Annotated in this window: 156 protein-coding genes and 5 pseudogenes; 66 read left to right on the forward strand and 95 right to left on the reverse strand. The window is 74.0% G+C overall.

All coding sequences use genetic code 11. The features are described from left to right. From IF01_RS50080 to IF01_RS0119440, 3 genes and pseudogenes are all read right to left on the reverse strand, one after another. Positions 1–110 (reverse strand): annotated as a pseudogene (locus IF01_RS50080) (ABC transporter ATP-binding protein); the annotation flags it as partial. Positions 111–318: 208 nt separating this feature from the next. Beyond that, positions 319–2,553: a restriction endonuclease gene (locus IF01_RS51055; RefSeq protein WP_037780374.1), complete on the reverse strand. Its 2,235-nt coding sequence runs from the start codon at positions 2,551–2,553 to the stop codon at positions 319–321. 143 nt (positions 2,554–2,696) lie between these two features. Next, on the reverse strand, positions 2,697–3,380 hold the full coding sequence (locus tag IF01_RS0119440) for a maleylpyruvate isomerase N-terminal domain-containing protein (RefSeq protein WP_051755687.1): 684 nt from the start codon (positions 3,378–3,380) through the stop codon (positions 2,697–2,699). Between the two features lie 162 nt (positions 3,381–3,542). Between IF01_RS0119440 and IF01_RS0119445 the strand changes: the two genes are divergently transcribed. After that, positions 3,543–4,457: a DUF2797 domain-containing protein gene (locus IF01_RS0119445; RefSeq protein WP_094745601.1), complete on the forward strand. Its 915-nt coding sequence runs from the start codon at positions 3,543–3,545 to the stop codon at positions 4,455–4,457. Positions 4,458–4,470: 13 nt separating this feature from the next. On the opposite strand, the gene IF01_RS0119450 is transcribed toward IF01_RS0119445, so the two are convergent. The 4 genes from IF01_RS0119450 to IF01_RS0119470 form a co-directional block, all read right to left on the reverse strand. Next, positions 4,471–4,788 (reverse strand): hypothetical protein, encoded by a 318-nt coding sequence (locus IF01_RS0119450; protein ID WP_030394723.1) that lies wholly within the window; start codon positions 4,786–4,788, stop codon positions 4,471–4,473. Between the two features lie 314 nt (positions 4,789–5,102). Beyond that, positions 5,103–5,849, reverse strand: coding sequence for a succinate dehydrogenase/fumarate reductase iron-sulfur subunit (locus IF01_RS0119460; protein WP_030394724.1), 747 nt, complete (start codon positions 5,847–5,849; stop codon positions 5,103–5,105). Further along, positions 5,846–7,756, reverse strand: coding sequence for a fumarate reductase/succinate dehydrogenase flavoprotein subunit (locus IF01_RS0119465; RefSeq protein WP_051755741.1), 1,911 nt, complete (start codon positions 7,754–7,756; stop codon positions 5,846–5,848). The genes IF01_RS0119460 and IF01_RS0119465 overlap by 4 nt, the downstream gene beginning before the upstream one ends. 122 nt (positions 7,757–7,878) lie before the next feature. After that, positions 7,879–8,583, reverse strand: a complete 705-nt coding sequence (locus IF01_RS0119470; protein WP_030394726.1) for a succinate dehydrogenase cytochrome b subunit — start codon at positions 8,581–8,583, stop codon at positions 7,879–7,881. An 84-nt stretch (positions 8,584–8,667) separates the two neighbouring features. On the opposite strand from IF01_RS0119470, the gene IF01_RS0119475 reads away from it, so the two are divergent. From IF01_RS0119475 to IF01_RS0119490, 4 genes are all read left to right on the forward strand, one after another. Further along, positions 8,668–9,591, forward strand: a complete 924-nt coding sequence (locus tag IF01_RS0119475; protein ID WP_030394727.1) for a LysR family transcriptional regulator — start codon at positions 8,668–8,670, stop codon at positions 9,589–9,591. 211 nt (positions 9,592–9,802) lie between these two features. After that, positions 9,803–11,887, forward strand: a complete 2,085-nt coding sequence (locus IF01_RS0119480; protein WP_051755691.1) for a serine/threonine-protein kinase — start codon at positions 9,803–9,805, stop codon at positions 11,885–11,887. Between the two features lie 56 nt (positions 11,888–11,943). Beyond that, positions 11,944–12,996, forward strand: coding sequence for a hypothetical protein (locus tag IF01_RS44065; RefSeq protein ID WP_051755693.1), 1,053 nt, complete (start codon positions 11,944–11,946; stop codon positions 12,994–12,996). Between the two features lie 213 nt (positions 12,997–13,209). Continuing rightward, positions 13,210–14,592, forward strand: coding sequence for a M64 family metallopeptidase (locus tag IF01_RS0119490; protein WP_030394730.1), 1,383 nt, complete (start codon positions 13,210–13,212; stop codon positions 14,590–14,592). 144 nt (positions 14,593–14,736) lie between these two features. Here the strand turns inward: IF01_RS0119490 and IF01_RS0119495 are convergent, their stop codons facing one another. Beyond that, on the reverse strand, positions 14,737–15,228 hold the full coding sequence (locus IF01_RS0119495) for a glutathione peroxidase (protein ID WP_030394731.1): 492 nt from the start codon (positions 15,226–15,228) through the stop codon (positions 14,737–14,739). Positions 15,229–15,549: 321 nt separating this feature from the next. Here IF01_RS0119495 and IF01_RS0119500 point away from each other — a divergent pair, with 321 nt between their 5' ends. After that, on the forward strand, positions 15,550–16,194 hold the full coding sequence (locus tag IF01_RS0119500) for a hypothetical protein (RefSeq protein WP_030394732.1): 645 nt from the start codon (positions 15,550–15,552) through the stop codon (positions 16,192–16,194). Here IF01_RS0119500 and IF01_RS0119505 read toward each other — a convergent pair. Both IF01_RS0119505 and gcl read right to left on the reverse strand, forming a co-directional pair. After that, the gene (locus IF01_RS0119505) at positions 16,157–16,714 is read right to left on the reverse strand and encodes a pyridoxamine 5'-phosphate oxidase family protein (RefSeq protein WP_244215560.1); all 558 of its coding nucleotides are present in this window, start codon (positions 16,712–16,714) and stop codon (positions 16,157–16,159) included. The two genes, IF01_RS0119500 and IF01_RS0119505, sit on opposite strands and share 38 nt — an antisense overlap. A 101-nt stretch (positions 16,715–16,815) precedes the next feature. Further along, entirely contained in the window at positions 16,816–18,597 is a 1,782-nt protein-coding gene (gene gcl, locus IF01_RS0119510) for a glyoxylate carboligase (protein WP_063764252.1), read from the reverse strand. 683 nt (positions 18,598–19,280) lie between these two features. Here gcl and IF01_RS51060 point away from each other — a divergent pair. From IF01_RS51060 to IF01_RS0119530, 5 genes are all read left to right on the forward strand, one after another. After that, complete coding sequence (locus tag IF01_RS51060; RefSeq protein ID WP_279617268.1) at positions 19,281–19,409, forward strand: hypothetical protein; 129 nt, start codon at positions 19,281–19,283, stop codon at positions 19,407–19,409. 92 nt (positions 19,410–19,501) lie between these two features. Further along, positions 19,502–20,998: a SulP family inorganic anion transporter gene (locus IF01_RS0119515; RefSeq protein WP_030394735.1), complete on the forward strand. Its 1,497-nt coding sequence runs from the start codon at positions 19,502–19,504 to the stop codon at positions 20,996–20,998. A 131-nt stretch (positions 20,999–21,129) separates the two neighbouring features. Further along, on the forward strand, positions 21,130–21,426 hold the full coding sequence (locus IF01_RS0119520; RefSeq protein ID WP_030394736.1) for an MTH1187 family thiamine-binding protein: 297 nt from the start codon (positions 21,130–21,132) through the stop codon (positions 21,424–21,426). 121 nt (positions 21,427–21,547) lie between these two features. Continuing rightward, positions 21,548–22,138, forward strand: coding sequence for a TetR/AcrR family transcriptional regulator (locus IF01_RS0119525; RefSeq protein ID WP_030394737.1), 591 nt, complete (start codon positions 21,548–21,550; stop codon positions 22,136–22,138). 128 nt (positions 22,139–22,266) lie between these two features. Continuing rightward, positions 22,267–23,025 carry an SDR family NAD(P)-dependent oxidoreductase gene (locus tag IF01_RS0119530; RefSeq protein WP_208624336.1) on the forward strand — a complete coding sequence of 253 codons (759 nt, stop codon included), beginning with the start codon at positions 22,267–22,269 and terminating at the stop codon, positions 23,023–23,025. Between the two features lie 18 nt (positions 23,026–23,043). On the opposite strand, the gene IF01_RS0119535 is transcribed toward IF01_RS0119530, so the two are convergent. Continuing rightward, positions 23,044–23,325, reverse strand: a complete 282-nt coding sequence (locus tag IF01_RS0119535) for a helix-turn-helix domain-containing protein (RefSeq protein WP_030394739.1) — start codon at positions 23,323–23,325, stop codon at positions 23,044–23,046. A gap of 87 nt (positions 23,326–23,412) precedes the next feature. Between IF01_RS0119535 and map the strand changes: the two genes are divergently transcribed. The 5 genes from map (at position 23,413) to IF01_RS0119560 (ending at position 27,256) form a co-directional block, all read left to right on the forward strand. Further along, positions 23,413–24,180 carry a type I methionyl aminopeptidase gene (gene map, locus IF01_RS0119540; protein WP_030394740.1) on the forward strand — a complete coding sequence of 256 codons (768 nt, stop codon included), beginning with the start codon at positions 23,413–23,415 and terminating at the stop codon, positions 24,178–24,180. A 90-nt stretch (positions 24,181–24,270) separates the two neighbouring features. After that, positions 24,271–24,801 (forward strand): SMI1/KNR4 family protein, encoded by a 531-nt coding sequence (locus IF01_RS0119545; protein WP_051755695.1) that lies wholly within the window; start codon positions 24,271–24,273, stop codon positions 24,799–24,801. 159 nt (positions 24,802–24,960) lie between these two features. After that, complete coding sequence (locus IF01_RS0119550; RefSeq protein WP_157855286.1) at positions 24,961–25,344, forward strand: hypothetical protein; 384 nt, start codon at positions 24,961–24,963, stop codon at positions 25,342–25,344. Between the two features lie 171 nt (positions 25,345–25,515). Next, a complete protein-coding gene (locus tag IF01_RS0119555) occupies positions 25,516–26,421 on the forward strand; it encodes a universal stress protein (protein WP_051755698.1) in 906 nt (301 codons plus the stop codon). Then, positions 26,414–27,256 carry a universal stress protein gene (locus IF01_RS0119560; RefSeq protein WP_030394744.1) on the forward strand — a complete coding sequence of 281 codons (843 nt, stop codon included), beginning with the start codon at positions 26,414–26,416 and terminating at the stop codon, positions 27,254–27,256. The genes IF01_RS0119555 and IF01_RS0119560 overlap by 8 nt, the downstream gene beginning before the upstream one ends. 9 nt (positions 27,257–27,265) lie before the next feature. Here the strand turns inward: IF01_RS0119560 and IF01_RS0119565 are convergent, their stop codons facing one another. Both IF01_RS0119565 and IF01_RS0119570 read right to left on the reverse strand, forming a co-directional pair. After that, positions 27,266–28,180, reverse strand: coding sequence for an NAD(+)/NADH kinase (locus IF01_RS0119565; protein WP_030394745.1), 915 nt, complete (start codon positions 28,178–28,180; stop codon positions 27,266–27,268). After that, positions 28,177–29,208, reverse strand: coding sequence for an SPFH domain-containing protein (locus IF01_RS0119570; protein ID WP_030394746.1), 1,032 nt, complete (start codon positions 29,206–29,208; stop codon positions 28,177–28,179). Before IF01_RS0119570 ends, IF01_RS0119565 begins: the two co-directional genes overlap by 4 nt. A gap of 126 nt (positions 29,209–29,334) precedes the next feature. On the opposite strand from IF01_RS0119570, the gene IF01_RS49315 reads away from it, so the two are divergent. Together IF01_RS49315 and IF01_RS0119580 are read left to right on the forward strand one after the other, a co-directional pair. Continuing rightward, entirely contained in the window at positions 29,335–30,417 is a 1,083-nt protein-coding gene (locus tag IF01_RS49315; protein ID WP_051755744.1) for a YjiK family protein, read from the forward strand. A gap of 226 nt (positions 30,418–30,643) precedes the next feature. Continuing rightward, a complete protein-coding gene (locus IF01_RS0119580) occupies positions 30,644–33,010 on the forward strand; it encodes a transglycosylase domain-containing protein (protein ID WP_051755700.1) in 2,367 nt (788 codons plus the stop codon). Between the two features lie 89 nt (positions 33,011–33,099). Here IF01_RS0119580 and IF01_RS0119585 read toward each other — a convergent pair whose 3' ends face one another. Then, the gene (locus tag IF01_RS0119585) at positions 33,100–34,386 is read right to left on the reverse strand and encodes a glycerophosphodiester phosphodiesterase (RefSeq protein WP_051755702.1); all 1,287 of its coding nucleotides are present in this window, start codon (positions 34,384–34,386) and stop codon (positions 33,100–33,102) included. Positions 34,387–34,596: 210 nt separating this feature from the next. Continuing rightward, on the reverse strand, positions 34,597–34,812 hold the full coding sequence (locus tag IF01_RS0119590) for a hypothetical protein (RefSeq protein ID WP_030394750.1): 216 nt from the start codon (positions 34,810–34,812) through the stop codon (positions 34,597–34,599). 306 nt (positions 34,813–35,118) lie between these two features. On the opposite strand from IF01_RS0119590, the gene IF01_RS0119595 reads away from it, so the two are divergent. The 3 genes from IF01_RS0119595 (at position 35,119) to IF01_RS0119605 (ending at position 37,904) form a co-directional block, all read left to right on the forward strand. Continuing rightward, the gene (locus IF01_RS0119595; RefSeq protein ID WP_030394751.1) at positions 35,119–35,685 is read left to right on the forward strand and encodes a DJ-1/PfpI family protein; all 567 of its coding nucleotides are present in this window, start codon (positions 35,119–35,121) and stop codon (positions 35,683–35,685) included. Positions 35,686–36,030: 345 nt separating this feature from the next. Then, positions 36,031–37,275, forward strand: a complete 1,245-nt coding sequence (locus IF01_RS42005) for a serine hydrolase domain-containing protein (protein WP_157855287.1) — start codon at positions 36,031–36,033, stop codon at positions 37,273–37,275. A gap of 65 nt (positions 37,276–37,340) precedes the next feature. Then, positions 37,341–37,904, forward strand: a complete 564-nt coding sequence (locus tag IF01_RS0119605; protein ID WP_051755707.1) for a gamma carbonic anhydrase family protein — start codon at positions 37,341–37,343, stop codon at positions 37,902–37,904. A 29-nt stretch (positions 37,905–37,933) separates the two neighbouring features. Here IF01_RS0119605 and IF01_RS0119610 read toward each other — a convergent pair whose 3' ends face one another. Continuing rightward, entirely contained in the window at positions 37,934–39,196 is a 1,263-nt protein-coding gene (locus tag IF01_RS0119610) for an MFS transporter (protein WP_078880109.1), read from the reverse strand. Positions 39,197–39,415: 219 nt separating this feature from the next. Between IF01_RS0119610 and IF01_RS0119615 the strand changes: the two genes are divergently transcribed. From IF01_RS0119615 to IF01_RS0119630, 4 genes are all read left to right on the forward strand, one after another. Continuing rightward, a complete protein-coding gene (locus IF01_RS0119615) occupies positions 39,416–39,652 on the forward strand; it encodes a DUF2277 domain-containing protein (RefSeq protein ID WP_030394755.1) in 237 nt (78 codons plus the stop codon). A 76-nt stretch (positions 39,653–39,728) separates the two neighbouring features. After that, entirely contained in the window at positions 39,729–39,965 is a 237-nt protein-coding gene (locus IF01_RS0119620) for a DUF6296 family protein (protein WP_030394756.1), read from the forward strand. Positions 39,966–40,099: 134 nt separating this feature from the next. Further along, a complete protein-coding gene (locus tag IF01_RS0119625; RefSeq protein WP_030394757.1) occupies positions 40,100–40,384 on the forward strand; it encodes a DUF427 domain-containing protein in 285 nt (94 codons plus the stop codon). Positions 40,385–40,530: 146 nt separating this feature from the next. After that, positions 40,531–41,556: a hypothetical protein gene (locus IF01_RS0119630; RefSeq protein WP_051755709.1), complete on the forward strand. Its 1,026-nt coding sequence runs from the start codon at positions 40,531–40,533 to the stop codon at positions 41,554–41,556. A gap of 129 nt (positions 41,557–41,685) precedes the next feature. Here IF01_RS0119630 and IF01_RS0119635 read toward each other — a convergent pair whose 3' ends face one another. From IF01_RS0119635 to IF01_RS0119655, 5 genes are all read right to left on the reverse strand, one after another. After that, entirely contained in the window at positions 41,686–42,033 is a 348-nt protein-coding gene (locus IF01_RS0119635; RefSeq protein WP_233290389.1) for a hypothetical protein, read from the reverse strand. A 142-nt stretch (positions 42,034–42,175) separates the two neighbouring features. Then, positions 42,176–42,337, reverse strand: coding sequence for a hypothetical protein (locus IF01_RS48370; protein ID WP_157855288.1), 162 nt, complete (start codon positions 42,335–42,337; stop codon positions 42,176–42,178). A gap of 289 nt (positions 42,338–42,626) precedes the next feature. Beyond that, a complete protein-coding gene (locus tag IF01_RS0119645) occupies positions 42,627–43,820 on the reverse strand; it encodes a cytochrome P450 (protein ID WP_030394760.1) in 1,194 nt (397 codons plus the stop codon). Between the two features lie 169 nt (positions 43,821–43,989). Further along, positions 43,990–44,217, reverse strand: a complete 228-nt coding sequence (locus IF01_RS0119650; protein ID WP_051742458.1) for a ferredoxin — start codon at positions 44,215–44,217, stop codon at positions 43,990–43,992. Positions 44,218–44,385: 168 nt separating this feature from the next. Then, positions 44,386–45,999 (reverse strand): ATP-dependent DNA ligase, encoded by a 1,614-nt coding sequence (locus tag IF01_RS0119655; protein WP_063764253.1) that lies wholly within the window; start codon positions 45,997–45,999, stop codon positions 44,386–44,388. A 246-nt stretch (positions 46,000–46,245) separates the two neighbouring features. Here IF01_RS0119655 and IF01_RS0119660 point away from each other — a divergent pair, with 246 nt between their 5' ends. The 4 genes from IF01_RS0119660 (at position 46,246) to IF01_RS0119675 (ending at position 50,851) form a co-directional block, all read left to right on the forward strand. Further along, positions 46,246–46,746 carry a GNAT family N-acetyltransferase gene (locus IF01_RS0119660; RefSeq protein WP_078880110.1) on the forward strand — a complete coding sequence of 167 codons (501 nt, stop codon included), beginning with the start codon at positions 46,246–46,248 and terminating at the stop codon, positions 46,744–46,746. A gap of 120 nt (positions 46,747–46,866) precedes the next feature. Next, on the forward strand, positions 46,867–47,664 hold the full coding sequence (locus IF01_RS0119665; protein ID WP_030394764.1) for a maleylpyruvate isomerase N-terminal domain-containing protein: 798 nt from the start codon (positions 46,867–46,869) through the stop codon (positions 47,662–47,664). Between the two features lie 321 nt (positions 47,665–47,985). Further along, positions 47,986–49,017 (forward strand): CAP domain-containing protein, encoded by a 1,032-nt coding sequence (locus tag IF01_RS42010; protein ID WP_051755711.1) that lies wholly within the window; start codon positions 47,986–47,988, stop codon positions 49,015–49,017. Between the two features lie 187 nt (positions 49,018–49,204). Further along, positions 49,205–50,851, forward strand: a complete 1,647-nt coding sequence (locus IF01_RS0119675; RefSeq protein ID WP_063764254.1) for a sigma-70 family RNA polymerase sigma factor — start codon at positions 49,205–49,207, stop codon at positions 50,849–50,851. A gap of 131 nt (positions 50,852–50,982) precedes the next feature. On the opposite strand, the gene IF01_RS0119680 is transcribed toward IF01_RS0119675, so the two are convergent. The 4 genes from IF01_RS0119680 to IF01_RS0119695 all read right to left on the reverse strand — a co-directional run bounded on the left by IF01_RS0119680 (position 50,983) and on the right by IF01_RS0119695 (position 54,821). After that, positions 50,983–51,231, reverse strand: coding sequence for a hypothetical protein (locus IF01_RS0119680; RefSeq protein WP_030394767.1), 249 nt, complete (start codon positions 51,229–51,231; stop codon positions 50,983–50,985). 43 nt (positions 51,232–51,274) lie between these two features. Next, positions 51,275–52,246, reverse strand: a complete 972-nt coding sequence (locus IF01_RS0119685) for a hypothetical protein (protein WP_030394768.1) — start codon at positions 52,244–52,246, stop codon at positions 51,275–51,277. Next, complete coding sequence (locus IF01_RS0119690; RefSeq protein ID WP_030394769.1) at positions 52,233–52,754, reverse strand: SigE family RNA polymerase sigma factor; 522 nt, start codon at positions 52,752–52,754, stop codon at positions 52,233–52,235. Before IF01_RS0119690 ends, IF01_RS0119685 begins: the two co-directional genes overlap by 14 nt. 555 nt (positions 52,755–53,309) lie before the next feature. Continuing rightward, positions 53,310–54,821: a M1 family metallopeptidase gene (locus IF01_RS0119695; protein ID WP_244215561.1), complete on the reverse strand. Its 1,512-nt coding sequence runs from the start codon at positions 54,819–54,821 to the stop codon at positions 53,310–53,312. Between the two features lie 467 nt (positions 54,822–55,288). On the opposite strand from IF01_RS0119695, the gene IF01_RS0119700 reads away from it, so the two are divergent. Both IF01_RS0119700 and IF01_RS0119705 read left to right on the forward strand, forming a co-directional pair. Then, entirely contained in the window at positions 55,289–56,185 is an 897-nt protein-coding gene (locus tag IF01_RS0119700; protein WP_030394771.1) for a carbohydrate kinase family protein, read from the forward strand. 126 nt (positions 56,186–56,311) lie between these two features. Next, a complete protein-coding gene (locus tag IF01_RS0119705) occupies positions 56,312–56,830 on the forward strand; it encodes a hypothetical protein (RefSeq protein WP_030394772.1) in 519 nt (172 codons plus the stop codon). 76 nt (positions 56,831–56,906) lie between these two features. Here IF01_RS0119705 and IF01_RS0119710 read toward each other — a convergent pair whose 3' ends face one another. Together IF01_RS0119710 and IF01_RS0119715 are read right to left on the reverse strand one after the other, a co-directional pair. Then, positions 56,907–57,449, reverse strand: a complete 543-nt coding sequence (locus tag IF01_RS0119710) for a 2'-5' RNA ligase family protein (protein ID WP_030394773.1) — start codon at positions 57,447–57,449, stop codon at positions 56,907–56,909. Beyond that, entirely contained in the window at positions 57,436–58,002 is a 567-nt protein-coding gene (locus IF01_RS0119715) for a GNAT family N-acetyltransferase (protein ID WP_078880112.1), read from the reverse strand. Before IF01_RS0119715 ends, IF01_RS0119710 begins: the two co-directional genes overlap by 14 nt. A 187-nt stretch (positions 58,003–58,189) precedes the next feature. Between IF01_RS0119715 and IF01_RS0119720 the strand changes: the two genes are divergently transcribed. Then, the gene (locus tag IF01_RS0119720) at positions 58,190–59,173 is read left to right on the forward strand and encodes a polysaccharide deacetylase family protein (protein ID WP_030394775.1); all 984 of its coding nucleotides are present in this window, start codon (positions 58,190–58,192) and stop codon (positions 59,171–59,173) included. A gap of 126 nt (positions 59,174–59,299) precedes the next feature. On the opposite strand, the gene IF01_RS0119725 is transcribed toward IF01_RS0119720, so the two are convergent. After that, positions 59,300–59,737 (reverse strand): YchJ family protein, encoded by a 438-nt coding sequence (locus IF01_RS0119725; RefSeq protein ID WP_030394776.1) that lies wholly within the window; start codon positions 59,735–59,737, stop codon positions 59,300–59,302. Positions 59,738–60,162: 425 nt separating this feature from the next. Between IF01_RS0119725 and IF01_RS44070 the strand changes: the two genes are divergently transcribed. From IF01_RS44070 to IF01_RS0119745, 3 genes are all read left to right on the forward strand, one after another. Continuing rightward, a complete protein-coding gene (locus IF01_RS44070) occupies positions 60,163–60,870 on the forward strand; it encodes a DUF4328 domain-containing protein (protein ID WP_157855289.1) in 708 nt (235 codons plus the stop codon). 692 nt (positions 60,871–61,562) lie between these two features. After that, the gene (locus IF01_RS44075) at positions 61,563–66,611 is read left to right on the forward strand and encodes a non-ribosomal peptide synthetase (protein WP_167349761.1); all 5,049 of its coding nucleotides are present in this window, start codon (positions 61,563–61,565) and stop codon (positions 66,609–66,611) included. Positions 66,612–66,714: 103 nt separating this feature from the next. Continuing rightward, entirely contained in the window at positions 66,715–72,342 is a 5,628-nt protein-coding gene (locus IF01_RS0119745; RefSeq protein WP_051755717.1) for a non-ribosomal peptide synthetase/MFS transporter, read from the forward strand. A gap of 81 nt (positions 72,343–72,423) precedes the next feature. Here the strand turns inward: IF01_RS0119745 and IF01_RS0119750 are convergent, their stop codons facing one another. Then, complete coding sequence (locus IF01_RS0119750; RefSeq protein ID WP_030394780.1) at positions 72,424–73,080, reverse strand: NADPH-dependent F420 reductase; 657 nt, start codon at positions 73,078–73,080, stop codon at positions 72,424–72,426. 161 nt (positions 73,081–73,241) lie between these two features. On the opposite strand from IF01_RS0119750, the gene IF01_RS0119755 reads away from it, so the two are divergent. Then, the gene (locus tag IF01_RS0119755) at positions 73,242–74,855 is read left to right on the forward strand and encodes an outer membrane protein assembly factor BamB family protein (RefSeq protein ID WP_030394781.1); all 1,614 of its coding nucleotides are present in this window, start codon (positions 73,242–73,244) and stop codon (positions 74,853–74,855) included. Between the two features lie 55 nt (positions 74,856–74,910). Here IF01_RS0119755 and IF01_RS0119760 read toward each other — a convergent pair whose 3' ends face one another. The 9 genes from IF01_RS0119760 to IF01_RS0119800 form a co-directional block, all read right to left on the reverse strand. Next, entirely contained in the window at positions 74,911–76,275 is a 1,365-nt protein-coding gene (locus IF01_RS0119760; protein ID WP_030394782.1) for an aldehyde dehydrogenase family protein, read from the reverse strand. Between the two features lie 83 nt (positions 76,276–76,358). Beyond that, positions 76,359–78,095 (reverse strand): asparagine synthetase B family protein, encoded by a 1,737-nt coding sequence (locus IF01_RS0119765; protein ID WP_030394783.1) that lies wholly within the window; start codon positions 78,093–78,095, stop codon positions 76,359–76,361. A 99-nt stretch (positions 78,096–78,194) separates the two neighbouring features. After that, positions 78,195–78,776 (reverse strand): hypothetical protein, encoded by a 582-nt coding sequence (locus IF01_RS0119770; protein WP_030394784.1) that lies wholly within the window; start codon positions 78,774–78,776, stop codon positions 78,195–78,197. A 90-nt stretch (positions 78,777–78,866) separates the two neighbouring features. Beyond that, positions 78,867–79,727 (reverse strand): hypothetical protein, encoded by an 861-nt coding sequence (locus IF01_RS0119775; protein ID WP_030394785.1) that lies wholly within the window; start codon positions 79,725–79,727, stop codon positions 78,867–78,869. Between the two features lie 28 nt (positions 79,728–79,755). Next, positions 79,756–80,934: a hypothetical protein gene (locus IF01_RS0119780; RefSeq protein ID WP_030394786.1), complete on the reverse strand. Its 1,179-nt coding sequence runs from the start codon at positions 80,932–80,934 to the stop codon at positions 79,756–79,758. Beyond that, positions 80,931–82,079 carry a hypothetical protein gene (locus IF01_RS44080; protein WP_030394787.1) on the reverse strand — a complete coding sequence of 383 codons (1,149 nt, stop codon included), beginning with the start codon at positions 82,077–82,079 and terminating at the stop codon, positions 80,931–80,933. Before IF01_RS44080 ends, IF01_RS0119780 begins: the two co-directional genes overlap by 4 nt. Beyond that, the gene (locus tag IF01_RS0119790; protein WP_030394788.1) at positions 82,076–82,747 is read right to left on the reverse strand and encodes a cupin domain-containing protein; all 672 of its coding nucleotides are present in this window, start codon (positions 82,745–82,747) and stop codon (positions 82,076–82,078) included. The genes IF01_RS44080 and IF01_RS0119790 overlap by 4 nt, the downstream gene beginning before the upstream one ends. 202 nt (positions 82,748–82,949) lie before the next feature. Further along, positions 82,950–84,062: a polyprenyl synthetase family protein gene (locus tag IF01_RS0119795; protein WP_208624334.1), complete on the reverse strand. Its 1,113-nt coding sequence runs from the start codon at positions 84,060–84,062 to the stop codon at positions 82,950–82,952. Beyond that, entirely contained in the window at positions 84,059–84,493 is a 435-nt protein-coding gene (locus IF01_RS0119800) for a hypothetical protein (protein WP_051755719.1), read from the reverse strand. The genes IF01_RS0119795 and IF01_RS0119800 overlap by 4 nt, the downstream gene beginning before the upstream one ends. 339 nt (positions 84,494–84,832) lie before the next feature. On the opposite strand from IF01_RS0119800, the gene IF01_RS0119805 reads away from it, so the two are divergent. Further along, positions 84,833–85,258 (forward strand): hypothetical protein, encoded by a 426-nt coding sequence (locus IF01_RS0119805; protein ID WP_157855291.1) that lies wholly within the window; start codon positions 84,833–84,835, stop codon positions 85,256–85,258. A 112-nt stretch (positions 85,259–85,370) separates the two neighbouring features. Here the strand turns inward: IF01_RS0119805 and qcrB are convergent, their stop codons facing one another. Next, positions 85,371–86,990, reverse strand: a complete 1,620-nt coding sequence (qcrB, locus tag IF01_RS0119810) for a cytochrome bc1 complex cytochrome b subunit (protein ID WP_030394792.1) — start codon at positions 86,988–86,990, stop codon at positions 85,371–85,373. A 444-nt stretch (positions 86,991–87,434) separates the two neighbouring features. Between qcrB and IF01_RS0119815 the strand changes: the two genes are divergently transcribed. Further along, positions 87,435–87,788: a hypothetical protein gene (locus tag IF01_RS0119815; RefSeq protein ID WP_030394793.1), complete on the forward strand. Its 354-nt coding sequence runs from the start codon at positions 87,435–87,437 to the stop codon at positions 87,786–87,788. Between the two features lie 118 nt (positions 87,789–87,906). On the opposite strand, the gene IF01_RS0119820 is transcribed toward IF01_RS0119815, so the two are convergent. The 3 genes from IF01_RS0119820 to IF01_RS0119835 all read right to left on the reverse strand — a co-directional run bounded on the left by IF01_RS0119820 (position 87,907) and on the right by IF01_RS0119835 (position 93,660). Then, complete coding sequence (locus IF01_RS0119820) at positions 87,907–91,950, reverse strand: amino acid adenylation domain-containing protein (protein ID WP_051755721.1); 4,044 nt, start codon at positions 91,948–91,950, stop codon at positions 87,907–87,909. 225 nt (positions 91,951–92,175) lie between these two features. Continuing rightward, on the reverse strand, positions 92,176–92,625 hold the full coding sequence (locus tag IF01_RS51370) for a tetratricopeptide repeat protein (RefSeq protein WP_078880116.1): 450 nt from the start codon (positions 92,623–92,625) through the stop codon (positions 92,176–92,178). 132 nt (positions 92,626–92,757) lie between these two features. Then, positions 92,758–93,660, reverse strand: coding sequence for a LysR family transcriptional regulator (locus IF01_RS0119835; protein WP_030394796.1), 903 nt, complete (start codon positions 93,658–93,660; stop codon positions 92,758–92,760). A 64-nt stretch (positions 93,661–93,724) separates the two neighbouring features. On the opposite strand from IF01_RS0119835, the gene IF01_RS0119840 reads away from it, so the two are divergent. Then, the gene (locus IF01_RS0119840; protein ID WP_030394797.1) at positions 93,725–94,525 is read left to right on the forward strand and encodes an NAD(P)-dependent oxidoreductase; all 801 of its coding nucleotides are present in this window, start codon (positions 93,725–93,727) and stop codon (positions 94,523–94,525) included. Between the two features lie 88 nt (positions 94,526–94,613). Here the strand turns inward: IF01_RS0119840 and IF01_RS0119845 are convergent, their stop codons facing one another. Beyond that, positions 94,614–95,510, reverse strand: a complete 897-nt coding sequence (locus IF01_RS0119845) for an MBL fold metallo-hydrolase (protein WP_030394798.1) — start codon at positions 95,508–95,510, stop codon at positions 94,614–94,616. Between the two features lie 142 nt (positions 95,511–95,652). Between IF01_RS0119845 and IF01_RS0119850 the strand changes: the two genes are divergently transcribed. From IF01_RS0119850 to IF01_RS0119875, 6 genes are all read left to right on the forward strand, one after another. Next, positions 95,653–96,780 (forward strand): AraC family transcriptional regulator, encoded by a 1,128-nt coding sequence (locus IF01_RS0119850; RefSeq protein WP_037780360.1) that lies wholly within the window; start codon positions 95,653–95,655, stop codon positions 96,778–96,780. A 344-nt stretch (positions 96,781–97,124) separates the two neighbouring features. After that, positions 97,125–98,219, forward strand: coding sequence for a sugar ABC transporter substrate-binding protein (locus tag IF01_RS0119855; protein ID WP_030394800.1), 1,095 nt, complete (start codon positions 97,125–97,127; stop codon positions 98,217–98,219). Between the two features lie 159 nt (positions 98,220–98,378). Next, on the forward strand, positions 98,379–99,167 hold the full coding sequence (locus IF01_RS0119860) for an ATP-binding cassette domain-containing protein (protein WP_078880117.1): 789 nt from the start codon (positions 98,379–98,381) through the stop codon (positions 99,165–99,167). Beyond that, positions 99,164–100,429, forward strand: a complete 1,266-nt coding sequence (locus IF01_RS0119865; protein ID WP_030394802.1) for a sugar ABC transporter permease — start codon at positions 99,164–99,166, stop codon at positions 100,427–100,429. Before IF01_RS0119860 ends, IF01_RS0119865 begins: the two co-directional genes overlap by 4 nt. A gap of 212 nt (positions 100,430–100,641) precedes the next feature. Further along, the gene (locus IF01_RS0119870; RefSeq protein ID WP_030394803.1) at positions 100,642–100,878 is read left to right on the forward strand and encodes a hypothetical protein; all 237 of its coding nucleotides are present in this window, start codon (positions 100,642–100,644) and stop codon (positions 100,876–100,878) included. A 299-nt stretch (positions 100,879–101,177) separates the two neighbouring features. Then, the gene (locus tag IF01_RS0119875; protein WP_030394804.1) at positions 101,178–101,504 is read left to right on the forward strand and encodes a hypothetical protein; all 327 of its coding nucleotides are present in this window, start codon (positions 101,178–101,180) and stop codon (positions 101,502–101,504) included. Positions 101,505–101,595: 91 nt separating this feature from the next. Here IF01_RS0119875 and murQ read toward each other — a convergent pair whose 3' ends face one another. Beyond that, entirely contained in the window at positions 101,596–102,513 is a 918-nt protein-coding gene (gene murQ, locus IF01_RS0119880; RefSeq protein WP_037780363.1) for an N-acetylmuramic acid 6-phosphate etherase, read from the reverse strand. A gap of 298 nt (positions 102,514–102,811) precedes the next feature. On the opposite strand from murQ, the gene IF01_RS51065 reads away from it, so the two are divergent. Continuing rightward, positions 102,812–102,946, forward strand: coding sequence for a hypothetical protein (locus tag IF01_RS51065; RefSeq protein ID WP_279617269.1), 135 nt, complete (start codon positions 102,812–102,814; stop codon positions 102,944–102,946). 114 nt (positions 102,947–103,060) lie between these two features. Here the strand turns inward: IF01_RS51065 and IF01_RS0119890 are convergent, their stop codons facing one another. The 4 genes from IF01_RS0119890 to IF01_RS0119905 form a co-directional block, all read right to left on the reverse strand. Beyond that, positions 103,061–103,750 carry a DUF6445 family protein gene (locus tag IF01_RS0119890; RefSeq protein ID WP_030394806.1) on the reverse strand — a complete coding sequence of 230 codons (690 nt, stop codon included), beginning with the start codon at positions 103,748–103,750 and terminating at the stop codon, positions 103,061–103,063. Positions 103,751–103,848: 98 nt separating this feature from the next. Further along, a complete protein-coding gene (locus IF01_RS0119895) occupies positions 103,849–105,369 on the reverse strand; it encodes an extracellular catalytic domain type 1 short-chain-length polyhydroxyalkanoate depolymerase (RefSeq protein WP_037780365.1) in 1,521 nt (506 codons plus the stop codon). 149 nt (positions 105,370–105,518) lie between these two features. Continuing rightward, positions 105,519–106,532, reverse strand: a complete 1,014-nt coding sequence (locus IF01_RS0119900; RefSeq protein WP_030394808.1) for a YdcF family protein — start codon at positions 106,530–106,532, stop codon at positions 105,519–105,521. After that, complete coding sequence (locus tag IF01_RS0119905; RefSeq protein WP_063764255.1) at positions 106,529–107,923, reverse strand: MFS transporter; 1,395 nt, start codon at positions 107,921–107,923, stop codon at positions 106,529–106,531. The genes IF01_RS0119900 and IF01_RS0119905 overlap by 4 nt, the downstream gene beginning before the upstream one ends. Before the next feature lie 89 nt (positions 107,924–108,012). Between IF01_RS0119905 and IF01_RS0119910 the strand changes: the two are divergent. Further along, positions 108,013–108,525: pseudogene (locus tag IF01_RS0119910) on the forward strand (MarR family winged helix-turn-helix transcriptional regulator); the annotation flags it as partial. Between the two features lie 216 nt (positions 108,526–108,741). Here IF01_RS0119910 and IF01_RS0119915 read toward each other — a convergent pair. Both IF01_RS0119915 and IF01_RS0119920 read right to left on the reverse strand, forming a co-directional pair. Further along, positions 108,742–110,358, reverse strand: a complete 1,617-nt coding sequence (locus IF01_RS0119915; RefSeq protein WP_030394811.1) for an alpha/beta fold hydrolase — start codon at positions 110,356–110,358, stop codon at positions 108,742–108,744. A gap of 204 nt (positions 110,359–110,562) precedes the next feature. Next, positions 110,563–111,246, reverse strand: coding sequence for a TetR/AcrR family transcriptional regulator (locus IF01_RS0119920; protein WP_051755722.1), 684 nt, complete (start codon positions 111,244–111,246; stop codon positions 110,563–110,565). Between the two features lie 159 nt (positions 111,247–111,405). On the opposite strand from IF01_RS0119920, the gene IF01_RS0119925 reads away from it, so the two are divergent. After that, positions 111,406–112,962 carry an MFS transporter gene (locus IF01_RS0119925; RefSeq protein ID WP_078880120.1) on the forward strand — a complete coding sequence of 519 codons (1,557 nt, stop codon included), beginning with the start codon at positions 111,406–111,408 and terminating at the stop codon, positions 112,960–112,962. Positions 112,963–113,020: 58 nt separating this feature from the next. On the opposite strand, the gene IF01_RS0119930 is transcribed toward IF01_RS0119925, so the two are convergent. From IF01_RS0119930 to IF01_RS0119950, 6 genes are all read right to left on the reverse strand, one after another. Next, the gene (locus tag IF01_RS0119930; RefSeq protein WP_051742437.1) at positions 113,021–113,803 is read right to left on the reverse strand and encodes a hypothetical protein; all 783 of its coding nucleotides are present in this window, start codon (positions 113,801–113,803) and stop codon (positions 113,021–113,023) included. Between the two features lie 10 nt (positions 113,804–113,813). Beyond that, entirely contained in the window at positions 113,814–114,941 is a 1,128-nt protein-coding gene (locus tag IF01_RS0119935) for a substrate-binding domain-containing protein (protein ID WP_051755725.1), read from the reverse strand. Further along, positions 114,938–115,753, reverse strand: coding sequence for a hypothetical protein (locus IF01_RS42025; protein WP_051755727.1), 816 nt, complete (start codon positions 115,751–115,753; stop codon positions 114,938–114,940). Before IF01_RS42025 ends, IF01_RS0119935 begins: the two co-directional genes overlap by 4 nt. Before the next feature lie 50 nt (positions 115,754–115,803). After that, positions 115,804–116,112, reverse strand: a complete 309-nt coding sequence (locus IF01_RS45695) for a hypothetical protein (protein WP_051755729.1) — start codon at positions 116,110–116,112, stop codon at positions 115,804–115,806. Between the two features lie 158 nt (positions 116,113–116,270). After that, positions 116,271–117,089: a lysophospholipid acyltransferase family protein gene (locus tag IF01_RS0119945; RefSeq protein ID WP_030394816.1), complete on the reverse strand. Its 819-nt coding sequence runs from the start codon at positions 117,087–117,089 to the stop codon at positions 116,271–116,273. Next, the gene (locus IF01_RS0119950) at positions 117,086–118,000 is read right to left on the reverse strand and encodes a GNAT family N-acetyltransferase (RefSeq protein ID WP_078880122.1); all 915 of its coding nucleotides are present in this window, start codon (positions 117,998–118,000) and stop codon (positions 117,086–117,088) included. Before IF01_RS0119950 ends, IF01_RS0119945 begins: the two co-directional genes overlap by 4 nt. Before the next feature lie 278 nt (positions 118,001–118,278). Between IF01_RS0119950 and IF01_RS0119955 the strand changes: the two genes are divergently transcribed. Next, positions 118,279–118,695, forward strand: coding sequence for a hypothetical protein (locus IF01_RS0119955; protein WP_149030558.1), 417 nt, complete (start codon positions 118,279–118,281; stop codon positions 118,693–118,695). A gap of 66 nt (positions 118,696–118,761) precedes the next feature. Here IF01_RS0119955 and IF01_RS0119960 read toward each other — a convergent pair whose 3' ends face one another. Beyond that, positions 118,762–120,141: a serine hydrolase domain-containing protein gene (locus IF01_RS0119960; protein ID WP_030394819.1), complete on the reverse strand. Its 1,380-nt coding sequence runs from the start codon at positions 120,139–120,141 to the stop codon at positions 118,762–118,764. A 211-nt stretch (positions 120,142–120,352) separates the two neighbouring features. On the opposite strand from IF01_RS0119960, the gene IF01_RS0119965 reads away from it, so the two are divergent. Then, positions 120,353–121,666 (forward strand): YhgE/Pip domain-containing protein, encoded by a 1,314-nt coding sequence (locus IF01_RS0119965; protein ID WP_030394820.1) that lies wholly within the window; start codon positions 120,353–120,355, stop codon positions 121,664–121,666. Positions 121,667–121,717: 51 nt separating this feature from the next. On the opposite strand, the gene IF01_RS0119970 is transcribed toward IF01_RS0119965, so the two are convergent. The 5 genes from IF01_RS0119970 to IF01_RS0119990 form a co-directional block, all read right to left on the reverse strand. Continuing rightward, positions 121,718–123,070, reverse strand: coding sequence for a M1 family metallopeptidase (locus IF01_RS0119970; RefSeq protein WP_078880123.1), 1,353 nt, complete (start codon positions 123,068–123,070; stop codon positions 121,718–121,720). A gap of 165 nt (positions 123,071–123,235) precedes the next feature. Beyond that, positions 123,236–127,186, reverse strand: coding sequence for a Pls/PosA family non-ribosomal peptide synthetase (locus tag IF01_RS0119975; protein WP_030394822.1), 3,951 nt, complete (start codon positions 127,184–127,186; stop codon positions 123,236–123,238). Positions 127,187–127,647: 461 nt separating this feature from the next. Continuing rightward, a complete protein-coding gene (locus IF01_RS0119980; RefSeq protein WP_030394823.1) occupies positions 127,648–128,514 on the reverse strand; it encodes an NmrA family NAD(P)-binding protein in 867 nt (288 codons plus the stop codon). Between the two features lie 72 nt (positions 128,515–128,586). Next, positions 128,587–129,081 carry a hypothetical protein gene (locus tag IF01_RS0119985; RefSeq protein ID WP_244215563.1) on the reverse strand — a complete coding sequence of 165 codons (495 nt, stop codon included), beginning with the start codon at positions 129,079–129,081 and terminating at the stop codon, positions 128,587–128,589. A 127-nt stretch (positions 129,082–129,208) separates the two neighbouring features. After that, the gene (locus IF01_RS0119990) at positions 129,209–129,730 is read right to left on the reverse strand and encodes a MarR family winged helix-turn-helix transcriptional regulator (protein ID WP_030394825.1); all 522 of its coding nucleotides are present in this window, start codon (positions 129,728–129,730) and stop codon (positions 129,209–129,211) included. Between the two features lie 262 nt (positions 129,731–129,992). Between IF01_RS0119990 and IF01_RS0119995 the strand changes: the two genes are divergently transcribed. Beyond that, positions 129,993–131,627, forward strand: a complete 1,635-nt coding sequence (locus IF01_RS0119995) for an FAD-binding oxidoreductase (protein ID WP_030394826.1) — start codon at positions 129,993–129,995, stop codon at positions 131,625–131,627. A gap of 841 nt (positions 131,628–132,468) precedes the next feature. On the opposite strand, the gene IF01_RS0120005 is transcribed toward IF01_RS0119995, so the two are convergent. Continuing rightward, on the reverse strand, positions 132,469–133,236 hold the full coding sequence (locus tag IF01_RS0120005; protein WP_157855293.1) for a hypothetical protein: 768 nt from the start codon (positions 133,234–133,236) through the stop codon (positions 132,469–132,471). Positions 133,237–134,124: 888 nt separating this feature from the next. Here IF01_RS0120005 and IF01_RS0120015 point away from each other — a divergent pair. Together IF01_RS0120015 and IF01_RS0120020 are read left to right on the forward strand one after the other, a co-directional pair. Beyond that, complete coding sequence (locus tag IF01_RS0120015; protein ID WP_030394829.1) at positions 134,125–135,048, forward strand: acetoacetate decarboxylase family protein; 924 nt, start codon at positions 134,125–134,127, stop codon at positions 135,046–135,048. A gap of 15 nt (positions 135,049–135,063) precedes the next feature. Continuing rightward, on the forward strand, positions 135,064–136,662 hold the full coding sequence (locus tag IF01_RS0120020; RefSeq protein ID WP_030394830.1) for a succinic semialdehyde dehydrogenase: 1,599 nt from the start codon (positions 135,064–135,066) through the stop codon (positions 136,660–136,662). 15 nt (positions 136,663–136,677) lie between these two features. Here IF01_RS0120020 and IF01_RS0120025 read toward each other — a convergent pair whose 3' ends face one another. After that, positions 136,678–137,652: an alpha/beta hydrolase gene (locus IF01_RS0120025; RefSeq protein WP_030394831.1), complete on the reverse strand. Its 975-nt coding sequence runs from the start codon at positions 137,650–137,652 to the stop codon at positions 136,678–136,680. 252 nt (positions 137,653–137,904) lie between these two features. Here IF01_RS0120025 and IF01_RS0120030 point away from each other — a divergent pair, with 252 nt between their 5' ends. Then, the gene (locus IF01_RS0120030) at positions 137,905–138,606 is read left to right on the forward strand and encodes a type 1 glutamine amidotransferase domain-containing protein (protein WP_030394832.1); all 702 of its coding nucleotides are present in this window, start codon (positions 137,905–137,907) and stop codon (positions 138,604–138,606) included. Positions 138,607–138,714: 108 nt separating this feature from the next. Here the strand turns inward: IF01_RS0120030 and IF01_RS0120035 are convergent, their stop codons facing one another. The 3 genes from IF01_RS0120035 to IF01_RS0120045 form a co-directional block, all read right to left on the reverse strand. Beyond that, entirely contained in the window at positions 138,715–139,071 is a 357-nt protein-coding gene (locus tag IF01_RS0120035; RefSeq protein ID WP_051755731.1) for a hypothetical protein, read from the reverse strand. 127 nt (positions 139,072–139,198) lie between these two features. Further along, positions 139,199–140,158, reverse strand: a complete 960-nt coding sequence (locus IF01_RS0120040; RefSeq protein WP_030394834.1) for an NAD(P)H-quinone oxidoreductase — start codon at positions 140,156–140,158, stop codon at positions 139,199–139,201. Positions 140,159–140,257: 99 nt separating this feature from the next. Continuing rightward, positions 140,258–140,881, reverse strand: a complete 624-nt coding sequence (locus tag IF01_RS0120045) for a TetR/AcrR family transcriptional regulator (RefSeq protein WP_030394835.1) — start codon at positions 140,879–140,881, stop codon at positions 140,258–140,260. Between the two features lie 90 nt (positions 140,882–140,971). Here IF01_RS0120045 and IF01_RS0120050 point away from each other — a divergent pair, with 90 nt between their 5' ends. Further along, entirely contained in the window at positions 140,972–142,231 is a 1,260-nt protein-coding gene (locus tag IF01_RS0120050; RefSeq protein ID WP_030394836.1) for an NADH:flavin oxidoreductase/NADH oxidase family protein, read from the forward strand. 434 nt (positions 142,232–142,665) lie between these two features. Here the strand turns inward: IF01_RS0120050 and IF01_RS44090 are convergent, their stop codons facing one another. The 3 genes and pseudogenes from IF01_RS44090 to IF01_RS45700 form a co-directional block, all read right to left on the reverse strand. Continuing rightward, positions 142,666–144,453, reverse strand: coding sequence for a TniQ family protein (locus IF01_RS44090; RefSeq protein WP_030394837.1), 1,788 nt, complete (start codon positions 144,451–144,453; stop codon positions 142,666–142,668). After that, positions 144,450–144,749: a hypothetical protein gene (locus IF01_RS44095; protein WP_030394838.1), complete on the reverse strand. Its 300-nt coding sequence runs from the start codon at positions 144,747–144,749 to the stop codon at positions 144,450–144,452. The genes IF01_RS44090 and IF01_RS44095 overlap by 4 nt, the downstream gene beginning before the upstream one ends. 203 nt (positions 144,750–144,952) lie before the next feature. Continuing rightward, positions 144,953–145,327: pseudogene (locus tag IF01_RS45700) on the reverse strand (phage tail sheath C-terminal domain-containing protein); the annotation flags it as partial. Positions 145,328–145,375: 48 nt separating this feature from the next. Here IF01_RS45700 and IF01_RS0120065 point away from each other — a divergent pair. Next, positions 145,376–146,137 carry a CPBP family intramembrane glutamic endopeptidase gene (locus tag IF01_RS0120065; RefSeq protein WP_167349760.1) on the forward strand — a complete coding sequence of 254 codons (762 nt, stop codon included), beginning with the start codon at positions 145,376–145,378 and terminating at the stop codon, positions 146,135–146,137. 144 nt (positions 146,138–146,281) lie between these two features. Here the strand turns inward: IF01_RS0120065 and IF01_RS0120070 are convergent, their stop codons facing one another. Continuing rightward, positions 146,282–147,376 carry a hypothetical protein gene (locus tag IF01_RS0120070; protein ID WP_030394840.1) on the reverse strand — a complete coding sequence of 365 codons (1,095 nt, stop codon included), beginning with the start codon at positions 147,374–147,376 and terminating at the stop codon, positions 146,282–146,284. Positions 147,377–147,465: 89 nt separating this feature from the next. Further along, on the reverse strand, positions 147,466–147,651 hold the full coding sequence (locus tag IF01_RS0120075; protein ID WP_157855295.1) for a hypothetical protein: 186 nt from the start codon (positions 147,649–147,651) through the stop codon (positions 147,466–147,468). Between the two features lie 885 nt (positions 147,652–148,536). Between IF01_RS0120075 and IF01_RS51560 the strand changes: the two genes are divergently transcribed. Then, positions 148,537–148,713 (forward strand): helix-turn-helix domain-containing protein, encoded by a 177-nt coding sequence (locus IF01_RS51560; protein WP_375340988.1) that lies wholly within the window; start codon positions 148,537–148,539, stop codon positions 148,711–148,713. 60 nt (positions 148,714–148,773) lie between these two features. Here the strand turns inward: IF01_RS51560 and IF01_RS42045 are convergent, their stop codons facing one another. Together IF01_RS42045 and IF01_RS50100 are read right to left on the reverse strand one after the other, a co-directional pair. Then, a complete protein-coding gene (locus tag IF01_RS42045) occupies positions 148,774–149,511 on the reverse strand; it encodes a tyrosine-type recombinase/integrase (protein ID WP_244215564.1) in 738 nt (245 codons plus the stop codon). Beyond that, a complete protein-coding gene (locus IF01_RS50100) occupies positions 149,457–149,801 on the reverse strand; it encodes a hypothetical protein (protein ID WP_244215565.1) in 345 nt (114 codons plus the stop codon). The genes IF01_RS42045 and IF01_RS50100 overlap by 55 nt, the downstream gene beginning before the upstream one ends. Before the next feature lie 106 nt (positions 149,802–149,907). On the opposite strand from IF01_RS50100, the pseudogene IF01_RS51565 reads away from it, so the two are divergent. Beyond that, positions 149,908–149,988 (forward strand): annotated as a pseudogene (locus IF01_RS51565) (BBE domain-containing protein); the annotation flags it as partial. A 123-nt stretch (positions 149,989–150,111) separates the two neighbouring features. Here IF01_RS51565 and IF01_RS0120095 read toward each other — a convergent pair. From IF01_RS0120095 to IF01_RS0120175, 17 genes and pseudogenes are all read right to left on the reverse strand, one after another. Next, positions 150,112–150,825, reverse strand: coding sequence for an NADase-type glycan-binding domain-containing protein (locus IF01_RS0120095; protein ID WP_279617270.1), 714 nt, complete (start codon positions 150,823–150,825; stop codon positions 150,112–150,114). Positions 150,826–151,166: 341 nt separating this feature from the next. Beyond that, positions 151,167–151,736 carry a phage tail protein gene (locus IF01_RS0120100; RefSeq protein ID WP_030394843.1) on the reverse strand — a complete coding sequence of 190 codons (570 nt, stop codon included), beginning with the start codon at positions 151,734–151,736 and terminating at the stop codon, positions 151,167–151,169. Next, positions 151,733–153,694: a putative baseplate assembly protein gene (locus IF01_RS0120105; protein WP_030394844.1), complete on the reverse strand. Its 1,962-nt coding sequence runs from the start codon at positions 153,692–153,694 to the stop codon at positions 151,733–151,735. The genes IF01_RS0120100 and IF01_RS0120105 overlap by 4 nt, the downstream gene beginning before the upstream one ends. Further along, positions 153,694–154,116 (reverse strand): gp25 family contractile injection system sheath assembly initiator, encoded by a 423-nt coding sequence (locus tag IF01_RS0120110; RefSeq protein WP_030394845.1) that lies wholly within the window; start codon positions 154,114–154,116, stop codon positions 153,694–153,696. Before IF01_RS0120110 ends, IF01_RS0120105 begins: the two co-directional genes overlap by 1 nt. Then, positions 154,116–154,433: a PAAR domain-containing protein gene (locus IF01_RS0120115; protein ID WP_030394846.1), complete on the reverse strand. Its 318-nt coding sequence runs from the start codon at positions 154,431–154,433 to the stop codon at positions 154,116–154,118. Before IF01_RS0120115 ends, IF01_RS0120110 begins: the two co-directional genes overlap by 1 nt. Before the next feature lie 66 nt (positions 154,434–154,499). Then, entirely contained in the window at positions 154,500–156,317 is a 1,818-nt protein-coding gene (locus IF01_RS0120120; protein WP_030394847.1) for a VgrG-related protein, read from the reverse strand. A gap of 155 nt (positions 156,318–156,472) precedes the next feature. Continuing rightward, a pseudogene (locus IF01_RS0120125) lies at positions 156,473–157,171 on the reverse strand (CIS tube protein); the annotation flags it as partial. Between the two features lie 72 nt (positions 157,172–157,243). Then, positions 157,244–157,669 (reverse strand): phage tail protein, encoded by a 426-nt coding sequence (locus tag IF01_RS0120130; protein WP_030394849.1) that lies wholly within the window; start codon positions 157,667–157,669, stop codon positions 157,244–157,246. Positions 157,670–157,703: 34 nt separating this feature from the next. Beyond that, the gene (locus IF01_RS46920; protein WP_157855296.1) at positions 157,704–158,084 is read right to left on the reverse strand and encodes a hypothetical protein; all 381 of its coding nucleotides are present in this window, start codon (positions 158,082–158,084) and stop codon (positions 157,704–157,706) included. A gap of 2,920 nt (positions 158,085–161,004) precedes the next feature. Beyond that, entirely contained in the window at positions 161,005–161,163 is a 159-nt protein-coding gene (locus tag IF01_RS49010; protein WP_167349762.1) for a DUF6760 family protein, read from the reverse strand. Next, positions 161,160–161,672, reverse strand: coding sequence for a hypothetical protein (locus IF01_RS0120145; protein WP_030394850.1), 513 nt, complete (start codon positions 161,670–161,672; stop codon positions 161,160–161,162). The genes IF01_RS49010 and IF01_RS0120145 overlap by 4 nt, the downstream gene beginning before the upstream one ends. Next, a complete protein-coding gene (locus IF01_RS0120150; protein WP_030394851.1) occupies positions 161,669–162,109 on the reverse strand; it encodes a phage tail protein in 441 nt (146 codons plus the stop codon). The genes IF01_RS0120145 and IF01_RS0120150 overlap by 4 nt, the downstream gene beginning before the upstream one ends. A gap of 62 nt (positions 162,110–162,171) precedes the next feature. Continuing rightward, positions 162,172–163,728, reverse strand: a complete 1,557-nt coding sequence (locus IF01_RS0120155; protein ID WP_030394852.1) for a phage tail sheath family protein — start codon at positions 163,726–163,728, stop codon at positions 162,172–162,174. Between the two features lie 302 nt (positions 163,729–164,030). After that, entirely contained in the window at positions 164,031–166,145 is a 2,115-nt protein-coding gene (locus tag IF01_RS0120160) for an ATP-binding protein (RefSeq protein ID WP_244215566.1), read from the reverse strand. Then, the gene (locus IF01_RS0120165; protein WP_030394854.1) at positions 166,142–166,846 is read right to left on the reverse strand and encodes a Pvc16 family protein; all 705 of its coding nucleotides are present in this window, start codon (positions 166,844–166,846) and stop codon (positions 166,142–166,144) included. The genes IF01_RS0120160 and IF01_RS0120165 overlap by 4 nt, the downstream gene beginning before the upstream one ends. Next, positions 166,843–170,184 (reverse strand): DUF11 domain-containing protein, encoded by a 3,342-nt coding sequence (locus tag IF01_RS0120170; RefSeq protein WP_051755733.1) that lies wholly within the window; start codon positions 170,182–170,184, stop codon positions 166,843–166,845. Before IF01_RS0120170 ends, IF01_RS0120165 begins: the two co-directional genes overlap by 4 nt. Before the next feature lie 141 nt (positions 170,185–170,325). Next, positions 170,326–171,114: a helix-turn-helix transcriptional regulator gene (locus IF01_RS0120175; RefSeq protein WP_078880128.1), complete on the reverse strand. Its 789-nt coding sequence runs from the start codon at positions 171,112–171,114 to the stop codon at positions 170,326–170,328. A 166-nt stretch (positions 171,115–171,280) separates the two neighbouring features. On the opposite strand from IF01_RS0120175, the gene IF01_RS0120180 reads away from it, so the two are divergent. Continuing rightward, entirely contained in the window at positions 171,281–172,774 is a 1,494-nt protein-coding gene (locus IF01_RS0120180; RefSeq protein WP_078880129.1) for a COG1470 family protein, read from the forward strand. A 360-nt stretch (positions 172,775–173,134) separates the two neighbouring features. Here the strand turns inward: IF01_RS0120180 and IF01_RS47560 are convergent, their stop codons facing one another. Continuing rightward, on the reverse strand, positions 173,135–174,859 hold the full coding sequence (locus IF01_RS47560; protein WP_244215567.1) for an eCIS core domain-containing protein: 1,725 nt from the start codon (positions 174,857–174,859) through the stop codon (positions 173,135–173,137). A 221-nt stretch (positions 174,860–175,080) separates the two neighbouring features. Between IF01_RS47560 and IF01_RS0120190 the strand changes: the two genes are divergently transcribed. Then, positions 175,081–175,590: a GNAT family N-acetyltransferase gene (locus tag IF01_RS0120190; RefSeq protein WP_030394859.1), complete on the forward strand. Its 510-nt coding sequence runs from the start codon at positions 175,081–175,083 to the stop codon at positions 175,588–175,590. 95 nt (positions 175,591–175,685) lie between these two features. On the opposite strand, the gene IF01_RS0120195 is transcribed toward IF01_RS0120190, so the two are convergent. Then, positions 175,686–176,657, reverse strand: coding sequence for a LuxR C-terminal-related transcriptional regulator (locus IF01_RS0120195; RefSeq protein WP_030394860.1), 972 nt, complete (start codon positions 176,655–176,657; stop codon positions 175,686–175,688). A 395-nt stretch (positions 176,658–177,052) separates the two neighbouring features. Between IF01_RS0120195 and IF01_RS0120200 the strand changes: the two genes are divergently transcribed. From IF01_RS0120200 to IF01_RS0120220, 5 genes are all read left to right on the forward strand, one after another. Continuing rightward, the gene (locus IF01_RS0120200) at positions 177,053–177,253 is read left to right on the forward strand and encodes a hypothetical protein (RefSeq protein WP_030394861.1); all 201 of its coding nucleotides are present in this window, start codon (positions 177,053–177,055) and stop codon (positions 177,251–177,253) included. 79 nt (positions 177,254–177,332) lie between these two features. After that, positions 177,333–177,554 (forward strand): hypothetical protein, encoded by a 222-nt coding sequence (locus IF01_RS0120205; RefSeq protein ID WP_030394862.1) that lies wholly within the window; start codon positions 177,333–177,335, stop codon positions 177,552–177,554. A gap of 174 nt (positions 177,555–177,728) precedes the next feature. Continuing rightward, positions 177,729–178,643 carry an FG-GAP repeat domain-containing protein gene (locus IF01_RS0120210; RefSeq protein ID WP_051755735.1) on the forward strand — a complete coding sequence of 305 codons (915 nt, stop codon included), beginning with the start codon at positions 177,729–177,731 and terminating at the stop codon, positions 178,641–178,643. A 193-nt stretch (positions 178,644–178,836) separates the two neighbouring features. Further along, positions 178,837–179,658 (forward strand): SGNH/GDSL hydrolase family protein, encoded by an 822-nt coding sequence (locus tag IF01_RS0120215; protein WP_051755737.1) that lies wholly within the window; start codon positions 178,837–178,839, stop codon positions 179,656–179,658. Then, complete coding sequence (locus IF01_RS0120220) at positions 179,612–180,163, forward strand: FG-GAP repeat domain-containing protein (RefSeq protein WP_030394865.1); 552 nt, start codon at positions 179,612–179,614, stop codon at positions 180,161–180,163. Before IF01_RS0120215 ends, IF01_RS0120220 begins: the two co-directional genes overlap by 47 nt. Before the next feature lie 219 nt (positions 180,164–180,382). Here the strand turns inward: IF01_RS0120220 and IF01_RS0120225 are convergent, their stop codons facing one another. After that, complete coding sequence (locus tag IF01_RS0120225; RefSeq protein WP_030394866.1) at positions 180,383–181,426, reverse strand: zinc-binding alcohol dehydrogenase family protein; 1,044 nt, start codon at positions 181,424–181,426, stop codon at positions 180,383–180,385. 191 nt (positions 181,427–181,617) lie between these two features. Here IF01_RS0120225 and IF01_RS0120230 point away from each other — a divergent pair, with 191 nt between their 5' ends. Then, positions 181,618–182,004 (forward strand): winged helix-turn-helix transcriptional regulator, encoded by a 387-nt coding sequence (locus IF01_RS0120230; RefSeq protein WP_078880130.1) that lies wholly within the window; start codon positions 181,618–181,620, stop codon positions 182,002–182,004. Between the two features lie 76 nt (positions 182,005–182,080). Here the strand turns inward: IF01_RS0120230 and IF01_RS0120235 are convergent, their stop codons facing one another. Next, the gene (locus tag IF01_RS0120235; protein WP_078880131.1) at positions 182,081–183,151 is read right to left on the reverse strand and encodes a Gfo/Idh/MocA family protein; all 1,071 of its coding nucleotides are present in this window, start codon (positions 183,149–183,151) and stop codon (positions 182,081–182,083) included. Positions 183,152–183,334: the final 183 nt, after the last annotated feature.

The raw sequence follows: 183,334 nt of genomic DNA on the forward strand, positions 1-183,334 counted from the left end.
ACGCTGACGTTGTCGAGGGCGACCACGCGGGTCTCGCCCTCCCCGTAGACCTTGTTCAGGCCGGTGGCGCGGGCGGCCGCCCGGCCGGTACGGACGGCGATTGCGGACATCGTCACGAGGGTCTCCTGGGGAATGCGAGGGAAGCGGAAGCAGAATCGGATGATCGTCTTCCATCCATTCTCGCCACCGTTGCGCACCCGGAAGGTCGCTCCCGGGTACGGGCTCCCCCCGCCGACCCGGCGGCCCGGCGGGGGCTCCCCTCCTCCTCGGGTATGACAGCGGCTCCTCAGTCAGGCGCAGTCCCGGCCCCGGACCCGGCTACTCGACCGCCACGCCCCAGCGCACCGCCAGACCGGCCAGACCGCCCGGCACCGGCGTCCCGCTCGGCGCGAACTGCCAGACACCGCCGCGCCGTTGGAAGGACCCGATCACCATCGCGGTCTCCGGCACGCCGCCGGTCCCCGCCTCCCAGCGGGCCGGGCCGGACACCTCGGGGCCGAAGGCGCCGGTCAGCGCCAGCCCGTGCACATAACCGAGCGGCAGCGCCGGCGGCTCCTCCTCCTCGGTGGACACCGCCACCACCACCTCGTCCACCGCCGGGGCCAGCCGGGCGGTGTCCAGGGTGAGCTCGGCCCGGCGGACCGGCTCGCCCGGCACCGAGCGGGTGGGGTGCAGCCGGACGGCGCCGTCCGGGTCCTGCGGATTGTTGAAGAACACGAAGTGCTCGTCGTCCAGCACCCGGCCGCTCGCGCAGAGGAACGCCGAGACGTCCAGCTCGACCGGGTCGCCGCCGGCCGTGCGACTGCTCCAGGACAGGGCCACGGTGCTGGTCGCGCCCGCGGTGCCCGCCGCGGCGTCGCCGCTCCCGGCCTCTCCCGCTGCTCCGCCGCCCGAGCCGTTCACGCTGCCGTGCGCACCGCGGCCCGAGCCGTTCGTACCGCCGTGCCCGCCGCCGTTGGCGCCGCCGCCCGCGGTCCGCTCGCCGAGGCGGCCGCGCAGGCCCTGCTCGGCCAGCAGCTCCACCAGCTCGGGACCGCTCACCAGGGTCAGCGGCTTGTTGCGGATGTACTCGTACGAGCCCGGCCCGAACCCGGCCGTGGTCACCAGGATGCCCTTGATCGCACCGTGGTGGCGCACCGTCGAGTCGAGGTCGCGCACCGCCGTGGGGGAGACCGTCGAGCGGTAGCGCTTGGCCTGGATGACGATCCGTCCGCCGGTCACCGGATCGAGGTCCTCGGCCACCACGTCCACCCCGGCGTCGCCGCTGCGGGCCGTGGTCATCACCCGGAAGCCGCGCAGCCGGAACAGCTCCGCGATCAGCTCCTCGAACTCGATCGGGTCCATCTCGAAGAGGTCCGGATCGTCCTCGCCGCCCTGCCCGGCCACACTGCCGCCGACCGTCTCCGGCAGCCGGTCCGGCCGCACCTCGTCCAGCCGCTCGGGACGCGCGGACAGCACCCCGCCCAGCCCCTGGAAGCACTCCACCGCCGCCACCCGGTCCAGGGTCAGCCCGGCGAACTCGGCCCGGTCGACCGTCACCGTGGTCAGGAAGCGCTCGGCCTCCCGGCCGGTCGCCGGGTCGATGCCGCGGACGAAGCCGTTCAGCACCACGGAGGCCAGCAGCCCGTCCCCGTCCGCCCGGTACAGCTCGGTCACCACCCGCAGCGCGCTCTGCGCCAGCACCTCCCGGTAGAGCGCCTTGCGCTCGGTCGCCGGGCGGGCCACCTCGGCCTCCCGGTCGTCCGCCTTCACGTACCGCACCCGGCCGGTCGCCGGAACCACGTCCGGGCCCGGCAGCTCCCAGTTCACCACCAGCTGGCGGCTGCTCGCCTCCCAGGCCGCCACCAGCCGGTGCGGGAAGCCCTCCGGCCAGCCCGCCGAGGCGTACAGCACGGCGGAGAAGTACTCCTGCACCGCCTCCGGCTCGCCGGACCGCAGCCCGCGCAGCGAGTCCTCGGTCCTGGCGGCGCGCTCCTCGTCCTCCCGGCGGAACCGGGCCACCCACTCCAGGTACTGCCCGTGGTACTCGCCCAGCCGCCGCTGCCGCTCCGCCTCGGCCGCCTGCGCCGCGTACCAGTCCTGCTCGAACCGGGCCCGCGCCTGCGCCACGTACTGCTCGTACCGCTGCCGCACCCCCGGATTGCGGGCCTGCGCCTGGTCCGGCGGCGGCACCTGGTAGTGCGCCTGGTCCGGCATCGGCACCGGCTCGCCCAGCCGCCCCGGCTCGAACGGCGGCACCGGGCGCGGGGCCAGCAGGCTCTGCGCCCGGAACGCCGGACGGGCCAGACCGGCCGCCAGCAGACCCCGCAACTCCTCCACCCGGCCGTCGAGTTCGGCCGTCCGCCGGGCCGCCTCGGCCTCCCTGGACTGCTGGTACGCCCGCTGCGCCTCCCGCTCGCCGCGGGCCGCCGACTTCTGCGCCTCGCGCTGCTCGCGCTCCCACCGGCGCTGCTCGGCGGCCTGGGCGCGCCAGCGCGCCTCCTCCCGGCGCTGCTCCTGCCGCTGCGCCTCCGCCCAGACCGCCAGCACCCCGTTGTTCCGCCGCCCCGCCACGTCCACCCCTTCGCTCCACGCCGCTCCGGCCCGGCGCCCGCCTCCCGGCCGCGCCGCCGCCCGCGCCCGCCACAATAGAACGTGCACCGGGGGAGCGCGCAAAGGGCCCGCGACCTGCGACGCCACCCGGCGGTGAACGGGCGTCAGGCCGAGGCTGGGGCGGCCGGCGCGTCCGCGTACCAGCGCCACTCGGTGCGGCGGGGGCGGTCGGGGAGGGCGCGGCGGCCGGTGGCCCACAGCAGGGTCGGCCAGGGACCGGCCGGGTCGGGCCGGACGTCCGGGAACAGCCGGGCCAGGGTGCGGGCGCAGACTCCGGCCGGCGGCTCCCAGGGCAGGCCGAGGCCCTCGGCCACGTCGTGCAGGTGCACCAGGGTCTCGACCAGGCTCATCGCGACGAACCCGGCCGGATCGGCCAGGCCCCAGGGGTGGAAGGCCCGGACCTCCGGCCCCCGGGTGCGGGCGATCGAGACCATCAGCCCGCCGCTCGCCGCCAGTACCTCCACCAGCGCCGCCGGTCCGCCCTCCCGTTCGGCGAGGACGAAGTTGTCCGGGCCGCCGGGGTGGGACTGCCGGGCCACGAACGGCACGTAGCGGTCCTGCGGCGGGTGCTCGGGGCCGAGCTGGGCGGCGTAGGCGAGCAGGTCGTCCGCCAGGTGCTCGACGGTGCTCCAGCAGTCCCAGGCGATGCCGCCGGCCGGCCGGGACCAGTCGGCGTCCGCCGGGGCGGCGCGCAGGGTGTCCGCGGCGAGCCGGAGCACGGCGGCCAGGTCGTCCGGGGTCACGGGGCCGGGCGGGACGGGGGCGGGCACGGTATTGGTGGTGGTCATGCGGCGACGTTACCGGGCCGGGCAGGCGGCAGGCACGGTGCCCGGCGGGCGTTGTCGGTGCCACCCGGTAGCCTCGACAATTCGGACGGCACGGGCGAGGCCAGAGGCCAGAGGCCAGAGGTGAGAGGCCAGAGGTGAGAGGTCAGAGGTGAGAGGTCGACGGTGAGCGGGACGGACGGGTGGGTCTCCACCGGATTGGCGTGGCGGGACGGCCGGGCGGTGCTGAGCGCCGTCCACGGTCACCGCACCCACGAGCGCGAGGTGGTGCCCGGCACCGAGGTCGGCTGGCGGCTGGGCGGACCGCGCCGCTGCATCGGCGCCCTGCTGGTCGGCCGGGACGAGCGCACACCGTGCCCGCACCGCGCCGGGATCGCGCCGGACGGCGGCGCCGTGCAGTGCCCGCCCTGCCAGAGCGTGGACCGGGGCCTGGCGCTGGCCAGGGACCAGATCCTCGACGACGGCCGCACCTACCGGCTCTATCTCGCCTGGTTCGGCGAGGGTCTGCTGAAGGTCGGCCTGACCGCCGAGCAGCGCGGCACCAGCCGGCTGCTCGAACAGGGCGCGCTCGCCTGGACCTTCGCCGCCCGGGGCGCCCTGCCCGCCGTCCGCCGGGCCGAACTCACCCTCTCCGCCGCCGGGTTGGCGCGGGAGCGGTTCAAGGTCCGGGCCAAGGTGGACCACTGGTGGGAGCACGGCGACGCCGCCCACCGCCGGGCCGTGCTGACCGACGCCCGCGCCCGCGCGCACGACCTGCTGCACGGCCACGAGGTGGAGCTGCTGCCCGGCCACCCGGTGGTCGACCAGGTCGGGCTGTTCGGCCTGACCGGCGGCGCCCCCGACGCGTACCACGCGGTCGAGGGCCTGGCGGACGGCGCGGTGGTGGCCGGGCGGCTGCGCGCGCCGATCGGCCGGCACCTGCTGCTCGACCGGCCGGACGGCGACCCGCCGCTGCTCCTGGACACCCGCCTGCTCACCGGCTGGACGCTCACCCCGGCGCCCGGTCGGCCGCCGTCCGGGCTGTCACTGGTCCCCAGGGCGCGGCCGGAGCCCCCGGACACCCAGGAGGCGCTGTTCTGACCGGCCGCCGTTCCTACGCCAGCTTGCTGCGCACCGCGCCCGGCCCGGAGCGCGCCCGCCGCGACACCGGCGGCCGCGACGGCCGGACGTCCGGGCGGCCGCCCGGAGTCTCCTCCGGGGTACCGCCGGCGCGGGCGTTCCCGGCCCGCGCGGCCTTGGCCGTCGCCAGCGCGACCCGCGCCAGCAGCGGGTCCTCCCGGACCCCCGCCGCCCGCTTCGCGGTCTGGCAGTGGGTGCACCAGACCGGCGAGGCCGGCCCGTCGGGGTACACCATCGCCTCCGGCGGCAGGTAGTGGCTACCGCACTCGACGCATTCGAAGACCAGCCTCATCCGACGATCACCGTCCCGGATCCGTGGCACCGACCGCATGGCGACCAGAAGGTGTGGATCTTCGGCACCATGCTCCCTTCCTCGTCCAGTTCGACCGTGGCTTCGGTCTTCTGGGTCCCCCCGGACCCGCCGCACCCGGAGCAGGCCTGAACCTCGGGCATATGCATTCCTCCTCGGCGCGGGGACCACGGTAGCGCGAAATCCGAGGAGCCAGTAACGATCCTGACGAACAGTCGAAGAAGCGGGGCGCGCACGAGCACCACGCGCGCCCCGCTTCGGCTTTGGGGGGCCGTCCTCGCGGACCGCCCCGGGGGTCAGCGGCCCCCGCGCAGCGAACTGCGCAGATACTCCCGGTTCATGGCGGCGATGCTCGGCAGCGGGATGCCCTTGGGGCAGGCCGTCGCGCACTCACCGGTGTTGGTGCAGCCGCCGAAGCCCTCGGCGTCCATCGCCTCCACCATGTTCATTACCCGGGAGGCGCGTTCGGGCCCGCCCTGCGGCAGCACGTTCAGATGGACCACCTTGGCGGAGGTGAACAGCATCGCCGAGCCGTTGGGGCAGGCCGCCACGCACGCCCCGCAGCCGATGCACTCGGCGTGCTCGAACGCGGTGTCGGCCGCCTCCTTGGGGACGGGCGTGGCATGGGCGTCCGGCGCGCTGCCGGTCGGGGCGGTGATGTACCCGCCGGCGCCGATGATCCGGTCGAACGCGGACCGGTCCACCACCAGGTCCTTGACCACCGGGAACGCCGCCGCCCGCCACGGCTCGACGTCGATGGTGTCGCCGTCCTCGAAGTGCCGCATGTGCAACTGGCAGGTGGTGGTGCGCTCGGGGCCGTGCGCCCGGCCGTTGATGACCATGCCGCAGGCGCCGCAGATCCCCTCGCGGCAGTCGTGGTCGAAGGCGACGGGGGCGTCGCCGCGCAGGATCAGCTCCTCGTTGAGGGTGTCCAGCATCTCCAGGAAGGACATGTCGGGGCTGATCCCGCCGACCTGGTAGGTGGTCATCGAGCCGGGCGTGTCGGGGCCCGCCTGGCGCCAGATCCTGAGGGTGAGGTTCACGCGTAGCTCCGCTGGGTGGGGTGGACGTACTCGAAGTCGAGGTGCTCGCGGTGCAGTACGGGCGCCCGGCCGGTGCCGGTGAACTCCCAGGCGGCGGCGTAGGAGAACTCCTCGTCCCGCCGGGCCGCCTCGCCCTCCGGGGTCTGGCTCTCGGTGCGGAAGTGGCCGCCGCAGGACTCGGCGCGGTGCAGCGCGTCCAGGCACATCAGCTCGGCCAGTTCGAAGTAGTCGACCAGCCGGTTGGCCTTCTCCAGCGCCTGGTTGAGCTCCTGCCCGGTGCCGGGCACCTTGATCCGGCGCCAGAACTCCTCCCGCAGGGCCGGGATCCGCTCCAGCGCCCGGCGCAGCCCGGCCTCGTCGCGGGCCATCCCGCACTCGTCCCACAGCAGTTCGCCGAGCTCGCGGTGGAAGGAGTCGGGCGTGCGGTCGCCGTCCACCGCGAGGATGAGGTTCAGCCGGTCCGCCACCTCGGCCTCGACCGAGGCGATCTCCTCGTGGTCGGCCGGGACGGCGGGTAGCGGCTCGCGGGCCAGGTAGTCGTTGAGCACCGGCGGCAGCACGAAGTAGCCGTCCGCCAGGCCCTGCATCAGCGCGCTCGCGCCGAGCCGGTTGGCGCCGTGGTCGGAGAAGTTGGCCTCGCCGATCGCGAACAGGCCCGGCACGGTGGTCTGCAGGTCGTAGTCGACCCAGAGCCCGCCCATCGTGTAGTGGATCGCCGGGTAGATCCGCATCGGCACCCGGTACGGGTCCTCGGCGGTGATCCGCTCGTACATCTCGAACAGGTTGCCGTACTTGGCCTCCACCGCGTCCCGGCCCAGCCGGCGGACGGCGTCGGCGAAGTCCAGGTAGACGCCCTGCCCGCCGGGCCCGACGCCGCGGCCCTCGTCGCAGACGTTCTTGGCGGCCCGGGAGGCGATGTCGCGCGGCACCAGGTTGCCGAAGGACGGGTAGATCCGCTCCAGGTAGTAGTCCCGCTCCTGCTCCGGGATCTCGTCCGGCGGCCGGGTGTCGCCCTTGGCCTTCGGCACCCAGATCCGTCCGTCGTTGCGCAGCGACTCGCTCATCAGCGTCAGCTTGGACTGGTGGTCGCCGGAGCGCGGGATGCAGGTCGGGTGGATCTGGGTGAAGCACGGGTTGGCGAAGTACGCGCCGCGCCGGTGCGCCCGCCAGATCGCGGTGGCGTTGGAGTTCTTGGCGTTGGTGGAGAGGTAGAAGACGTTGCCGTAGCCGCCGGAGGCGAGCACCACGGCGTCGGCGGTGTAACTGGAGACCTCGCCGGTGACCAGGTCGCGGGCGACGATCCCGCGCGCCCGGCCGTCGATCACCAGCAGGTCCAGCATCTCGGTGCGGGCGTGCATCTCGACGTTGCCGGCCGCGATCTGCCGGGACAGCGCCTGGTAGGCGCCGAGCAGCAGCTGCTGGCCGGTCTGGCCGCGCGCGTAGAAGGTCCGGGAGACCTGGACGCCGCCGAACGAGCGGGTGTCCAGCAGTCCGCCGTACTCCCGGGCGAACGGCACGCCCTGGGCCACGCACTGGTCGATGATCTCCACCGACACCTGGGCCAGGCGGTGCACATTGGACTCGCGGGCGCGGAAGTCGCCGCCCTTGACGGTGTCGTAGAACAGCCGGCGGACGGAGTCGCCGTCGTTGCGGTAGTTCTTGGCGGCGTTGATGCCGCCCTGGGCGGCGATCGAGTGGGCCCGCCGGGGCGAGTCCTGGAAGCAGAACTGGACCACGTGGTAGCCCTGTTCGGCGAGGGTGGCGCCGGCCGCGCCGCCCGCGAGACCGGTGCCGACCACGATCACGGTGTGCTTGCGCCGGTTCGCCGGGTTGACCAGCTTGGCCTCGAACCGCCGCTGGTCCCAGCGCTGTTCGATCGGCCCCTGCGGGGACCGGGTGTCGGCGATCGGCTCGCCGACGCTGTAGTCCGGGTAGCCGCCGGGGGCCGGGTGGACGCCGGGGTCCGGGTGCGCCTTGTGCTCCGGGGAGGCGCTGTGCTCGGGGGAGGCGTTCTGCTCCGGGGACGCGTTCACTTCACCACTCCGGTCATCACGGCGACGGGGACGGACAGGAAGCCCGCGGTCAGCAGCAGCGCCAGCCCGTTGGCGGTCAGCTTCAGCAGCCGGTCCCGGCGGGCGTTGTTGGCCCCGAGGGTCTGCGCGGCGCTCCAGAACCCGTGCCGGACGTGCAGGCCGACGGCGAGCATCGCCACGATGTAGATCACGCAGGAGTACCAGTTCCCGAAGGAGGCCACGATGTTCTGGTACGGCCTGCCGTGCTCGGCGGCGGGGTTCACGGTCAGCGTGGTCAGGTCGAGGATGTGCCAGACGATGAACAGCGCCAGGATCACCCCGCCCCAGCGCATCGTCCGGGTCGCGTAGCTCGCCCGCCGCCGCTGGTGGGCGTACTTGCTCGGGCGGGCGGCGAGGTCCCGCCGGCTCAGCTGGAACGCGGCCACGCCGTGCAGCACGACGGCGGCCAGCAGCCCGACCCGGGCGATCCAGAGGAACCACTCGTGGCCCAGGAACGGCTGGCCGATCGTGCGCAGCCAGGCCGCGTAGCCGTTGATGTCGTCCGGGCCGAAGAAGACCTTGAGGTTGCCCAGCATGTGCGCGACCAGGTACAGCAGCATCGCCAGGCCGCTGACGGCCATGACCGCCTTCTTGCCGACGGTCGACCGCCAGAGGGTCGCCAGGGTGGACGGATGCCGGGCCGTCCGGGACGCGGTTGTCATGGCATCAACGGTAGGGACGGTGGTCATGGTGAGTCCAAGACATGATGCGGCTCGTGACGATAGTCCCTGCCTATGCTGGGAGCTGTGCAACTCCAGCAGCTCCGGTATTTCCTCGCCGTCGCCGAAACCCGCCACTTCACCCGCGCGGCCGAGGCGGAACACGTCGCCCAGCCGTCACTGTCGCAACAGATCCGCGCCCTGGAGCGGGAGTTGGGTGCCGAGCTGTTCCACCGGACCAGGGGCAACATCGCCCTCACCGACGCCGGGGACGCCCTGCTGCCGCTCGCCCGCCGCATCCTCGCCGACACCGAGAGCGCCCGGCTGGCGGTGCAGGAGACCGTCCAGCTGCGCCGCGGCCGGGTGCGGCTGGGGGCGCCGCCGAGCCTGTGCACCAGCCTGGTGCCGGACGTGCTGCGGGTGTTCCGCGACCGCTACCCGGGGGTGGCGCTGGTGGTGCGGGAGGGCGGCTCGCGGGACCTCGTGCGCTCGCTGGCGGCGGGGGAGCTGGACCTCGCGCTGATCATCACCCCGCCGAGCGGCGAGGCCGTGCCGGCGCTGGCCGTCACCGAGCTGCTGCACGAGGAACTGGTGCTGGTGTCCGCCGAGCCGGGGGCCCGCCGCAAGGTGCGGGTGGCGGAGCTCGGGAAGCGGCCGCTGGTGATGTTCCGGGAGGGCTACGACCTGCGGGAGGCGACGCTGGCGGCCTGCCGGGCGGCGGGCTTCGAGCCCGAGTTCGCGGTGGAGGGCGGGGAGATGGACGCGGTACTGGGATTCGTCCGGGCCGGGCTGGGGCCGGCCGTGCTGCCCGGGATGGTCGCCGACCGCTCGGGTCTCGCCGTGGCCCACTTCGCCGGTCCCGGGCTCGGCCGCACCATCGCCGTCGCCCACGGCCACGAGGTGCCGCCGACCCGGGCGGCGGAGGCGCTGCGGGCGACCCTGCTGGCGCACCTGCGCGACGCGGCCCGTACCGGCGGACTGCCCCCGGGTACCAGGCTGCTGCTCGGCTGAACGCGCCCCTGCGCGCGCCCCCGCGCGCCCTCGTACGCGGGTTCGTACCGGGAACGATTGGCTCGGTGTGCGAAGCACCCGAATCGTGATCCACGGGCCCCGCCGGCCCGGAACCCGCTGTTCACCGGCCGCGTCCCAGGCAGCGTCGGCGTTGCCGTAAGGTGCGTCGCCGCAGAGCCGAGCGGGCCGTGAACGGGGAGAGCACGAAGCGATGGACGACCGGAAGCAGCAGGAGCACAGACCGGCCGGGGGTAGCACCGCCCCCGCCGCGGGGAACACCCCGGAGCCCGCGGACGAGCGGCCCTGGGAACTCCCCGAGTACGTCCACGAGCGCGAGCTCGGCGCCGGCGCGAGCGGCCGGGTGGTGCTCGCCCGGCACCGCGCGACCGGCACCCCCGTGGCGGTCAAGTACCTGCACAGCGCGGCCGGCACCCCCGCGCTGCGGGCCGAGGCCGAAGTCCTGGCCGGACTCGACTCCCCGCACGTCACCCGGCTCTACGAGTACGTCGAGGGCGAGCGCGGCGCGGCCATGGTGATGGAGCTGGTGGACGGCATCGCCCTGCGCGAGCTGCTCCGCGCGGAGGGCGCCACCACCCCCGAAGCGGCCCTGGTGGTGCTGAAGGGCTCGCTGCTCGGCCTGGCCGCCGCGCACGGCGCCGGGGTGGTGCACCGCGACTACAAGCCCGCCAACGTCCTGGTGGACACCGCCGGGACGTCCAAGCTGGTGGACTTCGGGATCGCGGTGCCGAGCGGCGACGAGCGCGACGTCTCCGGCACCCCCGCCTACATGCCTCCCGAGCAGTGGGCCGGCCGGCCCGCCTCCCCGGCGGGCGACGTCTACGCCGCGACCGTCACCTTCTTCGAGTGCCTCACCGGCGCCCGCCCCTACGGCGGCACGACCTTCGCCGAACTCGCCGTCCAGCACACCGAGGCCCCGATCCCGGCCGAACTGACGCCGGACCCGGTCCGCCCGCTGATCCTCTCCGGCCTCGCCAAGGACCCCGGGGCCCGCCCGGACAGCGCGACCGCGCTGCTGGCGGAGCTGGAGGCGGTCGCGGCGGCCGGTTACGGACCGGGGTGGGAGGAGAAGGGGCGGCTCGACCTGACGGCACTGGTCGCCCTGCTCGCGCTGCTGCTGCCCGGCGCGGGAGCCGCGGCCGGCGCGGTCGGCGGCACCTCGCTGGCGCACACCGCCCTGGGCGGCGGCGGGTCCGCGGCCCTGGACTCCTCGACCGGGGGGTCCTCGGCGGTACATTCCTCGGCGGTACAGTCCGCGGCCTCGCAGTCCTCGGCCGGGACCGGGGCGGCGCCGGTCGCTGTCGTCCGGGAGACGCTGATCCGCCGGGCGGCGCGCACCGGAACCCGCGGCAAGGCCCTCACCGGCGTCGCCGCCGGCGCGCTCACCCTCGCCACCCTGGCCGGGATGGCCGTCGCCGGGGCCGTGGACGGCGACTCCCGCACCGTCGTCGGGGGAGTCGCCCCGGAGGCCACCACCAGCATCGGCCCGTTCGACCCGGCGGGTGCCGCGTCGCCCCTCGCGTCGCCCGCCACGACCGAGGGCCAGGACAGCCCGAGCCCCGGGCCGTCCGACCCCTCGGCGACGCCCGCGCCGGACGCCTCCACTGCCGGCGCCCCCGGCTCGGGCCCGTCGTCCCCAGGCGCGTCGTCCACCGGCCCGGGCGGCCGGAGCACCGGCCCCTCCGCGGCGCCGACCGGCCGTACGTCCCCCGGGACGCCGCCCACCCCCGGCACCCCCGGAACGGCCCGACCGCCACTGCCGCCGGGTTCCGCGGCGCCGTCCTCGGGCCCGGCCGTGCCCGGAAGCGTGCCGCCGCCCTCCGTCCCGCCGGCGACGGCCCCGGCCACCGGTCCCGTCGTCGCCCCGTCCTCGGCGACGCCCGCCGGTCCCACCGGTACGACGCCGTCCCCGACGCTGACGGTCCTGCCGACCCGGACGGTCGCGCCGACCATCGCGGTGACCTCGGTGAACCTGGACTCGCTGGCCTGCGCCGGGCGCTGGAGCACCACCGCGACGGTCACCGTGGTCGCCCAGGGCGCGGCCACCGGCTCGCTGACGCTGACCTGGTTCCACACCCTGGGCGAACGCACCGTGGACGTCGCGACCGACACGGTGGCGGTCCACGACGGCCGCGCCACCGTCAGCCGGACGCACGACTTCACCTCGGCCGACACCTTCCCGACCTGGGGCGTGCGGATCGGCACCGCCCCGGCGGCGGCGAGGCCGGGGCGGACGTCGGACACGGTGTCGGCGTTCCTCTGCGACCCGCCGCGCTGAGTCGCCGCACCTGTCCGTCCCGTACACCCCGCCCCACCCCGCTCTCTGGAGGAGCCATGTCCACGCCCCGACCCGACTCCGACCCGGCCCCGGCGCCGGTCGCGGCCGCGGACGGCGATGCCGACCGGACCGTCCGACTCGACCCGGCCGGGGACGGCGCCACGGAGACGGTCCGGCTCGGACCGGGGTCGGCCGAGGTCGGGTCGGAGGCCGACGGGCCGGACGCCGAGGCCACCGTGCGGATCGACGCGAACGAGGCCATGAGCGCGACCTTCCTCGACCCCGGGGTCTGGGGCGGCGCCGGGGACACGGTGGAGGCGCTCACGCTGCTGGACACCCCGGCCCACGGCACCGCTGCCCCGGCCGACCCCGCCCTCACGGTCACCGCAGCGGCGGCGGGCCCGTCGTCGCCCGTGGCCGCCCCGGGCCCGCCGCCGACCGACCTCGCCCCGACCGTGCCCGACACCGCGCTCACCGTGACCGCGCCCGATTCGGCGTCGACTTCGGCCTCCGCCTCCTCCGCCTCCGCCGCCGTCCCGACCGGCGCCACGCCGCCGCCCGGACCGCCGCCCGCACCGGCCGCACCCGCCGTCGCCGACAACGAGGACGAACGCCCGCTCGCCCCGGGTGAGTTGCGGCGCTTCGGTCCCGGCGTGCCGCCGCTGGCCGCCGCCGTCTGGCACGGCGCGGCCGTACCGGGCGCCGCGCCGCCGCGCCGCCGCCGGGTGTGGCGCCGGCTGCTCCCGCTGGTGCTTCTGCTGGCCGTCCTGGCGCTGCTGTTCTGGCGCTTCTCCACGCCCGCCCTCGCGGTCACCGGCGTCGGTGTGACCACCGACCCGGCGGGCCCCGGCTGCGACTCGGTGGCGGTGATCAAGGCCGAGGTGGAGACCAACGGCGGCTCCGGCACCCTCCGTTACCGCTGGCTGCGCAGCGACGGCACCACCTCGGGCGAGATCAACCAGGACATCGGCTCCGGCGCCCACCGCACCGAACTGGTGCTGCGGTGGAGCTTCGAGGGCCGTGGCTCGCTCGCGGCCACCGCGACCCTGGAGATCCTCGCACCCGGCTCCCGTACCGCCGCGGTCTCGTTCCCCTACCACTGCGCCTGAGCCCGCGGGCCCGCCGGAGGGGGCGGGGCGGTGGGCGGTGTCTGAACCGTTCGTACGGAGCCGGCCGTAACCATCGGTGAGGTGACGGCCGGGCGGTGTCGCGGCGTCAGTTCGGGCTCTGTCGGCCCGTGTTGGCGGCGGACGGCGGCGGTGCGTCGCGATCCGGGACCGCGCCTCGCCGCTCACGCCGCCCATCGATGTCGGAGAAGTCCTTTGCGCAACAGCAGGTTCACCTCGCTCCTCCTGGCCGGAGCCACGGCGTCTGCGGCCCTCACCGTCGGCGCCGGTCCGGCGGTCGCCGCCCCGTCCGACCCGGCCGCCGTCACCGCTCCGTCCGCCCCGTCCGACCCGTCCGGTGTCACCGCTGCGTCCGACCCGGACGGCGTCGCCGCCTCCCCGGGGGAGCAGGACGTCGAGGTGTTCGCCGAGGACGGCACGATCGGCCGGGCCAGGGTCCCCGCCGCCTCGCCCTTCGTCGCCGAGCCGTTCATGAGCGCGGCCGCCGCCGGGGACGGCGCGGTCACGAAGATCGTCAACAACGGGAGCACCGACAGCAAGCTGGACGTGGTGATGATCGGCGACGGCTACACGGCGGCGGAGCAGGAGAAGTTCCGCAAGGACGCCGCCGCGAAGTGGAAGGACATCAGCGCCGTCCAGCCCTACGCCACCTACCGCAAGCTGTTCAACGTGTGGGCCGTGGGCGCCGTCTCCGCGCAGTCGGGCGTGTCCGGCGACCCGAAGCAGAGCACCGTCCGCACCACCGCCCTGGGCTCCCGGTTCTGGTGCAACTCCATCGAACGGCTGCTGTGCGTGGACATCAACGCCGTCGACGCCTACGCCGCCAAGGCCCCGCAGGCGGACCTGGTGATCGTGGTCGCCAACACCGCCAAGTACGGCGGGGCGGGCTACGGCAGCACCCGGTCGCCGCTCGGCTACGAGGGCATCGCCACGGTGGCGGGCGGCAACGCCGCGTCCGGCCAGATCGCGGTGCACGAGACCGGACACTCGCTGGGCAAGCTCGCGGACGAGTACGTCGCCGAGGACCAGGGTCCCTACCAGGGCGCCGAGCCCCCGCAGCCCAACCTCGCCACCCTGAGCGCCGACCGGATGCGCAAGGACAAGGCCAAGTGGTACCGCTGGCTCGGAAAGGCCTCGCCGGACGGCGGCAACGTCGGCGCCTACCAGGGCGGCGGCAACCACCCGTCGGGCCTCAACCGGCCGACCGACAACTCCGTGATGCGCTCGCTCGGCCGCGAGTTCAACCTCCCCGGCCGCGAGGCGATGATCGCCGGCTTCTACCGGCACGCCTCCACCCTCACCAGCGCCACGCCCACCACGACCGCGTTGAAGGCGACCGACCGCCTCACCGTCGACCTGCCCGTCTCCGGCACCAAGCTGCGCTGGTACCTCGACGGCAAGGAGGTGCCGGCCCTGCGCGACCGCAGGACGATCGCCGTCGCCGACCTCGGCCCGACCGGCCCCAGGCCCGCGGCGCACGAGCTCAAGGCCGTCGCGAACGACCCCACGTCGGCGGTCGTCGACCCGGCGCTGACGCCGGCGCTGACCCGCGCCCTGGTCTGGAGCGTCACCCGCTGAGCAGCCGTTGACCGGCTCGGACCGGCCGTTCACCGGCCTCGGACCGGCCGCCGACGGAAAGGCGGTACCACCGGGTGGATCGGTGGTACCGCCAAGTTCGGCCCGTCGCTGCGGGCTCCGGCCCGTCGGTACGGGCGGAGCGCGTCAGGCGGTCGGCAGCACGGCCTCGATCGCGGCGACGACCTCGTCCGACTCCGGCTCGGTGCGCGGCCGGATCCGGGCGACCACGGTGCCGTCCGGCGACACCAGGAACTTCTCGAAGTTCCAGGAGACGTCCCCGGCCTGGCCCTCGGCGTCGGCGGTCTCGGTCAGCCGCGCGTACAGCGGGTGCCGGTCGTCGCCGTTCACGTCGGTCTTCTCGAACAGCGGGAAGGTCACGCCGTAGGTGGTCGAGCAGAAGGTCTGGATCTCGTCGGCGCTGCCCGGCTCCTGCCCGGCGAACTGGTTGGACGGGAAGCCCAGCACGGTGAAGCCGCGCCCGGCGAAGCGCTCCTGGAGCCGCTCCAGGCCCGCGTACTGCGGGGTCAGGCCGCACTTGGAGGCGACGTTGACGATCAGCAGCGCCTTGCCCTTGTAGTCGGCGAGCGAGGCGGCCTCGCCGGTCAGCGTGCGCAGCGGGATGTCGTACAGGCTCACGGTTGGTCCCCTTCGGAGGGCGATCGGTCGGTGTCGGGCGGACCCGTCGGGAACGGTAGCCGGTCCCGCCTGCTCAACCAGCATCGGCGGGCAGGTGTTCCGGGATCGGCGACAGGTTCCGACAGGTCACACAGGATTTGTCGCTGTCGGTCTGTGGGTGAGTCCAGGGCTCCGGCCCGGAGATGTGGCATGTGCCGGACAGAGGGCCGGAAATATCCGATGATCATGTGGTTTGATGTCCGCTGTTGATCTTCAGGTGAAGAACGAAACGGGGGCACCACGGTGGACGGATTCAAGCGGTACAGGCGGAATTTCGCGCTGGTGGGCGCGGTCGCCGCGCTCACGCTGGGCGCGGCCGCGTGCGGGTCCGACGGCGGCGGCGCCGGGTCGGCGTTCCAGGCCAAGGTGGTGCTGTCGGAGCCGGACCAGGTGCGCGACGCGCTGCCCAGCGAGACCTCGCTCCCCTCCGGCTGGAAGCGCTCCTCCGGGGCGAAGCCGCCGCAGGCCGTCACGCAGGCCGACGCGTCGGCCACCTGCCGCAAGAAGCTGAAGGCCGACTGCCTCGGTCTTCAGCTGGGCGGCAATGTCCGGTACAAGTCGGTCTCCAGCACCGCCAACGACATCCGGCTCACCCTGCTGACCTTCGACAAGGCGGAGAACGCCGGTCCGGTCTTCGAGGCGCTGGTGGCCTCGTTCATCGAGGACGAGGGCGCCGCGCGCAAGATCGACGTGAAGACCGCCGCCGAACAGTCGCAGGCCTTCGAGAAGGACGTCGACAACGGTGGCGACTCCGGCGAGGCCGCGACCAAGACCCTCGCCGGGACGATGGTGATGCGGATCGGCGCCGTCGTCTCCCTGATCGAGCTGGACGAGGACGAGCGCGACCACAAGACGCTGAAGCAGTTCGCCGACCTCCAGGCGGAGCGGGTCAAGCGGGTCCAGCGGGGGCAGAAGGCGGAGGGCTGACCTTCTCCCCGGCCGCGGGCGAGGCGTTCCGGAGCTGCTCGGCGATCGCGGAGAAGTCCGCGCTCAGCCACCGCTCCGGGCGCATCCGGACGGTGACGTCGGCCGTCAGCTGCTCGGCGGTGGCCACCAGGTACGCCTCGGCGCCGGCGGGCGGCAGGTAGCGGTGGGCCAGTGCGGCGCGTTCGGCCGGGTCTATCCCGTCCTCGATCGCCACCACCGGACCGCTCACGCTCACGTACCGGCAGGGCGTCTCCTCCTGCTGCGCGCAGAGCGTGAACCGCCGGGCCGCCCGGATCCGGCGGGCCTTGGCCGACTCCCGCCCGGTCAGCACGGTGACCAGGCCGCCGGGCCGGTAGGAGTACCAGATCGGCACCGAGAGCGGAGCCGCGCCGGGCTCCGCCCCGGCGACGGACAGGACGCCGACGTGCACGCCGGCCAGGAAGCGCTCGCACGCGGCGCGGGTCATCGAGAAGGACACGGTGGGCACTCCCGGGGGCAGCCGGTCCGCGCGTGGATTCACGCCCGGACGTTCCCCGGTACGTACCCGCACGACCCTGGGGCCGAACACCGGACGGCCGTTCGGCCGCGCGGCGCCCGACCCCCTCGGGGCCGCTGGGAGGGTCAGATCGACAGCGGGCGGATCGCCGTCGGGGCGTGCTCCGGGAGGGTGGCGACCTCCTCCCACTCCATCACCTTGTCGATGTCGGCCGCGCCCATCGAGATGTTGGTGACCCGCTCCAGGATCGCCTCGACCACGACCGGCACCCGGAACTCGGCGGCCAGCTTCTTGGCCTCCTCGAAGGCCGGCAGCAGCCCCTCCGGCTCGGTGACGCGAATGGCCTTGCAGCCCAGGCCCTCGGCGACCCGGACGTGGTCCACGCCGTAGACGCCCAGCTCCGGCGCGTTGATGTTCTCGAACTCCAGCTTGACCTGGAAGTCGATGTCGAAGTTCCGCTGCGCCTGCCGGATCAGCCCCAGGTAGGAGTTGTTGACCAGCACGTGGACGTACGGGATCCGGTGCTGCGCCCCGACCGCCAGCTCCTCGATCATGAACTGGAAGTCGTAGTCGCCGGAGAGCGCCACGACCTGGCCCTCGGGGTCGGCGGTCGCGACGCCGAGCGCGGCCGGGATGGTCCAGCCGAGCGGGCCGGCCTGGCCGCAGTTGATCCAGTGCCGCGGCTTGTAGACGTGCAGCAGCTGCGCGCCGGCGATCTGGGAGAGGCCGATGGTGGTGACGTAGCGGGTCTCCGGGCCGAAGGCCTTGTTCATCTCCTCGTAGACGCGCTGCGGCTTGAGCGGCACGTTGTCGAAGTGGGTGCGGCGCTGGAGCTGCGCCCGGCGCTCCTGGGTGGACGCGGCCCACTCGCTGCGGTCCACCAGCGTGCCGGCGGCCTTCAGCTCCCGGGCGACCTCGACGAAGAGCTCCAGCGCGGCGCGGGCGTCGGAGGCGATGCCGAGCGCGGGGGCGAAGATCTTGCCGATCTGGGTGGGCTCGATGTCGACGTGGACGAAGGTCCGGCCCTCGGTGTAGACGTCCAGGCCGCCGGTGTGGCGGTTGGCCCAGCGGTTGCCGATGCCGAGCACGAAGTCGGAGGCGAGGAAGTTCTCGTTGCCGTAGCGGTGCGAGGTCTGCAGGCCGACCATGCCGGCGTTCAGCGGGTGGTCGTCCGGGACGATGCCCCAGCCCATCAGGGTCGGCACCACCGGGACGCCGGTCAGCTCGGCGAACTCCAGCAGCAGTCCGGCGGCGTCGGCGTTGATCACGCCGCCGCCCGCCACGATCAGCGGCCGCTCGGACCGCTGGAGCAGCGCGATCGCCTTCTCGATCTGGATCCGGTTGGCGGCGGGCTTGTAGACCGGCAGCGGCTGGTAGGCCTCCGGGTCGAAGTCGATCTCGGTGAGCTGGACGTCGATCGGCAGGTCGACCAGCACCGGGCCGGGGCGGCCCGAGCGCATCAGGTGGAAGGCCTGCTGGAACACGCCGGGGACCTGCGCGGCCTCCAGCACGGTGGTGGCGGCCTTGGTGACCGGCTTGGCGATCGAGGCGATGTCGACCGCCTGGAAGTCCTCCTTGTGGAGGCGCGCGACCGGGGCCTGGCCGGTGATGCACAGGATCGGGATCGAGTCGGCGATGGCCGAGTAGAGCCCGGTGATCATGTCGGTGCCGGCCGGCCCGGAGGTGCCGATGCAGACGCCGATGTTGCCCGCGGCGGCGCGGGTGTAGCCCTCGGCCATGTGCGAGGCGCCCTCGACGTGGCGGGCCAGCGTGTGCCGGATGCCGCCGGAGGCCTTGAGGGCGGCGTAGAAGGGGTTGATGGCCGCGCCCGGCACGCCGAAGGCGACGTCGACGCCTTCGAGCTTGAGGATCTCCACGGCCGCGCGGGCGGCTGTCATTCGGGGCATCGGGTCTCTCCTGCGTCGGCCCGCAGTGGGTCGGAGGGCTCATCTCCAGAATTCCACCATACGGAAGAACGGTTTCTGTATGTGGAATAAAAGTAGGACGGGGGTCGTCGGGGCGTCAAGGGGGCTTTCAACAGAATGTGGAACGTTCGGCAGGGGGCGGTTCGGCGGGTCATCTGCTCGACGGGCGAACGTGCGTACCTGCCATGAGCTCGGATTTCGCCCTGGATGCGTCGGTGGCGTGCTGTTGGCGTGGAGGAATGGTGTGCGAGGTTGGCCGGCTCCGGGGCGCTGGGTACCGTCGGTCCCACGCCGGGCCCGTCATGGTTGCCATGTTCAACAAGGGGGCGCGGCAAGGGGGTCTCGGGGATCCGGGGCGGAGCGGGGGAGTTCCGGTCGCCGATCCCGTCGAGGGGTCCGTCCTGGATCCCGTCCAGCACGACTCGCCGCGCCGGCCGTCCCGGTCCGCGCGTCCCGGCCGCCACCGGCAGTACCGCCGCCGACGGCAGGTCCGCCCACGGTGGCAGCACCGCCGCCACCGTGGGCCCCGCCGTCGCCACAGCACCGCGCCACCGCCGCACCGCCGCGTCATCGCCGCCACCAGCAGCACACCGCAGCAACGCACCCGCTGCCGATGCGTCGCCCGCGACGCGCCGCCCCGCCGGGTGCGCGGAAGGAAGCTCCCCATGCCTCGACGATGTGCCCTGCCCACCCGTCCCGCCGCCGTCCCCGCCGCTCTCGCCGGCCCCGTCGCCCTCGTTCTCGTCGCCGCCCTCGCCGCCGCCCTCCCCGTCTCGCGGGCGGTGCGCCGGTGAACGGTCTGCCCCGACGGCGGAAGAGCCCGCCCGCCGCCCCGCGCTCCCGGTCCGCCGCCCCGCGCTCCCGCTCCGGCTCCCGGCGAGGTCCGGTGGCCGCGCTGCGCGCCGTGCCCTGGCGGTACGACCTCCCCGCCTCCCTGGTCGTCTTCCTGGTCGCCCTCCCGCTCTGCGTCGGCGTCGCCGTCGCGTCGGGGGTGCCCGCCGAACTCGGCCTGGTCACCGGCATCGTCGGCGGCCTGCTGGTCGGCGCGCTGCCCGGCAGCAGCCTCCAGGTCAGCGGCCCGGCTGCCGGTCTCACCGTGCTCGTGTACGAAGCCGTCCAGGAGTACGGCGCGGGCGCCCTCGGCGTCCTGGTGCTGCTCACCGGACTGCTCCAACTCGCCATGGGCGCGCTGCGGTTGGGCCGCTGGTTCCGCGCCATGTCGGCGTCCGTGGTGCACGGCATGCTGGCCGGCATCGGCCTCACCCTGGTGCTCGGCCAGCTCTACGCGCTCACCGACCGCCGGGCCCCGGGCACCGGGCCGGAGAAGATCGCCGGCCTGCCCGCGCTGCTGCGGGACGCCGTCACCGGCGCCGCCGACCGCGGCGCCCTGGCACTCGGGGCCGCCACCCTGCTGGTGCTGGTCGCCTGGAAGTACCTGCCGCCCCGGCTCGCCCGCGCCGTGCCCGGTCCGCTGGCCGCGGTCGGCCTGGCCGCCGCCGTCACCGCCCTGTTCGACCTGCCGGTGGCCCGGGTCGAGGTGGCCGGACTGCTGGACGTCGTCCAACTGCCCGACCGGGCCGCGCTCGGCGCCCTGGCCACCACGGCCGGAGCCGGCACCGTCCTCGCCTTCACCCTGATCGCCTCCGCCGAGACGCTGTTCAGCGCGGCCGCCGTCGACCGGATGCACCACGGCCCGCGCACCGACTACGACCGCGAACTCACCGCCCAGGGCATCGGCAACGCCCTCTGCGGCCTGCTCGGCGCGCTCCCGATGACGGCGGTGATCGTCCGCAGCGCGACCAACGTCCAGTCCGGCGCCCGCACCAAGGCCTCGCGCGTCCTGCACGGCGGCTGGCTGCTGCTCTTCACGGCCCTGCTGCCGGGCGCGCTCGGCCTGGTCCCGCTGACCGCGCTGGCCGCCGTCCTGGTGCACGCCGGCGCCAAGCTCGTCCCGGTCCGGCGGATCGCCGCGCTCTGCCGCGAGCACCGGGGGGAGGCGGCGGTGCTGGCCGTGACCGCCGCCTCGATCATCGCCACCGACCTGTTCGAGGGCGTGCTGATCGGCATCGGCCTGGCCGTCGCCAAGTCGGCCTGGCAGACCTCCCACCTGCAGATCGGCGTCGAGGAGCGGCCCGCCGCGCCCGGCGCGGAGGAGGCCCCGCTGCGGGTCAGGCTCAGCGGCAACGCAACCTTCCTGCGGCTGCCCCGGCTGCTCGACACCCTCGAACGCCTCCCGGCGGACCGCCCGGTCGAGCTCGACTGGTCCGGGCTGCGCCACCTGGACCACGCCTGCACGGTGGCGCTCACCACCTGGGCGGCCCAGCACCGCGCCCGGAGTACCGCCCCGCTGGCGGTCGACCCGCCGCTGCCGACCGTGGTCTGACCGGGTCGGTCCGGCCGGCTCGTCCGGCTGGCTCGTTAGGCTGGCCGCCCGGCGGCGGCCGGGGTCCGGCCCGGACCTCGGGGTCGTCCGGGCCCCGGGATCGTCCGGGACTCGTGGGAGGAGACGGAGCCGTGATCGCTGCCTTTTCGGTCACCCCGCTGGGGGTCGGCGAGGACGTGGGGGAGGCGGTCGCCGCCGCCGTCCGGGTGGTCCGCGCGAGCGGGCTGCCGAACCGCACGGACGCGATGTTCACCAGCATCGAGGGCGAGTGGGACGAGGTGATGCCGGTGATCCGGGAGGCGATCGAGGCGGTGAAGGCCTACAGCAACCGGGTCAGCACCGTCATCAAGATCGACGACCGGGCCGGGGTGACCGACGGACTGACCAGCAAGGTCGCCACCGTGGAGCGCCACCTCGCCGAGGGCTGAGGGCCGAGGGCTGAGGGCTGAGGCCTGAGGTCCGGGGTCGGCCCGTCCCTTCCAGGGCGGGTCGGCTGCCCTCCCCTTTTCTTTCTTGACCGATCGATCTGGAATCGACTACCTTTCAGCTATGGCACGGACCAAGGAATTCGACCCCGACGCGGCGCTCCAGTCGGCCCTGGAGCTGTTCTGGCGGCGCGGCTACGAGGCCACCTCGATGGCCGAGCTGGTCGAGCACCTCGGGATCGCCCGGGCCAGCATCTACGCCACCTTCGGCAGCAAGCGCGAGCTGTACCTGCGGGCGCTGGAGCGGTACGGCCAGCAACAGCAACCGGTGCTGCTGGCCGAGCTGTCGCAGCCGGGCCCGGTCCTGCCGGCCGTCCGGGCGCTGGTCCGCCGGTTCGCCGACGAGTCCGCCGCGGACGGTGAGGGCGGCCCCCACCGGGGCTGTTTCGTCACCAATACGGCGGTCGAACTCGCCCCGCACGACGAGGGCGCCGCCCGCCGGGTGGAGTCCAACCTGCTCCACCTGGAGACGGTGCTCGCCACGGCCCTGGTCCGCGCCCGTGCCCAGGGCGAGCTGCCCGAGGGGCGCGACCCGCAGGCGCTGGCCCGGATGCTGCTGGTGCTGTTCCAGGGCATGCGGGTGATCGGCAAGGCCGGGGAGGGCTCGGCCCGGCTGCGCGACGCCGCCGACCAGGCCCTCGCCCTGCTGGACTGATCGACCCGCTCTCCCCTCCCGCCCCTTTCACTCCCGTGTGCCTTTTTCTGTCTTGATTCTGAACCGAACGGTCAATTTAGACCGACTCGTGCAGCCCTTCGCTTAGGAGTACTCCCATGTCCCGCAGCATCACCCGCTTCACCGGCAAGTCCGTCCTGGTCACCGGTGGCGGCAGCGGTATCGGCCGAGCCGTGGCCCTCGCCTTCGCCCGGGAGGGCGCCCGTGTCGCCGTCGCCGGCCGCACCGCGAGCTCCCTGGCCGAGACCGTCGCCCTGATCGAGCAGGACGGCGGCACCGCGGTGGCCCTGGTCGGCTCGGTCTCCGACTCGGCGGACGCCGCCCGCCTGGTCCGGGAGACGGTGGAACACCTGGGGGGCCTGGACATCGCCGTCAACAACGCCGGCGTGCTCGGCGGCATAGCCCCGATCGCCGATGTGGCGGAGGAGGAGTGGCGGCGCGTCATCGACATCAACCTCAACGGCACCTGGTACGCGATGAAGCACCAGATCGCCCACCAGCGCGCCAACGGCGGCGGGGCGATCGTCAACATCTCCTCGAACCTGGGCACCCACGTCCGCCTGGAGAACCTCGGCGCCTACGCCGTCTCCAAGGCCGCCGTGGCCACCCTGACCCGCAGCGCCGCCCGCGACCACATCGCCGACGGCGTGCGGATCAACATGGTCAGCCCGGGCCCGGTGGACACCACCATGTCCTCCCGCCCCGGCGAGAACGCCGCCGACAAGGCGGACCGGATGAAGGGCGACGTCCCGGTCGGCCGGGCCGGCGCCGTCGAGGAGGTCGCGGCCGCCGTCCTGCACCTCGCCTCCGAGGAGTCGGCATTCACCGTCGGCGCCGACCTCGTCCTCGACGGAGGCGTCAGCGCCTGACCGCGGACGCCGACCGCCTCAGGCGGACAGCGCCTCGGCCTCGCTCCCGTCCATCACCGGAAGCGCGGCCGAGGCGGCCAGCTCGTCCAGTGACAGTCCCAACGCGTAGGCCAGCGCCGCGACGGTGAAGAACGACGGGGTCGGCGCCCGTCCGGTCTCGATCTTGCGCAGCGTCTCGGCCGACACCCCGGCCGCCGCCGCCACCTCGACCATGCTGCGCCCGCCGCGCGCCTCGCGCAGCAGTACACCGAAGCGCTCGCCGCGCTCGCGTTCCCCGGGGGTCAGCGGAGTCCTCACCATGCCCCTGATGGTAGGCCACCCGCCCGACCCATTCGACCGTGATACAAATACCGGTATAAGAATTGGAGCTATGCCCGGAGGGGTCCCATGGTGGAGTTCAAGTCGGAGGCGGCGCTGGCCGCGATGCGGGAGTCGGGGCGAGTGGTCGCCACCGCGCTGGCGGAGGTCGAGCGCGCCGCCGGGGTAGGCGTGAGCCTGCGGGAACTAGACGAGGTGGCCCGGGAGGTCCTGCGGAAGGCGGGCGCGACCTCCCCCTTCCTCGGCTACCGGCCGGCCTTCGCCCCGGTGCCCTTCCCGGCCGTCATCTGCGCCTCCGTCAACGACGCCGTCGTGCACGGGATCCCCACCGGCTACCGGCTGCGCGACGGCGACCTCGTGAGCATCGACTGCGGCGCCATCCTCGACGGCTGGGCCGGCGACGCCGCCGTCAGCTTCACCGTCGGCCCGCCCCGCCCCGAGGACCGGCGGCTGATCGACACCGCCCGCCGCGCCCTGGAGGCCGGCATCGCCGCCGCCGTCGTCGGCAACCGCACCGGCGACATCGCCCACGCCATCGGCACCGTCTCCCGTGCCGCCGGTTACGGCCTCCTCGACGGCTACGGCGGCCACGGCATCGGCCGCCGCATGCACGAGGACCCCCACCTCCCCAACGAGGGCCGCCCCGGCCGGGGCTTCCCCCTGAAGCCGGGCCTGGTCCTCGCCATCGAACCGATGCTCATCGCCGGCGGCACCGACACCCACACCACCGACCCCGACGGCTGGACCCTCCGCACCACCGACGGCACCCGCGCCGCCCACGTCGAACACACCGTCGCCATCACCCCCACCGGCCCCCGCATCCTCACCCTCCCGTGAGTCCGTCCGGACGGACGAGTGGTATGAAAGTCGATCGACTGAATCTTGGGGAATGGGCCGATCCGCTCGGCAGGGACGGACGAGGTTGGGATGAGTGAGCTTCCGGAGGTCGTTTTCCGGGATCTGATCCGGGCGGAGCCGTGGGTCGGGACGCCCCGACCCGAATCCTGGGCAGAGATTGAGAACTGGGCCGGTGTCGAGCTCCCGGGGGATTTCAAGGAGTTCGTCCGACTCTACGGGGACGGTCTGGTGATGCGGCATCTGAATGTGCCGCATCCGGACGGGATCGACCCGCTCATCGGTTTCATGAAGCGGGCTCGCCGCAAGCTGGAAATGGTACTGCCGGGTTGTTTGACGGACGTCGGATCCCTGCCGTTCGATCCGAAGGCGGTGATCCCCTGGGGACACTCGAATTGGGACGGGGACGACTGCTTCCTGGTGCCGCGGGCCGGGGAGGAGTGGGATGTGCTGGTGGTCTTCAGGCAGCTGGGCCGTATTGGGATCTACGGTGGTGGATTCTCCCGCTTTCTTGCCGGAGTACTCTCCGGGTGGGAGGTCCCGCCCGGGTGGCCCGTTCTGGAGCCGGTGTGGCAGCCGGTCGCAGGGACTCCACTGGGCTGATCGGTGCGAGAGGTGAGGGCTGTGGTGCCAGCGTGGATCGAGGTTCTCGTAGCGGCTCGGGAGGCGGACCACCGCTCCGATCCGGGTTCCGGGTCGGCGGCCCCGCCGGGACTCCGGGCGGCTGCTTCGGATTGGCAGCTGGCTGAGTTGGAAGGGTGGATGGGGCAGCTGATCGAGGCTGACTATCGGGAGTTCCTGTCCTTTTCCGACGGTATGGAGAATTTCTTCTCCGGCATGCCGGTGTTCGGCTGGCAGGATTGGCCGTCGAGCCCTGCTCTGGATCGGGCCGAAGAGTTTCTCGAAATTACTTACGATGGCGGGATACATCTTGACGAGGGACTCCCGGAGGGCGTCTCCATGGTCCCGCTGTCGGTCGATCAGGAACTTTCGGAGGGAATTTTTATGATCGCCGGATCGGAGGATCCGGGGAAACGGTACTTTTGGGTCGGAAATGGAGATGCGGCGTTCTTCTCCAGGCTGTCCGAAATCTTCTCCTGTGCTGCGGGCGTGCGGTCGTGGAGTGAGTTCTCCACGATGCGATGAGGCCGACCAGCTTCTGCCGAAGTGCTGACGGCCGGTCGGGTCCGGCCAGGCCGGGGACCACCGGTCCAGTAGCGGGGACCTTGGACTCTGGGTGGACTTGTCGCGGGGTGGGGAGGGTTGGGGGTGCGGGCGGGCGTGGGTTCGTCCGGGTCCGGTTGGGTGGAGGCGGTTGTGAGCGGATTTGTCGTGGTCGGGGTGGATGGGTCGCCCGAGAGTCTGGCGGCGCTGGACTGGGCCGCGGAGGAGGCGGCCGGGCGCGGCGCGGGGCTGAAGGTGGTGCTGGCGTGGCCGAGTGTGGTGACGCCGTTGTCGGTGCTGGGGGCGGTGGATCTGGCGCACCGGCAGGCGGAGGTGACGCTGCGCGAGGCGGAGTTGCGGGTGCGGGAGCGGTGGCCGGAGCTCGCAGTTCAGGCCGTTCAGGTGCCGCAGGATCCGGTGCGGGCGCTGGTGGAGGAGTCGGGGGAGGAGCCCGGGGCGGAGACCCTGGTGCTCGGGTCGCGGGGGCTCGGGGCAGTGGCCGGGTTCCTGGTGGGGTCGGTGAGCCGACGGGTGCTCGCCAAGGTGGCGTGCCCGGTGGTCCTGGTCAGGGAGGGCGAGGGGCAGGGGGAAGCCGGCGAGGTCGTGGTCGGCGTCGACCCCTACCAGGGCGCCGCCGCAGTGCTCGGCCACGCCTTCGCGGTGGCCGAGCGGCGCGGGCTGCCGCTGCGCGCCGTGTACGCCTGGACCCTGCCGGTGGCGTACCAGTACGCGGGCATCGCGGCGAGCGTCGACGTGTCCGGCGAGATGCAGACGTTCGCCGAGGTCGAGCTGGCGCGGGTGGTCCAGCCGTGGCGGGCGGAGCACCCAGGGGTGACAGTGGTCGAGGAGGTCCTGAACGCGCGGCCCGCCAAGGTGCTCGCGGAGCGGGCGGCGGCCGGCGCCGGGCTGGTGGTGGTCGGTCGGCGGGTCCGTCGCTCGCCGCTGGGCGCGCACCTGGGCTCGGTCGCGCACGCGGTGCTGCACCACGTGCCGTGTCCGGTGGCCGTGGTGCCGTACGAGCGCACCCCCGAGGAGGAGCAGGAGGCGGGCGATGAGTGACCCGGTGCTGGTGGGGGTGGACGGTTCGGAGGCGAGCCTCGCCGCCGTGGACGTCGCGGTCCGGGAGGCGCGGCTGCGCGGCCGCGGCCTGCGGATCGTGCACGCCTTCATCTGGCCGCTGATGCACGTGCCGCTCGGTCCGGCCAAGGACGGACCGCCGGAGGGCGGGCTGAGGCACCAGGCGGAGCGGGTGCTGGAGGACGCCCTCGCCCGGGCCCGGGCCCTGGACCCCGAGCTGGAGGTCGACGCCGCGCTGGTCACCGGCGAGCCGCTGACCGTGCTGGCCCACCGGTCGCGGGACGCCTGCCTGGTCGTGGTCGGCAGCCGGGGGCTGGGCCGGTTCGGGGCGCTGCTGATCGGTTCGGTGGCCGTGCACCTGGCCGCGCACGCCGCCTGCCCGGTGCTGATCGTCCGGGGCCGGCCGGAGCCGGACGGGCCGGTGCTGGTGGCGGTGGACGGTGCGGGGGTGGGCGCGGAGGCGTTGGGCTTCGCCTTCGCGGAGGCCTCCGCCCGCCGGGCGCCGTTGACGGCGCTGCACGTGGCGCACCCCAGCGCGAGCCTGCCGGGCCAGGAGGAGCGGGCGCTCGCCGAGGCACTGGCCGGCCACCGCGACAAGTACCCGGACGTGGAGCTGAACTCGGAACTGATCGAGGCCCACGCCCGGCCGGCGCTGATCGACGCGAGCCGGGCGGCGCAGTTGCTGGTGGTCGGCGCCCGGGGCCGGGGCGGCTTCGCGGGCATGCTGCTGGGCTCGACCAGTCAGGCGATGGTCCAGCACGCGTTCTGCCCGGTGGTGGTGGTCCGGCACGAGGAGCAGTTGGCACAGGCCCGGTAGGGCGGAGGCTCAGCCGAGCAACCGCAGCCGGGTGGCGGCGACGCCCACCCGGACGGTCTGGCCGCGGACGAGGTCCAGCGCGTCGTTCTCGACGCCGTCGCCGAACGCCACCAGCCGGTCCGACTCGACGGTCAGGACGAGCCGCTGCTCCCCGTCGAGCAGGCCGTGCACCCGGGTGGTGCCGGTGGCGGGGGAGGGCCAGGCCTCGCGGACGAACCAGGCGAGCGACGGCGCGGCGGGCGCGGGCAGGGCGAGCGGGCCGCCGCGGTCCTGCCAGACGGAGCGGCACCAGCCGGTGCCGCCGGTGCCCGTGCCGACCAGCACCCCGGACGAGGCCTGCGCCTCCTCGCTGTCCGGTGCGCCGGGGTGCTGCTCGACGGCCAGCCGGTAGCGCGCGGTCTGGTGGCCGGGCTGGCCGACGTAGACCTCGTTGAGCGCGAGCAGCCGCTGGGTGTCGTCGGCGACGGCCTCGACCATGGTCCGTTCCTCGGTCCGCCGGTCGGCGCCGGGGCCGACGGAGGCCGGGAGGAGGCGGGGCAGGTCGTCGGCGCGGTGGCGGACCAGTACCCCGGGGTTGCGGCCGGGTTCGGTGTCCACGCCGATCACGGGCTGGCCGCCGAGGTACTTGGCGACGTTGGCGACCAGGCCGTCCTGGCCGACCACGACGACGACGTCCTCCGGTTCGAAGAGGAACCGGGGCAGGTCGGCGCGCTCGACCCGGGTGCGGCGCCAGTCGAGCGGCACGGCGCCGGCCGCCCGGGCGAGCGCCTCCTCCTGCCGGAGGTGGCGCCGCTCGATCTCCTCGACCGACCGGCCCCGGCTGCGCAGGAAGTAGGCGGCCTGGCCGGGCGTGCCGTGGTGGGCGACCAGCTCCTGGTACTCGCTGCGGCGGTGGACCAGGACGGCCCGGGGCGCGAGCGTCACCGTCCGCCCCCGTCAGTGCCGGGGCCGTGCGAACCCGCCGCGCCGAGCTTGGCGAGCAGCCCGGTCAGCACGTCCGGGGTGAGGGTGAGGCTGTCGATCCGCGGCAGGTGCTCGGCCAGCCGCATCAGGGCGAGCGCCCGCAGCACCGCCGGGTCGGCCTGCTGGTGGGCGGTGAGCCAGGCGGCCTCCGCGGCGGCCCTGGCCTCGCCCAGGTCGCGGGCGGCCGCGGCCTCGGCGGCGGCGAGGCGGGTGCGGCGCTGGGCCTCGGCGTCGGTGCGGATCCGGTCGGCGACGGCCTCGTCCTCGGCCTGGCGCTGGGCGTTGGTGCCCTCCTGGGTGATCAGCTGCTCCTGCCGCCGGGCGAGTTCGATCTGATTGGCGAGCTCGTTCTCGGCGATGCCGCGCTCGTGCTCGACGGCGACGGCGCGACGTTCGAAGGTGGCCCGGTCGGCCTCCTGCTGGACGAGCTCCCGGGCGGGGGTGCGCAGGGCGCGTTCCACTTCGGGTTCGGGGCGCAGGGCGACCACGCGGACGGAGATGACGGCGAGTCCGGTCTCGGCGAGCCGGGGTTCGGCGGCGAGGCCGGCGGTCATCCGCTCGCGGACGCCGGCGATGCCGTCGGCCAGGGCGGTGGCGAGCGGGGTGCGGGCGAGCAGGCCGAGCGCGTGCTGCTGGGCGGTCTCGGTGAGCAGGGTGGCGAGCTGGTCGAGCGGGGCGGAGCGCCAGGCGCCGGTGTCGGGGTCGATGCCGAAGTCGACGCGGGCGGCGGCGGTGGCCGGGTCGGTGATCCGGTAGGTCAGGGTGCCCTGGACGGTGACGTCCTGGAAGTCGGAGGTGCGGGCGTGGAAGAGCATCGCGAGTTCGCGGTCGTCGACCGGCACTTCGGAGAGGGCGGCGGTGAGCGGGCGGAACCAGAAGGCGAGCCCGGTGCCGTCGTGGGCGAGCTTGCCGCGGCGGACGTGCCGGATGTGGGCGGTGGGGCGGGCGCGCAGGTGGCGCAGCCCGAAGCGCTTGGTGATGTCGGCCATGGCGACTCCTTTTCGTCGCACTGACGATATTGAAGGCGAAGGGATCTCGTCAAGGTGACGAGAAATGATCCCCCGGCGGAAAGGAGCCGGGGAGGGCGGCCGTGGGAGGATCGACCGGTGCTGAGGATGCGAACGACCAGGCTCCCCGCAGTGCTGCTCGCCGCGGCCTGCGCCACCGCCACCACCGCGGTCGCCGTCGGCGCCGGCGCCGCGCTCGGCGCCCCGTCCGCGCACGCGGCCGACCCGGGCGGCCAGGCCTTCGCCATCGCCGACCCGAGGATCACCGAGTCCAGCGGCCTCGCCGCGAGCCGACAGCACCCCGGCGTCTACTGGACCCACAACGACAGCGACGACGGCCCGTACGTCTACGCGATCGACTCCCAGGGCCGCACGGTCGCCACCGTCACGCTGCGGGGTGTCGAGCCCCGCGACGTCGAGGCGATCTCGCTCGGTCCGGACGGCCGGCTCTACGTCGGCGACCTCGGCGACAACCTCGGCGGCAAGTGGCCCGAGGTCTGGATCTACGCCTTCGCCGAACCCGCCGAGCTGCACGACCAGACGGTGGACGTGACCCGCTACAAGGTCCGCTACGAGGACGGCCCGCGCGACGCCGAGGCGCTCATGGTCCACCCGGTGACGGGCCGCGCCTACATCGCCAGCAAGAAGCAGGGCGGCGGCGGGCTCTACCAGGGCCCGGAGAAGCTCTCCCCGACGGGCGTGAACACCTTCCGGAGGATCGCCGACGCGCCGTGGACGACCGACGGCGCCTTCTCGCCGGACGGCACCCGGCTGGTGCTGCGCGGCTACTTCTCGGCCACCCTCTACCGCTGGAAGGACGGCGCGCCGAGCGACGCCGAACCGCTGTCCACGCCGTTCCAGCGCCAGGGGGAGTCGGTCACCTTCACCTCCGACGGCCGGGCGCTGCTCTACGGCACCGAGGGCAAGGACAGCCCGGTCTGGCGCTCGCCGCTCGACGACGCGCAGCTTCCGGACACCGTCGAACCGCTGCGCAGCGCCACTGCGGCCCCGTCGGCCGCGTCCGGCTCCTCGGACCCGGCGGCGCCGGCGTCCGGCGCGGCCGCCCCGCCGTCGCGCGCGGAGGGGAAGGACGCCCCGGCGGGCACCGGGGACAAGGTGCTCGGAGTGGCGTTCCTGGCCGCGATCGCGGTCGCGGTGTTCGGACTGCGACGCAAGAAGCGCGAGGGCTGAGGGTCGACGGCGAGCAGGGCGCGCGGACCCGCCCGTTCTTGATCGAGTCCCGTCGAGCGTGGGCGAACGACCGGCTCCCGGGGCGGGCGGAACCGTCGGCCGTCCCCAGCGCCACGCCCAACGCCGGTGATCTGTCGCCGATTTGTGACAAAGCTTGGCCAACACCGGCCCCACGGGCGGTTTTCGTGGACGTAGTGTTCCGACTATGTCACGGAGAAGCCGCCGCATGCCCTCCTCGGAGCCCCACGACACCTGGGTCCCGCGCCCCCGGCGCCGCGAGACCCCGCTCGGCCTGCTCGGCCACGGCGTGAAGTTCCTCGGTTACAGCACTCTCGCGGGCGTCCTGCTCGCGGGCATCGCCCTCCCTGCCGCCGGAGCCCTCGGGCTCGGCATGAAGAGCGGTGTCGAGGAGTTCGACAGCATCCCCGCCGACCTGAAGACACCGGCGCTGACCCAGGCCAGTTGGATCTACGACGCCAAGGGCCAGCAGATAGCCAAGGTCTACGAGCGCGACCGCCGGGTGATCACCGGCGAGGAGATGGGCACGCTGATACGCCAGGCCCAGGTGGACATCGAGGACGCGCGCTTCTACGAGCACGGGGCCGTCGACCTCAAGGGCGTCCTGCGGGCCATCACCAAGAACGCGGAGAGCGGCACCGCCGTCCAGGGCGCGTCCACGCTCACCCAGCAGTACGTGAAGAACGTGAACGTCGAGAAGGCCGGCGACGACCCGGTGGCGGTGCTGGAGGCCCAGCGCAAGACCCTCGGCCGCAAGGTCCAGGAGCTCAAGTACTCCATCAAGCTGGAGGAGGAGCTGACCAAGGACCAGATCCTCACCAACTACCTGAACATCACGTACTACGGCCAGCAGGCGTACGGGATCCAGGCGGCGGCCCAGCGCTACTTCAGCAAGAACAGCAAGGACCTCACGGTCGCGGAGGCCGCCACGCTGGCCGGACTGGTGCAGAACCCCTCCCAGTTCGACCCCAAGGCCCACCCCGAGGCCTCGCGCAAGCGCCGCGACGTCGTCATCGACAAGATGGTCGAGAACAAGCACCTCACCCCGGAGCAGGCCAAGGAGGCCAAGTCCGGGCCGGTGGCCCTGCACTACCAGGCGCCGCAGAACGGCTGCATCACCGCCGACGCGGGCATGGGCTTCTTCTGCGACTACGTCCGGCACGTGATCAAGCAGGACCCGGTCTTCGGCAAGACCGCCGCCGAGCGCAAGAAACTCTGGGACCAGGGCGGCCTGTTCATCCACACCACCCTCGACCCGGTGAAGCAGGCGGCCGCGCTCAAGGCCGTGACCACCAAGGTGAAGGTCACCGACGAGGTGTCGGCGGCGATGACCATGGTCGAGCCGGGCACCGGCAAGATCCTGGCGATGACCCAGACCCGGCCGTACGGGATCGACCCGGCCAAGAACCAGACCGTCGTCAACTACAACGTCGACGCGGCGATGGGCGGCGGCAACGGCTTCCAGCCGGGCTCCAACTTCAAGCCCATCGTGGCCGCCGCCGGACTGGAGGCCGGGCTGACGTCCACCCAGTCCTACGCCTCGCCGAACAAGATGGACTGGCCGACGATGACCACCTGCGAAGGCACCTGGAAGAACCTGGAGAAGGGCAAGAAGGGCGGCACCATCCCCAACGAGTCCTCGGGCGAGGTCGGCCCGTACGAGCTCAAGGAGGCGATGGCGCTCTCGGTCAACACCTACTTCGTGCAGATGGAGCAGGAGATCGGGCTCTGCGCGGTCAAGCAGATGGCCAACAAGCTGGGCGTCGCGAACAAGGCCAGCGGCAAGCCGCTGGAGGAGCTGCCGGCCCTCGGGCTGGGCACCCAGGAGGTGAGCCCGCTGGTGATGGCCAACGTCTACGCGACCTTCGCCAACCGCGGCACCTACTGCACGCCGGTCGCGATCAGCAGCATCACCACCATGGACGGCAAGGACGTCCCGGTCGTTCCGGCCAAGTGCGACCGGGTGATGTCCGAGAGCACCGCCGACATCATCAACACCGTGCTGCTCGGGGTGACCGAGAAGGGCGGCACCGCCCGTGACCTCGGTCTGAACGACGACCGGCAGATCGCCGGCAAGACCGGTACCTCCGACGAGAAGAAGTCGGCCTGGTTCAGCGGCTACACGGCCAACCTGGCCACCTCGGTCTGGCTGGGCGGACCGGCCCGCGGCGTGCCGATGAAGAACATCCGGATCGGCGGCAAGTGGTTCGACGAGGTCTTCGGCGCCACCGGCCCGGGGCCGATCTGGCAGATGGCCATGAACGAAGCCGTCCGGGGCATGCCGGAGCAGGAGTTCGAGACCGTCTACATCCCCAACCCCGCGCCGAAGCGCGACCCCTCGGCGAGCCCGGGCTCGGGCAGCGGCTCACCGTGGACGACCTGGCCCGGCGGCCAGCCGACCGACGTCGCCCCGAACTGGCCCGGCGGCCGCACCCAGGCCCCCGGCCGCCAGCCCACCCGCAAGCCCGCCCAGCCGACCCAGCAGGAACAGCCGACCCAGCAGGACCAGGCGCCGCAGGGACAGCAGGGCCAGGGACAGCAGGGCCAGCCCGAGCAGCAGCAGGGCGAGGGCTGACGCCGAGGCCCTCCGCCCCGGACGGCGCCGCGCCCCGGAACGTCGACGGACGTTCCGGGGCGCGGCGGTCCAGTACCCCCGGGCGTGCGTCAGCGCGCGCCCTTGGCGTCCCAGAAGTCCTGGCGGGCCAGCACGCTGCTGTCGGTCTGGTCGGTGAAGAAGCCGTCCACCCCGAGCTCGTAGAGGTACTTCGCCCAGCCGATCGCGTCGCCGTACGCGTTGGGGTCGGTGCCCCGGCGGTAGTCCAGCGGCAGGAAGGCGTTCTCGTTGCGCACCGTGTACGGGTGCAGCAGCAGGTTCGCCGCGTGCGCGTCCCGGACCAGGGTGGTCGGCGGCAGCAGCTTGCCGGTCGCGTCGACCGGGGCGATCAGGGTGGTGGTCGGACCGATGCCGTGTGCGAACGTCGCGATCCAACGCAGGTTCTCGGGCTTCACGAGGTCGGCCACGGTGCGCTTGTCGCCGGACAGCACGAAGTCGTACGGCTGGGTGGTCGGGCCGCCGAGCAGGAAGATCTTCGGGTTGTCGACCAGCTTGGCGAGCCGCTGCAGGCTGCTCGGCTCGAAGGACTGCAGGATCGCCCGGCCGTTGCGCCCGGCCAGCCCGGTGCGGCGCAGCTCGTCGGCGAGGCGCTCCTCCAGCGGCAGGCCGATCGAACGGAAGTAGCTGGGGTGCTTGGTCTCCGGGTACACCCAGACGTCCCGGCCGAGCTCGCGGCCGCGCTTGCGGGCGAAGTCGGCCACCTCGCGGAAGGTCGGGATCGCCCAGCGGCCGTCGTACAGCGTGTTGCGCTGGCGCTGCTGCGGCAGCCGCTCCTTGGCGCGCAGGGTGCGCAGCTCGGCGAGGGTGAAGTCCTCGGTGAACCAGCCGGTCTGGACGACACCGTCGATGGTCCTGGTGGTGCGGCGGCCGGCGAACTCGGTGTGGTCGGCGACGTCCGTGGTCTCCGCGATGTTGTTCTCGTGCCGGACCACCAGCTGGCCGTCCTTGGTGGGCACGAGGTCCGGCTCGATGACGTCGGCGCCGAGGCGCAGCGCCAGGTCGTAGGAGCCCAGGGTGTGCTCGGGGCGGTAGCCGGGGGCGCCGCGGTGACCGACGATCAGCGGGTGCGGCAGGCGGTCCAGGCCGGTGCCGGTGCGGACCGGCGGGCGGGTGCCGGCCGGGCGGTCGGACGCGACGCCGCGCTCGTCCTCGGCGCCGGACCGGTCCGCGCCGGGCTGGTCCCCGCCGGGGGCGGCGAACGCCTCCCCGGCCCCGGCGGCGAGGGCCGCCGCGCCGAGACCGGCGGCACCGGTGGCCCGCAGGAAGTTGCGGCGGGAGGAGGAGGTGCCCTCGGCGGACTCCGCCGGGGTGCCGCCGTCGGTCGGACGGTACGTCATGGAAGCTCCTAGCTCGCACGGATGGCGTCGCGGTGTTGGCGCGGCGGTGTCGGTGCCGCGCGGTCGGCGTCGCGGTGTGGCTGCCGCCCGCAGACTAGGAGCAGTCCGGCCCCGCCGGGTGGCCGTCGGGCGAACTGCGGGAGAAGTTCCCGCACCTACCGTCCTTGCCGGGCCCGGCAAGGACGGTAGGTGCGGCGAGGCGGGTGCGGCTCAGCCCTGGACCTGGCAGAGACCGTAGGACTTCTCGGCGTGCAGCAGCGCCTCCAGGTCCCCGTAGCCGAGCTGCTTGTAGGTGTAGTACGCCACGGTGTACTCGACATCGCAGCGCTTGCCGGCGGCGGAGGCGCCGGGCGCGACGGAGATGCCGCCGATCACGGCGGTCGCGGTGACCGCGAGCACGGCGAGCGAACGGGAGAAACGGGTCATCGGAGGATCCCTTCGAGGTGGTCCCCGGGGCGACCGGGCTGCGCCGATTCTGACCCGGCGGGCGGCTGCCGTCCCATCCCCGGATTCTGGGACGGGACGGGCCGGAACGAGCCGCAACCGGTGTGTCCGCAGGGGCGCGTGCTGCGGCAGGCCGGCGCGCGGGGGCGCATTCGACGGCGTGGATGCCCGGTGCGCCCCGTTGCGCGGGTGTGGCGGGTGCGGGAGGTTGGTGCCGGCCCGTGCCGGGCACACCGGCCCGGGCCGGCACCATGTCCGACGATCGATCGATTCGGAGGGATGTCGGCGATGGCATCGAAGATCCTGCTCGTCACGGGGGACGCCGCGGAGTCGCTGGAGGTGTTCTACCCGTACCAGCGGCTGCGCGAGGAGGGCTACCAGGTCGACATCGCGGCACCGTCCCGCAAGCGGCTGCAGTTCGTGGTGCACGACTTCGTGGAGGGGTTCGACACCTACACCGAGAAGCCGGGCTACACCTGGCCCGCCGACCTGGCCTTCGCCGAGGTGGACCCGGCGGACTACGTCGCGCTGGTGATCCCCGGCGGCCGCGCGCCCGAGTACCTGCGCAACGACCCGGAGGTGCGGCGGATCGTCCGGCACTTCTTCGAGAGCGAGAAGCCGGTCGCGCAGATCTGCCACGGCCCGCTGGTGTCGGCCGCGGCCGGGGTGCTCGGCGGGCGGACCAGCGCCGCCTACCCGGCCCTGGAGCCGGATGTGACGGCGGCCGGTGCGACCTACGTGGACGGTGAGGCCGTGGTCGACGGCGTGGTGGTCTCGGCCCGCGCCTGGCCCGACCACCCGGCCTGGCTGAAGGCGTTCGTCGAGGTCCTGCGGGTGAAGGCCCCGGTGGCCTGACGCCGTTTTGGGGCAGGTGCCTCCGGCCCCGGTCGGAGGCACCTACCCCGAGGCGCGTCAGGGGTGGCCCGTACTGGAAACGGCCGTGACGGACGCCCGGATCTCGGTCCTGAGTCGGGGTGAGGTCGGTCCGTGGGCGGAGGAGATCCGCCGGTGTTCCTGTCAGAGTGTCAATTGCCGGAGTTGGCAAGGGTGTTGTGGGCACCCGAAGGCACTGACGTGGGAGGACGCATGGACGGGACGGCACGGAGCGGTATGGGCGGTACCGGCGGTACGGGCGGTACGGAGAACGCGGGGAGTACGGGAAGTACAGGGCACCGACGCCGCGGCACGGCCGTGCGCGTCGTGGCACTCGCGCTGGCCGGCGCGGGCCTGGTGGGCGTGACCGCCCCGACGGCCGGCGCGCTGGGCGCGACCGGACCGGGCGGGGTGACGACGGTGACGGCGACAAGTACGCAGGACGGCGCGGACGCAGGCCGGGAGGCGCGCCGGGGTGTCGACGCGCGGGCCCTGGACGCCGTCGTGCGCGGCATGGTCGACCCCGGCGGGGCCTCGGCGACGCTCGCCCGGGTGAGCGAGCGCGGCCGCACCGTGTGGAAGGGCGCGGCCGGCACCGCCGACCTGAGCACCGGAACCCCGGTGAACCCGGACGGCCTGTTCCGGATCGGCAGCGTGACCAAGACCTTCGTCTCCACCGTCGTCCTCCAACTCGTCGCCGAGGGGCGGCTGCGGCTGGACGACCCGGTGGAGAAGCTGCTGCCGGGCGCCGTCCCGAACGGCCGGAACATCACCCTGCGCCAGCTGCTCGACCACACCAGCGGCCTGTTCAACTACACCGAGGACGACCTCTTCGACCACGAGTCGGACCCCGTCAGGCTCCAGCAGTGGCTGGAGACCGGCCGATTCACCCGGTACACCCCGCAGCAGCTGATCGCCGTCGCCAACGCCCACCCGCCGTACTTCGAGCCGGGCCGGGGCGCGCACTACTCCAACACCAACTACCTGGTGGTCGGGCAGATCGTCGAGCGGGTCACCGGGCACAGCTGGCAGCAGGAGGTGGACCGGAGGATCGTCCGCCGGCTGGGACTGAGCCACACCTTCATGCCGGACCACTCGACGTCGATCCCCGGCCCGCACGCGCACGGCTACTACGACCTGCCGGCCGGGCCCGCGGACGTCACCGAGGTGGACCCGAGCATGGCGGGGGCGGCCGGAGCCGGGATCTCGACCACCGCCGACCTCACCACCTTCATCACCGCCCTGATCGGCGGGCGACTGCTGCCCCGGCCGCTGCTCGCCGACATGATGACCGTCACCCCGCAGAGCGGCAAGGACACGTACGGCCTGGGCCTCCAGCGGCTGTCGACGCCCTGCGGCCCGGTCTGGGGCCACGCGGGCGGCGTCCCCGGCTACAACACCTTCGTCTACACCGACGGCGACACCCGTCGGCAGTTCGCGGCCTCCGTGAACGCCTTCGACATGTCGAACCCGCCGGCCACCGACGCGGCCTTCCAGAACCTGCTGGACACCGGCACCTGCGGCGGCCCGCCGCCCACCGCCGCCGCCCCGGCCCCTGCCCCGGCCGACTGACCGTACCGGGCCGGATGCCATCATGGCCCACACCTGATGGGCAGTCGTCACAAGGAGGACGAGAGATGGCAGAGCCGCTGATCGCCGAGGTCGGGGGCCGGGTCCCGAGGGTCGACCCGACCGCCTTCGTGGCGCCCAACGCCGTCGTCGTCGGCAGCGTGACCGTCGGCGCCGGGGCGAGCGTCTGGTACGGCGCGGTGCTGCGCGGCGACGCCGAGGAGATCACCGTCGGCCCGGGCAGCAACGTGCAGGACAACTGCACCCTGCACGCCGACCTCGGCTTCCCGCTGGTGATGGGGGAGCGGATCTCGGTCGGCCACAACGCCGTGCTGCACGGCTGTGTGATCGAGGACGACGTCCTGGTCGGGATGAACGCCACGGTGCTCAACGGCGCCCGGATCGGGGCCGGCTCGCTGGTCGCGGCGGGCGCCGTGGTGCCGCAGGGCATGGTGGTCCCGCCCGGTTCGCTGGTCGCGGGCGTGCCGGCCAAGGTGCGCCGCGAGCTGACCGAGGAGGAGCGGACCGGCATCAAGTTCAACGCGGAGGGCTACGCGCTGCTGGCCGACGGTCACCGGGACATCCGGCCGGTTTCGGTCGCGGCTCCGGGGCCGGCGGCCGACGCGGTCTGACGGCGTCCGCCCGCGGGCTCGGCGGTGGCTCAGCGGGGGGCCGTGGTCCCCGCGCCGATCCGGTCGTCCGGGGCCGGCGCGGGGCCCGGCACCGGGGCCGGGCCCGCACCCGCCACCGCGCTCGGGAGCCCCGGGGCACGGGTCCCGGTGCCCCGCCGGGCGGCCGCCCAGGCCGCGACCGCGATCACCGCGCCGGAGGCCGCCAGGCCCGAGCCGACCAGCGGCGGCGAGGTCCAGCCCAGCCCGGCGTCCAGCGCGAGCCCGCCGAAGTACGCGCCCTGGGCGTTGGCCAGGTTGAAGGCGCCCTGCACGGTCGCCGAGGCCAGCGTCGGCGCGCCCCGGGCCTCGCGCATCACCAGCGTCTGCACCGCCGGGACGATCGCGAACCCGAACAGCCCCACCAGTACCACCGTCGCCGCCGCCGACCACTGGGCCCGGGCGGTCACGGCGAACAGCGCCAGCACGGCGGCGAGCAGCAGGAACGCGACGCACACCGTCGGCCGCAGCGCGCGGTCGGCCGCGTAGCCGCCGAGCAGGTTGCCGATCGTCATCCCGACCCCGAACAGCGCCAGCACCAGGGTCACCGACCCGGTCGCGAAGCCGGACACCTCGGTGAGCAGCGGGGTGATGTAGGAGTAGCAGGCGAAGAAGCCGCCGCAGCCGAAGACCACCGTGGCCAGCGCGAGCCACAGCTGTCCGCTGCGGAACGCGCCCAGTTCGTGCCGCAGGCCCGACTGCGCGGGGGACGGCAGGGCCGGGACCAGCCGGGCGATCGCCACGGCCCCCGCCGCGCCGATCGCGACCACCACCAGCATGGTCGCGCGCCACCCCAGGTGCTGGCCGAGCAGGGTCGCGGCCGGCACGCCGACGACATTGGCGAGGGTCAGCCCGGAGAACATCACCGCGACCGCCCTGGCCCGCCGGTCCGGGCCGACGAGCTCGGCCGCCGCGACCGCCCCGGCGCCGAAGAACGCCCCGTGCGGCAGTCCGGTGACCAGCCGGGCGGCGGCGAGGGTCCAGAAGTCCGGCGCGAGCGCGCAGAGCAGGTTCCCGGCGGCGAAGAACCCGGCCAGGGCGACCAGCACCGCCTTCCGGGGCCGCCCGGCCGCGAGCGCGGTGAGCAGCGGCGCCCCGATCACCACGCCCAGCGCGTAGGCGGAGATCAGCCAGCCGGCCTGCGGGATCGAGACGTCCAGGTCGGCCGCGACCTGGGGCAGCAGCCCCATGGCGGCGAACTCGGTGGTTCCGATGGCGAAGGCGGTGACGGCCAGGGCGACCAGCGCGAGAGGCAAGGGGGTGCTCCGGAAGAACGGGCGGCGGGGGACGGGCGGCGACGAACGGGCGGCGAGCAACGGGCAGCGAGGAACCGACAGCCACGAACGGACCGAGGGAAGCCGGGATTGTTCGGGCCAAATCCTAATCCGATCGGATGACGGCGCTGTGTGGTGCACAAGGCGGTCCCGTGACGGACGGGAGTCGCCTGCCGGGCGTCCGCGCGCAAGACTGGTGGCATGTGCCGCAGTATCAAGACGCTGAGACCACCCGTGACGCCCGACGCCACCGAGGAGGACTACCGCGCGGCCGCGCTCCAGTACGTACGGAAGGTGTCCGGGTTCCGGGCCCCGGCCGCGCACAACCGCGAGGCGTTCGACCGGGCCGTGGACGCCGTGGCCGAGGCCACCGAGCTCCTGCTCGGCGAGCTGGAGGTGCGCGGCGCGTCCACCCGCCCGGCCCGGGCCACCGCCTGAGGCCGGGCACCTCGGAACACGGAAGGCCGGGCACGTCGAGGGCCGGGCACGTCGAACAGGGATCAGGAGGTCGGTGATGAGCCCCGTCACCCGTTATGCACTCACCTTCCCGGGCAACCCCGGCACCCAGGCCCCGCAGGACGTGGTCGTGGTGGAGCGCACCAGCGCCGTCGGGCCCGGCGGCCACCCGGTGTACGAGGACGCCAGCGGAATCGTCCGGGCCGAGATCAGCGAGGCGGGGGAGGTCCGGATGCTCGCCACCGGCGGCCACCAGAACCCGCACGTCCCCGTCCACGCCCAGCCGCTGCCCTGACCCGCCCGGCCCCCTCGGGCCCGGCCTCCCGCGTCCGACCTTCCGGGCCCGGCCTGTCATGCCGGGTGGCCGGATCGCGCCACGACCCCTGCCGACCCCTCCCGCCCCGCTGCCGGGTCGGGCAGACTCCCGCCATGACCACAGCACGCTGGCAGGGCACGGTCGTCGCCGAGAGCGAGGACACCGTCGTCGTCGAGGGAAACCACTACTTTCCGGCCGACTCCGTCCGCCCGGAGTACCTGCGCCCGTCCGACACCACCACCGTCTGCGGCTGGAAGGGCACCGCCGAGTACTACTCGCTGGATGTCGACGGCCGTACCAACCCGGACGCGGCGTGGTTCTACGCCGCTCCCGAGCCCGCGGCGGAGCACATCCGCGGCCGGGTGGCGTTCTGGCGGGGGGTCGAGATCACCGACTGACGGGGCCGGTGGCGGCAGGTCGGCCGGTCGTCGGCGTACCGGCCGAGGCCGCCGGTACGCCGTAGGGACGATGCCGTGGCCGTCCCGTCGCAGGACCGGGACAGCCGCGGCGCGTACCGCCGCGCCGCGCCGGGTACGGCCACAGCATGGCAATCTTCAGGAAACCGGGACGCTCCGGGCAGCCCGAGCCCACCCCGGAGCACGTCGCCGACGAGCTGGCCGGCCTGGTCGAGGAACTCGAACCGGGCGCTCCCGGCGCGCCCGCCGAGGGCGAGGCCGGGGAACTCGCCGAATACCGGGCGGGCGTCGAGCGCGGCCGTCGGCGCGGCGCCCAGCTGGTCTCCGACATCTCCCGCCGACTCGGCAGCGGCAGCCGGGCGGCGGCCAGGGGCGCCGCGTTCGGCGGCCGTGCGCTGGCCGACCAACTGCTCCAGGCGGCCCCGCGCATCCCCGTCCGTGACCTCGCGACCCTGCGTGCCCAGCACCCCGGCGCCGCAGACCCCGAGCAGCTCGCCGACCTGCTGGTCACCGGCGCCGGCCGGGCCTCCAGCGCGCTCGGCGCCGGTGTGGGCGCCGCCGCGATGCTCCCGGTACCGCCCGCGATGCCGGTGGAGATCGCCGCCGAGACGCTCGCCGTGGCGGCCGTCGAGGTCAAGCTGATCGCCGAACTGCACCAGGTCTACGGCCTCCCCGCCCAGGGGACGGCCACCGAGAAGGCCACCGCCTACGTCACGGCCTGGGCCAACCGGCGCGGCATCGACGGCTCGCTGCTCGCCAAACCGGCCGGCCTGGCGGCGATGGCCCTCGGCAGCGAGGTCCGTCAGCAGGTCCGCCGCCGGCTCACCCGCAGTTCGCTGCGCCGGCTGCCCTCGCTGACCCCGCTGCTGGTCGGCGCGGGCATCGGGGCCACGGTCAATCTGCGGGACACCCGAAAGGTCGCGCGCGAGGTCCGCGCGGACCTGCGCGGACGTCGCCCGGCCGACCCCGGGTACTGGGCGGCCGCCGCCCCGGCCCCGCGTCCGGAGAAGGACGCGGGCAAGGGGCTGGGGAACGGCAACGGCAAGGGCAACGAGAAGATCCTCGGCAAGGGACCGGGGAAGAAGGGGCTGGGGAAGGGGCTCGGCAGAGTACTCGGGAAGGGCGACGGGGCGGGGCCGGACGAGCGCCCGTGACGCCCGCGCGCCCATGCCCCCCGTTCTGCGGCGCTGCCCGCCCATGACGGCGCACGCCCGCGGCACGGCCCGCCCATGACACGGAGCGGCCGGCCCCGCCCGGGGCCGGCCGCTCCGCTCCGCGCCGGATCAGTCGGCCGGGGCCGCCGGGGCGCGGGAGCCCTTCCCGGTCTTGACGGCGTTCACCATCGCCTGGTGGACGGCCCGCGCGGTGGTCTCGTCGGCCGCCGGGACGGGGCTGCCGGCCACCGAGTACCAGTCCAGCGCGCCGGTGTACTGGACGGTGAGCCGCGCCTCGCCGTCCACCCAGGTGGTGTGCACGGTGAGGTCGCCCGAGATCGGGCCGACCTCGACGGTGGTCACCCCGCCCGGTCCGCTGATGATCGACTGGGTGGTCCAGGTGGCCCAGGAGGCCCGGGGGTCGACCGGCGGCTCCACCGGCCGTCCGGCCGCCGTGCCCTGCTGCTGTTCGGTCATGCGCCCATCCTCTCCGGCCGGACCGTCGCCGTACGGGCGGCGGCACCGGCGGTCGCGGAGGCCGCCCGCAGATCGGGCGGCCTCGTGGCAACGTCTCGGTTACTCGTCGGCGGCACTTCGCAAACCTGTCGGTCCGGCCGGATCAGCCGATCGCCCCCCGTTCATCCTCCGGCTCGCCCTCCGCCTGGGAGGTGTCCTGCGCGTGCAGGTTCTGCGTCGAGGTGATGCCCTCCTCGGGGTCGGCCGCGCGGACGTCCTCGTCCCGGTCGACGCTCACCTCGGAGCGTGCGCTCATGTCGGTCATCGCGGGCTCCGTCTCCTCGGCCGGCCGGGGCGTCCGGGCCCGCCGCGCTACGCCGTGGTGGCGGGCGGCCGCCGGGCCGGTGCTCTGTTTCGCACCTCAAGCCTGCCTCCGTGCCCCGGCGAGGGCCAACCGGACCGGGTGGCGGGCCGCTTTCGGCCGTCCGCCGCCCGTCACCGGCCCTCGGTCACCCGCCGCCCGCCGCCCGTCACCGGCCCTCGGTCATCCGCCGCCCGCCGCCCGTCACCGGCCGTGGGTCACCCGCTGCCGGTCACCCGCCGCCCGCCGTCGGTCACCACCGGACCGGCAGCGAGCCCAGCCCGTAGATCAGCGCCTCGGTGCGGAACTCCAGCTCCTCCTCCGGCACCGCGAGCCGCAGCCCCGGCAGCCGCCGGAACAGCGTGGCCAGCGCGATCTGCAGTTCCGCCCGGGCCAGCGGCTGGCCCAGGCACTGGTGCACCCCGAAGCCGAAGGAGACGTGCCGGCGGGCCTCCCGGTCGAGGTCGACCTCGTCGACGCCCAGGTGGCCCTCGGTGCCGAACAGCCCGTCGTCCCGGTTGGCGGTCGACAGCATCGCCATCACGCCGTCCCCCGCCCGGATCAGGGTGCCGCCCAGCTCGACGTCCTCCACCGCGAGCCGGGGGACCCCGGTGTGCACGATGGTGAGCAGCCGCAGCAGCTCCTCCACCGCGCCGGGCACCGCCGCCGGATCGGCCAGCCGGGCCACCTGCTCCGGGTGGCGCAGCAGCAGGGCGGTGGAGAGCCCGATCATGTTGGCGGTGGTCTCGTGCCCGGCGACCAGCAGCAGTACCCCGGTCGAGGCGATCTCGCGCAGGGTGAGGTCCTCGCGGGTCGCCAGCCGGCTCAGGATGTCCTCCCCGGGCTCGGTGCGCTTCCGTTCGGCGAGCCGGCCGAGGTAGTCCAGCAGCTCCTCCTGCGCCCGGGCCACGTCCCGGTCGTCGGCTTCGGTGGTGAGCAGCAGCCGGCTGTTCGCCTGGAACTCCTCGCGGTCCTCGTACGGGACGCCCAGCAGCAGGCAGATGACCAGGGAGGGCACCGGCAGGGCGAAGTCGGCGACCAGGTCGGCGGGTCCGGCCGGGCCGCCCCGGGCGATCATCCGGTCCAGCGCCTCGTCCACGATCTGCTGGATGCCGGGGCGCATCTCCTCCACCCGCTTGACCAGGAAGTCCCCGGTGACCATGCGGCGCAGCCGGGCGTGCTCGGGGTCGTCGAGGCGGAGGAAGGAGGGGTTGGCGGCGACGAGTTCACGCCGCCCCTCGGTGAGGAAGGGGAACGCGGGCCGGCGGGCGTCGGCGCTGAACCGGCGGTCCGAGAGCACCGTGCGGACCTCCTGGTAGCCGGTGACCAGCCAGCAGGGGGAGCCGTCCGGGAGTTCCGCGCGGCTGACCGGGCCGGTGCTCGCGGCCTCGGTGTAGGCGGGCGGCGGCGCGAACGGGCAGGCCGTGTCGTGCCGGGCCGGGATCATGGTGACGGGAGCGGTGGGTGTGCTCAAGGTGGTCTCCTCGCGTGACAGGTGGGCCTGTGGCAGGCGGTGGGAGACGGCGGGCGGGCCGCGGGCCCGACGGACGGCGGCCGTCCGGGGCGTCGTCGTCGGGCGCTCGTCGAGCGGTCGTCGACTGGTCGTCGAGCGGTCGCTAGGCGGCGGTGCCGGCCCCGTCGTCCTCGGTGACGGTGATCGCGCCGCCGGGGCACAGCTCGGCGGCGAGGCGCACATCGGCGAACCGTGGCGCGGGTACGGCGCTCAGGAGGACTCGCACCAGGCCGTCCTGGTCGTCCTGCTCGAAGATCTCCGGCACGGTCATGACGCACTGGCCGGAGCTGCAGCAGCGGTCCCGTTCGACGTTCACGTGCATCGCGGACATCCCTTCCTGGTGTGGCACCGGATCCTCCGGGCCGTGCCGCCCCCGCTGTCGTCGTCAAACTAACCCCGGCTCGCGTCGCACACGAAGAGAGCGTGGCCGCCTCGCGCAGAATGGCCGATTTGCCACTGCTCGTGAACGAGTGTGAGGAAGAAGAAGTTTGATGAGCCGTCAGACGGGTTGTCCCGGTCCGGCGTCCCGCTGGGCGGCCTCGTCGGCGGCCGCGGTCCCCTCCGCCGCCGCGATTCCCTCCGCCGCCGCGATCTCCCGGACGGTCGCCACGGTGTCGGCCTCGCCCGCGCTCTTGTCCGGCCGGTAGCGCACCACCCGGGCGAACCGCAGGGCCAGCCCGGCCGGATAGCGGGGGCTGCGCTGGACCCCGTCGAAGGCGATCTCCACCACCAGCTCGGGCCGCACCCGCACGGTCCAGGCGTCCCGTTCGACCTCGCGGGCGAGCAGGGCCTCGGTCTGCCGGGCCAGGGTCTCGTCGGTCAGGCCCTTGAAGGTCTTGCCGAGCATCACCCACGGGCCGAGGCCCGGCTCGCCGCCGGCCCGCGCCCCCAGGTGCAGATTGCTGAGGAAGCCCTGCCGTCGGCCGCTGCCCCACTCGGCGGCCAGCACCACCAGGTCCAGGGTGTGCCGGGGCTTCACCTTGATCCAGCCCGCGCCGCGCCGGCCGGCCCGGTAGCCCGCCGCCGGATCCTTCACCAGGACCCCTTCGTGGCCGCGCGCCAGGGTGGCACGGAAGAACGCGAGGGCTTCCTCCCGGTCGCCGGTCTCGGTGCGGGCCACCCGCAGTCCGGCCGGGACGGCCTCCGCCAGCGCGGCCCAGCGCTCCCGGCCGGGCCGGTCCACCAGGTCCTCGCCGTCCCGGTGCAGCAGGTCGAAGAAGTGCGGGCTGAGCGGGACCTCGGCGCGCAGCCGCTCCGGGTCCCGGCGGGCCGCTGTGCGGGCGGCGGTCTCCTGGAAGGGGCGCGGGCGCCCGTCCGGGCCGAGGGCGATCGCCTCGCCGTCCAGGACCGCCGACCGCACCGGGAGCGCCAGCGCGGCCTCCACCACCTCGGGCACCCGGGCGGTGATGTCGTCCAGCGACCGGGTGAAGACCCCGACGTCCGCGCCGTCCCGGTGCACCTGGACCCGGATCCCGTCCAGCTTCCACTCCAGCGCCGCCGGTCCGGCGAGGTGCTCCAGCGCCGCGCCGACGTCCGGGGCCGAGGCCGCCAGCATCGGCCGCACCGGACGGCCCACCTCCAGCCGGAAGGCGGCCAGCGCGGGTTCCCCGCCGGTCAGCGCGGCCTCGGCGACCGCGCGTGCCGAACCGCGGAACATCAGCGCCCGCCGCACCGTCGCCGCCGCCACCCCGGCGGCCCGGGCGACGGCGTCGGCGACCACCGCGTCCAGCGCCCCCTGGCGGAGGTCGCCGACCAGGACGGCGCGCAGGAAGGACTGCTCGACCTCGGTCGCGCGCTCGAACAGCCCGGCCAGCAGCCGGTGCCGCTCGGCCCGGGCGCCCGTCCCGTGCACGGCCGCGATGGCCTCCAGGACCCGCTCCGTCTCGCGCACCCCCAGCACCGGGTCGGCGGCGGGCGGCGGCAGCTCGCGCAGGGCGGCCGGGCCGAGGCCGGTGCGCAGCCGCTGCGACTCGCCCGAGAGCAGGGCGACGGCCGAGGGCGCCTCGCCGGGACCCAGCTCGCGCAGGCAGTCGGCCAGCAGCTCGGTCTTGGCCCGGCGGCCGGGCTCGGCGGCCACGGCGCGCGAGGTGAGGGCCAGGCGGCGGAGCAGCATCGGGGGCCTCCTCGGCGGGCGTGGGGCACGGCTCGGGAACGGCGTTCGGGCGGGCGTCCAGGATCGGCGATACGGGGCGCGGGCGCGCGGCGGGGACGCCGGACCGGTGGCCCGGGGCGACTGCCACTCCGTAGCGGAGCGGACCCGTACTTGGCCGTGCTGTCGATCGGCGCGGGTCCGACGGGGCGTCATGCTGTCCGGCGTCCACCCGTGCACGCACGGTCCGACCGAACCGAGGAGCGCCCCATGCCGCCGACCAGCACCACGCCGCCTGCTGAGCACCGGTCCGCCGGGGGGTGGACGGTGGACGCGCCCACGGCCGCGGACTTCGCCGCCTGGCGGGAGCTGTTCCGGGGCTACTGCGAGTTCTACGGGGTGCCAGTGCCGGAGGAGAAGGCCGAGCTGGTCTGGTCCTGGCTCACCGACCCGGCGCACGAGCTGGACGGCCTGCTGGTGCGCGACACCGAGGGCACCCCGGTCGGGCTGGCGCACTACCGGCCGTTCGTCCGTCCGCTGCACGGCGCGGTGGCGGGCTTCCTCGACGACCTGTTCGTGGCCCCCGCCGCGCGCGGCACCGGAGCGGTCGACCTCCTCCTCGCCCGGCTGCGCGCGATCGCCGCCGAGCGCGGCTGGAACACCGTCCGCTGGATCACCGCCGACGACAACCACCGGGCCCGCAGCAAGTACGACCAGGTCGCCACCCGGACCATGTTCGTCACCTACGACATGCCCCCGGCCGGCGCCTGACCGTCCCGCAGGCGCCTGACCGTCCCGCAGTTCCGCAGCTGTCCCGCCGTTCCGGAGCCGTCCCGGCGCGCGCGAGAAAATCGATGGCAGGCGGTTCTGTCGCGGTGATAGACACCGGGGGTGCAAAAGACCTTGGACTTTCCCGACCTGCTCCGTCTGATCGACGAGCGGGCCACCGCCTTCCGCGCCGCGGTCGCCGCCGCGCCCGACCTCGGCGCGCAGGTGCCGACCTGCCCGGACTGGACGCTGCTCGACCTGGTCCGGCACCTGGGGGAGGGGCGTCGCAACTGGGGCGTCATCGTGGCCGCCGGGCCGTCCGAGGTCCGCCCCGACACCTCCGCCGCGCTGGCCGGCCCGGCCGTGCCGCCGGAGCGCGAGGCCCTGATCGCCTGGCTGGCCGAATCCACCCAGCAGCTGCTCGACGCCCTGCGCGAGGCCGGCCCGGACAGCGGCTGCTGGACGTGGTGGCCCGCCTCGCAGGCGCCGCAGACCGCGGGGGCGGTGGCCCGGCACCAGCTCCAGGAGATCACGGTGCACACCTACGACGCCCAGTTGGTCGCGGGCACCGCGCAGCCGCTGCCGACCGAGGTGGCCGTGGACGGCGTCGAGGAGTTCCTGGTCACCTGCTGTGCCACGACGGCCGCCTGGCCGCACGAGCCCGCGACCGTCGACTACCACGTCACCGAGGGCCGGTCCTGGCGCCTGCGGGTGGACGCCGAGGGCGCGCGGGCCACCCGCATCCCCGCACCCGGCACCCCCGGCTCGGCGGACCTGGCTCCCGCCGACTTCTCGACCGAGTCCACGGCCGGTGAACTGATCCTCGCCGGCTTCTACGGCCGCCAGCCGCTCGACGTGCTGAAGATGGAGGGCGACCGACAGATCATCGAACAGCTGATCGCCTGGGAGCCCGAGGTCTAGGTCCTGGCCCGGCGCGAGTACCCGGCACCCGCCGGGGCGAGTGCCGGACGCGACCACCGGGGGCGGAATCGACGGATTCCGCCCCCGGTCGGCGTTCCGCGCGAGGTCCGGGCGAGGCCGCCCCGTGCGGGCGGCGTCCACCGCCCCCGCGCGGGCCGACGGGCCCGCCGGGGATGCGGCATCATGGCCAACCGCCGCCCCGCCGGTTCGTTCGGAAATCAGTTCGCACTTTTCTGTTATCCGCCCACCGCTCCACGGTCTCCCAGGTGTCGGCAGTCGTCCGACCGATCCGACGGACCAGAACTCAGGAAGCGTGCGCAGGTGAACAGCGAAGACCGCACCACCATCCTCCCCGCGACCGGGCGTCCCGCGGGTGCCGACGGGCGCTCCGCGCGGCGTGCCGCCGAACGGCGGCGCGGCCACGGCCGGCGCCGCCGCCGGGGCGCGATGGGACCGATGATGGCCGTTGCCGCGGCCGTCGCGGGCACGAGCGTGATCGCCGCGCTGACCGGCGCCGGGTACGCGGTGTTCCGGGGCGAGGAGGGCAGCGACAACGGCTCGCAGGCGGTGGCGTACGAGCCGCTGGTCGCCGCCGAGGCCGGGGACGTGAACGGCATCCAGGTGCCCGGCGCGGGCGGCGCGCCGGTCCTGGACCCGGCCGCGACGGACCAGGCCCGCGCGGCCGCGGCCACCCCTCCCCCCAGCACCGGTCCGGCGACGCCCTCCGCCTCGGCCACCACCCCGGGCCACACCGCCTCCACGGCCCCGGCCACCGCGTCCGGTACACCGCGCAACCCCACCGCGAGCCCGAGCACCGGGACCACCACCGGCGGCACGGCCGGTGCTCCCGATCCGGGGAAGCCGACCGCGGTCCCGACCACCGCCCCCACGGCGGCGCCCAGCACGGCCAAGCCCTCGCCGACCGCTCCGCGTCCGACCGCCACCACCGCGCCGGGCGGTTCGTCGAACAGCTCCTTCGCCCAGCAGGTGGCGGACCTGGTCAACACCCAGCGCTCGCAGGCCGGCTGCGGACCGCTCACGGTGGACCCGAAGCTCACCACCGCCGCCCAGTTCCACAGCGACGACATGGCGGACCGCAACTTCTTCGACCACGCCAGCCCCGACGGCTACCACGCGGACCACCGCATCGAGGCGGCCGGCTACCGCTGGAGCAGCTGGGGCGAGAACATCGCGCGCGGGCAGAAGGACCCGGCGGCGGTGATGGAGTCGTGGATGAACAGCCCCGGCCACCGCGCCAACATCCTCAACTGCTCCTTCAAGCAGATCGGCGTCGGCGTCCGGACCGGTTCGGGCGGGCCCTGGTGGACCCAGGTCTTCGCCTCTCCGTCCTGAGAATCCGAGCACACCCGAGCGCTTCGCCGCCCCGAGGACTCACCGTTCGGGCCCGCACGGGCCCGGCCGGTGGCCTCGCGGTTCGCCGATTTTCCGAATCCGCGCGAATTGTTGTTATCTGAGCACTCCACAGCGGTCTCCGAGGAGGCAGTGGCGGACGGACGACAGCCGGACGGAGTGCGGACCCATGAACGTTGACGTGCAGAGCAGGGCCGGGACGACCCTCGTGCGCGCGGCCCAGGCGGGCGACGCGCAGGCGCGCGAGGCGCTGGTCGCGGCCTGGTTCCCGTTGGTCTACAACGTCGCCGGCCGGGCGCTGAACGGCCACGCCGACGTGGACGACATCGCCCAGGAGACCATGATCCGGGCCCTGGACGGCCTGGAGGGGCTGCGCGACCCGGGGGCGTTCCGGTCCTGGCTGGTCGCGATCACCATGAACCAGGTCCGCAGCCGGTCGACCGGCCAGCAGCAGGCAGCCGTCGGCGGACTGGACGAGAGCTGGGAGCTGGCCGACCCGCGCGCCGACTTCACCGACCTGACCATCCTCCGGCTCGGTCTCTCCGGCCAGCGCCGGGAGGTCGCCGAGGCCACCCGCTGGCTGGACCCGGACGACAAGGAACTGCTGTCCCTCTGGTGGCTGGAGGCCTCCGGCGAACTCACCCGCGCCGAACTCGCCGAGGCGCTCGACCTGACGCCGCAGCACACCGCCGTCCGGGTCCAGCGGATGAAGAAGCAGTTGGAGGCCGGCCGGGTGGTGGTCCGGGCGCTCACCGCCTACCCCCGCTGCCCGGAGCTCGCCGAGGTGATGACCGGCTGGGACGGCACGCCGAACTCGGTCTGGCGCAAGCGAATAGCCCGGCACATCCGCGGCTGCCAGGCCTGTGACGGCCTGGGGCGCGACCTGTTCCCGGCGGAGGGGCTGCTGGCCGGTCTGGCGCTGGTCCCGGTGCCGATGGACGCGCCGAGCGGGCTTGCGTTCCACGCCGCCGGGGCCACGGTCGGGACGCCGGGCGCCGGATCCGGAGGGGTCCCGGGCGACGGCGGCGCCGCCGGAGGGTCCACCGGGGCCGGTACCGGCGGTACTCCGCCCAGCGGCGCCGGCACTGCACCCACCGACCCGTCCGGCGGACCGGGCGGCTGGACGGACCTGGCCCGCCGCAAGAGCGTACTGGCGGGCGGGACGGCGGTGGTGCTCGCGGCGGCGACGCTCGCGATGGTCTGGCCCCAGCCCACGCCGCCGACCGCGCCCGCGCCGGAACCGACCACCCCGGCCAGTGCCCCGGACGCCCCGGTGCCGCCGGCCGCGACCGCCGTCACGCCGACGACGGAGACCGCGCCGCCCGCTCCGGTCACGCTCGCCCCGGTCGAGGTGCCGCCGGTGCCGAGCAGCCCGGCGCCGGTCACCCCGACCGCGACCCCGTCCAGCGTCCGGCCGACCCCGACCCCGCCGAACCTGGAACGACAGCTGGTGGACCTGGTCAACGCGGAGCGGGGCCGACGCGGCTGCGGTCCGCTGCGGATCGACCCCAAGCTGCACGCGGCCGCCCAGAAGCACTCCGAGGACATGGTCGCCCGGAACTTCTTCGACCACCTCGCCCCCGACGGCACCCGGGCGGACGCCCGGCTCAACGCGGCCGGCTACCGCTGGTCCCAGTGGGGGGAGAACCTCGACCGCGGCCCGAGTGCCCCTGCGGTGGTGTTCTCCCGCTGGATGGACGGCGGTATCCACCAGTCCAACATGCTGGACTGCGCCTTCAAGGACGTCGGCATCGGTGTGGCCACCGGCCCGGCCGGGCTCTACTGGACCCAGGACCTGGGCACCCCGCTCGGCTGACGGGAGGGGCGCCGCCCGCCCGGCGGACCGGTTCTACCGGCGGACCGGTTCTACCGGCGTCCGGTTCTACCGGCGTCCGGGCGCGCCCTGCGGCGGGCCCGGACGCCGGTAGAACCGGTCCGGGTACGCCGTCAGGACGGGAGGCCGACCAGCCCCGGAGCCTCGCCCGTGACGTGGCCGGTCGCCTGGCCGACCACGCCGCCCGCGTCGCCGACCTGCCCCGGGAGCGCGTCCGAGGCCGAGGCGAGGGGCCCGCCCTGGAGGGGTCCGGCCAGATCGCCCTGGCCGCCGAGGGCGGCGGCATGGGCGGCGGGAGCGGTCAGGGAGGCCACGACGCCGACGGCGAGCGAGGCGACGGCCAGCATGCTGCGCTTCTTCATGCCCCGTCCAACGAGGCTCCGCCACCCGGGTTACGGGAGACCGTCAGTCCGCCGAGGAGATCGGACTGTTCGTCGCCGGCCCGAGCAGGCGCGCCGAGGTGGCCACCTGCTGCAGTGTGCTCAGGATCTCCTGCCCCGGGAGCCGCAGGCAGGCCGACAATTCCACGACCTCCGCCTGCCTGTTCGGGACGATCACCTGCTGCGCGACGAGCTGGCGGGTGCCGCCCTGGGCCAGGCAGTCCTTCGCGGGCTCGATGTCCTGGAACACGACCGGCCGTTTCGCGGCCTCGACGGCCGCCTTCTCGTCCCGGATCAACTGGACCGAGACGAGCGCGGAGTTGTCGAGCAGGCCGCCCGCGGCGAGACACACGGGCGGGCGGACACCGTTGCGGATCTGGCAACCGGCCTCCCCGGTCAGTGGCTGGGAGGCGAGGTAGCCGTAGGACACGGGCCGTCCTGCGGTGCTGAGGACGGTGAGGTCGAACCAGGTGCTCGGCACATCCAGGATCACCCCGTCCAGCACGCCGAACCGGGTCGGTCGGGGCGGCGGAACCGTTCCGTCGCCGCTCTGGTCACCCGGCGCGCCGCCCTCGGCTCCGCCGGACGCGGCTTCGGGCGAGACGCTCGGGGAGACCTCGGGGGAGCCGGTGGGCGTCCCCGAGGGAGTGGGCGAACCGGTGGGCGACCCCGCGGGCGGGACCGCGCCAAGGGCCGGTCCCGAGGCGGCGGGGCTCAGCACGGTGCCCGTCGGACCGGGCGCGAGCGCCGGGGCGGCGGCCAGCACGGCCGCGGTCAGGCCGACCGCGAGGCCGGCCGCGAGGGCCGCCCGCCGTCGGCGCCGCCGGGCCAGGGCGGCCCGCGCCAGCACCCGCTCCATCCGGTCCGCGGGCGCCGCCAGGTGGGGCGCGGCCAGCTGGAGCAGTACCCGCAGCTCGTCCGCCACCTCGTGGTCGTCGGCCACCGCCCGGTCCAGCGCCGCCTCGCGTTCCCAGGCGGCGAAGTCATGCTCCGTCACGACGACCCCCGTCCAGCAGCAGCTCCTTGGCCGGCAGCTTCCCGCGCAGCGCCTGCAGGGCGCGGTGCGTCTGGCTCTTGACGGTGCCCGTGGTGCAGCCCAGCGCCTCGGCGGTGTCCTCCACACTGAGGTCCTCGAAGAACCTCAGCACCACCACGGCCCGCTGCCGGGCCGGGAGCGCCCGCACTGCGGCGGCGACCACCTGGCTGGTCACCACCGAGTCGAACGGGTCGGCGACGGTCGGCGGCTCCGGCAGCCGGTCGTGCGGCAGCTCGCCCTGCCAGCGGCGGCGCCACCAGGAGACGTGCGAGTTCACCAGCACCCGGCGCACGTACGCCTCGGGCCGGTCGATCGCGACCTGCTCCCAGCGCGGCCAGACCTTGGCCAGGGCCGTCTGGAGCAGGTCCTCGGCCAGGTACGGGTCGCCGGTCAGCAGCCACGCCATCCTGAGCAGCCGAGGGCTGCGGGCGGCGACGAACTCCTCGAAGTCCGGTCTCGCTTCGCTCATCCCGACGCCCCCGCCATGCCGCTCCCGCCACCGTCTCTGTCGTCCCCGCCGCCAAGCCGGTGGCGGCGGTCCTGCCGGTCGGCCGTGGCCGCCGGGTCCGCGCTCTCGTTCTCACGGCTGCTGAACGCGCTGGGGTCGGCGCCGGGTTGCCTGTCCGACCAGTCTATTTTCGCGGGTGACCAGGTCGGGGCCCACAGCGGGGTCGGCCGGGGCCTCCCGCGACGGCCCCACCAGTGCGGCGCTGGGCGGGCGCGGGCGCGGGCGCGAGGACGGGCACGGGGCGGCGCCGGGGCGTCCGGGGTCGGGCGCGAACGCTGGACGGCCCGCGAGCCGGCCGGGACTCGGCCGGGCGGCGAGCGGGCCGTGGTCACCACGATCCGCCCGCCACCGGCACCCGCCAAGGGCGCGTGATGGGCGCCCGGGCGCATCGGCCGGGCGCGCCGGGTGAGACCCGGCTCCGGGCCCGCGCCGGTCCGCCCCTCCCCGTCCGTGCGTTCTCCGCCTGTCCCTGTCCGTTCCCGTCCGTTCCCGGCCCGTCGGCGCGGCCGGCCGCCGTCAGAGCGTCCCCGAGCCCTTCGGCACACCTCCCGTCCGCCGTGCCGCGCCCGGATCGACCGGATCCACCGTCCAGTCGGGGTGCCCCGGCATGGGCGGGGTCCGCTCGCCGTAGAGCCAGTCGCGCAGGAACCCGCCGAGCGACTGCCCGGAGACCTCGTCCGCCGCGCGCAGGAAGTCCGCGGTGCTGGCGGTGCTGCTCCGGTGCCGCCGCAGGAAGGTCTGCTCGATCCGGTCGAACACCTCTGGCCCGACCCGCTCCCGCAGCGCGAACAGCACCAGCGCGCCACCGGTGTACCGCTGGCTGTCGAACAGCGTCGCGGCGGTCGGCGCGGCCACCGGCCCGGAGTCGTGCCGCCACTGGTCGCCCTGGGCGTAGACGCTCCGCATCCGGTCGGCGAGGGTGGTGAACCCGCCGGAGTCCGGCCAGCCGCGCTCGTAGCGGTACATCAGACCGTAGAAGTCGGCGTGGCCCTCGTTCAGCCAGAGGTCGGCCCAGGTGCCCGGGGTGACGCTGTTCCCGAACCAGGAGTGGACCAGCTCGTGCATCATGTGCGAGCCGATCTGCCGCTCCGGCTGGCGCAGGAAGTTCGGCTTGTAGAGCGTCAGCGTCTGCGTCTCCAGCCCGGTGAAGTCGAACGCCGCCGAGTCGTCGGTGTCGGCCGGCAGCAGCCCGTACGTCTCGAACGGGAACGCCCCGAGGTGCTGCTCGGCCCAGCCCAGCTGGCCGGGGGTCAGAGCGAGGGCGGGCTCCAGGTCGGCCGCCCGCGCGGTGGGCACGACGTCGCGCAGCGGCAGCCCGTCGGGGCCCTGGCGCTCCCGGACCGTGTAGCGGCCCACCGAGGCCTGGAGCAGCTCGGTCGCCATCGGCTCGCGCGACCGGTAGCGCCGGGTGGTGGTGCCGTCGGGGTGCGGCTCGGTGGCGGTCGGCAGACCGTTGGCCACCCCGTACAGCTCGTCCGGCGCGGTGACGGCGACGGTGAAGCGGGCCTTGTCGCCCGGCCGGTCGTTGCACGGGAACACGGTGTGCGCGCTGTTCGGCTGACCGGCCACCGCGAAGCCGTCGGGCGTCACTACCCACCCCGTGTGCGGCAGGACGGCCCGGGGGTCGGCGGTGTACTCGACCTCGACCCGCAGCGCGGACCCGGCCCGGACCGGCCGCGCCGGGACCACGGTCAGCTTCTCGTCGTGCGTCCGGAAGCCGGCCGGGCGCCCGTCGACCCGGACGGTGTGCACGTCCAGGCCGAGCGCGTCCAGCTCCAGGCTCGGCAGCGCGGTGCGGGCACGGGCGGTCATCGCCATGGTGGCGTCGACCGTCCTGGTCGCGGGGCGGTAGGTGAACGCGAGGTCGTAGGAGTGCGCGTCGTAGTCGGTGGTGCCGAGCGCGGGGAAGACCGGGTCCCCCGTCCCCGGCGGACCCGCGCCCGGGCTGTCCGCGGCCGCCGGGGCCAGACCGAGCGGTACCGCCGCGAGCGCGAGCGTGGCGGCGAGGACGGAACGGTGCCAGGACAAGGTGATCACCTCTCTCGTGTCGGAGGGTCCGCGCCGGCCCCGGCAGGCCCGGTTCCGGTGAGCGATCTTCCGAGCACGGACCGTAGCAGGGCCCTCTGACAATCCACACCCCCCACCGCTCCGACCTGCGCGGACCGCTCCGGACCCGCCGGCCCCGACCCGGGCGACACGCGGCCGTCCCCCGGACGGACCACCATGGTGGCCGAGCGGCTGCGCAGTGTCATACCTTCGAAGAGTTCCGCCCCCTGACGGGCGGGGCCACGGCCGTCGGAGAACCTGGCCAGGTCCGGCGGCCGTACTCATGCCCGCGTGCGGAGCCGATGCCCCCCGCATCCGCTCCGCACGCGCGCGGCCCTTCCCGGCCGGGCCCACCGCTCCTCCGGGTCCCGCCGCCCACCTCGTAGGCTGGGCAGCCGCGCCGGCCGCCCGCAGCCCCGCCGGCGCACCGGACCGGCAGGAGCAGCCCCGTGACCAGCCCGCACTTCGTGGTGATCGGCGAGTGCGTCGCCGACGTCGTCCGCACCCACGGCGCGCCCGACGTCGTCCACCCCGGCGGCAGCCCGGCCAACGTCGCCTACGGGCTGGCCCGGCTGGGCGAGCCGGTCGCGCTGCTCACCCAGCTCGCCGACGACCCGTACGGCCGACTGATCCGCGCGCACCTGGAGTCCGCCGGCGTCACCCTGCTCCCCGGAGCGGAGGCGACGGAGGCGGCGGAGGCCCCGCGCACCCCGTCGGCGGTGGTGCGGCTGGACGAGCAGGGGCGGGCGCAGTACACCTTCGACATCGGCTGGACCCTCCCGCCGGTCGAACTGCCCTTCCGGCCCGGGCACCTGCACATCGGTTCGATCGCCGCCGTCACCGGCCCGGGAGCGGCGGCGGTGCTCGCCCTGGTCGAGCGGTGGCGCGGCCGGGCCGGGGTGAGCTACGACCCCAATGTGCGGCCCGCGCTGATGGGCGAGCACGGCGAGGCCGTCCGCCGGGTGGAGCGCTGTGCGGCGCTCGCCGACCTGGTCAAGGCCAGCGACGAGGACCTCGCCTGGCTCTACCCCGGCCGGGACCCGGAGGAGGTGGCCCGGCACTGGCTGGGCCTCGGCCCGGCCACCGTCGCGGTCACCCGCGGGCCGGCCGGCGCCTTCGCGCTCACCGCCGACGGCCGCCGCGCCGAGGCACCCGCCCGCACGGTCGAGGTCGCCGACACGGTGGGCGCGGGCGACGCCTTCACCGCCGCCCTCCTGCACGCCCGCCACGCCGGTGCGAGCCTCGACGCGGCCCTCGCCCGCGCCACGGCCGCCGCCACCCTCACGGTCACCCGCCCCGGTGCGAACCCGCCCGACGCGGCCGAGTTGGCGTCGGTCCTCGGCTGAGGCCCTCGCCGGGGCGGGGTCGGGGGCGGCGTAGTCGGAGGCCGAGGAATTCACGGGGGCGCGGGTGCGCGCCGGTGCTATGTTCCGACCGCGGATCGAACGGCAGGCGCGGGGGCTGGGGGAGCGTTGCTGGAATCGCTGATCACGACCGCGGCCGGAGCGGCCTCGGCGACCGTGGGCGTGCTGGTGGGCGGACTGGTGACCCGGCGGGGCCAGGACCGTCAGTGGTCGCGGGACCGGCAACTCCTCGCCTACCAGGAACTCCTGAGCCACTACGCCAGGTTCACGATGGTGATCAAGCGCGCCCACGCCGACCGGAGCGGCTGGGACTACGACTGGGCCGAGTGGAGCGCCGTGCTGACACGGGTGAGCCTGGTCGCTCCGGCCGAGGTCGCGCGCGAGATCGACCACTTCGGCCGGGCCGTCGACCGTTTCCTGGAGCGCGTCGCCCGCGAGGCCGACACCGTCCGGGCGCCGCTCGGCGAGGAGGAGTTCCTCGCGGCCGGTGCGGAGGTGGCCCGGGCGCAGACACGAGTGGTCAACGCGATGCGGCGGTCACTCGGGGGCGGCCGGAAGGCGCTGACCTTCTGGATCGGCGGATCGCATGCCGAGCACGCCGAGCAGGGCGATCGCGGAGCGCTCTGATCCGGGACGACTGCGATCCGGGTTCAGCTGTGATCCCGGACAGCTGTGGTCCCGGACAGCTGTGGTCCCGGCCGTGTCAGCCGGGGCCGCCGTCGACCGCACCCAACGGGCGGGTCAGTTGGGTCTCCGAGTCGAAGCTGCGGGCGGCCGTGAAGGTGCCGGTGAGGTCCGGGTGCCGGCCGAGGGCGGTGTGGGCGAGGGACACGTCCTCCGGGGTGAGGCGGCGGGTCAGGCCGAGGTGCGGGGACCAGCGGCCGGGGACGTAGTAGGGGGACGGTTCCGCGGCGCCGTCCAGGACCTCCCAGACGCGCCGGTGGAGCTGCACCAGCTCGACCGTGGGGACGATCGCCCAGCTGAGCACCCGGCGCCGGCTGCGGGCCGCGAAGGACAGCAGGCCGGTCAGCCGGACGGTCAACGGCATGGCTTCGGCGAGGAGTTCGTCCAGCCGCTCGGCGGCGCCGGCGGGCATCCGGGCGCAGGAGGCCAGGGTGAGGTGCGGGCGGTGGCCCGGGTGCGGGTTGTCCGCCAGGCTGTCCACCCCGGCCTCTGCGAGCCGCTGCCAGACGGTGCGCACGGCGCGGTCGAACGGCGGGTCGCAGAGCAGCTCAACCGTCTGCACGGGCCCCGCCCGACCGCTGCTCCGGGACGAGGTCCTTGCCGTACCAGACCTCGGCGTACGGGCTGTTGCCGTAGGCGGGGATCTCGCGGTAGCCGTGCCGGGTGTAGAGCGCGCGGGCCTCGACCAGGTCGAGCCGGGTGTCCAGGACGATCCGCCGGGCGCCGAGGGAACGGGCCGCCTCCTCGACGGCGGCGAGCAGCCGGGCGCCGCCACCGGTGCCGCGTCGGGACGGTCGGACGTACACCCGGGTCAGCTCGACGGTCGTGGCGTCGAGCACCCGCAGCCCGGCGCAGGAGTCGGCCTCGCCCGCGTACCGGCCGAGCAGGAAGATCCCGGCGGGCGGGGCGAGGTGGCCGCTGGAGTTGGCGGCGAGGCCGGTCTCGATCTCCTCGGCCGTGCCGTCCCGGTCGAAGTGGAGCCGGTAGTAGCGGTTGGCGACGTCGAGGAAGTACTCGCGCAGCAGGGCCAGGGACTCGGCGGATCCGACGTCGGCGGGCGCGACCGCCCAGGCGTCCCCGGTGCTGTGCTGCGTACTCGTGGTGCTCGTCGTCATGGGCGCATTATCGGGCGCCGTCCGCGCCCGGCGCCAACCCTTTTCGATCACCGACGGGACGGTAGCCGCAGGTCGGGAGCACGGTCCGGGGCTGGGCCGGGCGGGTGAGGGGTGGATTGGGTGCCCGGCGTGGCGGGGGAGCAGTGGGGTTATGGACAGACCATCAGATAATCGCATTAATCGGGGGTTGGCTGGACCCCGGCGCGGGCGGGGGCGGGGCGGGCTGGTCGCGGCGGTGTGCCTGGTGGCCGCGGTCGCGGGGTGCGGCGGCTCCGCCGGGGGCGGCGCCGTGCCGTCGACGGCACGGGCCGGGGCGAGTGCGGCGGCCGACCGGGGCGGGCCCCGCCCCCCGGCCGTTCCGGCCGCCGCGGCGGCCCCGGCCGTTCCGGCGGTCCTCCCGGGGCCGGCCAGGGCGGAGGAGGAGACCAGCAGCGAGGCGGTGGCCCGGCGGGCCGATGCCGCCCGCGCCGCGCTGGAGACCGCTCGGCGCTGGGGTCTGGCCCGGCTGCCGCTGCCCGCCCCGCAGCCCCCGGCGGGCCGGCCCGAGCTGCGCGCCGCGCAGGGCGTCAAGCTCGCGGACGGGCTGCCGCCGGTGGTCTACCGGGTGCCCACCGAGCAGCCGATCGTCTTCCTGACGGTGGACGACGGCGCCGAGAAGGACCCGGAGTTCAGCCGGATGGCGGCCGAGCTCGGCATCCCGCTGTCCACCTTCGTCGCGGACTACCTGGCCCGTTCCGACTACGGCTACTTCCGCCGGCTGTCCGAGCAGGGCGACGCGGTGAACAACCACACCATCAACCACCGCAACCTCAAGGTCCTCGACTACGCGACCCAGCGCGACGAGATCTGCCGCCAGCAGGACCAGCTGGAGGGGCAGATCGGCACCCGCCCCCGGCTCTTCCGGCCGCCCTACGGCGAGTACAACGCGGACACCCTGCGGGCCGCCGGCTCCTGCGGCATCGAGGCGGTGCCGCTGTGGAACGAGGAGGCGTTCCCGGACCGGATGGAGTACCGCTACGAGGACCAGCGGCTCCACCCGGGCGACATCATCCTGACCCACTTCCGCGGCACCGACCTGTGGCCGGGGTCCATGCCCGACCTGCTGCGCAAGGTGGTCGACGAGGTCACCGCGCAGGGCTTCGCCCTGGCCCGGCTGGACGACTACCTGTAGCAGGGTGCACGGCTGCACGGGCGGGCGGTCCTCCGGGGCCGCCCGCCCGCACGTCCGCCACCGACGGCCCGCGCCCTCCCGGCCCCACCACCGACGGACCCGGGGCCGCGCGCGGATCAGCCCGGCTCAGTCGAGCGAGAGCGCGTCCAGGTACACCCAGGCGCCCTCGTGCCGCACGAACCGGCTGTGCTCGGTGAGGACGCCCTCCTCCCGCCCCTCCGTGAAGTGGGCGCGGAAGGCCACCGTGCCCTCGGCGTGGAACGCCCCGCCCTCGCCGGTGGAGAGCACCTCCAGCCGCACCCAGCGCAGCCCCGGGTCGAAGTCCACGCTGTCCGGCCGGGTGTCCGGGTGCCAGGTGCGCAGCAGGTAGGCCTCGTCGCGGGCGGCGAAGGCGCTGTAGCGCGAGCGCATCAGCGCCTCGGCGGTGGCGGCGGCCACCTGGCCCCGGTGCAGTCGGCCGCAGCACTCGGCGTAGCTGCCGGGCAGGCCGCAGGGGCAGGGGGAGGACGGGAGCAGGCGCGGCGCGGGCGTGCTGGCACGGGGCGCGGAACGGCGTCGGGACATGCGCTCCATTCTGGCCCCTCCCGGGTGGTGCCCGCGGCCCGGACCCGGTGATCGGGGCCGGTGGTCGGACCCGATGGCAGGGCCGGCTCCGACAGGTGGGCGCGCAACGGTGCGCGGAACCGGGCAAAGGCCGCGATATCGCCTCTGACCTGCACCGATGCGCGGAATGAAGTGGCGGGTCGGCGCGACGGGGCCCTAGAGTCGGCCCGCTCGCGGCCGGTCCGTGGCGGCGGCGGGGCGGGCGGAGGCCGGTCCCGGCCCGACCTTCCTGTGTCTTCTTGTGTGTTCTTGTGTGGGGAGCGGTTCCAGTGGTGTGTGTGGTCTGCGGGGCTCGGCCGGTGATGGGGAACGGTGGGCGGTGCTACGCCTGTGCGGAGGCCGCCCCGCACTGGGTGCGGGACTTCCGGTCGCCCAGGGTCGCCGCGGTGGCGGCCGTCGTGATGCTGGTGCTGAGCGGTCTGCTGGCGTTGGCCGTGCTGGTGGGCGACCTGTTCGGGGTGCGGGCGATCGGCCTGGTGCTGGCGGACCCGGAGGACTCGGAGGGGTTCGACCTGCTGGAGTCGCTGGCCGCGCTGGAGAGCGAGGTGAACGGTCTGTCGGCGCTCCTGCTGCTGGCGACGGCCGCGGCCTTCGTCGTCTGGTTCCACCGGATCAGGGCGAACGCCGAGCTGTTCGTGCCGAACGGTCACCGGCACGGGTCGGGCTGGGCGGTCGGGGCGTGGTTCACGCCCGTGGTCGCGCTCTGGTTCCCGTGGCAGCTGGTGGTGGACTGCTGGCGGGCCAGCGCTTCGGTCGATCCGGAGGGCCGGCGGCGGATCGTGTCGCAGTGGCTGGTGTCGGCGTGGTGGACGGCCTGGATCGGCTCGCTCGTGGCCCCGAGGATCGTCGGCGCCCTGGTCCGGGCGGACTCGGGGTTCGGCGAGGCCGACGAGCGGCTCGAAGCGATGCGCACCGCGCTGCAGGTCGAGGTCGCCGGGAACGCGCTGCGGGTGGCGGCGGCGGTGCTGGCGGTCCTGGTGGTCTGGCGACTGACGGAGATGCAGATCGGGAGGGCGGCGACCGTGATCCCACTGGCACACCGGACCGCTCCCGTCGTGGTGGGGGACCCGGCGGCGTCGGGCGCCACAGTCTGACCTTTCGTTCCTCTCCTCGCGCGCCGGGTCCGGAGGTGTCCACCGACACCTCCGGACCCGGCGTTCGTGCGTTCCGAGCCGCCCTGCGATGGGTCCTGCGGCCCGGGACCGGGGCGTGACCGGGGTCCCGGGCGTTCGGGACGGCGGGTGGCGGAGTGTGGGCGGGAGCCCGGTGTACGCCGGGTGGTCCCGTTGTCCATGGAGCCTCCCGGAGTCCCCCGTGAATTGCACACACTTTGCACACAGATCTGCAGTCGACCCGCTCGCGTCCGCCGCCTTCGGGGCTTGCGGTCCGGGTGGGTCGGACCGGTGGGCCGGAGCGGTGTGCGGCGGTGGGGGCGAAGGCCGTACTACCGGCCAGATTTTGACTGCCCTCGGACAAGATTGAGTCCGGAAATCTGCTTGCGGTGCCAGCGGGACACAGGTGTGCGCCAACTGACGAACCGTCGGTGAAACGCTATCGGTACGGACCGGCGCTGCCAAGGGGGATGCCAATCCGGGTGAAATCGCCGACGAACCGTCAGATCCGGACACCGCTGACCAGGCCGGGAGAGGTGATCTTTCCGGCATATCGAACGAGTGACGGAAATGTGCTGGTGATTCGTAGATCTTTACCCCACCATCTCCCAGGGCACACCGCCCATTTCTCGCCGACCACAAGTCGATGCAGCAGCACCCTCGGGAGAGAAGCGATGAGTTCGACGGGACTTACTCCACTGGATCCGGCAGCACCACTGGCCGAACTGGTGGCCGCGCAGGTCAGAAGAACCCCGGACGCCACGGCCGTGATCGACGGCACACGCCGGCTGACCTACCGTGAACTGGACTCCGCGACGGCCGCGGTAGCGGGCCGGCTGGCCGCCGCCGGAGTCCGGGCAGAGACGTTGGTCGGCGTATGCCTGCCGCGAACGGCCGACCTCGTGGTCGGCCTCCTGGCGGTGCTACGGGCCGGCGGAGCCTATGTGCCGCTCGACCCGGCCTATCCGCGCGACCGCCTCGAACTGGTCGTCGGCGACGCGCAGGCGCCCGTCGTGCTCACCGACAGCGCCCACGAGCACCTGCTGAACGGCGCGGGCGCCACCCTCCTGCACATCGACGGCGACGGCCCCGCCGCCCCGCTCGACCCGGCCGCCGCGCGCCCCACCACCGGCGACGCGGCCACCGACGCACTTGCCTACGTGCTCTACACCTCCGGCTCCACCGGCCGCCCCAAGGGCGTCTCGGTCACCCAGCGCGGCGTCAACGCCATGCTCCGCTGGGCCGCCGACACCTACACCGCCGCCGACCTGGCCGGTGTGCTGTTCGGCACCTCCGTGTGCTTCGACATCTCGGTGTACGAGCTGTTCCTCCCGCTCTCCGTCGGCGGCACGATCGTGGTCGCCGAGAACGTCCTCGCCCTCCCCGAGCTGCCCGCCCGGGACGAGGTCACCCTGGTCAACACGGTGCCCAGCGCGATGGCCGCGCTGCTGCGCGGGGACAGCCTGCCCGGCGACGACCAGCCCGGCGGAGGCAACGGCGGTGGCGGACTGCCGGACGGCGTGCGGGTGGTCAACCTGGCCGGCGAGGCGCTGCCCCGCCACCTCGCGGACAAGGTCCACGCCCGGCCCGGCGTCGAGCGCCTCTACAACCTGTACGGCCCCACCGAGGACACCGTCTACTCCACCTGGTCGCTGGTCGCCCGCGGCGGCACCGGCGAGCCGGTCATCGGCCGCCCGCTCGCCGGCACCCTCGACCACGTCCTCGACGAGAACCGGATACCCGTGCCGGACGGCGGCATCGGCGAGCTGTACCTCTCCGGCGAGGGCCTGGCCCGCGGCTACCACGGCCGCCCCGACCTCACCGAGGAGCGCTTCGTCCACATCGACGGCCTGCGCTGCTACCGCACCGGGGACCTGGTCCGCCGGCTGCCCGACGGCGACCTGGAGTACCACGGCCGGGTCGACCACCAGGTGAAGGTCCGCGGCTTCCGGGTCGAACTCGGCGAGATCGAGGCGGTGCTCGCCAACCACCCCGCGGTCGAGGCCGCCGCCGCCGTCGTCCAGCGCGACGAGGCCGGCGACTACCTGGCCGCATTCGTCCAGCCCACCCCCGGCACCGCCGAACCGACGCCCGCCGAACTGCGCGCCCACTGCGCCGCCGCCCTGCCCGGCTACATGGTGCCGCTGGCCGTCGCCGTGCTGGCCGAACTGCCGCTCACCCCCAACGGCAAGACCGACCGCAAGGCACTGCCCCCCGTCGCCCGCAGCCGGGGCGGCCAGGAGCTGTTCGTCGCCCCCCGCACCCCCGCCGAGATCCGGATCGCCGAACTCTGGCAGAACCTGCTCGGCGTCCCCGAGGTCGGCGTGCACGACGTCTTCCTCGACCTCGGCGGCCACTCCCTGCTCGCCGTCGGCCTGCTGGCCCGGGTCGAGCGCGAGTTCGGCACCCGGGTGCCGCTCGCCGAGTTCTTCGCCGCCCCGACCGTCGCCGCGCTGGCCGTCCGGGCCGCCAACGGCGGCGGTGGCCGGGCCTCCGTGGAACCGCCGAGGCGCGAGGCCCACCTGCCCGCCCGCGCCACCGAGTTCCAGCGCGAACTGTGGCTGCACGAGGCCGTCCAGACCGGCAGCCCGCTCTACAACGTGCCGGTCCGGATCCGCGCCGAGGGCGCCCTCGACCGCGAGGCCCTCGGCCGCGCGCTCACCGAGGTCGTCCGCCGCCACGAGTCGCTGCGCACCGCCCTGTACGGCGACCCGAACCCGAGCGAGCTGGACGACGCCGTGGCCGACGTCCGCCCGCCGTACCCGGTCGAGGTGCCGCTGCTCGACCTCGTCGGCCCGCACGGGCAGGTCGCCGACGAGGAGGCGATCGACGACGTGCTGCGCGCCGAGGCCGCCCGCCCGCTCGACCTCGCCGGCGGCCGGCTGCTGCGCGCCCTCGCCGTGCGGACCGACACGGACCGGCACGAGCTGCTGCTCACCGTGCACCACGCCGCGGCCGACGGCTGGGCCGCCGGACTGCTGCTCGCCGAGGTCGCCCGCGCCCTGCGGGAGGGTGAACTGCCCGAGCCCGCGCTCCAGCTGTCGGACGTCGCCCGCTGGGAGCTGCGCGACGTCGAGGCCGGCCGCGAGGCTGCCGAGCGCTGGGCCGAGCGGCTGCGCGGCGTCGAGGGCGACCAGCACCTGCCCGGCGACCGCCCGCGCCCCAACCCGCAGGACATCGCCGGCCGCCGGCTCGCCCGCCGGCTGGACAGCGGGTTCGTCGAGGGCGTCGAGAAGTGGGCCGCCGGGGAGGGCGCCAGCCTCTACACGGTGGTGCTCGCCGCGCTCGGCGGAGTGCTGCACCGCTACACCGGCCGGACCGACGTCGCCGTGATCAGCCCCTTCGCCGTCCGCCCGGTGCCCGAGCTGGAGACCGTGATCGGCTCGCTGATCAACACGGTCGCGCTGCGCTTCGACGTGGCCGGCGCCGACACCTTCCGCGAACTGGTCGCCCGGGTCCGACCCGTCGTCCTGGAGGCCGCCGACCACAGCGGCCACCCGTTCGTCGACCACGCCCGCCGCTACGGCGGCTCGCCCGGCCTCACCGCCTCGCCGATCTCCCAGGTGCTGCTCGCCGTCCAGAACCACCCGGTGGCCGGCGTCGAACTGCCCGGACTGAAGCTCACCTTCGTCGCCGAGGTGTGCAACGGCACCGCCAAGACCGACCTCTCGCTGTTCCTGGAGTTCCCGGCCGACGGACCGCTGCTGTCCGCCGAGTACCGCACCTCCCGCTACGAGGAGCGGTCCGTGCGCGCCGCGCTCGACCACCTGGTCGCGCTGCTGGCCGCCGCCGTCGCCGAACCCGACCGCCCGCTCGGCGAGCTGGTCATGCTCTCCGCCGCCGAACTCGCGGCCGACGAGCCGGTCAACCGCACCGCAGCGCCGATCCCCGACGCCCCGCTGCACCGGCTGGTCGCCGACCGGGCCGCCCTCACCCCGGACGCGCCCGCCGTGTCCGCCGCCGACGGCACCCTCGACTACGCCGGACTCCTCGACACCGCCGACCGGCTGGCCCACCTGCTGGGCGCCCGCGGCGTCGGCCCCGGCCACCTGGTCGCGGTCGCCGTCCGGCGCGGCCGGCTGCTGCCCGCCGCCCTGCTCGGCGTGCTGCGCAGCGGAGCCGCCTACCTGCCGCTGGACGTCGACCAGCCGCTCGCCCGCAACCGGGCCGTGCTCGACGACGCCGGTGTCACCGTGGTGGTCGCCGAGGGCGCGACCGCCGGCGACGAACTGCTGCGCGGCCGGGAGGCCGTGCTCGTGGACGGGCCCGCGCACGCCGCCGCCCCGGCCCAGGCACCGGACGTCGAGGTCGGCCCGGAGGACCCGGCCTACCTGCTGTACACCTCCGGCTCCACCGGCCGCCCCAAGGGCGTCGCGGTGCCGCACCGGGCGATCGTCAACTTCCTCACCTCGATGGGCCGCGAACCCGGCCTCACCGGGCGGGACGTGATGGCCGCCGTCACCACCGTGACCTTCGACATCGCCGGTCTGGAGCTGTGGCTGCCGCTGGTCACCGGCGCCCGGGTGGAGATCGCCGACCGGGCCACCGCCACCGACGGGGCCGCGCTCGGCGCCTGGGTGGAGAAGCAGGGCGTCACCCACCTCCAGGCCACCCCCGCCACCTGGCGGATGTTGCTGGAGGCCGACTGGGCCGGCCGCCCCGGGCTGACCGCGCTGTGCGGCGGCGAGGCGCTCACCGCCGACCTCGCCCGCGCCCTGCTCGGCCGGGTCGGCTCGCTGTGGAACCTCTACGGCCCGACCGAGACCACCGTCTGGTCCACCGTCCAGCGGGTCACCCCCGAACTCGTCGCCCACGGCGGCGTGGTGGCCCTCGGCGCGCCCGTCGCCAACACCCGGCTGCACCTGCTCGACGGCTCCGGCCAGCCGGTCCCGGTCAACGGCGTCGGCGAGCTGTGCATCGCCGGCGCGGGTGTCGCGCTCGGCTACCACGGCCGGCCCGAGCTGACCGCCGAGCGCTTCACCGCCGAACCGGGCCGCACCGACGGCGCGTTGATGTACCGCACCGGCGACCTCGCCAGCCGCCGCGCCGACGGCCGGCTGGAGTACCACGGCCGCACCGACGCCCAGGTCAAGCTGCGCGGCTTCCGGATCGAGCTGGGCGAGATCGAGGCCGCGCTCACCGCCCTCCCGGGCGTCGTCGCGGGCGCCGCCCGGCTCGTCGAGACCCCGGCCGGACCGGCCCTGGCCGGTTACGCCGTGGCTCCGGGCCTGACCGAGGACGCGCTGCGCGGCGCCCTGACCGAGCGGCTGCCCGACTACATGGTGCCCGCCGGGCTCGTGCTGCTCGACGCGCTGCCGCTGACCCCCAGCGGCAAGGTCGACCGGGCCGCGCTGCCGGTGCCGGAGCTCGGCGGCGCCGGTGCCCCGCCCGAGGGCGACTGCGAGGAACTGCTCGCGGACCTGTGGATCGAGGTCCTGAAGGTCGAGCGGGTCTCCCGGCACGACGACTTCTTCGCCCTCGGCGGGCACTCGCTGCTCGCCACCCGGCTGCTGGCGCGGATCCGGGACACCTTCGAGACCGAACTGCCGCTGCGGACCGTCTTCGAGGACCGCACCCTGGCCGCGCTGGCCCGCCGGGTCGAGGAGCGGCTGCTGGAGGAGATCGACGACCTCGACGACCTCGGAGAGCCGGACGACCTCGGTGACCTGGACGACGTCGACGGCCCGAACGACCTCGACGAGACCGCCGGGAGCGCCCTGTGAACCGCCCCACCCACCCCGGAGCCGCCGGCGACACCGGCCGGACCGGGACCTTGGAAGCATGCCCGGCCGCCGGCGACACCGGCGCCCTGACGGGGGAGACCGCATGACCGAGCACAGCATCACCGGGCCGACCCCGGCCCAGCAACAGCCCCAGCAACAGCCCCAGGAACAGGCCCGGCAGCAGGCCCAGTCGGCCCCTCAGCCGGACCAGGCCGCCCGCCGGCAGGAACTGCTGCGCCGCCGCCTCGCCAAGGCCAAGGCCGCCAAGGCGGCGGCCGCGGCCGGCGGCGCCGAGCACCGCACCATCACCCCGCGCCCCGAGGGCACGGCACCCCCGCTGTCCTCGGCCCAGCGCCGGATGTGGTTCCTCTCCCAGTACGAACCGGACAGCGCCGCCTACCACATCCCGCTCGCCCTGCACCTCGACGGCGAGCCCGACGAGGCCGCCCTCGCCGCCGCGCTCACCGACGTCCTGGCCCGGCACGAGGTGCTCCGCACCGTCTACCCGACCGTCGACGGCGAGGTGAGCCCCGAACCGAGACCCGCCGAGGACTTCGCCCTCACCACCGACGACGTCCCCGCCGACCTGATCGACGACCGGCTTGCCGCCGAGGCCCACCGCCCCTTCGACCTGGCCGCCGACCTGCCGCTGCGGGCCGCCCTGCTGCGCACCGACGGGGGCGCCGTCCTCAGCCTGGTGCTGCACCACATCGCGGCCGACGGCTGGTCGATCGGCGTCCTGTTCGGCGACCTCGCCACCGCCTACGGCGCCCGCCGCGCCGGACGGGCCCCGGACTTCGAGCCGCTGCCCGTCCAGTACGCGGACGTCGCGCACTGGCAGCGGACCGAGCTCGCCGCCGAACTCGACCGGCAGCAGGCCTGGTGGCAGGAGCGCCTGCGCGGCGCCGCCACCACCGTCACGGTGCCCGCCGACCGGCCCCGGCCGGCCGTCGCCGGCACCGAGGGCGCCCGGTTCACCGAGGCGCTCGGGGAGGAGCGCACCCGGCGGATCCGCGCCCTCGCCGACCGGACCGGCAGCACCGTCTACATGGTGCTGCTGGCCGCCCTGCAGACCGTCCTCGGCCGGTACACCGGCAGCGAGGACGTCACCGTCGGCACCCCGATCGCCGGACGCACCCGCAGCGAGACCGAGCCGCTGGTCGGCTGCTTCGTCAACACCCTGGCGATGCGCACCGACCTCTCCGGCGACCCGACGGTCCGCGGGCTCCTGGAGCGGGTCAAGGACGCCACCCTCGGCGCCTACGGCCACCAGGACCTGCCGTTCGAGCGGCTGATCGACGCGCTCGGCCTGGAGCGCGAACTCGCCCACACCCCGCTGTTCCAGGTCCTGCTGAACGTCCACAACCAGGCCGAGGCCCGCCCCGAGCTGCCCGGCCACACCGTCCGCTGGCGGCCGATCGGCACCGACACCGCCAAGTTCGACCTCTCGGTGGCCGTCGTCGACACCGGCGGCGAACTCGCCGCCGACCTGGTCTGGCGCACCGAGCTGTACGACGAGGCCACCGTCCGCCGCTTCCTCGGCCACCTCACCACGACGGTCGACGCGATGGCCGCCGACCCCGACCGCCCGCTCGCCGACCTTCCCCTGCTCACCCCGTCCGAGCAGCGGCAACTGGCCGAGTGGCACGACGAGGCCCCGCGGGGCTGGGACCTCGGCGGCACCCTGCACGGCCTGGTCGAGGAGCAGGCCCGCCGCACCCCCGACGCGCCCGCCGTGCGCGGCGCCGACGGCGTCCTCGGCTACGCCGAACTCGACCGGCGCGCCAACGCGCTGGCCCACCGGCTGCGCGCCCAGGGCGTCGGCCCGGACCGCCCGGTCGGTCTGCTGGTCGAGCGCTCCGCCGCCCTGGTGGTCGGCATGCTCGCCATCCTCAAGGCCGGCGGCGCCTACCTGCCGCTCGACCCGATCTACCCGGACGGGCGGATCAACGCCCTGCTCGACGCCGCCGGTGTCGCGGCCGTCGTCACCACCGAGGACCAGCGCGGACGCCTCACCGGCGGCCACCCGGTGGTCGTCCCGGACGGCACCGAACGGCCCGACGCGCCCGAGGTGGACGTCCGCCCCGAGCACCTCTGCTACCTGCTCTTCACCTCCGGCTCCACCGGCACCCCGAAGGGCGTCGCGGTCGAGCACCGCAACTACCGCAACTACCTGCACGGCCTGCGCGAGCGCATCGGCGGCGACCAGACGGGCTGGAACTGGGCCCTGGTCTCCACCTTCGCCGCCGACCTCGGCACCACCAACGTGTTCGGCGCGCTCACCGGCGGCGGCTGCCTGCACCTGCTCACCCGCGACCAGGCCACCGACCCGGAGGCCTTCGCCGCCTACGCGGCCGAGCACCGGATCGACGCCGCCAAGCTCGTCCCCAGCCACCTGGAGGGACTGGCCGCGCACGGCGCCGGACTCGACGCGATCCTCCCGGCCCGGCTGCTGATCTGCGCCGGCGAGGCGCTGCGGCCCGACCTGGTGGCCCGGATCCGCGCCGCCCGGCCCGACCTGGTGCTGCACAACCACTACGGGCCCACCGAGACCACCGTCTCGATGCTCGGCGCGCCCGTCCCCGCCGAGCTCGGCGACGCGGTCACCGCACCGCTCGGCCGGCCCTTCGGCAATGTCACCGCGCACCTGCTGGACGCCCGCCGCCGCCCCGTCCCGGTCGGCGTCCCCGGCGAGCTGTACGTCTCCGGCGGCGGTGTCGCCCGCGGCTACCTCGGCCGCGAGGACCTCACCGCCGAACGCTTCCTGGAGGTCGACGGCCGCCGCTGCTACCGCACCGGCGACCTGGTCCGCCGGCGCCCCGACGGCGCGATCGAGTTCCTCGGCCGGATCGACCACCAGGTCAAGATCCGCGGCTTCCGGGTCGAGATCGGCGAGGTCGAGGCCGAGCTGACCGCCCGCCCCGAGGTCCGCGAGGCCGTCGTGGTCACCCGGGGCGAGGGCGCCACCGGCTCCCTGGTCGGCTACCTGGTGCCCGCCGACCCGGCCGCCGCGCCCGACCCGGCCGAGCTGCGCGCCGCGCTGCGCACCCGGCTGCCCGACTACATGGTCCCGGCCGCCCTGGTCGTCCTGGACGCCCTGCCGCTGAACGCCAACGGCAAGGTCGACCGGGCCGCCCTGCCCGAGCCGGCCGCCGTCCAGCCCGCCGCCGGCGGCGGCGAGCTCACCACCGACACCGAGCACGCCGTGGCCGCCGCCTACCGGAAGGTCCTGGCGACCGAGGAGATCGGCGCCGCCGACGACTTCTTCGCCCTCGGCGGGGACTCCTTCTCCGCCGTGCACGCCGTCCGGCTGATCGGCGACGGCCTGTCGGTCATCGACCTGTTCCAGCACCCCACCGTCCGCGAACTCGCCGCGCTGATCGACGCCCGGGCCGGCGGCACCGCCGACGAGGGACCGCGCACCCTGCTGCACAAGCTCACCCGGGGCAACGCGCCGGCCCGGATGAACGTGGTCTGCGTGCCCTACGGCGGCGGCAGCCCGATCACCTTCCAGCCGCTCGCCGACGCGCTGCCGGCCGGCCACCGGCTCTACGCCGTCGAGCTGCCCGGCCACGACCCGAGCCGCCCCGACGACGAACTCGCCGAACTCGGCGCCCTCGCCGACACCCTGACCGCCCAGGTGCTGGAGCGGGTCGACGGCCCGGTGCTGCTCTACGGCCACTGCCTCGGCGGGGCGCTCGCCACCGCCCTCGGCTCCCGGCTGGAGGCGGCCGGCGTCGACCTGCGCGGACTCGCCCTCGGCGGCACCTTCCCCGCCGCCCGGCTGCCCGGCCGCTTCGCCGAGTGGATGGCCCGGCGGATGCCCGGCGACCGGGCGCTGTCCAACCGCGGCTACCTCGACTACCTGCGCGCGATGGGCGGCTTCACCGACGTCTACGACCAGGCCGAACAGGACTTCCTGGTCCGGGCGCTGCGCCACGACGTCCGGCAGGCCGAGGAGTTCTACACCCGCGCCTACGGGGACGAACGGCCGGAGAGGATCGACGCCCCGATCCTCTGCGTGGTCGGCGAGAAGGACCGCGCCACCCTGCTCTACCAGGAGCGCTACACCGAGTGGGAGCACTTCGGCGACACCGTGGACCTCGCCGTCGTCCCGCGCGCCGGGCACTACTTCCTCAAGCACCAGGCCGGTGAACTCGCCCGGGTGCTGGCCGGGTTCGCCGCCACCGGCGAGGTGGCCGACCAGGTCGCCGAGAAGCGCCCGGCCGCCAGGGCCGAACTGGGCACCTTCGCCAAGGTCGCGGTCGGCCAGTTCGTCTCGATGATCGGCACCAGCCTCTCCACCTTCGCCCTCGGCGTCTGGGTCTACCAGCAGACCGGCTCGGCCTTCGACTTCGCGATGATCTCGTTCATCGCGGTGCTGCCGGCCGTCCTGCTGCTGCCGATCGCCGGCGCCGTCGCCGACCGGGTCGACCGGCGCAGGATCATGATCGTCACGGACACCGTGGCCGCCGCCGCCATGCTCGGCCTCGGGATACTGCTCTGGACCGACCTCCTGGAGGTCTGGCACATCTACCTCGTGGCCTGCGTGGGCTCCACCTGCGGAGCCTTCCAACGGCCCGCCTACCTCGCCGCGATCACCCAGCTGGTGCCCAAGCGCTACCTCGGCCAGGCCAACGGTCTCGCCCAACTCGGCACCGGCGCCGGCGACATGATGGCCATCCTGGCCGGCGGCGTGCTGGTCTCCCTGGTCGGACTGCACGGCGTCGTGCTGTTCGACATGGCGACCTTCCTCACCGGCGTCACCTGCCTGCTGCTGGTCCGCTTCCCGAACGCGATGTTCGACAAGCAGGAGGAGCCGCTCTGGCGGGAGGTCGTCACCGGCTGGCGGTACATCGCGCGCCGGCACAGCCTGGTCGCCATGGTGGTCTTCTTCGTGGTGTTCAACTACCTGTTCGCCGTCGCCACCGTGCTGGTCACCCCGATGGTGCTGGCCAACGGCACGCCCTTCCAGCTCAGCGTCGTCACCGCCCTCGGCGGCCTCGGCGCCATGGTCGGCGCCCTGGTCATGGGGCTCTGGGGCGGCACCCGCCGCCGCTCCGTCGGCATGATCGGCTTCACCTCGGTGGTCGGCCTCGCCGCCGTCCTCACCGGCAGCCGCCCCGAGACCGCCTTCACCGCCTGCGGGCTCTTCCTGCTCTGGGGATCGATGATGATCCTCAACTCGCACTGGATGTCGCTGATCCAGACCAAGGTCGGGATGGAGCTCCAGGGCCGGGTCCTGGCCACCAACCAGATGCTCGCCATGTCGATGATGCCGCTCGGCTTCCTCACCGCCGGGCCGCTCTCCGACCACGTCTTCGAGCCGCTGATGCGCCCCGGCGGCGCGCTCGCCGACTCCGTCGGCCTGGTGATCGGCACCGGCCCGGGCCGCGGCGCCGGACTGCTGCTCGTCGTGGTCGGCCTGCTGCTCGCGGTCTGGGGCCTGCTCGGCCTCGCCTACCGGCCGCTGCGCCTGCTGGAGGACATCCTCCCGGACGCGCTGCCGGACGCCGAGATCGGCGACAAGGACGCCATCCAGGCCGAGGCCGACCGGCAGCTCGCCCTCGCCCAGGCCGCCCGCGGCGCCGGACGGCGCCGCGGTGCCCGGACCGGGGGAGCGGAGCGGCCGCCCGCCGGCGCCGTCCGGGTGCCCGGCCCGGCCGGCGCCCCGGAACCGGTCGAGGACGACCCGGCCGACCGGGTGCACGCCGCCACCGGCCGCCGGTAGTCGACGACCGCACGACGACGCGCCCCCGTCCCCCTCGGCAGGGGGGCGGGGGCGCGTCCGTGACGGCTCCCGGGCGTGCGGCTACTTGGCGCGCTTGAAGGAGTAGTTGAACTCCGCCGTGCCGAAGGCCTTCATCAGCCGGATCCAGAACGGCATCATCATCTCCATCGCCCGGGCGCCCGTGATGTCGCCCAGGTCGATCACCGACTCCGCCGGCCAGCCGAAGCTGCCCAGCAGTGCCACGGTCCGCGCCTTGGCCCCCTCGTCGTCACCCGCGACGAACATGTTGTGCTCGCCGTCGAGCCGCGACGGGTCCACCATCACCGGGGCGGTCACCGTGTTGAGCGTCTTCACCACCAGGGCCTGCGGGAACTCCCGCTGGATCCGCTCACCGACACTGTCGGTGTTCACCGGGTCCAGGGTCAGCTCGCCCTCGGCCGAGAAGACCAGCGGGTTGGAGAGGTCGATCAGGAGCTTGCCCGCCAGCCGCTCCGGGCCCGCCGCCCGCAGCGCGTCGAGGGCGACCGTCCCCGGGGTGGCGTTCAGCACGACCTCGCCGAACTCCGCCGCCTCCGCGAAGGTGCCGTGGTGGCCGGTCGGCCCCGCCTGCTCGGCCCAGGCCACCGCCGTCTCGTTGTCCTTGCTGCGCGACCCCAGGGTCACCTCGTGCCCGAGCGACACCAGCTTGTCCGCGATCGTCCGCGCGACGCCGCCCGTGCCGATGATTCCGTACCGCACCGCTGTTCTCCCCGTTCGTTGTCCGACGTGCCGGGACTTCGACGCGCCGGGACGACGATAGATCAACTTCGGTCCGGTGTCCGGCGAACGGCGCGAACGGCCGCCCGCCGACTGGACCACTTCCGCTGGTGGGCCCGCCCGGCCCGCCGAACCATGGCGCCATGAACCGCACCACCCCCGGCCCCCGCCCGGCCCGCCGCCTGCCGCGCGCCGCCGCACTCCTCACCGGCCTCGCCCTGCTCGCCCCGCTCGCCGCCGGCACCGCCCGCGCCGACGTCACCACCATCTCCTTCGGCAACGACCGCACCGCCTGGGACCGCGACGAACCGCAACTCGCCCCCACCGAGGTCGAACAGTCCGACTTCGGCGTCCGCTTCTCCACCCAGCTCGACGGCCAGGTCTTCGCCCAGCCCCTGGTGATCGGCGACACCGTCGTCGTCGCCACCGAGACCAACCACGTCTACGGCGTCGACGCCAGGACCGGGAAGATCCTCTGGCACCGCGAGAACGGCCCGGCCTGGGCCTCCGCCGCCATCGGCTGCTCCGACCCCGGCCCCAACGTCGGCACCACCTCCACCCCGGTCTACGACCCCGCCACCGGCACCGTCTACCTCACCAGCAAGGTCGACGACGGCCCCGACGACCACCACCCGCACCACTACGTGCACGCGCTCGACGCCCGCACCGGCGCCGAGCGCAGCGGCTGGCCCGTCACCGTCCAGGGCGACCCGGTGAACGCGCCCGGCAAGCCCTTCAACGCCTACCGCTCGCTCCAGCGCCCCGGACTGCTGCTGCTCGACGGCCGGCTCTACTTCGGCTTCGGCTCGCTCTGCGGCATCGGCGACTACATCGGCACGGTGGCCGGCCTCGACACCCGCACCCGCCGGCTCACCCTGTTCTCCACCGTCGCGGGCTCCGACACCCAGCGCGCCTCGGTCTGGATGTCCGGCAGCGGCCTGGTCTCCGACGGCCCCGGCCGGTTCTTCCTCACCACCGCCAACGGCCAGGGCGCCGGCGCCTCGCCCGCCCCCGGCCCCGGCAACCGCCCGCCCGGCGGCCTCGGCGAGTCGGTGATCCGGTTCGCCGTCGACGCGGACGGCGGCTTCGCCCCCGCGGACTTCTTCAGCCCGACCAACAACGCCACCCTCGACAAGAAGGACACCGACCTCGGCTCCGGCGGCCCGGTCGCCCTCCCGTCCGGCTTCGGCACCGCCGCCCACCCCCACCTGCTGGTCCAGGTCGGCAAGGACGGCCGGATCTTCCTGCTCGACCGCGACGACCTCGGCGGCACCGGCCAGGGCCCGAACGGCACCGACAAGGTCGTCGGCCTCACCGGCCCCTACGGCGGCGTGTGGGGCCACCCCGCGGTCTGGGGCGGCGACGGCGGCTACGTCTACACCGTGGAGAACTACGGCAAGCTGCGCGCCCTCAAGTACGGGGTGACCGCCGCCGGCACCCCGAACCTGAGCAACGCCGGCACCAGCGCCGAGGACTTCCTCAAGATGTCCGGCTCACCCGTCGTCACCTCCGACGGTACCCGCACCGGCTCCGCCCTGGTCTGGGTGATCTGGTCCGGCACCGGCAAGTACGGCGAGGGCGGCGAACTGCGGGCGTACGACCCGGTACCGGTCGACGGCACGCTCAAGCTGCGCCGCTCCGTCCCGATCGGCACGGTGAGCAAGTTCTCGGTGCCCGCCACCGACAAGGGGCGCATCTTCATCGGCACCAAGGACCACCGCCTGGTCGCCCTCGGCCGCCCCGGCGCCTTCGCCTGAGCCCCCTGGCCGTCGGCCCCCGGTGGGCCGCCCGCATGCGGGCGGCCCACCGGGCTCAGGCGCCGCCGCGGAGGCGGGCGGTCACCGTCTTGGGGCGCTGGTACTCGTGCAGGGCGAGGGTGGACAGGTCGATGCCCTGGCCGGAGGTGCCCCGGCCGCTGTGCGGGAGCTCCGCGCTCTGGGCGAGATGGCAGTTGATCCAGGTCTCGCCCGCGTCCAGCCGGGCGGTCAGGTCCAGGGCGGTCGACAGGTCGGCGGTCCAGACGCTGGCGGCGAGGGCCTGCGGCACCCCGTTGGCGAGCGCGAGCGCGGCCTCGACGGTGGGGGCGTGCTGGACGGTCAGCAGCGGACCGAACACCTCCTCCACCACCGCCGGGTCGTCGTCCGGGAGGTCGGCGAGCAGCCGGGCGGGACGCCAGAGGCCGTCACCGCGGCCGGGCGCGGGCAGTGAGCGCCCGGCGGCGGAGGCGGCGAGCAGCTTGTCGTACCGGGCGGCCTGGTCGGGGTTGTTGAGCGGGCCGAAGTCGCGGCCCGCCTCACGGGCACCGAGCGCGGCGGCGAGGGCGGTGACGGTCCGCTCGTAGTTCTCGGTGAGGGTGATCACCCGGGCGGGCGCGGCGCAGCTCTGGCCGGCGTTGTAGGTGCACGCGGCGGCGAGCGCGGACCAGGTGTGGCCGGGCGCGTCGGGCAGTACGAGGACCGGGCTGTTGCCGCCGAGTTCCAGGCTGACCCGGCGGTGGCCGGCCCGGGCGGCGATGTCGGCGCCGGCGGCGGCGCTGCCGGTGAAGGCGATCAGGTCCACCTCGGCGGCGACCAGCAGCCGGCCGCTCTCGCGGTCGCCGGCCAGGGCGGTCAGCACGTCCTCGCCGAGCGCCTCGGCGGCGTGGGCGGCGAGCAGTGCCGCTGAGTCGGGGGTGGTCTCGGCGGGCTTGAGCACCACGGTGTTCCCGGCGGCGAGGGCCGGGGCGCAGCGCCAGGCGGCCATCAGCAGCGGGTAGTTCCACGGGACGACGGCCGCGACCACCCCGACCGGCTCCCAGCGCACCCAGCTCTCGTGCCCCGGCAGGTAGCGGCCGGCGGCGGGGGCGGTGCCGGTGCGGGCGGCCCCCGCGTAGAAGCGGAACAGGTCGGCGACCTCGCGGACCTCGCCGGCGGCCTCGGCCTCGGGCTTCCCGGTGCCGGCCTGCTCCAGCACCGTGTACTCGGTGAGGTGCCGCTCGATCAGGTCGGCCAGCGCGTCGAGGCGGCGCTCGCGCTCGCGCGGGGTGAGCGCGCGCCAGCGCGGCCCGGCGGCCCGGGCGCGGGCCACGGTCTCGGCGACCTGTCCGGCGCGCGCCGGGACGAGGGTGCCCCGGGTGTGGCCGGTGCGCGGGTCGGTCAGGTGGAGTTCGGGGGCGGCGGAAACGGTGGACGGTGCCATGACGGGGCCTCCGGGCCGGGTCAGTGGGAACGGTGGACAGCTCGGGGAAAACGGGACCGTGTCGGAACGGGGCTCGACCGGGGTCACAGGTCGTAGGCGCGCAGCCAGAGTTCGAGGGTGAGCACCAGCCAGAGCTTCCCGCCCTGGCGCGGCAGCAGGGTGCCCTCCCGGCGCATCCAGGTGCGCACGGTGTCCGGCCGCACCAGGCCGCGCTCGCGCGCGGTGCGTCCGAGCAGCAGTTCGGCGGACAGGTCGCGCAGCGGCCCGTGCAGCCACTGCTGGACCGGCACCCGCATGCCGCTCTTCGGCCGGTCCACGACCGCGCCCGGCAGCAGGTCGCGGACGGCCTCCTTGAGGATCCACTTCTCCACCGTGCCGCGCAGCTTGAGGGTCGGCGGGGTGGCGAAGGCGTGGTCGACGACCTGCCGGTCGAACAGCGGCGAGCGGCCCTGCACCCCGCGCGAGGCGGTGAGCCGCTCGACCTTGGTGAGGATGTGGTGGGCGCCCTTGGTCCGGAGGTTGCAGTGCAGCAGTTGGTTGAGCAGCGAGTGCATCGGCCCGGGGGAGAGGTACGGGGCGACGAAGCGGCGCGGTTGCGGTTCGTCGGCCAGCGCCCGCAGGGTCTCGCCGGTGAGCAGCAGCGGCAGGTCCTCGTAGCACTTGCGGTAGGAGCGCAGATAGGCCTCGGCCCGCACCTCGGGCGCGGGGTTGTCGCGGTGCATCTCGTGGACCAGCATCGGCAGGTTCTTCGGGCCGCCGTACACCGGGTCGCCGCCCTCGCCGTTGAGCGAGACGGTGATCCCGTCGGCGGCGACGGCCTCGGCGAGCATCAGATTGGGCACGGTCAGCGGGTCGCCGACCGGGCTGTCGAGCAGGGCGACGGTGTCGGCGAGCCGGGCGGCGACCTCCTCGCCGGAGACGGTGAGGATCCGGTGCCGGGTGCCGCAGTGGTCGGCGACCAGTCCGGAGTACCCCAGCTCGTTGGGCAGCCGGTCGCCGAAGCTGATCGAGTAGGTGTGCACCGGGTGGTCGTGCAGCCGTGCGGCGAGCGCGGTGACCAGGGAGCTGTCGACGCCGCCGGACAGCAGTACACCGACCGGGCCGCCGGCCGGCAGCCTGCGCGCGGTGGCCCCTTCGAGCAGGGCGCGCAGCTCCCGGGCGTACTCCTCGGCGGGCGGGGCCCCGCCCTCGGGCAGGCGCTCGGTGGGTTCCCAGAACGGTTCCTCGCGGGTGCTGCCGTCGGCGGCGAGCCGCAGCACCCGGCCGGGCAGCGCCTCGTGCACGCCGCGCAGCAGGGTCTCCTCGCCGGGAAGGTAGGCGAAGGTGAGGAAGGAGCGGACGGCGGCCAGGTCGAGGCCGGTGCCGAGCGCGGGCCAGTGGCGCAGGGCGCGGAGCGAGGTGGACGCGGCCCAGCAGCCGTCGGCGCGGGCGTGGAACAGGGTGCGGGCGCCCGCGTGGTCGCGGATCAGGACCAGGTCGGCGCCGTCCACGACGGCGAGCGCGAACATCCCGTCGGCCTGCCGCAGGCCGTCCGTGCCGAGCCGCAGCCACAGCCGCAGCAGCAGTTCGCCGTCCGGCAGGTCGGCGGGTACGGGGGAGCCGGCCGCGGCGAGGGCGGCGAGCAGCTCGGGCCGGTTGTGCAGGGTCACCTCGCCGACGGCGGTGCGGCCGTCGACGGTGAACGGGCCGGTGGCGAAGCCGGGTTCGGCGGGGAGGAGGGCGGCCCGGGCGCCGTTCGGCGCGGTGCCGCCGGTGAGTGCGGCGAGGTGGGCGCGGGCCCGGTCGGCGTCGGGGCCGGCGAGGGCGCAGCAGCGGGGCATGGTGGAGCGGTGCCTTTCGTCGGACGGCGGCCCGCGGGGTGTCCGCGGGCGGCCGGCGGGGTGGCCGGGTGGCGGCCGGTTGCGGCCGGGAGCGGCGGCTCAGCCGAAGTCGTCGCCGTCCCAGCCGTCGTCGGAGTCGCCCCAGTCGCCGAAGTCCTCGGTGGTGCCCGGGTCCCCGTGCTGGTCCCCGGACCCGTCGCCGTCCACCGATATGTCGCCGCTGCCACCGCTTCCTCCTCCGCCGTCACCGCCGCCGGAGGAGGAGGCCTGCTGGCGGGCCTGCTGGCGCAGCTCCTCCTCCTCGGCCTCGGACAGGACCATGGGCGGCAGTTGGGCGGCGGTGATCGCGGCGACGCCCGCCACCCCGAGGGCACCGACCACCACCCCGAGCCGTCCGCCGAAGGAGCTGCGGTTGAGGGTGACCAGCCGGCCGCTGCCCCACACGGTGCGGCCGTAGCCGAGGTCGCGGCCGTACTCGGCGGTGCCGTCCGCGTACCGCCGTTTGACCAGGTCGCGGCCGAGCGGCTCGTCGGTGCCGGAGCGGCCGAGGCTGTCGTGCCAGTGGATCTGCCGGTCGGTGCCGCGCCGGCGCCACTCGCTGCGGCCGTCCTCGTACCGGCGGTGGACTTGGCCGTCCGCCAGCAGTTCGTCGCGGTAGCCGAGATGGCGTGCGTTGCTCATGGGTGCGGGGTCCTCACAGACTCGGACAGGTCGGACAGGTCGGACGGGTCGGACGGTGCGTACGGATCGGGGAGCGGAGCGGAGCGGGGTTCAGCCGGCCGGCCAGCTGAGGAAGCCGCTGCCGCGCACGGCACGGACCCGCCGGTGCAGCGGGGTGCGGCGCGGACCGGCCGTCCCGCCGCCGCGCAGCTGGCGGATCACGGTGTGCAGCAGCCGGGCCGGCGGGACGGCGGCCAGTTCGATGGTCCGGCCGCTGCCCAGCCAGGCCCGCTCCTCGGGGCGCAGCCCGGCGGGCAGCGGTCCCCGGTGGCCGTGCGGGCCGCGTCCGGAGGTCAGGTGCAGGGTGTTGGCATGCCGGGGCACCAGGCCCATCGAGCGGACCCGGACGCCCGCCGGCCCGGCCCCGTCCGGACCGGCCGTCGATCCGTACGCGGCCCGGACCTGCTCGAAGCAGGCGAGCCCGGACGGGCTGGCGTCGTGCAGCACGTGCACCACGGCGCCCCCGGCCCGCTCCAGCGCGCCCACCAGCCGCTCGTCCAGCGGCAGTTCGTCCCCCGGGAGCACCGGGCAGGCGGCCTCCAGGTGCAGGTCGTTGGCGATCAGCATCGCGGTGATCTCCCGGCTCTGGCAGACCAGCAGCCGGGGCAGCCCGTAGTCGTAGAGGTCGGGCTCCTCGGCGACGGCTGCGCGGGGGCCGGCCGGCCGGGGCGCGGCCGGCGGCAGCAGACCGGGCAGCTCGTCCCGGCGCGCGGCCAGCGCGGCGGCGAACCGGGCGTACCGGACGGGCGGTGCCAGGGTGTACGGGATCCGGCGCGGCCCGGCGTGCAGCGGCTGGAGCACCCGGCACAGCTCGTAGTAGAGCTGCCGCTCGGTGTACCGCAGCCCGCCGGGCGCCCCGGCCCGGCCGGCGGCGACGGTCAGCGCGCCGTCCAGCAGCGGACGCAGCGTCATGGGTTCCTGCCTTTCGTCGTCCCCGCGCTCACGCGGGGCCCTTGCCGAGTCCCGGGCCGTCCGGTCGGGCCCCGCCGGCGCCGCCGGGCGCGCCGTCCGCCCCGGGTTCGGGCCAGCTCATGAAGCCGACGGCGAGCGCCCGGCGGCGGGTCTCCAGCGGGTTCTCCGGCCGGCCCGCCGCCGGGGAGCGCACCGGTCCGGTCCGTCGGGCGGCCGGGGCCCCGGCCGTCGGCGGCGCGGTGATCCGCTCGGCGGCCCGGTCGGCGATCGCCAGCAGCCGTTTCGGGGCCAGCGCGGCGAGCGGGGTCCACCAGCCCTCGGCGAACCACTCCCGCTGGCTGCCGGTCAGCTCGGGAACCGACCGCTGCAGGCGCAGGTAGAGCTCCTCCGGGCGGTACAGGTCGCGCAGCAGCGTGTACTTGGTCTGGTCGACCAGCACGGTGCGCACCGACAGCCCGGCGTCCAGCACCCGCGGGCCGGGGCGGGCGGCGCGCGCGTCGGCGGCCAGCAGGTGGCCCTGGGGCGAGGCGTCGTGCAGCACCACCAGCGGCAGTCCGGCCGGGACCTCGCGCAGGTCCCGCACCAGCAGCGCGCGGTGCCGTTCGGGGTAGCGGTTGGCGTGCAGGAAGGCGATGACCGTCCGGTCCGGGCAGAGCAGCACGAAGGCCGGGTGGGCGGGTGGCGGTCCGGCCCGGACCAGCCCGTCGTCCACCAGCCCCGGCGGCAGCGAGCCGTAGGTGGTCCGCCACCGGTCCAGCACGGTGCTGCGGAACTCGTCCTCCGTCCAGCGGGAGTGGACCGACTCGTCCGGTGCGGGGACGTCCGACAGCATCCACTGGCGGATGGCGAAGCCGATCAGCAGGACGGCCGGCAGCAGCAGCCACGGGCCGAACGGGGTGAGGATCGTGCCGAGGCCGATCAGGGTCAGGATGCCCCCGGGGACGAACAGTCCGCCCGCGACGGCCTTGTCGCCCCGGTACTTCTGCGGCGGGCGCCCCCGGTGCTGGAGGGAGTGGTTCAGCTGCCCGGCGGTGACGACCAGCCGGCCCCCGTCGGAGAGCTTCCCGACGGCCTTGCGGATCCGCAGGTCGTGCAGCCCGGCGCCGTCGATCTTGGGGTCGAGCGCGAACTCCTCGCGGCAGTAGGTGCAGCGGCGCCCGGTCCGCTGACGCTGGATGAGGTCCTTCGAGCAGTGCGGGCAGATCATCGCGGTACCTCCGGCACCGGCCAGCTGAGGAATCCGACATTTCCGTGCAGCGCCCGCTCGGCGGCCCGTTCGGCCATCGTCAGCAGCCGCTTGGGCGGCACCGCCACCAGCGGGCTCCACAGCCCCTTGCCGAGCCAGAGGCGCTCCCGGTCGGAGAGCCCCGGCAGCCGCGCCAGCACGCCCTCCAGGGCCTCGCGTTCCTGGTGCTCGTACAGGTGGACGGCCCGATCCCAGGCCGCCACCGCGGTGCGGGGCGACAGTCCGGCGTCCACCACCGGGACGGCCGGCCGCGCGGCCCTGGCCTCGCGGACCAGCAGGAGGCCCTGCGGGGAGGCGTCGTGCAGCACGATCACGGGCAGGTCGTCCGGCAGCTCCGCCACCGAGCCGACGATCACCGCCCGGTAGCGCACCGCGAAGGTGTTGGCGTGCAGGAAGGCGGTGACCGTCCGGTCCGGGCAGAGCACCGCGAGCACCGGCGGCCCGACCGAGGCCGAGGGCGGGACCGCGGCGTCCTCGACCACCCCGTCGGGGAGGCCGCCGTAGACCTCGTGCCAGGGGTTCAGGACCTTGCTCCGGAACTCCGCGTCGGTCCAGTCGGGGCGGTTGTCCAGCGGCGTGGTCCAGGCCGCCTCCTGCCGCCGCAGCAGTTCGCGCCGCAGCTGCCACTGCCGCTCGGCCAGCTCCCACCGGGCCCTGATCCGCTTGCGCCGCAGCAGCCGGACCGCGTCCTTCGCCATCGCCCCGAGCAGCGCCAGGCCGAAGAACCCGGCCACGGCCGCCAGCATGATCGCGGCCGGCAGCCGGGTGACCAGTAAGTAGGCGACGGTGACCAGCCCGGTGCCCATGCCGAGGCAGAAGGCGAGCACACCGACGCCCTCGAACCGGGGCTCGGCCGGCCGGCCGGGCGGGTCCTTGTGGGGCCGGAGCGGCGGCTGCCCGCGTTCGTGGTGCGCCCAGCGGAGCTGCTGGACCGTCAGGACGACCCGGCCGCCGTCGCCCAGCCGCTCGACGGTGCGGCGCAGCCGCAGGTCGTGCAGCCCCCGGGTGTACTTCGGCTCCAGCGCGAACCGCTGCTGGCACTTCCAGCAGGTGCGGCCGGTGCGGGCCTTCCCGGGCAGCTCGGTCTCGCAGCGCGGGCACTTCATCGCGTGGACTCCTCCAGCGTGGCCGCCAGTCGCCGCAACCCGGCCGCCAGCCGTTCCCGCCGGCTGACCGTGCCGATCCGCTGCCCGCGCTCCACCGCCCGCAGCGCCTCGGCGAGTTCGGTCTCCGACCGGCGCTCGGCCTCGGCGGCGGTGATCGCGTAGTCCTCGTGGTCGATGCCGTAGCCGGTGTTGGCGGCCAGGATGTTGAGCGGCTCGCGGCCCCGGTTGGCGAAGGAGTGCGGCATCAGCTCGGGTATCCGTATCAGCAGCCCCGGGGTCAGCGGCACCTCCACCACCCGGCGCCGCTCGGCGTCGTACAGCCCGCAGGCGGCGTGGCCGAGGCTGAGCACCAGGTGCTCGCCGCCGTGCGCGTGCGGGGTGAAGGCGCTGCGGGGGGCGACGATGCCGAGTTTGTAGGTGGCGTTCGACGGCCGCTCCGGCGACGTCTTGGCGTCGCCCACCAGGTAGTGGGCGAACTGGCCCTCGTCGATGAACCGCAGCAGTTCCTCGCCGGCCGGCCCGTGCGGGGCCTCCGGGCCCAACTCCCGTGCGCCGTCCCGGTCCGCGAGCAGCACTCGGCCGTCCGGCCGCAGCCGGTAGAGTTCCGCCCCGGCCGGCAGCCGCCCGGCGAGCCTCTCGAGTTCCCGCAGCCCCGATCGTACGGACATCGGCCACCCCACCCCCACCTCGACCCGTGCGACGTCACCCCCGGTGACGCGGGGCGTCGCGCGGCCGGTTCCCGCCGTCCGGGACCGACGTTCCGGATCTTACGCACACGGGGTGACAACGCCCAGGGGCGAACGGGGCCGGGGGGAAGGGGCGGGCCGGGCCCGGTGAACGGGGGGCGGCGAACGGGCGTCGGGGAACCGGTCAGCGGCCCCGGGCCACCACGAAGTCGGGCAGCGCCAGCAGGAACGCGCGGGCCTCGGCGGCCTCCTCGGCGTCCTCGCCCCCGTCGCCCGGGCCGTCCACCGCGGTCGGGGCCGGGGCCGCGGCCAGTACGGCCTCGATCTCCCGTGCGGCGGCCGCGACCAGTCCGGCCGCCGCCTCCCGGGCGTGCGCGACGCAGTCGTAGGCCGTCATCCGGTCGAGCAGCCAGGCCACGTCCTCGGCCGCCCCGGGGCCGCGCTGGGACCGGGTGAGGCTCAGATGCCGCACCACGCGGGCGCGTTCGGCCGGGGTGGCGCGCTCCAGCAGCTGGATGAGCATCAGCGTCCGCTTGCCCTCCCAGAGGTCCCCGGCGATCTCCTTGCCGTACTCCTCGGCCTCCCCGACCAGGTTGAGCACGTCGTCCTGGATCTGGAAGGCGGCGCCGAGGTACCAGCCGAACCGGTCCAGCCGGGCGGCGTCCGCACCCGCCCCCTCGGCGACCAGCAGGCCGGAGCGGCACGGGTAGAGGAAGGTGTACCAGGAGGTCTTCTTCAGGCACATCCGGTAGTAGTCGGCGCTGGTCAGCCCGCAGGCGTTGTCCCGGATCCAGGCGATCTCCATCGCCTGCCCCTCCAGGGACTGGCGGCACATCAGCTCGGTCTCCTCGAACAGCCGCCAGGCCAGTTCCCCGCCGAGCGCCCGCCGGTTGGCCATCACCCGGCGCAGACCGAGCAGGTTGGTCGCGTTGCCGACGTTCAGCGCGACCTCCACGCCGTACCGGGCGGGCAGCGTGGGCTCGCCCCGGCGCAGTTCGCTGCCGTCCTGGATGTCGTCGTGGACGAGGAAGGCGTTGTGGAACAGCTCCACGGTGACGGCCGGGTTCAGGGCCCGCCCGGGGCTGCCGCCGAACGCGGCGCAGGTGGCCAGGCAGAGCGCGGCCCGCAGGCCCTTGCAGGGGCGGGTCGGGTAGTCGGCGGCCAGGTCGTAGAGGTAGGGCGGGCTCTGCTCGGGGATGTGGCGCAGGAGTTCGGCGAGGGTGCGCTCGCGGTACCGGGCCAGGACGCGCTCGACCAGCGGCGCGCCGACGGCGGGGCGTCCGGCCGCCGTGGTCACCCCCGGGGCCGCTCGTCCGGTCCCGCGCCGTCGCGGCCGTCGGCGGCGCGCGGGTCGCCCTGCGGCCCGAAGGCGTTCCGCAGGCCCTGGTTGGCGAGGCCGGGGGCGAGCGAGCTCAGGCCGAGCAGCAGGTCGAGGACGTCGTGGGCGTTGGCCGCGAGCCGCTGGGCCTGCTCGGACACCTCGCCGGTGGTGTTGGCGAGGACCCGCTCGCTCACCGCGTCGATCAGCTGGTGGGTGTTCTCCGAGACCCGGCCCACCAGCCGGTCGAACTCCTCCTGGTCGACCCGGTGCTCGCCGGTCAGCCGGGCGGTCGCCGCCTTGGCGTCGGCGATCCCGGCGGACAGCTCCTGCTCCAGGGCGGCCGCGGCCTCCATGACCGCGCGCGAGCCCTGCTCGCCCACATCGCTGAACCGACCGGCATCCGGCATGGCTGACCTCCTGGTTCGCACCCCGGGCGGGGGCCGGGGCGGGCCGGGTCGGCGCGCGGCGGGGCGCCGTACCGATCGCCGATGGTACACGGCTGTGTGCGGAGCGTGTCCACGGCGTCACGGCGGAGGCGCCGGGCGCGCCTGCGTGCCGTGGTGCGCCGGAGTCGCCCCGGCGCGCGGCGGCGCCCGCGCGCCGGGTGCGGTCCGGGCGGCCCGGCGAGTCGGGGCTTCCCGTCCGTCCGGTCACTGATAGTGATTGCGTGATCGCGGAGCGATCCACCAGGGGGTGGAGGACGGCAGCACCGGACAGCACGGGACAGCACAGGAGAAGGAGCGGTCATGGGTGGCAGACAGCGTCCGTCGAAGGCACGGGGCGCCCGGCCGGAGGCAAAGCGGACCGGACGCCCGCCCGGCCCGCGCGCGGACCGGCCGGCGGTGGACCCCGGCCTGGAGATCGCCAGGCTGGAGGGCTACCTCGCCTGGGAGGCGGAGGTCGCGGCCGCCCAGCGGGACGCCCGGGCCTTCGCCGACCGCTTCCCCTGGCTCGGGCCGGACGACCGGGAGGCCCTGGAGCAGGCGTACACCGACGACCGCCTCCGGTACGCGGAGGAGGTCGTCGACCGCGCGGTGGGCCGCTGCCGCGCGCTGGCCGCCCGCTACCGTGCCGAGTGCCGCCGGATCTGCGCCCGCTGGGCGGCCGTGTGCCTCTCGGTGGCGGTCGCGGTCGCCCTGCTCGCCGTCGTCCCGGTCGCCCTGCACGGCTGACCGGCCGCCCGCGGCACGGCTGACGGACCGCCGGTACGACCGGGCCCGCCGCACACCAGGGGGTGTGCGGCGGGCCCGGTCGTGCGGTCCGCGGACGGCGGGGCGGACGGGATCAGTGGTGGCCGTGGCCGCTGCTGATCTCCTGGTGCTCCTCGGCCGTCGGCTTGGCGATCTGGCTGCCCTCGCCGTAGAAGCCGCGGGCAAGCTTGGCCCGGGTGCGGGCCAGCAGCCCGGCCTTGCGGGCCACGCCGTTCTCGTCCACCTCGGCCGGCAGCTCGAACGGCTGCGGCTGGTCGTGCGCGGTCAGCGTGTGCAGCCGCTCCGGCGGGAGCGCCGCGTGCACCTCGATGAACTCGCCGTGCTGCAGCCGCTTGATGACGCCGGTCTCGCGTCCGTGCAGCACCTTCTCCTTGTCCCGGCGCTGGAGGCCCAGGCACCAGCGCTTGGTGATCACGAAGACGATCACCGGGGCGACGAAGAAGCCGATCCGCGTGGCGTTGGTGATCGAGTTGATCGACAGGTGGAAGTGGGTGGCGATCAGGTCGTTGCCGCCGGCGGCGAGCAGGACCAGGTAGAGGCTGATCCAGGCGGCGCCGAACGCGGTGCGCACCGGCGCGTTGCGGGGCCGGTCGGCGATGTGGTGCTCGCCCCGGTCCCCGGTGATCCAGGCCTCCAGGAACGGGTAGGACCAGATCGCCACCAGCACCAGCGGGAAGATCATCAGCGGCACGAACACACCCATGTTGAGGGTGTGGCCCCACAGGCTGATCTCCCAGCCCGGCATGATCCGGATCAGGCCCTCGGAGAAGCCCATGTACCAGTCCGGCTGGGCGTCCGTGGACACCTGGTCCGGGCGGTACGGGCCGTACAACCAGATCGGGTTCACCGTGGCGATCGCGGCCATCGCGGACACCACGCCGAACACCAGGAAGAAGAAGCCGCCCGCCTTGGCCATGTAGACCGGCATCAGCGGCATGCCGACCACGTTGTCGTTGGTCCGGCCGGGCCCGGCGAACTGGGTGTGCTTGTGGTAGAAGACCAGGATCAGGTGCGCCACCAGCAGCCCGAGCATGATGCCCGGGATCAGCAGCACGTGCACGGTGAACAGTCGCGGCACGATGTCGTGGCCGGGGAACTGGCTCCCGAAGATGAAGAACATCAGGTACGTGCCGACGATCGGCACGGCGAGGATCGCGCCCTCCATGAACCGGATGCCGGTGCCGGAGAGCAGGTCGTCGGGCAGCGAGTAGCCCATGAAGCCGTCGAACATGCCGAGGATCAGCAGGCCCGCGCCGAACAGCCAGTTGACCTCGCGCGGCTTGCGGAACGCGCCGGTGAAGAAGACCCGCATCATGTGCACGAACATCGCGGCCACGAAGACGATCGCGGCCCAGTGGTGGATCTGGCGGATCAGCAGGCCGCCGCGGATGTCGAAGCTGATCCGCATCGTCGAGGCGAAGGCCTCGGACATCGGGACGCCCTCGAGCGGCACGTATTTGCCCGCGTACGTCACCTCGCCCATCGACGGGATGAAGAAGAGCGTCAGGTAGACGCCGGTCAGGATGATGATGACGAAGGTGTAGAGGCAGATCTCGCCCAGCATGAAGGACCAGTGGTCCGGGAAGATCTTGCGCAGATTGGACTTGGACAGGCCGTAGATTCCGAGCCGTCCGTCGGCCCAGTCGACGAGCGCCTCCACCTTGTTGGCGGGCGCCGCGCGGGTGCTGGTGATCGGCCCCGGGGTCGACTGCTGGTCGGCTCTCACGACGGGCTCCCCGGTGTCCGCCGCGGCATGTCCTGGGCGCCCGGCCGCGTCACGGCCGGCCGGTGGAGTGATGTGATCATCGGACCTCTCGATACGGGGGAGCCGGGCAGTCCGGCGCGCGGATCCGGCGACCCGCCGCCCCCGTTGCTCAAAGTGATGGAGCGCTTACTCTGTCATGCTGTCGGGAGCGCGCCGACTGTGCACGTCCATCGGCCCGTCCGGCCGCTCGTGTCGGCCCGTCCGGGGGGTCCCGGGGCCGTGCGGGGGCCGTGCCGGGGCTGTGACGGGGTGTCCGCCGGCGCCCTCCGCTCCGGCTCCGATGCTGCGCTCGGGTGCTGTTGACGACGCGCCGGGACGTTCTGGCGCGCGCCGTGCCCGGGGAGGGCGCGGGACCGGGCCTACGCTGCGCCAATGGTGGATCACCGGGAACTCTTCGAGGACGTGACAGCCGACCTGGCCCGGGCCGGCTTCGACATCGACCGCTGGCCCTCCGGGCTGCGGATCGGCCATGGCCCGCACGGGGTGCTGATCGACTGGCCGCCCGCCGAGCAGGCGGCCGACCAGCCGCCGCCCGCCGAGGGCATCCGGGCCGCGGTGACCGGCGCGGTCGCCGCCGTACTGCGCGAGTCCGGCTACCGGGTCGCGCCGGCCGGCCCGGACGGACTGCTCGTCACCGCCTCCCGGCCGGTCCGGGTCGCCGCTCCCGACGCCCCGGGCGAGGGCGGGCGGGAGCCGGCCGGAGTCCCCGAGCAGTGGTGGGGGTGAGGGGGCGGATCGTCCGGCGTTCCCCCGACGCGCCGCCGGCGGGTCTCACCCGCCGGTGACGGCGCGGCGGCGCCCGGGGACCGGTTCCGACGGTCCCCGGGCGCCGCCGGTCACGGGGTCAGGAGATGCTCCCGCCCCCGGCCCCGCTCCCGCCCCGGCCCCCGTCCGTGGCGGCGGCGATCGCGGCCGCCAGTTCGTCCACGCCCTGCTCCCGCAGCACGCCGTAGTGGTCCCCGGCCAGCCGGACCGTGGCCGGGGCGGCCGCCGACCAGCCGGAGCTGCCCTCGATGAAGGAGTAGTCGTCACCGGTGGCCTTGAAGACGGTCACCGGGGCCGACAGCCGCCGCTCCGCCAGCTCGCGGAAGGTGTACTCGAACTCGTAGGTCTCCCCGACGATCCGGGCCACCCGGCGGATCAGCTCCTCGTCGAGCTCCGGCAGCTTCCGGTGCACGAAGGCGGCGAAGCCGTCCTCGTCCCGCACCTCGGCGAGGCACTCGGCCAGCCCGGGACCGCTGACCGAGCCCGCGAACACCGAGTGGAGGATGGTCAGGTACGCCGGGTTGCGGTAGGAGGACTCGCGTCCGTACCGCTCCCCGTCCGACCGCCGCAGCTCCGGGTTGCCGGGGCAGATCAGCATCAGCGCGGCCACCCGCTCCCCGGCCCGCTCCAGCTGCCAGGCCGCCTCGAAGGCCACCCGGGCGCCGAAGGAGTACCCCCACAGGGTGTAGGGGCCCTCCGGCCGGACCGCCCGGATCTGCGCCAGGTCGGCCGCCGCCATCTCCCGGATCGTCGGGTACGGCGTCTCCCCGGCGTTGATGCCGTACGCCTGGACGCCGTAGAACGGCCGGCCCGAACGCCCGGCGAGCGGACGCAGGTTCATCGGGTAGCCGCCCAGTCCGGGCCAGCAGAACACCGGGTCGCCGGTGCCGTCGCGGTGCAGCGGCACCAGTCGGGAGGCCGGTTCCCCGGCCTTCGGGGCGCCGTCACCTCCCGCGCCGTCGGCCGCGGCGGTGTCGATCCTGGCCGCCAGATCGGCGAGCCGGGGGCACTCGAACAGCACCTGGAGCGGGAGCCGGGTGCCGAACTCCCGGTTCACCCGGTTGACCAGCGCCACCGCGATCAGCGAGTTGCCGCCCGCCGCGAAGAACTCGTCCGCCGTGGAGACGGTCCCGTACTTCAGCGCTGCGGCCCAGAGCCCGGCCAGCCGCCGCTCGGTCGGCGTCGCCGGCGCCACGAACGGCGCACCGGTGGCGGCGTCCCTGACCTGCTCGGCGGCCGCCAGCGCCTTGGCGTCCACCTTGCCGTTGGCGGTCAGCGGCAGCTCGTCCAGCACCAGCACCCGGTTGGGGACCATGTAGTCCGGCAGCAGGGTCACCAGCTCGTCCCTGATCAGCTCCGCCGGGCCGCGCATGTGCACGGCGTCCTCCCGCATGCCCTCGCTGCGGATCTGCTCCTCGCTCACCCGGCCGCCGAGGAAGAAGTACGACGGGCCGCCGGCGATGCCGCACCCGGCCAGCACCGCGTCGATCCGCCGGGCGGAGGGCAGCGGGTGACCGCTCTTCGAGCTGTAGCCCGAGGACATGAACCCGAAGCCGAGCGCGTTGCGCTGCAGCCGGTGCAGCCGGACGCCCAGGCCGATGTACTCCAGCCACGGTTCGGCGGCCCGGCTCACCGCGGTGATGCCGAAGCCCGCCCGCCGGTAGACCTGCTGGTTGATCGCGATGACGTGCCGGGACTCCACCACCTCGGCGGAGATCCTGGTCAGTTCGCCGCCCTCGTACCGGTACAGGCCGGCCGGCAGGCCGTCGACCCCGCCCGGGTGGGCCTGGACGAACAGCTCGGTGTCCTCCCGGCGCGGCCGTCCGTCCTCCGGGACGATCGCGAAGCTGCCCAGGTAGTAGTCCTCCTCGGCGACGTCCAGCCGCCGCTGGACGGAGGGCTCGTGGCCCAGCGGACGCACCGCCAGCCCGTACTCCGGCAGCACCTCCTCCAGCACGCCCAGCATGTGGCCGGTCTCGAACTCCAGCACCTCCCGGATGTTGTTGCGGTACACCGGCTCGACGGCGCCGCGCCGGCCGAGGAAGTGCAGTGCGAGCGGCGCGCCCCCGGCGGCCCGGTCGCCGACCCGGACCAGGGTGTGGTCGACCGGGTGGTAGTAGTGCACGCCCGCGGCGAGGCCGTGCGAGCCGTCCGTCTCCAGGTACAGCTGGGTGGCGTACAGGGCGCCGGGGGAGGCGTAGGCGTACTTCGGCAGCAGCCGCTCGGGGCTGTGGAACTGGCCGAACCAGCGCAGCACCGGGCCGAGTTCGGCCAGGGTGACGGCGGCTGCGGCTGCGGCTGCGGCTGCGGCTGCGGTTGCGGTGGTGGCGGCCGGGCGGCTCGGCGCGGTGGCCGGGCGCGGCGGGGCGAGCAGCGCCAGCAGGTCCTCCCGGGTGACCGGGCCGCCCTCGAAGAACCGGTAGGTCTTGCGGGCGAAGGTCTCCCGCCGCTGCCGGCCGGTCTCCCGGCGCCCCGGCAGTTCGACCACCGGCCGGCCGGCCAGCTCGGCCGGTCCGCGCAGCCCCGGGTTGGACAGCTGGGCCCGGACCTGGAGCTTGCTCGCCTTGGACCGGTGGTGGCCGCCGTGGTTGCCCTGGTCCATCAGGGCGGCCTCCTTGGGGTTCAGCTCCACACAGGCCACCAGGTTGCGGTGGCCCGTCCGCGGGTCGTCGGTGACCACCGCGGCGGCCCGGCGCACCCAGGGGTGCTCCTCGACGGCGAGCGCGATCTCGTCCAGCTCGACCCGGTAGCCGCGCAGCTTGACCTGGTTGTCCACCCGGCCGGCGCACTGCAGGGTGCCGTCCGGGTTCCACTCGGCGAGGTCGCCGGTGCGGTACAGCCGCTCGCCCGGCAGGTACGGCGAGGCGACGAAGCGCTCCGCCGTCAGGTCCGGCCGGTCGAGGTAGCCGCGGGCCAGCTGGACACCGCCGATGTACAGCTCACCGGTCGCGCCGACCTCCACCGGCGCCAGCTCCTCGTCCAGGACGAAGCAGCGGGTGCGGTCCACCGGCACGCCGATCGGCACCGAACCGGCGCCGTCGACGAGCGTCTCCGGGTCGATCCGGTGGGCGGTCGCGTTGATGGTGCACTCGGTCGGGCCGTACAGATTGACCAGCTCCGCGCCCGGCAGCGCCGCCGTCAGCGCCCGGGCCAGCCGGACCGAGAGCGCCTCGCCGCCGGAGTACAGCCCGCGCAGACCGGTGCAGTCGGCCAGCCGCTCGGTGTCGAGCAGGGCCTGGAGCAGGGTCGGCACGCACTGGAGGGTGGTCACGCCGTGCGCGAGCACGGTGTCGATCAGGGCCTCCGGGTCCCGGTAGACGCCGGGCGCGCCCATCACCACCCGCGCGCCGGCGGCGGGCGCGAGGATCTCCCACTGCGCCGCGTCGAAGCTCATCGGCGTCTTCTGCAGCACGGTGGTGTCCGGGCCCAGATGGCCGGCGTCGGCCAGCCAGCGCAGCTGCGACACGATGCTGTGGTGCTCGATCATCACGCCCTTGGGGCGGCCGGTGCTGCCGGAGGTGTGGATGACGTAGGCCAGCGACTCGGGGGCGGGGCCGGCCGGGGCGTGGGCCTGGTGCGGGATGTGGGTGCTCCCGCCCGGCTCCGGCGGTGCGTCCCGGTCCGGGAGGTCGGCGGCGGTGACGATCCGGGTGCCGGCCGGGACCAGCTCGGCCAGCCGGGACCGCAGGTGCTCCTGGGCGACGACCACCCTGGTCCCGCTGGACTCGATCATCCAGCGGAGCCGCTCCTCCGGGTACTCGGGGGAGAGCGGCAGGTACGCGGCGCCCGCGTGCAGGATGCCCCAGGCACCGGTCATCAGCGCCAGGGACGGCTCGGTGCAGAGGCCGACGCAGTCGTCGGCGGCCACGCCCAGCCGGTGCAGGTGCGCGGCGAGCGCGTCGGCGGCGTCGGCGAGCTCGCGGAAGCTCAGCCGGGCGCCGGTGCCGGTGCCCGTTCCGGTGCCCGTTCCGGTGCCCGTTCCGGTGCCCGCGCCGGGCTCCGCCGGAGCGGTGACCGCCGTGGCGTCGGGGCGGGCGGCCGCCTGGGCACGGAGCAGGTCGGGCAGGCAGACGGAGCGGCGGGCGTCGAGAAGGGTGGCGAACAGGACGGACTGTGCGGTCATGACGGGGTTCCCCTGGGCTCGGGCCGATAGGGCCGCCCGGCGCGTGGACCGGGCGTGACCTCCAAGGTCGGCCACCCGTTGTCCCGAACACCTGGGGCAGCGGCCGTCACCCGGCCCCCCTTCGGGCCCGGGGCGGTCCCGCCCGCGTCCCGGGCCGGGGCCCACGCCGGTCCCGCTCGTCCCGGGCGCGGTCCCGGTCCGTCGTGCCCGGTGGTCCCGGCCCCGTCAGAACGGCTGCGGTTCGAGGTCCCGGTCGATCTGCCGCCACGCGCGGGCATCCCGTACGTGCGGGTGCTCGTCCCCCAGGAGACGGATGATCGCGGCCAGTGCCTCCGACCGCAGCTCGCGGGCCTCGTGGTGCCGTCCCAGGTCGCGCACGGTGACGGCCAGGTTCGCCCGGCAGGCCGGCGTGTCCGGGTGCTCGTGCCCGAGCCGCTCGGACAGCCGGTGGAGGGCGGCCCGCCCCAGCTCCTCGGCCCACTCGTGGTGCCCGGTGGCGGTGCAGGAGTTGGCCAGGGTGACCGTGGCGTTCAGGGTGGTCGGATGCTCGGGGCCGACCGTGTCGCTCAGCCCGCGGACCGCTTCGTGCCCGAGCAGGACGGCCGCTTCGGCGTCCCCGCAGCGACGCCGGTACAGCCCGAGGTTCGCGGCGCCGCGGGACCGGCGGGTCGTCAGCCTGCTGCGGACTCACACGGCGACCCTGTCCGTCCTGCTGACCGGGAGCCGCCCGGACCCCGTCGCCCCTCCGGCGGGGCCGCGGCGGCGGGGGCGGTCGTGAAAGCACGGAGGGGCCGGTCCGGTCCGGAGTCAGGTCCGGACCGGGGCGGCCGCCGCGCGGGCGAGGTGGGGGAGGAAGGCGGTGACGGCGGGAGGCGCGGAGTGGGCGCGGAGGGTGGCGGTACGGACGAGGCGGACCGGCGTGTCCTCGGGGTGGAGCGGGACGAGCGCGATGTCCGGACGGGCGGCGCGGGCGGCCAGCGCGGGGATCAGGGTGGCGCCGAACCCGGCGGCGACCAGGCCGAGTTTCGCCGTCCAGGCGCCGACCTCGTAGGCGATCCGGGGCTGGAAGCCACTGCGGACACAGGCGGCGAGCAGGGTGGACTCGGCCCGGCTGCTGGCGGCGATCCAGGGCTCGTCGGCGAGTTCGACGAGCCGCAGCCGTTCCCGGCCGGCCAGCGGGTGGTCCGGGGGGAGGGCCACCAGCACCGGGTCCTCGGCCAGTGGGCGGAGGTCGAACAGCTCGGTGTCGTAGGGGTGCCCGGGGTAGGCGGCGACCACCGCGAGGTCGATCGCGCCGTCCCGCAGCCGGTCGAGCAGCTGTGCCGAGAGGCCCTCGGCGAGGGAGATGCCGATCCCCGGATGCGCCGTGCCGAAGGCCGCCAACGCGGCCGGGACGAGGGCGGCGTTGGCGCTGTCGAAGGCGCCGATCCGCAGTCGGCCGAGGCCGAGGCCGGTGAGCGCGGCGAGGTCGCGGCGGGTGCCGTCCAGCCGGTCCAGCAGTGCCTCGGCGTGCGGCAGCAGCATCCGGCCGTGCTCGGTGAGGCGCACCCCGCGGGCCAGCCGGTCGAACAGCTGGACGCCGAACTCGGCTTCCAGGGTCGCGATCTGACGGGATATCGCGGACTGGGTGAACCCCAGCTGCTCGCCGGCGGCGGTGAACGAGCCCAGCCGGGCGGTGGTGCGGAAGACGTCGAGCCAGGCCATGTCCATTCCGCATGGGTACCATGCCGGACATTCGCTTGTCGCCTGGCTCGACAGTTCCTAGCGTGGAGCCATGGAGAAGATCGCATTTCTGGGCCTCGGTCGCATGGGGCTCCCGATGGCCCGCCGACTCGCTTCCGGCGGCCACCCGTTGACGGTGTGGAACCGGACGCCCGGCCGGGTGCCGGAGCCGGTGGAGGGGCTGGTGGAGGTCGCGGATCCGGCGGTGGCGGTGCGCGGCGCGGGCGTCGTGGTCACCATGCTGGCCGACCCGGCGGCGCTGGCGTCCGTCGCGGGACGGATCACCGCCGAACTGGCGCCCGGCACCGTGTGGGTGGAGATGTCCTCGGTGGGCCCCGCCGCGGTGGCCGAGGTGCGCGCGCAACTTCCGGACGGTGTGGGCCTGGTGGACGCTCCGGTGCTGGGCAGCGTCGGGCCGGCCGGGACCGGCGGGCTGACCGTGCTGGTGGGCGGCGGGCCGGTGGACGTGGAGCGGGTCCGGCCGGTGCTGGAGCGGCTCGGCCGGGTGGTCGACTGCGGCGGTCCCGGGGCCGGCGCGGCGCTCAAGCTGGTGGCGATCGGGGCGATCGTCGGGGGAGTGGCGGTGGTCGCCGAGGCGCTGGCGCTGGCCGGATCGCTCGGTCTGCCCGAGGAGTTGGCGGGCGGGGTGCTCGCCGCCGGGCCGCTCGGGGGACTGGTGGCGCGGGCCACGGCCGTCGACGCCGACTTCCCGGTGCGGCTGGCCGCCAAGGACCTCGCGCTGGCGGGCGGCGGTCCGGTGCTCGGCGCGGTGCGCGAACGGCTGCTGGCCCACCCGGAGTTGGCCGAGCAGGACCTCGCGCGCTGGGTGGACGCGGTGCGCGCCGGGAGCTGAGGGCCCGGGTCGGGGCCGAGTCCGGGCCCGGGTCGGGGCCGGGGTGTCCGTCCGCCTCGGGGGAGGACGGGCGCCCCGGCCGCCGCCGTCAGCCGGCCCAGCGGGTGACGGTGAAGCCGGAGCCCTCGCGCCGCACCTCGGCGGCGCCCGTCCCGGCGAAATGCGCCGGGACGACCAACTCGCCCCGGTCGGCCGCTCGTTCGAGGACGCTGCGCCGGGTGGTCGCGGCCATCGCCGGGTCCTCGCAGAAGCAGCTGTTGCACTCGGGGCGGGTCAGCTGGAGCGGGCTGTGCAGCAGGTCGCCGACGAACACCGCCCGCTCGCCGCGCGAGTCGAGCCGCAGCACCGAGGAGCCGGGGCTGTGGCCGGGCGCGGGCTCCAGGGTGAGAGCCTCGTCCAGTCGGACGCCCTCGGTCCAGAGCACCGCTCGGCCCGAGCGGACCACCGGCTCGATGCTGTCGGCGTAGAGCAGCCGCCGCTCCTCCTGCCGGGTCGCCGGACCGGCCCGCCCGGGCCCGTCCGGGGCGAAGGAGGCGTGGTCGGCGGCCGGCAGGTAGTAGACGGCGTTGGGGAAGGCGGGCACCCACTCGCCGTCCCGCTCGACGGTGTTCCAGCCGACGTGGTCGGCGTGCAGATGGGTGTTGACCACCACGTCGACGTCCTCGGGCCGCACACCGGCGGCCGCGAGCAGGTCGAGGAAGTCGCTGTCCCGCTCGTGGAAGAGGCGGTTGTGCGGGCGCTGCCGACGGTGCCCGACGCCGGTGTCGACCAGGACGGTGCGGCCCCCGTGGCGGACCACCCAGCTCTGCAGGGCGCCGAGATGGGTGTCGTCGGCGCGGTTCCAGTGGTCGGGCGCGAGCAGGTCCGCGTTCCGCTCCCAGTCCTCGGGCGTCGCCCCGGGCACGATGTCGGCGGAGGGCATGAACGCCCCCTCCCACTCCCTGACCCGCAGTACCTCGGCCTCGCCGAGCACGATCCGTTCCATGGTCCCTCCCGTGGTGGTGCGTGATGTCGTTCCGTCGACGAGTCCGATCCTAGGAGCGTGTTACTGAGCGGTTCAATACGTGATTGGCTCGATCGGATACGCAATCGGCTCACTGGTGTGCCGCTGCGGCTATTCTGCGGTCATGGACGTGGTGAGCGACGCGATCGCGGCGGTGCGGATCGGACGACCCTCCTCCAACCGGCTGCGGGTCGGCGGGGCCTGGTCGGCCCGCATCCCCGCCTACGAGGGCGCCGGCTTCCATGTGGTGCTGGAGGGCGGCTGCTGGCTGCTGCCGGACGGCGGCGAGCCCGTCCGGCTCGGGGCGGGCGACGCCGTGCTGCTGCCGCACGGGACGGGCCATGTGCTCGCGTCCGCGCCGCTGGACCACGGTGCGGCGGCGCTGGCGGTGCCGATCGAGCGGCTGCTCGCGGCGGCCCGGCCGACGCCGCCGCTTGCCCCGGAGAGCCCGGAGGGCCCGCGCGACGGTGCCGCCGTTCCGGAGGGTCCGCTCGACGGCGCCCCCGGTCCGGTGCCGGTGCTCGGCACCGCGAGCGGGCCGATCACCGAACTGCTCTGCGGGAAGTACCGCCTGGAGCACAGCAGGTCCCACCCGCTGATGCTGGAGCTGCCGGACGTGGTGCATCTGCCGAACCGGGTCGGAGCCCACCCCCAACTCCGGGCGGCGGTCGATCTGTTGGGCGGGGAACTGGCCGCCGACGGGGCGGGCGGGGCGCTCGCCGTGCCGAGTCTGATCGATCTGCTGCTGGTGTACATGCTGCGGGCCTGGCTGGCCTCGCCCCGGACCGCGGCCGGGGCGGATGCGGCGGCCTCGGGTTCGGGAGCGCCGGGCTCGGTGCCGTCCGGCTCGGCGGCGGAGTCGGGCGCCGCCGGGGTGGGGCCGGGTGCGGGCGGCCGCTGGCCCGCCGCGCTCGGTGACCGGGTGGTGGCGGGCGCGCTGCGCGCCCTGCACGAGGATCCGGCGCGGGGGTGGAGCGTCGAGGAACTGGCCGCGAGCACGGGCGTCTCCCGGGCGACGCTGACCCGCCGCTTCACCGCCCTGGTCGGCCGGGCGCCGATGGCCTACCTGGCCTGGTGGCGGATGACCCGGGCGGCCGCGCTGCTCCAGCAGACCGCCGATCCGCTGGACGTCATCGCCCGCCGGGTCGGCTATGCGACGCCGTACGCGCTCTCGCACGCCTTCAGCCGGCAGTTCGGGACGACGCCGGGCCGCTACCGGGACCGGATGGCGGCCCACTTCTCTGACGGATGATCAAACTCTTGAACGTTTGAGTATGCCCGTCCTGTCCCTGTCAAGAGCGCCTCGGCGTGCCGCCGGGGTGTCGGTATGTGCAGCGAACAATCGTTTGCCCACCAGGTACGTACCAGGTCACAGCTATTGATCGTGGGCGATTCGTCCTTCTCTGTCATGTCCTGTCAGGTCTTGACTCGGAGGATCCTCCAAGTTTCAACCCCTGCTTGGCGTTCATGAAGATAACGAAAGAGCAGGGATTCGCCGGAGCTTGAATTTACTTATTGACGACACAGGACGGCGCCGGGTTAACTCCTGCCACCTCGCCGCAGAGTTGCGGCCCCTGTCACGGAGGCATCCACCCCATGAACGCAACGATGCGTCGCGTCCTCGTCGGCACCGCCGCGGTCTCGATGGCCCTCTCGCTGGCCGCCTGCGGCAAGGCCGGCGCCGACAAGAAGGACAGCGCGAGCTCCGGGGACTCCAAGTCCATCGGCCTGCTGCTGCCGGAGAACGCCTCCTCCACCCGCTACGAGTCCTTCGACCGCCCGTTCATCGAGGCCAAGGTCACCGCCCTCTGCCCGGACTGCAAGGTCCGCTACAGCAACGCCGAGGGCAGCGCGGCCAAGCAGAAGCAGCAGTTCGACACCCTGATCGCCGAGGGCGTCAAGGTGATCGTGCTCGACGCCTTCGACGCCAAGTCCACCCAGGCCTGGGTCAAGGAGGCGGCCGGCAAGGGCGTCAAGGTCGTCGCCTACGACCGTCTCGCCACCGGCCCGGTCTCCGCCTACGTCTCCTTCGACAACGAGAAGGTCGGCGAACTCCAGGGCCAGGCCCTGCTGGACGCCCTCGGCGCCAAGGCCGCCGACGCCAACATCGTGATGATCAACGGCGACGAGGCCGACCCGAACGCGGCGCTCTTCAAGTCCGGTGCTCACAAGGTGCTCGACGGCAAGATCAAGAAGGTGGTGTACGAGCAGTCCGGTGAGTGGAAGCCCACCGTCGCGGGCCAGAAGACCGGCGCCGCCATCACCCAGCTGGGCAAGGACGGCTTCCAGGCGGTCTACTCCGCCAACGACGGCATGGCCGGCGCGATCATCACCCAGCTCAAGGCGGCCGGCGTCAACGTCCCGGTCGGAGGCCAGGACGCCGGCCTCGACGCGATCCAGCGGATCGTCGCCGGGGACCAGGCCTACACCATCTACAAGGCGTACAAGCCGCTCGCCGACAGCGCCGCCGAGCTCGCCGTCAGCCTGCTCCAGGGCAAGGACGTCAAGGCCGTCGCCTCCGCCACCGTGGACAGCGACACCGACAAGGGCATTCCGGCCAAGCTGCTGGACCCCAAGGTCGTCACCAAGGCCAACATCACCGCCACCGTGATCGCCGACGGACTCTACAAGGCCGCCGACATCTGCACCGCCGACTACGCCGCCGCCTGCGCCGCCGCCGGTCTGAAGTGACCCCCGGTCACTGACCCCGGGGTCAATGACCCCAGGATCACCGACGGCCGGTGGCCGAGGTCCGTCCGGCGCCCTCGCGCGGCGCCGGACGGCGGCCCGCCCCGCCGTCGCCCCCCGCTCCCACCCCACCCCTCCCCGCCACGCACACCCCCGCAGGAGATGGTTCACGTGACAGGCGCACCCGTACTGGCGCTGCGCGCGGTCTCCAAGCGCTTCGGCGCTGTCCAGGCACTCACCGACGTCGACCTCGACGTCCACGCCGGTGAGGTCGTCGCCCTGGTCGGCGACAACGGTGCCGGAAAGTCCACGCTGGTCAAGACGATCGCCGGGGTCCACCCCATCGACGAGGGCACCATCACCTGGGAGGGCCGCCCGGTCCGGATCGGCCGCCCCCAGGACGCCCAGGCCCTCGGCATCGCGACCGTCTACCAGGACCTCGCGCTCTGCGACAACCTCGACGTCGTCGCCAACCTCTTCCTCGGCCGCGAGCTGCGCCGCCGCGGCACCCTGGACGAGGTCGCCATGGAGCGGCGCGCCAAGGAACTCCTGGACACCCTGTCGATCCGCATCCCGAGCGTGCGGATCCCGATCGCCGCCCTCTCCGGCGGCCAGCGCCAGGTGGTCGCCATCGCCCGCGCCCTGGTCGGCGACCCCCGGATCGTCATCCTCGACGAACCGACCGCCGCCCTCGGCGTCGAGCAGACCGCGCAGGTCCTGGACCTCGTCGAGCGGCTGCGCCAGCGCGGCCTCGGCGTCATCCTGATCAGCCACAACATGGCGGACGTCCGCGCGGTCGCCGACACCGTCGCCGTGCTGCGGCTCGGCCGCAACAACGGCGCCTTCCCGGTCGCCGGGACCACGTCCGAGGAGATCATCTCCGCCATCACCGGCGCCACCGACAATGCCGTCACCCGGCGCCAGGCACGCATCGCGGAGGAAGCGAAGTGAGCACCAGCCAGACCACCCCCGCCGCCGACACCCCGGCCCCGGCCGCCGACCCCCGGCTGCTGGTCCGCCAGGGCGGCGTCGCCGGCTACGCGGACGAGTTCCGCCGCAAGATCCGCAGCGGCGAACTCGGGGCGCTGCCCGTCGTCCTGGGCCTGATCCTGATCGCGATCATCTTCCAGAGCGTCACCGGCCACTTCCTCCAGGCCGACAACCTGACCAACATCACCAAGTGGATCGCCGGCTACGGCCTGATCTCGGTCGGTGTCGTCTTCGTCCTGCTGCTCGGCGAGATCGACCTCTCGCTCGGCTCGGTGGCCGGTGCCTGCGCCGCCGTCACCTCCGTGCTCGCGGTGCGCCAGGGCCTGAACGAATGGCTGGCGATCCTCCTCGCCCTGCTCACCGCCGGTGCGATGGGCGCCCTGCACGGCTTCTTCTTCGCCCGGATCGGCGTCCCCGCGTTCGTCGTCACCCTGGCCGGCATGCTCGCCTGGAGCGGCCTCCAGGACTACGTGCTCGGCAAGCTCGGCACCGTCAACAACATCAACGACGGCGTCGTCGCCCACTTGGACAACTACTTCCTCGGTGACGGCGACATCCTCTTCGCCTGGCTGCTCGCCGTCCTCGCCGTCGCCGGGTACGGCGCCGCCCAGGTGCTCACCGCCCGCCGCCGCACCGCCGCCGGCCTGCCGGCCAGGGCGGTCGGCGAGATCGCGCTGCGCACCGGCGCCCTGGCCGTGGTCGCCCTGGTCTCCGCCTGGACGCTCAACCAGGACAGCGGTCTGCCGCTGCCCCTGGTGGTGCTGGTCGGCGTGGTCGCGCTCACCGACTTCGTGCTCCGCCGCACCTCCTACGGCCGGCAGATCTTCGCGGTCGGCGGCGGCATCGAGGCGGCCCGCCGGGCCGGCATCAACGTGGCCCGGGTCCGGATCTCGGTCTTCATGATCTCCGCCATGCTGGCCGGCCTCGGCGGCCTGTTCATCGCCTCCCAGCAGGGTTCGGCGGACAAGCTGCTCGGCAGCGGCAACGTGCTGATGAGCGCGATCGCCGCCGCCGTCATCGGCGGGACCAGCCTCTTCGGCGGCCGGGGCAGCACCTGGTCGGCGCTGCTCGGCATGCTGGTGATCCAGTCGATCACCACCGGACTGGACATGGTGCACGCGGCCCAGGCCATCCAGTACATGATCACCGGCGCGGTGCTGCTGGGCGCGGTGGTGCTCGACTCGGTCTCCCGGCGCACCCAGAAGTCCGCCGGCCGGGGCTGAGCCCGGCCGCGCGCCCCGTACGGCCCGGTCCCCACCCCCACGGGGACCGGGCCTCCGGCGTGCCCGGGCCCGCCGCAGACCTACCGCTCGGGACGTTCGTCCCTGCCGCCCGGCCGGTCCGGCCCCGCACCCTGGACTGCGGGCCGCCGACCCACGAAGTCCGGCGGCCCCGACGAACCCGGGACCCCGTGAGTGAGGACGTACCGCCGCCCATGCCCGCCGAGACGATCGTGCACCGTCTGGTCGACGCCTTCTTCACCCACTGCCAGGAGTGCGGCGAACCCCGTGACAGCAACTGCCACCCCCGCGCCCACTGGCGCCTCTACCTCGACCTCGACGCGGAGACCCTGACCCGGATCCGCCACTGGGCGCTCGACCCGGACAGCCCCGTCGGCACCGAGACCGAGCGCACCGTGCTGCTGCACTGGCTGGACGCCCAGGGGGCCTGAACCGGTCGGACGGCCGGAGGGCCCGGACGGTCGACCGGTTCAGCAGCGGGTCATCGGCACCTCGACCACCGGTCGAGGTGCCGATCGCCGTTCCCGGACGGGGCCCTGCGCGACCCGCCGCTGCCGCGCCAGGCCGCCGACGTGCGGCGGACGACCGACCAGAACGCGGATTCCGCGTACGCAGGACCGTTTCCGCACTGGTCCGACCGGGGCAATCAGGGCGGAAACGGGTTGGCGGGGGCGGAGCGGTGGGCACGCTCGCGCCGAACCGTCCCCTGCACAGAAGGACCACCGCCCTCATGCGGCTTCACCGGACCCTCGGCACGACCGTCGGCGCGCTGCTCCTGGCCCTGGCCGTACCGACCTCCGCGCACTCCACCACCGGCGACTTCCTGTACAAGACCAGCACGGGTCAGGACGCCGGCGTCAGCGACCAGACGAGCGGCGTGTGCATCAACCTGCCGGGCACCACCGAAGAGGCCCCGGGCAACTCGCCCGAGAACTACACCGTCTCCACCGCCACCGTGTTCCTCGAAACCGACTGCAACGGTGACACCTATACCGCCATGGACCCCGGCAAGAAGCTCGGGGAGGACACCAAGATGCGTTCCGTCATCTTCTCCTGACAGAGCGGCAGCAGAAGTCCGGGGGCACCCGTCTCCAGTCGGCCGGCGGGTGGCCCCGAACCTCGGACGGCGCCGTCCCCCTGGCGAAGGACTACCGCTCGGGCCCTCCCCGTGCCAGCTCCAGTGCCTCGCGCAGGCGGCCGTCCGCCGCGGCGAGGAGGCGGGCGGCGGCCTGGGCGTCCACCCCGGCCAGCACCACCAGGACGGCGGCCTTCGCCTCGCCGCCGGTGGCCGCCAGCGCGCGCCGCGCCGTCTCCTCGTCGGCGCCGGTGATGTCGACGACGATCCGCCGTGCCCGCTCGCGGAGCTTGGCGTTGCCGGCCCGGACGTCGACCATCAGATTCCCGTACGTCCGGCCGAGGCGGACCATGACCGCCGTCGAGATCAGGTTCAGCACCAGCTTCTGCGCCGTGCCCGCCTTGAGCCGGGTGGACCCGGCCAGCACCTCGGGACCGGTCTCCACCTCGATCCCCAGCTCGGCGGCCGCGACCAGCGGCGATTCGGCCGCCCCCGCCAGCCCCACGCCCAGGGCCCCGGCCCGGCGCGCGTGCCGGACCGCCGCCACCGTGTACGGCGTGCGTCCGGAGGCGGAGACGCCGACCACCGTGTCCTCGGGCGTCAGCGCGAGCGCGGCCAGGTCGGCCGCCGCCAGCTCCGGGCGGTCCTCCGCCCCCTCCACCGCGCGCACCAGCGCCGCCGGTCCGCCCGCGATCAGCCCGACCACCTGCCCGGGGTCGGTGCCGAAGGTCGGCGGGCACTCGCTCGCGTCCAGCACTCCCAGCCGCCCGGCCGTCCCGGCGCCCGCGTAGACCAGCCGCCCGCCCCGCGCCATCCGCGCGGCGACGGCGTCCACCACGACGGCGATCCTCGGCAGCTCCCGGGCCACCGCGCCGGCCACCGTGCCGTCCTCGGCGTTCAGCAGCCGCAGCAGCTCGGCCGTGCCCAGCCGGTCGATCCCGGCCCACTCCGGTCGCGCCGTCTCGGTGGCCGGCCGGTCGGTGTTCTCCATACGCTGCCCCTCCCCGCGCGGACCCGCCGCCAACCGGAGCTGCCGCCGCCCGGGCGCGGGCGTCGCCGGTCGGGTGCCATGGGGAGGGCCGGATGGTTCACTGCTGGTCGGTGTTCGGGCGGTCCCGGTGGGCGGGGCGGTTGCCCCGGGACGGTGTCCCGGTCGGAGTGAGAGCACCGGTGACATCCGCGTCGCCCTGAGCGGCGAGGGGGATCCGCCGCCACCCAGTGCTCCAAGGCCGGGGAGCTCGCGACCGGGGCCGTGCCCGGGGTCGGGCTGTTCCTGAGCGCCCGGCGGGGTGGAGCGGACCGTCTGCACGGCGACCCTGCCGGACGAGCCGGCGGGCGACTACCGGGCCACCGTCCGCCGCGGTGACGGGCCGGCGGTGGCCACGGCGAAGATCGACCCGGGGGACCGCGGCGGCCCGTGCTGAGCGGTCCCCACGGATGCCCGTGGTGGTGCGGACGCCGCCCCTCGCTCCCCGAGGGGAGGGAGGGGCGGCGTTCCGCTGCCGGGGCGCGGGTGGGGCCGTCCTCCGACCGGGGTGTCAGGCCATCCAGAAGAAGACGGCGGTCATCCGCCGCTCCTCCAGGGTCAGGCCGTGGTAGGAGGTCGCGCTGTGGATCAGGTTGGCGTGGTAGACCAGCAGGCGGTTGTAGCGGTTGGGGACGCGGACGTCCTCGGTGAAGGCGTCGGCCGGGACGCGGCGGGTGCCGAGCGCCTCGACCAGGTTGTTGTGCGGGGCGGTGACCAGGTTGCCGCCGAGCCGGCCGCCGGGGAACTGCTGGCGGTAGAAGCCCGTGCCGGCGTCCTTCGGCGCGCCGGGGCTGAGGTAGAGGACGGCCGCGAAGCGGCACAGCGCCCGGGAGTCGGTGTGCGGACGCGACTCCGACTCGGCGGTGCCCACCAGTTGGATGCAGTTGTGGTTCAGGGTGCCGCCGCCCGGGGTGCTCTGCACCCAGAGCCGCGACGCCCCGGTGGCCTTGCGGACGAGCGCCTCCACCCGGGCCAGCTCGTCGGGTTCGAGGCCGGGCATGGTGCGCAGTCCGGGCCAGGATTCCGGCCGGTAGGGGTAGCCCTCGGTCCAGTCGTTGCGGTCGAGGCAGCGGCGGCGGACGGCGTCCGGGTCCGGCAGGACGTCGTCGAACACCCAGTAGTCGCGGCCGGGTGTCGGCTTGCGGTACGGCAGCACCGGCAGCGTGGCGGTCCGTCCGGGGCCGGGGGGCAGTGGAGGCATGGGCCGACCATAGGAGCGAGCTCCCCCAACTTTCTGCCGTGAGCAGGTCAACCTTTCGTCAAGGTGCTGGTCGGTGGTGGCAGGCGGAGGTGTCCCGCTCAGCAGGAGCCGTCGGCGAGCACGTAGTAGCCGGGGCCGGTCCGGCGCAGGGTGTGGACGGTGAAGGTGTTCCACAGCCCCATCGCCTGTCCGGAGCCGAGCGCGTACACCAGACCGCCGGTCAGTGTCGCGCGCCCGGCCGCCACCTGGTGGTAGTTGTCGGTGGTCCAGCACGCGGCCGGTCCGCCCGGTGTGGTGACGGTGACGGTGGTGGAGCGGGCGCCCGCGGTGCCGTCGGCGGCGACCGCGGCCACCGCGTAGGCGTAGGCCGTACCGGCGCTCAGACCGCCGTCGGTCCACGCGGTGCCGGTGGGGTCCGCGACCGGCGCGCCGTCCCGGAAGACCCGGTAGGAGACGGCCCCGGTGACGGGCTGCCAGCCGAGCGCGACGGTGTCGCCCCCGGTCGCGGTGGCGGTCAGACCGCTGGGCGCGGGCAGTCCGGGGACCGTCGGCCCGCCGCTGTCCAGGCCCCAGAAGAGCGCGGTGTGGTAGCCGGAGCAGATCGCGTCCAGGAAGTACGCGCCGGTGGACCCGCACCTGTCGGTTCCCGGGCCCGGGGCGACGGCCAGCCCGTGCCCCATGCCCGCGATCGAGTACAGCGCGACGGCGGGCCGCCCGCCCGCGTCGTCGTAGCGGGTCTCGGTGGTGCCGCCGGGCAGGCTCCGGATGCCGGAGGGGGTCTGGCCGATCCCCCACACCTCCGTCCACTGGTCGCGCAGTTCGGTGGCGTTGACCGGTCGGACGGTGGTGTCCGCGGTGCCCTGCCAGATCGCCACCCGGGGCCACGGCCCGGGGTGGCCGGGGTCGGCGCGGCGGACCTTCTCCGCCCACTGGGCCGGGGTGAGACGCTGGTCGTCGTTCTGGCAGGACGAGGCAGCGGACAGGGCGGCGGCGCAGTGCGCGGGCGGACCGGCGTCGACGGCCCCGCCGGCGAACACGTCCGGATAGTCGGCCAGCAGGTCGGCGGCCATCCCGCCCCCGGCGGACAGGCCGGTGACGAACACCCGGCCGCGGTCCGTGCCGAACAGGGCCCCGGCCCTGGTGACCATCTGGAGCACGGAGGCCGCCTCGCCGACGCCCCGGGAGTTCTGCGCGGCGTCGAACCAGCGGAAGCAGGAGAGCGGGTTGTTGGCGGCGCCGGTCTGCGGGAAGACCACGGCGAAGCCGTACCGGTCGGCCAGTTCGGGCCAGCCGGAGTGCCGGTAGTAGTCGTCGGCGGTCTGGGTGCAGCCGTGCAGGGCGACCACCAGAGGCGCGCCGCCGGGCAGCCCGGCCGGGGCGTAGGTGTACATCGCGAGGTTGCCGGGGTTGCTGCCGAACCCGGTGACCTGCTGGAAGGTGCCGGCCGCTGCGGTGGGTACGGGCGCGGGTCCGGCGCTCGCGGGCGTCGACGTGCCGGGGAGCAGCAGCGCCGCCGCGGTGAGCAGGGCGACGAGGGCGGCGCGGCCGGCGCGGCCCGCCCGGTGGATGCGGCGGTCGGTCGGTGGAGCGGCGGGTGGAGCGGTGGGGGACACGGCCATCGGGGACTCCGGGGTGGGGGAGGAGTACGGACCTTGCCGTGCAGGGTGCCGCGCCCGCCCCCGGGCCGCCATGTGGCGGGCGGCCGTCCTGCGAGGACCGGTCGTGGGTGGCGCCGCCATGGCGGCGCCACCCACGGACCGAGGTGCGGTCAGGCGCCGGGGCTCAGCGCCGCGGCGACGAGGCCGCACACGGCGACGAAGCCGCAGATCCCGAAGTTGACCAGTTTGTGGGACAGGAAGACGGCGGCGAACTCGCGGATCGTCGCGCTCGGCCAGTAGTACCGGGCGGTGGGGGAGCCGCAGACCTGACCGTTGACCCCGGTCGTGCGGGCGGTCAGCGCGGCCCGGAAGGCGTGGAAGTTGTTGGTGACGATCACACAGCGGTAGTCGGGCTTCGCCCCCTCCATGATCTCCTTGCTGAAGAGAAGGTTCTCCTCGGTGGTCCGGGAACGGTCCTCGCGCGTCAGGTGCTCGGCGGGGAAGCCGCGTTCGAGCAGGTAGTCCGCCATGGCGTGGGACTCCGGCAGCTTCTCGTCCGGTCCCTGGCCGCCCGAGGTGATCAGCACCGGCGGGTTGCCCCGCGCCGTCTGCGTCTCGTACAGCGCGCGGCCGCGGTGGAGCCGGCTGGCGAGCAGCGGCGGCACCCGGTCGCCGCCGACCAGCCCGGAGCCCAGGACCACCACGAAGTCCACGTCCCCGCGCGGCAGGTGGCGCTGGTAGAGGAAGGCGTAGCCGACGAAGCAGACGAAGAGGAAGGCCACGTAGCCGACCACCAGGAGCGCCGTGGCGGCGAGGACGGCGAGGCGCGGGGAGTCGGTGACGACGGCCGCTCCGAGCAGACCGATCAGCGCGAGGATGCCGAGGCCGGCGAGCAGCGAGAGCAGGTTCGCCGGCCGCCGGCCCTCCTTGCGGATCATCGTCACTCCGTTGGAGAGGAGGAACCAGACCAGGGCCACCGTGCCGACCGTCGGCAGCAGGGCGATGACGGCCACCGTCAGCTCGGCCACCAGGGTCGGCGCCCGGCGCACCTCCGCGATCAGCGCCAGGGCCAGCAGGGAGACCCCGATGCCGAGCAGTACGGCGTTGCTGAACTTGCGTCGGTCGCGCAGGACTCCGATTCCGCAGAGGAGGAAGAAGAAGGCCGCTGGGGCATAGGCGATCATCTCCGTATCGTAGGGTCCCGCCGAGCGGCCCCGACCGTGGCCTCCTGAGTCGTGGAGGACGCCCCGGTGACCTCGGGGCCGACCGCCCCCGGGCCCTTGTCCAAGGAGCGTCGGCCGTCCGTGAGGTCGCCGGTCGGACCGTTCGTCAGGCCGCTCGCCGGACCCTCCGTCAGGTCGTGTGCGTCCGTGGTGCGCCCGACCCGGCGGACGCCCGGGACGAGGGCCGCCCCGCCGCAGGCCAGCGTGACCAGGGCGGCCGTGACCAGCAGCGGCCCGGTGCTCCCCCAGGCGTCGGCGGCCAGCGGTGCGAGCGTGTACCCCAGCGGGGCGGCGGCGAGCGACAGCAGCCAGTCGTAGGAGGTGACCCGGGCCAGCACCTGCGGCGGGAACTCCTGCTGCACCACGGTCTGCCACACCGGGTTGAGGAAGCCCAGCCCGGTCATCGCCAGGGCGTACGAGGCGACGGTGACCGGTGCGGGCGCCGTCACCGCCAGGGCGACCAGCGGCAGGGCGTACAGGGCGAGGCCGAGGGAGGCGACCAGCAGCGGACGCCTTGGCCGGTACCGGCCGGCGAGCAGCGAACCGGCCAGCACACCGAAGGCGGCGGCCTGGGTCATCGCGATCCACACGCCCTCCCCGCCCATCCGCCGGGAGGCGATCAGCGGCCCGAGGGTGAGCAGGACGGCGGCAGCGCCGTTCCACACGGCGTGGCCGATCAGGCTGGTCCAGTACCAGTCGCGCGAGCGCACCTCGCTCCAGCCCCGGAGCAGGTCGGCGCGCAGCGACCTGCGCTCGGCGGGGGTGTGCTGCACCTTCAGCCGTGTCAGCAGCGCCGCGCTGACCAGGAAGGAGGCGCCGTCCAGCAGGAACGCCCAGCCGGGGCCCGCGGTCAGGACGAGGAGGCCGGCCAGGGCCGGGCCGCCGAGCCGGGCTCCGTTCACGGCCGAGGCCAGCAGGGCGTTGGCGCGCATCCGCTGCGGGCCGTCCACGGCGGCCGCGACCAGTGGACTGGCGGTCGGCATGGCGAACGCCGAGGCGATCCCGCCGACCGCCTCGGCGGCCGCTACGGCGGCCAGGCTGGGCCGGCCGCCGAGGAGTTCGATGCCGACGGCGATCTGGGCGGCGGCCCGGACCAGGTCGGTGACGAGCGCGACCAGCCTGGGGTCGACGCGGTCCCCGACGACGCCGCCCAGCGGGAGCAGCAGCAGGCGCGGGACCATCGCACAGCCCAGGACCAGGGCCAGCGCGGAGGAGGAGCCGGTCGCCCGGGTGACGGCGATGGCGAGCGCGGCGGGGACGACGGCGTCCCCGAGGGTAGAGATCGTCCGGCCGAGGAAGAGCAGCCGGAAGGCGGGCAGGCGCAGCGGGTGCGGGTGGTGGGTCGAAGTCACGGGAGCACTGTATTTCGGTGCCGAAATTTCGTCAACGAAATATTGGGAGCCGAAAAACCCCTGGTCCGGGGCCGCCTAGACTCGGGGGCATGACACCCGCGACGCACCGGACGGCGGCCGACCGCCCCCGTGACTGGACCGACGGCCACGTCGAACGCTGGCGGCCGGTACTGCCGCACCTGGACCCGGACGTCGAGGGCGCCGTCACCCGGATGAGCAAGCTCACCCGGCACCTCGGCCGGGTCCGCGAGCAGGGTGTGGCCGACTTCGGACTGCAGAAGCACGAGTTCGACACCCTGCACGGGCTGGCCGGCCGCGGCGGCCGGGCCACCCCGTCCGAGCTGCGCGGTGACCTCGGCCTGGCGCCCGCCTCGGTGACCGGGCGTCTGGAAGCACTGGAACGGCGCGGGTTCATCGTCCGCACGCCCTCCAGCGACGACCGCCGCCGGGTGGACGTCGAACTGACCGAGCAGGGCCGACTGGCCTGGGCGCGGGCGCTGGACGTGGTCGGCCGGGAGGAGCACCGGCTGCTCGGTGTGCTCTCCCCGGCCGAGCGCCGCCAGCTCGCCGATCTGCTGCGCCGGGTGCTGCTGGTCGCCGAGGGGCCGCCGCCGGAGCCCGGATCGCTCGCCGGACCGCAGCCCGGCGCCGACCCCCGGCTCGGCCCGGCGGCCGCGGCCTGGACCGACGGCGGTGCCGAGCCGAGGACGGACCCCCCGACGGCCGACTGGCACGGCTAGGGTCAGGCCCAAGGCCAAGGCCCAAGGCCAAGGCCCAAGGCCAAGGCCCAAGGCCAAGGCCCAAGGCCGACGCCGGGGTCAGCTCCAGGGGCCGACCGTGAGCCGGATCCGGGCGTCGGGGCCGAGGATCGGGCCGGTGGTGGCCGGCAGGGGGATGTTGGCGAGCCAGGCATCGGCCCGCGGGTCCTCGTCGGGCAGTGGCGGGCCGGTCGGGTGGAGGTCCCGGATCGCGCCGACCACCTCGGAGTTCCAGTGCGCCCAGGCCGCCGGACGCGGGGAGTCGGTGTCCACGTCGACGATCAGGGTGTCCGCGAAGTCGGCGGTCTGCTCCAGATGGTCGCCGAAGCCGAAGAACCCGTTGTGCTCCTTGAGTCCGAGCACCCGCAGGTCGAGGGCGAACCGCACCGGTTCGCTCGCGCCCGGCCGTTCGGGGTCCGCGGCCGCGTCCACCGCCGCGCGCTCCGCGTCCTCGCGGGGCGGGAGCAGCTTGCTGGAGAGGAAGGTGGTCGCCAGCTGGACGGCGCCGTCCCTGGTGGCCCGGGCCTGACGGGTGGCCGAGGTGGGGTCGGAGAGCTGGATCGGGCACCAGTGAGGGGCGGCGCGTTCGTGCAGCAGTACCGGCAGTCCGCGGACCTGTAGCCGTACCTCGGCCTGCCAGGTGACGTCCGGGTCGCGGTCGGGGAGTTGCACGTCGACCAGGTCGACCCGGGCCCGGAGGTCGCCGAACAGGAAGCGGCGCAGGTTCTGGTACCCCTCCTCGGAGTTGACCAGTCCGTACCGGCCGCTGTGGCTGCGGTGCGTGAACGCCCGGTTGGCGCCGGTGACCTGGGCGTTCTCGATCTGCACCAGGCCGTCGCTGCGCGGGCCGACGGCCGAGGCCGAGACGCCGTGGGCGACGTCGTAGTCGTCGGAGTCGGTGCCGATCATGCAGAAGATCCGGTCGAGCGGGAACCCGCCCGCGGCCTCCTGGGGTGTCCCGCTGCCGTCGTCGTCCGGCATGTCGACGGCCCGCCAGCCCTCCGGCGGCCCGTCCGGATCGGGGTCCGGCGTCAGGTACTGGTACATCCGGTCGGGTCCGAAGATGTCGGAGCCGTTGAAGTCGAAGGTGTCGCGCAGGGCTTCGGGGATGCCGAAGCCGACGGCGAAGGTGATGCCGCCGTGCGGCGTGCCGTAGGTGAACAGTTTCGACACGTAGTCGGTGGCGCGCTTCCCCTTGCGCTGCTCGGGGATGACCTTCTGGAGCAGGCAGCGGCAGATCAGTCCGCCCATCGAGTGGGCGACCAGGTGGACCTGCGGTGCGCCGGTGCGCTCCTGGAGGTCCTCGATCAGGCGGAGGAGGTCCTCGGCGGCGTGCTCCAGGCTGAATGCCTCGGGTTCGGCGCCCCAGGTGCCGGAGCAGCGGTCGTAGAAGCGGTGGATCCAGATGCTGTCGGGGCGGATGTCCTTGGGGTGGTTCGCCAGATAGGCCTCCTGGCCGCCCTCGACGAAGACGCGGTAGCCCTCGTCGGTGAGCAGGCGTACTAACGGGCTTTCGAACTGGTAGAAGACGGGGGAGTCCTGGCGCCCGACGCGGATGTGCGTCGAGCCTTCGTTGAATCCGTAGAACGGATCCGTCACGGCCTTCTCGATCCCGGGGGTGCCACCGGCGTATCCCCGGACATAGACGATCGGGAGTCTGGAGGACGGCGTACTCATGGCCGGCCTGCCCTCTCGGCGGCCGGTACCGGCCGGCACCGGCCGACCCATTGACGTGGGAGCTTCTTCCTCCCAGTGTCGGCCCGCCGGGCGGCCCTGTCACCCCCCGTGTGCGGAACGTTGATGGGTCGTCACTGCCCGTTCCGGTCGGCCGGTCGCGCGGACGGTCGCGCGCACGGTCGCGCGCACGGTCGCGCGCACGGCTCAGCGGCGGTCCGGCGGCAGCAGCGCGGCGAGTCCGTCGAGGATGCGCTCGAGGCCGAAGCCGAACCGGGCGTCCAGGTCGGGGCCGGTGAGGTCGTCGGCCATCGCGACGAGGTTGGGGAACTCCGCGACGGGCAGCGCGCGGAAGCGTTCGGCGGCGGCGTCGGCCACCTCGCGCCGACCGGCGCCCGCGGTCTCGGCGGCCGCCATCGGGGACTGCTCCTGGAGGACGAAGCCCTGGACGTACGCGCCGAGCAGGTAGGAGATCATCGCGCTGTCGGCGGGGGAGAAGCCCGCCTCCCGCAGCCGGTCGAGCTGGTCCTCCATCAGCCGCAGCAGGTGCGGACCCGGGGCGAGCCGGCCCGCGACCACCTTGGCCGCGTCCCGCCGGCCCAGCAGATGGGCGCGGTAGCGCTGGCAGTAGCCGCGCAGCTGGGTGCGCCAGTCGCCGGAACGCGGCGGGGCCTCGGCGTCGGCCATCAGCGCGTCGTTCAGGAGGTCGAGCAGTTCCTCCTTGTTGCGGACGTGCCAGTACAGCGAGGCGGCCTTGACCCCGACCTCGGCGGCGACCTTGCGCATCGACAGGCCGGCCAGGCCCTCGCGCTCAAGTACCCGCAGGGCTGCTTGGGCGAGGGCGTCGCGGGTGAGTCCGGGCTGGGTGGCGTCGTCCTCGTCGGCCGGCATGAGGTCCTCGCTGTTCGTCGGGCGGGTCGGGCCGCGGGCCCCGGGCCGGGACGGGCCGGTATTCCACTTGCAATCTAACACCGTTAGGTGCACGCTGTCCCCCGTCGAACTGCCCCTAACGCCGTTAGGGGCCCTGGAGGCAATCGAGAGGAACGCCCGATGGGGGAGAGCGGGGCGCCGGACGTCCGGCGCCGCCAGCGGCTCGCGCTGGCGACGCTGTGCACCACCATGTTCATGTCCATGCTGGACAACGTCATCGTCAACAACGCCCTGCCGCGCATCGGCCAGGACCTCGACGCGGGCATCACCGGCCTCCAGTGGGTCGCCGAGGGCTACAGCCTGGTCTTCGCCGCCCTGCTGCTCACCGGCGGCGCGCTCGGCGACCGGTACGGCCGCACCGCCGTGTTCCGGCTCGGCCTGGCGCTGTTCACGCTGGGATCGGCCGCCGGGGCCCTGGCCGGAACGGTCGGGACCCTGGTCGCCGCCCGGATGCTCCAGGGCGTCGGCGCCGCGCTGCTCACCCCCGGCAGCCTCGCCATCCTGCGGCACGTGTTCACCGACGAACGGGAACGCACCCGCGCCATCGGCCGCTGGTCCGGCGTCTCCGCGCTCGGCCTCTCGGTCGGCCCGGTGGTCGGCGGCCCGATGGTGGAGGCCTTCGGCTGGGCGAGCGTCTTCTGGATCAACGTCCCGATCGGCGTCGCCGCACTCGTCCTGTCGGCCCGGGTCCTGCCGGTCGTCCCGTCCCGGGCCCGGCGGATCGACCTCGGCGGCCTGGTGCTCTCGGCGCTCGGCCTCGGCGCGGCCGTCCACACCCTGGTCGAGGGCCCGGACCGCGGCTGGACCGACGGCCGGGTGCTCACCACGGCGGCGCTCGCGGTGCTGCTGCTGACGGCGTTCCTGCTGCTGGAACTGCGGATCGCCGAGCCGATGCTCGACCTCCGGCTGTTCCGCGACGGCGTGCTCGGCGGCGCGCTGCTGGGCGGATTCGCGGTGAGCTTCGGAATGTTCGGCGCGCTGTTCTTCCTGCCGCTGCTGATGCAGGGCGTCCTGGACTGGTCCCCGACCGCCGCCGGCCTCGCCGGGCTGCCGATGACGGCCATGATCGTCGTCGCGGGTCCGGTCTCGGCGCGGCTGACCGGCCGGTACGGGCCCCGGATCCCGCTGGTCCTCGGCATCGCCCTGTGCGCGTTCGGCCTCGCCGGCCTGTCCCGGTACGGCGAGAACGCCCACTACGCCGAGTACCTGTGGACGCTCTTCGTGCTCGGCCTGGGGATGGGGATGACCTTCACCCCGGTCTCGATCGCCGTCCTCCAGCGGGTCGCCCCGGAGCGGATCGGCACCGCCTCGGCGACCGTCAACACCCTGCGCGAGCTCGGCGGCGTGCTCGGCATCGCCGTCCTCGGCGCCGTCCTGACCCACCGCCTGGCCGACTCCCTGTCCGGCCTCGGCCTACCGCCCGAGACTCTGACCGCCGCCACCGCGCCGGGCGCGGGCACCGCCGCGCTGCCCGGACCGGTCCGGTCGGCCGTCGAGGCCGCCTTCACCGACGGCATCCAGCTCGCCCTGCGCTGCGGCTCCGCCGCCCTGGCCCTGGCCGCCGTCCTGGTCGCCCTGCTGCTGCGCCGTGCCGCGACCCGACCGGAGGGGCCGCAGGGCCCGGCCGTCGCAGCCCGACCCCGCCCGGAGGTCCCGGCCGGCGCCCGCCCGGAGTGAGCGGCGCCCGCCCGGGACGAGCGGCGCGCCGCCGACGGCGCATCGCTACCCCGGGCGGTCAGCGGAAGACGGCGATCGCGTGGACCTCCAGCACCGCCTCGGCGGCGTCCCAGCCGTGGACCGTGCCGAGGCAGTACCCCGCGCGGGTCTGGGCGCCGGCCTCGGAGTCGCTCAGCCCCGGCCGGGTGCAGGTCACCCGCACCCGCCCCGTCCGGGAGAGGTCGCCGGGCGGGGCGTACCGGGCCATGAAGACCAGGTCGCCCTCGGTGGCGCCGGGCGCGGCCTCGACGGCCTGGAACTTCCCCCGGAGCAGCACATAGGCCTCCGCCTGGGAGAGCCGGACGCCCGGCGGTCGCGGCCCGGACTCCTCGACCGCGTCGAGGGACCGCGCCAGCGCGCGGTTCTTCCGGACGGTACCGGTCAGCAGATTGGCGTGGATGATGCCGTCCCGGTCGTCGAGCGCCTTGATGATGACGCCGATCACGTCGATCGGGGCATCGCTCCGCACGTACCTGCTGATCCGCTCCTCCGCGGCCTCCGTGCCGATGCCGACCGTCGTGCCGGGCAGCTCGCCGCCGAAGTGCAGGTTGCGGGTGATCCGTTGTTCGACCTCCTGGGTCAGGGCAGCGGTGTAGCGGCCCATCCGGTAGATGTCCATGACGGCCTTGTCGTCCAGGTGGACGCACGCCTTGGTGGTGACGTCCACACCGGCGGGCGGCCGGTTGCGGCGCAGCTCCCGCCCGGCGATGGCGAGGAGCGCGACCAGGCACCCGAACGCCACCAGCCAGGCGGTGAGTTCGAGCCGGTGGACGCCCCAGGAGTGCTCGTCGAGGATGGTCACTGGTCCCCTTTCACGAGGTCCGGGAGGGTGCCGGGGATCGGGACCGCCCGGTGGCGGTCGCCGGGATGTCGGCCTCGTACTGGGCGAGGAGCCGCTGGACGACCTCGGGCCGGTCGGGGAAGTAGAGGGCGTTGCCGATCGGCCGCTCCAGCCGCGGGTCCCGGGCGACGGTCGGGTCGACCGGGCGGCGCAGCGTGAGCTGCATGATCTTCTTCTGTGCGGCGGGTGCGAGCAGCCAGGCGAGCACCCGGTCGTAGGCGGCGCGCTTCGCCGGGTCGAGCAGCAGCAGCGGGTAGTCGGACAGCACGATGCCGTCCTGCGGGTAGACGAGGTCCAGCGGTTCGCGCAGCCGCCCGTCCCCGCCGAGGGCGAGCAGGTCCGACTCGTAGGCGATCACCGCGTCGGTGTCGTCCTGGTGGGCGAGGTAGCTGTCGACCAGGGCGTGGCTGGACGGCGCGGAGAGGGTCCGGCCGGCCAGGAAGCCGCGGACCTGGTCCTGGGTGACGTCCTCGGGGCGCAGCGCCTCACCGGTTCCGGCACCGGCGGTCGCCACGGCGACCAGGGCGGCGAGGCCGCTGTGGGCGACGGTCGGGTCGGTCATGGCGTAGCGCAGCTGCCCGCGCTCGGCCGCGCCGGCGATGTCGGCCCAGGACGGCGGCCGTTCGCCGCGGCCGTGCCACAGGCGCTCCGCGGTGCTCCGCTTCACCCCGAGGACCAGGGGCGACATCATGGTGCGGGTCGAGGGCGGGGCACCGGTCCCGCCGGCCGCCTTGAGGTTGAGCCGCAGCCAGCGGTCGGAGGAGAGCCAGGCGAGGTCGTGCCGGTCGGTCCGGCCGGAGCCGAGGAGGTTGCTCGCGCTCACGGTGCCGCCGTAATCCATCCGCAGGGTGATCCCGGTGGCGCGGCGCAGTTCGTCCAGGACCGGCCGCAGGTCGGTCAGTTCGGCGCTGGCCAGCACGGTCAGGGTGGTGCGGGCGGGTGCGTCCGAACCGCAGGCGGCCAGCGGTCCCGCGGAGCAGAGGAGCAGGAGCAGGGCCAGCAGTGCCCGGGCGTGCAGCCGGGCGTGCGGCCGGGCGTGCGGCCGGTCGCGACCGGCGCGCTCCCGGCGGCGGTGGCGCCACCGGGCGGGCCGGTTCACGGTGTCGCTCCCGGGGCGGGAGTTTCGGGGCCGGTCGGGCAGTCGCCGACCTCGCGCACCATCCGGTTCAGGACCTCCTGGCTCGGCATGACGGTCCTGGTGTCGTCGGTCCGGGTGTCCGGTACCGGGATGCCGCGGTCGCCCAGGTACTTCTTGAACTCGCCGGAGTCCGTGTCGTCGCCGATGGTGCGGAAGCCGAGCGCCACGGCGCGCTCCCGCAGGCGCCGGTCGCGGATGAGCAGGTCACCGAGCCGGTCCGCCTCGGGGCGGAGCGAGATGAACTGCGGCCGGGTGATGAACTGGAAGGTCGGGTAGAGCAGGACGCGCGAGGTGTCGAGTTCCTTCCTGGTGTCGTGGAAGTGGGCCTGGTAGGCGAGGTACTGGTGCTCGTAGACGACCACCACGGGGGCGATGCCGCGTCCCTCGGGGCTGGAGTACGGGCCGAACACGTCCACGCCGGGCATGCCCTGCGCCGAGAGCAGGGGCTTGATCCGGGCGGCGAGTTCGTCGGCGCCCGCGTCCTCGGGGACCTGGCCCCCGTTCCTGGTGAAGGCGACCTGGGCCAGGAAGGTCTCGGCCGAGTTCGACTGGCAGATGTGGGAGGTCTGGGCGACCACCACGTTCCCGTTGGTGGTGCCGTGGCGCTGGATGTCGAGATCGTTCCACGTCCGGTGCTCCTCCCCCTTGGTCAGGAAGGCGGCGAGGTCGAGGCTGTAGTACAGCGGTTCGTCGCCGCGGTCGGGGCGGTACTGCGGGGTGGCGATCCCCTTGTTCTCCAGCGTCCGGGCGTAGTCCCGGTAGGTCGCGAGCACGAGCGGACTGACGAACGGGTTGTAGGTCTTGGAGTAGCCGTTGTCCCGTTTCAGGCGGGCGATGATGTCGTTGGCGGCCGGCCGGAGGGGAAGAGGAAGGAGAGCCGGAAGTAGTCGCCGTGGACCAGCTCCTGCGATCCGGCAACGGTGACGTGGACCCGGATGCGGTGGCGCAGCAGCAGCCGCTGGACCTCCGGGTCGTCGAAGAAGTCCCCCTTGGAGCCCGTGCGGCCCTCCAGGACGAGGATCCGGTCGAAGGGCAGCAGCAGGTTTCCGGACAGTGCCAGGGAGGTGGTGCAGCCGAGGAGGAGCGCCAGCAGCGTGGCGACGGTAGCGACGAACCGCGGGCGCCTGCGCACGATCGAGCGCTGCCTTCTGATCGCCAGTCTCGGTTCTTCAACTGTCATTCCCTCATGCATGACTGACACTGTGTCAGGGGCTGCGCCGGGCGGGCGGCCGAAGACCGGAGTTCACCGGATGGTTGCCCCGCGGTTCTGTCGGCCGCCGGCGCCGGGGCTCAGCCGATCCCCTCCACCGAGGTCTGGGCGGCGTGGGCGAGTTCCTTCCGCGCCGCCCAGCGGCGGGCCGGGTCGGCCGCCGGAGCCGGGACGGGCGGGCGGAAGCTCAGTTCGGCCACCAGGCCGCGCACGGCGACCACCCGGGCCAGCGAGGTGACCAGGTCGTCCTCGCCGACGAAGGCGGGGGTGCTGGTGGCGTGCCCGTCGGCCAGCCGGTAGCGGATCGAGACGGGCTGGACGGCGGCGCCGGAGCGGACGGCGGCCTCGAAGAAGGCCGGGCGGAACCGCCCGCTCTCCCGGCCGCACCAGGTGGACCCCTCCGGGAACACGATCACCGGGTGGCCGGCCCGCAGCCGGTCGGCCACCTCGCCGACGGCCGCCGGCAGGGCCCGCAGCCGGTCGCGGTCCAGGAACACGGCCCCGCCCCGGGCGACCAGTCGCCCCAGCACCGGCCAGTCCCGGATCTCGGTCTTGGCGACCGAACGGCCGGGCCGGACGGCGGCGATCAGCGGGATGTCCAGCCAGGAGACGTGGTTGGCCACCAGCAGCACCCCGCCCCGGGCGGCCGGGGCCGGACCGGGCACGATCCGCACCGCGACGCCCAGCGCGCCGAGCAGCCCGCGCGCCCAGAACCGGGTCAGCGCGCCGCGCGGGCCCTGCGGCAGCAGCCGCACCGGCGGGATCAGCGCCAGCCCCGCCACGAGCAGCACCAGGAAGCCCGCCAGCCGCAGCACCCGGCGGGGGAGGGCGACGGTCGGCGCCGGGTCGGTCAGACAGGCCTCCGGGGTGCAGGAGGCCGTCGGCAGCCAGACGCTCATGAGGCCGGCCCCTCGTCCACCGGTCCCGCCTCCGCCGCGCCCGCCGCCTCGGGGGCCGTGCCCGCGCCCGGGGCCGCCGCCGCGCCCACGCCGCCGACGCCGGACAGGAAGTGCCGCAGGTAGCGCGGGTCGGTGCGCTCCAGCGACAGCAGGACGTACAGGTCGGCGCAGTCGAAGTCCGGGTCGTGCGCCGGCGCGCCGCAGACCCAGGCGCCCAACCGGAGGTAGCCGCGGAGCAGGGCCGGCAGCGGTGCCCGGTCGGCCCGGGTCACGCCGGTGGCGTCCCAGGGGCGGTGCGGGGCGACCCGGTACTGCTCGGGGGCGAGGTGCTTGGCGGCGACGGTGTCCCAGACCCGGGCGGCGGTGGCGCCGCCGTCCTCCAGGGAGATCGAGCAGCAGCCGCCCACCCAGGTGTTGCCGGTGTCGGCGAGGTAGCGGGCGATGCCGCCCCACATGAGGTTGATGACGGCGCCGTTGCCCCGGTGCTCGGCGGCGATGCAGGAGCGGCCGAGCTCGACCAGCCCGGGCCGCAGCGGCGCGAGGTTGCCGAGGTCGAACTCGCCGTCCGAGTAGAGCCGGCCGGCCCGGCGGGCGGCCTCGGGGCGCAGCAGCCGGTAGGTGCCGACGACGGCGCCGTCCTCGCCCTCGCGGACGAGCAGGTGGTCGCAGAAGTCGTCGAACGGGTCGACGTCCAGCCCCGGGACGGTGCTCCGCAGGGTGGCGCCGAGCTCGTCGGCGAAGACCTGGTGGCGCAGCCGCTGGGCGGCGCGGACGTCGGCCTCGTCGCGGGCCAGCGAGACGGTGTAGACGGCGGAGGCGGAGCCGGACGCGGCGGCCGGGCGCGCGGCGGGCACCGGGGTGGCCCGGGTGGGGGTGACTGCGGTCGGAGTGTACGTGGGGACGGTGGTCATGGCAGACCCTCCAGGGCAGCACGGACGACGGCGGCCACGGCGTTCCGTGGCAGCGGCCCGGGTCGGACCCGTACAGTCGGATCCGCGAACCGGCACCCGTATGTCTCTCCAAGTCCGCTGGCATCCACGTTGCCGTTCGGCGGAGCGCAGATGTGCACCTGCTGAATGCGACCACCCGACGTGTGCGGGACACCTGTTGGGCACCGCGGCGCCGCCCTATCCTCCGCTGCATGGGGTGGAATCCGGGGGCGGGACTCTGGCGGACCTTTGCCAGCGACATGACAGACGTATTGGTGTGCCAGGCGGCGGCGACGGGCGGACTCACCGTCGTGTACGTACTGGCGCGGGCGGTGGGGCTGGCGCCCTCGCCGTGGTGGTGCCTGGTGGTGGCGATGGCCGTCGCCCTGCACCTGGTCGGCGAGCGCTGCTGGGAGGACGACCGGCGGCCGAGGGCGGCGCTGGTGGCGCTGGCCGTGGCACTGGCGGTCGCGATGGCGCCGTACCTGGTGCTGGGCGCGACCCTGGGGTGGGCCGAGGCGCAGGCGGCGGACACCTACGCCTCGGGCGCGATGGCGGGCGGGCTGCTGCTCGCCGGGTACGTGGCGCGCGCCGTGCACGCGCTGCGCAGCGGCGGGTACCCGCCGCGCCCCGCCGTCGTCCCCACCCCTGCGCCGGGCGCGGGCGGGGGTGGTTAGGAGGGCGGAGACTGTCCGGCGGGCGCGGCGGGCGCAGCGGAGCTCGAACGGTGGGGAGGGCGGGGCTCAGTACACCCGCCACCCCTGCGGGTCGACGCCGCCCGGGACGGCCCCGGCGGGCCCGTACGGCTCGCGGGTGAACACGAAGGAGCCGATGTCCAGATGGCTCACCGAGCCGTCGTCGGCCCGGACCACCCGCAGGGTCTCGCCCGCGTAGTAGTCGTCCAGGCCGGTCCAGGTGCCGTCCGCCTCGGCCCGGAAGCGCCCGGCCCGGCCGGCCCGGCCGAGCACCGACAGCTCCAGCCCCCGGTCCGCCGTGAGCCGCAGGCTGTGCGGCGCGGCGCCCCAGTACCAGGGGCCGGTCAGGGCCAGCAGCTGCTCGTCGAACTCGGCCAGCGGGCGCCAGGGCTCGGGGATCCGCGGCTCGTGCTGCGCGGTGAGCGCCAGCAGCTCGGCGGCGACGTGCGCGGTGCGCGGGCCACTGGTGGAGTTGGCGAAGACGATCGCGGCCAGGCCGTCCGTCTCGCTCACCCACAGCCCGGCGGTGAAGCCCGGCATCGAGCCGGAGTGCCCGTGCAGGATCCGGCCGTCGTGCTGGACCAGCTGGAGGCCGAGGCCGTACGTCTCGCTCCAGTCGCCGGGCTCGGGGGCGACGGCGGGGCGGCGCATCTCGGCCACGGTGTCGGCGGACAGCACCTGCTCGTGGCCGGAGGCCAGGAAGGCGGCCCACTTGGCGAGGTCGGCGACGGTGGACCAGAGCTGGCCCGCCGGGGCCATCAGGCCGGTGTCGGTGAGCGGCTCGGGCAGCAGCACATCGGCCCACGGGTGGACGGCGAAGCCGCCCGCGTGCGGGTGCTCGGGCAGCAGCCCGGTGCGGTCCATGCCGAGCGGCGCCAGGACCTCGCGGCGCAGCACCTCGCCCCAGGGCTCGCCGCGCAGGCGCTCGACCAGTGCGCCGAGCAGCGCGTAGGTGGGGTTGGAGTAGTGGTGGACCCGCCCGGCCGGGTGCCGCAGCGGCCGCTCGGCCTCCAGGATGTCGGCGAGGTCGGGGCGCAGCGCGCCGTCGGTCCGCTCCCACCAGGGGCCCGGGGTCTCGGAGGCGAGGCCGGCCGAGTGCGAGAGCAGCTGGGCGACGGTGGCGCCGTCGGCGGGCGTGCCCGGCAGGTGGCGCCCCAGCGGGTCGGCGAGGTCGAGCAGGCCCTCGTCCCGCAGTCGCAGCACGAGCACGGCGACGAAGGTCTTGGTGATCGAGCCGATCCGGTACTGGACGTCGGTGGTCGGCGCGTGGCCGTCGACCATGCTGCGGGCGCCGCTCCAGACCAGCCGCCCGTCCCGGAGCACACCGGCGACCATCGAGGGGGTGCGGCCCTCGGACTGGGCGACGGCCAGGCGGTGCAGCAGCGCGCGGCGGGTGGTGGGGAGCAGTTCGTCGGACAGGTCGGTCATCTGGTCCTCTGCGACGGTTTCGGGGGATTCAGGGGATTCGGCCCGCGGTGCCATGGCGCCGCCGCCTCAACCTAGTTCGATCACGTTCGGTCCTCCACCCATTTTCGCGCGGACCGTACGGGCGGCCGGGTGACCCGGCGGCGTGGCACCACGACCCGTCCGGGCCCGGCTCCTAGGGTCCGTCTGACCGCCGACCACCTTACGGAGCGTCATGCCCTCCCAGCCCGAGCCGACCCTGCCCGAGCCGCGCCGGCCCGAACCGCCCGCCGGCGTCAAGGCGCGCCGGGTGCTCCGCAACCCCCGGATCTGGGTGGTCCCCGGCGTCCTGGTCGGCCTGCTCAGCCTGCTGATGTCGCTGCTCTACCTCGGCGGCATCCTCGACCCCCGCGGCGACCTGCACGATCTGCCGATCGCGCTGGTGAACACCGACCGCGGTGCCACCGTCGCCGGACAGCAGCAGAACCTCGGCGAACAGGTCCTCACCGGGATCGCCACCGCCCCCGGCCAGGGCGACGCGGTGGCCTGGCGGCAGCTCGACGAGGCGACGGCGAAGGAGCAGCTGGCCTCCGGCAAGATCTACGGGGCGCTCCAGGTGCCGCCCGAGTTCACCGCCACCGTCGCCGCCCTCGGGGGCGCCAGCGAGCGGCCCGCGCGCCCCACCGTGCTCCAGTACACCAACCCGGGCGTCGGCAGTCTGGGCTCCTCGCTGGCCGCCCAGATCGGCCAGCAGGCCGTCCACCAGGCCTCGCTGGCCCTCGGCGCGAAACTCGCCGCGCTGCCGCAGGCCCGGGGCGCGGGCGACGCGGCCCGGCTGCTGATCGCCGATCCGATCGCCCTCAGCACCACCGTCGGCCACCCGATCGGCAACCGCAGCGGACTCGGGCTGTCCGCGTTCTACTACACCCTGCTGCTCGTGCTGGCGGGCTTCTTCGGCGCCAACATCATCGGCAACGGCGTCGACGTCGCGCTCGGCTACGCGGACAACGAGGTCGGCCCCTGGCGCGCCCGCCACCCGGTGGTGCCGATCAGCCGCACCAGTACCCTCGCCGTCAAGTGCGCGATGTCGGTGGGCCTGTCGCTGCTGACCTCCTCGCTGATCATGCTGGCGGCGGCGGTGATCCTCGACATGGACGCCGACCACCTGCCGCTGCTGTGGATCTTCTCGGTCTGCGCCAGCAGCGCGGTCGGCCTCGGCGTCCAGGCGATCAACGCGGCCTTCGGCGGCCTCGGCCTGCTGATCAGCATGTTCGTCTTCATCGTGCTGGGCCTGCCGTCCTCCGGCGCGACGATCCCGCTGGACGCCCTGCCGTCGTTCTACCGGTTCCTCTCGCTCTTCGAACCGATGCGCCAGCTCACCGACGGCGTGCGGGCGATCCTGTTCTTCGACGCGCAGGCGGACGCGGGCCTGACCCGGGCCTGGGTCTGGATCGCCATCGGCACCGTCGCGGCGCTGCTCTTCGGCTTCGCGATGACCCGCTACTACGACCGCAAGGGCCTGCACCGCACCGTCCCCGAGCTGGCCTGAACCCGGGGACGGTCGGGGCGGTCACCGTGACGGCGAGGGACCGCGTCGGCCTCAGCCGGCCGGCAGCGGCGGCAGCTCGGGCCGCCACAGCCAGGCGTCGAACAGGCCCTCCAGCGGCGTCCGCGCGTACCGGGCGGCGTGCGCGGTGAAGTCCGCCGTGGTGACCACCCCGTGGCGGTGGAACGCCGCCCAGTCCTTCAGCATCCGGAAGAACGCGGTGTCCCCGAGCGTCAGCCGCAGCGCGTGCACCACCAGACCGCCGCGCTGGTACAGCCGGTCGTCGAACATCAGCTTGCGGCCCGGGTCGGCCAGCCGGAGGTCCTGCGGCAGCCCGGCCAGCAGCCGGTGCGCGTACAGGGCCCGCGCGGCCGCCGTCGGCCCGCCCGAACGCTCCGACCAGAGCCACTCGGAGTACTTGGCCAGCCCCTCGTTCAGCCAGATGTGGCTCCAGTCCCCGATCGAGACGCTGTTGCCGAACCACTGGTGCGCCAGCTCGTGGGCGATCAGCCGCTCCCGGTCCCAGCCGCCGCCCAGGTGGTTGGTGCCGAAGGTCGCCACCCCCTGCGCCTCCACCGGCACGTCCAGCTCCTCGTCGGCGACCACCACCGTGTACTCGCCGAACGGATACGGGCCGAACACCTCGCCGAAGTAGGCCATCATCCTGGGCTGCCGCCCGAAGTCCGCCGCGAACGCCCCGGCCAGCCGCTCCGGCACGTAACCGGTCTGCGGCACCTCCGGGTGCTCGGCCAGCGGCACCGGCCGGTACGGGCCGATCGAGACCGTCACCAGGTACGTCGAGGTCGGCGCGGACTGCTCGTACACCCAGGTGGTGCTGGACGAGCGGGTGGTGCGGGTCAGCAGCCGGCCGCCCACCACCACGGTGTACGGGGACGGCGTGGTGACCGCTATCTGGTACGTGGCCTTGTCCGCCGGCCGGTCGTTGCACGGGAACCAGGACGGCGCCCCGACCGGCTGGCTCGCCACCAGCGCGCCGTCGGTCAGCTCCTCCCAGCCCAGGCCGCCCCAGGGGCTGCGGACCGGCCGGGGATTGCCGGTGTAGTGCACCTCCACGGTGAAGGCCGCGCCCGCCGACAGGGCCTTCGCCGGGCGCACCCGCAGCTTGCCCGCCCGGTGCGTGTACCGGGCCGGCTTCCCGTCCACCAGCACCCGGCCGATCCGGAAGTCCGCCAGGTCCAGCGCGAACTCGCTCAGCGCGGTGGAAGCGACGGCGCTCAGCCGGGCCGTACCGCCCAGCCGGTTGGGGCCGGGCCGGTAGTCCAGCGCCAGCTCGTACCGGTGGACCCGGTAGCGGGGATCGCCGCTGCCCGGGAAGTACGGGTCCGGCAGGGCGACGGGCTGCGGGGGCTGCGAGGGCTGCGGGGACTGCGCCGGGCGGTGGTTCACCGGGTCGTACGCTCCTGGAACACGGGGTGGACGGAACAGGGGGTGGACGGGGACGGGGGACGGACAGGGACGGGGGACGGACAGGGACGGGGACTGCGGCGGGCGCCGACCGGACGCCCGAGGGGCCGGACGGGGCGAACCCCGGCCGGCCCCCCGGGACGGCGGTCAGGACGTGGCCTGCCACACCTCGATCGGGTTGCCGAGCCACCTGGAGTCGGCGGGCACCGACTCGGCACGCATCACCAGCGAGGCCGGACCCAGCGTGCTGCGCGCGCCCACCGTACTGCCGGGCAGCACGATGCCGCCGGGCCCCAGGGTGGCGCCCTCGCGCAGGACGACAGTATCCATCCGCATGATCCGGTCGTGGAAGAGGTGGGTCTGCACCACGCAGCCCCGGTTGATCGACACCCCGTCGCCGAGGGTGACCAGGTCCGCCTCCGGCAGCCAGTAGCTCTCGCACCACACGCCGCGCCCGACCTTCGCGCCGAGCGCCCGCAGCCACAGGTTCAGCACCGGGGTGCCCGGCACCGCGCCCACCAGCCACGGCACCGCCAGCACCTCGACGAAGGTGTCCGCCAGCTCGTTGCGCCACACGAAACCGCTCCACAGCGGGTGCTCCACCGCCCGGAACCGGCCGACCAGCAGCCACTTCGCCGCCACCGCGACCGCGCACGCCACCGTGCCCGAGGCCAGCAGCACCGGACCGGACAGCAGCGCCGCCGCCAGCGGCGACCACGCCACGGACAGCCAGGACAGGGCTGCCAGCGTCAGCAGGCCCAGCGCGCCCGAGGCCAGCACCGGCACCAGCCGGCACACCTCGACCAGCCCGCGCGCCCACAGCAGCCGCACCGGCGGCTCGTAGGTCAGGCTCTGGTCCGCCCGGTCGGCCGAGCGGGGCAGCCGCACCGGCGGCATACCCAGGTACGAGCTGCCCTTCTTCGCCTTCGCCGGCGTCGCCGACAGCACGCCGACCAGACCGCGCTTGGGCACCGAGCGGCCCGGCGCGGTCATCCCCGAGTTGCCGAGGAACGCCCGCTCGCCGACCTTCGCCTCACCGAGCCGCACCCAGCCGCCGCCCAGCTCGTACGGCGCCATCAGGGTGTCGTCGGCCAGGAACGCGCCGTCGCCGACCGTGGTCAGGCTCGGCAGCGCCAGCACCGTCGACACCTCCGCGTGCCGCCCGACCCGCATGCCCAGCGCCCGCAGCCACAGCGGCGTGACCAGACCCGCGTACAGCGGGAACAGCACCTCCCGGGCCTGGTCCATCAGCTGGGTGACCGTCCAGGCCTGCCAGCCGACCCGGCCGTACAGCGGATGCACACCGGGCTCCAGGCCGATCGACAGCAGCCGCACCGCCGCGACCAGCTGCGCCGCGTACACCACGCCGAACGCCAGCACGGCCGGCAGCAGGCCCAGCAGGGCGCCGCCGAGCGCGCCGCCCAGACCGTCCGCCGGGTCGACGAACGGGACCAGCACCGCCAGGCCGGCCAGCGCCGGGAGCAGCGGCAGCAGGCTCAGCGCGGTACCGCTCAGACCGAACAGCGCCGACCAGCGGGCCCGGCGCACCGGGCGCTCCTTCGGCCAGGTCCGCTCGGCCCGGCCCAGCTTGACGGCGGGCGCGCCGCCCCAGCGCTGGCCGGTCGGGACATGACCGGTGACGCTGGAGCCGGCCACGACCTGCGACCGCTTGCCGATCCGGGCGCCCGGCAGCAGGGTCGAACGGGTGCCGACCACGGCCCCCGAACCCACCTTGAGCGGGCCGACCACCAGCCGGTCGCCGTCCACCCAGTAGCCGTTGAGGTCCACCTCGGCCTCCACCGCGCAGCCCCGGCCCAGCTTGAGCATGCCGGTGACCGGCGGCAGCGCGTGCAGGTCGACCTCCTCGCCGACCTTGGCACCGAGCGCCCGCGCGTAGCGGACCAGCCAGGCACCGGACAGCGAGGTCGCGCCGCTCACCTCGGCCAGCCGCTCGGCGGCCCACAGCCGCAGGTGGACGCCGCCGCCGCGGGGGTAGGTGCCGGGCCGCAGACCGCGCAGCAGCAGCCGCGCGCCGCCGGCCCCGATCGCCAGCCGGCCCGCCGGGGTGAAGAGCACCGCCGCGAGCGGCGCGACCGCCCACCACGAGGCGGTCGGCGCCCAGCCGAAGCCGTCCAGGTGCGAGAGCAGATTGCCGAGCGCCAGCAGCGCCGCCGTCCAGCGCAGGCCGACCACGGTGAACAGCGGGAGCAGCAGGAGCACCTGGAGCAGCTTGGCGCGGGTCGGCACCGGGTCGACGGTCCGGGCTTCGCCGGTGCCGACCGAGCTGCGCTCCAGGTGCCGGGCGAGCTTGCGCAGCGTCGGGTTCTGGTAGATGTCCAGGACCGCCGCGTTCGGGTAGCGGACGCGCAGCAGGGTGGTCAGCCGGGCGGCCGCCAGGCTGCCGCCGCCGATCGCGAAGAAGTCCTCCCGGGAGCCGCTCACCGGCACCCCGAGGATCTCCGTCCACTGCTCGGCCAGCCAGGCCTCGGTGCCGTACAGCTGCTCGGTCGGCCCGGTGGACTCCAGGTCGGGCAGCGGCCAGGGCAGCGCGTTGCGGTCCACCTTGCCGGAGGTGCGGGTCGGCAGGGTGTCGACCGGGGCCAGCAGCGGGACGAGCGCGGCCGGCAGCTCGGCGCGCAGCCGCTGCACCGCCTGCTCCCGGTCCCAGCCCTCGCCGGTCACCAGGTAGCCGACCAGCAGCTGGTTGCCGCCGCGCGCGGTGCGCACGGCCGCGGCCGCGCCGGCCACGCCGGGCAGCGCCTGGAGCGCCGCGTCCACCTCGCCGAGCTCGATCCGGCGGCCGCCGAGCTTGATCTGCTCGTCGGCGCGGCCCAGGAACAGCAGGCCCTCCGGGTCGGCCTGGACCAGGTCGCCGCTGCGGTAGGCGCGCTCCCAGCCCATCGAGGGCAGCGGCGCGTACTTCTCGGCGTCCTTCTCCGGGTCCAGGTAGCGGGCAAGGCCGACGCCGCCGATCACCAGCTGGCCGGTCCCGCCGGGCGCGACCGGCTCGCCGGCCTCGTCGACCACGACGAGGTCCCAGCCGTCCAGCGGCAGGCCGATCCGCACCGGGCCCTCGCCCGTCAGCAGCGCCCCGCAGGCGACCACGGTGGCCTCGGTGGGGCCGTAGGTGTTCCACACCTCGCGGCCCTCGGTGACCACGCGCTGCACCAGCTCGGGCGGGCAGGCCTCGCCGCCGAAGATCAGCAGCCGGACCTCGTTCAGCGCCTCGGCCGGCCAGAGCGCGGCCAGCGTCGGCACGGTGGAGACCACGGTGATCTCCTGCTCGGCCAGCCAGGGGCCGAGGTCGGCGCCGCTGCGCACCTGGGAGCGGGGGACGGGCACCAGGCAGGCGCCGTGCCGCCAGGCCAGCCACATCTCCTCGCAGGAGGCGTCGAAGGCGACCGACAGTCCGGCCATCACCCGGTCGCCGGGGCCGATCGGCTCGTCCTGGAGGAAGAGCGCGGCCTCGGCGTCGACGAAGGCGGCGGCGTTGCGGTGGGTGACGGCGACGCCCTTGGGGCGGCCGGTCGAGCCCGAGGTGAAGATGATCCAGGCATCGTCGGCGGGGGTGGGGCGGTGCCCGTCGGGCGTCCGGTCGGCGAGCGGCTCGCGGGCCCCGAGCGGCTCGCCGGCCCCGCCGGTGAGGGTGAGCGCGCGCTCGGCGCCGAGCACGGCCGCGACGGCGGCCTCCTCGAAGACCAGCTGGGCGCGCTCGTCCGGGTCCTCGAAGTCCACCGGGACGTAGGCGGCGCCGGCGGCGAGCACAGCGAGCACGGAGACGTAGAGGTCGTTGGTGCCGGAGGGGACCCGGACGCCGACCCGGTCGCCGCGGCCGATGCCGGCGGCGGCGAGGCGGCGGCGGAGCTGCTCGACCTCGGCGGCCAGGGCCCGGTAGCCGAGCACGGTGCGGCCGTCGTCGAGGGCGGGCTCGGCGGGGTACTGCCGGGCGGTCGCGTCGAGGATGTCGATCAGGGTGCGCGGGGCGGGGGCCGGCCGGCCGGGGTAGTGGGCCTGCTTCTCGGCGGCGGTGTCCCGGTCGGTGGTACCGCCGTCGGCGGGCGCCTCGGCGCCCGGGTCCCGGCTGGGTTCGGCTGTCATCAGTGGCGTGTGCTCCTAGGTCTCGCCCCGTCCCGATGGATCTTCCGGCCCTTGGGGGCGGTGGGAGCACTCGCCTGATCCGGGTGATCCCACTCCGGGGCCGGAGCGGACAACCCAACCGATGGTAGCCCGGTCCGGTGAACCGCACACCGGCCGACACTCCGCCCAACTGGCCCTTGAGTGGCCGAATCTGACGGCGCGTCAGGTCACAACTGAGGCTCCTTCGATCGGATGTGACGGTGCGTCAGTCGTTTTGACGGTCCGTCAGGTCGAATTTCCGACCGTGACCCATGCCACATCCGGGGCCGCTCCTCGGGGGTGCGGAGCCGCTCCGCAGGGGTGGCGGGGCCGCTCCCGGCGGGTGACGGGGGCGTTCCCCGGGGGGTGACGGGCCCGCCGCCGGGGGTGGCGGCGGGCCCGTCGGAGCCGGGTCCGGGAGGTGGCGGACCCGTGCGGACGGGTCAGCTGAACCGGTCGAGGTGCTCCCCGAGGAATGCTTCCAGGGTACGGGGGGCGCGTCCGATCAGCCGGGTGGCGGCATCGTCGGGGCTCTCCGGACGCAGCACGGCGAGCCGCTGGATCTCGACCACGTGGGCGGCCAGCCAGTCCGGCATCCCGGCCCGGGCGACCAGGTGGGCGTGCAGTTCGGCGGGCGACAGGTTCACGGAGCGCACCGGCCGGCCACGCAGCGTGCCCAGCAGCTCGGCGAGCTCCGGGTGGCTGTACGCCCGGCCGCCGGTCAGCGGGATGTCGCCGCCGGCCGTGTCGGGACGGGTGAGCACCGCGGCGGCGACGTCGCCGATGTCCCGGCAGTCGATGTAGTTGCAGCGGGCGCCGTCCAGCGCGCCGAATATCATCCCGGCGGCGGAGACCCCGGGCGCGATCAGCAGCAGCTTCTGCATGAACGCGTACGGGCGGAGCACGGTGGTGGTGATGTCGTGGGCCCGCAGCCGCTGCTCGATCAGGTGGTGGCCGCGGGACACGGCGACCGGGGAGTCGGGCTCGGCGGCCGGCGCGGAGACCTTGACGACGTGCTCCACGCCCGAGGACACGGCCAGGTCGACGGTGCGCAGCTCGTGCTCGACCTGCTGCGGACTGTTCTCCATGGTCAGGAAGAGCTGCGTCGTCCCCTTGAGGGCGGCGCGCATCGAGGCGGGGTCGCCGGCGTCGGCGGCCGTCACCTCGACCAGGCCGCGGGTGTGCGGGTCGAGTCCGGCCAGCAGTCGGTCGGGGTTCCGGCTCAGGGCGCGGACCGGGACGTCCAGGGCGGCGAGGCTGCGCAGGGTGGCGCCGCCGGTGGCGCCGGACGCGCCCATGATGGTGATCATGCGGGTGTTGCTCCTTCGGTGTGCGGTGTGCGGTGTGCGGTGGTCGGTAGGGGTGCTGGTGCTGGGTGCGGGTCAGCGGGCGCGGCGGCGCCGGGGGAGGGAGGCCCGCCAGCGCCAGGTGGTCATGGTCGCCGCGATCGCGGCCGACAGCGGGAGGTCGATCCGCAGCCGGTCCGGCCACGGGCTGTCGGCCAGCGCCGGTATCCGGGGCAGCAGCTCGGCGGCCGCCAGGCCGACGCCGAGGGCGAGCGCGGCGCAGCCGAGGCCGAAGGCGAGGGCGAGCAGCGGGACCGGCCCGCGGGCGGCCCAGGAGTCGGCGGACCGGCGCCGGTGCCGGAGGCCGACCAGGGTGGCGACCAGGGCCGAGGTGCCGGCGATGCTGGTGAGGGCCGCGATCCTGAGCTCCGACTGGCCGGTGGCGATGCCGCCGGCGGAGGCCATGACGGCGGGCGCGGCGTAGGCGATCAGGACCTCGCGCCAGAGCACGAAGCGGGGCGGGGCGGCGGGAGTGGAGTCGGGAGTGGTCTCGGGGGTGATGTCGGGGCGCTGCTGGGTTCTGCCGGGCATGGGGTCGTCCAAGTGATTAGGAGGCTAATTATAGGTGTTCGGTGGGCCAACAATGAGGTGGTGGAAGGGCTCGTGGTGGGCCCGCCGCTCCTCTGCCGGTCGTCCGTCAGTCGTCAGTCGTCAGTCGTCAGTCGTCGGTCAGGGCGGACATGCCCGCGACCAGCCTGCCCAGCAGGTCGAGGAAGACCGTCCGCTCCTCGACGGACAGGCCGGCCACCATCGCCTGCATCCGGTCGAAGTGCTCGGGTGCCATGTCGCGCAGCCGTTGGGCACCCCGCGCGGTCAGTATCACCACATTGCCCCGCCCGTCCTCGGCGGACGGGCGCCGTGTGACCAGGCCGTCCCGCTCCAGCCCGTCGACCAGGCCGGTCACGGTCGCGCGGGAGACCCCGAGCGCCGCCGCCAGCTGCGACGGCGATTTCTCGCCGCCGTGGTCCTCCAGCTCGGCCAGCAGCCGGTAGCGCCCGGTGGACAGGCCGAAGCGGGCGAAGTGGGCCTCGCCCGCCTGGCCGAGCCGGGCGCCGGCGGCCATCAGTCGCGCCGCGACCAGGACCGCCTGCGGATCGGCGGTCAGGCCGTACCGGGAGAGCTGTCGGCGGGCCTGGTCGAGCGAGGGTGCGCCGTTGCCGGCCGGGTGCTGCTGAGCCATGAAAGTAATATGGCGCCTAACCTGATCTCCCGTCAAGCGCCTCTTCGGGTGACAGGAAACCCGCGTCCCGCTCCAGGTGGCCGGGGGAGCCGGGTGTCGCCCCGGGGGGTGGGAGGGGCAGGCGTCGCTGGGCAATTGCCCGCCCGTGGCCAGAATTCGTCTACATACGGTCACATTTATTTGTGAACAATGGATTCCACCTTCATTCCTTGCTAGCGTTCGCCCGCCCACCTGTCGGAGTCGGGAAAGACGGTCCTCAGGAATGCGAAACGAATTCTCCCGCCGCGGCTTCCTCGGCAGCACCGGAATGGTCGCCGCCGGAGCCTCCGCCGCCTCGCTCGGCCTGGCCGTCGGCGCCGCCGGCCAGGCCTCGGCCCAACCCGTCGAGCAGCCCGAGGGCTGGACGGTCTTCCCCCCGGACTCCCGCTACGAGACGCTCAGCCAGGGCTTCAACCAGCGCTGGCGCAGCCGCCCGGCGTACATCCGGCTGGTCGGCAACGAGGCCGACGCGGTGGCGGAGCTGCGCTCGGCGCTCGACCGCGGACTGCGGCCGACGGTGCGCGGGGGCGGCCACTGCTACGAGGGCTTCGTCGACAACGACAAGGGCGTCATCCTCGATCTCAGCACCCTGCGCGGGGTCGGGGCGGGTACCGACAAGTACGGTGGCGCCACCTACTCCGTCGAGGGCGGCGCCACCAACTGGGACGTGTACACCACCCTCTTCCGCGAGTACGGGGTGACCATTCCGGCCGGGTCCTGCTATTCGGTCGGTGCCGGCGGCCACATCTGCGGCGGCGGGTACGGGCTGCTCTCCCGCCGGCACGGGCTGACCGTCGACCACCTGGTCCAGGTCGACGTGGCGACGGTCCGGGGCGGCGTGGTCGAGGTGACCCGGGCGCACCGCGGCGATCCCCCCGGCTCGCCCGAGCACGAGCTGTTCTGGGCCCACACCGGGGGCGGCGGCGGGAACTTCGGCGTGGTGCTGCGCTACCACTTCGCCCACGCGCTGCCGGCGCCGCCGCCCCGGGTCTGGCTCAGCAGCGTCGCCTGGAAATGGGCGGACCTGCTCAAGCACCCGGAGGACTTCCGCACCCTGCTGGACAACTTCGGCGCGTTCTTCGCCGAGCACAGCGGCCCCGCGGAGAAGGTGTACCGCGGACTGTTCTCCATCCTCCACCTCACCCACCACTCGAACGGGAACGTCGTCCTGTTCAGCCAGTGGGACGAGGAGGACCCGGCACCGCTGGACGCCTTCCTCGCCCGGGTGGAGCGCGGGATGCGCGCCAAGTCGACGGCGCAGACCAACGGCGTCGGCGGACTCTACCTGCCCTACCCGGACAAGCGCCGCCAACTGCCGTGGTTCCAGGCGACCATGACGCTCAACGGATCCGGCCCCAACCAGCGCGGCAAGTACAAGTCGGCCTACCACCGCAGGGCGTTCACCCCCACTCAGATCGACGCCTGGTGGACCTGGCTCACCAAGGACGTCGACGGCCTCGACCTGACCCAGACGCTGGTCCAGATCGACTCCTACGGCTGCCAGGTGAACACCCGGGGCGCCGCCGAGACCGCCGTCCCGCAGCGGGACTCGATCATGAAGCTCCAGTACCAGACCTACTGGACCGACCGGGCTGAAGACGCCGCCCACCTGGCCTACCTGAGCGGCCTCTACCGCGACACCTACCGGGCGACCGGAGGAATCCCGGAGATCGACACCGACACCGACGGCGCCTACGTCAACTACCCGGACGTCGACCTGGGCACCACCGCCGACAAGCAGCCGCCCTACCAGCGCCTCTACTACAAGGCCAACTACCGCCGCCTGCAGAAGGCCAAGGACATCTGGGACCACAAGAACGTCTTCCACCACGCCCAGTCGATCACCTTGCCGTCCTGACCGCACACGCAGAGCGATGTCGACCATCCGGTAAGCAGACGATATCGGGATGAAAGGGTGTGAGTAAAGAGCTCAAAGTGACGACTTGCTGATCGCAGTGGGCCTGCCGGGCACGCTTGCAGAGGTCGGAACGAGCTCGACTGGCCAGGGTCGGTCTTCCTAGGTGTAGGCAGGTTTGTGAGGGTGTACTCGGACTGATGCTGACTTTTGCTGACCACGACTGATGGTCAGTCAGGTGAGATTCGCCGTGCGAGGGCGCGCCGACCTCTGTCGCCGTCGGCCGTACGGGTCTGACTGCACCAGGGCCCTGGAGGTGCTCGAGACCAGGGCCACCGTCGCTACCCAGCTGTTCAACGCTATGCCTGGCATCGACCAGCGCGCCTCGGTCCGACCGTGGCCCTGCTCGAGGACGAACAGGTGGCCGTCGAACTGGTCGAAGACGGCCTCCACCTCCACCCCCCCTGTGCTCGACCTGGCTCCATCGGCCCGGCCCGCCTCCTCGGCCTCGCCGACCGGATCGGCGTTACGGAGTCGGCAAGCTCGCCGGCCTCGTTGTTGTCGTCTCCACCACTGACGACCTGGTCGCCCCTGCAGCGAGTCAGTCACCGGCACCGACTGCTTTGGCATGGTCATCGACGAACGCCAGTCTTCTCGGCGGTCCACCCAGGGCGGGCCGAGCGGGCTGGGCCGCTCGGTGACGGTCTCGCGGGGCGCGTGCTCCGGTGGCCGGGTCAGTGGTAGCGGCGTACTGGAATGCGGCTCTCCTGTTCTTCCGCCGGCCGGGGTGTGATGCGGTGCCAATACGATGTTCGCGACGGCCGCTGGGGCCGCCGCGAAACCGTTACGACAGTTGCCGCGGCGGCTGCGGGACGCTCAGTGTCACCAGTGCGGCGACCCGCTTCCGGAGCCCGTCCAGCTCCTTCTGGCTGCGCACCGGAACCTTCACATGCCAACGCTGCTCGACGCCGTCGACCCGCCCGCCGCAGCCGATCGTCGCCATGCCGATCACCTTGTCGTTCTTGTGGAGAAGTGTGACCAGCGAAAGCCCGTAGGTGACGAGTGCCGACCACACAGCAACCTTCGTCACCCAGTCCGGTCGTTCGGACACCGTCGCCGTCTCCGAGTGGATCGTCCAGAACGACCCCGTCAGCGGAAGGTACTGGCTGCTCTCGTCGACCGAAACGGACACCCAGTACTCCTCGGTGCGCGACAGCGGTGACCCGCTCGTGTACTTCGTCACCACCACCAGCACGGGCGTGTTCGGTTCATGAGGGGCGGTGCCCGCGAAGACGTCGAAGGTCTTCTGCCGGGGCTTCGCCGACGGCCCGGCGTCCGCCGCCGACCGGGTGCGGGCGGCGGACGCTGGCGTGAACTCCGGTGCCTCCTCCACCCCGGCCGACCGCAGGGCGGGCCGGAGCGCAGGGATGGCCCGAGCCAGCTGCGCCATGAGATGCGGGCTGATCGAGGACACGATGTCCCGCAGTGCCTGGTCCTGGATCGTGCTTCCGGCGGCGGTGATGATCCGGGTGAGATTGGGGACTCGCTTGGGTTTGTGTCCGCCTTGTTTCTGGACTGATGACGATGCGTCAGAGTCGTCTGTCTCGGTCATGGCCGCATGATAGAGGCATGCCCGAGTCGGCAGTCGGTTTATCAACTCGACTGTCCAGTCGATGAGTTCGGATTCATCGACGAGAATCGGGGGCTTGTGGCCTTGACCTTCGTGTGATCGCGGATCCGGCCCACTGCGCGGGCTGTTGGCCTGCACGTCCGTCCGCCTTGGCGGTGAGTCGGCTGTCGAGACGCGGGTGGGCTGCTGTTGACGCTGGTCGTGGTGTCGCCGCAGGCGCGTTTGGCGGTGCGGCCACGGTGTTCATGAATCCCGTCGTTGAACGTATGTGCGATTTGGTCAATCAGCACGTTTGCGGGCCAGGTGGCCGGGTGTGCCGAAGCACGACAGGCGTCACCAAGGCAGGCTTGTTGTCACCAAGCCCAACGGGGGATCGATCGGGGCGTCACCCCGGGCGGGCGGAAGGATCGCCTCCGCGTGCAGCAACAGTGGGATCGACTGCCATGGCGCCAGCGGCTGAGCGGCAGAGGGCACACGGGATTTAGTTGCTCTAGCGTTATACAGCCGCACACTGGTATTTGAATTAACGGATATTTGAAAGGAAGGGCCTACGCGGTCGCCATGGATCCCGCGCTCACCGCCCTCGCCGGCGACTGGGTCGCCCTGTCCCTCTTGCAGGGTTGGGTCGAGGTGCGCGTCGAACATTCGCTTCAGGCCCGGCACGGCCTGAGCATGCGGGAGTAATCGTTGCTGGAGGCGCTCAGCCGCCAGCGCGACGGTCTCGGTGGGCGACTGGCCGCATGGTCGGCAGGCCAACCCCGGCAGCCGTGTCTCTCTGCGGAATCCCCGTGGACCCCATTGTTGACGGTGCTTACATCGCGACCTATAGTCATGTGTACACCGCTTACATGACTAGTGAGGAGCCGGACCATGTCTTCGGCGCAGAAGGACACCACCGTCAAGGTCGACCTGGGCGGCCGCACGGTCACCGTCCCCAAGGGGGGTCTGTACGACCGGTACCGGATGAACCCCGACCTGGATGAGATCGCCCGGGACCCCCGCGTCAGCGGGGTGGACTTCTTCCGGCAGCTGCCCAAGATCAAGGTCGACTCCCCGATCGGCCCCACGCTCACCCCGAACTTCTACTACAGCGTCTCGACCGCCCGGATCACCATGCTGGCGCCCTCCAGCGCGATCCGGACCCGGCTGCCCGGCGAGCTCGCGCCGCTGGAGATCGCCCCGGGCCTCGGGCTGATCTCGGTCATGTTCTTCCGCTACGACGTGTGCGACATCGACTTCTACACCGAGGCCGCCGTCGGCATCGCCGTGAAGCCCGCGCGGCACGGCAAGCTCGGATTCTTCGACCTCGTCGCCGGCCTCAAGAACGAACACCTCGACTCCTACGTACTGTCCCTGCCGGTCAGCACGGAGATCGCCCAGGTCCGCGGCCACGACGGCTACGGCTTCCCCAAGTGGGTCACCAGCCTCGACGTCGACATCGACGAGCGCCGCACCACCGCCCGGGTCACCAACCACGCCGGCGGCCTCGACCTGTCGCTCCAGGCGACCACGCCGAAGCAGACCGCCCACCTGAGCGGCGACCGCGTCAGCTCGCTCACCTCCTACACGACGATCAACGGCGCATGGCACTCCACCCTGAGCCAGACCAACGTGCTGAACGCCGGCACGACGCGCCTGCCGCGTGACGTCCGCCTCCAGCTCGGCGAGGGCCGGATGTCCGACGACCTGCGCTCGCTCAAGCCGATGCGGACCATCCAGTTCGACGTGATGACCGAAGGCCAGCTCGCCCTCCACATGCCGGTCCCCACCTCGGTCCAGCGCCGGAACAAGTAGCAAGGAACCCTCGCCATGGCCACCGCACAAACCGCCAGCCCCACGGCCGCCCGCGCCCAGGGCCTGCCCGCCTCCATCACCCCGGCGCTGATCGAGCGGCTGACCGCACGGGTCTCCGCCGCACCGAACGCCGCGCGCGTCACCACCAGCACCCCGTACTCCGGCCACCCCCTGGGCGACTTCCCCATCTCCACCCCCGACGACGTCGAGGCCGCGTTCGCCCGCGCCCGCGCTGCCCAGGCCACCTGGGCGGCCACGCCGATCGCGGAGCGCAAGAGGATCATGCTGCGCTTCCACGACCTCGTCCTCGCCCGCCAGGAGGAGGCGCTCGACCTCATGCAGGCCGAGAACGGCAAGACCCGCCGCGACGCGTTCCTCGAAGTCGTCGACATCGGGATCGTCTCCCGCTACTACGCGCGCAACGCCGCCAAGTACCTGAGCCCAAAGCGCCGCCGCGGCGCGATCCCGCTGCTCACCCACACCACCGAACTGCGCCACCCCAAGGGCGTCGTCACGGTGATCTCCCCGTGGAACTACCCCCTGAGCATGGCCGCCAGCGACGCCATCGCCGCGCTCATGGCGGGCAACGCCGTCGTCCAGAAACCCGACACCCAGACCGCGCTCACCGCCCTGTGGTCGCTCGACCTGATGTACGAGGCGGGACTGCCGGCCGACGTGTGGCAGATCGTGGTCGGCCGGGGCAGTGCCATCGGCGGAGCCCTGATGGCAGGCGCCGACTACATGATGTTCACCGGTTCCACCGCCAGCGGACGCCAGATCGCGAGCGACGCGGGCCGGCGCCTGATCGGGGCCTCCCTCGAACTCGGCGGCAAGAACCCGATGATCGTCCTGGACGACGCCGACATCGACAAGGCCGCCGCCGGCGCGGTCAACGCCTGCTTCCCCTCGGCCGGCCAGCTGTGCGTCTCCGTCGAGCGCCTCTACGTCGCCGAGTCCGTCCGCGAGAAGTTCGTCGCCGCGTTCGTCGAGCGCACGAAGAGGCTCAGGATCGGCGCCGCGTACGACTACAGCGTCGACGTCGGCTCCCTCACCACGCCGTCCCAGCTGGGGACCGTCACCGAACACGTCGACGACGCCGTGGCCAAGGGCGCCACCGTCCTGGCCGGCGGCAGGGCCCGCCCGGACCTCGGCCCCCTGTTCTACGAGCCGACCATCCTCACCGACGTCACCCCCGCGATGACGGTGTACGACCACGAGACCTTCGGCCCGGTCGTCTCCATCTACTCCTTCCGCCACGTCGAGGAGGCGATCGCACGGGCCAACGCCACGCCGTACGGCCTCAACGCCAGCGTCTGGTCCCGCAACGGGGCGCGCGGCCGAGCCGTCGCCGCCCGCGTGCACGCCGGCACCGTCAACGTCAACGAGGCCTTCGCCGCCGCGTGGGGAAGCATCGACGCGCCGATGGGCGGCATGGGCGACTCCGGACTCGGCCGCCGCCACGGCGCCGAGGGCATCCTCAAGTACACCGAGGCCCAGACTGTCGCCCACCAGCGCATCCAGGGCTTCTACCCGCCACAGCGCGTCAGCCCCGAGACCTGGGCCGCCCTGCTGACCGGCACGCTCAGGGCCATGAAGGCGTTCGGCGTCCGCTGAACAGTGTGGGGCCGCTCAGTCGCCGTGAAGCGCTGTCCTGAGGGCATCGATGGCAAGTTTGCGGGCGACGTTGGCGGCGCGGGTGTCGCGCAGGCTGTCCAGGAGCAGGAAGTCGTGGACCATGCCGGCCACGCGGACGGACGTGACGTCGACGCCGGCCTCGCGAAGCTTGTTGGCGTACTGCTCGCCCTCGTCGCGCAGGACATCGGCCTCATCGGTGATGACCAGGGTGGTGGGCAGCCCCCGCAGCAGCTCCAGTGGGGCCTGGAGTGGCGAGGCGTGCGGCTCGGCACGCTGGGCCGGGTCGGTGGTGTAGGCGTCCCAGAACCACTTCATCCCGTCGCGGGTGAGGTAGTAGCCCTCGGCGAACTGCACGTAGGACGGGGTGTCGAAGTCGGCGTTGGTCACCGGGTAGAGCAGGACCTGGGCCTTGAGGCCGATGCCGCCGCGCTCCTTGTTCATCAGCGCGAAGACCGCGGACATGCAGCCGCCGACCGACTCCCCGGTGACCGCGATGCGCGAGGTGTCCAGGCCGTGTTCCGCACCGTGCTGGAGCACCCACTGGCCTACGGCGTAGTTCTGCTCCACCTGGGTGGGGTACCTGGCCTCCGGCGCGCGGTCGTAGACGGGGAAGACGCCCGCCGCGCCCGCGCCGACGGCGAGCTCCCGGAAGAGGCGGTCGTGGGTCTTGTCGTCGCCGAAGACCCAGCCCGCGCCGTGGATGTAGAACACCACGGGCAGCGGTCCGGTGACGCCCTTGGGGCGGATGATGCGGGTTCGCACGGTGCCCCACTCACCGGTGTCCACCTCGACCCACTCCTCGTCGACCTCGGGACGGGGCACGCCCGGGTCGGACTGCAGGCCGAGGAGGATCTCTCGGCCCTTCTCCGGCGGGACCTCGTAGAGCCGCGGGTGCGGATCGGTCGCGTCGCACAACTCCTTCGCGGCGGGCTCCAGGTACGGCGTGATCGGCGCAGGAAGCTCAGTCATCTTCTCTCCATGTCGCGGGCACACGTGTGCCGTGCTCGTGCGGCCTCACCGGCCGCGCCTGACGAACCCCCGGCCGAACCTCCCCTCCTCCTATCGTCGGATCCCGCGCGCGAGGCGCAACCTGTAGCCCTGGCCGCGGACCGCGGCTCTCACCGGGCGGGCGCCCACGGCGGCGCCGAAGATCGAGACAAACGGAACACGACGGCAGCCGTTCGGACGGACGGCCCCGTCATCACCCGGAAAGGCGAGAACATGACCCGTGCCCTCTTCGTCGTCACGGCGGCCGACCACTGGACGCTGAAGGACGGCACCAGGCACCCCACGGGCTACTGGGGCGAGGAACTGGCGATGCCGCACAAGATCTTCACCGAGGCCGGATGGGAGATCACCATCGCGACCCCCGGCGGGAAGCGACCCACCCTGGACAGGATCAGCATGGGCCGCACCGCCGGCCTTCCGGGCACCCTCCGCGAAGTCGCCGACTACCTCGCCACGATCCAGGACGCACTGGACGCCCCGGCCTCCCTCAGCGACGTGGATCCCGACGACTTCGACCTCGTCTTCTACCCCGGGGGACACGGCCCCATGGAAGATCTCTCCCACGACGAGGTCTCGGGAGCGCTCCTCACCAGGCAACTCGCCTCCGGCAGGCCGCTGGGTCTGCTGTGCCACGGCCCTGCCGCGCTGCTCGCGGCCAGGACCAACGACGGTTCCTGGCCCTTCGCCGGATACCGGATCACCGCGCTGTCCAACGTCGAGGAGAAGCTGAACAGCTTCGGACGCAAGGCGTCCTGGTTCCTGGAGGACCGGCTGCGCGAGAGCGGGGCGCACTACGCCAAGGGAAAGCTGCCGCTCCTGCCCCACATCGAGGTCGACCGCACTCTCTACACCGGCCAGAACCCCGGCTCGGCCAAGCAGCTCGCCCACCGCATGGTGGCCGACCTGGCCCACTGACACGGGCGCGAGCCCGGTTCTTCAGGCCGGGATCGCGAACGGTCCGAACAAGCGGAGCAGGGTGGCGGACCGCGGTCCGCCACCCTGCTCCGGCTTCGGATCCGTGCTTCAGCTCTTCGGCGCTCTGGACGCGGCGAGCTGGCCGGGCATCTCCTCCATGGACGTCTGGGCGGGCCGGTAGCGCACGCCCGGCGCACGACGGCTCCTGGCCCTGTCGCTGCGGAGGTCGAAGCCGATGTTGCGGCGCACGTACTCGCGCGGGAGTCCGATCACCGGCGCGAGGGCGACCGCGAGGGGCTCGGGAACGGCTCGGCGCGGCAGCCCCGGCTCGGCCCCGTGAGCGGGAAGCAGCCTGCGGCCGAGGTCCACGATGTCGGTGGTCTCCGCCACGACGAGGTGGCGGCCCTCCGCCTCGGGCAGGGAGGCCACCGTAAGGTGCGCGTACGCGGCCTCGCGGACGTCCACGACGGCCCGGGCGATGCGGGGTGCGCCGAAGCGGGCCCCGCCACTGGCCGTCTGCCCGGCGGTGGCGAAGCTCTCGCTGGTGGGGTCGGGGGTGAGCGAGGAGCCGGTGTCGGTGGAGTTCCTTCGCTCAGTCGTTGACGAGGATGATCTTGCCGGTGTGTCCGCCCGCCTCCATGAGGCGGTGCGCCTCGGCGGCGTCGGCGAGCGGGAGGGCGCGGTCGACGACGAGCTTGACGGTCCCGTCCTCGATCATCGGCCAGACCCGTCCGCGCACCTCGGCGATGATCGCGGCCTTGTCGGCGGCGGGGCGGGTGCGCAGGGTGGTGCCGTGGACGGAGGCGCGCTTGAAGACCAGCTCGGCGAGGTTGAGCGGGGCCTCCAGGCCGTCCTGCAGGCCGATGACGACCAGGCGCCCGTCCGCTGCGAGGGAGCTGATGTTGCGCTGGAGGTACTGGCCGCCGATGACGTCGAGGATGACGTCGTAGGGTGCGTGCTCGGCGAAGTCCTCGGTGCGGTAGTCGACGGTGACGTCGGCGCCCAGCTCCCGGGCGCGGGCGGCCTTCTCCGGGCCGCCGACGGTGGTGACGACGCGGGCTCCGAGGGCCTTGGCGATCTGGATGGCGGCGGTGCCGATGCCGCCGGCGCCGCCGTGGACGAGGAGGCTCTCGCCGTGCTCCAGGCGAGCGGTCATGACGAGGTTGGACCACACCGTGGCGACGGCCTCGGGCAGGGCCGCCGCCTCGACGAGGCTGAGGCCCTTGGGGACGGGCAGGAGCTGGCCCGCGGGAACGGCGACCTTCTGGGCGTAGCCGCCGCCGGTGAGCAGGGCGCAGACCTCGTCGCCGATCTTCCAGCCGGTGACGCCTTCGCCGATGGCGCTGATGCGCCCCGACGCCTCCAGCCCGGGGTAGGGGGACGTGCCGGGGGCGAGGGGGTACAGGCCCCAGCGCTGCATGATGTCGGCCCGGTTGAGGGCGGTGGCGGCCACGTCGATGACGACTTCGCCCGCCGCGGGGGTCGGGTCCTCGACCTCGGTCCACTCCAGGACCTCAGGGCCGCCGAATTCCTTGATCGTTATTGCCTTCATGGTGCAAGTCCGTTCGCATGAGCCAAGAAATGTTTGCACTGCACACATTAGGACGCCAAGTGTGCAGTGTCAACATCTACCCGTCGGACTCGGCCGCCGCTAGGCGTCGACCTGCTCGGCCGTCGCGGCCTTCGGTTGGGGCTGCCCAGGAGTCGCGGTGAGCAGTGCCTGGACGGCGGCTCGGACCTGGGCCGACACCGCCCCGGGGGTGGAGGTGTCCAGCTTCCCGTCCAGGTGCAGGAAGGCCAGGCCGTGGACGACGGCCCACACGGCGGTGGACAGGGCCTCGGGGTCGGAGCCGGCGAAGACGCCGTGGACGATGCCGCGGACGTACTCCCAGATGGCGGCGGTCGCCGCGACCCGCTCCTCGCTCGTCGGATCACAGGGCTCGGCGAACATCACCCGGAACAACGCCGGACGCTCCAGGGCGAACCGGACATAGGCGACCGCGACCTCGGCGAGGTCCTCGGGCGTGCGCGGTGACGGGTGCGCCGCCGCCAGGTGGTCGGCGAGCTCGGCGTAGCCCTCGGCCGCGACCGCCGAGACGAGCGCGTCGCGGTCTGCGTAGTGGCGGTAGGGGGCGGTTGCCGACACCCCCGCCCGTCGAGCCACGGCCCGCAGGGACAGCCCGGCACTCCCGTCCTCCTCCAGGAGTTCCCGGGCGGCGCGCAGGCATGCGGCGCGCAGATCGCCGTGGTGGTACGAGGCACTCACTTGTGTCATGGGTCACTCTCTCCAATGTTTGCACCGCCTACATTATTGGCTTAATGTAAGCGATGTACACATCCTAGTCGATGGAAGAGGAAGAATCAGATGGCCAGCGAACTGTTCACGCCGCTGCCCCTGGGCTCCGGGGCGGTGCTGCCCAACCGGATCGCGAAGGCGGCCATGGAGGAGAACATGGCCGGCACCGGCCAGCTCCCGGACCAGCAGCTGATCGGCCTGTACCGGCGCTGGGCCGCCGGCGGCACCGGGCTGCTGATCACCGGCAACGTCATGGTCCACGCCGAGGCCCTGACCGGCCCCGCAGGTGTCGTCCTGGACGAGGCCGCGCCCCTGGAGCCCTTCGCCGAGTGGGCGAAGGCCGGCAAGTCCGCCGGCGGGGCGATCTGGATGCAGATCAACCACCCCGGCCGCCAGGTCGCCTCCGACATGCCCGGCGTCGTCTGGGGACCGTCCGACCTCGGCGTCGACCTGGGCAAGCACAGCGGCCGCTTCGGCCGACCGAGCGCCATGACCGCCCAGCAGATCGAGGCCACCGTCAAGCGCTTCGCCGTCACGGCCGCGCGCGCCGAACAGGCCGGCTTCGACGGGGTGGAGATCCACGCCGCACACGGCTACCTGCTGTCGCAGTTCCTGTCACCGCTGGTCAACAAGCGCACCGACGCCTGGGGCGGCTCCCTGGAGAACCGGGCCAGGATGCTCCTGGACACCGTCCGCGCCGTCCGCGCCGCGGTCTCCCCGTCATTCACCGTCGCCGTGAAGCTCAACTCCGCCGACTTCCAGCGCGGCGGCTTCGACGCCGACGACGCACGCCAGGTGATCGAGTGGCTGTCCCTGCTCGACGTCGACCTGGTCGAACTCTCCGGCGGCAGCTACGAGAGCCCCGCCATGACCGGCCGAGCCACCGACACCCGCACTCAGGCCCGCGAGGCGTACTTCCTGGAGCTGGCCAAGGACCTGGTCACCACCAGCCCCGTCCCGTTGATGCTCACCGGCGGCATCACCCGGCGCACCACCGCCGAACAGGTCCTCGCCAGCGGCGTCGCACTCGTCGGCATGGGCACCGCCCTCGCCGTCACCCCCGACCTCCCCGACCACTGGTTCAACGGCCGCGAGGCCGACCGCCAGATGCGACCGGTCACCTGGAAGGACAAGCCCCTCGCCTCAGCCGCCAGCATGGCCCAGGTCCGCCGCCAACTGCGCCGCATCGCCCGCGGCAGCAGGCCCAGGCCCGGCATCCACCCGGCGATCGCCCTGCTCGGGGAGCAGCGTCAGCAGCGCCAGGCCCTGCGCCGCTATCGTGCGTGGCTGCCCACGCGCCTAAAGGCCGCAGGCCACCGACACCCGTAGCAGCCGGCACGCATCCTGGTCTCCGCTGTCCGGCGTCAGGGGCCCAAGATGCATGCGTATGTGCCTTTCCGGCCGAAGCTGCCATGACGGATTTCAATCCGCGTCGGCGGGTCTGATGGCTTCGACGGGGTCAATGAGCATCAACGTGATGTCACCAGGAGCGGGCGGACAACTTCCCAGCATCGCGTCCTGGATTATGAGGAGTCGCCCCTACAGCCGGTGAAAAGCAGGGGCTACTCGTCAAAGGCACTGGGCCCGCTGAGCCAGACCGTTCGACACGCGGCCGAGGATGACGGCCAAGGCGCAGGAGAAGCCCAAGACCCGGCGCCGGTGACAAGGGGGTCGTCGGCACACGCCGACAGCCTCTGCTTCGTCGCCCTTCACGTGCGGGGCGGGAGCCGGCCGCCCAGCCTGTGGGGTACGGGGATGCGCCCTCAGTTGCAGGGCCGATCAATCGCGGTGGCGAGATCGCGAGCGTACGCGTCGAGTTGTTCGGCGATCGGCCGTAGTTCCCAGGCGCGGCCGCAGCGGCGCTGGTAGCGAGTCTCCGTCAAGGATTGCAGGAGCGGGCTGCGGGCGGGAAGCGCAGCGGCGCGTGCCCGGTGAACGACGTAGGCCTGGTGGGAGTGGCTCTGGGTGATGTCCGTCCAGATCAGGACGGCGGCGGTATCGCGGCGCACGGCGTCGTCGAAGCGCCGCCCGGTGCGCTCGGGCAGGTTCTCGCTCAGGCGGCGCCAGTCGGCCTCGGAGAGAGACCAGGTAACAAGGGCCTGGCGGCGGCGGTGGTAGTCGACCAGGCATCTCTGCGCATCAAGGTGGTCGCCCAGCTTCTGGAGGCCGGCTTCCAACGCGTCAAGGGCGTCAGCGTCGGCGAGGCGGCGGCGGGCGTTGCCCATCGCCCACGCCGCCGTGCCGAACGGCACGCCAAGGCGTTCGGCGCAGTCCTGCACCGATCCGCCAGCGATCATCTTGACCAGGTGTATGGGCACGGCACGCCGCAGGGCCTCGTGTGTACCGGCGGGCGCATCGAAGTAGTGGAGCCACTCCTCGGGGAGGTACTGCGGGATGTGATGCCAGGTGAAGGCGCCGTGATGGCTGGGCGGGATCGGCGGTTGGGGCTTTCGCGGCTTCGGCTGGGGCCGTGGAAGGGAGTCGGCTTCCCGGATCAACCGGCTCAACGTGGGTGAGTTGTTGTGGTTGCTGTTGAGGACGGCCTGCCAGCGGTGGGGTGACCAGCGGGCGGCCGTCAGCAGTTCCCTGATCATTGTCTCGGCCTGTGCCGCGTCGGCGGCCAGGAGCTGGTGCGCGGTGGTGAGGACTTTGGCGGCATCCCCGGGGTCCTGCGGGAGGCGGCAGTCGCCGCGCATCCGGCGCTCGCGCGGCGCCGGGTCGGCGCCGGCTGCGGGTGCCGGACGCAGCAGGACCGTGGCGGTGTACAGGTCGTCGAAGTAGGTGAGGGCCTTGACGTGTTGGCCGATGCTGCGGGCGTCGGGGTCGGGTTCGGTGAGCAGGGCGTGCAGGTGGCGTTGGCAGTCGAGCTGGTCGGCCGGCACGGTGGTCGGCGGTACGGGGGTGTCGAGGCGTCGGGCGCAGGCCTCCTGCCAAGCGGGGTGGCCGGTGTCGGCGGCCGGGTTGCGGCACTGCGCGGGGTGTAGGAGGCCGAGGGCGGGGCGGGCGATCAGGTGGCTTCCGAGGTTCTGGTTGACCGGCTTCTCGCAGTGCGGGCAGGTGGTCTCCAGCATCCGTTGGTGCGCGAGGCAGGCGAAGGAGACGGGCAGGTGCCAGAGCCTGCGCCATGCTCCGCCGTGCCGCTGCTGGACCGTCGTGCCGTCCGGTGCCAGACACTGGGGGCAGTAGCGGCGCAGCCGGTGGGAGGCCCAGCCGGCCGGCGCCGCCCAGTGCGCCCGCTCCGACGGGTCGACCCGGCCAAGGTGCTGCTGGTAGGGGCGGTAGCGGTAGGCGAACGGCGACAGGCACAGACCGTTCACCTCGGCCGGACTCAGTCGGGTCGCGCGGCCGAACGCCGCGGCCGCCGCCTTCGGCAGGTGGACGGCCTGGTAGCCCGGGACGGCGATCTGCCGGGCGCCGACCGTGAGGCTGGTGAGCCGCAGGACGTGCTGCGGGGTGATCTCCAGGCGGTGGGCCAGACGCAGGACGAAGCCGGGCAGGCTCTCACCCGGCAGCGGGTCGAGGCTGCGCGGTAGCGGCCGGGACGCGCTCACCCGGTACTGCTCTCGGTGCCGTAGTGGCCCTGGTCGTCGAAGACCGTGTTGGCCGCACGCGCCTGGCGCCGCCGACGAGGTGGTTTCGGGATGGAGGGGACCTCGCCGGCGTGGGCGTCGAGGTCGCCGAGCCGCTCGGGGCGAATGACGGTGCCGTCCAGCAGGTCCCGGGTCAGCCGTTCCTCGCCTCCGGCCATCGCCTCCGCGCAGCCGTCTTCGATCAGGCGCCGCAGCAGGCCGATGACACCGCCGGTACGACGGAACAGGTACTCGGGCATGGTGCCGGCGGTGAGCATCCCCGGCTCGGCGCGAAGGAGTCGCAGCTGATCCTCGATGCCGGTGAGGTGGTCGACGAACGCGCGGATCTGACCGGGGGTGGTGTAGCGCCGATGTCTCGAGCTGTGCGGCCAGCGCCTCGGTCGACCGCCAGCACCGCTGGCCGCCTGCTGAAGGACAGACGACCAGCGGCAACCAGGGGCCACTGCACGCGCCCGGCCAGGGTCACACTGAAGTGGACGAACTCGGCCGGGCGCACGGGGGCGACGCCGAGGTCGACGATGACCTTGACCGACTCGTCCGGATTGTTGCTCCGGTCGCAGATCACGAAGAACGCCTCCTCCGCCGTGCGGCCCTGGGCCGCGCCCCGGCGCCACTGGTCCGTGAGGAACGAGGTGACCGAGTCGTTCAGAGTTACCCACAGCCGCTCGTCGTTCGCTTCGGAGGTGGTCCACGTGGTGGAGGTGCGGATGGACTCCGTGAGGAAGTTGACCAGGCGGCGGACGATCAAGTAAATGAAGGCGCCGTTGGTGGAGAGCGTCCGGGCGCCCCACACCAGCAGGCCCTGGCCCGGGAACGCCCGCAGGCAGTTCACCCCGGCCTCGCCCCGGCCGGGCGCCGGCTGACCTGGCCCTGGTTCCTGGCCGTGGTCGTCGTCTACCTGGTGATCATCCAGGGCCTCGGCGCACTGGTCGGCGTCGACCGGGCCGACGGCGACAGCCAGTTCCCCACCACCGAGGCGATCATCCCCAACGGAGTGATCCCCATCGGCCTCTCCGTCCTGTTCGGCGCTGCCGTGGTGACCTGGCTCGGCTGGTGGGGCAGCGTCCTCAACTACCGCGTCCCGGTGCGCCGCTGGGTCCGCTTCGTGCCCATCTCGATGCTGGTGGTCGCCGTCATCGGCGTGAACTACCCCAACCTCGCCGACCAGCCGCTCTCGCTGGTGCTCGCCCTGGCCGCCATGACCGCGCTGGTCGGCATCGGTGAGGAGCTGATGCTCCGCGGCATCGGCGTCCAGGTCTTCAAGCGCGCCGGCCTCAGCGAGGGCAAGGTCGCCCTGTGGTCCTCGGTGGTCTTCGGCCTCGTCCACGTCAGCAACGCCTTCGGCGAAGGCGCCCAGGCCGTCCTCCAGGCCGTGATCGTCTCCACCTCCGGCTACTTCTTCTACCTCTGCCTGCGCGTCGGCGGAGTGCTCCTGCTGCCGATGCTCGTCCACGGCCTGTGGGACTTCAGCCTGGTCTCCAACTCCGTCGGCACCGACCCCAAGACCTCCCCCGGGATGATCCTGCCGATCGTCCTCCAGGTCGTCCTGATCGTCGTCCTGGTCGTCAAGCGCCGCGCTGTCGAACCCGCCGTCCACTCCGACGACGCCGCGTCCCCGGCCGCCCGCCGTACCGTCGGCTCCTGACCGGACCGGCTCCACCAACGTCGCGTCCCGGGTCAACGATCACGACAGGCGGGCAGTAGTCACATGATCGGCAGGACAAGTCGGTCGTGATGGTCGAAGAACAGCGTCCGGCCGGCCTGCAGGGCTCCTTCGTGCCGGGACCGGTCAGTCCCAGGTGGAGTCCTGGAGGTTCCAGCGGGTGGGGGTGGCGCCGTTCACGAACCGCAGCGTGCCGCCGTCGACGACGAGCGGCCGGCCGGTCTCGCGGTCCTTCTGCCAGATCTCGTAGTAGGGGCCCATGTCGTAGAAGGTGACCGGGTCGCCCTTCGAGGTCTGGGGGCGTACCCAGCCGTCGGTGGAGTCGATCCACTGCCCCTTCGCGGTGGCGCACGTGATCTGGAGGTAGCCGCCCCAGTTGCCGTCCTTGCTCCAGCCGTCGATGACCTTGACCCACAGCGCGGCCGAGGTCTCACCGGAGAGCACGAACGTCTGCTTGTCCTTGTCCCACTGCGTGCCGCTGGCAGCCACGTTGACGCCGAACCGGTCGGTGCGGCCGAGCACGAACCGCACCGTGTTCGCCCCGTCGCGCTGCGGCCGGTAGCTGAGATCGGGCAGGCTGGCCTTCGAGGTCAGGATCCCGTAGACATCCCACGCGAAGTCGCGCAGGTACTTCTGGTTTGTGTCACGGAAGGTGGTCCGCAGGTATTCCTTGAACGTGCTCTCGTCGGTGATGCTGTCGTCCTGGACGCTCTGGACGATCTCCAGCCACCCGGCCCCGCTGGGCCCGTACACCCGCGCCCTGGCCGAGGTCTTGGCCGCCTCCACGTCCGCCTCGGTGACGATCGGGTATTCGGTCAGGAGACCGGTCACGCTGGTGTCGGCTTCCAGCTCCTTGCGGAACTCCTGGGCTTCTTCCGCGCCCTCGGAGTCCTCTACTGCCTGTACGAGCCTGTCGACATTCTCCTGCCAGCTCGCCACCAGCGCGGCGAGCAACGTCTCGGGCGTCGCCTCCCGCCAGTTCACCCTGGTGCCCAACTCCCGGGCCTTGTAGCGGAGGATGTCCAGCTGATCCTTTTCCGACCGCAGCCCGGGGATCGTGATACCCAGCTTGCCCCAGACCAGCGCCTCTATTCGGCCCTTCTTGCCGGCTTCGTGTGCTTGCTCGATCTCGGCGACCTCCGCCGAGCTGAGGCTCTTCTCCTCGTCCGGCGCGTACGGGTCGGCGAAGATGAGGAAGCTGTTCTGGCGGCGGTAGCCCATGGGTCTGTCTCTCCCTTGTTGACAGGTCGTTGCACTGCGTGTCGCACGCTAAACGATCAAGGGACTGCAGGGGCCCCACCAGTTTCGATTCACCCGATCGAGTGAAAACGCTGCGTGGCGGTTGCCACGCCGCGCTCACGGTTCTCGCCGACGACCTCGAACACGGCCGGTGGCCGCAGCCGACCTGCACTGCCGAGGAGCTCGCCCTCCATGTAGCCCTCGACGACGCCCGCGACCTGCAGGACGAACTCGGCGGCACGGACGATCCCGACCACACGGCACTGCCGGTCCACCGCGGGCACTGGCCCCCTGGAACGCTTCAGTGAGCAGCCACTCGGCCCTGGACACCCAGCCGTTGTGGTCGGTGGCGGTGATGTGGTTGGCCTCGCTGACGAGGAGGTCGACCGGCCGGGCCAGCTCGTAGTTGCTGAGGTCTATCACTGAGGTCCTTCCGTGCCTGCTGGCTGGTGAAGTCGGCCAGGGGGTCGACCGGCCGGAGGTGCCGGTCGCCGTGACGGAGAAATACCTGCGACCCCGAGCTGACCATCCGAATACACCCTGCCCCGCTGCGCACGCTGCCCCATGTGTGTTTCTCCTTCTTGAACGCGATGACCCTGGTCCAAGGCTCGCCGCTCGGCCGGGCGTGGCGGCAGGGCGTGTGGGGCGGTGCGCGAGGCACGTCAGCACCAGCCGGCGAGGACACGCTCAAGAGGACACACCGTCTGAAAGATCACTATCCGTAGCCGGCGGGTAGTCGACCCTGATCTACCCGGGGTGCTCGGGTCGGCCAGCGGCAATGTGCGGCGGTCCGCAGCGGTCAGCCGGCGGGCTCTTCTGAAGGGTCGACAGATTGCCGCTACTCGCAGTGACCAAGGTCGGTCTGGGGTCCTGGGGACCATTTGGGGACCAGTTTGGGGCCGCGCTCGGTGAGCGCGTATGAGCGCCCGTGGGCGATAACGGGCAGCTATGTACGAAATTGAACCCGACTGGGCATCGCGCGGCTGGGGGTCAAGGGCGTTTAGCGATGCTGATCCATCACGCCACGTAGTGCAATGGGGTAGATGGCACGGAACTCCGGTCCGGCCAAACTGTTCATTTCGTGTGATTCTCTGCGGCAGATGCCGGCTGTCGTAGGGAGGGATCCCATGGTTCAGCAGTTCATGAGTGTCAAGGAGACCGCGGAGTACCTGAACATGTCGGTCCCGTGGGTGTATCGCGAGGCTGCTCGTGCGGGTCTTGTTCCGTACAGGTTCGGGTACGGGCGGAACGGAAAGCTGCAGTTCAAGGTGTCCGAGGTTCAGACGTGGGTCAGGCAGCAGCGTCTCTCGGGCCCGTAACGCCACCGACGGGGGCGACGAGGAGGGCCTGCCCCGATTGGGCAGGCCCTCCTCGTTCGTTCAGGCGGCCAGGCCGAGGTCGAGGAGCTCGGCGGCGCGGCTGATGGAGCCGGGCATGAGGTGGCGGTAGAACGTGAAGGTGATCTGGACGTTGCGGTGGCCCATCCACTCCGCGACGTCGGTGATCGGTATGCCGTTGCTCAGGCAGTTCGACGCGAAGAAGTGGCGCAGGCCGTAGAGCACCATGCCTTCCGGGATGTCGACCAGCCCGGAGGCTTTGGCCTTCCGCCACTGAGTGGTGATGATGTGGTGCGGCATGGCGAGCGTGATGTCTTTCGGATTGCGCAGCAGGTAGCCGTCGACGGTTCCGTAGGTGTCCGCATAGCGCTCGATGGCGTGCCGGGTGCGCGCCGGCAGCGGTACGTTGCGGTACTCGTTGGCCTTGCGGTGCTTCAGGCGGGCGTAGCTCTTGGTGGCTTGGTTGACCTGCTCGCGGACGCGGTATACGTCGTCGGCGACGATGTTGTTGATGTTGACGGCATACGCCTCGCCGTTCCGTAGGCCACAACCGCTCATGAGTTCCGCGACCAGGCGGAAGCCGTCGTCGCCGGCGGTCCGGATGCTCTGCAGTTGCGGGACGGAAGGGATCACCGCTCGTGCGGGGTCGTACTGAGGGGGCCGGACTCCCTTCAGCGGGCTGTCCTCGTAGAGCCCGAGGCGGTGCGCGTCCGAGAGGATCGTCTTCAGGCGGATGAACGCGTTGGTCTGCGCGGCAAGACCGACCCCGTTGCGCTCCATCTCCCCTTGAGCCATTCGGTGGTGTAGGCCGAGAACTGCATGCTGCCGTACTTCTTGATGCGCTCCGCCTTGTGCACGCTCATCGGGGAGTTCTTGCGCGCGTGGTAGACCTCGGCGAGGCGGCTCTTCGCCAGCTCCTGGGTGGTGAAGCCGGACTCCTCGGTCTGCCGGCCCGACGCGTTGCGGTACCTGATCGTGTACTCGTGCGGGCACTTGCTCCAGCGGGAGCTCGGGTGCTCGCACTCCTTGAAGAAGCTGCCCATGCCGCGGATGAGACCTGTGCTTGCCATGATGGCTGACCCCCGGAGTCTTGCTGACCTTTTGCTGACCCCGGATGGTGGACCATGCTTCTGAGCTGGGCGGAAACGTCGAGCGCGTGATAACAAGGCCAACTACCGCCGCCTGCAGAAGGCCAAGGACACCTGGGACCACAAGAACGTCTTCCACCACGCCCAGTCGGTGACCCTGCCGTCCTGACGGCACGCGCGGAGCGGCAGGGCCTCGACGGCGGCGGGGGCCAGGGTCCGGGTGCGGGCCCTGGCGGTGTCGGCAGCACGTGAACGTCCCCGGTGGGCCCGTGAGTACGGCGCCTGCGGGGACTCAGCTCCGTTGGAAGAACTCCAGCTCGGCCAGGGCGAGATGGCGGTCGCCGTCCAGGCCCGCGGGGGCTTCGAGGGTCAGGCGGATGCTGGTGACGTCGCTGATGCCGGTGGGGAAGGTCTGCGGGCCGGGCTTGTCGATCAGGGTCAGCTGCTTGACCGACCTCCGGCCGTCCGAAGCCGTCACCTCCAGGTCGATCCGCAGTGCCCGACCCTCGCGGGCGTAGTCCTCGGGTGAGGTCGAGGCGCCGTTGGTGACGATCACGGCCACCAGGCGGAAGGGTTCGGCGAAGGTGTAGGTGATCGAGGCGCCGGGGCCCGGTGCGCCCCAGTAGCGGTTGCTGAGCCCGTCCGTGGCGTTGCCGGCCGGTTGGCCGGGTACCTCGGCGCTCGCCTCCACGCGGACCGGGGTCACCTGCTTGCTCTTGCCCAGCTTGTCCCGGGTGTCCTCGATCAGGTTCCGGCCGGCCGGCAGCAGCAGGAGGCCGCCCGCGCACAGGGCCAGCACCACGGCCAGGACCACCAGGAAGCGCGTTGTCCGGCCGGAGCCGGCCCGGGTACGGCGGCGCAGCGGCCAGATCGTCCGCCACCAGGGGAGCGGCGGTGGGGCCGTAGTGGGTGTGAGCGGGGTCGCGCAGCGGCGGCAGAAGCGGCGGTCGGGCGGGTTGGGCGTGCCGCAGGAGGGGCAGGGCGTCCCGGCGGCGTCGTCGTCCACCGGGACCGGCCGGACGACCGGACGTGGTGCGACGGCCTTCGCCGGCCGCACCGGCTGCGGTGAGTCGGGGGGAGGAAGGGACGGGAGAGGAGGGGAGGGGAGAGGAAGTGCGGAGGCGCGCGGGGGCTCGGTGGGTGGGGGTTCGGTGGGAGGTGAGGGGGCGGCGGGCCGGGGTGCGGCGGCTTCGGCCGGCGGGTCGGCGGCCGGGGCAGCCGGAGCAAGCGGGGCAGCCGGGGGAGTCGGGGGAGTCGGGGTGCCCGACCAGCCCAGGTACGAGCCGCAGTTGCCGCAGAAGTCGTCCGTCGGGCCGTTGGACGCCCCGCACGCGGGACACTCGCGCATCACTGTCGCCCCTCCTCGCTCGTGGGCGGTCCCGTCAGGACCTCCACCCGGCAGTTCGTGTGGACCGGGCACAGGCTCCGGACCAGCGCCAGGACCCGGTCCGCGTCCACGGCTCCGCCGTGCTGCGGCCACACCCGGACGAGCACCTCGTCGGCCGGTGCGGGCGGCAGCGCGCCACCGGCCGTGTTCGACCAGGCGGCCCCGCCGTCCCCGGTGATCTCGGCGGACACGCCCAGCACCAGGCGCAGGGCCTCGACCAGGCCGCGCCGGGTGCCGCTCCAGCGGTGCAGTTCCACCGCGCCGGCCACCGCCTCGCGGCGCAGCGCCAGCGGCCAGTGCGGGTCGTCGGCGCCGCCCACCCAGGTGGCCAGCCAGGCCAGGAAGTCGGCCGGGGCCAGTCGCGGATCGAAGTACGAGGGCAGGTTGTCGAGGGTGGTGAACACCGGGGCCAGGACCGTGTCCAGCCCCGCCGTGAACCGTTGCGCGAAGTCGTCGTCGGCGTACAGCGCGGGCAGCTGCTCGCCGATCGGGTGCCGGCTGGGCAGGCCCGGGACGGCGGCCCGGCTCATCCGCGCACCTCCGGCTCCCGCGCGGTCACGACCACCTGGTGCTGGTAGGAGAAGACCAGCGCGCCCGCGCCGACGTCGATCCGGTCGACCGGGGCGCCGCGCCGGCCCGTGACCGGATCGGCGGCGAACAGCCGGATCTCCTCCACCACCACGTCCCCGACGGCGCGTTGCAGCACCCCGAACACCTCCCCGTACTGCACGGGCCGCCCGAACGGCCGACCCGTTCCGTCGGATCCGCCGCGCAGGGGGTCGAGGTGCCGGTAGAGCGCGTCGAGCGCCGCGTCGCGCACCCGGTCGGCGTCCGCGGCCGGTGCCGAGAGCCGGGCGACGACGGTGACGCCCTGGTAGAACGGCGGCTCGACGAGGAGCCGGGTGCCGATCAGGCGCCGCTCGTCGAGGGCCGCGGTGATCCTGGCGAGGACCTGGTCGGACGGGATCAGCTGCTCGAAGCGCAGCCGGCCGCCCTCGTCGGCCACCGCGTCCGGTACCACCAGGACCCGTACCGCGCCCGCGCCCGCGTCCCGGTCGGGCAGGCAGCGGACCCGGCGCACGGAGGGTGCCGCCTGCCGGGCGATGATCTCGTAGTCCTCGGCGGTCACCGCGCGCTCCTGCATGCGGAGCGTCTCCGGTGCCCGCAGCTTGGCGTTGTCGATGGTCTCCCCGGCGACACCGCCGCGCGCCGCCTCCCGGTTGACGACCCGGGCGACGTACGGGACGGAGCTGCGCAGGACGGACACGGCGCCCCGGGAGACGTTGCCCGCCGGGCCGCCGCCGGTGCGGTAGCGGGCCACCCGGATCCGGGCGCCCTTGGCCGGTACGGCCCCGCACGGACGCAGGGTGCCGTCGGCCTCGCGCAGCACCGGCGGGAACGTGAACTCGCCGGTGGTGGCGTCCACCCGGACGTGCCGGTCGGCCGGTCCCGAGCGCCCGAAGTGCTCCACCACCTCCCAGCGCTGCCACCCGTCCGGCGAGGACACCTCCACCACCGGGGGTTCCCCGTCGAGCAGTACGGGCGGGCGGCCGAGCCGGAAGGACTGCCCCGCCACCCCCTCCGACACGCCGAGCGCTACGTCGCTCACCCGCTCGGCGTGCTCCACGGCCGTCGTGCCGCCGACGGTGAAGACGGCGGCCTCGCGCACCGTCGGCGACTCCGAGTAGAACGGCTGCCCCGGCTCCGCCTCGGTGACCCGGCAGCGCAGCCAGCCCGCCCTGGTGCCGCTGACCAGCGACTCGGTGTGTCCGGCCGGAACGTACACGATGACCTCGCCGGGCCGGTTCAGCCCGCCGGTGCTGTCGGAACCGGTCTCGCAGCGCTGCCACCGGCCGCCGTCCCACGCCTCCCACACCAGCGGGGGCTGGCGCGGGTCGACGCCGACGCCCTCGACGCGGCTGTCCAGGCGGACCGCGACCACGCAGCGCGGCACCGCCGTCGGCAGGCCGAACAGCAGCGCGTCGCCGGGCTCGGGCGCGGCCTGGAAGCACGGGATGTCCCGGCCCTCGGCCAGCGCACCCGTCCGGTCGGTCCGGTCACCGGTGCGGGGCGCGGTGACCAGCCGGGTCAGCTCGCTCGGCACGATGCGCAGGTCGTCGGTGGTGGCGAAGACCACGGCCGCCTCGGTCTCGCCGGCCGCGGTCGTCACCTCGGTGCCGGCGGGCAGCGTCACCGTGTCCGGCTGGGGCGCCGACAGCCAGAAGTCGACCTCGGCGACGGCCGCCGACGGCGGGTACAGCCGGATGCCCAACAGGTCCAGGAAGGCCAGGTAGTTCTTGTCCGGGACCCGGTTCAGCCGGTACAGCAGCTGGTCCACGAGGTAGGCGAACGTCTCGATCAGGGTGACGCCCGGGTCGGAGACGTTGTGGTCGGTCCACTCCGGGGCGCGCTGCTGCACGTACCGCTTCGCCTCGTCGACGAGCTGCTGGAACCGTCGGTCGTCCAGGTTGGGGGAGGGCAGGGCCATCAGTCCGCGACCGTTTCCTCGGTCCCCTCCTCGGAGGGGATCGTGTAGAAGGGGAAGACCAGGTTGCGCCGGTCGTTGGTGGTGCGCACCGTGTAGCGCACGTCGATGTAGAGGGTGGCCGTCTCCACGGCGTCGAAGGCCACGACGACCTCGTCCACCGCGATCCGCGGCTCCCAGCGCTCCAGCGCCTCGCGCACCTGCTGGGCGATCCGCCCGGCGGTGACGCCGTCGCCGGGGGCGAAGACGTACTCGTGGATGCCGCAGCCGAAGTCGGGCCGCATCGGTCGCTCGCCGGGCGCGGTGCCCAGCACGAGGCGGATGGCCTCCTCCAGTTCCCGCTCCCGCTCGACCATGGCGATCCCGCCGGTCGGCCCGACCCGCAGCGGGAACGCCCAGCCGCGGCCGATGAACCGATCACTCATCACAGTCCTCCGATCAGCACGTCGGGCGCACCGGTCAGGACCGTCGCGCCGCATGCCGCCCGGTCGCGGGCCCGCGCGGCGGGCAGTCCGCCGATCAGCACCGCGCCCCCGGTGACCGCGGCCGGGTTGGGCAGCAGCACGTTCCCCGGACCCAGGGCCGCGTGCGGCGGTACCGGGCACACGTGCAGGCTGCCCACCACGGCGGCGGGCCGCCCGCCGATCAGCACCGTCGCGACCTGCGCGGCGGTGCCGGGCGGCGGGGTCGCGATCCGGCCACCGTGGTCGGTGGGGTCACCGGTACGGGCTGCGGCTGGCATCGGGGGCTCCTCGGGGAGAAGGGGGAGGGGGCAGGACGGTCGGGAGGGAGGAAGATTGACGTGGAGTCAGTTGATCCGGACCAGGCGGCCCTTGAGCACGGCGAGCAGGCCGCCGTCGACGGAGACGTCCGCCGTCCCGGACACCCGGACCGACCGGCCGCCGATGCTGACCCCGGCCGTGCCGTCGATGTCCACCTGCCGGCCGGTCACCTTCACGGTGCCCCGCCGGGCGTCGAGCGTGATGCCGTCCCGGTCCAGCAGGACGGAGGTCAGCGGACGGTTCCGCCCCGCGTACACGGTGAGCTCGATCCGGTCCCGGCGGTCGTCCAGGCGGACCTCCAGCCGTCCGTCCCCGGTCACCAGCCGCAGCCCGGAGGGGCCCGGCGCCGGCGCGTCCAGCAGCTCCACGCGGTGACCCGAACGCGAGGCCACCGAACGGCGGTTGACCTTGCCGCTGGTCGCGTCGACCAGCGGAACCTCGTGCGGCGAGGGCTGGTCCACCCCGTTGTAGAGCCCGCCGATCACGTACGGGCGGTCCAACAGGCCCTGCTCGAACCCGACCAGCACCTCGTCGTTGACCTCGGGACTCACCACCCCGCCACCGCCCTTGCCGCCCCACTGGACGGTGCGCACCCAGTCGGTGACGTACGTGTCGTCCAGCCAGGGGAAGGTCAGTCGCACCGCGCCGCGTTCGGAGCCGTTCGGCTCGCGCACGTCCGTCACCACGCCGATCGCCAGACCGGGGATGCGCGGGCCGCGCCCCGGCGCGTCGGCGCCCGTCATCAGGCCGGGCAGGGAGCGGTCCTGGCCGGCGTCGACCCACACGGTGGTGCGGTAGCCGCCGTGCGGCTCCAGCACGTGCTGCACGGCCGTCGCCGTGTAGCGGCCGGAGAACGCCGGTCCCACGTTGCCCAGCGCCACCGGTTTGCCCGCCCGCAGCAGCGGATTGCCCTCGGCCACCGCCTCCAGGTCGCCGAAGCCGGCGCTCACCCGGGCGGCCGCCGCGCGGGCGACCGCCGCCGTCTCCGCCTGCGTCCGGTAGGGGGTGTCGGTGACGGCCACGACCGACCTCCCGAACCGGGCGGCCGTCCCGGGAGCGAGCCCCGGCACCACGGTGTCGCTGACCACGGACGGCTGCTCGGCGACCAACGGCCGCTTCGTGGCGACGTCCCAGCCGCGCACCTGCACCTTCGAGGCGCCGTCGGCGGCCGACAGCGCGGCCCGCAGCGCCAGCAGGTTGCGCCCGTACTCCAGGACCATCGGGTCGAGCACGGCCGAGGTCGAGGGCGAGGGCGCCCCGGACGCCTTCGCGGGCCTGGTGAACTGGAGCACCCCCTTGTCGTCGACGCGCACCCGCGCACCGCTCTCGCCCGCGAGGAACTGCAGGAAGTCCCAGTCGGAGACGTTCGCCTGGGACAGCTGCCGGTACGTCACCGGCGCGGCCTCCACCCTCCCGACGGCCAGGCCGGCGCCCGCGGCCACCTTGCGGACGATGTCCGCGGTCGTCATGTTCCGGTACGCGACGACCTTGCGGCCGCGCTGGAGCCGGTGGGCCTTGGAGTAGGCGCGGACGACGGTGAACGACCCGGTGCTGTCCCGGTCGATCTCCAGGGCCGTGACCTCCCCGTCGAACAGCCGCTCCCGCGCCTGCCCCTTCGCCGTCGTCACCGACACGCGCAGCGGCGAGCCGATGGTGATGCCGGTGGCGCGCAGGAACTCGTGGTCGGGGTCGCGGTAGGTGAGCACGGCGGCGTCCGGCAGGCTCACGTTCTCGTCGACCACGCAGCTGACCAGCTGCGCCGCCCAGATCTGCGGCAGCTCGCCGGGTGCCTCCACGATCGGGTCGGCCGCGAAGGACCTGCCCCCGGAATCGAACCCGCTCACCGTTCCCCCTCGCCGCTGCCGTTGCCGAACCCGTTGCCGCTGCTTCGTCCGCTGCTTCGTCCGTTGTCGAGCCCGCTGTCGAGACCGCTGTCGAGACCGTTGTCGGGTCCGTTGTCGAAGGCGTGCCCGTCGGCGGTCGTTCGGGCGTGGTCGTCGTCCCGCAGGGCCGGCACGACCAACTCGGTGCCCGGCGCGAGCGCCATCGGGTCGTCGATCCCGTTGGCCTCCGCGATGACCCGCCAGGCCGTCGCGTCGCCGTACTCGCGCCAGGCCAGCATCGCCAGGCTGTCGCCCGCCACCAGGGTGTGCGTGCTGCGCGCGGTGCGCGCGCCCGACGTCGGGTTCTGGCCGGGCGGTTCGACACTCGCCTCCTCGATGGACAGCGAGCAGGTCGCCCGCAACGGTGTGCCGTCCACGTCGAAGAGGGTGTACGAGACCGACAGGTTCGACAGCACCCCGTCGAAGGAGGTGGTCCGCGCGCTGCCCCACTCGAAGCGCACCCAGGGGCTCGCCGGCTTCTTGCGGCCGAGACTGGCCGGGGTCGGCACGCACGCCTTCATCAGCTTCTCGACCGCCCGCTCCACCGAGTCGTCATGGGTCGCGGTGGCGTCCAGGAAGACCTCCAGGCTCAGGGTGCGCGGGCCGCTGCCCACGAACTCGGGCAGCGCCGACTGCCCCGCCATCCGGGACGGGGAGCGTCGCCACTCGGTGGTCTTGCCCAACTGCAGGGTCGAGGGGTTGAACTGGAGGTCGAGCCGGGCGATCGTCCCGCCGGGCTTGGCCCCGACCGAGGCCGGGGGCTCTTTCAGGGTGAGCTGGGCCCTGGCGCGGCTGGCGCGTGCCGAGAAGGCCATGGCGTGGCTTCCTTCCGGAGCGGGAGTGCGACGGTCGTCGGACGGGTCGGTGGTGGGGCGGTGGTGGCACGGTCAGGCGGGGAGCAGCCCCGCGTGGGCGATCTCCAGGGTCTCCACCGCGGCCGCGGAGTTGGCGGGGTCGAAGGACGGACCCTGCCAGCGGACCGGGACGATCCCGAAGACCTGCCAGCTGATGATCCGGCTCAGATCGGGCCGCAGGGCCACGATCTCGCCGTCCTTCGGTTCGACCCGCCGCAGCGTCTCGTCCAGCCAGCGGCCGATCTTCGCCGTGTCGGCGGTGACCGGCCGGGTGAGGGTGATGTTCGACCAGGTCACGCGACCCGGGAGCTGCCAGGTGAAGCCGTTGTTGCCGCCCTCGGCGTAGCTCTCCATCTCGACCTCGGCGCCCATGCCGGAGCAGGTGTGGAAGGCGCCCAGGTCGTTGCCGCCGATCGCCAGCCGGAAGAACACGCTGGTCGCGAAGATGTTGTCCGTCATCGGTCCGTCGTCCGTTTCTCGTTCGTGCGGGTGCTCAGCGGCGGCCGTCGAAGGTCCTGCCCGCGCGGTCCCGGCCGCGTCGCAGCTCGGCGCGCAGCAGGCGGGCGACCGGGTCGAGCAGGCGGCGTGCCAGGTCCTCCAGGTCGAGGTCGCCGCCCTGCGCTCCGGCGTCACGCGGACTTCCGCCGGTCCGGTCGGCGGTGGTGACCCGCTGGTCCGCCGCGGTGCTGCGCGGGGTGGTGGCGGTGCTGGTGTCGGGGGCGGTGCTGCGCGGGGCGGGGGCCGGGGCGGTGGTGGCCGGTGCGCTTCCCCGGACGCTGCCGGTGTCGCGTTGTACGGGGAGCGGGGACGGGGTCGGGGGCGATGCCTGGGGGACTCCCGGCGTGCTGCCGGGGGCCGGTGTCCTGGACCGCACCAGCGGCACCACGGGTACGGGCCGAGCCGAGGACGTGGCCAGGGAAGGCCGGACCACCAGTGGAGGCGCGTGCGGGGCGGTCACGGGCAGCGGGCCTGACGGGCGCCCGGGACCGTCGGTATAGCGGGCTTCGGGTCCACGAAGGGGTTCGGACGGGCGAAGGGGGCCGGACGCGGACGCCGGGTGCGGGCCGGGGGTGCCGGGCGCTCGCTGGACGTGCTGCGCCACGGCGGTGGAGGGCGGGGAGGCCCAGCGTGCCGCGACCACGGGGCGGCTCACCGCGCGGGCGGAAGGAACGGGAGCCGTCGCGCTGCCCATGTCCCGGCCGCTGCCGAGGGCCAGGGGCCGCGCCGAGAGCAGTTGGACGCTGCGGCGCGGAGCGGCCGGTGCCGGTGCCGGGCCGGTGGCCCCGGGCCGACCGGCGAGGACGAGCGGGACGGGCCCGCTCGTCCGGACCCCTGCGGGCGGCGCGGGAACTCCGGCGCGACCGCCGTGCCGGGACGCGGTGGTCGGGGACGCGGTGGCCGATGACGTGGGAGCCGGTGACGGGGTCGGGGACGCGGGGTGCTGTCCCGCTCCCGGCAGGGGCAGGGGCAGGGGCACGGGCACGGGCATGCGCTGGACGGTGAACGGGGCCGCGGGACGGCTGACAGTCGGCGGCATCGCGGGCAGCGGGGCTCCCAACCCGGCACGAGGACGGCGCGCCGTCCGCCCAGGGCCGCCCTCGGCGGCCGGAGCCTCCGACTGCCGCTGCACGACCGGCAGGGTCGGCGCCGGGGGCGCAGCTGCGGAAGGGGAACCGCCGCCCCGCGCCCGGACGGTCGCGCCGGTACCCAAGGGTGCTGCGGTGGCGGGGAGTTCGGCCAGCGGCGGACCGAGGGTCGGTCGGCCGGCCGCGTGTTGCACGGGCGTGTCGGTTGTGGTCTCCGTCGCGCGCTGGACGATCGGCATGGGTGGTGCGGGGGTGGCCGGATCCGGTCCCAGGGGCGCTGCGGTGGTGGGGAGTTCGGTTGAGGATGCGCCCAGGGTGGGGTGATCGGCCGCGCGCTGCGCGGGCGCGTCGGTCGCGGCCTCCGTCGTCCGCTGGACGATCGGCATGCCCGGCCTGGAAGGGGTGGGATCTACGCCCAAGGGTGCTGCGGTGGAAATGAGTTCGGTCGCTGGTGCGCCGAGAGTGGGGTGATCGGCCGCGCGCTGGACGATCGGCATGGGCGGTGCGGGAGTGGTGGGATCTGCGCCCAGGGGTGCTGCCGTGGTGGGGAGTTCGAATGAGGGTGTGCCGAGAGTGGGGTGGTCGGCCGCGCGTTGCACAGGTGCGTCGGCCATGGTCGCCGCCCGGTGCTGGAGCGTGGGCGCGGTTGACGCGGGGGCGGTCGCCCCCGACGCCAAGGGGCCACTGGAGGGCGGGAGTTCGGACGCCGAAGCGCCCGGGGCAGGACGGTCGGCCGCACGCTGCACGGGAGCCGCGTCCGCGCCCCGCACCGGAGCGCCGGGCCGGTCGAGGACGGTCTCCGCCTGCCGCTGGACGACAGGCATGGCCGGTGCCGGTGCCGGTGCCGATGCCGGAGCGTGGTCGGGGCTGGCCACGTCCGAGGACGTGGCGGGCGCCGGGACTTCGGTCGGCGGGGTGCCGAGAGGAGGCGCGTGGTCGGCCGCCCGCTGTACGGGTGCGTCGGGGGAAGGTCCGCCGATCTGTGCCGGGGGGACGGCGGGGCGCACGGCGGGCACCCTGCGCCTGGGTGCGGCGGGTACCCGGGCGACGGTCAGTGACCGGCCGACAGGGCGCGTCCGCACCACGGCGGGTGTCGCTTCGGCGCGGTCCGCCGACGCCCCTTCGCCGGAGTGGCCGGGACGGGGGCCGGTGGCGGCGGATGCCTCCCGGTCCGATCGGCGGCCGGTGGAGGCGGGAAGGGACCCGGCTCCGGTGGCGGTCCGCTGCACAGGCCGGCCTGCGGGGGCTGCCCCTTGAGTGCCCTCGCCGGAGGCGCCGGGGACCACCGCGATGCGGCGGACCAGCGGGAGTCGTGCCGACGCCGACGTACGTCCGGTCCGGGTCCCGGTCCCGGTCCCGGTCCCGGCCGGGGCTGTGGTCGGGGTGGCGGCGGTCGCTTCGGCTCGCTGGAGGACGGGAGCGCCATCCGCGCCGAGTACCGCCGTGGACTGCGCGGGCGGGCGACCAGGGGTGCCGGGTGCACCGGCCGTCGCCCCGGCCCTTGAGGGGGCCTCCGGCCGGCCGCCGGACCGACCCGGCCGCTCGCCGGCCTCGTCGACCCGCGAGCGGTCGGTGCCGGCGCTGACCGCAGGCGCGGCCTGTGCGGACAGCGGAGCGCCCTTCGTCGAAGCACGTGCAGCCGACACACGCGGACCCGAAGCGCGCGGACCCGACACGCGCGCACCCGACCCACTGGGCTGCGCCCGCCCGGTGGCCGGCGAACCCGGTGCAGGAGGCGCCTCCGGCTGCGGTGCACCCGCACCCGCCCCCGCCCGCAGCGCGGCGTCCGGCGCGGCGTCCGCGTCGGACGGGCGCAGCGCCCGGAGCAGCAGCGGGCCGCCACTGCTGTGGGTGGGCTGCGCGACGGCGGGGCGGGCGATGCCGCGGACGAGGCCGGTCGGGGCGGTCGGCAGCAGGGCGTGGGCGAGGCCGGTGTCGAAGGACGGATCGCGCCAGGCGGACAGCCCGTCCCGGAAGGCGAGTCCGTCGCTGACGCTCATCGGCGCCCGGGAGACGGTCAGGAGGGCCGGCGCGGTGCGGCGCCAACCGCCGTCCCAGTCCGCGGGCACGCCCGGGCCACGGTCGGCGGCGGCCTCCCGGACCGCACCCGCCGCGTCCGGAACCGCGCCCGCGCCCGCTTCCGGACCCGCACCCGCGGCGTCCCGCACGGCGCCGCGTCGGCGCACCCTGTCCCGCCACGCCATTTTCTCAACCTCCTTCGTTCATACGGGAGTTGATCTGTGCGATCTCGGTGACCCACTGCCGGCGTTCGGCATGGGTCAGGTCGAGGATCTCGTCGCGTTGCCAGTGGAAGTGGTAGGCGATGTACGCGATCTCCTCCCTGAGCCGGGGGAGCGCGTACGTCACGATTCCCCCAGGCGCCCACCGGAGAGGTCGACCTCGAAGGCGCCCTCGCAGTGCGGGCAGGTGACCGCCGCCCGGGTGTGGCCCTCACTGTTGACGCGCCGGTAGAAGTCCTGGAGGAACGCGACGTCGGTCGCGTACATCCGCTCCACGACCCCGGCGTGCACGTCGGTGACGGTGCCGAGCCGGGTGATGACCTGGCTGAGCAGCACCACACTCAGGTACGCCGGGTTCTCCTTGACCCGCAGGTCGATCTGGGGCCGCAGCTCGTCGCGCGCGGTGGCCAGGCGCATCGAGCCGTGCCGGTGCAGGGTGCCCGCCTCGTCCACGTACCCGCGCGGCAGTTCGAACTCGAACTCCGTGCGCAGCGCGTGCTCCTCGCGCCGCGCCGGAGCGCCGGCGGGGGGCGCCGGCGGCGGTGCCGGGGCGGAGGCCTGGGCCGTGGCCGGGGCGGGCTCCGTGGCCCGGAGGATCTCCTCCAGGCTGCCCGCCGTCACCGTACGTCGCCTCACTCTACGATGATCTCTTCGAACACGATGGTCACGGACTCGGTGGCCGCGGCGGACTCGCCGGCCTTGAGGGAGGGGCCCTCCCACTTGGAGGCCCAGCCGTTCATCAGCTGGATGCGCCGGATGGTCTCGCCCGTGGAGTCCTTGATCTCGATGGTGAGGTTCTGCCGCGCGGTGTCGACGGCCCCGTTGTTCAGGGTCTCCGTGATCCACTTGGTGAACTCGCTGCTCTTGTCGAGTCCCCGGGTGATCGTGACCTCGCCGGCCTGGCGGGCGCCGGGCTGCTTGCGGATGATCTGCTTGCCGTCCTTGCTGACCTGCCGGACCTCGACGACCTCCTCCTCGACGGTCAGGCCGCTGATCTCCTGGATCGACTCGACCAGGTAGCCACCGAGCTGGACGCCGAAGATATGGGTGGAAAGAGCATCGCCCTCTGCCATGACTGTCTGTCACCTTTCCTTGCTGATCGTCCCGGCGGTCCCGGGACCGCCGGACCTGCGGGTCATTCGTCGACGAGGCTGGTGCTGTCGGAGAACTGCGCCAGCCGGAACACCACGAACTCGGCCGGCTTGACCGGTGCCACGCCGATCTCGCAGATCACGCGGCCCTGGTCGATCGATTCCTGCGGGTTGTTGTCCCGGTCGCACTTGACGTAGAACGCCTCCGCGGCCGTCCGCCCGAACAGCGCGCCGCGCCGCCACTCCTCGGTGAGGAACGCGGTGGCGTTGCGCCGGATGCTCGACCAGAGCCGGTCGTCGTTCGGCTCGAAGACCACCCACTGGGTGCCCAGGAGGATGGACTCCTCCAGGTAGTTGAAGAGGCGGCGCACGTTCAGGTAGCGCCAGGCCGGGTCGGAGGAGAGGGTGCGGGCGCCCCAGATCCGGATGCCCCGGCCGGGGAAGGCCCGGACGCAGTTCACCCCGATCGGGTTGAGCAGGTCCTGCTCGCCCTTGCTCAGGCGCAGTTCCAGGTCGACCGCGCCGCGGATCACCTCGTTGGCGGGGGCCTTGTGCACCCCGCGCTCGGCGTCGCTGCGCGCCCACACGCCGGCGATGTGGCCGCTCGGCGGGACGGTGGCGTTGCGCCCGGCGGCCGGGTCGAAGACCCGGATCCACGGGTAGTAGAGGGTGGCGTAGCGGGAGTCGTAGCCCGCCTCGTCGTTGCGCCAGGTCCGCACCTGCTGCGGGGAGAGTCCGGGCGGGGCGTCCAGGACGGCGACCCGGTCGCCCATCTGCTCGCAGTGCGAGATCACGGCGAGCTGGACGGTGCGCACGCCCTCGGCGTCGATGTCCCCGCGCTGGTGGGAGCCCATCAGGTCGGGCACCACGACCATGGTGATCTCGTCGATCGTCTCCAGGCCGCCGAGCCCGGTGCGGGCCGCCGCGTCGCCGACGTACTCGGCCGGGTCGAGCCGGGGCACCGCGCCCTGGCCGGCGGCCGGGGCGGGCACGGCGGCGGGGGCGTCGGGCAGGGCCGCGGTCCGGTTCGCGGGCCGGCCCTGGGCGGTGCCGCGCTGCTCGGTGACCTCGATCAGCGCCGAGCCGCGGGCCTGGGTGACGAGGTAGCCCTTGACGTTCCGGCGGGCCGACACCTCGAAGGTCTCGGCCACCGCCCCGTCGCGGTGGACCAGCAGCCTGAACCGGTCCTCGGGCGGGTTCTCGCCCTCCGCGTCGGCGATCTCCACCGAGACGCCGGTGATGCCCGGCCGGGCCGCGAACAGGAACCCGCCGAGCTCGACGGGTTCCGCCGCGCGCTGCTCGGGGGCCGAGGCGGCGGGCGCGGAGCTGTCCCGGTCGGAGCCGCCGACCCGGACGACGTACGCGGCGCCGCCGCCGTTGGCGAAGTACCCGTAGACCGCGTGGGGCAGGTAGGCGCCCTCGGCGAACCCGCCGAAGTGCTGGGAGTACTGGTCCCAGCTGGTGACGAGCGTGGGCTCGTGGAACGGGCCGGTCCGGGCGAACCCGACGAACGCGGCGACGGCGGTGCCCACCCCTTCGATCGGGCGGGCACCGGACTGCACCTCCTCCACGTAGACCCCCGGGGTGAGGTACGTCGGCATGCTCGCTCCTTCGTGTCACCGGTGTTCGGTGGACGGTCTTCGGTGGATCTCCGGCCTGGTTCGGCGGACGGCTGACGGCGGACGGAAGACGGCTGACGGCAGAACGCCGTCGACGGACCCGGTCGCGCGCCGTCGCGCCCCGTCCCCAGCCTTTCCGGCGGGCCGTCACCGGTGGGAGGGACCGGGGGACCTGCCCGGGGGCAAGGGCGCTGCCCTCCCCGGCCCTCCCGGGCCCACCGCGACGGCTCACCGTGACAGCCCGCTGCGACGGCCCACCGCGACGGCCCGCTCGCCGACCCGGCTCAGACCCGCGTGACCTGGGCCACGTACGGTCCGAACTCGCCCTCCAGCACCAGCCGGCCGAGCTTGCGGTACTCCTGCGCGACCGCCGTCACCGCCTGGGCCATCGTCAGCGGTCCACCCGACTCGGCGGCGAGGTACGCGGCGGTCACCGCGCAGGCCCGGATGGAGCCGCCGGCCAGGTCGAACCGGTCCGCGCAGAAGCGCAGGTCGAGGTCGTCGCCCCGGGGCACCCGGTCGCCCAGGCAGCGGTCCCACAGGGCGAGGCGCTGGTCGGCGTCGGGCACCGGGAAGTCCGCGATCACGTCCAGGCGGCGGGTGAAGGCCTCGTCCAGGTTGGCGCGCAGGTTGGTGGTCAGGACGGCGATGCCGTCGAAGGACTCCATCCGCTGGAGCAGGTACGCCGACTCCATGTTGGCGTGCCGGTCGTGGGCGTCCTTGACCTCCGAACGCTTGCCGAAGATCGCGTCCGCCTCGTCGAACAGCAGCACCGCGTTGACGGCGGAGGCCTCGGTGAAGATCCGCTCCAGGTTCTTCTCGGTCTCACCGACGTACTTGTCGACCACCGTGGAGAGGTCCACCACGTACAGGTCCATGCCCAGGTCGGCCGCCACCACCTCGGCCGACATCGTCTTGCCGGTACCGGACGAACCCGCGAACAGCGCGATCACCCCGCGCCCCCGCCCGCCGCCGGGCCGCATGCCCCACTGCCCGAGCACCTGTTCGCGGTGGCGGGCGCGCACCGCGAGCTCCCGCAGGCTGCGGTGGGTGGGGGCGGGGAGCACCAGGTCGTCCCAGCCCACCGCGGGTTCGACCCGGCGGGCGAGGCGGGCGAGCCCCGCGCCGTTCTGGGCCCGGACGGCCGTGCGCAGGTCGTCGGGGGAGACCGGGCGGCCGTCGAGCGCGGCCGTGCGTACGGCGGTGCCGGCGGCCCTCCGCAGCTGCCCGGCGTCCAGGCGGTGCGCGGCGACGGACCGGGCGAGCGCCTCGGCCCCGTCCTCTCCGACGCTTTCGTCGCCCCTCGCGCCGTGCTGCTCGCCGGCCCGCTCCAGCGCGTGCCGCCAGCGCGCGACCTGCCGGTCGGGGGCGGGGGCCGCCACCGTCAGGGTGACGGGGGTGTCGGCCGCCCAGGCCGGTTCCCAGCCGCCGGTCCCGTGGGTGAGGAAGGGGAGGCCGCCCAGGGCGTCGCACAGCGTGCGCAGGATCCCGGCCCGTTCGTCGGGCCGGTCGGGCAGCTCCTCCAGCGGCCCCAGCAGGACGCCCGCGCCCAGCAGCCGGGCCTCGCGTGCGACGGCCCGGGCGACGCCGGGCACGCCCCGGGGGTCACGGGACAGGGCCGCCGGGTCCAGGGCCAGCGGCGGCAGCCCGCCCGCCCGCAGCGCGGCGACGGCCAGTCCCTCGGGATCGCCGCCCCGGCTGCGCAGGTGGACGTGGCCGGTGCCGGTCCCGGCCGCGGCGGCGGCCCGGCGCAGCTCGGCCGGGTCGACGGCCGGATCACCGGCCGGACGGCCGAGCACACCGGTCAGCAGCGGGTCGGGCGCGTTGTCGCCCAGCAGGTGCGCGGTGACCCGGTCCGGGACGGCCAGCACCCGGGACAGGGGCGGCCGTTCGGGTTCGCCGACCTCCAATAGACCGCCCGCGACCAGCGGCGCGGAGGGAGCCAGCCGGAACCGGGCCGCCGCCACTCCGCGCTGCCCGCAGAGTTCGAGGGCGAGCCCGACGGTGGGCCGGCGGCGCGTCAGGTCGTCGTTGAGGTAGCCGTAGAGCCGTTCGAAGCGGCTGTCGAGGTCCGGGGCCAGGGCCACCAGCAGCAGGTCCAGGTCCAGGGGCGCCAGGGCGAAGCGGGCGGCGAGTACGGCCAGCGGCGAGCCGGGCGGCGGCGCGTCCGGACCGGGCAGGGCGGGCGGAGCGGGCCGGTCCCCCTCGTCCAGGACGTGGGCCACCGCCTCGGGGGTGAGGAACTGGCCGCGGTACGGATCGTCCGGGTCGGGATCGAGCGCGCGCCGGATCGCGACGGCCTCGCGCACCCGCTCCTCGACGACCCGCAGCCGCGTCCACAGGTACGGGGTCGGGGCCGGGGTCGGCGTCGCGGCCGCGGGTTCCAGGGTCCGGGTCACGGCTGCCGCTCCCCGCGTCGGCGGCGGGCGGGGGCCGCCCCCCGCTCCCGGGGGCCGCCGAAGCCCTCGGAACCGGCCTCGGCCACCTCCGTGTAGCGCAGGCGCCGTGCGGCCCCCGGCTCCTCCGCTGCGCTCCGGGCCGCGGCGCGGACCACGAGCCCCTCGGTGACCGGCGGGGCGACGGCGGTGGTGGCCCCGGCCAGCGGCGCCCGCACCCGCAGTCCCAGCGACGGCTTCAGCTCGCCGCCCAGCGCCGACCACACGTCGGAGGCGGCGGGCGCGTCGAGCCCGGTGCCGCCGCCGTCCAGGCCCACGATGAGGCCGAGTTCGGCCAGCGAGCCGGTGAGCATGCGCGGGGGCAGCGCGTCGGTGGACACCAGACACCTCAGCACCTGGGAGAGCAGCCGGTGTTCGTCCTGCGGCCGGCTCGCCCACGCGGTGACGAGGTACGTCAGCTCGAACCAGCGGGCCGGGGCGCGGCGCGCGGCGAGGAAGCCGTCCGCGTCGTACACCTCGCCCGCGCCGCTGGCGCGCCGGGAGTGGTCCTCGCGGACGTCGTACAGGAACACACACACCGTCGGGGCGCTGCGGCGGGCCGCCCAGTCGCGGGTCGGCGCGTCGAACACCACGTCGACGCCCGACGCCTCCAGGCCGGACTCCGCGAGCAGTCGGCGCAGCCCCTCGTCGACCTCGTGGATCATCGGCGGATCATCTCGTTGGGCGGCTGGACCGTGCCGCTGACGACCAGGAAGTCGGTCCGCACCGGGGAGAAGCCGGGGCCGCTCGCGGTGATGACCCGGGGGCCGGTCGCGTCCTTGGCGAGGATCAGCAGCTGGCCGATGAACCGGCCGTCCGGTCCGGGGACGGTCGGCGCCGCCGCGGCCGTGATGCCCGGCTGCCAGGTGAACCGCACCGGCGCGCCGGGCGGGAAGTCCTCACCGCGTACCGAGGTGACGAAGCCGGGCTTGCCGATCGGCGGGACCGCGACGATGCGCGGCTGGAGGATCCGCAGCTGCTGACGGGCTTCGTTGTCCCCGGGGTCGGCGTCCGTGCCGGTGGTGGTCAGGGAGCCGGTCACCAGTCCGGTGACGGCCCGATCGGGGCTGAGGACGACCTGGACGACGGTCCGGGCGCCCGGGGCGAGGTCGGGCAGCGCGCACACCCAGGCACTGTCGCAGCCCGGCGGCGGTCCGTCGTGGGGCACGCCCCCGGGCAGGCCGACGCGGAGCCGCAGACCGGTGGCCAGCCCTTCGCGGCCGTTGCGGACGGTGTACGTGAGGACCACGCGACCACCCACGTAGCCGGGGTTCGGCTGCGCCGTGAGGCTCAGCCCGGGGCCGGCCGGCGGCGCGGGCGGCGCGGGCGGCAGCGGCCGGGGCGTGCCGATCGGCGACGGGGCCGGCGGAGCGGGGGCGGGTGCCGGGGCCGGCGGCGGTACCGGGGCGGGCGGCAGCGGGGCCGGCGGGGCGGGCGCGGGCACCGGGGTCGTCGGCGGATCTGCCGTCGGTGTCGGCGTCGGGGTCGGGGTTGCCGTCGGGGTCGTCGTCGGCGTCGGACCGGGTGTCGGCGGGGCCGGCGCCGGGAGTACCGGCACCACGGTCCGGCCGGTGTTGTCGCTGGGACGGGGGTCGAGGACGGCACCGGTGACCGACCAGTCCAGGGGCTGGTCACCGGGCTCGACCCCGGTGACGGTGACGGTGACCGGCACGGTGTCGCCAGGGCGCAGCACGCCCAGGGCGCAGACCAGCGCCGCCGCGTCACAGGTGGCGCCGGGCGCGGCGAGGCCCGTGACGGTCACCCCGAGCGGGGGCGCGACGGTCAGCCTCGTCCCGGGCGAGGCGGCCGGGCCGTGGTTGACGACGTCCACCCGGACGGTCCCGGACTCGCCCGCGGTGACCGGCGCGGTCGTACCGGGTGCCTGGACCGCGAGGTCCACGGACTGCTGGACGCCCGGCTCCTTCTGACGGCCCGGCAGCCCGGCGGTGAGCGGGGTGCGGGCCCCGGAGGCCACGTCCACCAGGGACAGCTTCTCCGGGCTGTTGGCGGCCAGGGCGGCCCGGGAGCTGATCACCAGCGTCCTGCCGTCGGAGCTCCAGGCGGCGTCGCGGGGCTGGAAGGGCCCGGTGGCGGTGGTGTCGGGCAGCTCCCGGCCGCAGGCCCCCGGCCGGTCGCGGGCCGCGTCGGGCAGCAGCACCCGGCAGCCGCCGCCCGCCGCGGCGGCCAGCAGGATCCCGTTGCGCTCGTCGACCCGGCCGGCGCCGTTCTTGCGGTTGAAGGCGACGGTGGTGCCGTCCGGTGAGAACGCCGGGCTGTCGTCGATGACCTCGCAGGCGCCGGGGCAGTGGGCGGCGCTCAGGTCGCGCTGCCGGTCCAGCCGGTCCACGGGCACGGTCCACACGTGCTTGTTGCCCCCGCCGCCGTTGATCACCTGGTTGCGGGTGAACGCCAGGGTCGTGCCGTCGGAGGACCAGGTGGGCTGGGCGTCGCCGCCCTGGAGCTGCCCCTCGGGCGGGACGATCACGCCCCGGAGCGCGCCGGTGGCGGCGTCCGCGATCAGGATCCGTCCGGGACCGGAGGCGCTGCCGACCCCGCCGGGGGAGGTCCGGGTGAAGGCCAGGTACCGGCCGTCCGGGGAGAACGTCGGATCGGTGTCCCAGTCCCTGGGGCCGCGGCCCGCCAGCGGGAGCGCCGTCGGGCCGGAGCCGTCGGCGTCCGCGATCCAGATCCGTTCGATCCGCCCGGCCGGCAGGTCCGGTCCGGCCGGTGCGTCCTCGAAGCGGGTCAGCACGATCCGGCGCCCGTCGGGCGTGTAGTTCTGCCGCTCGGTCCACGGGTCGTACCCGGCGGCGGGCCGGAACAGCGGGTCCTTCGCCGGATCCGTCTCGGTGTCGGCCGCCGGGTCCTCCGTGAGGACGGTCCGGCCGAGGTCGCGGGGGTCGGAGCCGTCCGGCCGGACGTCCTGCAGGGTCACCACGTGCGGGCCGTCCGCCGAGACGCGTTCGACCACCGCGCCGCCGCCCTGGAGCGGGCCGAGCCAGGTGGCGGGTCCGACCTCGCGGTCCTCGCTGAGCACCACCGCCGGTTCGTCCTCCGAGAGCGCCTTCACCCGGAAGACGTGGTCCCAGTCGCCCTCGCAGCTGCAGGTCCGGTCCGGACTGAGGAAGAGCAGGTCGTTCCCGTCGGGCAGCCAGCTTGCCCCGTGCGTGCGCCACTGTGCCCGCGGGCCCGCGAGCAGCGGCCCGCCGGTGCGCCCGTCGGTCCACCGCAGCCGGGGCCCGTCCGGTCCGGTGGCGGTGTACGCGATCCGGTCCCGGGTCGCCGGCCCGTCCACCGGGTTCCACACCGGCTCGGTGCCCGCGCCGTCGGCGGGGTCGGAGACCCGGGTGGCGGGCCCGCCCCGGAGCGGCCGGACGTAGACCTGCCGGCCGGCGGCCCGGTCGGCGTCGGAGGAGTACGCCAGCCGCGTGCCGTCCGGCGAGACGGTGGGGTGCTCCTCGTTCGCGGGGGTGTCGGTCAGCCGGGTGAGGCCGGTGCCGTCGGTGCGCACCAGCCACAGGTCGCGCTGGGTCCCACCGGTCCCGGCGGGCCGGGCCGCGTCGAAGACGACCGACCGGCCGTCCGGCGTCAGCCGCGGGTTCGCCGCGTCCAGACCGCTGGTCAGCCGGTGCACCGAGCCGTCGGCGGAGCGCAGGTAGATCTGCGGGGCCTGCTCGTCGCGGCGGCTCGCGAAGACCAGCCGGTCGCCCAGGGCGGCGGGCTGGACGTCGAAGTGCGCCGGGCCCTCGCCGAACAGCGGGGGGCTCGTGGTGTCCGTCGCCACCCGGCCGAGGCTCCGGTGGCGGGTACCGGCGAACGCGATCCGGCTCTCCCCGGCATCGGCCGCCGCGGCCCCGGTCCCGCTGCCGGCCGCGGCGGGCCGGTCCCCGGTGCTGCCCGGGCCGGCGGCCGTCGTCATCGCGAGCAGCGGCACCAGCAGCAGCAGCGCCGCACCGGCCCTGCCCCAGCGGTGTCGCCGACGGCCGGAGCCACCCGTGCCCATCACGGTCCACCTCACAGTACGGTCCAGCATCCATGTCCGACGCTGCCACCCTGCCGGTCCGCGGCCGCGGACCGGCAGGGCCCCGGGGCCGCGCCCGGGGGAAGCACCGGCTGCGCTTTAGGGCAGCCGGTGCCGGTCCGGTCAGATCAGCCCGTTGCGCAGCGCGTAGCCGACGGCGTGGGAGCGGTTGCGCAACTGCAGCCGGGTGATGACCTCGTGCAGGACGTTCTTGACGGTCCGTTCGGAGTACGAGGTGTTGCGCGCTATCTCCGCGGTGTCCAGGCCCTCCGACACCAGGCGCAGCATGTCCGCCTCGCGCGGGGTCAGCGTGGACAGGGACGCGGCGTGCGGGTCGAGGGCCGACCGCTGCAGGCTGCCGACGTGGTCGAGCAGCTTCGCGAGAAGGTCGCCGGGCAGGACGCCCTCACCGTTCGCCATTGCCAGGACCAGCCGCAGCAGCCGGTCCTGGTCGGCCTCCGCGCGCCGCAGCACCGCGGTGACCCCGCACTCGATGGCGCGCTGCAGGGCGTCACCCGAGTCGAAGGTGCCGACCACCAGCCCGGTGCGGGTGGCGGAGTTGTGGCGCAGCCGGTACAGCAGGGCGGTCGTCTCGTCGTCCACGCTGTCCACGGCGACGAGCGAGACCCGTGCCTCGTGCGCGTGGGCGTCGTCGACCAGTTCCACCTCGGGGCGCTGGCGCAGCTGTTGGACGATCCCGACGTGCAGGACCGGGTCCGAGGCGTACACGGCCACGGTGACCCGTCCGCCGGGCTCGCCGGCCGCCGCGTCGTGCGCGGCCCGGGCGCGGGCCGGGCCGTGGGTCGCCGGGCCGCGGGCCGGGGTGCGGCCCTGGGGCGGGACGCTCGGCCGCGCGGTGCCGGTGCCGGTGCCGGACGGGTGGACGGTGCCGATGAGGTCGGTGTGGAGCATGAGGCGTACCTGTTTCGTGATGCGTATGAGGGATGTACTGCGGGAGCTAAGGGCAACAAAGCCTCTGGGCAGGGGAGTTGGGATGGGTTCTCCGGGGCATCGGGGCTGCCCGGGCCTTGCCCCCGCGCCCGTGGAGGCGGGCCGGGCGGCGGCGTAGCGTCGCGGCGTGACAACTCCAGCAGCCACTCCCAGCTCCGGCGCGCCCGGCCTCGACATCCCGTCGGTGACGGTGACGCCGGGCGGTACCGCGACCACCAGCCTGACCGTTCGCAACGACGGCGACATCGTCGAGGCGTACCGCCTGGAAGTCGTCGGTGACTGCGCTGCCTGGACGACGGTCGAGCCCGACCGTGTCTCGCTCTACCCCGGCACCTCGGAAACGGTGACCATCCGCCTGGCGCCCCCGCGTTCGTCGCGGGTGCGGGCGGGCGAGGTGCCGCTGGCCGTACGGGTCCTGCCCACCGAGCACCCCGAGGCCGTCAAGGTCCCCGAGACCACCGTGCGGGTCGAGGGATTCCGGCAGCTCCGGGCCGAGAGCGCTCCCAAGCGCCGCCGCGGCTGGCTGCGCGGACGCTTCCGCATCGCCGTCCGCAACGAGGGCAACCGCCCCGTCCAGGTGGGATTCACCCCGGCCCAGCCCGGTGAGGAGCTGAAGTTCGACGTCAGCCCCGCGGCGCCGAAGCTGGAGCCGGGCGAGTCGGCGGAGGTGGCGCTGCGGGTCCGCGCCGGGAAGCCGGTGTGGTTCGGGAAGCCGGCCACCTGGCCGTTCACCGTCACCGTGGCGGAGATCGTGGCGAAGGCCGGGACGGAGACCGTGGCCAAGGCCGGAACGGAGACCGTCGCGAAGGCCGGGGCGAAGGCCGGAACGGAGACTGCGGCTAAGGCCGGTACCCGGGCCGACGACGCCGGTGCGGACGCGGGTGCGGACGTGGCTGAGGACGACCGGGAACGGCCGCGGCCGGAGGCCGAGTTCGTCCAGATTCCGATCTTCCCGACCTGGCTGCTGGCGGTCCTGGCGGCGCTCCTCGCGCTGCTGCTGGCCTGGTTCCTGCTGGTGCGTCCCGCCGTGCGCAGCACCGCGAGGGAGGCCGCCGACCAGGCGGTCCAGCAGCAGGCGACCGCCGGCGAGGCGCCGCTCGTCGGCCGGACCCCGGCGGCGGGCACCGGGCAACAGCCGGGCTCCGGCCAGCAGCCGGGCTCCGGGACCGGGAGCGCCCTGCCCGGGGCGGGTGCGGGCGGTACCGGAACGGGTGCGGGAACCGGCACGGGAACGGGCAGCGGCGTCGGCGCCGGACCGGGGGGCGGACAGCAGAGTTCGGCCACCGTCGACCAGACGACGGCCGGCGGGGAGACCAAGGTCGGCACCTACACCGTGCCCGCGGGCAAGGCGTTCGGGATCACGGACATCGTCGTCGCCAACTTCCAGGGCGACGAGGGCGTCGTGACGATCGCTTTCGGCGACCGCAAGATCACGACGATCGCGCTGGAGACGTTCCGTAACCAGGACTACCACTGGGTCACCCCCATCAGGATCACTGAGAACCAGACCGTGACGGTCCAGGTGACCTGTGCGAAGCCGGGCACTCCGGCCACTGGCGTGCAGGCCCAGGAGTGCCACGAGGTCCTCAACGTGAGTGGCGTGTTGAGCGACCTCAGGTGAACAGATGCCGTACGCATCGTCTGTCAGGTTGTGCCGTGAGAAAAGGTGAGCCTCAGTCATTCGGGCTGAAAACCGACGGTTCGGACGCCGGGGAAGCGCCCTGCTCGTGACCGTACATCCTCATTTCGGCGGCCCCGGGCGGCTCCGGCGCGACGTTCGAATGTGAACCTGACGGTCATTCAAATAAGGCCGGATCCGATCCCTCCCGGCGCCCGCCCGACCGTTCGGGCGCCTACCAGGCAGGACAACAGCCGTCCCAGGAGTGTCGGCGAGTACCGAGGGCCGGCCCGCGTCACGGGCCGGCCCTCGTCGGATGCCGGCCCTCGTCACGTACCGGTACGCGTCACGAACCGGTATGTGTTACGAACCGGTGCGCGTGCGGGCCGAGTCGCCGGCCAGCGACCGGTCGTGCCGGTACGCCTCCTCCGCCCAGTTCGCGAGGTCCCGCAGCTCGGCCTTGAGCTCGTCCCAGGTCTTCATCAGGGAGCCCATGGTCCGGATCTCGAAGGGGACCATCATGGCGCCCTCCTCCTCGTGCGGGGCGATCTGGTTCATGCCGCCGAACACGCTCTGCTGAGGGATCTGGGGGACGCCCTTCAGCGTCGACTCGGCGAAGGAGAGGAGGGACACCGGGAGGCCGTCGATCTCCCGGGTGGCCTCGTCGCGGAACTCCAGACTCGCGCTGCCGTCGCCGGGATCCTCCTGGAACTCTGCGAGCAGGTCGACGATCGCCTCGCTGTTCGCCGACAGGAAGTCCTGGAACCCGGGGTCGAGGAGCGCGCGGACGTCCGTGAGCTGCGAGCGGGACAGCACGACCGTCAGGTTCTTGATCTGGCCCTGGTCCTGGTCCTGCGCGAGGTAGTCGGCCATGGCCGCGACCTGCATGAAGAACAGCTGGCTGTAGCCGTCCAGGGCGTCCGTCTCCAGCCGCTTGCGCTTGCGCGCCGACTCCTGACCCCGCACGTACCGGGCCACGACCTGCTCGGCGAACGTCCTCGACTGCGAGAGCCGGAACCGGGCGCGGGGGAGCGGCGCCCCCTCGGCCTGGGGAGCGGCCTCCCGGAGGTGGTCGAAGAACATCGGCATCCCGGCCAGCGGCACACCGACCGAGTAGTGGACGAACAGCCCGTCGCCCATGCCCGGGGCGCCGGCGTAGTCCGGGAAGTCGAGGTCCGGGGCGATCCGGGCGTCCTCCCCCGCGGGCAGGATCTCCAGCTGCAGGCCCATGCCCGCCAACGGGGTCTTCCCGGTCTGCCGGTAGAACGCCTCGCGCACCGCCCTGATCTCGTCGACCATCTGCTCGAGGGTCTCCGGCCCGGACTCGCCGGCGGTGCCGACGACCGCGACCGCTCCGGTCACGAACTCCAGGTTCGAGTAGGCGGCGCCGTCGTTCAACGACCGCGAGTCGGAGACCAGCTTGAAGTCGGCCGCGGTGCTCTGGGCCAGATCGGTGTCGCCCTCGTACTTCTCGCCCCTGGAGTTCTCGACGGGCATGTCGACCTCCGTCTCGAACCCCAGCTTCCGCTGCACGGCGGGTTCGGCGGCCCCCGCGGCGTGGCCCGGCTCCGCCCGCCGGCCCGCCTCCGGCCGCCCGGCCGGGCGCGCCATCACCCGTCGCGCGTTGGCCTCGGCCTCGCGCTCGAAGGAGTCACGGGGATCGCTGACCCGCAGTCCGTCGCCCCGGTCGGTACCGGCGACGGCACCCTTCCGCTGCTGGATCACATGGGTCAGCTCGTGCGCGAGGGTGTGTTTGTCGCCGCCCCCGTGCCCGATGACGACGTCCCGGCCGGACGTGTAGGCCCGCGCACCGATCTCGGCGGCCGACCGCTGGGCGGCCGCTCCGGTGTGCAGCCGCACATCGGAGAAGTCCGCCCCGAGCCGCCCCTCCATCTCCGCGCGCACCGACCCCTGCAGCGGCCGCCCGGCCCCCCGCAGCACGTCGTGCACCCCGGACCGCTGGACGGGGTCCGAGTCCTGTTCCCCCCGCCCGCCCCGCGCCATCCGGGCCACCATCGCGTTGCCGATGCTCCGCTGCAGCTCACGGGCCTGCTCCGGGGACAGCACCTCCGCCACGGGCCCGCTCACCCGCGTCTCCCGGGCCCTGCGGTCACCTCCGCCCGCCCGCTCGCCGCCGTTCCCCCCGCGATCGTCCGCCCTCGCCCGCACTGGCCCTCCCGGTCGCCCACCACTGCCTTGCCTCTCCTCCCTACACCGCCGCCACCCGCCGCTCCCATCCCCGAAAGTGCACCCCCGGGGCCGGACCCCTGCCCGACCCGGGTGGCCCCGCGCTGCTACGGTCGGGCGCCATGAGCTGGCTCCCCGACGACTTCGTCCATCCCGTCCTGGTCCCGCTGCCGCTTCCGGGCAGTGGTCATCACCTGCGCCCGATCCGCGAGGCGGACGCCCCGCTCGACTATCCGGCGGTGATGGGTTCGCGCGAGCGGCTGTGGACGATCTTCGGCCCGGCCTGGGGCTGGCCCGCGGCCACCATGACCTACGAGGCCGACCGGGTCGACCTCCTGCGGCACGAGAAGGAGATCGCCGCACACCAGTCCTTCAACTACGCGTTGTTCGACGCGGCGGAGACAGCCCTGCTCGGCTGCGTCTACATCGACCCGCCGGAGAAGGCCGGCGCGGACGGCGAGATCTCCTGGTGGGTGGTGGACGAGCTGGTGGGCAGCGAGGTCGAGCAGGCCCTCGACGAACTGGTGCCGCGGTGGATCGCCGCCGACTGGCCGTTCGAGCAGCCGCGCTTCCTCGGCCGGGAGATCTCCTGGACGGACTGGCTCGCCCTGCCGGAGCACCCCGGCGCGTGAGCAGCGCCCGGGTGCTGCGCTCGCGGGGGCGTCAGTGGCCGCCTCCGCGAGCGCGGTTCGGCGCCGCACGGTCGTGACCGGGGACGCCGCCGGTGTCAGAGCCAGCCGTGCTGGGCGGCTTTGATGCCCGCCTCGAAGCGGCTGGTGGCGTTGAGACGTTCCATGATCGAGGCCATGTGGCGGCCGACGGTGCGGGAGGAGATGCCGAGCCGCTGGCCGGCGGTGTCGTCGGTGAGGCCGGTGCCGAGCAGGCGCAGGAGGTCGCGTTCGGTGGGGGTGAGTCCGCTGACGGGGTCGTCGGGAGCGGTGGCGCCGAGCGGGACGGCGGTGTTCCAGGCCTGTTCGTAGAGGTCGAGGAGAGCGGTCATGATGCCGGGCTCGGTGACGTGCAGGGCGCCCTTGCGGGTGTCGTCGGGGTCGATCGGGACGAGTGCCTCGGTCCGGTCGACGATGACGACGCGTTGGGGGACGGTGGGGGCGGTGCGCACTTCGCCGCCCCGGCCTAGCAGCCAGTGGGCGTACTGGGCGGCGTGCGGCTGGTGGCGGTTGGAGTCCTGGTAGAGGGTGCGGATCGCCACTCCGCGGGCGAGCGCCTCGGCGTCGGCCGGGCGGGAGGCGGTGAGGTCCTCGGGTCGCTGGGTGCCGGGCTGGCTGCTGAGGACCTCGCGGGTGGCGGCGCGGCCCATGAGCTCCAGGCGGCGGTGGATGGCGTCGAGGCCGAGCAGGCGTTCGCCGTGGGTGGCGTGGTGCTCGGCGCGGTCCGCGACCATGCGGGTCACGGCGGCGCGGGAGGCGGCGAGGGCGGCCTGGCGCGCGGCGAGATCGGCTTCCTGGCGGGCGACCATGTCGGCGAGGCCGACGGCGGGGTCGACGGCCCGCATCCTGCCGGGGTGTTCGACGGAGGCGCGGATCAGCATGAGGGTGCCGAGCTCGTCCAGGGCGTCGTGGAACTGGCCGGGGGTGAGCCGGATGCGGGCGGCGAGGGCGTCGATGTCGTCCGTGGGGCGGTCCAGCAGGGCCTGGTAGACCTGGCAGGCAATGGACGAGAGGCCGAGTGCCTCCAACATGGTTCCCCCCGGAAACGTGTGGCGGACATGCACGACGGTGCACGAAACGTCACTGATGATTCCAGTGGGGCCCAGTTGCACACAAGGGTCGACCTGTCCCGCCTGCGGCGGCTTTCACCGGTTTGACCAGCGGATTCCCCTCTGCGTCGACCGTCCGGGTGCGGCGGGTGCGGGTGACCTGTCCGAGTGCTCGCATGTCATGAACATGACTGCTTTGTCCGGCGTCGGACAGTCCGGTTCGCGACAGCCGTACCGCCTTCCGGTGGGCCCTGCGGCAGGCCAAGCTGGTGATCGCCGCCGGAGGAACCGGCCGGACGGCGAACCGGAACGAGCGTCAACCGCGGGACGCCGAACCGGAACTCCCCGTCTCGTCAACGTCGTTCAGGAGAACCACCATGATGCGCACCCACCTGGTCAAGGCTGCTGCGGTCACTGCCCTCGGCCTCGCCGCCCTGTCCGCGGCCCCCGCAGTCCTCGTCCCGACCGCCCCCACCGCCTCCGCAGCTCCCGTCACCGTCACTCCTCCCGCCGTCACCCCCGCTCCCGGCTCCCCGGTCGGCACCGTGCCCACCGACGACAGCCTCGGCTGGGGCTGACCCCTCCTTGGACGTTGTCTACGCCAGCCTGAGGCGCAGGGACCGTGGTGCGGTCGCGTCGGAGGAAGCGAGCGAGGTCGTGGGCATCCTGTGGGCCCACGCCCTGCCCGGTGACGCGCTCCAGCACATCACCGCCCGCAGCCAGGACGACCGGGTGGACCTGCTGCTCTACCTCCTCACCCGCCCTGCCGACGGCCCGTCGGACCCCGTCGCGTCCGCGCACACCCTGATCGCCCGGGGCCACCGCGCTTCACCTCTGCTGTCCCGCCGCTACCACCCATTGGTGCCGGACACCTGCTGATCGCCCGTCATCGGCCGGCCGAACCGCCGACGGGGCCTTCGCCCCGACCGCTGCCCCGGCCTTGCGCACGCCGACCGCTGTTCCTGCAGGACAGCCGTCCGTCGACACCCGCCCGGGCCGCCCCGCGCGCGCCGTGCCGCGTCACCACCCCATCCCGCCACAAGGAGATTCCGCATGCCTTCCTCCCTCCGCTCCAAGCTGACCCGGCTCACCCTGGCCGCCGCCGTCGCCGCCTCCGGCGCGATCGCCACCACCGCCGTCACCGTCGCCACCGCCGGCACCGCCCAGGCCGCGTCCTCAGTGGGCGGCCAGATCACCCGCAGCGAGGTGCTGGCCCGCGCCAACGACTGGTACAACCGCAACATCCAGTACGACCAGGACGCCTCGGCCACCGACGTCGGCGGCCGCTACTACCGCACCGACTGCTCCGGGTTCGTCTCGATGGCCTGGCACCTGGGCAACAGCGAGAACACCGACAGCATCGACGTGCGGTCGCTGACCACTCGCGTCGCGCTGACCGACCTCCAGCCCGGCGACGCCCTCGACAACGACCCCCACGACGGCAACATCCTCCGCTCGGGCCACATCGTCCTGTTCGACCACTGGATCGACAGGTCCGCCGGAACCTTCGCCTACATCGCCGAGTCCAGCGCCGCCAACGACATGCAGAAGGGCACCGCCTCCATCTACGGCGGAGACATCGGCGGCCACCCGGCCGGCGGCTACTTCGGCCTGCGTTACAACAACATCACCGGCGCGAGCGCCTCCGCCGGTACGGAGTCGGGTGGGGCGGGTCGGGTTCGGTGGGCGGACTTCGACGGTGACGGTCGTGCGGACTACGTGATTCTGAACGACAACGGTTCGGTGCGGGTGTTCCTGAACAAGGGTGGTGACGGGCACGGCGGTTGGAACGACCTCGGCCAGGTGTCCACGGGGATGACCTCGGACCGTTCCCGGGTGCGCCTCGCGGACTACGACGGTGACGGGCGTGCGGACTACCTGCTGATCAACGCGAACGGTGTTACGTCAACCACGGCGGCGACACCGGTGGCGGCTGGACGCTGCGCGCGCAGATCACCACCGGCCTGACCGGCGACCAGAACGCCGTCTCGCTGGCGGACATCAACGCCGACGGCCGTGCCGACTACCTCGTCACCACTGGCCCCACCACCGCTTTCCTCAACAACGGCGGCGACGACCGCAACAACCCCGGCTGGCTCGACTACGGCCAGATCGCCGCCGGCGCCTGACCCACCACCCTGAGCAAGGAAGAAGGAATCCTGTGAAGCGCACTCTCGCACTCGCCCTGGCCGCCGCGAGCGCGGTGGCGGCGGTCGCGGCCACCGCCCCCACGGCCTCCGCCGCCGCGCCCGTGCCGGCCCCGCTGCTGCGGGTGATGCCGCTCGGCGACTCGATCACCGCCGGGTACCGGAGCAGCACCGACGCCGGCTACCGCGGGCTGCTCGGCGACCTGGTGGCCCAGCAGAACCGCTACACCGTCGACCTGGTGGGCTCGAACCACAACGGCGCGGTCGCCGACCCCGACAACGAGGGCCACAGCGGGTACATGGTCAACGACATCGCGGCCGGGGTCGACGGGTGGCTGCAGGCCGCGCAGCCGGATGTCGTCCTGCTGCACATCGGCATCAACGATCTGGACCGGGGCACCGACAAGGCCCACGCCGCGGACCGTACCTCGGCACTGATCGACCGCGTCCTGGCCGGTCGTCCCGGGGTGAGCGTCCTGGTCATGGGTCTGATCCCGACGACGCCGAACCTGACCGCCCTGGTGGCCGACTACAACACCGCGCTCAGCCGGGCCGTCGAGACGAAGCAGGCGCAGGGCCGCAAGGTCCGCTACACCGCGGCGCCCGCGCTGACGCCGGCCGAACTGGCCGACGGGCTGCACCCCGACGACCTGGGCTACCAGCGGATTGCGCAGACCTTCGGCCAGGCCCTGGACCGCGCCTTCACCGACGGCCTGGCCGTGCCGGCAGCCGCGCGTCACGCCGGTACGGAGTCGGGTGGGGCGGGTCGGGTTCCAGGTGTCCACGGGGATGACCTCGGACCGTTCCCGGGTGCGCCTCGCGGACTACGACGGTGACGGGCGTGCGGACTACCTGCTGATCAACGCGAACGGTTCGGTGCGGGTGTTCCTGAACAAGGGCGGTGACGGGCGCGGGGGTTGGAGCGACCTGGGCCAGGTGGCCTCCGGTCTCACCGCCGATCCTTCCCAGGTGACGTTCGCGGACTTCGACGGCGACGGCCGTCGGGTCGCCGGCGGGCTCACCACCGACCGCAGCCGTCTGCGCCTGGCGGACTTCGACGGCGACGGGCGCGCCGACTACAACGTGGTCAACCCCGACGGATCGATCACCACGTTCCTGAACAAGGGCGGTGACGGCCACGGCGGCTGGAGCGACCACGGACGGACGGCGTCCGGCCTCACCACCGACCAGAGCACGGTGGCGCTGGCGGACATCGACGCCGACGGCCACGCCGACTACCTCGTCACCACCGGACCGACCACCGCCTTCCTCAACAACGGCGGCGACGGCCGGAACAACCCCGGCTGGATCGACTACGGCCGGATCGCCGCCGGCAGCTGAGCGGGCAGGGCCGTGCCGCCGCGCACGGCGACCACCACCGGCCCGCGCCGCGCCGGGTCACCGCACCGTCGGCCGTGCGGTGACCCCGCCCCGGACCCCGGCTGCCCCCGCCACCAACGGCAGGGGCGGCCGGGGTTTCCTCGTGGGCCCGCCGCAGAAGCGGCCGGCGCGTGTGCGGGCCCCGTCCGCGCTACCGGCGGTGGTTGCCGTTGCGCGGGCTCATCGGGCGAAGCCGGTGAGGGTGGTCTTGCCGATCGTGGTGCCGGACTCCTGGCGGCGGTGGGCCTCGCGGAGGTTGGCGGCGTTCACCGGGCCGAGGTCGGTCGTCGCGGTGCTGGTGAGCACGCCGTCGTCGGCCAGGCGGGCCACCCGGTCCAGGATGCGGTGCTGGGCGTCCAGGTCCGGGGTGCGGTGCAGGGAGCGGGTGTACATGAACTCCCAGTGGAACGAGATGCTCTTGGACTTGAGCACGCCGATGTCCAGGGCGTCGAAGTCGTCGATGGCCACGATCGCTCCGAAGGGCTTCAGGGCCTCGGCGTACGCCGGGAGGTTGCGGTCGGTGCCGACCGTGCTGAACACCAGGTCCACCCCGTCCGGCGCCACCTCGGCCAACTGCCCGGCCAGCGGCTCGTGGTGGTCGACGATGTGTTGGGCGCCCATCCGACGGGCGAAGTCGGCGCTCTCCGGACGGGAGGCCGTGCCGACCACGGTCAGCCCGGTCAGCGCGCGGGCCAGCTGGGAGACCATCGCGCCGACGCCGCCCGCGGCGGCGGTCACCAGCAGGGTGCCGCTGCGGTCGGGGGCGACGGCGGCCTGCCCCAGCCGTTCGAACAGGCCCTCCCAGGCGGTCAGCGCGGTCAGCGGCAGCGCGGCGGCCTCGGCGAAGGACAGCGTGGCGGGCTTGTGCCCGACGATCCGCTCGTCCACGGCGTGGTACTCGGCGTTGGCGCCCGGGCGGTCGATCGCCCCGGCGTAGTAGACCTCGTCCCCGACCTCGAACAGCTCGACCGCGGAGCCCACCGCGACCACCGTGCCAGCGGCGTCCCAGCCGAGCACCTTCCAGTCGCCCTGCGGATCGACGTTCTGGCGCACCTTGTGGTCGACCGGGTTCAGCGCCACCGCCTCCACCCGGACCAGCAGGTCCCGCGGACCGGGCTGCGGCACCGGCAGCTCCACGTCCTGCAGGCTGTCCGGGTCCTCGACGGGCAGGCTCGCGCGGTAGGCGACCGCGCGCATCGTCGCGGGGATCTCGTTCTTGCTCATCACGGCGTCCTTCGTTGCGGGATCTCGTCCTGGTACCGGTCCTGGGTGCGGGCGGGCGCGGCTCGGGTACGGCCCTGGTACGGCTGGTGCACCTGGCCGGCGCCGGCTCCCGGGGGCCGTCACCTGGACGGTACGCAACAGGTAGTGGTAACCCGCAAGGGCTACTAGTTCCTTTTGGGTACTATGGCGATATGACTACGAAAGCGACCCTGCCCCTGGTCCCGGCGGCGTCCGCCGACTGCGATGCCCCGAAGGACGTCTACGCCGCCGCCTGTCCGTGCCGCGATCTGCTCGACCTGCTCGCCAACAAGTGGAGCGCCCTCGCCCTGGGTGCGCTGGAGCAGGGCCCGCAGCGCTTCGGTGCCCTGCGCGCGCGGCTGCAGGGCGTCAGCCCCAAGGTGCTCACCCAGACCCTGCGCCGACTGGAGGACCACGGGCTGGTGGACCGCGAGGTCTTCGCCGAGGTCCCGCTGCGGGTCGAGTACAGCCTGACCGGGCTCGGCCGCGACGCCTGCGCTCCGCTCGCCCACCTGCGGACCTGGGTGGAGCGGAACATCGACCGCTTCCCGGCGGCCTGAGCGGCTCCTCGTGATTCAACACAAGTGAACGTCGACGGATCGGGCGAGCGAGTTCGCGACCGAATCCGGGATGGGCTCACTCTCCCGGGAAGGCGACCCCCAGGTCGCGACGGACGCCGTCCAGGACACGCATGATGTCCAGCGTCTCGGCGAGCGGCATCAGGTCGGACTCCAGCCGCCCGGCACCGATGCACCGGGCTGCCTCGGCCGCTTGGTAGCTCATGCCCCCGTCGCGCCGCGGCGGGACGAAGGTGTCGAGCAGCTCGTTGTCCCGGCCGACGAGCCGGACAGCGGCGGCTCCGTAGAAGGGGCCGTCGATCTCCAGGCGGGCGTGCGTCCCCGAGATCGACGCCGAGGTCGGAGTGCGGGCGAAGAGCGTCGTGTTCAGCACGCCGTGTGCGCCGGACCCGGTGGTGACGACGATCGAGGCCTGCCCGTCGACACCGGTGAAGGCCTTGGTGCCCACCGCCGTGACCGAGGCGAACGGCCCGAGCACCATCGAGGCGAAGGAGACCGGGTAGACGCCGAGGTCGAGGAGGGCCCCGCCCGCCAGCTCGGGGGCGAACATCCGGTGCGCCGGATCGGGATCCATCCGCTGGCCGTGGTCGGCCGTGACGGTGTGCACCTCGCCGAGCAGCCCGGACTCGAGCACCTGGCGGACCACGTCGATGTGCGGCAGGAAGCGCGTCCACATCGCCTCCATCAGGAACACCCCGCGCTCGCGGGCCGCTTCGACCAACTGCTCGGCCTCGCGGGCGTTGCGGGTGAACGCCTTCTCCACGAGCACGTGCCGGCCCGCCTCGATCGCCTGCATCGCGTGCTCGAAGTGGGCCGAGTGCGGCGACGCGACGTAGACGATGTCCACCTCGTCGTTTCCGACGAGCTCGGCGTAACCGCCGTGGGCCGCGGGGATGTTGAACCGGTCGGCGAACGCCCGGGCCCGTGCGGCGTCGCGCGAGCCGACCGCCACGACCTTCTGCCCGGTGTGCTGCTGCAAGGTCTCCGTGAAGTGGGCCGCGATCCCGCCCGGTGCCATCACTCCCCAGTTCAGGGCCGGCGCTTCACGGGGGGAGGGGGTGCGGGGCGCGGGCAGTACGGCGCCTGCCGTCCCTGCTGCGGCTTCGGCGACCGGCTGGTCCTGCGTCATGGGAGGTCCTCTCGATGGACGGGCGAAGGCGGCGGGAGTCGGGTCGAACGGCACGTCCCACCTGGGCGGGTCAAGCTTGGCGTGCCAGGGTGAACTTCCAGGCGTCGGCGACGATGTCGTCCAGGTTCGGACGGCGCGGGGTCCAGCCGAGGGCCTGGTGGGCGCGCTCGGCGGAGGCGACCA

It is taken from the genome of Kitasatospora purpeofusca (assembly GCF_000718025.1).
In the GTDB taxonomy this organism is placed as follows: domain Bacteria; phylum Actinomycetota; class Actinomycetes; order Streptomycetales; family Streptomycetaceae; genus Kitasatospora; species Kitasatospora purpeofusca.

Bases quoted from the DNA above. Each gene is read 5' to 3' on its own strand.
- IF01_RS44065 (WP_051755693.1), top strand. From the start codon at position 11,944: ATGTCCACGCCCCGACCCGACTCCGACCCGGCCCCGGCGCCGGTCGCG.
- IF01_RS0119680 (WP_030394767.1), bottom strand. From the start codon at position 51,231: ATGAAGAAGCGCAGCATGCTGGCCGTCGCCTCGCTCGCCGTCGGCGTC.
- IF01_RS0119690 (WP_030394769.1), bottom strand. From the start codon at position 52,754: ATGAGCGAAGCGAGACCGGACTTCGAGGAGTTCGTCGCCGCCCGCAGC.
- IF01_RS50100 (WP_244215565.1), bottom strand. From the start codon at position 149,801: ATGGCAAGCACAGGTCTCATCCGCGGCATGGGCAGCTTCTTCAAGGAG.
- IF01_RS0120040 (WP_030394834.1), bottom strand. From the start codon at position 140,158: ATGAAGGCAATAACGATCAAGGAATTCGGCGGCCCTGAGGTCCTGGAG.
- murQ (WP_037780363.1), bottom strand. From the start codon at position 102,513: ATGGAGAACACCGACCGGCCGGCCACCGAGACGGCGCGACCGGAGTGG.
- IF01_RS0120105 (WP_030394844.1), bottom strand. From the start codon at position 153,694: ATGGCCCTGCCCTCCCCCAACCTGGACGACCGACGGTTCCAGCAGCTC.
- IF01_RS0119800 (WP_051755719.1), bottom strand. From the start codon at position 84,493: ATGCCGGATGCCGGTCGGTTCAGCGATGTGGGCGAGCAGGGCTCGCGC.
- IF01_RS0119655 (WP_063764253.1), bottom strand. From the start codon at position 45,999: ATGCTGCTCCGCCGCCTGGCCCTCACCTCGCGCGCCGTGGCCGCCGAG.
- IF01_RS49315 (WP_051755744.1), top strand. From the start codon at position 29,335: ATGCGAACGACCAGGCTCCCCGCAGTGCTGCTCGCCGCGGCCTGCGCC.
- IF01_RS0119765 (WP_030394783.1), bottom strand. From the start codon at position 78,095: ATGCCCCGCTGCTGCGCCCTCGCCGGCCCCGACGCCGACCGGGCCCGC.
- IF01_RS0120220 (WP_030394865.1), top strand. From the start codon at position 179,612: ATGACCTCGGACCGTTCCCGGGTGCGCCTCGCGGACTACGACGGTGAC.
- IF01_RS0119985 (WP_244215563.1), bottom strand. From the start codon at position 129,081: ATGCCCGGCAGAACCCAGCAGCGCCCCGACATCACCCCCGAGACCACT.
- IF01_RS0119995 (WP_030394826.1), top strand. From the start codon at position 129,993: ATGCGAAACGAATTCTCCCGCCGCGGCTTCCTCGGCAGCACCGGAATG.
- IF01_RS42045 (WP_244215564.1), bottom strand. From the start codon at position 149,511: ATGGAGCGCAACGGGGTCGGTCTTGCCGCGCAGACCAACGCGTTCATC.
- IF01_RS0119725 (WP_030394776.1), bottom strand. From the start codon at position 59,737: ATGTCCCGACGCCGTTCCGCGCCCCGTGCCAGCACGCCCGCGCCGCGC.
- IF01_RS0119440 (WP_051755687.1), bottom strand. From the start codon at position 3,380: ATGACCACCACCAATACCGTGCCCGCCCCCGTCCCGCCCGGCCCCGTG.
- IF01_RS0119620 (WP_030394756.1), top strand. From the start codon at position 39,729: ATGAGCCCCGTCACCCGTTATGCACTCACCTTCCCGGGCAACCCCGGC.
- IF01_RS48370 (WP_157855288.1), bottom strand. From the start codon at position 42,337: ATGACCGACATGAGCGCACGCTCCGAGGTGAGCGTCGACCGGGACGAG.
- IF01_RS0119875 (WP_030394804.1), top strand. From the start codon at position 101,178: ATGCGGCTTCACCGGACCCTCGGCACGACCGTCGGCGCGCTGCTCCTG.
- IF01_RS0119755 (WP_030394781.1), top strand. From the start codon at position 73,242: ATGAACCGCACCACCCCCGGCCCCCGCCCGGCCCGCCGCCTGCCGCGC.
- map (WP_030394740.1), top strand. From the start codon at position 23,413: ATGGTGGAGTTCAAGTCGGAGGCGGCGCTGGCCGCGATGCGGGAGTCG.
- IF01_RS0119590 (WP_030394750.1), bottom strand. From the start codon at position 34,812: ATGACCCGTTTCTCCCGTTCGCTCGCCGTGCTCGCGGTCACCGCGACC.
- IF01_RS0119760 (WP_030394782.1), bottom strand. From the start codon at position 76,275: ATGGCACCGTCCACCGTTTCCGCCGCCCCCGAACTCCACCTGACCGAC.
- IF01_RS0119550 (WP_157855286.1), top strand. From the start codon at position 24,961: ATGGGGCAGCTGATCGAGGCTGACTATCGGGAGTTCCTGTCCTTTTCC.
- IF01_RS0120195 (WP_030394860.1), bottom strand. From the start codon at position 176,657: ATGTTGGAGGCACTCGGCCTCTCGTCCATTGCCTGCCAGGTCTACCAG.
- IF01_RS0120045 (WP_030394835.1), bottom strand. From the start codon at position 140,881: ATGACACAAGTGAGTGCCTCGTACCACCACGGCGATCTGCGCGCCGCA.
- IF01_RS0119675 (WP_063764254.1), top strand. From the start codon at position 49,205: ATGAACGTTGACGTGCAGAGCAGGGCCGGGACGACCCTCGTGCGCGCG.
- IF01_RS0119975 (WP_030394822.1), bottom strand. From the start codon at position 127,186: ATGACAGCCGAACCCAGCCGGGACCCGGGCGCCGAGGCGCCCGCCGAC.
- IF01_RS0119450 (WP_030394723.1), bottom strand. From the start codon at position 4,788: ATGAGGCTGGTCTTCGAATGCGTCGAGTGCGGTAGCCACTACCTGCCG.
- IF01_RS0120110 (WP_030394845.1), bottom strand. From the start codon at position 154,116: ATGAGTGATCGGTTCATCGGCCGCGGCTGGGCGTTCCCGCTGCGGGTC.
- IF01_RS0120230 (WP_078880130.1), top strand. From the start codon at position 181,618: ATGACTACGAAAGCGACCCTGCCCCTGGTCCCGGCGGCGTCCGCCGAC.
- IF01_RS0120115 (WP_030394846.1), bottom strand. From the start codon at position 154,433: ATGCCAGCCGCAGCCCGTACCGGTGACCCCACCGACCACGGTGGCCGG.
- IF01_RS51560 (WP_375340988.1), top strand. From the start codon at position 148,537: ATGAGTGTCAAGGAGACCGCGGAGTACCTGAACATGTCGGTCCCGTGG.
- IF01_RS0120020 (WP_030394830.1), top strand. From the start codon at position 135,064: ATGGCCACCGCACAAACCGCCAGCCCCACGGCCGCCCGCGCCCAGGGC.
- IF01_RS0119920 (WP_051755722.1), bottom strand. From the start codon at position 111,246: ATGCCGGCCGACGAGGACGACGCCACCCAGCCCGGACTCACCCGCGAC.
- IF01_RS0120190 (WP_030394859.1), top strand. From the start codon at position 175,081: ATGAGCTGGCTCCCCGACGACTTCGTCCATCCCGTCCTGGTCCCGCTG.
- IF01_RS0120175 (WP_078880128.1), bottom strand. From the start codon at position 171,114: ATGCTCCACACCGACCTCATCGGCACCGTCCACCCGTCCGGCACCGGC.
- IF01_RS0119915 (WP_030394811.1), bottom strand. From the start codon at position 110,358: ATGAGTACGCCGTCCTCCAGACTCCCGATCGTCTATGTCCGGGGATAC.
- IF01_RS44080 (WP_030394787.1), bottom strand. From the start codon at position 82,079: ATGAAGTGCCCGCGCTGCGAGACCGAGCTGCCCGGGAAGGCCCGCACC.
- IF01_RS0119625 (WP_030394757.1), top strand. From the start codon at position 40,100: ATGACCACAGCACGCTGGCAGGGCACGGTCGTCGCCGAGAGCGAGGAC.
- IF01_RS0119860 (WP_078880117.1), top strand. From the start codon at position 98,379: ATGGTTCACGTGACAGGCGCACCCGTACTGGCGCTGCGCGCGGTCTCC.
- IF01_RS0119840 (WP_030394797.1), top strand. From the start codon at position 93,725: ATGGAGAAGATCGCATTTCTGGGCCTCGGTCGCATGGGGCTCCCGATG.
- IF01_RS0120015 (WP_030394829.1), top strand. From the start codon at position 134,125: ATGTCTTCGGCGCAGAAGGACACCACCGTCAAGGTCGACCTGGGCGGC.
- IF01_RS0119990 (WP_030394825.1), bottom strand. From the start codon at position 129,730: ATGGCTCAGCAGCACCCGGCCGGCAACGGCGCACCCTCGCTCGACCAG.
- IF01_RS0119900 (WP_030394808.1), bottom strand. From the start codon at position 106,532: ATGATCGCCTATGCCCCAGCGGCCTTCTTCTTCCTCCTCTGCGGAATC.
- IF01_RS0119870 (WP_030394803.1), top strand. From the start codon at position 100,642: ATGCCCGCCGAGACGATCGTGCACCGTCTGGTCGACGCCTTCTTCACC.
- IF01_RS0119805 (WP_157855291.1), top strand. From the start codon at position 84,833: ATGGGTGGCAGACAGCGTCCGTCGAAGGCACGGGGCGCCCGGCCGGAG.
- IF01_RS0119980 (WP_030394823.1), bottom strand. From the start codon at position 128,514: ATGATCACCATCATGGGCGCGTCCGGCGCCACCGGCGGCGCCACCCTG.
- IF01_RS0119835 (WP_030394796.1), bottom strand. From the start codon at position 93,660: ATGGACATGGCCTGGCTCGACGTCTTCCGCACCACCGCCCGGCTGGGC.
- IF01_RS0120150 (WP_030394851.1), bottom strand. From the start codon at position 162,109: ATGGCAGAGGGCGATGCTCTTTCCACCCATATCTTCGGCGTCCAGCTC.
- IF01_RS0119890 (WP_030394806.1), bottom strand. From the start codon at position 103,750: ATGCCTCCACTGCCCCCCGGCCCCGGACGGACCGCCACGCTGCCGGTG.
- IF01_RS0119585 (WP_051755702.1), bottom strand. From the start codon at position 34,386: ATGACGTACCGTCCGACCGACGGCGGCACCCCGGCGGAGTCCGCCGAG.
- IF01_RS51060 (WP_279617268.1), top strand. From the start codon at position 19,281: ATGCCTCGACGATGTGCCCTGCCCACCCGTCCCGCCGCCGTCCCCGCC.
- IF01_RS0120130 (WP_030394849.1), bottom strand. From the start codon at position 157,669: ATGACGGACAACATCTTCGCGACCAGCGTGTTCTTCCGGCTGGCGATC.
- IF01_RS0120025 (WP_030394831.1), bottom strand. From the start codon at position 137,652: ATGACTGAGCTTCCTGCGCCGATCACGCCGTACCTGGAGCCCGCCGCG.
- IF01_RS0119470 (WP_030394726.1), bottom strand. From the start codon at position 8,583: ATGACAACCGCGTCCCGGACGGCCCGGCATCCGTCCACCCTGGCGACC.
- IF01_RS0120050 (WP_030394836.1), top strand. From the start codon at position 140,972: ATGGCCAGCGAACTGTTCACGCCGCTGCCCCTGGGCTCCGGGGCGGTG.
- IF01_RS0120005 (WP_157855293.1), bottom strand. From the start codon at position 133,236: ATGACCGAGACAGACGACTCTGACGCATCGTCATCAGTCCAGAAACAA.
- IF01_RS0119775 (WP_030394785.1), bottom strand. From the start codon at position 79,727: ATGACGCTGCGTCCGCTGCTGGACGGCGCGCTGACCGTCGCCGCCGGC.
- IF01_RS0119815 (WP_030394793.1), top strand. From the start codon at position 87,435: ATGGTGGATCACCGGGAACTCTTCGAGGACGTGACAGCCGACCTGGCC.
- IF01_RS0119960 (WP_030394819.1), bottom strand. From the start codon at position 120,141: ATGACCGACCTGTCCGACGAACTGCTCCCCACCACCCGCCGCGCGCTG.
- IF01_RS0119615 (WP_030394755.1), top strand. From the start codon at position 39,416: ATGTGCCGCAGTATCAAGACGCTGAGACCACCCGTGACGCCCGACGCC.
- IF01_RS0119770 (WP_030394784.1), bottom strand. From the start codon at position 78,776: ATGAGCAACGCACGCCATCTCGGCTACCGCGACGAACTGCTGGCGGAC.
- IF01_RS0120225 (WP_030394866.1), bottom strand. From the start codon at position 181,426: ATGAGCAAGAACGAGATCCCCGCGACGATGCGCGCGGTCGCCTACCGC.
- IF01_RS44075 (WP_167349761.1), top strand. From the start codon at position 61,563: ATGAGTTCGACGGGACTTACTCCACTGGATCCGGCAGCACCACTGGCC.
- IF01_RS0120170 (WP_051755733.1), bottom strand. From the start codon at position 170,184: ATGGGCACGGGTGGCTCCGGCCGTCGGCGACACCGCTGGGGCAGGGCC.
- IF01_RS0119630 (WP_051755709.1), top strand. From the start codon at position 40,531: ATGGCAATCTTCAGGAAACCGGGACGCTCCGGGCAGCCCGAGCCCACC.
- IF01_RS0119645 (WP_030394760.1), bottom strand. From the start codon at position 43,820: ATGATCCCGGCCCGGCACGACACGGCCTGCCCGTTCGCGCCGCCGCCC.
- IF01_RS0120070 (WP_030394840.1), bottom strand. From the start codon at position 147,376: ATGGGCTACCGCCGCCAGAACAGCTTCCTCATCTTCGCCGACCCGTAC.
- IF01_RS0119650 (WP_051742458.1), bottom strand. From the start codon at position 44,217: ATGTCCGCGATGCACGTGAACGTCGAACGGGACCGCTGCTGCAGCTCC.
- IF01_RS0119895 (WP_037780365.1), bottom strand. From the start codon at position 105,369: ATGGCCGTGTCCCCCACCGCTCCACCCGCCGCTCCACCGACCGACCGC.
- IF01_RS0119560 (WP_030394744.1), top strand. From the start codon at position 26,414: ATGAGTGACCCGGTGCTGGTGGGGGTGGACGGTTCGGAGGCGAGCCTC.
- gcl (WP_063764252.1), bottom strand. From the start codon at position 18,597: ATGCCCCGAATGACAGCCGCCCGCGCGGCCGTGGAGATCCTCAAGCTC.
- IF01_RS0119595 (WP_030394751.1), top strand. From the start codon at position 35,119: ATGGCATCGAAGATCCTGCTCGTCACGGGGGACGCCGCGGAGTCGCTG.
- IF01_RS0119535 (WP_030394739.1), bottom strand. From the start codon at position 23,325: ATGGTGAGGACTCCGCTGACCCCCGGGGAACGCGAGCGCGGCGAGCGC.
- IF01_RS0119950 (WP_078880122.1), bottom strand. From the start codon at position 118,000: ATGACCACCGTCCCCACGTACACTCCGACCGCAGTCACCCCCACCCGG.
- IF01_RS0119545 (WP_051755695.1), top strand. From the start codon at position 24,271: ATGAGTGAGCTTCCGGAGGTCGTTTTCCGGGATCTGATCCGGGCGGAG.
- IF01_RS0119925 (WP_078880120.1), top strand. From the start codon at position 111,406: ATGGGGGAGAGCGGGGCGCCGGACGTCCGGCGCCGCCAGCGGCTCGCG.
- IF01_RS0119965 (WP_030394820.1), top strand. From the start codon at position 120,353: ATGCCCTCCCAGCCCGAGCCGACCCTGCCCGAGCCGCGCCGGCCCGAA.
- IF01_RS0120155 (WP_030394852.1), bottom strand. From the start codon at position 163,728: ATGCCGACGTACCTCACCCCGGGGGTCTACGTGGAGGAGGTGCAGTCC.
- IF01_RS0119850 (WP_037780360.1), top strand. From the start codon at position 95,653: ATGGACGTGGTGAGCGACGCGATCGCGGCGGTGCGGATCGGACGACCC.
- IF01_RS0119580 (WP_051755700.1), top strand. From the start codon at position 30,644: ATGCCCTCCTCGGAGCCCCACGACACCTGGGTCCCGCGCCCCCGGCGC.
- IF01_RS0119780 (WP_030394786.1), bottom strand. From the start codon at position 80,934: ATGATCTGCCCGCACTGCTCGAAGGACCTCATCCAGCGTCAGCGGACC.
- IF01_RS0120165 (WP_030394854.1), bottom strand. From the start codon at position 166,846: ATGATCCACGAGGTCGACGAGGGGCTGCGCCGACTGCTCGCGGAGTCC.
- IF01_RS0120200 (WP_030394861.1), top strand. From the start codon at position 177,053: ATGATGCGCACCCACCTGGTCAAGGCTGCTGCGGTCACTGCCCTCGGC.
- IF01_RS0119660 (WP_078880110.1), top strand. From the start codon at position 46,246: ATGCCGCCGACCAGCACCACGCCGCCTGCTGAGCACCGGTCCGCCGGG.
- IF01_RS0119525 (WP_030394737.1), top strand. From the start codon at position 21,548: ATGGCACGGACCAAGGAATTCGACCCCGACGCGGCGCTCCAGTCGGCC.
- IF01_RS0119790 (WP_030394788.1), bottom strand. From the start codon at position 82,747: ATGTCCGTACGATCGGGGCTGCGGGAACTCGAGAGGCTCGCCGGGCGG.
- IF01_RS0119605 (WP_051755707.1), top strand. From the start codon at position 37,341: ATGGCAGAGCCGCTGATCGCCGAGGTCGGGGGCCGGGTCCCGAGGGTC.
- IF01_RS0119715 (WP_078880112.1), bottom strand. From the start codon at position 58,002: ATGACGACGAGCACCACGAGTACGCAGCACAGCACCGGGGACGCCTGG.
- IF01_RS0119480 (WP_051755691.1), top strand. From the start codon at position 9,803: ATGGACGACCGGAAGCAGCAGGAGCACAGACCGGCCGGGGGTAGCACC.
- IF01_RS0119745 (WP_051755717.1), top strand. From the start codon at position 66,715: ATGACCGAGCACAGCATCACCGGGCCGACCCCGGCCCAGCAACAGCCC.
- IF01_RS0120030 (WP_030394832.1), top strand. From the start codon at position 137,905: ATGACCCGTGCCCTCTTCGTCGTCACGGCGGCCGACCACTGGACGCTG.
- IF01_RS0119855 (WP_030394800.1), top strand. From the start codon at position 97,125: ATGAACGCAACGATGCGTCGCGTCCTCGTCGGCACCGCCGCGGTCTCG.
- IF01_RS44095 (WP_030394838.1), bottom strand. From the start codon at position 144,749: ATGCTCACCGCCGGCACCATGCCCGAGTACCTGTTCCGTCGTACCGGC.
- IF01_RS0119845 (WP_030394798.1), bottom strand. From the start codon at position 95,510: ATGGAACGGATCGTGCTCGGCGAGGCCGAGGTACTGCGGGTCAGGGAG.
- IF01_RS0119570 (WP_030394746.1), bottom strand. From the start codon at position 29,208: ATGGCCGACATCACCAAGCGCTTCGGGCTGCGCCACCTGCGCGCCCGC.
- IF01_RS0119635 (WP_233290389.1), bottom strand. From the start codon at position 42,033: ATGACCGAACAGCAGCAGGGCACGGCGGCCGGACGGCCGGTGGAGCCG.
- IF01_RS0119820 (WP_051755721.1), bottom strand. From the start codon at position 91,950: ATGACCGCACAGTCCGTCCTGTTCGCCACCCTTCTCGACGCCCGCCGC.
- IF01_RS0120235 (WP_078880131.1), bottom strand. From the start codon at position 183,151: ATGACGCAGGACCAGCCGGTCGCCGAAGCCGCAGCAGGGACGGCAGGC.
- IF01_RS0120100 (WP_030394843.1), bottom strand. From the start codon at position 151,736: ATGAGCCGGGCCGCCGTCCCGGGCCTGCCCAGCCGGCACCCGATCGGC.
- IF01_RS0119945 (WP_030394816.1), bottom strand. From the start codon at position 117,089: ATGAGCGTCTGGCTGCCGACGGCCTCCTGCACCCCGGAGGCCTGTCTG.
- IF01_RS0119955 (WP_149030558.1), top strand. From the start codon at position 118,279: ATGACAGACGTATTGGTGTGCCAGGCGGCGGCGACGGGCGGACTCACC.
- IF01_RS0120210 (WP_051755735.1), top strand. From the start codon at position 177,729: ATGCCTTCCTCCCTCCGCTCCAAGCTGACCCGGCTCACCCTGGCCGCC.